Annotated in this window: 199 protein-coding genes, 5 tRNA genes and 1 pseudogene (2 of these 205 only partly in view); 72 read left to right on the top strand and 133 right to left on the bottom strand. The window is 71.5% G+C overall.

The features are described 5' to 3' along the window. Window positions 1-882, top strand: the 3' portion of a protein-coding gene (locus OG373_RS26310) for an NAD(P)/FAD-dependent oxidoreductase (RefSeq protein WP_405440713.1). 393 nt of this gene lie to the left of the window's left edge; 882 of the gene's 1,275 nt are visible here — the last part of the coding sequence; the start codon falls outside the window, past its left edge; the stop codon is at window positions 880-882. Between the two features lie 34 nt (window positions 883-916). Further along, the gene (dnaG, locus tag OG373_RS26305; RefSeq protein WP_405440712.1) at window positions 917-2,842 is read left to right on the top strand and encodes a DNA primase; all 1,926 of its coding nucleotides are present in this window, start codon (window positions 917-919) and stop codon (window positions 2,840-2,842) included. Window positions 2,843-2,849: 7 nt separating this feature from the next. Here the strand turns inward: dnaG and OG373_RS26300 are convergent, their stop codons facing one another. Then, on the bottom strand, window positions 2,850-3,296 hold the full coding sequence (locus OG373_RS26300) for a gamma-glutamylcyclotransferase family protein (RefSeq protein WP_405440710.1): 447 nt from the start codon (window positions 3,294-3,296) through the stop codon (window positions 2,850-2,852). A gap of 335 nt (window positions 3,297-3,631) precedes the next feature. Here OG373_RS26300 and OG373_RS26295 point away from each other — a divergent pair, with 335 nt between their 5' ends. The 3 genes from OG373_RS26295 (at window position 3,632) to OG373_RS26285 (ending at window position 5,742) form a co-directional block, all read left to right on the top strand. Continuing rightward, on the top strand, window positions 3,632-4,195 hold the full coding sequence (locus tag OG373_RS26295; RefSeq protein ID WP_405440709.1) for a sensor histidine kinase: 564 nt from the start codon (window positions 3,632-3,634) through the stop codon (window positions 4,193-4,195). A gap of 213 nt (window positions 4,196-4,408) precedes the next feature. Then, window positions 4,409-4,948 carry a hypothetical protein gene (locus tag OG373_RS26290; RefSeq protein WP_405440708.1) on the top strand — a complete coding sequence of 180 codons (540 nt, stop codon included), beginning with the start codon at window positions 4,409-4,411 and terminating at the stop codon, window positions 4,946-4,948. A 137-nt stretch (window positions 4,949-5,085) separates the two neighbouring features. Beyond that, window positions 5,086-5,742 (top strand): class F sortase, encoded by a 657-nt coding sequence (locus OG373_RS26285; protein WP_405440707.1) that lies wholly within the window; start codon window positions 5,086-5,088, stop codon window positions 5,740-5,742. A gap of 31 nt (window positions 5,743-5,773) precedes the next feature. Here OG373_RS26285 and OG373_RS26280 read toward each other — a convergent pair whose 3' ends face one another. The 3 genes from OG373_RS26280 to OG373_RS26270 form a co-directional block, all read right to left on the bottom strand. Then, the gene (locus OG373_RS26280; RefSeq protein WP_405440706.1) at window positions 5,774-6,550 is read right to left on the bottom strand and encodes a sulfite exporter TauE/SafE family protein; all 777 of its coding nucleotides are present in this window, start codon (window positions 6,548-6,550) and stop codon (window positions 5,774-5,776) included. A 36-nt stretch (window positions 6,551-6,586) separates the two neighbouring features. Further along, the gene (locus OG373_RS26275; protein WP_405440705.1) at window positions 6,587-6,868 is read right to left on the bottom strand and encodes a hypothetical protein; all 282 of its coding nucleotides are present in this window, start codon (window positions 6,866-6,868) and stop codon (window positions 6,587-6,589) included. A gap of 102 nt (window positions 6,869-6,970) precedes the next feature. Continuing rightward, entirely contained in the window at window positions 6,971-8,266 is a 1,296-nt protein-coding gene (locus tag OG373_RS26270; RefSeq protein ID WP_405440704.1) for a ferric reductase-like transmembrane domain-containing protein, read from the bottom strand. Between the two features lie 157 nt (window positions 8,267-8,423). Between OG373_RS26270 and OG373_RS26265 the strand changes: the two genes are divergently transcribed. The 3 genes from OG373_RS26265 to nirD are packed head-to-tail and all read left to right on the top strand — an operon-like array spanning window position 8,424 to window position 12,563. Further along, window positions 8,424-9,707, top strand: a complete 1,284-nt coding sequence (locus OG373_RS26265) for an NAD(P)/FAD-dependent oxidoreductase (RefSeq protein ID WP_405440703.1) — start codon at window positions 8,424-8,426, stop codon at window positions 9,705-9,707. 1 nt (window position 9,708) lies between these two features. Beyond that, window positions 9,709-12,234: a nitrite reductase large subunit NirB gene (gene nirB, locus OG373_RS26260; RefSeq protein ID WP_405440702.1), complete on the top strand. Its 2,526-nt coding sequence runs from the start codon at window positions 9,709-9,711 to the stop codon at window positions 12,232-12,234. Continuing rightward, window positions 12,231-12,563 carry a nitrite reductase small subunit NirD gene (nirD, locus tag OG373_RS26255; protein WP_189964136.1) on the top strand — a complete coding sequence of 111 codons (333 nt, stop codon included), beginning with the start codon at window positions 12,231-12,233 and terminating at the stop codon, window positions 12,561-12,563. Before nirB ends, nirD begins: the two co-directional genes overlap by 4 nt. Window positions 12,564-12,581: 18 nt before the next feature. Here the strand turns inward: nirD and OG373_RS26250 are convergent, their stop codons facing one another. After that, window positions 12,582-12,989 carry a VOC family protein gene (locus OG373_RS26250; RefSeq protein WP_189964138.1) on the bottom strand — a complete coding sequence of 136 codons (408 nt, stop codon included), beginning with the start codon at window positions 12,987-12,989 and terminating at the stop codon, window positions 12,582-12,584. Window positions 12,990-13,375: 386 nt separating this feature from the next. Between OG373_RS26250 and OG373_RS26245 the strand changes: the two genes are divergently transcribed. After that, window positions 13,376-14,536, top strand: a complete 1,161-nt coding sequence (locus tag OG373_RS26245) for an alkaline phosphatase PhoX (protein ID WP_405440701.1) — start codon at window positions 13,376-13,378, stop codon at window positions 14,534-14,536. 239 nt (window positions 14,537-14,775) lie between these two features. Here the strand turns inward: OG373_RS26245 and OG373_RS26240 are convergent, their stop codons facing one another. The 3 genes from OG373_RS26240 to dusB form a co-directional block, all read right to left on the bottom strand. Then, entirely contained in the window at window positions 14,776-15,774 is a 999-nt protein-coding gene (locus tag OG373_RS26240; RefSeq protein ID WP_189964142.1) for a helix-turn-helix transcriptional regulator, read from the bottom strand. 384 nt (window positions 15,775-16,158) lie between these two features. Then, window positions 16,159-18,867, bottom strand: coding sequence for a pyruvate, phosphate dikinase (gene ppdK, locus OG373_RS26235; RefSeq protein WP_405440700.1), 2,709 nt, complete (start codon window positions 18,865-18,867; stop codon window positions 16,159-16,161). 364 nt (window positions 18,868-19,231) lie between these two features. After that, window positions 19,232-20,392 (bottom strand): tRNA dihydrouridine synthase DusB, encoded by a 1,161-nt coding sequence (dusB, locus tag OG373_RS26230; RefSeq protein ID WP_405440699.1) that lies wholly within the window; start codon window positions 20,390-20,392, stop codon window positions 19,232-19,234. A 33-nt stretch (window positions 20,393-20,425) separates the two neighbouring features. On the opposite strand from dusB, the gene OG373_RS26225 reads away from it, so the two are divergent. Continuing rightward, the gene (locus OG373_RS26225) at window positions 20,426-21,874 is read left to right on the top strand and encodes an MFS transporter (protein WP_405440698.1); all 1,449 of its coding nucleotides are present in this window, start codon (window positions 20,426-20,428) and stop codon (window positions 21,872-21,874) included. Between the two features lie 34 nt (window positions 21,875-21,908). Here the strand turns inward: OG373_RS26225 and OG373_RS26220 are convergent, their stop codons facing one another. Beyond that, window positions 21,909-22,364 (bottom strand): MarR family winged helix-turn-helix transcriptional regulator, encoded by a 456-nt coding sequence (locus OG373_RS26220; protein WP_405440697.1) that lies wholly within the window; start codon window positions 22,362-22,364, stop codon window positions 21,909-21,911. 79 nt (window positions 22,365-22,443) lie between these two features. Here OG373_RS26220 and OG373_RS26215 point away from each other — a divergent pair, with 79 nt between their 5' ends. The 4 genes from OG373_RS26215 (at window position 22,444) to OG373_RS26200 (ending at window position 25,415) form a co-directional block, all read left to right on the top strand. Further along, on the top strand, window positions 22,444-22,800 hold the full coding sequence (locus OG373_RS26215; protein WP_405440695.1) for a DoxX family protein: 357 nt from the start codon (window positions 22,444-22,446) through the stop codon (window positions 22,798-22,800). A gap of 54 nt (window positions 22,801-22,854) precedes the next feature. Beyond that, window positions 22,855-23,916: an aldo/keto reductase gene (locus tag OG373_RS26210; protein WP_405440694.1), complete on the top strand. Its 1,062-nt coding sequence runs from the start codon at window positions 22,855-22,857 to the stop codon at window positions 23,914-23,916. A 21-nt stretch (window positions 23,917-23,937) separates the two neighbouring features. Beyond that, the gene (locus OG373_RS26205) at window positions 23,938-24,531 is read left to right on the top strand and encodes a TetR family transcriptional regulator (protein ID WP_405440693.1); all 594 of its coding nucleotides are present in this window, start codon (window positions 23,938-23,940) and stop codon (window positions 24,529-24,531) included. 143 nt (window positions 24,532-24,674) lie between these two features. Further along, complete coding sequence (locus OG373_RS26200) at window positions 24,675-25,415, top strand: VC0807 family protein (RefSeq protein WP_405440692.1); 741 nt, start codon at window positions 24,675-24,677, stop codon at window positions 25,413-25,415. A 96-nt stretch (window positions 25,416-25,511) separates the two neighbouring features. Here OG373_RS26200 and OG373_RS26195 read toward each other — a convergent pair whose 3' ends face one another. Further along, entirely contained in the window at window positions 25,512-26,894 is a 1,383-nt protein-coding gene (locus OG373_RS26195; protein ID WP_405440690.1) for a glycine--tRNA ligase, read from the bottom strand. Between the two features lie 155 nt (window positions 26,895-27,049). Between OG373_RS26195 and OG373_RS26190 the strand changes: the two genes are divergently transcribed. The 4 genes from OG373_RS26190 to OG373_RS26175 are packed head-to-tail and all read left to right on the top strand — an operon-like array spanning window position 27,050 to window position 30,189. Continuing rightward, window positions 27,050-28,024, top strand: a complete 975-nt coding sequence (locus OG373_RS26190) for a metal ABC transporter substrate-binding protein (protein ID WP_405440689.1) — start codon at window positions 27,050-27,052, stop codon at window positions 28,022-28,024. Window positions 28,025-28,051: 27 nt separating this feature from the next. Continuing rightward, window positions 28,052-28,843 carry a metal ABC transporter ATP-binding protein gene (locus tag OG373_RS26185; RefSeq protein WP_405440688.1) on the top strand — a complete coding sequence of 264 codons (792 nt, stop codon included), beginning with the start codon at window positions 28,052-28,054 and terminating at the stop codon, window positions 28,841-28,843. After that, window positions 28,843-29,709 carry a metal ABC transporter permease gene (locus OG373_RS26180; protein WP_397728786.1) on the top strand — a complete coding sequence of 289 codons (867 nt, stop codon included), beginning with the start codon at window positions 28,843-28,845 and terminating at the stop codon, window positions 29,707-29,709. The genes OG373_RS26185 and OG373_RS26180 overlap by 1 nt, the downstream gene beginning before the upstream one ends. A 51-nt stretch (window positions 29,710-29,760) precedes the next feature. Further along, entirely contained in the window at window positions 29,761-30,189 is a 429-nt protein-coding gene (locus OG373_RS26175; RefSeq protein ID WP_078626133.1) for a Fur family transcriptional regulator, read from the top strand. Window positions 30,190-30,230: 41 nt separating this feature from the next. Here OG373_RS26175 and OG373_RS26170 read toward each other — a convergent pair whose 3' ends face one another. From OG373_RS26170 to OG373_RS26150, 5 genes are all read right to left on the bottom strand, one after another. Beyond that, on the bottom strand, window positions 30,231-30,779 hold the full coding sequence (locus tag OG373_RS26170; protein WP_405440686.1) for a YcxB family protein: 549 nt from the start codon (window positions 30,777-30,779) through the stop codon (window positions 30,231-30,233). A 48-nt stretch (window positions 30,780-30,827) separates the two neighbouring features. Further along, window positions 30,828-31,652: an isoprenyl transferase gene (locus tag OG373_RS26165; RefSeq protein WP_405440684.1), complete on the bottom strand. Its 825-nt coding sequence runs from the start codon at window positions 31,650-31,652 to the stop codon at window positions 30,828-30,830. 11 nt (window positions 31,653-31,663) lie between these two features. Continuing rightward, entirely contained in the window at window positions 31,664-32,410 is a 747-nt protein-coding gene (gene recO / locus OG373_RS26160; protein WP_405440683.1) for a DNA repair protein RecO, read from the bottom strand. A 155-nt stretch (window positions 32,411-32,565) separates the two neighbouring features. After that, entirely contained in the window at window positions 32,566-34,068 is a 1,503-nt protein-coding gene (locus OG373_RS26155) for a nucleobase:cation symporter-2 family protein (RefSeq protein WP_405440681.1), read from the bottom strand. A gap of 606 nt (window positions 34,069-34,674) precedes the next feature. Next, window positions 34,675-35,370 (bottom strand): TerB family tellurite resistance protein, encoded by a 696-nt coding sequence (locus OG373_RS26150; RefSeq protein ID WP_397728796.1) that lies wholly within the window; start codon window positions 35,368-35,370, stop codon window positions 34,675-34,677. 171 nt (window positions 35,371-35,541) lie between these two features. Between OG373_RS26150 and OG373_RS26145 the strand changes: the two genes are divergently transcribed. Further along, window positions 35,542-36,300 (top strand): SDR family NAD(P)-dependent oxidoreductase, encoded by a 759-nt coding sequence (locus OG373_RS26145; protein WP_405440679.1) that lies wholly within the window; start codon window positions 35,542-35,544, stop codon window positions 36,298-36,300. Window positions 36,301-36,357: 57 nt separating this feature from the next. On the opposite strand, the gene leuA is transcribed toward OG373_RS26145, so the two are convergent. Then, entirely contained in the window at window positions 36,358-38,121 is a 1,764-nt protein-coding gene (gene leuA / locus OG373_RS26140; protein WP_397728800.1) for a 2-isopropylmalate synthase, read from the bottom strand. A gap of 366 nt (window positions 38,122-38,487) precedes the next feature. On the opposite strand from leuA, the gene OG373_RS26135 reads away from it, so the two are divergent. From OG373_RS26135 to OG373_RS26120, 4 genes are all read left to right on the top strand, one after another. Beyond that, window positions 38,488-39,564, top strand: a complete 1,077-nt coding sequence (locus tag OG373_RS26135) for a M4 family metallopeptidase (protein WP_405440678.1) — start codon at window positions 38,488-38,490, stop codon at window positions 39,562-39,564. Window positions 39,565-39,573: 9 nt separating this feature from the next. Continuing rightward, the gene (locus OG373_RS26130) at window positions 39,574-39,843 is read left to right on the top strand and encodes a protealysin inhibitor emfourin (RefSeq protein WP_397728803.1); all 270 of its coding nucleotides are present in this window, start codon (window positions 39,574-39,576) and stop codon (window positions 39,841-39,843) included. 70 nt (window positions 39,844-39,913) lie between these two features. Further along, window positions 39,914-40,732: a GNAT family N-acetyltransferase gene (locus OG373_RS26125; RefSeq protein ID WP_405440677.1), complete on the top strand. Its 819-nt coding sequence runs from the start codon at window positions 39,914-39,916 to the stop codon at window positions 40,730-40,732. A gap of 98 nt (window positions 40,733-40,830) precedes the next feature. Next, window positions 40,831-41,502: an SAM-dependent methyltransferase gene (locus OG373_RS26120; RefSeq protein WP_405440676.1), complete on the top strand. Its 672-nt coding sequence runs from the start codon at window positions 40,831-40,833 to the stop codon at window positions 41,500-41,502. A gap of 97 nt (window positions 41,503-41,599) precedes the next feature. Here the strand turns inward: OG373_RS26120 and era are convergent, their stop codons facing one another. From era to OG373_RS26105, 3 genes are all read right to left on the bottom strand, one after another. After that, on the bottom strand, window positions 41,600-42,550 hold the full coding sequence (era, locus tag OG373_RS26115; protein ID WP_397729028.1) for a GTPase Era: 951 nt from the start codon (window positions 42,548-42,550) through the stop codon (window positions 41,600-41,602). 1,076 nt (window positions 42,551-43,626) lie between these two features. Beyond that, window positions 43,627-44,955, bottom strand: a complete 1,329-nt coding sequence (locus OG373_RS26110) for a beta-xylosidase (protein WP_405440675.1) — start codon at window positions 44,953-44,955, stop codon at window positions 43,627-43,629. A gap of 117 nt (window positions 44,956-45,072) precedes the next feature. Continuing rightward, a complete protein-coding gene (locus OG373_RS26105) occupies window positions 45,073-46,116 on the bottom strand; it encodes a GlxA family transcriptional regulator (protein WP_405440674.1) in 1,044 nt (347 codons plus the stop codon). A gap of 71 nt (window positions 46,117-46,187) precedes the next feature. Between OG373_RS26105 and OG373_RS26100 the strand changes: the two genes are divergently transcribed. Then, window positions 46,188-47,465 carry an MFS transporter gene (locus OG373_RS26100; protein ID WP_397728811.1) on the top strand — a complete coding sequence of 426 codons (1,278 nt, stop codon included), beginning with the start codon at window positions 46,188-46,190 and terminating at the stop codon, window positions 47,463-47,465. Between the two features lie 258 nt (window positions 47,466-47,723). Here the strand turns inward: OG373_RS26100 and OG373_RS26095 are convergent, their stop codons facing one another. From OG373_RS26095 to hrcA, 12 genes are all read right to left on the bottom strand, one after another. After that, a complete protein-coding gene (locus OG373_RS26095) occupies window positions 47,724-48,080 on the bottom strand; it encodes a cytidine deaminase (protein ID WP_405440673.1) in 357 nt (118 codons plus the stop codon). A 67-nt stretch (window positions 48,081-48,147) separates the two neighbouring features. Beyond that, the gene (locus tag OG373_RS26090; RefSeq protein WP_405440672.1) at window positions 48,148-48,510 is read right to left on the bottom strand and encodes an MmcQ/YjbR family DNA-binding protein; all 363 of its coding nucleotides are present in this window, start codon (window positions 48,508-48,510) and stop codon (window positions 48,148-48,150) included. Further along, complete coding sequence (locus OG373_RS26085; protein WP_397728815.1) at window positions 48,507-49,811, bottom strand: hemolysin family protein; 1,305 nt, start codon at window positions 49,809-49,811, stop codon at window positions 48,507-48,509. The genes OG373_RS26090 and OG373_RS26085 overlap by 4 nt, the downstream gene beginning before the upstream one ends. Continuing rightward, window positions 49,808-50,305, bottom strand: a complete 498-nt coding sequence (ybeY, locus tag OG373_RS26080) for an rRNA maturation RNase YbeY (RefSeq protein ID WP_405440671.1) — start codon at window positions 50,303-50,305, stop codon at window positions 49,808-49,810. Before ybeY ends, OG373_RS26085 begins: the two co-directional genes overlap by 4 nt. A 13-nt stretch (window positions 50,306-50,318) precedes the next feature. Then, window positions 50,319-52,433, bottom strand: coding sequence for a PhoH family protein (locus OG373_RS26075; RefSeq protein WP_405440670.1), 2,115 nt, complete (start codon window positions 52,431-52,433; stop codon window positions 50,319-50,321). Between the two features lie 227 nt (window positions 52,434-52,660). Beyond that, entirely contained in the window at window positions 52,661-53,755 is a 1,095-nt protein-coding gene (locus OG373_RS26070; RefSeq protein WP_405440669.1) for a carbohydrate kinase family protein, read from the bottom strand. A 217-nt stretch (window positions 53,756-53,972) separates the two neighbouring features. Next, on the bottom strand, window positions 53,973-54,878 hold the full coding sequence (locus tag OG373_RS26065; protein WP_405440668.1) for a ribonuclease Z: 906 nt from the start codon (window positions 54,876-54,878) through the stop codon (window positions 53,973-53,975). Between the two features lie 3 nt (window positions 54,879-54,881). Beyond that, entirely contained in the window at window positions 54,882-55,241 is a 360-nt protein-coding gene (locus OG373_RS26060; protein WP_405440667.1) for a histidine triad nucleotide-binding protein, read from the bottom strand. A 228-nt stretch (window positions 55,242-55,469) separates the two neighbouring features. Then, window positions 55,470-56,213, bottom strand: coding sequence for a 16S rRNA (uracil(1498)-N(3))-methyltransferase (locus OG373_RS26055; RefSeq protein ID WP_405440666.1), 744 nt, complete (start codon window positions 56,211-56,213; stop codon window positions 55,470-55,472). Beyond that, a complete protein-coding gene (locus OG373_RS26050; protein ID WP_405440665.1) occupies window positions 56,210-57,301 on the bottom strand; it encodes a nitronate monooxygenase in 1,092 nt (363 codons plus the stop codon). Before OG373_RS26050 ends, OG373_RS26055 begins: the two co-directional genes overlap by 4 nt. Before the next feature lie 156 nt (window positions 57,302-57,457). Continuing rightward, window positions 57,458-58,597 (bottom strand): molecular chaperone DnaJ, encoded by a 1,140-nt coding sequence (dnaJ, locus tag OG373_RS26045; protein ID WP_398666824.1) that lies wholly within the window; start codon window positions 58,595-58,597, stop codon window positions 57,458-57,460. Then, window positions 58,598-59,614 carry a heat-inducible transcriptional repressor HrcA gene (hrcA, locus tag OG373_RS26040; RefSeq protein ID WP_405440664.1) on the bottom strand — a complete coding sequence of 339 codons (1,017 nt, stop codon included), beginning with the start codon at window positions 59,612-59,614 and terminating at the stop codon, window positions 58,598-58,600. Between the two features lie 146 nt (window positions 59,615-59,760). Here hrcA and OG373_RS26035 point away from each other — a divergent pair, with 146 nt between their 5' ends. Together OG373_RS26035 and OG373_RS26030 are read left to right on the top strand one after the other, a co-directional pair. Then, a complete protein-coding gene (locus tag OG373_RS26035; RefSeq protein WP_405440663.1) occupies window positions 59,761-60,486 on the top strand; it encodes an MBL fold metallo-hydrolase in 726 nt (241 codons plus the stop codon). A gap of 28 nt (window positions 60,487-60,514) precedes the next feature. Further along, window positions 60,515-61,312: a DUF3097 domain-containing protein gene (locus OG373_RS26030; RefSeq protein ID WP_405440661.1), complete on the top strand. Its 798-nt coding sequence runs from the start codon at window positions 60,515-60,517 to the stop codon at window positions 61,310-61,312. Window positions 61,313-61,485: 173 nt separating this feature from the next. Here OG373_RS26030 and hemW read toward each other — a convergent pair whose 3' ends face one another. The 3 genes from hemW to lepA form a co-directional block, all read right to left on the bottom strand. After that, window positions 61,486-62,718 carry a radical SAM family heme chaperone HemW gene (hemW, locus tag OG373_RS26025; RefSeq protein WP_405440660.1) on the bottom strand — a complete coding sequence of 411 codons (1,233 nt, stop codon included), beginning with the start codon at window positions 62,716-62,718 and terminating at the stop codon, window positions 61,486-61,488. 213 nt (window positions 62,719-62,931) lie between these two features. After that, window positions 62,932-64,824, bottom strand: a complete 1,893-nt coding sequence (locus OG373_RS26020) for an AMP-dependent synthetase/ligase (protein ID WP_405440659.1) — start codon at window positions 64,822-64,824, stop codon at window positions 62,932-62,934. A 234-nt stretch (window positions 64,825-65,058) separates the two neighbouring features. Further along, the gene (gene lepA / locus OG373_RS26015; protein WP_266391299.1) at window positions 65,059-66,924 is read right to left on the bottom strand and encodes a translation elongation factor 4; all 1,866 of its coding nucleotides are present in this window, start codon (window positions 66,922-66,924) and stop codon (window positions 65,059-65,061) included. A 256-nt stretch (window positions 66,925-67,180) separates the two neighbouring features. On the opposite strand from lepA, the gene rpsT reads away from it, so the two are divergent. Then, on the top strand, window positions 67,181-67,447 hold the full coding sequence (gene rpsT, locus OG373_RS26010; RefSeq protein ID WP_030384651.1) for a 30S ribosomal protein S20: 267 nt from the start codon (window positions 67,181-67,183) through the stop codon (window positions 67,445-67,447). Window positions 67,448-67,642: 195 nt separating this feature from the next. Here the strand turns inward: rpsT and OG373_RS26005 are convergent, their stop codons facing one another. Next, a complete protein-coding gene (locus OG373_RS26005) occupies window positions 67,643-68,035 on the bottom strand; it encodes a hypothetical protein (protein WP_405440658.1) in 393 nt (130 codons plus the stop codon). Between the two features lie 12 nt (window positions 68,036-68,047). Then, window positions 68,048-69,040, bottom strand: coding sequence for a DNA polymerase III subunit delta (gene holA, locus OG373_RS26000; protein WP_397728842.1), 993 nt, complete (start codon window positions 69,038-69,040; stop codon window positions 68,048-68,050). Between the two features lie 61 nt (window positions 69,041-69,101). Here holA and OG373_RS25995 point away from each other — a divergent pair, with 61 nt between their 5' ends. Then, window positions 69,102-69,344 carry a hypothetical protein gene (locus OG373_RS25995; protein ID WP_405440657.1) on the top strand — a complete coding sequence of 81 codons (243 nt, stop codon included), beginning with the start codon at window positions 69,102-69,104 and terminating at the stop codon, window positions 69,342-69,344. Between the two features lie 11 nt (window positions 69,345-69,355). Here OG373_RS25995 and OG373_RS25990 read toward each other — a convergent pair whose 3' ends face one another. From OG373_RS25990 to OG373_RS25925, 14 genes and pseudogenes are all read right to left on the bottom strand, one after another. Then, window positions 69,356-70,246 (bottom strand): YceI family protein, encoded by an 891-nt coding sequence (locus OG373_RS25990; protein WP_405440655.1) that lies wholly within the window; start codon window positions 70,244-70,246, stop codon window positions 69,356-69,358. A 136-nt stretch (window positions 70,247-70,382) separates the two neighbouring features. Next, window positions 70,383-72,608: pseudogene (locus OG373_RS25985) on the bottom strand (ComEC/Rec2 family competence protein); the annotation flags it as partial. Window positions 72,609-72,754: 146 nt separating this feature from the next. Next, window positions 72,755-73,744, bottom strand: a complete 990-nt coding sequence (locus tag OG373_RS25980; RefSeq protein ID WP_405440653.1) for a helix-hairpin-helix domain-containing protein — start codon at window positions 73,742-73,744, stop codon at window positions 72,755-72,757. 98 nt (window positions 73,745-73,842) lie between these two features. Next, window positions 73,843-74,688 (bottom strand): DegV family protein, encoded by an 846-nt coding sequence (locus OG373_RS25975; RefSeq protein WP_397728852.1) that lies wholly within the window; start codon window positions 74,686-74,688, stop codon window positions 73,843-73,845. Between the two features lie 259 nt (window positions 74,689-74,947). Then, window positions 74,948-75,691, bottom strand: coding sequence for a hypothetical protein (locus OG373_RS25970; protein WP_405440651.1), 744 nt, complete (start codon window positions 75,689-75,691; stop codon window positions 74,948-74,950). A gap of 136 nt (window positions 75,692-75,827) precedes the next feature. Then, window positions 75,828-78,698 (bottom strand): leucine--tRNA ligase, encoded by a 2,871-nt coding sequence (leuS, locus tag OG373_RS25965; protein WP_405440649.1) that lies wholly within the window; start codon window positions 78,696-78,698, stop codon window positions 75,828-75,830. Window positions 78,699-78,954: 256 nt separating this feature from the next. Then, window positions 78,955-79,027: transfer RNA gene (locus OG373_RS25960), tRNA-Ala, on the bottom strand. Window positions 79,028-79,158: 131 nt separating this feature from the next. Beyond that, on the bottom strand, window positions 79,159-79,392 hold the full coding sequence (locus OG373_RS25955) for a hypothetical protein (RefSeq protein WP_008738908.1): 234 nt from the start codon (window positions 79,390-79,392) through the stop codon (window positions 79,159-79,161). 144 nt (window positions 79,393-79,536) lie between these two features. Beyond that, window positions 79,537-79,609: transfer RNA gene (locus tag OG373_RS25950), tRNA-Ala, on the bottom strand. Window positions 79,610-79,732: 123 nt separating this feature from the next. After that, window positions 79,733-80,389, bottom strand: a complete 657-nt coding sequence (locus OG373_RS25945) for a histidine phosphatase family protein (RefSeq protein ID WP_398667274.1) — start codon at window positions 80,387-80,389, stop codon at window positions 79,733-79,735. Next, window positions 80,386-80,832, bottom strand: coding sequence for a ribosome silencing factor (gene rsfS, locus OG373_RS25940; RefSeq protein ID WP_073915048.1), 447 nt, complete (start codon window positions 80,830-80,832; stop codon window positions 80,386-80,388). The genes OG373_RS25945 and rsfS overlap by 4 nt, the downstream gene beginning before the upstream one ends. 155 nt (window positions 80,833-80,987) lie before the next feature. After that, complete coding sequence (locus tag OG373_RS25935) at window positions 80,988-82,709, bottom strand: LCP family protein (RefSeq protein ID WP_405440647.1); 1,722 nt, start codon at window positions 82,707-82,709, stop codon at window positions 80,988-80,990. Between the two features lie 24 nt (window positions 82,710-82,733). Then, on the bottom strand, window positions 82,734-83,351 hold the full coding sequence (nadD, locus tag OG373_RS25930; RefSeq protein WP_030008626.1) for a nicotinate-nucleotide adenylyltransferase: 618 nt from the start codon (window positions 83,349-83,351) through the stop codon (window positions 82,734-82,736). Window positions 83,352-83,407: 56 nt separating this feature from the next. Beyond that, window positions 83,408-83,575, bottom strand: coding sequence for a hypothetical protein (locus OG373_RS25925; RefSeq protein ID WP_184791954.1), 168 nt, complete (start codon window positions 83,573-83,575; stop codon window positions 83,408-83,410). A gap of 140 nt (window positions 83,576-83,715) precedes the next feature. On the opposite strand from OG373_RS25925, the gene OG373_RS25920 reads away from it, so the two are divergent. Next, a complete protein-coding gene (locus OG373_RS25920; protein ID WP_405440645.1) occupies window positions 83,716-84,813 on the top strand; it encodes a M48 family metallopeptidase in 1,098 nt (365 codons plus the stop codon). On the opposite strand, the gene OG373_RS25915 is transcribed toward OG373_RS25920, so the two are convergent. The 7 genes from OG373_RS25915 to OG373_RS25885 form a co-directional block, all read right to left on the bottom strand. After that, window positions 84,797-85,942, bottom strand: a complete 1,146-nt coding sequence (locus tag OG373_RS25915; protein ID WP_405440644.1) for a hypothetical protein — start codon at window positions 85,940-85,942, stop codon at window positions 84,797-84,799. The two genes, OG373_RS25920 and OG373_RS25915, sit on opposite strands and share 17 nt — an antisense overlap. A 68-nt stretch (window positions 85,943-86,010) precedes the next feature. Next, window positions 86,011-86,562, bottom strand: a complete 552-nt coding sequence (locus tag OG373_RS25910; RefSeq protein WP_405440642.1) for a hypothetical protein — start codon at window positions 86,560-86,562, stop codon at window positions 86,011-86,013. A gap of 77 nt (window positions 86,563-86,639) precedes the next feature. Further along, window positions 86,640-87,917 (bottom strand): glutamate-5-semialdehyde dehydrogenase, encoded by a 1,278-nt coding sequence (locus OG373_RS25905; protein ID WP_405440641.1) that lies wholly within the window; start codon window positions 87,915-87,917, stop codon window positions 86,640-86,642. A 263-nt stretch (window positions 87,918-88,180) separates the two neighbouring features. After that, window positions 88,181-88,651, bottom strand: coding sequence for a hypothetical protein (locus OG373_RS25900; RefSeq protein ID WP_189964785.1), 471 nt, complete (start codon window positions 88,649-88,651; stop codon window positions 88,181-88,183). Window positions 88,652-88,685: 34 nt separating this feature from the next. Beyond that, entirely contained in the window at window positions 88,686-89,813 is a 1,128-nt protein-coding gene (proB, locus tag OG373_RS25895; RefSeq protein ID WP_397728871.1) for a glutamate 5-kinase, read from the bottom strand. A 79-nt stretch (window positions 89,814-89,892) separates the two neighbouring features. Continuing rightward, complete coding sequence (locus tag OG373_RS25890; protein WP_405440640.1) at window positions 89,893-90,324, bottom strand: GtrA family protein; 432 nt, start codon at window positions 90,322-90,324, stop codon at window positions 89,893-89,895. Further along, the gene (locus tag OG373_RS25885; protein ID WP_397728875.1) at window positions 90,321-91,319 is read right to left on the bottom strand and encodes a glycosyltransferase family 2 protein; all 999 of its coding nucleotides are present in this window, start codon (window positions 91,317-91,319) and stop codon (window positions 90,321-90,323) included. Before OG373_RS25885 ends, OG373_RS25890 begins: the two co-directional genes overlap by 4 nt. Before the next feature lie 189 nt (window positions 91,320-91,508). Here OG373_RS25885 and OG373_RS25880 point away from each other — a divergent pair, with 189 nt between their 5' ends. Next, the gene (locus OG373_RS25880) at window positions 91,509-94,388 is read left to right on the top strand and encodes a CDP-glycerol glycerophosphotransferase family protein (RefSeq protein WP_405440638.1); all 2,880 of its coding nucleotides are present in this window, start codon (window positions 91,509-91,511) and stop codon (window positions 94,386-94,388) included. Continuing rightward, window positions 94,385-95,557, top strand: a complete 1,173-nt coding sequence (locus OG373_RS25875; RefSeq protein ID WP_405440637.1) for a glycosyltransferase — start codon at window positions 94,385-94,387, stop codon at window positions 95,555-95,557. The genes OG373_RS25880 and OG373_RS25875 overlap by 4 nt, the downstream gene beginning before the upstream one ends. Window positions 95,558-95,629: 72 nt before the next feature. On the opposite strand, the gene galE is transcribed toward OG373_RS25875, so the two are convergent. The 18 genes from galE to OG373_RS25785 all read right to left on the bottom strand — a co-directional run bounded on the left by galE (window position 95,630) and on the right by OG373_RS25785 (window position 119,404). Next, window positions 95,630-96,643: a UDP-glucose 4-epimerase GalE gene (gene galE, locus OG373_RS25870; RefSeq protein ID WP_405440635.1), complete on the bottom strand. Its 1,014-nt coding sequence runs from the start codon at window positions 96,641-96,643 to the stop codon at window positions 95,630-95,632. Window positions 96,644-96,725: 82 nt separating this feature from the next. Beyond that, a complete protein-coding gene (locus tag OG373_RS25865; RefSeq protein ID WP_405440634.1) occupies window positions 96,726-98,342 on the bottom strand; it encodes a glycosyltransferase family 2 protein in 1,617 nt (538 codons plus the stop codon). A gap of 70 nt (window positions 98,343-98,412) precedes the next feature. Then, window positions 98,413-99,858 (bottom strand): GTPase ObgE, encoded by a 1,446-nt coding sequence (obgE, locus tag OG373_RS25860; protein WP_405440633.1) that lies wholly within the window; start codon window positions 99,856-99,858, stop codon window positions 98,413-98,415. A 177-nt stretch (window positions 99,859-100,035) separates the two neighbouring features. Then, on the bottom strand, window positions 100,036-100,290 hold the full coding sequence (gene rpmA, locus OG373_RS25855) for a 50S ribosomal protein L27 (RefSeq protein WP_112446573.1): 255 nt from the start codon (window positions 100,288-100,290) through the stop codon (window positions 100,036-100,038). Window positions 100,291-100,303: 13 nt separating this feature from the next. After that, window positions 100,304-100,624 (bottom strand): 50S ribosomal protein L21, encoded by a 321-nt coding sequence (gene rplU, locus OG373_RS25850; RefSeq protein ID WP_030384677.1) that lies wholly within the window; start codon window positions 100,622-100,624, stop codon window positions 100,304-100,306. Window positions 100,625-100,908: 284 nt separating this feature from the next. Further along, window positions 100,909-104,913: a ribonuclease E/G gene (locus tag OG373_RS25845; protein ID WP_405440632.1), complete on the bottom strand. Its 4,005-nt coding sequence runs from the start codon at window positions 104,911-104,913 to the stop codon at window positions 100,909-100,911. Window positions 104,914-105,147: 234 nt separating this feature from the next. Next, complete coding sequence (locus OG373_RS25840) at window positions 105,148-105,927, bottom strand: TIGR03936 family radical SAM-associated protein (protein ID WP_053171682.1); 780 nt, start codon at window positions 105,925-105,927, stop codon at window positions 105,148-105,150. Between the two features lie 127 nt (window positions 105,928-106,054). Continuing rightward, entirely contained in the window at window positions 106,055-106,858 is an 804-nt protein-coding gene (locus tag OG373_RS25835; protein ID WP_405440630.1) for a hypothetical protein, read from the bottom strand. Between the two features lie 77 nt (window positions 106,859-106,935). Further along, window positions 106,936-108,861 carry a TIGR03960 family B12-binding radical SAM protein gene (locus tag OG373_RS25830; protein WP_405440628.1) on the bottom strand — a complete coding sequence of 642 codons (1,926 nt, stop codon included), beginning with the start codon at window positions 108,859-108,861 and terminating at the stop codon, window positions 106,936-106,938. A 72-nt stretch (window positions 108,862-108,933) separates the two neighbouring features. Further along, on the bottom strand, window positions 108,934-110,454 hold the full coding sequence (locus tag OG373_RS25825) for a CHAD domain-containing protein (RefSeq protein WP_405440626.1): 1,521 nt from the start codon (window positions 110,452-110,454) through the stop codon (window positions 108,934-108,936). 49 nt (window positions 110,455-110,503) lie between these two features. Further along, the gene (rodA, locus tag OG373_RS25820; RefSeq protein WP_405440624.1) at window positions 110,504-111,703 is read right to left on the bottom strand and encodes a rod shape-determining protein RodA; all 1,200 of its coding nucleotides are present in this window, start codon (window positions 111,701-111,703) and stop codon (window positions 110,504-110,506) included. Window positions 111,704-111,717: 14 nt separating this feature from the next. Further along, complete coding sequence (gene mrdA, locus OG373_RS25815; RefSeq protein WP_405440622.1) at window positions 111,718-113,889, bottom strand: penicillin-binding protein 2; 2,172 nt, start codon at window positions 113,887-113,889, stop codon at window positions 111,718-111,720. A 13-nt stretch (window positions 113,890-113,902) separates the two neighbouring features. Then, window positions 113,903-114,610, bottom strand: coding sequence for a rod shape-determining protein MreD (gene mreD / locus OG373_RS25810; RefSeq protein WP_405440620.1), 708 nt, complete (start codon window positions 114,608-114,610; stop codon window positions 113,903-113,905). A gap of 11 nt (window positions 114,611-114,621) precedes the next feature. Next, entirely contained in the window at window positions 114,622-115,569 is a 948-nt protein-coding gene (gene mreC, locus OG373_RS25805; RefSeq protein WP_405440618.1) for a rod shape-determining protein MreC, read from the bottom strand. A gap of 133 nt (window positions 115,570-115,702) precedes the next feature. Further along, window positions 115,703-116,722, bottom strand: a complete 1,020-nt coding sequence (locus OG373_RS25800; RefSeq protein WP_008738981.1) for a rod shape-determining protein — start codon at window positions 116,720-116,722, stop codon at window positions 115,703-115,705. Between the two features lie 296 nt (window positions 116,723-117,018). Next, the gene (gene ndk, locus OG373_RS25795; protein ID WP_405440617.1) at window positions 117,019-117,429 is read right to left on the bottom strand and encodes a nucleoside-diphosphate kinase; all 411 of its coding nucleotides are present in this window, start codon (window positions 117,427-117,429) and stop codon (window positions 117,019-117,021) included. Window positions 117,430-117,493: 64 nt separating this feature from the next. Beyond that, window positions 117,494-117,862: a DUF4233 domain-containing protein gene (locus tag OG373_RS25790; RefSeq protein WP_397728897.1), complete on the bottom strand. Its 369-nt coding sequence runs from the start codon at window positions 117,860-117,862 to the stop codon at window positions 117,494-117,496. A 3-nt stretch (window positions 117,863-117,865) separates the two neighbouring features. After that, entirely contained in the window at window positions 117,866-119,404 is a 1,539-nt protein-coding gene (locus tag OG373_RS25785) for a bifunctional folylpolyglutamate synthase/dihydrofolate synthase (protein ID WP_405440616.1), read from the bottom strand. 116 nt (window positions 119,405-119,520) lie between these two features. Between OG373_RS25785 and OG373_RS25780 the strand changes: the two genes are divergently transcribed. Then, window positions 119,521-120,570 (top strand): rod shape-determining protein, encoded by a 1,050-nt coding sequence (locus OG373_RS25780; RefSeq protein WP_405440615.1) that lies wholly within the window; start codon window positions 119,521-119,523, stop codon window positions 120,568-120,570. Window positions 120,571-120,594: 24 nt separating this feature from the next. Here the strand turns inward: OG373_RS25780 and OG373_RS25775 are convergent, their stop codons facing one another. Then, window positions 120,595-121,743: a sensor histidine kinase gene (locus OG373_RS25775; RefSeq protein WP_405440614.1), complete on the bottom strand. Its 1,149-nt coding sequence runs from the start codon at window positions 121,741-121,743 to the stop codon at window positions 120,595-120,597. Between the two features lie 260 nt (window positions 121,744-122,003). Then, window positions 122,004-124,625, bottom strand: a complete 2,622-nt coding sequence (locus tag OG373_RS25770; protein ID WP_405440613.1) for a valine--tRNA ligase — start codon at window positions 124,623-124,625, stop codon at window positions 122,004-122,006. Window positions 124,626-124,752: 127 nt separating this feature from the next. Here OG373_RS25770 and OG373_RS25765 point away from each other — a divergent pair, with 127 nt between their 5' ends. Continuing rightward, window positions 124,753-125,694 carry a hypothetical protein gene (locus OG373_RS25765; RefSeq protein ID WP_405440612.1) on the top strand — a complete coding sequence of 314 codons (942 nt, stop codon included), beginning with the start codon at window positions 124,753-124,755 and terminating at the stop codon, window positions 125,692-125,694. Window positions 125,695-125,769: 75 nt separating this feature from the next. Here OG373_RS25765 and clpX read toward each other — a convergent pair whose 3' ends face one another. The 5 genes from clpX to OG373_RS25740 all read right to left on the bottom strand — a co-directional run bounded on the left by clpX (window position 125,770) and on the right by OG373_RS25740 (window position 130,458). Further along, complete coding sequence (gene clpX, locus OG373_RS25760) at window positions 125,770-127,056, bottom strand: ATP-dependent Clp protease ATP-binding subunit ClpX (protein ID WP_301371147.1); 1,287 nt, start codon at window positions 127,054-127,056, stop codon at window positions 125,770-125,772. 153 nt (window positions 127,057-127,209) lie between these two features. Continuing rightward, a complete protein-coding gene (locus OG373_RS25755; protein ID WP_389114005.1) occupies window positions 127,210-127,878 on the bottom strand; it encodes an ATP-dependent Clp protease proteolytic subunit in 669 nt (222 codons plus the stop codon). Between the two features lie 55 nt (window positions 127,879-127,933). Beyond that, window positions 127,934-128,551: an ATP-dependent Clp protease proteolytic subunit gene (locus tag OG373_RS25750; protein ID WP_030026957.1), complete on the bottom strand. Its 618-nt coding sequence runs from the start codon at window positions 128,549-128,551 to the stop codon at window positions 127,934-127,936. Between the two features lie 276 nt (window positions 128,552-128,827). Beyond that, entirely contained in the window at window positions 128,828-130,216 is a 1,389-nt protein-coding gene (gene tig, locus OG373_RS25745) for a trigger factor (protein WP_397728909.1), read from the bottom strand. A gap of 165 nt (window positions 130,217-130,381) precedes the next feature. Beyond that, window positions 130,382-130,458: transfer RNA gene (locus tag OG373_RS25740), tRNA-Pro, on the bottom strand. 168 nt (window positions 130,459-130,626) lie between these two features. Between OG373_RS25740 and OG373_RS25735 the strand changes: the two genes are divergently transcribed. Then, window positions 130,627-130,697, top strand: a tRNA-Gly gene (locus OG373_RS25735). A gap of 69 nt (window positions 130,698-130,766) precedes the next feature. On the opposite strand, the gene OG373_RS25730 is transcribed toward OG373_RS25735, so the two are convergent. From OG373_RS25730 to OG373_RS25675, 12 genes are all read right to left on the bottom strand, one after another. Further along, window positions 130,767-131,942: a tyrosine-type recombinase/integrase gene (locus tag OG373_RS25730; RefSeq protein WP_405440610.1), complete on the bottom strand. Its 1,176-nt coding sequence runs from the start codon at window positions 131,940-131,942 to the stop codon at window positions 130,767-130,769. Continuing rightward, complete coding sequence (locus OG373_RS25725; protein ID WP_405440609.1) at window positions 131,942-132,148, bottom strand: excisionase family DNA-binding protein; 207 nt, start codon at window positions 132,146-132,148, stop codon at window positions 131,942-131,944. The genes OG373_RS25730 and OG373_RS25725 overlap by 1 nt, the downstream gene beginning before the upstream one ends. Then, the gene (gene repSA / locus OG373_RS25720) at window positions 132,141-133,517 is read right to left on the bottom strand and encodes a replication initiator protein RepSA (RefSeq protein ID WP_405440608.1); all 1,377 of its coding nucleotides are present in this window, start codon (window positions 133,515-133,517) and stop codon (window positions 132,141-132,143) included. The genes OG373_RS25725 and repSA overlap by 8 nt, the downstream gene beginning before the upstream one ends. Next, window positions 133,514-133,834, bottom strand: a complete 321-nt coding sequence (locus OG373_RS25715) for a hypothetical protein (RefSeq protein ID WP_405440607.1) — start codon at window positions 133,832-133,834, stop codon at window positions 133,514-133,516. Before OG373_RS25715 ends, repSA begins: the two co-directional genes overlap by 4 nt. Before the next feature lie 5 nt (window positions 133,835-133,839). Next, window positions 133,840-134,022 carry a hypothetical protein gene (locus OG373_RS25710; protein WP_405440606.1) on the bottom strand — a complete coding sequence of 61 codons (183 nt, stop codon included), beginning with the start codon at window positions 134,020-134,022 and terminating at the stop codon, window positions 133,840-133,842. Window positions 134,023-134,112: 90 nt separating this feature from the next. Then, window positions 134,113-134,433: a hypothetical protein gene (locus tag OG373_RS25705; RefSeq protein ID WP_405440605.1), complete on the bottom strand. Its 321-nt coding sequence runs from the start codon at window positions 134,431-134,433 to the stop codon at window positions 134,113-134,115. Between the two features lie 23 nt (window positions 134,434-134,456). Beyond that, entirely contained in the window at window positions 134,457-134,615 is a 159-nt protein-coding gene (locus OG373_RS25700) for a hypothetical protein (RefSeq protein WP_107084747.1), read from the bottom strand. Between the two features lie 16 nt (window positions 134,616-134,631). After that, window positions 134,632-134,823, bottom strand: a complete 192-nt coding sequence (locus OG373_RS25695; protein WP_150519628.1) for a mobile element transfer protein — start codon at window positions 134,821-134,823, stop codon at window positions 134,632-134,634. 9 nt (window positions 134,824-134,832) lie between these two features. Further along, the gene (locus OG373_RS25690; protein ID WP_405440603.1) at window positions 134,833-135,480 is read right to left on the bottom strand and encodes a DUF2637 domain-containing protein; all 648 of its coding nucleotides are present in this window, start codon (window positions 135,478-135,480) and stop codon (window positions 134,833-134,835) included. 77 nt (window positions 135,481-135,557) lie between these two features. Next, the gene (locus OG373_RS25685) at window positions 135,558-136,916 is read right to left on the bottom strand and encodes an FtsK/SpoIIIE domain-containing protein (protein ID WP_405440602.1); all 1,359 of its coding nucleotides are present in this window, start codon (window positions 136,914-136,916) and stop codon (window positions 135,558-135,560) included. Window positions 136,917-136,918: 2 nt separating this feature from the next. Then, complete coding sequence (locus tag OG373_RS25680) at window positions 136,919-137,257, bottom strand: hypothetical protein (RefSeq protein WP_161288439.1); 339 nt, start codon at window positions 137,255-137,257, stop codon at window positions 136,919-136,921. Between the two features lie 139 nt (window positions 137,258-137,396). Then, window positions 137,397-138,176 carry a GntR family transcriptional regulator gene (locus OG373_RS25675; protein WP_405440600.1) on the bottom strand — a complete coding sequence of 260 codons (780 nt, stop codon included), beginning with the start codon at window positions 138,174-138,176 and terminating at the stop codon, window positions 137,397-137,399. A gap of 18 nt (window positions 138,177-138,194) precedes the next feature. On the opposite strand from OG373_RS25675, the gene OG373_RS25670 reads away from it, so the two are divergent. Further along, window positions 138,195-138,665 carry an NUDIX hydrolase gene (locus OG373_RS25670; protein ID WP_405440599.1) on the top strand — a complete coding sequence of 157 codons (471 nt, stop codon included), beginning with the start codon at window positions 138,195-138,197 and terminating at the stop codon, window positions 138,663-138,665. Window positions 138,666-138,676: 11 nt separating this feature from the next. Further along, a complete protein-coding gene (locus tag OG373_RS25665) occupies window positions 138,677-139,153 on the top strand; it encodes a hypothetical protein (protein WP_405440598.1) in 477 nt (158 codons plus the stop codon). Between the two features lie 458 nt (window positions 139,154-139,611). Here OG373_RS25665 and OG373_RS25660 read toward each other — a convergent pair whose 3' ends face one another. The 8 genes from OG373_RS25660 to OG373_RS25625 form a co-directional block, all read right to left on the bottom strand. Further along, on the bottom strand, window positions 139,612-140,316 hold the full coding sequence (locus tag OG373_RS25660; protein WP_405440596.1) for a SprT family zinc-dependent metalloprotease: 705 nt from the start codon (window positions 140,314-140,316) through the stop codon (window positions 139,612-139,614). After that, entirely contained in the window at window positions 140,313-143,612 is a 3,300-nt protein-coding gene (locus OG373_RS25655; RefSeq protein ID WP_405440595.1) for a type I restriction endonuclease subunit R, read from the bottom strand. The genes OG373_RS25660 and OG373_RS25655 overlap by 4 nt, the downstream gene beginning before the upstream one ends. Beyond that, complete coding sequence (locus OG373_RS25650) at window positions 143,609-144,802, bottom strand: restriction endonuclease subunit S (RefSeq protein WP_405440593.1); 1,194 nt, start codon at window positions 144,800-144,802, stop codon at window positions 143,609-143,611. Before OG373_RS25650 ends, OG373_RS25655 begins: the two co-directional genes overlap by 4 nt. After that, entirely contained in the window at window positions 144,795-147,197 is a 2,403-nt protein-coding gene (locus OG373_RS25645) for an N-6 DNA methylase (RefSeq protein WP_405440592.1), read from the bottom strand. Before OG373_RS25645 ends, OG373_RS25650 begins: the two co-directional genes overlap by 8 nt. A gap of 700 nt (window positions 147,198-147,897) precedes the next feature. Further along, the gene (locus OG373_RS25640) at window positions 147,898-148,203 is read right to left on the bottom strand and encodes a hypothetical protein (RefSeq protein ID WP_405440591.1); all 306 of its coding nucleotides are present in this window, start codon (window positions 148,201-148,203) and stop codon (window positions 147,898-147,900) included. Continuing rightward, on the bottom strand, window positions 148,200-148,925 hold the full coding sequence (locus OG373_RS25635) for a GntR family transcriptional regulator (RefSeq protein ID WP_405440590.1): 726 nt from the start codon (window positions 148,923-148,925) through the stop codon (window positions 148,200-148,202). The genes OG373_RS25640 and OG373_RS25635 overlap by 4 nt, the downstream gene beginning before the upstream one ends. Continuing rightward, on the bottom strand, window positions 148,922-149,146 hold the full coding sequence (locus tag OG373_RS25630) for a hypothetical protein (RefSeq protein WP_405440589.1): 225 nt from the start codon (window positions 149,144-149,146) through the stop codon (window positions 148,922-148,924). The genes OG373_RS25635 and OG373_RS25630 overlap by 4 nt, the downstream gene beginning before the upstream one ends. Window positions 149,147-149,397: 251 nt before the next feature. Beyond that, entirely contained in the window at window positions 149,398-149,676 is a 279-nt protein-coding gene (locus tag OG373_RS25625) for a hypothetical protein (RefSeq protein WP_405440588.1), read from the bottom strand. Window positions 149,677-149,754: 78 nt separating this feature from the next. Between OG373_RS25625 and OG373_RS25620 the strand changes: the two genes are divergently transcribed. Together OG373_RS25620 and OG373_RS25615 are read left to right on the top strand one after the other, a co-directional pair. After that, window positions 149,755-150,510, top strand: coding sequence for a GntR family transcriptional regulator (locus OG373_RS25620; RefSeq protein ID WP_405440587.1), 756 nt, complete (start codon window positions 149,755-149,757; stop codon window positions 150,508-150,510). 139 nt (window positions 150,511-150,649) lie between these two features. Then, window positions 150,650-151,018 carry a hypothetical protein gene (locus OG373_RS25615; protein WP_405440585.1) on the top strand — a complete coding sequence of 123 codons (369 nt, stop codon included), beginning with the start codon at window positions 150,650-150,652 and terminating at the stop codon, window positions 151,016-151,018. Between the two features lie 249 nt (window positions 151,019-151,267). Here the strand turns inward: OG373_RS25615 and OG373_RS25610 are convergent, their stop codons facing one another. From OG373_RS25610 to OG373_RS25590, 5 genes are all read right to left on the bottom strand, one after another. Then, window positions 151,268-151,579, bottom strand: a complete 312-nt coding sequence (locus OG373_RS25610; RefSeq protein ID WP_405440584.1) for a hypothetical protein — start codon at window positions 151,577-151,579, stop codon at window positions 151,268-151,270. Between the two features lie 288 nt (window positions 151,580-151,867). Then, window positions 151,868-152,062, bottom strand: a complete 195-nt coding sequence (locus OG373_RS25605; protein WP_030008564.1) for a membrane protein — start codon at window positions 152,060-152,062, stop codon at window positions 151,868-151,870. A gap of 176 nt (window positions 152,063-152,238) precedes the next feature. Continuing rightward, the gene (locus tag OG373_RS25600) at window positions 152,239-152,694 is read right to left on the bottom strand and encodes an HD domain-containing protein (protein WP_397728911.1); all 456 of its coding nucleotides are present in this window, start codon (window positions 152,692-152,694) and stop codon (window positions 152,239-152,241) included. Beyond that, on the bottom strand, window positions 152,691-154,079 hold the full coding sequence (locus OG373_RS25595) for a pyridoxal phosphate-dependent decarboxylase family protein (RefSeq protein WP_405440583.1): 1,389 nt from the start codon (window positions 154,077-154,079) through the stop codon (window positions 152,691-152,693). The genes OG373_RS25600 and OG373_RS25595 overlap by 4 nt, the downstream gene beginning before the upstream one ends. 75 nt (window positions 154,080-154,154) lie before the next feature. After that, a complete protein-coding gene (locus OG373_RS25590; protein ID WP_405440582.1) occupies window positions 154,155-154,406 on the bottom strand; it encodes a hypothetical protein in 252 nt (83 codons plus the stop codon). Between OG373_RS25590 and OG373_RS25585 the strand changes: the two genes are divergently transcribed. Then, window positions 154,387-154,794, top strand: coding sequence for a DUF4232 domain-containing protein (locus OG373_RS25585; RefSeq protein ID WP_405440581.1), 408 nt, complete (start codon window positions 154,387-154,389; stop codon window positions 154,792-154,794). The genes OG373_RS25590 and OG373_RS25585 overlap by 20 nt on opposite strands. Window positions 154,795-154,842: 48 nt before the next feature. On the opposite strand, the gene OG373_RS25580 is transcribed toward OG373_RS25585, so the two are convergent. After that, window positions 154,843-155,985, bottom strand: a complete 1,143-nt coding sequence (locus OG373_RS25580) for a PP2C family protein-serine/threonine phosphatase (protein ID WP_397728920.1) — start codon at window positions 155,983-155,985, stop codon at window positions 154,843-154,845. Window positions 155,986-156,102: 117 nt separating this feature from the next. Between OG373_RS25580 and OG373_RS25575 the strand changes: the two genes are divergently transcribed. Further along, the gene (locus OG373_RS25575) at window positions 156,103-157,338 is read left to right on the top strand and encodes a GNAT family N-acetyltransferase (RefSeq protein ID WP_405440580.1); all 1,236 of its coding nucleotides are present in this window, start codon (window positions 156,103-156,105) and stop codon (window positions 157,336-157,338) included. A 6-nt stretch (window positions 157,339-157,344) separates the two neighbouring features. On the opposite strand, the gene OG373_RS25570 is transcribed toward OG373_RS25575, so the two are convergent. After that, window positions 157,345-158,151: an Fpg/Nei family DNA glycosylase gene (locus tag OG373_RS25570; protein ID WP_405440579.1), complete on the bottom strand. Its 807-nt coding sequence runs from the start codon at window positions 158,149-158,151 to the stop codon at window positions 157,345-157,347. A gap of 67 nt (window positions 158,152-158,218) precedes the next feature. Next, the gene (locus OG373_RS25565) at window positions 158,219-158,704 is read right to left on the bottom strand and encodes a ribose-5-phosphate isomerase (protein ID WP_030384703.1); all 486 of its coding nucleotides are present in this window, start codon (window positions 158,702-158,704) and stop codon (window positions 158,219-158,221) included. A 219-nt stretch (window positions 158,705-158,923) separates the two neighbouring features. On the opposite strand from OG373_RS25565, the gene OG373_RS25560 reads away from it, so the two are divergent. Beyond that, window positions 158,924-160,357 (top strand): amino acid permease, encoded by a 1,434-nt coding sequence (locus OG373_RS25560; protein WP_405440578.1) that lies wholly within the window; start codon window positions 158,924-158,926, stop codon window positions 160,355-160,357. A 75-nt stretch (window positions 160,358-160,432) separates the two neighbouring features. On the opposite strand, the gene OG373_RS25555 is transcribed toward OG373_RS25560, so the two are convergent. After that, a complete protein-coding gene (locus OG373_RS25555) occupies window positions 160,433-161,017 on the bottom strand; it encodes a biotin transporter BioY (RefSeq protein ID WP_397728930.1) in 585 nt (194 codons plus the stop codon). 285 nt (window positions 161,018-161,302) lie between these two features. On the opposite strand from OG373_RS25555, the gene OG373_RS25550 reads away from it, so the two are divergent. Further along, the gene (locus tag OG373_RS25550; RefSeq protein ID WP_397728933.1) at window positions 161,303-162,700 is read left to right on the top strand and encodes an amino acid permease; all 1,398 of its coding nucleotides are present in this window, start codon (window positions 161,303-161,305) and stop codon (window positions 162,698-162,700) included. Between the two features lie 53 nt (window positions 162,701-162,753). On the opposite strand, the gene OG373_RS25545 is transcribed toward OG373_RS25550, so the two are convergent. Next, window positions 162,754-163,536: an SDR family NAD(P)-dependent oxidoreductase gene (locus OG373_RS25545; RefSeq protein WP_405440577.1), complete on the bottom strand. Its 783-nt coding sequence runs from the start codon at window positions 163,534-163,536 to the stop codon at window positions 162,754-162,756. A 148-nt stretch (window positions 163,537-163,684) separates the two neighbouring features. On the opposite strand from OG373_RS25545, the gene OG373_RS25540 reads away from it, so the two are divergent. Both OG373_RS25540 and OG373_RS25535 read left to right on the top strand, forming a co-directional pair. Further along, a complete protein-coding gene (locus OG373_RS25540; protein WP_405440575.1) occupies window positions 163,685-165,100 on the top strand; it encodes an amino acid permease in 1,416 nt (471 codons plus the stop codon). Window positions 165,101-165,260: 160 nt separating this feature from the next. Further along, window positions 165,261-165,917 carry a superoxide dismutase gene (locus tag OG373_RS25535; protein ID WP_030016698.1) on the top strand — a complete coding sequence of 219 codons (657 nt, stop codon included), beginning with the start codon at window positions 165,261-165,263 and terminating at the stop codon, window positions 165,915-165,917. 156 nt (window positions 165,918-166,073) lie between these two features. Here the strand turns inward: OG373_RS25535 and OG373_RS25530 are convergent, their stop codons facing one another. After that, window positions 166,074-166,718 (bottom strand): DsbA family protein, encoded by a 645-nt coding sequence (locus OG373_RS25530; RefSeq protein ID WP_397728942.1) that lies wholly within the window; start codon window positions 166,716-166,718, stop codon window positions 166,074-166,076. Between the two features lie 140 nt (window positions 166,719-166,858). Here OG373_RS25530 and pepN (OG373_RS25525) point away from each other — a divergent pair, with 140 nt between their 5' ends. Together pepN (OG373_RS25525) and OG373_RS25520 are read left to right on the top strand one after the other, a co-directional pair. Continuing rightward, window positions 166,859-169,417 carry an aminopeptidase N gene (pepN, locus tag OG373_RS25525; protein WP_405440574.1) on the top strand — a complete coding sequence of 853 codons (2,559 nt, stop codon included), beginning with the start codon at window positions 166,859-166,861 and terminating at the stop codon, window positions 169,415-169,417. Between the two features lie 276 nt (window positions 169,418-169,693). After that, on the top strand, window positions 169,694-170,653 hold the full coding sequence (locus tag OG373_RS25520) for a hypothetical protein (protein ID WP_405440572.1): 960 nt from the start codon (window positions 169,694-169,696) through the stop codon (window positions 170,651-170,653). Here the strand turns inward: OG373_RS25520 and OG373_RS25515 are convergent. Beyond that, entirely contained in the window at window positions 170,629-171,549 is a 921-nt protein-coding gene (locus OG373_RS25515) for a pyridoxamine 5'-phosphate oxidase family protein (RefSeq protein ID WP_405440570.1), read from the bottom strand. The genes OG373_RS25520 and OG373_RS25515 overlap by 25 nt on opposite strands. Window positions 171,550-171,655: 106 nt before the next feature. Here OG373_RS25515 and OG373_RS25510 point away from each other — a divergent pair, with 106 nt between their 5' ends. Together OG373_RS25510 and OG373_RS25505 are read left to right on the top strand one after the other, a co-directional pair. Continuing rightward, window positions 171,656-172,216 carry a CGNR zinc finger domain-containing protein gene (locus OG373_RS25510; RefSeq protein ID WP_405440568.1) on the top strand — a complete coding sequence of 187 codons (561 nt, stop codon included), beginning with the start codon at window positions 171,656-171,658 and terminating at the stop codon, window positions 172,214-172,216. Between the two features lie 273 nt (window positions 172,217-172,489). Beyond that, on the top strand, window positions 172,490-175,813 hold the full coding sequence (locus tag OG373_RS25505; RefSeq protein ID WP_405440566.1) for a S8 family serine peptidase: 3,324 nt from the start codon (window positions 172,490-172,492) through the stop codon (window positions 175,811-175,813). 96 nt (window positions 175,814-175,909) lie between these two features. On the opposite strand, the gene OG373_RS25500 is transcribed toward OG373_RS25505, so the two are convergent. Continuing rightward, on the bottom strand, window positions 175,910-177,394 hold the full coding sequence (locus tag OG373_RS25500) for a M28 family metallopeptidase (RefSeq protein WP_405440565.1): 1,485 nt from the start codon (window positions 177,392-177,394) through the stop codon (window positions 175,910-175,912). 260 nt (window positions 177,395-177,654) lie between these two features. On the opposite strand from OG373_RS25500, the gene OG373_RS25495 reads away from it, so the two are divergent. Then, entirely contained in the window at window positions 177,655-178,683 is a 1,029-nt protein-coding gene (locus tag OG373_RS25495; protein ID WP_405440563.1) for an aspartate-semialdehyde dehydrogenase, read from the top strand. Between the two features lie 141 nt (window positions 178,684-178,824). Next, the gene (pepN, locus tag OG373_RS25490; RefSeq protein ID WP_405440561.1) at window positions 178,825-181,425 is read left to right on the top strand and encodes an aminopeptidase N; all 2,601 of its coding nucleotides are present in this window, start codon (window positions 178,825-178,827) and stop codon (window positions 181,423-181,425) included. Between the two features lie 114 nt (window positions 181,426-181,539). Here pepN (OG373_RS25490) and OG373_RS25485 read toward each other — a convergent pair whose 3' ends face one another. From OG373_RS25485 to OG373_RS25470, 4 genes are read right to left on the bottom strand one after another with little or no spacing between them, the layout of a single operon-like run. Continuing rightward, on the bottom strand, window positions 181,540-182,442 hold the full coding sequence (locus OG373_RS25485; protein ID WP_405440559.1) for a LysR substrate-binding domain-containing protein: 903 nt from the start codon (window positions 182,440-182,442) through the stop codon (window positions 181,540-181,542). A 10-nt stretch (window positions 182,443-182,452) separates the two neighbouring features. Further along, the gene (locus OG373_RS25480) at window positions 182,453-183,373 is read right to left on the bottom strand and encodes a DMT family transporter (RefSeq protein ID WP_405440557.1); all 921 of its coding nucleotides are present in this window, start codon (window positions 183,371-183,373) and stop codon (window positions 182,453-182,455) included. A gap of 50 nt (window positions 183,374-183,423) precedes the next feature. Continuing rightward, entirely contained in the window at window positions 183,424-184,356 is a 933-nt protein-coding gene (locus tag OG373_RS25475) for an EamA family transporter (protein WP_405440555.1), read from the bottom strand. 60 nt (window positions 184,357-184,416) lie between these two features. Then, a complete protein-coding gene (locus OG373_RS25470) occupies window positions 184,417-185,781 on the bottom strand; it encodes an MFS transporter (protein WP_405440554.1) in 1,365 nt (454 codons plus the stop codon). Between the two features lie 105 nt (window positions 185,782-185,886). On the opposite strand from OG373_RS25470, the gene OG373_RS25465 reads away from it, so the two are divergent. After that, on the top strand, window positions 185,887-186,378 hold the full coding sequence (locus OG373_RS25465) for a MarR family winged helix-turn-helix transcriptional regulator (RefSeq protein WP_397728968.1): 492 nt from the start codon (window positions 185,887-185,889) through the stop codon (window positions 186,376-186,378). Between the two features lie 109 nt (window positions 186,379-186,487). Here the strand turns inward: OG373_RS25465 and OG373_RS25460 are convergent, their stop codons facing one another. Further along, complete coding sequence (locus OG373_RS25460) at window positions 186,488-186,727, bottom strand: hypothetical protein (RefSeq protein ID WP_397728970.1); 240 nt, start codon at window positions 186,725-186,727, stop codon at window positions 186,488-186,490. A 20-nt stretch (window positions 186,728-186,747) separates the two neighbouring features. Then, a complete protein-coding gene (locus OG373_RS25455) occupies window positions 186,748-188,772 on the bottom strand; it encodes a 4-alpha-glucanotransferase (protein ID WP_405440553.1) in 2,025 nt (674 codons plus the stop codon). A 201-nt stretch (window positions 188,773-188,973) separates the two neighbouring features. On the opposite strand from OG373_RS25455, the gene OG373_RS25450 reads away from it, so the two are divergent. Continuing rightward, complete coding sequence (locus OG373_RS25450) at window positions 188,974-191,964, top strand: beta-N-acetylglucosaminidase domain-containing protein (RefSeq protein WP_405440552.1); 2,991 nt, start codon at window positions 188,974-188,976, stop codon at window positions 191,962-191,964. A 188-nt stretch (window positions 191,965-192,152) separates the two neighbouring features. Here OG373_RS25450 and OG373_RS25445 read toward each other — a convergent pair whose 3' ends face one another. Next, complete coding sequence (locus tag OG373_RS25445) at window positions 192,153-192,689, bottom strand: HNH endonuclease (RefSeq protein ID WP_189964438.1); 537 nt, start codon at window positions 192,687-192,689, stop codon at window positions 192,153-192,155. A 285-nt stretch (window positions 192,690-192,974) separates the two neighbouring features. Between OG373_RS25445 and OG373_RS25440 the strand changes: the two genes are divergently transcribed. From OG373_RS25440 to OG373_RS25375, 14 genes are all read left to right on the top strand, one after another. Then, window positions 192,975-194,057 carry a mechanosensitive ion channel family protein gene (locus tag OG373_RS25440; protein ID WP_397728976.1) on the top strand — a complete coding sequence of 361 codons (1,083 nt, stop codon included), beginning with the start codon at window positions 192,975-192,977 and terminating at the stop codon, window positions 194,055-194,057. Between the two features lie 152 nt (window positions 194,058-194,209). Continuing rightward, the gene (locus OG373_RS25435; RefSeq protein WP_397728978.1) at window positions 194,210-195,469 is read left to right on the top strand and encodes an ROK family protein; all 1,260 of its coding nucleotides are present in this window, start codon (window positions 194,210-194,212) and stop codon (window positions 195,467-195,469) included. A gap of 134 nt (window positions 195,470-195,603) precedes the next feature. Continuing rightward, the gene (locus OG373_RS25430) at window positions 195,604-196,947 is read left to right on the top strand and encodes an ABC transporter substrate-binding protein (protein ID WP_405440549.1); all 1,344 of its coding nucleotides are present in this window, start codon (window positions 195,604-195,606) and stop codon (window positions 196,945-196,947) included. A 4-nt stretch (window positions 196,948-196,951) separates the two neighbouring features. Beyond that, complete coding sequence (locus OG373_RS25425; RefSeq protein WP_405440548.1) at window positions 196,952-197,896, top strand: carbohydrate ABC transporter permease; 945 nt, start codon at window positions 196,952-196,954, stop codon at window positions 197,894-197,896. After that, the gene (locus OG373_RS25420; protein WP_405440547.1) at window positions 197,893-198,780 is read left to right on the top strand and encodes a carbohydrate ABC transporter permease; all 888 of its coding nucleotides are present in this window, start codon (window positions 197,893-197,895) and stop codon (window positions 198,778-198,780) included. Before OG373_RS25425 ends, OG373_RS25420 begins: the two co-directional genes overlap by 4 nt. 5 nt (window positions 198,781-198,785) lie before the next feature. After that, the gene (locus tag OG373_RS25415; protein WP_405440545.1) at window positions 198,786-200,051 is read left to right on the top strand and encodes a 6-phospho-beta-glucosidase; all 1,266 of its coding nucleotides are present in this window, start codon (window positions 198,786-198,788) and stop codon (window positions 200,049-200,051) included. Then, on the top strand, window positions 200,042-201,031 hold the full coding sequence (locus OG373_RS25410; RefSeq protein ID WP_405440544.1) for an N-acetylglucosamine kinase: 990 nt from the start codon (window positions 200,042-200,044) through the stop codon (window positions 201,029-201,031). Before OG373_RS25415 ends, OG373_RS25410 begins: the two co-directional genes overlap by 10 nt. Window positions 201,032-201,238: 207 nt before the next feature. Then, window positions 201,239-202,645 (top strand): hypothetical protein, encoded by a 1,407-nt coding sequence (locus OG373_RS25405; RefSeq protein ID WP_405440543.1) that lies wholly within the window; start codon window positions 201,239-201,241, stop codon window positions 202,643-202,645. A gap of 5 nt (window positions 202,646-202,650) precedes the next feature. After that, window positions 202,651-203,748: a glutamate ABC transporter substrate-binding protein gene (locus OG373_RS25400; protein WP_405440541.1), complete on the top strand. Its 1,098-nt coding sequence runs from the start codon at window positions 202,651-202,653 to the stop codon at window positions 203,746-203,748. A gap of 110 nt (window positions 203,749-203,858) precedes the next feature. Next, window positions 203,859-205,145 (top strand): hypothetical protein, encoded by a 1,287-nt coding sequence (locus OG373_RS25395; RefSeq protein ID WP_405444203.1) that lies wholly within the window; start codon window positions 203,859-203,861, stop codon window positions 205,143-205,145. After that, the gene (locus OG373_RS25390) at window positions 205,142-207,976 is read left to right on the top strand and encodes a tetratricopeptide repeat protein (protein ID WP_405440539.1); all 2,835 of its coding nucleotides are present in this window, start codon (window positions 205,142-205,144) and stop codon (window positions 207,974-207,976) included. The genes OG373_RS25395 and OG373_RS25390 overlap by 4 nt, the downstream gene beginning before the upstream one ends. A 3-nt stretch (window positions 207,977-207,979) precedes the next feature. Further along, window positions 207,980-209,500, top strand: coding sequence for a protein phosphatase 2C domain-containing protein (locus OG373_RS25385; RefSeq protein ID WP_405440538.1), 1,521 nt, complete (start codon window positions 207,980-207,982; stop codon window positions 209,498-209,500). 60 nt (window positions 209,501-209,560) lie between these two features. Next, the gene (locus tag OG373_RS25380; protein WP_405440536.1) at window positions 209,561-210,886 is read left to right on the top strand and encodes a VWA domain-containing protein; all 1,326 of its coding nucleotides are present in this window, start codon (window positions 209,561-209,563) and stop codon (window positions 210,884-210,886) included. Window positions 210,887-210,930: 44 nt separating this feature from the next. After that, a complete protein-coding gene (locus tag OG373_RS25375) occupies window positions 210,931-211,935 on the top strand; it encodes an FHA domain-containing protein (protein ID WP_405440535.1) in 1,005 nt (334 codons plus the stop codon). A gap of 1 nt (window position 211,936) precedes the next feature. On the opposite strand, the gene OG373_RS25370 is transcribed toward OG373_RS25375, so the two are convergent. Next, window positions 211,937-212,926 (bottom strand): methyltransferase domain-containing protein, encoded by a 990-nt coding sequence (locus OG373_RS25370; RefSeq protein WP_405440534.1) that lies wholly within the window; start codon window positions 212,924-212,926, stop codon window positions 211,937-211,939. Window positions 212,927-213,017: 91 nt separating this feature from the next. On the opposite strand from OG373_RS25370, the gene OG373_RS25365 reads away from it, so the two are divergent. After that, entirely contained in the window at window positions 213,018-213,422 is a 405-nt protein-coding gene (locus OG373_RS25365) for a globin (protein ID WP_405440533.1), read from the top strand. 50 nt (window positions 213,423-213,472) lie between these two features. On the opposite strand, the gene OG373_RS25360 is transcribed toward OG373_RS25365, so the two are convergent. The 8 genes from OG373_RS25360 to OG373_RS25325 all read right to left on the bottom strand — a co-directional run bounded on the left by OG373_RS25360 (window position 213,473) and on the right by OG373_RS25325 (window position 223,431). Continuing rightward, window positions 213,473-214,195 carry a hypothetical protein gene (locus OG373_RS25360; RefSeq protein WP_405440531.1) on the bottom strand — a complete coding sequence of 241 codons (723 nt, stop codon included), beginning with the start codon at window positions 214,193-214,195 and terminating at the stop codon, window positions 213,473-213,475. Further along, window positions 214,192-214,659 carry an acyl-CoA thioesterase gene (locus tag OG373_RS25355; protein WP_397728996.1) on the bottom strand — a complete coding sequence of 156 codons (468 nt, stop codon included), beginning with the start codon at window positions 214,657-214,659 and terminating at the stop codon, window positions 214,192-214,194. The genes OG373_RS25360 and OG373_RS25355 overlap by 4 nt, the downstream gene beginning before the upstream one ends. Window positions 214,660-214,669: 10 nt before the next feature. Beyond that, window positions 214,670-216,334 (bottom strand): energy-dependent translational throttle protein EttA, encoded by a 1,665-nt coding sequence (ettA, locus tag OG373_RS25350; RefSeq protein WP_189964479.1) that lies wholly within the window; start codon window positions 216,332-216,334, stop codon window positions 214,670-214,672. A gap of 154 nt (window positions 216,335-216,488) precedes the next feature. Next, window positions 216,489-217,964, bottom strand: coding sequence for a bifunctional phosphatase PAP2/diacylglycerol kinase family protein (locus tag OG373_RS25345; protein ID WP_405440528.1), 1,476 nt, complete (start codon window positions 217,962-217,964; stop codon window positions 216,489-216,491). Between the two features lie 74 nt (window positions 217,965-218,038). Beyond that, window positions 218,039-219,103, bottom strand: coding sequence for a thioester domain-containing protein (locus tag OG373_RS25340; RefSeq protein ID WP_405440526.1), 1,065 nt, complete (start codon window positions 219,101-219,103; stop codon window positions 218,039-218,041). A gap of 338 nt (window positions 219,104-219,441) precedes the next feature. Further along, the gene (locus tag OG373_RS25335; RefSeq protein ID WP_397729001.1) at window positions 219,442-219,849 is read right to left on the bottom strand and encodes a single-stranded DNA-binding protein; all 408 of its coding nucleotides are present in this window, start codon (window positions 219,847-219,849) and stop codon (window positions 219,442-219,444) included. A 122-nt stretch (window positions 219,850-219,971) separates the two neighbouring features. After that, complete coding sequence (locus tag OG373_RS25330; RefSeq protein ID WP_405440524.1) at window positions 219,972-221,810, bottom strand: GTPase; 1,839 nt, start codon at window positions 221,808-221,810, stop codon at window positions 219,972-219,974. 4 nt (window positions 221,811-221,814) lie between these two features. Continuing rightward, window positions 221,815-223,431: a dynamin family protein gene (locus OG373_RS25325; RefSeq protein WP_405440522.1), complete on the bottom strand. Its 1,617-nt coding sequence runs from the start codon at window positions 223,429-223,431 to the stop codon at window positions 221,815-221,817. Window positions 223,432-223,763: 332 nt separating this feature from the next. Between OG373_RS25325 and OG373_RS25320 the strand changes: the two genes are divergently transcribed. From OG373_RS25320 to OG373_RS25310, 3 genes are all read left to right on the top strand, one after another. Further along, window positions 223,764-223,836 (top strand) — tRNA-Arg (locus OG373_RS25320). A gap of 668 nt (window positions 223,837-224,504) precedes the next feature. Further along, complete coding sequence (locus tag OG373_RS25315; protein ID WP_405440521.1) at window positions 224,505-225,782, top strand: phosphoribosyltransferase family protein; 1,278 nt, start codon at window positions 224,505-224,507, stop codon at window positions 225,780-225,782. Window positions 225,783-225,842: 60 nt separating this feature from the next. Then, window positions 225,843-227,024, top strand: coding sequence for a sulfite oxidase (locus OG373_RS25310; protein ID WP_405440520.1), 1,182 nt, complete (start codon window positions 225,843-225,845; stop codon window positions 227,022-227,024). 118 nt (window positions 227,025-227,142) lie between these two features. Here the strand turns inward: OG373_RS25310 and OG373_RS25305 are convergent, their stop codons facing one another. Beyond that, the gene (locus OG373_RS25305; protein WP_405440518.1) at window positions 227,143-227,607 is read right to left on the bottom strand and encodes a phospholipase; all 465 of its coding nucleotides are present in this window, start codon (window positions 227,605-227,607) and stop codon (window positions 227,143-227,145) included. Window positions 227,608-227,811: 204 nt separating this feature from the next. Here OG373_RS25305 and OG373_RS25300 point away from each other — a divergent pair, with 204 nt between their 5' ends. Then, complete coding sequence (locus tag OG373_RS25300; RefSeq protein ID WP_405440517.1) at window positions 227,812-228,324, top strand: hypothetical protein; 513 nt, start codon at window positions 227,812-227,814, stop codon at window positions 228,322-228,324. Between the two features lie 112 nt (window positions 228,325-228,436). Here OG373_RS25300 and OG373_RS25295 read toward each other — a convergent pair whose 3' ends face one another. Continuing rightward, complete coding sequence (locus OG373_RS25295; RefSeq protein ID WP_405440515.1) at window positions 228,437-229,207, bottom strand: alpha/beta fold hydrolase; 771 nt, start codon at window positions 229,205-229,207, stop codon at window positions 228,437-228,439. A 112-nt stretch (window positions 229,208-229,319) separates the two neighbouring features. On the opposite strand from OG373_RS25295, the gene OG373_RS25290 reads away from it, so the two are divergent. Next, window positions 229,320-229,377 carry the 5' portion of a GNAT family N-acetyltransferase gene (locus OG373_RS25290; RefSeq protein ID WP_405440513.1) on the top strand. Its footprint extends 377 nt past the window's final position, so only the first 58 of its 435 coding nucleotides appear in the window; the start codon lies at window positions 229,320-229,322; its stop codon lies off the right edge, out of view.

Genomic DNA, 229,377 nt, shown 5'->3' with positions numbered 1-229,377 from the left:
CGGCGCCTCGCGCACGCGGAACGGCTGAAGGGCGTCCTGGCCGGTCTCGGCCGGGACAACGGTCACCTGCTGATCGCGGGCGCCGGGTGGATCGGCCTGGAGGTGGCGGCCGCGGCCCGCGGCTACGGCGCGGAGGTCACCGTCGTCGAGCCGGAAGCCACGCCGCTGCACACGGTCCTCGGCCCGGAGATCGGCCGGCTCTTCGCGGACCTGCACGCCGATCACGGGGTGCGGTTCCACTTCGGGGCGCGGCTGACCGAGATCGTCGGCCACGACGGCATGGTGCTGGCCGCCCGTACGGACGACGGGGACGAGCACCCGGCGCACGCGGTGCTCGCCGCCATCGGGGCCGCCCCGCGGACCGCGCTCGCCGAGACCGCCGGGCTCGCCCTGGTCGACCGGGAGCACGGCGGCGGGATCGCGGTGGACTCGTCCCTGCGCACCTCCGACCCGGACGTGTACGCGGTCGGGGACGTGGCCGCCGCGCACCACCCGACGCTCGGGACCCGGCTGCGGGTGGAGCACTGGGCCAACGCGCTGAACGGCGGACCGGCCGCCGCTCGGGCGATGCTGGGACAGGAGGCCGGCTACGACCGCGTGCCGTACTTCTTCTCGGACCAGTACGACGTGGGCCTGGAGTACTCGGGGTACGCGCCGCCCGGCGGCTACGACCAGGTGCTGATCCGCGGGGACGTGGGCAAGCGGGAGTTCATCGCGTTCTGGCTGTCGGAGGGGCGGGTGCTGGCCGGAATGAACGTGAACGTCTGGGATGTCACCGAGCACATCCAGGCTCTGATCAGGTCAAAGGCCCCGGTCAACCGCGAGGCACTGGCGGACCCGTCCGTTCCGCTCGACGCCCTGGTGCGGTCCCAGGGGGCCTGACAGGATTGCCGGCGCCCGGCCGTAGACTTCACGGGTGGCAGGACGGATCAACGACGACGACGTGAAGGCGGTACGGGACGCGGTCCCGATCGACGCCGTGGTCTCCGAGTACCTCCAGCTGCGCAACGCGGGCGGCGGCAACCTCAAGGGCCTGTGCCCCTTCCACGACGAGAAGTCCCCTTCCTTCCAGGTCAGCCCCAGCAAGGGGCTCTACCACTGCTTCGGCTGCCAGGCGGGCGGGGACACCCTCGACTTCGTCATGAAGATCGACCACCTCTCCTTCTCGGAGGCGGTCGAGCGCCTGGCCGGCCTGGCCGGCATCACCCTGCGGTACGAGGAGGGCGGCTACACCGCCGGCACCAGCGGCCGCGGTGACCGCATCCGGCTGGTCGAGGCGCACAAGGCCGCCGCCCAGTTCTACGTCGACCAGCTGGGCAGCCCCGAGGCGGAGATCGGCCGCAAGTTCCTGGCGGAGCGCGGCTTCGACCAGGCCGCGGCCACGCACTTCAGCGTGGGCTACAGCCCGGCCGGATGGGACCACCTGACCCGCTTCCTGCGCGGGAAGGGCTTCAGCGACAAGGAGCTGATCACCTCCGGGCTCGCCCAGGACAGCCGCAGCGGCAAGCCGATCGACCGCTTCCGCGGTCGCCTGATGTGGCCGATCCGCGACATCAGCGGCGAGGTGGTCGGCTTCGGCGCGCGCAAGCTGCGCGACGACGACAACGGGCCGAAGTACCTGAACACCCCCGAGACGGCCATCTACCGCAAGTCCCAGGTGCTGTACGGCATCGACCTGGCGAAGAAGGAGATCGCGAAGACCTCCCGGGCCGTGGTGGTCGAGGGCTACACGGACGTGATGGCCTGCCACATGGCCGGGGTCACCACCGCGATCGCGACCTGCGGCACGGCCTTCGGCGGGGACCACATCAAGATCCTGCGCCGGCTGCTGATGGACAACGCCACCGCCGAGGTGATCTTCACCTTCGACGGCGACGCGGCGGGCCAGAAGGCCGCGCTGCGGGCCTTCGAGGACGACCAGAAGTTCGCGGCGGAGACCTCGATCACCATCGCCCCCGGCGGGATGGACCCCTGCGACCTGCGCCTCGCCCAGGGCGACGCGGCCGTGTCCGGCCTGGTGGAGGCCCGCACGCCGCTGTTCGAGTTCGCCCTGCGGCACATCGTGTCCCGGCACAACCTGGAGAACCCGGCGGGCCGGGCGGCCGCGCTGGCCGAGGCCGCGCCGGTCGTCGCGAGCATCAAGGACCTCTCGATCCAGCACGAGTCGGCGGTCCAGCTGGCGGGCATGCTGGGCATCCTCGACGAGCCGTTCGTGGTCAAGCGGGTCGCGCAGCTGGCCCGCTGGGCCCGCGAGCGCGGCCAGGGCGACGGGCCGCAGGGCGGCCGCCCCGGCGGGGACCGGCAGCGGGGCCGCCCGTCCCACGAGGCCGCTCCCGCGCCCGCCGCCCAACCGGCCGGCGGTCCCGCGCTGAACCTGCGCAGCCCGGCGCACCGCACCGAGCGCGAGCTGCTGAAGCTCGCCCTCCAGCGGCCTGCCCTGGTCTCCCCCGCCTTCGACGCGTACGGGATCGACGAGTTCACCGCCCCGCCCTACGCCGCGGTCCGCCAGGCCATCCAGGATGCGGGCGGCGCCTCGCAGGCCACCGACGACTACCTGGCGCGGGTCCGCGAGGCCGCCCCGAACGACACCGTCCGCGCGATGGTCACGGAGCTGGCGGTCGAGGCCATCCACGCCAAGACGGTGGACGAGATCTACGCCGGGGTCCAGCTGGTCCAGGTCCGCCTGCGTGCCGTCGACCGACGGGTCCTGGAGATCCAGGGCACCATGACGCGCCTGAGCCCGCAGGCCCCGCCGGAGCAGCACGCGGCCGTCCAGCAGGAGCTGTGGGTGCTCCAGCAGTACGGCCAGCGGCTGCGCAACCGCGGCGCCGAGGGTCTGTAGCCGCGGTTCAGCGGCGCGCGAACCAGTCGCCGCCGGGGATCTCCCTACCCGTTTCCCGCAGGTCACGGGCTATCAGCGGGGACGCCAGATAGACCCAGGCGCGGACCGTGGTGCCGCCGGGGCGCAGGGCCGGCCGGGCGATCCGGTCGTAGATGTTCCCCGGGCGGCCCGGGCCCTCGTACTCCTCCAGCTGGTCCAGCGCGGCGAGCAGCTTCCCATACGCGCCCGGCGCCGCCGTGATCAGTTCGCCGACGATCGCGGTGCCGGGGCGGTGGACCGCGTACGGGTATCCGGGGCCGTCGTAGAGCACCGCGTCCGGGAGGACGGCGGGCTCCTCCCGGGCCGTGCGGCCGCGCAGGAAGAGGTCGTGGTTGACCTCGCCCGGGCGCAGGGTCCCGTAGACGAAGAACGGGAGCGGATCGCTCGGGTCCGGTAGCCGTTCGACCGATGTCACGGGGCCCTCCCTCGGGTATGGCGCGGCAGTGCGCGGGCCGGGCCGAAAGTCCCGGCCTTCCCGCGTCCCACCACCGTACGCACCGCTGTTGCACAACCTCCCGGCGGCCGTGACCCGGGCCGTCCAGCGTCGACGATGTCCCCTTCCGCCTCACGGTTCCGGGTCCATGACACCTCCGTCCCGCCGCCTCCCCGCCGCCCTCCTGTGCGTCTGCGCACTCGCCGCCGGCGGCTGCTCCGTGCCCGGCGGCGGGCTCGGCGCCACGACGCCCGCGCCGCCGGTGTCCAGCCAGCCGCACCCCGAACCGCTCTGGCCCGCCTGGTCCTCGGCACCCGGTGCGGCGGTGGGCCGAACTGCTGCCGCCGGGGCGGCCGACGGAGCTGGTGCGGGACCGGGTCGCGGCGCTTCGGACGCTGACCGAGGACCTGCTGGAGGTGGCCCGGCTCGACGCGAACCGGGAGGAGCCGCAGTGGGAGGCCCACCCACTGGGGCCGCTGGTGGAGTCGATCACGCGGCGTTCGGGGGTGGCGGCGGAGGTAGTCGGCGGGCGGACGCCGACCCGGGTGCGCACCGACGTACGGAGGCTGGAGCGGATCCTGGCGAACCTGCTGGCCAATGCCCGGCGGCACGGCGGGGATCCGGTGACGGTGACGGTGACGGTGACGGGGACGGGGACGGGGACGACCGTGACGGTACGGGACCGCGGGCCCGGTTTCCCGGAGCGGCTGCTGCGGGAGGGTCCCCAGCGGTTCCTGACGGGCGCGCCCGAACGCGGCCGGGGCACGGGTCTGGGGCTGACCATCGCGCTCGGCCAGGCGCAGGTCATCGGGGCCCGGGTCACGCTCACGAACCCGGCCCCCGCGGGTGCCTCGGCGACGGTGACGCTGCCGCCGGCCTGACGTGCGGGCGGGCGGCAGGCGGCAGGCGGCAGGCGGCAGGCGGAATCACCCGGACGGAGCGGACGGCCCCGATGGCCTCAGCTACGGGTCCGACCTGCGAAAACGTGGTGCCGGCGGGCAGGGAAGGGCATACCTGACGGGACATCAGCAGGCGCGCGGTGAGTGGGCCGGGTTTCCTCGGAATCACGACCCCGTGTCTCCAGGAGAGTCCCCATGCGCCGACGTACCGCACACGTGCTGACCGCGACCGTGCTGACCGCCGCCGCGTTCACCGGGCCGGTCGCCGGCGCGGTCGCCGCCGCGGACCTCGGCATGGTGGGCTTCGCGCCCGGGGACTTCTCGCCGCTGGAGGTGTGGCCCAAGTCCGCCGCCCCCGGCGCCACCGTCACCGTGAACACCACCGCCTGCGGCAGCGGAAGTCACGCGGACGGCGATGCCACGACGGTCGGCGGAGGCCGGTTCAAGCTGGTCCCGGGCACCCACAAGGAGGTGGTCGTGGGGCAGTTCCACGTCGCCCGGACCCGCCCCGGCACCTACGGCATCGGCGCGACCTGCGCGAACGGCAAGTTCGCCACCGGCGACCTGATCGTCACCGAACGCGGCCCGCAGGGCCACGTCAACACCGGGGTGGGCGGTGGCACAACCACCACCACCGACCCCGCCAAGATCGCGGCGGGAGCGGCCGTGCTGGCCGCTGCCGCCGTCGGCGGTACCTGGCTCCTGCGTCGCCGGGCGAGCGGCACGCGGAGCTGACGGACGCCCACCGCGGCTGCGGCCGCGGTCCGACCGGTACCGTCCCCCGTCGCCCGCCCCGCGAGGTCCCCCCCGTTCGCGGGGCCGGGCGACGGCCAGTCACCCCGAAACGGAAACGGAAGCCGAGGGGGTAACGCATGGGTGGCGATTTCGGTGGCGCGCGGAGCCGGGTCCCCCGCACCCCCACCGCCCGCCACGGAGGCCTCGTCGCGCTCGCCGCGTGCGTCGGCATCTGGCTCGTCACCAGCGGTTCCCGCGAGCCGGTCGGACCGCCGCTGCCCTCCCCCGCCGAGTCCCTGACCGCCGCGGGCGCCGTGGGGCCCGGTATCGCCCCGCTCCCCGGTTCACCCCCGGGCCGGATCCGGATCCCCGCCATCCGGGTCGACGCCCCGCTGACCGGGCTCGGGCTGGATGCGCACGGCAGCCTCGAAGTACCGCCGCCCGACCGGCGCGACCTGGCCGGCTGGTACCGCGACGGCACCACCCCGGGCGCCACCGGCACCGCCGTCATCGCCGGGCACGTGGACGACGCCGCCGGGCCGGGGGTCTTCTACCACCTGGGTGCGCTGCGCCGCGGGGCGTCCATCGAGATCCCGCGCGCGGACGGCCGTACGGCGGTGTTCACGGTCCACGCGGTCGAGGTCTACGACGCCAAGGCCTTCCCCGACACCCGCGTGTACGGGCCGTCGGGGCGAGCCGAGCTGCGGGTGATCACCTGCGGCGGCGGCTTCTCACCGCGCACGGGCTATCGCGGCAACGTGGTCGTCTTCGCACACCTCACCGGGACGTACTAGGCCGTCTCTTTCGGGAGTTTCCTGCAGGGGGTCAGCCCCACTGCTCCAGGCCCAGCTTGACCACCAGCGCGCCCACCACCGTGAGCAGCACGCCGCGGACGAAGCCGCTGCCCTTCTTGAGCGCCATCCGGGCGCCGATCATGCCGCCGGCCAGGTTGAACACCGCCATCAGCGCGGCCAGCTGCCACAGCACCATGCCCTGATAGGCGAACATCGCGAGCGCCCCGGCGTTGGTGCAGCAGTTCACGATCTTGGCGGTGGCGGAGGCGGTGACCAGGTCGAGGTGGAGCAGCGCGGTGAGCGCGAGCACCAGGAAGGTGCCGGTGCCGGGCCCGATCAGGCCGTCGTAGAAGCCGATGCCGAGGCCCGCGAGCCCGATGGTGAGCAGCACCCGCTGCCGGCTGACGGGCGCGGTCGAGGGGGCGGTGCCGAAGCCCGGCTTGAAGATCACGACACCGGCGACGATCACGAGCACCCCCATGATCAGCGGGCGGAGCGCGTCCTTGCTGATGCCGCCCGCGAGCGCGGCGCCGCCCATCGAGCCGGCGAGCGCGGCCAGGCCGATCCGGACGGCCAGCTTCACGTTCACCGGGGCCTTGCGGACGTACGTCACGGCCGCCCCGGCGGTGCCGACGATGGCCACGGCCTTGTTGGTACCGAGGACGGTGGCGGGGTGGGCGCCCGGCAGGCCGAGCAGGAGGGCGGGCAGGAGCAGCAGGCCGCCGCCGCCCACCACCGCATCGATCCAGCCGGCGGCCGCCGCGGCCACGCACAGGACGACAATCATGGTCGTTGATATGTCAGGCACGACTCGACCTTATGGAGCTGTCCGGTGCAGTGACCATCAATCCCCGGAAACTTGCGCAAAGGTTGAGGTTTGCCGGGCCGGGACCCGGTCCGGCGCCACCGGAGCGGCCGGGTCCACGGCCGCCGTCAGCACGCTCGCGGCCAGCACACTGGCCGCCCCCAGCCCCGCCGCCAGCCGCCGCGCGGGCGGTACGCAGGCCAGCGCGGCGAGTGCGGCCCGCACCGGCGAGGGGCGGCGCGGCTTGCGGTGCCGGGCCGTCGTCGCCGGGCCCCCGGAGCCGACGGGTACGGAAAGGGCGACGTGCAGCGGGTGACGCATGGGGCGGTGACTCCTCAGGGGGGAAACGCGGGCAACGCGGGCAACGCGGGCAGCAGGATCGCGGGCAGTGGTATTAGCGGGCAGCGGAAAACGGGCAGCGGCTCAGAGGCTGAAGCACTCGGAATGGATACGACCGGCCGGCACCCCGGCCCGCAGCAGCGCGGCCCGGGTCGCCTCGGCCATCCCCGGCGGCCCGCACAGGTACACGTCGTGCTCGGCCAGGTCCGGCACCAGCGCGGTCAGCGCCTGCGGGGCCAGCGGATCGTAGGCGGCGCCGGACGGCCCGAGCAGATAGTGCAGACCGGCCTGCCGCCCGGCGGCGATGGCCTCCAGCTCGGCCCGCAGGACCAGGTGCTCCTCGGCCCCCGCCCGGTAGAGCAGGGTGATGTCCCCGGGACCGCCGGGCAGCGTCTCGAACAGGGCCCGCATCGGCGTGATCCCGACCCCGCCCGCGATCAGCAGTACCTTCGGCCGGGTCCGCCGGGCGGCGGTGAGCGCGCCGAACGGCCCGGTGGCCAGCACCCGTGTCCCGGGGCGCAGCCGCCGGATCCGGCGGGAGTGGCCGCCGAGCCCCTTGACCGTGATCCGCAGGGCGTTCCCGCGGACCGGGGCGGACAGCGAGAACGGCAGGGCGGTGTGCCAGAGCCGCCGCTGGAGGAACCGCCAGCGCAGGAACTGCCCCGGCTCCGCGCGCAGCTCGGCCAGGTGCTGCCCGTACATGACGACGGAGACCACCCCGGGCCCCTCGACCCGGACGTCCGCCACCCGCAGCGCGTGCCGCAGGGCCTGCCGTACGGGAACCACGGCGCGGTACCAGACCAGCAGTACGGCGACCACGGTGTGGGCGAGCGCCCAGAACCAGGCGGCCGCGGCCAGATCGGGCCCGGCGAGCTGGTGCCCGAAGGCGAGGGCGGCGGCGAGGTAGACGAGCAGGTGCACGCCGCGCCAGGTTTCGTGCGGCACCCGGCGGCGCACCGCCCGGGCGGAGGTCACGCCGACCGCGGCCAGGAGGACGGTCCCGGCCGCGGCGGCGGCGAGCGCGGGGTAGCCGAGCAGCTCCCGGACGGCGCAGACCACGTCGACGCCCTCGTGCACGGCGTATCCGAGCAGGGCGAAGAGCCCGTGCCCGAAGCAGAGGAGGAGCACGTACCGGCCGCCGAAGGCGTGCCAGCGGGCGAGCCGGTCGGCGCCGACCCCGTGCTCCACGGCGGGAACCCGGGCCATCAGGAAGAGCAGCACCAGCACCCCGTAGCCGGCGAGCAGGCCGGACAGGTGCGCGGCGGTGGCGAACAGCGCGTCGGGCCGTGCCGAGGGCCGCACCTGCACCGCCCAGAGCAGGACCACCACCCCCGCACCGCCCAGCATCCCGCCCCTCACGCGCACCACCGCATCTCGCATACGGAGCACGCTAAGGGCCCTGGTGGCGGCGCTGATGACCCTTAAGCCGGCCTTGAGGAAGGCCTCACCGACCCTTAACCCGGGCGCTGAGGTCGGCGTTCCGTCCGGGTAACAGGGGCGATGCCGAGGGGAAACAGCGGCCGCGCACGCTCGTGGCATGACCTCGGACCAGCGTGTGGTGGTGATCGGCGGCGGCCTCGCGGGCCTGCGGCTCGCGCAGCGGCTCGGCCCGGCCGCGGCCGTGACCGTACTCGGCGAGGAGACCCACGCGCCGTACAACCGGGTGCTGCTCGCGGAGGTCCTCGCGGGCCGGTACGCGCCGGAGGTGACCGCCCTCCCGGCGCCCGGCCCGGTGTTGCGGCGGGGGGTCCGGGCCGTGCGCGTGGACCGCGCGGAGCGGGCCGTGCACTGCGACGACGGCACGGTGGCCCGGTACGACACGCTGGTGCTGGCCACCGGCTCGAACGCGGTACTCCCACCGCTGCGCGGGCTCTTCGAACCCGAGGGGCGGGAACTCCCGGACGGGGTCCACGCCTTCCGCACGATGGACGACTGCCTGGCGCTCTCGGCGGCGCTGCGCCCCGGAGTGCGGGCGGTGGTGATCGGCGGCGGCCTGCTGGGCGTCTCGGCGACCCGTGCGCTCGCCGCGCGGGGCGCGCAGGTGGTCCTGGCGCAGCAGGGCGAGCACCTGATGGAACGCCAACTGGACGCCGGGGCCTCCGCGCTGCTGCACACCCACCTGACCTCACTCGGGGTCGAAATCCACACGGAGTGCCGGGTCCGCGGCCTGACCACGGCACATCCGGCCTCGCCGGCGTTCGAGGCGCGCGGGTCCGGGGGCAGCGCCCCCGGCAACGGCGCCGCCCTCGGGCAACGCCGCGTCACCGGGGTCGAGCTGGCCGACGGGTACCGGCTCGACGCCGATGTCGTCGTGCTCGCCTGCGGCGTACGCCCCCGCACGGGCCTCGCCCGGGCCGCCGGACTGGAAGTCCGCAAGGGCATCGTGGTCGACGACCACCTCCGCACCGACGACCCCCGCATCCACGCCATCGGCGACTGCGCCGAACACGACGGCCAGGTGTACGGCCTCGCGGGCCCCGCCCTGGAGCAGGCCGACGCCCTGGCGGCGGTCCTCACCGGAACCCCCGCGCCGTACACCGGCACCCGCGCCCTCACCCGCCTCACCCTCGGCGGAGCCGGGAACGGCTCCCTGGACCTCGCCGCCTTCGGCGAGGTCACCGCCCTCCCCGGCGACGACGTGGTCCGCCTCGCCGACGCCACCCGCCGGACCTACCGGAAGGTCGTCGTGCGGGGCGACCGCCTCGTCGGCGGCGTGCTGCTCGGCGAGCTCTCCACCGTGGGGGCGCTCGCCCGCACCTGGGAGGGCGGGGAAGCACCGCATGACCTGTTCCACCTGCTCACCGACGACGGAGGCCACTGACATGTCCGAGCCCTTGCCCACGATCGTGCTCATCGGGCACGGCATGGTCGGCCAGCGCTACCTCGAAGCCCTCGCCGAGCGCGGGGCCACCGCCACGCACCGGGTCACCGTGCTCTGCGAGGAGCCCCGGCCCGCCTACGACCGCGTGCACCTGACCTCGTACTTCTCCGGCAGCACCCCCGAGGACCTGTCCATGACCCCCACCGGGTTCATGGAGCAGCACGGCATCGCCCTCCACCTCGACGACCCCGCCGAGCACATCGACCGGGCCGCCCGCACCGTCACCTCACGCTCCGGGCGGGTGTTCCCGTACGACGTCCTGGTGCTGGCCACCGGCAGCTATCCCTTCGTCCCGCCGGTCCCCGGCAAGGACGCCCCGGGCTGCTTCGTCTACCGCACCATCGAGGACCTCCTCGCGATCGAGGAGTACGCCAAGAGCCGCAGCTCCGGCGCGGTCGTCGGCGGCGGTCTCCTCGGGCTGGAGGCCGCCGGCGCCCTCCAGGGGCTGGGACTGGCCACCCGTGTCGTCGAGTTCGCCCCGCGCCTGATGCCCGTACAGGTCGACGAGGGCGGCGGCGCGGCCCTGCTGCGCACCATCGAGTCCATGGGGCTGACCGTCCACACCGGCGTCGGCACCCAGGAAGTGGTGATCGGCGAGGACGGCCACGTCAGCGGAATGCGGCTGTCCGACGGCTCCACCGTCGACACCGACCTCGTGGTCTTCTCCGCCGGCGTCCGCCCCCGCGACCAACTGGCCCGCGACGCCGGGCTGGACGTCGGCGAGCGCGGCGGCATCGCGGTCGACGCCCGCTGCCTGACCTCCGACCCGCACGTCTACGCCATCGGCGAATGCGCCCTCGCCGTCGACGGCCGCGTCTACGGGCTGGTCGCTCCCGGCTACGAGATGGCCGAGACCGCCGCCGACGATCTGCTGGGCCGCGCCAAGGAGTTCACCGGAGCCGACCTGTCCACCAAGCTCAAGCTGCTCGGCGTGGACGTGGCCTCCTTCGGCGACGCCCACGGCACCACCCCGGACAGCCTGGACGTCGTCTGGTCCGACTCCCGCTCCGGCGTCTACAAGAAGCTGGTCGTCTCGCCCGACGGGGTCCTCCTCGGCGGGGTGCTGGTCGGCGACGCGGACTCCTACGGGCTGCTGCGTCCGCTCACCGGCAGCGTCCCGCCCGTGTCCCCCGAGCAGCTGGTGCTGCCCGCCGGCGTCGGCGCCCCGGTCGCGCTCGGCCCCTCCGCGCTCCCCGACCACGCGGTGATCTGCTCCTGTCACAACGTCACCAAGAAGGCCATCGCCGCCTGCGCCACCCTCGCCGAGGTCAAGAAGTGCACCAAGGCGGGCACCGGCTGCGGCAGCTGCGTCAAGGTGATCGGGCAGCTGCTGCCCGCCGCCGCCGACCAGGGGCTGTGCGGCTGCTTCCCCTTCACCCGGGCAGAGCTCTACGAGATCGTCCGCACCCGCCGGCTGACCTCGTACCAGGAGCTGCTCGACGGCCACGGCCGCCCGGAGGCGCGGGGCGGCGACGGCTGTGAGGTCTGCAAGCCCACCGTCGGCTCGATCATCGCCTCCCTCGCCCCGACCCTCGGCGCGAGCGGCTACGTCCTGGACGGGGAGCAGGCCGCCCTCCAGGACACCAACGACCACTTCCTCGCGAACATGCAGCGCAACGGCTCGTACTCGGTCGTCCCGCGCATCCCGGGCGGTGAGATCACCCCGGACAAGCTGATCGTGATCGGTGAGGTGGCCCGCGACTTCGGTCTCTACACGAAGATCACCGGCGGGCAGCGGATCGATCTCTTCGGCGCGAGCGTGGACCAGCTCCCGCGGATCTGGGCACGGCTCGTCGACGCCGGATTCGAGTCCGGGCACGCGTACGGGAAGGCGCTGCGGACGGTGAAGTCCTGCGTGGGGCAGACCTGGTGCCGCTACGGGGTCCAGGACAGCGTCCGGATGGCCATCGACCTGGAGCTGCGCTACCGGGGGCTGCGCGCCCCGCACAAGCTGAAGTCGGCGGTCTCCGGCTGCGCCCGCGAATGCGCGGAGGCACAGAGCAAGGACTTCGGGGTCATCGCGACGGCGAGTGGCTGGAACCTGTACGTCGGCGGCAACGGCGGGGCCACCCCGCGCCACGCCGACCTGCTGGCCCAGGACCTGTCGGACGCGGAACTGGTGCGGCTGATCGACCGGTTCCTGATGTTCTACATCCGCACCGCCGACCGGCTGGAGCGGACCTCCACCTGGCTGGAGCGGCTGGAGGGGGGCCTGGCGCACCTGCGGGACGTGGTCGTGCACGACTCGCTCGGGCTGTGCGCGGAGCTGGAGGCACTGATGGCCGACCACGTGGCGCACTACCGGGACGAATGGGCCGAGACGCTCCAGGACCCGGAGCGGCTGGGCCGGTTCGTGTCCTTCGTCAACGCGCCGGGCGCCCCCGACCCGACCGTGAAGTTCGTACCCGAGCGCGACCAGGTCAAGCCCGACCTGGCCGTCCTGACCATAGGAGGACCCGTCCGATGACCGTGGAACTGCAGGTTGCGCAGGGCTGGCTGACGGTGTGCGAGCTGTCCGCCCTCACCCCCGGGCGCGGGGTCGCGGCGCTGCTGCCCGACGGCAGCCAGGCCGCGGTGTTCGTCGACCGCGCGGGTCGCCCGTACGCCATCGGCAACCAGGACCCCTTCACCGGGGCGCACGTGCTCTCGCGCGGGCTGGTGGGGACTGCGGGGGGCCGGCCCTTCGTGGCCTCCCCGCTGCTCAAGCAGCGCTTCGACCTGGAGTCGGGGCGCTGCCTGGACGACGAGGAGACGGCGGTCCGGACCTACCCGGTGCGGACCGCCGCGACCTCGTGACCGCGGGTGGTGGTGTCGTCAGCTCTGGACCATCGACGGGTCCATCCACATGATCTCCCAGGTGTGACCGTCGAGGTCGTCGAAGGCACGGCCGTACATGACGCCGTGGTCCTGGGCGGGGCGGGGCTCGGTGGCGCCGGCCGCCAGGGCCCCGTCGACCAGCTCGTCGACCGCGGTGCGGCTCTCGGCGCTCAGACAGATCAGCACCTCGGACGTCTTCGTCGCGTCCGCGATCTCCTTGTGGGTGAAGTCCTTGTAGCGGTCCTCGGTCAGGAGCATCGCGACGATGGTGTCGCTGATCACCATCGAGGCGCAGTTCTCGTCGGTGAACTGGGCGTTGAAGGAGTAGCCCAGCTTGCTCCAGAACGCCTTGCTGGCCTCCAGGTCCTTGACCGGCAGGTTGACGAAGATCATGGTGGCGGACATCGAGGTCTCTCTTCTCTCGCGCGGGGCGCCCGGTGCGTGTGCTCGGTGCGTGCTGCTCGGTGCTTTCGAGAGATAGACCTCAGGTCCCCGGGAAACTCATCGCTGCCCGCGAAGTTTTTTCGCATCTTCTTTCCGGACCGCGAAACCGCAGGTCAGGCCACTGCCACCGGGCGCAGCTCCCGTACGGGACGTCGGCGGCGCGGTGGTTCGTCGCTCCACCGGCCTCCCCGACGTCACGACGCGGCGCCGCAGGAGGATTGAACGCCGAGCGGTCGCTCGTGCGTAATGAGGAGTTGGCGCCACGTCAACTGGCGCCACCTAGGTTCCTCGACGCGTGCGACCCCGCGTCCGACCGGCCGCGGGGCCTTCCTCCCACAGGAGTGACCGTGGAACGTCGTACCTTCCTGCGCGGCGCGGTGATCGGTTCGTCTGCGGCCGCCTTCGGCGGCACGTTGATGCACGGGGCCGCGTACGCCGCCCCCGCCCAGCCCGGTGCCGGTCCCTACGGGGCGCTCGGCGCGGCCGACGCCAACGGCATCATGCTCCCCAGCGGCTTCACGAGCCGGGTCATCGCCCGCTCGGGCCAGACCGTCAGCGGTACCTCGTACACCTGGCACAGCGCCCCCGACGGCGGGGCGTGTTTCGTCGACGGCTCGGGCTGGATCTACGTGTCCAACTCGGAGATCAACCCCTCCGGCGGCGCGAGCGCGGTGCGGTTCGACTCCGCCGGCACCGTCGTCGGTGCCCACCGGATCCTCTCCAACACCCGGCAGAACTGCGCGGGCGGCAAGACCCCCTGGAACACCTGGCTGTCCTGCGAGGAGGTAGACCGCGGCTTCGTCTACGAGACCGACCCGTACGGGGTGAACGCGGCCGTCCAGCGCCCGGCGATGGGCCGGTTCAAGCACGAGGCGGCGGCCGCCGACCCGGTGCGCAAGGTCATCTACCTGACCGAGGACGAGACCAGCGGCTGTTTCTACCGGTTCGTCCCGACCACCTGGGGCAACCTCTCCTCCGGCACCCTCCAGGTGCTGAAGGCCGGCACAGCCACCTCCGGCTCCTTCACCTGGCAGAACGTCCCGGACCCGGACGGCTCGCCGACCGCGACCCGCAGCCAGGTCTCCGGTTCGAAGAAGTTCAACGGCGGCGAGGGCTGCCACTACGCCAACGACACCGTCTGGTTCACCACCAAGGGCGACAACCGGGTCTGGCAGCTCAACCTCACGAACAACACGTACGAGCTGGCGTACGACGACTCGCTCGTGCCCGGCGGAGCGGCCCCGCTGACCGGTGTGGACAACGTCACCGGGTCCTCGTTCGGCGACCTGTACGTCGCCGAGGACGGCGGCAACATGGAGATCTGCGTGATCACCCCGGACGACGTGGTTGCGCCCTTCCTGCGGGTCACCGGCCAGTCCTCCTCGGAGATCACCGGCCCGGCCTTCTCGCCCGCCGGCAACCGGCTCTACTTCTCCAGCCAGCGCGGTACGAGCGGCAGCTCGTCCGGCGGCATCACGTACGAGGTGACGGGCCCCTTCCGCGTCTGACCGCCTTCAACCCCGCCGACGCTCCCTCCCGGCCCCACCGGCGCCCCATCCAGCCCCGCCGGCGTTCCCATCCAGCCCCGCCGGCGTTTGAGGCGCGGGGTCCGGGGGCGGAGCCCCGTTCTTTCAGCCCCGCCGGCGTTTGAGGCGCGGGGGCTCGGGGGCAGCGCCCCCGCAACGGCGCCGCGCCCGCACGACCGACCGCGCCCCGACGGGTACGACTCCGCCGGGGCGCGGCTCCGTCATGAGGCGACGGCCCCGCCCTTCAGCAGCGCGGCTCCCAGCGGCGTCACGGTGTGCAGCACCGCGTTCCCCCGCCGCAGCGTGGTCACCAGCCCCGCCTCCCGCATCACGCAGGCGTGCTGGCTCGCGGAGGCCAGCGAGACCCCGGCCCGGCGGGCCAGCTCGCTGGTGGTCGCGCCGTCCCCTATGGCCCGCAGCACGACCGAGCGGGTGTGCCCGACGAGCTTCCCCAGGGTGCGCTGGCGCTGCTCCTCCACGGGCCGGGCCGACTCGCCGCCCGCGGGCGCCGAGGCCAGCTGCGCCGCAGCCGGGTAGACCAGCACCGGCGGCAGTTCCGGGTCGTGCAGGGTCACCGCCGTGCGCCGGCAGAAGAAGGACGGCTGGAGCAGCAGCCCGCGCCCCCGCAGCCGTACGTCACGGTCCACGGGGTAGTCGCACTCCAGTACCGGAGCCCGCCAGCGCAGCATGGGCGGCAGCGAGGACAGCAGCTCGTCCGCGCCCCCGTCCAGCAGGGCCCGGCCGCGCGCGGCCCGCTCGGCCTCGATCTGCGCCTGGATGTGCGTCCAGTACGGCTCCACGGCCGCCCGGTGGTAGGCGCGCAGCTCGCCCATGAGCCGCGGCAGCTGCTTGCCGCCGTCGTCCATGAACTCGCGGAGCCGCGGCGTCATCGGCGCACCGGCGCCCAGCAGCTGCAGCTCGCGCCGCATGCGCTCGGGACGGATCCCGCGCAGGGCGTCGAGGCCCACGTCCCACCCGTACTGCCCCTCCACAGGGGTCAGGAAATCGGGGAAATAACCACGACTCGGTATGAGCATACCGAGCGTACGTGTTTCACTATTCAACCTGCTCCGGGTTTCCGTACGCCATTCACCGAACAACCGGGCGTCACGCCGGTCTCTTAAGCGGTGAAAGCTGAGAATCGTTTCCCACAACGCATCGGGACGCCCTGCCATCCGTACGCGTGCCAGGTCCACTCCAGTGAAATGGATACGCAGCACCGAACCCCCACCTGTGCAACCGCAATCCCCCCGCTCCATGAGTATGCACGCCGTCACACGTGGTCACCACGCCCTTTCGGCCACAGTTGAAACCCCTTTCGGCAGGGGCGTGACAACCGAAATCCTGTACTCCGCCGGGCACACTCCGGTGCGACCGAAACGCTCCGCGAAGGCCGTGGGGGGCTTTGCGGGGCCTGGCGGTCGGTCGCACCGGGAAGCGCCGACGTGCCCGGCAGAATGACAGCGGCGGTGGACGGGTGGGGATCCGTCCACCGCCTGCTGGCGTAAAGATTTGTTGAACAAGAAAAATAGGCGCGCCCGCCCCCGGGCAGTCAGGGAACCCGGGGACAGGCGCGGTCTATGGGGCCCTTGGCGGCCCAGGGGTCAGCGGCTGTCGCTGCCCTTCGCCTCGGCGGCCGCACGGCCGGCCTCCAGGCGCGCCACCGGAATCCGGAAGGGCGAGCAGGAGACGTAGTCGAGGCCCACCTCGTGGAAGAAGTGGACGGACTCGGGGTCGCCGCCGTGCTCACCGCAGACGCCGAGCTTGAGGTCGGGGCGGGTGGCCCGGCCCTGCTTGACCGCGTGGCGGACGAGGGAGCCGACGCCGTCCTTGTCGATGGTCTCGAAGGGCGAGACCCCGAAGATGCCCTTCTCCAGGTAGGCGGTGAAGAAGCTGGCCTCGACGTCGTCGCGGGAGAAGCCCCACACCGTCTGGGTCAGGTCGTTCGTGCCGAAGGAGAAGAACTGCGCGGCCTCGGCGATCTGGGCGGCCGTCAGGGCGGCGCGCGGCAGCTCGATCATGGTGCCGATGGTCAGCTTGAGGTTGGTGCCGGTGGCGGCCTCGACCTCGGCGATGACCTGGTCGGCCTCGTCGCGGACGATCTCCAGCTCCTGGACGGTGCCGACGAGCGGGACCATGATCTCGGCGCGCGGGTCGCCCTTGGCGTTCTTGCGCTCGGCGGCGGCCTCGGCGATCGCCCGGACCTGCATCTTGAACAGACCGGGGATGACCAGACCGAGGCGGACACCGCGCAGACCCAGCATCGGGTTCTGCTCGTGCAGCTTGTGGACGGCCTGGAGCAGGCGCAGGTCGTTCTCGTTGTGGTCCTTGCGGGACTCGGCGAGGGCGACGCGCACCGACAGCTCGGTGATGTCGGGCAGGAACTCGTGCAGCGGCGGGTCCAGGAGGCGCACGGTGACGGGCAGGCCGTCCATCGCCTCGAACAGCTCGACGAAGTCCTTCTTCTGCAGCGGCAGGAGGGCACTGAGTGCCGCCTCGCGCTCTTCGTCGGTGTCCGCGAGGATCAGTCGCTCCACCAGTTCACGGCGCTCGCCGAGGAACATGTGCTCGGTGCGGCACAGGCCGATGCCCTGGGCGCCGAAGCGGCGGGCGCGCAGCGCGTCCTCGGCGTTGTCGGCGTTGGCGCGCACCCGCAGGCGGCGGACGCGGTCCGCGTAGGCCATGATCCGGTGAACGGCGGCGACGAGCTCGTCGGCGTCGTCGGCGCCGGCATGCATCCGGCCCTCGAAGTACTCGACGACCGGGGACGGTACGACGGGTACCTCACCGAGGTAGACCTTGCCGGTGGAGCCGTCGATGGAGACGACGTCGCCCTCTTCGATGACCGTGTCGCCGACCGTCATACGGCGGCGCTTGGTGTCGACGTCGAGCTCCTCGGCGCCGCAGACACAGGTCTTGCCCATGCCGCGGGCGACGACGGCGGCGTGCGAGGTCTTGCCGCCGCGCGAGGTCAGGATGCCCTCGGAGGCGATCATGCCGTCCAGGTCGTCCGGGTTGGTCTCGCGGCGGATCAGGATGACCTTCTCGCCGGAGCGGGACCACTTGACGGCCGTGTACGAGTCGAAGACGGCCTTGCCGACGGCCGCGCCCGGCGAGGCGGCGATACCGCGGCCGAGCAGCTCGGTCTTCGCGTCCTCGTCGAAGCGCGGGAACATCAGCTGCGCCAGCTGGTGACCGGTGACGCGCTGGAGGGCCTCGGCCTCGGTGATCAGGCCCTGGTCCACGAGCTGCGTGGCGATGCGGAAGGCCGCACCCGCCGTGCGCTTGCCGACGCGGGTCTGGAGCATCCACAGCTGGCCGCGCTCGATGGTGAACTCGATGTCGCAGAGATCCTTGTAGTGGTTCTCCAGCGTCGTCATGATCGTCATGAGCTGGTCGTACGAGGCCTTGTCGATGGTCTCCAGGTCCGCGAGCGGCACCGTGTTGCGGATGCCCGCGACGACGTCCTCGCCCTGGGCGTTCTGGAGGTAGTCGCCGTAGACGCCCGCGTGGCCGCTGGCGGGGTCACGGGTGAAGGCGACGCCGGTGCCGGAGTCGGGGCCGAGGTTGCCGAAGACCATGGAGCAGACGTTGACCGCGGTGCCCAGGTCGCTCGGGATGCGCTCCTGGCGGCGGTAGAGCTTGGCACGGTCGGTGTTCCACGAGTTGAAGACGGCCTCGACGGCGAGGTCGAGCTGCTCGCGGGCGTCCTGCGGGAAGTCGCGGCCGGCCTGCTTGGCGACGATCTTCTTGAAGCGGGTGACCAGCTTCTTCAGGTCGGCGGCGTCGAGGTCGGTGTCGACGGTGACCTTCTTGGCGGCCTTGGCCTCGTCGAGGGCCTCCTCGAAGAGCTCGCCGTCGACGTCCAGGACGGTCTTGCCGAACATCTGGATGAGGCGGCGGTACGAGTCCCACGCGAAGCGCTCGTTGCCCGCCTGCGAGGCGAGGCCCTTCACGGAGGCGTCGGAGAGACCGATGTTCAGGACGGTGTCCATCATGCCGGGCATCGAGAACTTCGCACCGGAACGCACGGAGACCAGCAGCGGGTCGTCCGACTGGCCGAGCTTCTTGCCCATCTTGGTCTCGAGAGCGGCAAGGTGGGCGCTGACCTCGTCGCGCAGCGCGGCCGGGGCCGTGCCGCTGTCGAGGTAGACCTTGCAGGCCTCGGTGGTGATGGTGAAGCCGGGAGGGACCGGCAGACCCAGGTTGGTCATCTCGGCGAGGTTGGCTCCCTTGCCGCCGAGAAGGTCCTTGAGGTCCCGGTTGCCCTCGGTGAAGTCGTAGACGAGCTTCTGATCTTTGTTTTCCGACACGGGTCTCGACTCCTCGAGGCTCGGTGGCTGCCCTGACGGCCAGGAACATACCCAGATCGAAGGCTTCTGGGTACGTCCACTTGGTCGTCATACGGCCGTAACCACCCGTGCGCCAGCAGATCGAAAGTAACTCATGGGTAATCAGAAAGTACGAAGAGCCTTCACATCCCGAAGGGTGAGGGGGCTCCTGAGGCCTGATCACGCTCGGATGAGCGATCATCGATACATTTGCGTTCAAGTGTTGAACGCACAAAGGGTGGCACCCAGTGCCACCCTTTGAAAGTCTTATCCGCGATTCACCTGCTCATCTGAGCGAAACCCTTCCCATGCGTGGCGTATATCACGCGCCACGGAGGGCGATTTGTCAGCCTCCGGAGGTGTCCAGTTCTGCGTCCTCGCTCACGCCCGCGCAGTCGTACGGGTCCTTCAGCCAGCCGTCCGGCAGGACAACTCGGTTGTTTCCGGACGTCCGGCCACGAGGGCCGTCGGCGCTCTCGGGCCAGGACTGATCCAGGTCGAGCTCGCTCAGATGAGCGTCCAGCTCCGCCAGCGAAGAGGTGACCGCGAGCTTCTGCCGCATCTCGGACCCCACCGAGAAGCCCTTGAGGTACCAGGCCACGTGCTTACGGAAGTCGATCACCCCGCGGGCCTCGTCGCCGATCCACTCCCCCAGCAGCTGCGCGTGGCGGTGCATGCTCGTCGCGACCTCGCGCAGGGTGGGCTTGTGGAAGTCCTCGGGCCGCCCCTCGAAGGCCGCCACCAGGTCGTTGAACAGCCACGGCCGCCCCAGGCAGCCGCGGCCCACGACCACGCCGTCGCAGCCGGTCTCCCGGACCATGCGCAGCGCGTCCTCCGCGCACCAGATGTCGCCGTTGCCGAGCACCGGGATCTCCGGCACGTGCTCCTTCAGCCGTGCAATGGCGTCCCAGTCGGCCGTGCCGCCGTAGTGCTGGGCGGTGGTCCGCCCGTGCAGGGCTATGGCGGTGACCCCCTCCTCGACGGCGATCCGGCCCGCGTCGAGGTAGGTGAGGTGGTCGTCGTTGATGCCCTTGCGCATCTTCATGGTGACCGGCAGGTCACCGGCGCCGGCGACGGCCTCGCGCAGGATCGCCCGCAGCAGGTTGCGCTTGTAGGGCAGGGCCGAGCCGCCGCCCTTGCGGGTCACCTTGGGGACCGGGCAGCCGAAGTTGAGGTCGATGTGGTCGGCGCGGTCCTCTTCGACGATCATGCGGACCGCCTTGCCGACCGTGGCCGGGTCCACCCCGTACAGCTGAATCGAGCGGGGCTTCTCGGTCTCGTCGAAGTGGATCAGCTGCATGGTCTTCTCGTTGCGCTCGACCAGGGCGCGGGTCGTGATCATCTCGCTCACGAACAGCCCCTTGCCGCCCGAGAACTCCCGGCAGAGGGTACGGAACGGGGCATTGGTGATGCCGGCCATGGGCGCGAGCACCACCGGGGGCTGCACGGTGTGCGGGCCGATCGCGAGGGGCGGAGGGAGCGTGGTCATCCGCCCATTGTCCCGCATGCCGAGGGGGTGGGGCGGACGTAGCATCGGCGCATGATCGAGTCGAGTCCCCGGCAGCGCGTGCTCGTCCTGGCGATCTGCTGCATGAGCCTGCTGATCGTCAGCCTCGACAACACCGTGCTCAATGTCGCCCTGCCCTCGATGCGCCGCGATCTGGACGCCTCGGTCTCGGGGCTGCAGTGGAGCATCGACGCCTACACCCTCGTCCTGGCCTCGCTGCTGATGCTCGCGGGGTCCACCGCCGACCGGATCGGCCGCCGCAAGGTGTTCGTGGCCGGGCTGGTGGCCTTCACCGTCGGCTCCCTGCTCTGTTCGCTCGCCCCCAGCCTCGACTGGCTGATCGTCTTCCGCATGGTGCAGGCGGTGGGCGGCGCGATGCTCAACCCGGTGGCGATGTCGATCATCACCAACACCTTCACCGATCCCGCCGAGCGGGCCCGGGCCATCGGCGTGTGGGGGGCGGTCGGGGGCATCTCCATGGCGGCGGGCCCGCTGATCGGCGGCGTGCTGGTCGACTCCGTGGGCTGGCGTTCGATCTTCCTGATCAACCTGCCGATCGGGCTGGCGGCGTTCGCGCTGACCCTGCGCCACATCCCGGAGTCCCGGGCGGCCCGGCCGCGGCGCCCGGACCCGCTGGGCCAGGTGCTGGTCATCGCCCTGCTGGGCAGTCTGACGTACGGGATCATCGAGGCCCCGGCCGCCGGCTGGCGCTCCCCCCTGATCCTGGGGTGCGCGGTGGTGGCCGTCGCCTCGTTCGTGGGGCTGCTGATCCACGAGCCCCGCTGCAAGGAACCGCTGATCGATCTCCGGTTCTTCCGGAGCGCTCCCTTCAGCGGCGCGACGGTGATCGCGATCAGCGCGTTCGCCGGGCTGGCCGGTTTCCTCTTCCTGAACACGCTGTACCTCCAGGACGTCCGCGGGCTCAGCGCGCTGCACGCCGGGCTGTACATGCTGCCGATGGCGGGCCTGACCGTCGTCTTCGCCCCGCTGGCCGGGCGGCTGGTGGGCAGCCGTGGGCCGCGGATCTGCCTGCTGATCGCGGGGGTGTCGATGGCGGCGAGCGGTCTGCTGTTCGCCCTGTTCGAGGCCGAGACGTCGAACCCGCTGCTGTTCACCGGGTACATGCTCTTCGGGCTCGGCTTCGGCATGGTGAACGCGCCGATCACCAATACGGCGGTGTCCGGGATGCCGCGCTCCCAGGCGGGGGTCGCCGCCGCCATCGCCTCCACGAGCCGGCAGACCGGCGGCACCCTGGGCGTCGCGGTGATCGGCTCCGTGCTGGCGGCCGGGCTGGCGCACGGCTCCGACTTCTCGGCGGCGGCCCAGCCGGCGTGGTGGATCATCACGCTCTGCGGGCTGCTGGTCCTGGTCGTGGGCGCGGCGACGAGCGGCACCTGGGCCCGCGCGACGGCGGAACGGACCGCCCGCACCCTGGAGGAGCAGACGGGGGAAGCCGCCGTGGCGGGCTCGCGGCGCGGCTAGGCCGTCTCTTCCGGAACCTGCCGGGCCCGGGCGGCTACTCGCCGCACTCGAAGTCCTCGGCCGAGGTGTTGACCCGGTCGAGGAGGCCGCGCAGGAGGTCGCACTCCGCGGCCGAGAGGCCCGCGAAGATGCCGCTCTCGACCTCGTCGAGGGCGGCGTTCGTCTTGTGCAGGGCCGCTTCCCCGGCGTCGGTGATGGCCACGTTGTGACGGCGGCGGTCGGCCGGGTCCCGGCGGCGCTCGGCCAGCCCCTCGCCCTCCAGGTCGTTCAGGATCCCGACGAGCACGCTCGGGTCCACCTCCAGGCGCTCGGCGAGCGCCCGCTGGCTGACGGGGCCGCTCTCCAGGTGCATCAGCGTCATCGCGTGCCGCGGGGTGAGTCCGGCCGCGCCGAGGGCCCGCTTCATCCGGGTCTGGGTGACCGATCCGTGCCAGGCGAGCAGCAGGCCCAGCCGCTGCGGAGGGTGCGGTCCGTCCTGTTCTGCCGTCATGGTCCACATCGTAGCAACCAGGAAATGATTGCATTGGAGATATCGTTGATGCTATTCAATGGTTTCACAACATCGACCGTTGGGGATCTCCATGTTCATCGCCTATGCCGTCGTCGGCGTCCTGCTCGCACTCGCCCTCACCGCCTCGGCCACCTTCACCCTCCAGCGCAACGACCAGATCGTGGCGAACATGCAGAAGGTCCAGGTGCCGGACTCATGGCTGCCACGCCTGGCCGCCCTCAAGGCTGCGGGCGCGATCGGCCTGGTGGCCGGCCTGTGGGTGACTCCGCTCGGCGTGGCCGCCGCCGTCGGCGTGACCCTCTACTTCATCGGCGCGGTCATCAGCCACCTCCGCGTCAAGGACTACGAGCTCGCGCCGGCGGCCGTCCTGACCCTGGTCGCGGCCGCCGCACTGACCCTGCGGATCCTCGCCTGACACTGACGAGTGACAGATATTGAAATCTGTCACTCGTCATGCCATTCTCGTTGCATGACGAAGAACGAGAACACTTCCGACATGGCCACCGCACGGCACGCCCTCGGCAGCACCGGCCCCACCGTCTTCCCGCTGGGGCTGGGCTGCATGGGGATGTCCGCTCTCTACGGGGAGGCGGACCGCGCCGAATCCATCGCGACCATCCACGCCTACCTGGAAGCCACCCCCGCCGGCACGGACGCCCTGCTGGACACCGGCGACTTCTACGGCATGGGCCACAACGAACTGCTGATCAACGAAGCCCTGCGCACGGCCCCCGCCGCGGCCCGCGAGCGGGCGCTGACCAGCGTCAAATTCGGCGCGCTCCGCACGGTCGAGGGCGGCTTCACCGGCTACGACGGCCGCCCCCAGGCCGTCAAGAACTTCCTGGCCTACTCGCTCCAGCGGCTCGGCCGGGACCACATCGACATCTACCGGATCGCCCGCGTGGACCCGGACGTACCGATCGAGGAGACCGTCGGAGCCATCGCCGAGGCGGTCGAGGCCGGGCACGTGCGGCACATCGGCCTCTCCGAGGTCGGCGCGGACACCCTGCGCCGGGCCGCCGCCGTGGCCCCGATCTCCGACCTCCAGATCGAGTACTCGCTGATCTCCCGCGGCATCGAGGACGAGATCCTGCCGGCGGCGCGCGAGCTCGGCATCGGGATCACGGCGTACGGCGTGCTGTCACGCGGCCTGATCAGCGGTCACTTCTCCCGTGACCGCGCGCTGGCCCCGGGCGACTTCCGCGGTATGAGCCCCCGCTTCCAGGGCGACAACCTCGACCGGAACCTCGACCTGGTGGAAGCGCTGCGCAAGGTCGCCGAGGGCAAGGGCGCGAGTGTCGCGCAGACCGCCATCGCCTGGGTTCTCGCGCAGGGCCCCCGGCGCGGGGTCGACCTCGTGCCGCTGGTGGGTGCCAGGCGCCGGGACCGGCTCGCCGAGGCACTGGGTGCCATGGACGTCTCCCTCGACGCCGCCGACCTGGTCGCCATCGAGGAGGCCGTTCCGGTGGGCGCCGCAGCCGGAGAGCGGTACCCGGCCGCCCAGATGGCCCACCTCGACAGCGAGCACTGAGCTGACGGTACGGTCGTACTCATGCCCCCCGCTGCTGCCGAGCCCCTGACTCCCGAGCGCATCCTCGAAACCACCGAGGAGGTGCTGCGCCGCTTCGGTCCCACCAAGGCGACAGTGGTGGACGTGGCCCGGGCCCTGGGGGTCAGCCACGGCAGCGTGTACCGGCACTTCCCGTCGAAGGCGGCGCTGCGCGAGGCCGTCACGGACCGCTGGCTCGCCAGGAGCGTGGTCATGCTGGAGGAGATCACCTCGGCCCCCGCCGAGAGCGCCCCCTCCAAGCTGGAGGCGTGGCTGGAGGCGCTCTTCGAGGCCAAGCGCCACAAGGCGGGCGACGACCCGGAGCTGTTCGCCACCTACACCGTGCTGCTCACCGAGAACAGCGGCGTGGTGGACACACACCTGACGGAGCTGATCGACCAGCTGGGCCGGATCATCTCCGAGGGCGTCACGGCGGGCTCGCTCGCAGCCGACGACGTGCCGGCGGCCGCGCGCGCTGTGTTCGACGCCACGGGCCGCTTCCACGATCCTCAGTACGCGGCGGACTGGCTCTCGCCGACGATCATCACCGAGTTCGAGGCCGTCACCGCCCTCGTGATCCGGGGCCTGCGCGCCTGACGCGGGGCAACCCGGCCCCCTCCCGGAATCGGTCAGTCCGGACAACTTGATGATCATTTGGGACGCGTTGGGGTTGTTCGCGTCCCGTCAATCTCTCTACGGTCCCCCTACCGCACTTCATCAGGCGCGTTCCAGGGGGAACCTTGTCCACTGCGACCACACACGACTCACAACCGGCACCTCCGAAGCGCTCGCGCGGCGCCGCCGCGCTCGGCTGGATCCTGACCATCGGGCTCAACGTGGTCGCGCCGATCATCACCTACAACGTGCTCACCGAGGACCGCCACTGGAGCGCCTTCTCCGCGCTGCTGCTCAGCAGCGCCTGGCCGGTCCTCGACAGCGTCATCAGCCTGGCCTGGCGGCGCAAGCTCGACGAGTTCGCCGTCGTCACCCTGGTCTTCCTGGTGATCACCGCCGTCGTCTCGCTCGTCGGCGCCCACTCGGCCCGCGCCCTGCTGATCAAGGACTCGGGCGTGACCGGGCTGTTCGGGCTGCTCTGCCTGGCGACGCTGCTCGCACCGCGCCCGTTGATGTTCTACTTCGGCCGGAAGTTCGCCACCGACGGCACCCCGGAGAGCACCGCTTGGTGGAACGGCCTGTGGCAGTACGAGGGCTTCCGCACCACGATGAACCGGATGACGCTGGTGTGGGGCCTCGCCTACGTCGCCGAGGCGCTCGTCCGTGTCTTCCTCGCCTACACGCTGAGCACCGGGACCATGGTGGTGGTCAGCCCGATCATGATCTACGGAGTGCTGGGCGCGCTCGGCGTGTGGACCGCCATGTACGGGAAGCGGTCCCAGGCCGAGGGCGAGCGTCGCGCGGCGGAAGCGGCAGCCGCGGGGGCCGGGGCGGGCGGGGCGGGCGAGGCGGCCGCCGCCTCCTGACCCCGGCCCGCCCCGCGAAAAGACGAAAGGAAGGGTGGCCCGGTGCGCTGTCCGCGCACCGGGCCACCCTTCCTCGTACGGCAGGGCCGACAGGACCTAGCAGCCGAGCAGACGGCTGCCGAGGTAGGCCTGGATCTGGTCCAGGGAGACGCGCTCCTGCTTCATGGTGTCGCGCTCGCGCACGGTCACCGCGTTGTCGTCCAGGGTGTCGAAGTCGACGGTGACGCAGAACGGCGTACCGATCTCGTCCTGGCGGCGGTAGCGGCGGCCGATGGCGCCCGCGTCGTCGAACTCGATGTTCCAGTTCTTGCGCAGGTCGGCGGCGAGGCCCTTGGCCTTCGGCGACAGCTGCGCGTTGCGGGACAGCGGCAGGACGGCGACCTTGATCGGGGCCAGGCGCGGGTCGAAGCGCATCACGGTGCGCTTCTCCATCACGCCCTTGGCGTTCGGGGCCTCGTCCTCGTTGTACGCGTCGAGCATGAAGGCGAGCATGGCGCGGTTCACACCGGCGGCCGGCTCGATGACGTACGGGGTGTAGCGCTCACCCGACTCCTGGTCGAGGTAGCTGAGGTTCTGACCGGAGGCGGCGGAGTGGGCCTTGAGGTCGAAGTCGGTGCGGTTGGCCACACCTTCGAGCTCGGAGAACTCGCTGCCACCGAAGTTGAAGCGGTACTCGATGTCGGCGGTGCGCTTCGAGTAGTGGGACAGCTTCTCCTTCGGGTGGTCGTACCAGCGGATGTTCTCCTCGCGGATGCCGAGGTCGCGGTACCAGTTCCACCGCTCCTGCATCCAGTACTCCTGCCACTGCTCGTCCTCGCCCGGCTTGACGAAGAACTCCATCTCCATCTGCTCGAACTCGCGGGTGCGGAAGATGAAGTTGCCCGGAGTGATCTCGTTCCGGAAGGACTTGCCCATCTGCGCGATGCCGAAGGGGGGCTTCTTGCGCGAAGTGGTCTGCACGTGGGCGAAGTTGGTGAAGATGCCCTGGGCGGTCTCGGGGCGCAGGTACGCCTTCGAGCCGGTGTCCTGGGTCGGGCCGAGGTGGGTCTCCAGCATGCCGGAGAACTGCTTGGGCTCGGTGAACTGGCCCTTCACACCGCAGTTGGGGCAGTTGATGTCGGCAAGGCCGTTGGCGGCCGCACGGCCGTGCTTGGCCTCGTACGCCTCTTCAAGGTGGTCGGCGCGGTGACGCTTGTGACAGGAGGTGCACTCGGTGAGCGGGTCCGAGAAGGTGGCGACGTGGCCGGAGGCCACCCACACCTCGGGGGCCAGGATCACGGACGAGTCGAGGCCGACGACATCCTCACGCCCGGTGACCATCGCCTTCCACCACTGGCGCTTGATGTTCTCCTTGAGCTCGACGCCGAGCGGGCCGTAGTCCCAGGCGGCCCTGGAGCCGCCGTAGATGTCACTGCACGGGAAAACGAAGCCACGGCGCTTGCTCAGGCTGACGATGGTTTCGATCTTGTCGGCGGCCACGGTGCTCTCTTCATTACGAGGACGAACGGCGAAGTCTTTAGATTACCGGCGCCCGCACCCCCCCTTTCAAATCGGTTCCCGTTCCACGGCCGCCCGCCCAGGCCTCCCACCTGGGTTTTTGACAATCGTTTCCATCTTTGATGAAAATGGATGTCATGAACGTACGACGCCTCATACCCACCGCCGCCCTCGCCGGAGCCGTTGCCCTCGGCGCCACGGCCCTGACCGCCTGCTCCGGAGCAGGCGCCGCCGGCAGCAAGGACGGCAAGGTCGGCGTGACGGCGTCGTTCTACCCGATGCAGTTCCTCGCCGAGCAGATCGGCAAGGACCACGTGAAGGTCGACAGCCTGACCAAGCCCGGCGTCGAACCGCACGACCTGGAGATCACCCCCAAGCAGACCGCGCAGCTCGGCGAGGCCGACGTCGTCGTCTACCTCAAGAGCCTGCAGCCCGCCGTCGACAAGGCCGTCGCCCAGTCCGGCGTGAAGAACATCGTCGACGCCGCCACCCTGACCGAGCTGGAGGTCCACGGCTCCTCCGGCCACGACCACGGCGCCGAGGAGGGCCACGCCGAGGGCGAGGGCCACGACCACGGCCACGGCGAGGCCGGCCAGGACCCGCACGTCTGGCTCGACCCCGCCAAGTACGCCGAGATCGCCAAGGGCGTCGGCGCGGCCCTGGAGAAGGCCGACCCCGGCCACGCGGCGGACTACCGCAAGAACACCGACGAGCTGGTCGGCAAACTGACCGCGCTGGACACGGAGTTCAAGGACGGTCTGCAGAACACCGCGTCCAGGACGTTCATCACCACCCACTCCGCCTTCGGCTACCTCGCCGAGCGCTACGGCCTCGACCAGGAGGCCATCTCCGGCGTCGACCCCGAGTCCGAGCCGAGCCCGGCCCGGATGAAGGAACTCCAGGGCCTCGCGAAGCAGGAGAATGTCTCCACCGTGTTCTTCGAGACCCTGGCCAGCGACAAGACGGCCCGCACCCTGGCGGCGGACACCGGACTGAAGACCGACGTCCTGGACCCGCTCGAAGGAATCACCGACAAGTCCCAGGGCGCTGACTACTTCGAGGTCATGCGGTCCAACCTGAAGAACCTCCAGAAGGCGCTCGGAGCCAAGTAGATGACAGCAGCAACGGAGGCGCGAGCCATGCAGTCGACGCCGGCACAGTCAGCGGACCAGCCCGTCATATCCCTGCGCGGGGCCACGGCCTCGCTCGGCTCGCGCCCCGTGCTGCGCGGGGTCGACCTCAGCGTCCACCGCGGTGAGGTCGTCGCCCTGCTCGGCGCCAACGGCTCCGGCAAGTCCACGGCCGTGCGCGCCGTGGTCGGCCAGGTCCCGCTGACCGCCGGCGAGCTGTCCCTCTTCGGCACCGACTTCAAGCGCTTCCGCGCGTGGTCGCGCATCGGATACGTCCCGCAGCGCACCACGGCGGCCAGCGGGGTCCCCGCCACCGTCCGCGAGGTCGTCTCCGCCGGCCGGCTCGCCCGCTCCCGCTTCGGGATCCTGCGCAAGGCCGACAAGGCGGCGGTCGAGCGCGCGCTGGCCCTGCTCGGCATGGAGCAGTACGCCTCCTCCTCGGTCAACGCCCTCTCCGGCGGCCAGCACCAGCGGGTGCTCATAGCCCGGGCGCTCGCCGTCGAACCCGAACTGCTGATCATGGACGAGCCGATGGCGGGCGTGGACCTCGCCAACCAGGAGGTCCTGGCGACCGCCCTGCGCGAGCAGAAGGCCCTCGGCACCACCCTCCTCCTCGTCCTGCACGAGCTGGGCCCGCTGGAGCCCCTGATCGACCGGGCCGTCGTCCTGCGCGACGGCTGCGTGGTCCACGACGGGCCGCCCCCGGAGGCCGTGGGCCAGCACGCGCTGCCCGGCCACGACCACGTACACCCCCACGCGGCGCACGACGCCGAGCCCCTGCGGACGGGACTGCTGAGCTGATGGACCTCCTCGAATACGCCTTCATGCAGCGGGCCCTCATCGCGGCCGCCATCGTCGGCCTCACGGCGCCCGCGATCGGCACGTACCTCGTCCAGCGCCGCCAGGCGGTCATGGGCGACGGCATCGGCCACGTGGCCACCACCGGTGTCGGCCTCGGCTTCCTGCTCAACACCAGCCCGGTGTGGATGGCCTCCCTCGTCGCCGTCGTCGGTGCGGTGGGCATGGAGCACATCCGCTCCCGCGGGAAGACCAGCGGCGACATCGCGCTCGCCATGCTCTTCTACGGCGGCCTGGCCGGCGGCGTCATGATCATCAACATGGCCGGCGGTTCCACCGCCACGCTGAGCAGCTACCTCTTCGGCGGCATCACCACCGTCGCGCCGGAGGACGTCTGGGCCGCGGTGATCCTCGCCGTCTTCGTGCTCGCCGTCACCGTCGGACTGCGCCGCCAGCTGTTCGCCATCAGCCAGGACGAGGAATTCGCCCGGGTCACCGGCATGCCGGTGCGCGCGCTGAACCTCCTGATGGCCGTCACGGCCGCCCTCACCGTCACGGTGGCGATGCGGATCGTGGGCCTGCTGCTGGTCAGCGCCATGATGGTGATCCCCGTCGCGGCCGCCCAGCGGGTCACCCGCGGCTTCGCCGCGACGCTGTCCCTGGCCATGCTGATCGGCGTGCTGGTCTCCCTCAGCGGCGTGACCGCCACGTACTACCTCGACGCGCCCTCCGGCGCGGCGATCGTGCTGCTCGCCATCGCCGTCTTCGTCGTGATGACGGCCGTGTCGGCGCCTCTGGCCAGGCGCCGGGCGAAGACGGCCCGCGCCGCCACCGAAGAGGTCTGCACGAGGGACGATGTGAAGGTCTAGAAATGTCGGCCGCCTGGCACAATGGGCCGAGGCCGATACGAGGAGGAACCGGTGGCGACTGCGCCTGGCGAGATGAATACCGCGCCAGTACGAGGACGATCCACCCGGCAGCGGGCCGCGGTCGCGGCGGCGCTGGACGAGGTGGACGAGTTCCGCAGCGCCCAGGAACTCCACGACATGCTCAAGCACCGTGGCGACTCCGTGGGCCTGACCACCGTCTACCGCACCCTCCAGTCGCTCGCGGACGCCGGTGAGGTCGACGTCCTGCGCACCAGCGACGGCGAGTCCGTCTACCGCCGCTGCTCCACCGGCGATCACCACCACCACCTGGTGTGCCGCAAGTGCGGCAAGGCGGTCGAGGTGGAGGGTCCGGCCGTGGAGAAGTGGGCGGAGTCCATCGCGGCCGAGCACGGCTACGTGAACGTGGCGCACACGGTGGAGATCTTCGGCACCTGCGCCGACTGCGCCGCCGCGGGCTGACCGACCCGCCCGCCCCGGGCGCGGCCCACGGCCCCCGGCCGCTAGAGCCTGCGCAGGTGCGTGTCCAGCAGCGCCCGCAGCCCGTCGACGTCGGCCGGTGCCTGGATCCCCCGCTTGGGCAGGACCGTCATGGCCACCGCCCGCTTGTCGTCGCTCAGCATGACGAACGCGTCGGCCGTCTCCACGTACCTCGGCTGCGCGGCCCAGCCGACGCGCACCTCGCAGGACGCCGCCGTCAGCAGGGCTCCCGAGCCGTCGATGACGGCCCGGGTCTCCCCCGACTTCTCCAGCAGGCCGCGGAAGGCCCGTGCCTGGAGCCGCGGACCGAACAGGGTGATCACCCACAACAGCACGCCGGCGGCCACCAGGCCCAGCGGCGCCCCGGTGACGGTCCCGTCGGTCACCGTCACCAGCAGGCCGACGCCGATTCCGAAGGTCCCGGCGGCGGGAAACGCCCATCGCCTGCGCCGCCCCGCGGCCGTGTGCGCGTCCCGGGCGCGGAGCGCCTGGGCCATGTCCGCCGTGGTGGCCCGGTAGACGAGCTCGACCGTCCGCCCGTCCCGCCGAACCGCCTGGTCATTCGTGTTCATGACAGCGGACCCTACCGGCGGGGCGGGTGCCGGCGATCACGCCCCCGGTCAGGCAGAGGTGCCCGGCTCCGGCTGGTTCGGGACGGCGCCGCCGAAGCGGCGGTCGCGCTGCGCGTACTCCAGGCAGGCCGCCCACAGGTTGCGGCGGTCGAAGTCCGGCCACAGGACGTCCTGGAAGACCATCTCGGCGTACGCGCTCTGCCAGAGCAGGTAGTTGGACGTGCGCTGCTCGCCGCTGGGGCGCAGGAAGAGGTCCACGTCCGGCATGTCCGGGTAGTACATGTACTTCGCGACGGTCTTCTCGTTCACCTTCGACGGGTCCAGCCTGCCCGCCGCGACATCGCGGGCGATGGCCTGCGCCGCGTCCGCGATCTCCGCGCGGCCGCCGTAGTTGACGCAGAAGTACAGGGTCATGGCGTCGTTGTCGATGGTCTGCTCCTGGGCGATCTGGAGCTCCTGGACGACCGACTTCCACATCTTCGGCATCCGGCCGACCCAGCGGATGCGGATGCCCAGCTCGTTCATCTCGTCGCGGCGGCGCCGGATGACGTCGCGGTTGAAGTTCATCAGGAAGCGGACCTCGTCGGGCGAGCGCTTCCAGTTCTCCGTCGAGAAGGCGTACAGGGAGAGGTTCTTGACGCCCATCTCCAGGCACCCCTTGAGCACGTCGAGCACGACGCCCTCGCCGACCTTGTGACCCTCGGTGCGCGGCAGACCGCGCTCCTTGGCCCAGCGGCCGTTGCCGTCCATGACGACCGCGACGTGGTTCGGGACCAGCTCACCGGGGATCTTCGGCGGGACCGCGCCGGAGGGGTGCGGCTCGGGAACCTTGTACTCGCGGCGAGAGCGCCCCAGAATCCCGCGTCGTGCCATGTGTCCAGCTCCTATTTCTCGACGTATCGCAGGGAGCGTAGCCCGCGCTCCAGATGCCAGTGCAAATAGGCGGAGACCAGCCCGCTGCCCTCCCGCACATGACGCGCCTCACACCCGTCGGCATGCCCCCAGTCGCCCGTCAGCAGGGCGCTGAGCAGGGCGATGGCCTCCGACGAGGGTACGACGCTGCCGGGCACCCGGCAGTCCCCGCATATGACCCCGCCCGCGGCGACGGAGAAGTGCCGGTTGGGGCCGTGGATGCCGCACTTCGCGCAGTCCTCGAAGCTGGGCGCGTAGCCGTTGACGGCGAGGGAGCGCAGCAGGAAGGCGTCGAGGATCAGGTGGGGCTCGTGCTCGCCCCGCGAGAGGGTGCGCAGGGCTCCGACGAGCAGCAGGTACTGCTGCACGGCGGGCTCGCCCTCGTTCTCGGTGAACCGCTCGGCCGTCTCCAGCATCGCGGTGCCGGCGGTGTAGCGGGCGTAGTCGGTGACGATGCCGTTGCCGTACGGGGCGATGATCTGGGTCTGGGTGCAGAGCGGGAGGCTGCGGCCGATCAGCTCGCTGCCGCGGGCGAAGAACTGCACGTCGGCGTGGGAGAAAGGTTCCAGCCCCGCGCCGAACTTGGACTTCGTACGCCGGACCCCGCGGGCGACGGCCCGCACCCGGCCGTGTCCGCGGGTCAGCAGCGTGATGATGCGGTCCGCCTCACCCAGCTTCTGGGTGCGCAGCACGATGCCGTCGTCGCGGAACAGACTCATGCGCCCATTGTCCCGTACGCCGCAGACAGCGGGACGCGACGGGCAACGGGCGCGGTGCCCGCCCGGCGGGGGCGATCGGCGTCGGGGTGGCGGGCACAGCGATGGCCCCTCGTCCGGACCCGGTCCCGACGAGGGGCCAGCACCCCTTGGGAGGGTCAGGAGGCCGGGGTCCGGGCTGCTTCGCCCTCACCCGACGGGTCCGGTACGGCTGCTGCGGATTCCGCGTCGTCCGCGGAGTCCGCGGTGTCCGCGGCCGCCGCAACCTGGGCGGGCAGTTCGACCTTGGGTACGTCGTGGGCCCCGTCCTTGGCCAGGCCGTTGAAGATCAGGTTCAGGACGATGGCGGACGTGGCGCCCAGCGTCACACCGCTGTTGAGCAGCGAGGACAGGTCCGGGTCCATGTGCTTGGTGAAGAAGACCGGGACGGTCGCGGGGAGCAGGGCGAAGGCGAGGGAGACGCCGACGATCAGCGCGTTCTTCTCCTCCTTCAGGTCCACCTTGGCCAGGGTCTGGATACCGGCCAGGGCGACCATGGCGAACATGACGGTCGCGGCGCCGCCGAGGACCCCGTGCGGGACGGCGGCGACGATCGCGGCGGCCTTGGGCAGAAGACCGAGGATGATCATGAAGACACCCGCGGCGACGACCACGAACCGGCTCTTCACCTTCGTCATCCGCACCAGGCCCACGTTCTCGGCGAAGGCCACGTACGGGAAGGAGTTGAGGACACCGCCGAGGGCGGTCGCGGCACCGTCGGCGCGCAGGGCGCGGGCCACGGTCTCGCTGTCGACCTCCTTGCCGACGATGTCGCCGACGGCGTAGGTGTCACCGGTCGTCTCGACCATGGTGATCAGCATGACGATGAGCATCAGCACGATCGGGAACCACTCGAACTTCGGCGCACCGAAGTGGAAGGGGGTGGTGATGCCGACCCACGCGGAGTTGCTCACGTCGCCGAACTTCGCGTCTCCGAGGAGGAAGGCGACGGTGGTGCCGACGACCAGGCCGAGCAGGATCGAGATGCTGGAGAGGAACGGCTTGCCGATCTTCATCAGGACGAGGATGAAGAGCATCGTGCCGCCGGCGTAGGCGAAGTTCTTCGGGTCTCCGAAGTCGGGGCTGCCGAGGCCGCCCGCCGCGTCGTTGAGACCGACCGGGATCAGGACGATGCCCAGCACGGTGATCACCGTGCCGGTGACGACCGGTGGGAACAGCCGCATGACGGTCCGGAACGCCTTGGCCGGCAGCCAGGCGAAGGCGAAGGTGGCGATGCCTGCGGTGATCACCGCGCCGTAGATGACCAGGAGGGCGGCGGTGCCGCCTCCGGCGCCGAGACCGATGGCGATCATCGGGGAGACCGCGGTGAAGGTCACGCCCTGGATCAGCGGCAGTCGGGCACCGATCCGGCCTATGCCCAAGGCCTGGATGATCGAGGCGATACCGCAGGTGAAGAGGTCCGCGTTGATCAGGTAGACCAGCTGTTCAGGGCTCAGCTTCAGCGCGTTGCCGACGATGATCGGAACGATCACCGCACCGGCGTAGAAGGCGAGTACGTGCTGGAAGCCGTACAGCGCGAGCTTGGGGACGGGGAGCACCTCGTCGACCGGGTGGGTGCTCTGCTCTCCGTCGGTGGAAAGCCGGGCGGCGACACGTGCCATCTCAGCCTTGCCCTTCAAGGTAGGTAAGTGAGAGGAGATCTGGTTGTCCCTGGTCGCAGTGGGTCGCTAACCCGTTGGTACGCCAGGGTTGTCAGTGCGTTCACGTCGAGGTGAATCGAAGCCGCGCTGTGTTAACGGCGCCGTCTTGTCGTGTGACCGGAATTGAACGCCTGTGGGAGGCCTCACAGGTATCGTCGACTTCGACAAACTGTTGACGTTCAGGCGTGCTCGATCTGGAGGTTTCTCCAGTGGTGCGTACTCGGCGACAGGAGTATGCGCACAGCGGTACGGAGTCCGGCCTTCCCGCCGCGCGACCGCGAAGCGCACCTGCCGTGACGTGCGGGTACGGCGTTTGCGGCGCTCCCGACGGGCAAACCCGAAGGTGCTGTTCCGGCCGTCCGACTGGTGGACACGCCGGGCACGGAGGGATCGCCTCCGGCCTTCACACGGCGTTCACGCGTCCCGAAAACGGCCCTGCGAGGCCGGATCGTTACGTCGCGGAAGACCGTTTCGGACGGATCGGGGCCACCGAACGGACACGAAAGGGCCCTGCGCCTCGTCCTCGCGCAGGGCCTCTCACGCCTCTCCACGTCCGGTCCACGCTCACTACGGCGCGCGTACCGCCGACAGCAGCCGGGACACCTCGTCCGTGTCGATCCGCAGCGCCGAGCCGACCGTGGCCAGCACCTCGCGCTCGGCCGGGGTGTACGGGCCGTCCGCGAGCGCGATACGGGCCCCCTGGAGCAGGATCGATTCACGGCCCGGGCCGGCCAGGTGCGGAGCCAGCGGCTCCAGGGCCTCGTGCAGCTCTATCGACAGCGCCGCCCCGCAGCACTCCGGGACGTCGTACAGCCCGAGCCGGCCCTCGTCCGTGGACAGCGCCTCCACGAGGGACTCCAGCTGCTCCTCGGTGCAGTCCTGGAAGCCCGCGGCCCGTACGGCGCCCACCGCGGCCTCCAGCGCGCTGCGGGAGGCCGTCCCGCCCGCGGTGAGCACGGCCAGCGCCACGGTGTGCACGGCGTCGCGCAGCAGGGCGGTGAAGCGGGTCGTGGTGAGGTGGTCCAGGACGTCGGTGTCGAAGCGGGCCCGGCAGGCCTGGCACTCGATGACGGGCCCGTCCTGCCCGCGGGGCAGCAGCGGCACCCCGAGAACGGTGAACCGGCGTCGTCCGGTGCGCCGGCGGTAGTTGCGGTCGCCACCGCAGGCGGGGCAGAAGAACTCCCCGTCGCCCACGGTGCTCCAGGTGGTACGGGTGCCCCAGACCGTCAGCTTCCGGCCGTCCCCACCCCGAACTGGCAGCACGTCGCACCTCCGTAACCTTCCGGCAACATCGCCGGGTGGGCGTGATGTTAGCCACATCGATGAGGATGCGTCAGTCGTGTGACAAGACAACATGTGCCGGACGGTGGACTTGGCCGGTCTGCGCCCCCGACGTCCCCCCGGCCCCGCCCCGCCCGTCCTAGGGTTCGCGGCATGAACGAGAAGTCCTGTCTGGTCACGGGCGCGGCGAGCGGGATCGGCCGGGCCACCGCCCTGCTCCTGGCCCGCTCCGGGGCCCGGGTGACCGCGGCCGACATCAATGGCCCGGGGGTGGAGGCCCTGCGGGGAGAACTGGCCGCCGAGGGGTACGCGATCACCGCGGTCACCGGTGACGTCGCCGATCCGGCGGCCAATCACGCGATGGTGGCCGCCGCGACCCGGGCCTACGGGCGCCTGGACGTCGCCGTGGCGAACGCCGGGGTGCTGCCGCTGTCCGACGTACGGGAGACCAGTCCCGAGGACTGGGACCACGTCATGGCGGTGGACGGCCGCGGCATGTTCCTGACCTGCAAGTACGCCATCGAGGCGATGACCGCGCAGCCGCGGCCCGGCGGGGCTCTGGTCTGCGTGTCCTCGATCTCGGGAGTGGCCGGGCAGGCCCGCCAGGCCGCGTACGGACCCGCGAAGTTCGTGGCGTCGGGGCTGACGAAGCACCTCGCGGTGGAGTGGGCCGCGCGCGGGATCCGGGTCAACGCGGTGGCGCCCGGAACCATCCGTACGGAGCGGGTGATCGCGCTGAAGGACGAGCCGGGCGGGCCGGAGTACCTGGCCGAGATCACCGGGGCGCACCCGATGGGCCGGCTCGGCGAGCCGGAGGAGGTGGCCCGGGTCATCGCCTTCCTGGCCTCCGACGCGGCTTCGTTCGTGACGGGCGCGATCGTGCCGGTGGACGGCGGCTACCTCGCCCGCTGAACGACGGAGCCCCGCCCCCTTCGGCGAGGAAGGGGGCGGGGCTTCACGAAGGAGGAGTCAGCGGCCCGCGCGGTTGACGGCGGAGATGACCGCCTTCAGGGAGGCGCGGGTGGTGTTGGCGTCGATGCCGATGCCCCACAGGACGCGGCCGTCGATCACGCACTCGATGTACGAGGCGGCCACGGCGGAGGCGCCCTCGCTCATGGTGTGCTCGGTGTAGTCCAGCAGGCGGGCGTCGATGCCGATGCCGGCCAGCGCGTCGAAGAAGGCGGAGATCGGGCCGTTGCCGGTGCCGTTCAGGACCGTCTCCACGCCGTCCACGACCGCCTCGACGGTCAGCGTGTCCGTGCCGTCCTTGTCGGTGGCCGTCGAACCGGAGCGCAGCTGGATGCGGCCCCACGGGTTGTCGGGGTTGGGCAGGTACTCGTCGGAGAAGACGTCCCAGATCGCCTTCGGCGTGACCTCGCCGCCCTCGGCGTCGGTCTTGGCCTGGATGATCCGCGAGAACTCGATCTGCATGCGGCGCGGCAGGTCCAGCTTGTGGTCGTTCTTCAGGACGTACGCGATGCCGCCCTTGCCGGACTGCGAGTTGACCCGGATGACCGCCTCGTAGGAGCGGCCGACGTCCTTCGGGTCGATCGGCAGGTACGGGACCGCCCACTCGATGTCGTCGACCGTCTTGCCCTGGGCGGCCGCGTCGGCCTCCATGGCGTCGAAGCCCTTCTTGATGGCGTCCTGGTGGGAGCCGGAGAAGGCGGTGTAGACCAGGTCGCCCGCGTAGGGGTGGCGCGGGTGGACCTCCATCTGGTTGCAGTACTCGCTGGTGCGGCGGATCTCGTCGATCTGCGAGAAGTCGATCTGCGGGTCGATGCCCTGCGAGAACAGGTTCATGCCCAGGGTGATCAGGTCCACGTTGCCGGTGCGCTCGCCCTGCCCGAACAGGCAGCCCTCGATGCGGTCGGCGCCGGCCATCAGGGCCAGCTCGGCGGCGGCGACGGCGGTGCCGCGGTCGTTGTGCGGGTGGACGGAGATGCAGATGTGCTCGCGCCGGGTCAGGTTTCGGGCCATCCACTCGAAGCGGTCCGCGTGCGTGGACGGCGTCGAGCGCTCCACGGTGGCGGGCAGGTTCAGGATGATCTCGCGGCCCTCGGACGGCTGCCAGACGTCACAGACGGCCTCGCAGACCTCCAGGGCGAAGTCCAGCTCGGTGTCGGTGAAGATCTCCGGGCTGTACTGGTAGCCGAAGGTGGTCTCCGGGCCCAGCAGCTTCTCGGCGTACTCCATGACCAGGCGGGTGCCGTCGACGGCGATCTGCTTGATCTGCTCCTTGGAGCCGCGGAAGACGACCCGGCGGAAGGTCGGGGCGGTCGCGTTGTACAGGTGCACGGTGGCGCGCTTGGCGCCGGCCAGGGACTCCACGGTCCGCTCGATCAGGTCCTCGCGGGCCTGGGTCAGTACGGAGATGGTGACGTCGTCCGGGATCGCGCCCTCTTCGATGATGGAGCGCACGAAGGCGAAGTCGGTCTCGCCGGAGGAGGGGAAGCCGACCTCGATCTCCTTGTAGCCCATGCGCACCAGCAGGTCGAACATCTCGCGCTTGCGGGCGGGGGTCATCGGGTCGATCAGCGACTGGTTGCCGTCGCGCAGGTCGGTGGAGAGCCAGCGGGGAGCCTTGGTGACGCGGGCGTCCGGCCAGGTGCGGTCCGGGATGTCCACCTGCTCGTACTGTCCGTACTTGTGGATCGGCATCCCGGTGGACTGCTGGGTGTGGGTCGCGTTCGTGATGGGCGTGGGGCGACCGACAAAAGGCTGCTGGCTCATGGCGTTGGGCTCCTCGCGTGTCCGCGTGTAGTTCGCTGGGACGGCCGACGGCGGTAGTGAAAACCGCAACACCAAACTCCGCGGGGAGGGGGTCGGCCTACGACTACAGACCCTCGCCGCGGCAGCTAAGGAGAAGCAGCCCGAAACGCATGATGGACCGAGCCTAGCCGAGCCGCGCCGTATCGCGAGGACCTGTTTCAGTATGCAAGACCCTGGGGTCCGATTTGCACCAAATGTGAGCTAAACCTCCTTTCGTCCCGTCGAGTCGGGTTGTTCCGTCAATCCGGCGTTACCGCTTTCAGACAAGTGAATGAATCATGGTCGCAGCTAGTGACAGCGTCATGACCCACTGCCACATTGCCGGGCATGGATGCCTCCCACGCTCACCGCCATCACCCCGTCTTCTGCACGGTCGTACCGCCGCACCTCCTCGACAAGGCCGCCCGGTCCGCGGACGCCCGCCGCGCCGACCTCGCCCAGCGCACCCTCGAACGCGACTCCCTCCTGCGCACCAGGCGCCGGGTCACGGCCGTGCGCGGGATCGTCCCCACCCTCGCCGCGCCGGCGTCCGACGAACCGGACCGGACGATCTACGACGCCCAGCACCGCACCCGGCTGCCCGGCAGGAAGGTCCGCGGCGAGGGCGACCCGCTGAGCAAGGACGCCACCGTCAACCGCGCCCACGCCGGGCTCGGGGCCACGTACGACCTGTTCCTGAAGGGCTTCGGGCGGCGCTCGATCGACGACTCCGGGCTCGCGCTGGACGCGACCGTCCACTACGGCGAGGAGTACAACAACGCCTTCTGGGACGGCCAGCAGATGGTCTTCGGCGACGGGGACGGGGACCTCTTCCTCGACTTCACCGTGTCGGTGGACGTCATCGGGCACGAGCTGACCCACGGGGTCACCCAGTACACGGCGAACCTGACCTACCACGGGCAGTCAGGCGCCCTGAACGAGTCGATGTCGGACGTCTTCGGCTCGCTGATCAAGCAGTACTCGCTGGAACAGACGGCCGAGCAGGCCGACTGGCTCATCGGCGCCGGGCTCCTCGGCCCCAACGTCACCGGGGTCGCGCTGCGCTCCATGAAGGCGCCCGGCACCGCGTACGACGACGACGAGCTCGGCAAGGACCCGCAGCCGGCCACGATGGACGACTACGTGAACACGCACAGCGACAACGGCGGGGTCCACATCAACTCGGGCATCCCCAACCACGCCTTCTACATCGCGGCGACCGAGCTGGGCGGCAAGGCCTGGGAGCGGGCCGGGCAGATCTGGTACGACACCCTGACCGGCGGGGAGCTCGCCGAGAACGCGGACTTCGCCGACTTCGCCCGGCTCTCGACGGCGGCGGCCGTGACCCGGTACGGGGACGGCGGCGCCGAGCACCAGGCGCTCCAGAAGGCATGGTCCGCGGTGGGCGTCCCGCTCGTCGGGTAGAGGGCTCCCATGCGGATTCAGGTGATACGGACGGGCGGCTTCGCGGGCATCGAGCGCCGGGCCGAGGTGGACACCACGGGCCGGCCGGACGAGGTCGAGTGGCAGGCCCTGGCCCGGCTCGCACTGCGGCCCGGTCCGCCGGGCCACCCGGCCGACCGGGTACGGGACGGCTTCTCGTACCGGATCACGGTGGACGGGCGGACGGTGGCCTGCGCGGAGCCGAACCTCTCGGAGGCCCAGCGGACGCTGATCTCAAGGGTCTTGAAGGAGGGCGCCTGACGCAGGGTGCCCGACGCAGGGTGCCCGGAAAGAAGGTGCCCGGGCGGCGCCGCTTTGTTTGGATGGCCGGATGACCGACCACATGATCGAATCAACGCTGTCCGAGCTGGAGCGGTACTACGACACGGTGCCGCGAGTGGGCGGGGCCCGCGCCGAGGACTTCGGCGCGCTGACCCTGTTCGTCCAGGAGGGCGCGGGCTGGCCGTACTACGCGCGGCCCGCGCTCGGCGGCCCCGAGGCGACCCCGGCCGACGTGCAACGGGTCCTGGAGCGCCAGCGGGAGCTGAAGGTGCCCGAGGCCTTCGAGTGGGTGGCCGAAACCAGCCCCTCGCTGCGGACCGCGGTGGAGGCGGCGGGACTCCATGTCCACGCGCACCCGCTCATGGTGCTGGACCCCTCGGCCGAAGCCCTCCCCCCGCATCCGGACGTGCGTCTGCTCGGCGCGGACGACCCGCTGCTGACCGCCGCGGTGACGGTCCCGGCGCTGGCCTTCGGGTCCCCGGGCACGGCGGTGGGCGAAGCCGGACCCGCGGAACTGGCGGCGGCGATGGCGGAGCCCTCGGCCGAGGAGGGCCGGGCCCGGGTGTCCGGAAAGCTGGCGGCGGGCACTTCGGCCATGGCCGCGGCCGTACGGGACGGCGTCGTCCTCTGCTCCGGCATGCACAACCCGGTCGGGGACGTCGCGGAGGTCGTGGGCGTCGGCACCCTCCCGTCGGCCCGCCGTCAGGGCCTGGCCCTCGGGGTGACGGCCGCGCTCGTCGCGGAGGCCCTGGCGCGCGGGGCCCGTACGGTCTTCCTCTCGGCCGGCGACGAGGACGTGGCCCGCGTCTACGCCCGCATCGGCTTCCGCCGGGTGGCCACGGCCCTGATCGCCGAACCGCAGGAGTGAGGTGCTCCCTGTTTGCCGGAACGGCAACAGGGTTTGCCCGTACGGGCGGGTCGGGCGGAGCATCGGCCGTACCGGCACCCGTACTGGAAGAGGGACCCATGACCGAGCACACGCACACGCACGCCCACTCCCACGACTACCCCGTGGACGGGCCCCCGGCGGGCGAGGAGTTCTGGAACGGCCGCTACGGCGAGAGCGACCGGATCTGGAGCGGCGAGGCCAACGCCATGCTGGTGCGCGAGGTGTCCGGCCTCGCCCCGGGGCGGGCCCTGGACCTCGGCTGCGGGGAGGGCGGCGACGCCGTCTGGCTGGCCCGCCGGGGGTGGACCGTCACCGGGACCGACATCTCCGGGGTCGCCCTCGGCCGGGCGGCCGAGCACGCGGCGGACGCCGGGGTCGCGGACCGGATCTCCTTCGCACGGCACGACCTGACGGAGGCCTTCCCGGAGGGGGAGTTCGACCTCGTCTCGGCGTGCTTCCTGCACAACTACGGGGACTTCCCCCGTGATGCCGTCCTGCGCACGGCCGCCGCGGCCGTGGCCCCCGGCGGCACCCTGCTGGTGGTGGGCCACGCGGGCTGGGCACCGTGGCAGGAGGAGCGTGAGGAGGCGCACTTCCCCACTCCCGAGGAGGTCCTCGCGCAGCTGGAGCCGGTCACGGCGGGCTGGGAGGTGCTGCGGGCCGAGGAGACCGAGCGGGTCCAGGCGCAGCCCGACGGTACGCCGGGCACCCGCACGGACAACGTGGTGCGGGTGCGCAGGCCCGCGTAGCCGCACGGACGACGACGCACAAACAGCGACGCACGGACGCGGTCCCCCGGGTGGGGGCCGCGTCCGTGCGTCGTCGTCGTGTCGTTCGCCCCGCGCCTCAGAAACCGAGCTTGCGCAGCTGCTTGGGGTCCCGCTGCCAGTCCTTGGCGACCTTCACGTGCAGGTCGAGGAAGACCGGGGTGCCGAGCAGCGCCTCGATGTGCTTGCGCGACTTCATCCCGACCTCCTTCAGCCGGGAGCCCTTCGGGCCGATGATGATGCCCTTCTGGCTCGGCCGCTCGATGTAGACGTTGGCGTGGATGTCGAGCAGCGGGCGGTCCGCCGGACGGTTCTCGCGCGGGATCATCTCCTCGACGACCACGGCGATGGAGTGCGGGAGCTCGTCCCGTACGCCCTCCAGCGCGGCCTCGCGGATCAGCTCCGCGACCATGACCATCTCGGGCTCGTCGGTGAGGTCGCCCTCCGGGTACAGGGGCGGGCTCTCCGGCAGCAGCGGGGCGATCAGGTCGGCCAGCAGCTGGACCTGGGTGTCCCCGACGGCCGAGACGGGAACGATCTCGGTCCACTCGAAGCCGAGCTCGGCACCGAGCTGGTGCACGGCGAGGAGCTGCTCGGCCAGCTGCTTGGACTCGACCAGGTCGGTCTTGGTGATGATGGCGATCTTGGGGGTCTTCTTGATCCCCGCCAGCTCCTTGGCGATGAACTTGTCGCCGGGGCCGAGCTTCTGGTCGGCCGGCAGGCAGAAGCCGATCACGTCGACCTCGGCCCAGGTGGTCCGCACGACATCGTTCAGGCGCTCGCCGAGCAGGGTGCGCGGCTTGTGCAGGCCGGGCGTGTCGACGAGGACGAGCTGGGCGTCGGGGCGGTGCACGATGCCGCGGACGGTGTGGCGGGTGGTCTGCGGCCGGTTGGAGGTGATCGCGACCTTGGTGCCCACGAGTGCGTTGGTGAGGGTCGACTTCCCCGCGTTGGGGCGGCCGACGAAGCAGGCGAAACCCGCACGGTGCGGGGCGGTGGACTCGGGGGAACGATCGCTCATACGGGCCATTCTCCCCGATGCGGCTCGCAGCGCCGACCAGATCGCCGCGGCGAGGGCCGGCACGGCCGTGAGCGAGGGGTACTCGGCGAGGTCCGCACGGCCCTGAGCTGTGGTTCCGTCGGCCCGGGCGCGCACCGTGACCTCGGCCCATTCCGCTCTGGGCGCGCCCTCCCAACGGGCGCCGATCCGTACTTCCTGACCCGGCAGCAGCTCTGCGGGCAGCCCGCCGGTCTCACCTCCGAGGAGCCGGCGGCCGAGAACTCCGGTGGCGGTGAGGGTGACACGGGGGCGGAGGGTGACATTGCCGATGTTGTGGAGCGTGTACGAGATGTCCGCGCCGGAGCCGCGACGCTGCACGGTGACCCCCCGGACGGTGAGGGCGGGCGCGGTGGGGCCGGTCACCCGCAGGTACAGCCGGGCGGCGACGGCCCGCTGTACGCCGATCCCGCCGCCGGTCGTGGCCGCGGCGGGGCGCTCCTCCAGGGCCACGACGGCGCCGGGGTGGTCCCCCGGTTCCGCCCGGTCGGGGACGGTGACGGTGAAGCCGACGGCGACCGAGCCCCCGGCCGGTACGGTCACCCGCTCCCGGTCGAGCTTCGCCCACGCGGCGGCGGCCCGCCGCGGCTCGTCGGGCCCGCGCACGGCGAATCCGCCGTCGCGGGCGGTGTTGTGGGCGTCGGCGGCGTAGAGCCGGAAGGTGCGCGGCCGGTCGGTGCGGTTGGTGACGGTGACGGCGTCGGCCACGGCCTGGCCGGGCGCGGCGGCGAGGTAGAAGCAGGGCCGCTGCCCGACGCCGGTCGCGACGGGCAGCACGGACCACTGCCCGTCGTCCGCGGCGGCCGTCCCGCCGAGCCCGCCGAGCATCACCAACGCCGCCCCTCCTGCGGCTGCCGCTGCGCGGAGCCATCCCCTACCCGCCCATCCGCCGTTCCCCGGGCTCTGCCCGGACCCGGTCCCCAAACGCCGGACGGGCTGAATATCAGCCCCGCCGGCGTTTGAGGCGCGGGGTCTGGGGCGGAGCACCAGGAAACGGAGAAAGGGCGGGGCGGGGACAGCTCCGCGCAGCAGCAGTCGCAGACGGCCCGTCACGACAGGGTCAGGGTCAGGACCGCCGTGTACGCACCCGGCGGGGTGTACGCCGGCACCTGGAGGGTGACCGTGGCATCGATGGTGAAGGTGCCGCCGACCAGGGGCGCGTCGGGGGTGGAGGCGAGGAGCGCGCCGTCGGGGCCGACCACACCCGCACTGCCCGGCGTACAGGCGCTGCGGCTCCCCTCGGCCGCCACGCACCTCGGGGTCCAGGACAGGGAGGCGCCCGGGATGCGGATCCCACCGGGGCCGGTGAAGTCGGTGACCTTGCCGATCAGGGACCAGCCGGCCGGGCCGCCGCGGGCGTCGGTGACGGTGATCGTCCCGATCCGGCCGGGGGCCGCGCCGCCGGCGCCGTAGGGGACGGCGCCCAGGGTGATGTCCTCGCCGGTCTGGGTCAGGCCGAGAGCGCCCGGCTCGACCGTCGCCGTGACCTTCCGGGTACCGGAGGGCGGTGGCGGTGTGATGGAGGGCGGCGGATTGACGGCGATGACGGTGTACGCGGCCGGGCCCGAGCCCTTGCCCGCCGACCAGGCGGCTCCCTCGTAGGCCACCACCGCCGTGGTGGCCCGGTCCGTCACCGGCAGCTCGACCAGGGCCGTGCCCCGCTCGTCGGCGGTGGCGCGGACCCGGTCGGCGGTCTCGGCCGCGCCCGCCCGCCCGGCCACCGTGACGGCCGCGCCCGGCGGGAAGCCCGCGGCGGTGACCTTCACCCGGTCGCCCGGTCCGCCGTGGGCCGCGCCGAGGAAGACGCTGCGCAGGTTGGCCGTGGGCAGTGCGGTCGCGGTCAGGCGTGCGGAGACGGGGGCGGCGGACGTCGTGTCCGCGGCGCAGGTGGTGTCGAGCTCCAGCAGGTGGCTGGTGTGCAGGGTGTAGCTGCCCGGGGCCAGGGTGGTCTCGCCGGGCGCGGTGACGGTGAAGGTGCCGGTCATGGTGACGGCGGGGAGGGGCGCTCCCGCCGGGACGGGGTCGTTGCGCTTGACCCCGACCACGGTGACCTCGCCGCTCTGGGCGCCCGCCAGCAGGATCCGGCCGGTCGGGGTCAGCGTGTCGGCGGGGAGTTCGCCGCCGGCCCCGTTCGGGTCCGGGGGCGCCATGGCAGGGGTGCGGAGCACCTGGTAGGTGACGGTGACGGTGTCGCCGACCTGCGGGGCCGGGTTGTCGACGGTGATCCGGGCGGTGGTCGGCCCGTCCGCGGGCGGGAGGCCGGCCTCCTGGGGCGGCAGGCAGTGCGTGGGGAAGTCCACCTGGCCGGGGGGTGTCTCGCCCTCGGCCGCGGCGGGCGGGCTCAGGGCGCCCCCGGTCGTGGCGGCCAGCACGGCCATGCCGACGGCTGCCGACCATCTCCGCTTCCGCGCCCCTGTTCGCACTGCCCGCCCCCTGGGTTCCCTCGCGCCCGCGCCCTGCGCAGGGGGTCATTCACGAGCGGGGGGCGGGAGAAGTCAATGCACGGCTCCGGCATCAACTGATGGCCCATCAGGAGATGGCAGGGTACCCGCCGGCCCGGTCGCGGCTGCCGCGCGGAAGGTGCGGCGGTAGGCGGTCGGGCTCACCCCCAGCGCCGCCTGCACGTGTTTGCGCAACGACTGGGCCGTCCCGAAACCGCTGTCCCGCGCGACCTGCTCCATCGGCAGCTCCGTCTGCTCCAGCAGCTGACGGGCCCGCTCCACCCGCCGGCCCACGATCCACTGGCCGGGGCTGACGCCCGACTCCTCCCGGAAGCGGCGCGTGAAGGTCCGTACCGACATCGCCTCCTGCCGGGCCAGGTCGGTCAGCCGCAGCGGTTCGTGCAGCCGGTCCAGCACCCACGCGCGGGCCGCCGTGGTGGTGGCGAGCTGCGGCTCCGGCATCGGGCGTGCGATGAACTGCGCCTGCCCGCCCTCGCGGTGGGGCGGTACGACGGTTCGCCGGGCCACCTCGTTGGCGACGGCCGTGCCGTGGTCGCGGCGCACGATGTGCAGGCACAGATCGACTCCGGCGGCGACCCCGGCCGAGGTCAGCACGTCACCGTCGTCGGTGTAGAGCACGTCCGGGTCGACCCGGACCGCCGGGAAGAGCCGCTGGAAGTGCTCGGCCGAGGCCCAGTGGGTGGTGGCGGGACGCCCGTCGAGGAACCCGGCGGCGGCCAGCACGTAGCCGCCCGTACAGATGGAGACGAGCCGGGTGCCGGGCCGAATGTGGGCGAGGGCCGCCGCGAGCTCGTCGGTCAGCCTGCCCTCCTCGTGCACCGGGCCCAGTTCGTACGAGGCCGGCACCACCACCGTGTCGGCCGTGGCCAGCAGCTCGGGGCCGTGCTCGACGTGGATCGCGAAGTCGGCGTCCGTGCGCACCGGCCCGGGGGCGAGCCCGCACGTGAGGATCTCGTACAGCGGCCGCCCGGCCGGGTCCTTCGCCCGCCCGAAGATCCGGTGCGGGATGCCGAGCTCGAAGGGCAGCAACCCGGTGAGCGCGAGGACGACGACCCGATGTGCCTGCTGCGACTCCATGGCCCGATCATAGCGAAGCATGACAGTCAAGCCACTTTCGTACGGTCCCCCGCCGGCCGGAAGCTGTCGGCGTGCCCCAGACAGCCCCCGCCTCCACGGCCCCCGCGCGCGCCCCACGGGAGGCCGCCCGCATCCACCGCGCCTGGTTCGTCGCCGCCGTCGCCTTTGTGACGATCATCGGCGCGGCCGGCTTCGCCTCCCTGCCCGGACTGCTCATCGAGCCGCTGCACGCGGAGTTCGACTGGTCCCGCGGCACGATCGGCCTCGCCGTCTCGGTCAACCTCGCGCTCTACGGGCTCACCGCGCCCTTCGCCGCGGCTCTGATGGACCGCTTCGGCATCCGCCGGGTGGTGGCCGTGGCCCTGCTCGTCATCGCCTGCGGCGCGCTGGCCACGGTGTGGATGACCGCGCCGTGGCAGCTGGTGCTGTGCTGGGGCGTACTGGTCGGGCTGGGCAGCGGCTCGATGGCCCTGGCCTTCGCGGCGACGGTGACCAACCGCTGGTTCACCGCCCGGCGTGGCCTGGTCACCGGTGTCCTGACCGCGGCCGGGGCCTCGGGCCAGCTGGTCTTCCTGCCGCTGCTGGCCTGGCTGGTGGACCACCACGGCTGGCGGCCGGCCACGGTGACGGTCTCCCTGGCAGCGCTGGCCGTCGCCCCCTTCGTGTGGCTGCTGATGCGCGACCACCCGGCGGACGTGGGGCTCGCGCCGTACGGCGGCACCTACGGGCCGAAGCCGGCCCCGACCCCGGGCGCGACCCGGCGTGCGCTGAAGGTACTCCTCGACGCCGCCCGGACCGGCCCCTTCTGGCTGCTGGCGGGCACCTTCGCGATCTGCGGCGCCTCGACGAACGGCCTGGTCAGGACCCACTTCGTGCCCGCCGCCCACGACCACGGCATGCCGGTGACGGCCGCCGCCGGGCTGCTGGCGGTGGTCGGCGTGTTCGACGTGATCGGCACGGTGGCCTCGGGCTGGTTCACGGACCGCTTCGACTCCCGGCGGCTGCTGGCCGTCTACTACGCCCTGCGCGGGATCTCGCTGCTCTTCCTGCCGATCCTGCTGGCGCCGTCGGTCCGGCCACCGCTGGTCTTCTTCATCGTCTTCTACGGCCTGGACTGGGTCGCGACCGTCCCGCCGACGATCGCGCTGTGCCGCGAGCACTACGGGGACGACGGCGCGATCGTCTTCGGCTGGGTCCTGGCCTCGCACCAGCTCGGCGCGGCGGTGGTGGCCTTCCTGGGCGGCCTGGCCCGTGACCTCACCGGCTCGTACGACGTGGTCTGGTACGCGTCGGGCGCGCTGTGCGCGATCGCTGCGCTGCTGGCCATGACCATCCACCGCCGCCACTAGCCTCCGACGGCCCGGCCCGATCCAGCCCCGCCGGCGCTTGAGGGGCGCCCGGGCCGAATCCAGCCTCGCCGGCGTTTGAGGCGCGGGGTCTGGGGCGGCGCCCCGGGAAACCCGGCTCCGCCGGGCACCGGGCTCCGCCCGGACCCGCGCCTCAAACGCCGGCGAGGCTGAATATGGCCCGGCCGAGGCTCGATGGTGCCGCCGGCTAGGCCGACGCGGCCCGGGCGCGCAGGGTCCGTCGCCAGCCCCGCCGGGAGGCTAGCGGCCTGCGGGCGTGGTGGACTTCAGGGTGCCGTCCGGGCCTGCCAGCAGGACCGGGGTGTCCGGGCCACCGAGGTCGCGGACCGCCGCGCGGTCGGCCTCGGCCGGGGTCTCGGCCGTGCTGACGACCGCCGCCGCCTCGAGCGACCGCGCCCCGCTCGCCACGGCCATCGCGACCGCCGTCTGCAGCGCGCTCAGCTTCAGGGAGTCGAGCTCCACCGTCCCGGCGACGTACGTGCGGCCCGTCTCGTCCCGCACCGCCGCCCCCTCGGGCACCGCGTTACGGGCCCGGGCGCTGCGCGCCAGCGTGATGATCTTGCTGTCCTCGGGGTCGATCCCGGTGCTGTCGGTCATGGTCGAAAGCATAGGGAGCCGCCCTGCGCCCCCGCACGACCACCCCGCCGAAGCCCCGCAGGGCCCGTCACGGCCGGTCGAGCCGCAGCCGCTCCGCCTTCGGCAGGCCCGCGACCACCAGGTCGTACGAGTCCTCCACCAGCTCCCGCACCAGCCGGTCCGGCAGGCCGCCCGGCCCGCCCACCGTCACCGTGTTCCAGTGCCGCTTGTTCATGTGGTAGCCCGGCACGATCGCCTCGTGCTCCTCGCGCAGCCGCACCGCCAGCTCCGGGTCGCACTTGAGGTTGACCTTCAGCGGCTCCGCGTCCAGCGCCGACAGCGCGAACACCTTGCCCAGTACCTTGAACACCGAGGTCTCCGGCGTGAAGGGGAACTCCTCCACCGCCGCGTTGAAGCCCAGACAGAACGCGCGCAGCTGCTCCGGGGTCATTCCCCCTCCTCCCCCGCGGACTCCGCCGCGGCCACCGGCTCCACCAGCACCGTCACGATCTTGTTCCGCCGTCCCGCCGGGGACTCGGCCGTCAGCAGCAGCGGACGGCCGTCCGGCAGTTCCACCACCGCCGAGGCACCGGCGATCGGCACCCGGCCCAGCGCCTTGGCCAGCAGTCCGCCGACCGTCTCCACGTCCTCGTCGTCGAAGGCCTCGACCTTGAACAGCTCACCGAGGTCGGTGATGTCCAGCCGCGCCGTGACCCGGTAGCGGTCCTCGCCCAGGTCCTCGACCGGCGGGATCTCCCGGTCGTACTCGTCGGTGATCTCGCCGACGATCTCTTCCAGGATGTCCTCGATGGTGACGATGCCGGCCGTGCCGCCGTACTCGTCGATGACGACGGCCACGTGGTTGCGCACCTGCTGCATCTCGCGCAGCAGATCGCCCGCGTTCTTGGTGTCCGGCACGAAGACCGCCGACCGCATCGCCGTCGACACCAGGTCCGCCTCCGCCTCCCGGCTGATGTGCGTCTTGCGGACCAGGTCCTTCAGGTAGACGATCCCGACTATGTCGTCCTCGTTCTCCCCGGTCACCGGGATGCGCGAGAAGCCGGACCGCAGCGCGAGCGTGGTCGCCTGACGGACCGTCTTGTACCGCTCGATGCAGACCAGGTCGGTGCGCGGCACCATCACCTCGCGCACCAGCGTGTCGCCGAGCTCGAAGACCTGGTGCACCATGCGGCGTTCGTCGTCCTCGATCAGCGATTCCCGCTCCGCGAGGTCCACCATCGCGCGCAGCTCGGCCTCGGAGGCGAACGGCCCCTTGCGGAAGCCCTTGCCGGGCGTGAGCGCGTTGCCGATGAGGATCAGCAGCTGCGGGATCGGCCCCATGATCCTGGCCAGCGGTACGAGCACGTACGCGGCCGCCGTCGCCGTGTTCAGCGGGTGCTGGCGGCCGATCGTACGGGGGGACACTCCCACGGCGACGAAGGAGACGAGCACCATGACGGCGATGGCCACGAGCAGCGCGGTCCAGTTCTCGCCGAACTCGTCGAGGCAGACGTAGGTGACGAGCACCCCGGCGGCCATCTCGCAGGTGACCCGGACCAGCAGGGCCACATTGAGGTAGCGGGTGGGGTCACCGGCGACCTGGGCGAGCTTCTCGCTGCCGCGCCGGCCCTCCCGTACGGCCTGCTCGGCCCGGAAGCCGGAAATGCGGGCGAGACCGGACTCGGCGCACGCCGCGAACCAGGCCACCACCACCAGCAGGACGGCTCCGGTGATCAGTTGCGGCGCGTTCACGAGACGGTCGGAGCCGGGGACGGTCCCGTCATACCGCGCTCGCCGCGCCAGCCGTCGACGATGGCCGCCTGGAGACCGAACATCTCGGCCTTCTCGTCCGGCTCCTCGTGGTCGTAGCCGAGCAGGTGCAGCACTCCGTGGACGGTCAGGAGCTGGAGCTCCTCGTCCATGGAGTGCTCCGTCGGGGCTTCCTCGCCCTGCCTCTTGGCGACCTCGGGGCAGAGCACGATGTCACCGAGGAGCCCCTGCGGGGGCTCCTCGTCGTCCTTGGTCGGCGGACGGAGCTCGTCCATCGGGAAGGACATGACGTCGGTCGGACCGGGCAGATCCATCCACTGGATGTGGAGCTGCTCCATGGCGTCCTCGTCGATGACGATGACGGAGAGCTCGGAGAGCGGGTGGATCCGCATCCGGGTGAGCGCGTAGCGGGCGATGTCGAGGATCGCCTGCTCGTCGACCTCGGTTCCGGACTCGTTGTTGACGTCGATCGACATGGTGCGCTGGGTTCTACTTCCGTGGATGGCCGTTCGCGGCCTGCTGGCTGTCGTCGTACTTCTCGTACGCGTCGACGATACGGCCGACCAGCTTATGACGGACGACATCCTCGGACGTGAGCCGCGAGAAGTGGATGTCCGGGAGCCCTTCGAGGATCTCCTGGACCTGACGCAGACCACTCTTGGCGCCACCCGGCAGGTCGATCTGCGTGACGTCACCGGTGACGACGATCTTCGAGTCGAAGCCGAGCCGGGTCAGGAACATCTTCATCTGCTCGGCGGTCGTGTTCTGCGCCTCGTCGAGGACGACGAACGCATCATTGAGGGTGTTGTGCGTCAGCAGGTAGTCCTGCGTCACGTACAGCGAGTCCTCGGCTGCCACCTGGATGCACACCGCTTCCTCGCGGCCCGCGGGCTCGATGGAGTCGATGAAGCGCATCGGGCGCCCTCCTCCGCCGGCCGCGTGGTACGCGTCCCGCTTGCGAGCGAGGCGGAAGGGCTCGATGTCCTCGGGGAGCCGGATGTCGACGACGTGCGCATCCCGCCGGTGGGCGGCCAGGGCAGTGCCCTGCTTGCGGCCCTCTGCGGTGCGGCGCCGGGTGTGGGCGACACCGCCGAGGGACTGTACGAGGGCGATCACATCGTCGCGCAGGACGATCGACGTCGTGGAGTACTGGATGCGGCAGGTACGGTCTCGCTGAGCGACCGGGCCTCCGTCGGAGTCGAGCAGGCCTTGGAGTACCGCGAGGCGGACCTCTGCCGTGTTGAACAGGTAAACGTCCGGCACGAACTTGGAGTGCGAGCGACTGCCGAGCAGATCGAGCTCGCGCATCACCCGGGTGACGGGGTTCTCCAGAGTGACCACGTCACCGGGCGACTTCACCCTGTTCAGAACGTAGTCGGGCCCGCCCTTGTGTCGTGCGGCGACTCCAGGAAGCGCCGTTTCCAGGGCGCGGACGAGCTCCTCGTCCTCTGTGGCGAAGGACGGCGTGGTGGAGCCGGTGAGGCACCCGTCGCCGAGCAGCAGACCCAGCGCGTACGGGTCCATCGGGACCTCGCGCTCCGGGAAGGCGACCGGAGCGGTGAGCATCGGCAGCTCGTAGCGGCGGGCATGGGCCGCACGGAGGTTGCCGATCATGTCCTTGGTCTCCAGGACCCGCCACGGCTTGTCGCGGCGCTTGTCGTCGCGCGTCCTGACAGTCCACAGGTGCTCGCCGCAGCACAGGGTCCAGGACCCGTCCTGGGCCGTGAGACGGTAGATGTCCTTCTCGCCCTGCGGGTACACACCGAGGACCGGGGTCGGCTCGCCGTTCGATCCGACGACCAGGTCACCCACCTGGAGGTCCCCGATGGGGCGCCAGCCGTCCGGCGTCAGAACCTTCGTGAAGACGGGCATCGCGCGCCCCCTCATGTATGCGAGGGGCGCGACCTCGATGGTCCCGGCGGCCATCAGCCGCGGGATCGAGTCGGGGTCGAGCATGTCGTGCAGCGCGTCGTAGAGCGGGCGCAGGTACGGGTCGATCTTGTCGAAGAGGGTGCCCGGCAGGAAGCCGAGCCGCTCCCCCGCCTCGACGGCGGGCCGGGTCAGGATGATCCGGCTGACCTGCTTGGACTGGAGGGCCTGCACGGCCTTGGCCATGGCGAGGTAGGTCTTGCCGGTACCGGCGGGGCCGATGCCGAAGACGATCGTGTTCTTGTCGATCGCGTCGACGTACCGCTTCTGGTTCAGGGTCTTGGGGCGGATGGTGCGGCCGCGGCTGGAGAGGATGTTCTGGGTGAGCACCTCGGCCGGTGTCTCGGCGGGCCCGTTGCCATTGCCGTTGCCGCTCGCCTTGAGCATGGCGATCGAGCGTTCCACTGCGTCCTCCGTCATCGGCTGCCCGGTGCGGAGCACCAGCATCATCTCGTCGAAAAGTCGCTGGATCAGGGCGACTTCCGCCGCTTCGCCGATCGCGCTGACCTGATTGCCCCGAACATGGATGTCGGCCTTCGGGAAGGCCTTCTCGATCACGCGCAACAGGGCGTCACCCGAGCCGAGCACGGTCACCATCGGGTGCGTGGCCGGAACGGTGAAGTGGGCTCGCGCCTGCCCCGGCGCAGGGATGTGGGCTGTGGGTGTCTGAGTCATGGGCCGGCACTGTGGCCTGCACATACCTCCCGCTGAGGGGCCGCGCCGATCGACGACCTCCGGATTACCAAGCGTACGTCTCCGGCGCGGCTTCCCCGAGGGGTTTTCCCCGGCCCTTGACCCGGCCGACCGCGGGCCCCGCCGTGAGCGGGGACGCAGCCGCCCGGGCCTGTCGCCCGGCCCCTGCGCCGCCCCCTACGGATCCTGCCGGGCCCGGGCGGCAGCGGCTACGCGGAGTGCCGGAAGCCGATCGTCGGTACGGCCCTGCGCCGGGCCGCCGGGGCCCCGCCCGAGGGGATCAGGTCGTCGAGGAAGCCGTACCGGCCGCGCAGCTCCTGCGGGGCCGCCTGCCACCAGTGGGCCACCTCCGGCCAGCCCGGGGCCGACAGGGAGCCGCCGAACTCCTGGACCGACAGGGCCGCCGTCAGGCCGGCGAAGGCGAGCCGGTCCGCGAGCGGCCAGCCCGCCAGCGTGCCGGTCACGAAGCCCGCCACGTAGACGTCGCCCGCACCGGTCGGGTCCAGCTCGTCCACCGTGATCCCGGGGACGTGCGCCGTCTCCCCGGTGCGCCCGTCCACCGCGTACGAGCCCTCCGCGCCCATCGTCACCACCGCGATCGGCACCTTCTCGGCCAGCGCCCGGGCCGCGGCTCTCGGACAGTCGGTCCGGGTGTACCGCATCGCCTCGCCCGCGTTCGGCAGGAAGGCCTCGCAGTGCTCCAGGTCGGCCAGGGCTCCCAGGTCCCAGCGGCCGCTCTCGTCCCATCCGACGTCGGCGAAGATCCGCGAGCCGCGCCGGGCGGCCTCGCCGATCCACTCCTCGCCGCGGCCGGGCCCGAGCGAGGCCACTGCCGCACGGGCCAGCGGCGGGCACTGCGGGAAGGGGCCGGGGCCCGCGGGCAAAGGGGCCTCGTGGCCGTGCGAGACCATCGTGCGCTCGCCCTCGTAGGCCATCGACACGGTGACGGGGCTGTGCCAGCCGGGGATGGTGTGCGACATGGACAGGTCGATGCCCTCGCCCTGCTCCAGGGCGTCCCAGCAGTACTCGCCGTAGTGGTCGTCCCCGAAGGCGGCGGCCAGCGAGGTGCGCAGACCGAGCCGGGCCAGGGCGGTGGCCATGTTGGCGACGCCGCCGGGGCTGGAGCCCATGCCGCGCGCCCAGGACTCCGTACCGCGCACCGGGGCCGAGTCGAGGCCGGTGAAGATGATGTCGAGGAAGACCGTTCCGGTCAGGAAGACGTCGCAGCCCGGTTCCTGCGGGTCACGCAGCGGACCGAGCGGGTCCACTGCTGCTGCGCGGATTTCGTAGTCCCGACCGGTCACGGCGATCTCCCCGTTGTTTCTCGAAGGCCCGTTTCTGCATGACGTTTTCCAGTGGAAAGCTGCCAGCCCTGCCCGCCCCGGGCAGGACCAAACCCAGTGTGGCGCAGATCACCCTCGGATGGCCCCTCGTCACTCGGACCACTCGGCAAACCGCAGGCCGGGACGGGGGCCCCGGCCCCGGTCCCGGTCCCGGTCCCGGCCGGGTCCCGGGCCGCCGTCAGCCCCGCTTGGGCAGGGGCACCCGCATCAGGTCGGCGGCCACCGTGAGCTCGCCCTCGAAGCCGGCCGCGCGCGCCTGGCGCTCGAACTCGGCGGGGTCGGTGTAGCGCTGCGAGAAGTGCGTCAGCACGAGGTGCCGTACGCCCGCGTCCCGCGCCACGCGCGCCGCCTGGCCGGCGGTGAGGTGTCCGTGGTCGGTGGCCAGCCGTTCGTCCTCGTCGAGGAAGGTCGACTCGATGACCAGCATGTCGCAGCCCTCGGCGAGGGCGTCCACGCCGGGGCACAGCCGGGTGTCCATGACGAAGGCGAACCGCTGCCCGGGCCTGGGCTCGCTCACCTCGTCCAGGGTGACCGCGCCGAGCCTGCCCTCGCGCTGGATCCGGCCCACGTCCGGCCCCTTGATCCCGTGCCGGGCGAGCAGCTCGGGCACCATGCGGCGCCCGTCGGGCTCGGTGATCCGGTAGCCGAAGGACTCGACGGGGTGCGAGAGCAGCCGGGCCTCGAGGGTGTACGAGGGCCCGTCTGCCAGCGTGCCGTCCGCGGCCACCGGTTCCTCGCGGAGCGGGACGGTCTCGCGGTAGGCCGTGGCGTACCGCAGCCGGTCGAAGAACTTCTGCCCCGAGGCCGGGTAGTGCGCGGTGACGGGGTGCGGGACCTGGTCGAGGTTGATCCGCTGGATCACCCCGGCGAGGCCGAGGCTGTGGTCACCGTGGAAGTGGGTGACGCAGATCCGGTTGATGTCGTGCGCGGCCACCCCGGCACGCAGCATCTGGCGCTGGGTGCCCTCGCCCGGGTCGAAGAGGATCCCCTCGCCGTCCCAGCGCAGCAGGTAGCCGTTGTGGTTGCGGTGGCGGGTGGGCACCTGGCTGGCGGTGCCCAGCACCACGAACTCTCGTACGGACACGTGCTATCCGGGGGGCCACTGGAGGCCGCGGCCGCCGAGGACGTGCGCGTGGGCGTGGAAGACGGTCTGACCGGCGCCGGAGCCGGTGTTGAAGACGACCCGGTAGCCGTGGTCGACGATCTTCTCGTCGAGGGCGACCTGGCCCGCCTCACGCAGTATGTCGGCGGCGACGGTCGGCTCGGCGGCGGCCAGCGAGGCCCCGTCGGCGTAGTGCACCTTCGGGATCACGAGCACGTGCGTGGGCGCCTGCGGGTTGATGTCCCGGAAGGCGACCGTGGTCTCGGTCTCCCTGACCACGGTCGCGGGGATGCTCCCCGCGACGATCTTGCAGAACAGGCAGTCTGCCTGCGGTTCCCCGGCCATTGCTGAGCCTCCCGTGACGTTGATCGGTCCGGGCATCGTATCCAGCCCGGTGCCCGCCGCGGGCGGGCATTTCGGCCCGCCGGCCCGGGTCCGGAGCCCGTCGGGGCCGGGCACGGCCGGACGGGCCGTCCGGAAACGGGCAGGGCCGGACCGGGCACGGCTGGACCGGGCACGGCCGGACCGGGAGGCGGAGCGGACCGTCAGGACCGGCCGGCCGTCAGGACCACGTCACGACCAGCGGCCCGTGCGGGCCAGCAGGACCGCGGTCGCCGCCGTCCCGGCCGTGGAGGTCCGCAGGACGGAACGGCCCAGGCGGTAGGGGTGGGCCCCCGCCTCGGCGAAGACCGCCAGCTCCTCCGGGGAGACGCCCCCCTCCGGGCCGACCACCAGGACGACGGAGCCCGAGGCGGGCAGCTCGGCCGTGGCCAGGGCCCCGGAGGGGGTGTCGCGGTCCTCGTGCAGGACCATCGCCAGGTCGGCGCCGGCCAGCAGGGCCGCCACCTGCTTGGTGGACATGGCCTCGGCCACCTCCGGGAAGCGCACCCGGCGGGACTGCTTGCCCGCCTCCCGGGCCGTGGCCCGCCACTTGGCCAGGGACTTGGCGCCGCGGTCCCCGCGCCACTGCGTGATGCAGCGGGAGGCCTGCCAGGGCACGATCGCGTCCACGCCGGTCTCGGTCATCGTCTCGACGGCCAGCTCGCCCCGGTCGCCCTTGGGAAGGGCCTGGACCACCGTGATCCGGACCGGCGGCTGCTCCTCCTGCCCGGCCGAGGAGACCGCCACGACGAGCCGGTCCTTGCCCTCGGCGGCCTTGACGACCGCCTCCGCCCAGCCGCCCCGGCCGTCCGTGAGGACCACGGCCTCGCCCGGGTTCAGCCGCTTCACGGACACGGCGTGCCGGCCCTCCGGGCCGTCCAGGACGAACTCCGCCCCCGCGGGGACCTCTTCCACCACGAACACCGGGGCGGTCATGACGCACTCCTCATCTGCATTGCCTTCAACGTGCTCTGCGCCTCGGCCAGTTCGGCCGCCAGCACCTCCACCAGCTCCCCCGCCGGGAGCGGTCGCGCCAGCCGGTGGCCCTGGCCCGCCCACAGGGCCATGCCCTGCGGGTCCCCGGCCGCCGCGGCGGCCTTGCGCAGCCCCGAGGTCAGGTGGTGGACCTGCGGGTACGCCGCCGGGGCGTACGGCCCGTGCTCGCGCATGAAGCGGTTCACCAGCCCCCGCGCCGGCCGCCCGGAGAAGGCCCGGGTGAGCTCGGTGCGGGAGAACAGCGGGTCCGTCAGCGCCTTCTTGTGCACCGGGTCCGCCCCGGACTCCGGGCAGGCCAGGAAGGCCGTCCCGAGCTGCGCCGCCTCCGCGCCGGCCGCCAGCAGGGCCGCGATCTGCGAGCCGCGCATGAGACCGCCCGCCGCGATGATCGGGAGGGCCACGGCCTCGCGTACCTGGGCCACCAGCGCGAGGAGGCCCACGGCCGCCGTGCCGTCGATGTGCGGGTCGTCCCGGTGGGTGCCCTGGTGGCCGCCGGCCTCGGTGCCCTGGACGCAGACCGCGTCGGCGCCCGCGTGCTGGGCGCTGCGGGCCTCCTCGACGGAGGTCACCGTGACGACGGTGTACGTACCGGCCTTGCGCAGGGCGGCGAGGGCCGCGGAAGCGGGACAGCCGAAGGTGAACGAGACCACGGGGACCGGGTCTTCGAGGAGGATGGCGAGCTTGGCGTCGTAGCCGTCGTCGCTGGTGCCGAACACCTCCTCGTCGGCGAGCGAGATCTCGTACCAGCTCGCCTCACCGGCCAGCTGCCCCCGGTAGGTCTCCACGGCGGCCGGATCGACGTAACCGGTCTGCGGCATGAAGAGGTTGACGCCGAAACGGCGCCGGGTGAGCGCGCGCACCTGCTTGATCTCGTGGTACATCCCGTCGGCGGTCTTGTAGCCGCCGGCCAGGAACCCCAGTCCGCCCGCCTCGCACACGGCGGCGGCGAGCGGGGGGCAGGAGGCGCCGCCCGCCATGGGAGCCTGCACGATCGGGTACGGGGAGAGACCGTTCGGTGCCGAGGACATGGACTGCATCGTGCCACGTCCCGCGCACGGGGCCGAATCATGGCATTCGCCTGGCATAGTCCCCTTCCCGGCCCGCCTCCGGCCCCCGGCCCGGCAAATGCGACGAGCCCGGCCGGGGAATCCCCGGCCGGGCTCGTGACGGTGGTGCGCGGTCGGTCAGCGACCGTTGAACGCGTCCTTCAGACGGCTGAACAGCCCCTGCTGACCCGGCGCGAACTGGCCCATCGGCCGCTCCTCGCCGCGCAGCTTCGCGAGCTGGCGGAGCAGGTCCTCCTGCTGCGCGTCCAGCTTGCCCGGGGTGGTGACCTCGACGTGGACGATCAGGTCGCCGCGTCCGCCACCGCGCAGGTGGGTGACACCGCGGCCGTGCAGCGGGATCGCCTGGCCGGACCCGGTGCCGGGCCGGATGTCGATCTCCTCCAGCCCGTCGAGCGTCTCCAGCGGGCATTTGGTGCCCAGTGCGGCCGCCGTCATCGGGATGGTCACCGTGCAGTGCAGGTCGTCTCCGCGCCGCTGGAAGGTCGCGTGCGCCAGCTCGTGGATCTCCACGTACAGGTCACCGGCGGGGCCGCCGCCGGGGCCGACCTCGCCCTCGCCCGCGAGCTGGATCCTGGTGCCGTTCTCGACACCGGCCGGGATCTTGACCGTGAGGCTGCGGCGGGAGCGGACCCGGCCGTCGCCCGCGCACTCGTGGCACGGGGTCGGGACCACGGTGCCGAAGCCCTGGCACTGCGGGCAGGGGCGCGAGGTCATGACCTGGCCCAGGAAGGACCGGGTGACCTGCGAGACCTCACCGCGGCCACGGCACATGTCACACGTCTGCGCCGAGGTGCCGGGAGCGGCACCCTCACCGGAGCAGGTGTTGCAGACCACGGCCGTGTCGACCTGGATGTCCTTGGTGGTCCCGAAGGCCGCCTCGTCCAGCTCCAGGTCCAGGCGGATCATGGCGTCCTGGCCGCGGCGGGTCCGCGAGCGCGGGCCGCGCTGCGAGGCCTGGCCGAAGAAGGCGTCCATGATGTCGGAGAAGTTGCCGAAGCCACCCGCTCCGAAGCCGCCCGCTCCGCCGCCGCCCCCCGAGGAGGACAGCGGGTCGCCGCCGAGGTCGTAGACCTGCTTCTTCTGCGGGTCCGACAGCACCTCGTAGGCCGCGTTGATCTCCTTGAAGCGCTCCTGCGTCTTCGGATCCGGATTCACATCCGGGTGGAGTTCACGCGCGAGGCGCCGGAAGGCCTTCTTGATCTCGTCCTGCGATGCGTCGCGGCGCACGCCGAGAACGGCGTAGTAGTCCGTGGCCACTTACGACTCCGCCAGGATCTGTCCGACGTAACGTGCCACTGCGCGTACCGCTCCCATCGTTCCGGGGTAGTCCATGCGGGTCGGTCCGACCACGCCGAGTTTGGCGACTGTTTCGCCGCCCGAACCGTAACCGACCGAGACGACCGACGTGGAGTTCAGTCCCTCGTAGGCGTTCTCGTGCCCGATCCGTACGGCCATTCCCGACTCGTTGACCTCGCCCAGCAGCTTGAGGAGCACGACCTGCTCCTCCAGCGCTTCGAGCACCGGCCTGATCGTCAGGGGAAAATCATGTCCGAAGCGGGTGAGATTGGCGGTACCGCCGATCATCAGCCGCTCCTCGGCCTCCTCGACCAGGGTTTCGAGGAGGGTCGCGAGCACCGTGGAGACCGTGCCGCGGTCCTCGGCCTCGAAGGATTCGGGGAGGTCCTGGACGAGCGGGGGCACATCGGTGAAGCGCCGCCCGACCACCCGGCTGTTGAGCCGGGCCCGCAGGTCCGCGAGAGAGGTCTCGCCGAAGGGGCTCGGGCAGTCGATGAGCCGCTGCTCGACGCGTCCGGTGTCCGTGATCAGTACGAGCATCAGGCGCGCGGGAGCCAGCGAGAGCAGCTCCACGTGCCGGACGGTCGACCGGGTCAGGCTCGGGTACTGGACGACCGCGACCTGCCGGGTGAGCTGCGCGAGCAGCCGCACCGTGCGGCCGACCACGTCGTCGAGGTCGACGGCGCCGTCGAGGAAGTTCTGGATGGCCCGGCGCTCGGGCGACGACAGCGGCTTGACCCCCGCCAGCTTGTCGACGAAGAGGCGGTAGCCCTTGTCGGTGGGGATCCGGCCGGCGCTGGTGTGGGGCTGGGCGATGTAGCCCTCCTCCTCCAGCACGGCCATGTCGTTGCGCACGGTGGCGGGCGAGACGCCGAGCCGGTGCCGCTCGGTGAGCGCCTTGGAGCCGACGGGCTCCTCCGTCCCGACATAGTCCTGGACGATGGCGCGCAGCACTTCGAGTCTGCGTTCGCTGAGCATCGCGCACACCTCCAGCTGTGGTCCGTTGCCGTGTTCTGCCGTGTTCGTTGGCACTCTGATCGTTCGAGTGCCAGAGAGCCCCCGCTCAGTGTACGGCCGGGCGGTAAGCCCCTGGCAAGGGAGGCCCGCCAGGGTAGCGTCGCCGCATGGACGTGCGTTGGGAAGACTCCGGCTGGGAACGGCTGACCGGACGGGCCGGCCGGCGGCGGCTGCCGGTGTGGGACTGCACCGTGGGGCTGGTGGTGGGCGAGGATTCGGTCCTCCTGATCGACCCCGGGTCGTGTCTGCGCGAGGGCGCGCAGGTGCGTGCCGAGGCGGAGCGGCTGACGGGCCGGCGCGTGACCCATATCGCATTCACGCACGGTCATTTCGATCACGTGCTGGGCGGGGCCGCCTTCTCGGGGGCCGAGGTGTTCGGGGCGGTCGGGCTGGCCTCGCTGCTGTCGACGGGACGCGAGGAGCTGCGCGGGGACGCGGTCCGGCAGGGGCTCGCGGAGGCGGAAGCGGCGGAGGCGGTGGACCTGCTGGTGCTGCCCCGGCACGAGGTGTCGGGCGAGTGGACGCTGGAACTGGGCGGCGTGCAGGTACTGCTGGCCAATGTGGGACCCGGGCACACCGGGCACGACCTGGCCGTTTTCGTGCCGGGCGAGCGCGAGGTGGTCTTCTGCGGGGATCTGGTCGAGGAGTCGGGCGAGCCCCAGGCCGGCTCGGACGCCACCCCCGGGCAGTGGCCCGCCGCCCTGGACCGGATGCTGTCACTGGGCGGGGACGACGCACTGTACGTACCCGGTCACGGAGCGGTGGTCGGGGCGGAGTTCGTCCGTGCGCAACGCGCCACACTGGCGGCCCGTATCGGCGTGTCGAAGGCGTGACGCGCGCGGCTCTCCTACTGTCGGCCGGATGCGCGAGTACTCCCCCGACCTGACCCCGCAGTGGAAGCGACCCAAGGCCGTGCCGGAGGTGGCGGCGGACCGGGACCTCGTGGTCGAGGTCGCCGGTACAGACTTCTGCGGCGCGGTGGTGGCCTGCGAGGCGGGCACGGTGACGCTGGAGGACCGCTTCGGCAAGCGGCGGGTGTTCCCGATGGAGCCGCGCGGGTTCCTGCTGGACGGCGAGGTGGTCACCCTGGTCCGGCCAGCGCGCGGGCCCTCGGGGCCGCGGCTGACGGCCTCGGGCTCGCTGGCCGTCCCCGGGGCGCGGGCGCGGGTGGCGCGGGCGGGCCGGATCTACGTCGAGGGCCGGCACGACGCGGAGCTGGTGGAGCGGGTCTGGGGGGACGACCTGCGGATCGAGGGCGTGGTCGTCGAGTACCTGGAGGGCATCGACGACCTCCCGGCCGTCGTCGCCGAGTTCGACCCGGCCGCGGACGCCCGCCTCGGCATCCTGGTCGACCACCTCGTCCCGGGCTCGAAGGAGTCCCGCATCGCGGCGTCGGTGACCTCCCCGCACGTCCTGATCGTGGGCCACCCGTACGTGGACGTCTGGCAGGCGGTGAAACCGTCCGCGCTGGGCATCCCCGCGTGGCCGGTGATCCCGCCCGGCCAGGACTGGAAGACGGGCGTCTGCCGGGCCCTGGGCTGGCCGGAGAACACCGGCGCCGCCTGGCAGCACATCCTGTCCCGGGTCACCTCGTACCGCGACCTGGAACCCGCCCTCCTGGGCTCGGTGGAACACCTCATCGACCACGTCACGGCCTGACCGACGCCCGGCCGACCCTTCAGCCCCGCCGGCCACCCCAGCCCCCGTCCGCACCCCCAGCCGGGCCGGCACCCCCCAGCCCCGCCGGCGCTTGAGGCGATCCTTCAGCCCCGCCGGCGTTTGAGGCGCGGGGGTCCGGGGGCAGCGCCCCCGGCAACGGCGCCGCGGCCCGGTCAGTCCACCAGGTCCCGCACCACCGCATCGGCCAGCAACCGCCCCCGCAGGGTCAGCACGGCCCGCCCGGCCTCGTACGGCCCCGGCTCCAGCAGTCCGTCCGCCAGCGCCCGCCGCGACGCCGCGAGCCCCTCCACGGCCAGCAGGGACAGCGGCACGCCGTCCACCAGCCGCAGCTCCAGCAGGATCCGCTCCACCCGCCGGTCCTCCGCCGACAGGAGCTCCCGTCCCGCCCCGGGCGAGCGCCCCTCGGCCAGCGCCGCGGCGTAGGCGCCCGGGTGCTTCACGTTCCACCACCGCACCCCGCCCACGTGCGAGTGCGCACCCGGACCCGCGCCCCACCAGTCGGCGCCGCGCCAGTACAGCTCGTTGTGCAGGCAGCGGCCGGCCTCCGAAGTGGCCCAGTTGGAGACCTCGTACCAGGAGTAGCCGGCCTCGGCCATCACCGAGTCCGCGATCAGGTACCGGTCGGCGTGGACGTCGTCGTCCGTCATCGGGACCTCGCCGCGGCGGATCCGCCGCGCCAGCTGCGTGCCCTCCTCGACGATCAGCGCGTAGGCGCTGATGTGGTCCGGCCCGGCGCCGAGCGCCGCCGCGAGCGTGGCGCGCCAGTCCTCGTCCGACTCCCCCGGGGTCCCGTAGATCAGGTCCAGGTTGACGTGCTCGAAGCCCGCCGCCCGCGCCTCCGCGACACACGCCTCGGGCCGCCCCGGCGTGTGGGTACGGTCCAGCACCTTCAGGACGTGCTGCTTGGCGCTCTGCATGCCGAAGGAGACCCGGTTGAAGCCCCCGGCGCGCAGCTCGGCCAGGTACTTCGGATCCACCGAATCCGGATTGGCCTCCGTGGTGATCTCGGCGTCCTCGGCGAGGCCGAATTCGTCCCGGATCGCCGCGAGCATGCGTACGAGGTCGGCGGCGGGCAGCAGCGTGGGAGTGCCGCCTCCGACGAAGACGGTCCGGACCTGCCGCGGGTCGTCGCCGAGCACCTTCCGCGCGAGCCTGACCTCGTCGATCAGGGTGTCGGCGTAGTTCTCCCGGGAGGCGAGCACACCGCCGGTTCCCCGCAGCTCGGTGGCCGTGTAGGTGTTGAAGTCGCAGTAACCGCAGCGCGTGGCGCAGTAGGGGACGTGCAGGTAGAAACCGAGCGGCCGCTCCCCCGCGCCCGCCAGGGCATGCGACGGCAGCGCGCCGTCTTCGGGCATGGGTTCACCGTCGGGGAGTGCGGAAGGCATGCCCCCATCATCCCGCACCCCGCACATGGTCAGCCCCGCCCGGCACCACTCCGGCCCGCCGGCGTTCGAGGCGCGGGGTCCGGGGCGGAGCCCTGGGAAACGGACCCGTAGGGAAGCACGAACCGGCAGCCCCCTCCCCCGGGCCCGCCAGGGAGCGGCGGGGGCCCCGGCAGGGCGGGCCACCGCCCCGCCCCGCCGGGCCCGCGGCAGGCGCTACGCCTCGCGGGACCCCTCGTACATCTCCTCGATCAGGTGCTTGAACTCACGCTCGACCACCGGCCGCTTCAGCTTCAGGCTGGGCGTGAGGTCGCCGTGCTCGACGTCGAGGTCGCGCGGCAGCAGCCGGAACTTCTTGACCGTCTGCCAGCGCTGCAGTCCCTCGTTGAGGGTCTGTACGTAGGTCTCGATCAGGCGGTTGGTCTCCGGCGCCGCCAGGACCTGTCCGTACGTCTTGCCCTCCAGCCCGTTGTCGGCCGCCCAGGTCAGGATGGACGGCTCGTCGAGGGCGATCAGGGCGGAGCAGAAGTTACGGTCGGCGCCGTGCACGACGATCGTGGACACGTACGGGCAGATCGCCTTGAACTGGCCCTCGATCTCCGCCGGGGCGACGTACTTGCCGCCCGAGGTCTTGATCAGGTCCTTCTTGCGGTCGGTGATGCGCAGGTAGCCGTCGGCCGACAGCTCGCCGATGTCGCCCGTGTGCAGCCAGCCGTCGGACTCCAGTACCTCGGCGGTCTTGTCGGGCTGCCCGTGGTAGCCCTGCATGATGCCGGGGCCGCGCAGCATGACCTCGCCGTCGTCGGCGATGCGTACCTCGGTGCCGGGGAGCGGCTTGCCGACCGTGCCGGTGCGGTAGGCCTCGCCCGGGTTGACGAAGGAGGCCGCGCTGGACTCGGTCAGGCCGTAGCCCTCCAGGATGTGCACGCCCGCACCCGAGAAGAAGAAGCCGATCTCGGGGGCCAGTGCGGAGGCGCCGGAGACGGCGGCGCGCAGCTTGCCGCCGAAGGCCTCGCGGAGCTTGGAGTAGACGAGCGCGTCGGCGATCTTGTGCTTGGTGGTCAGGCCGAACGGGGCGGTCGCCTGGCCGGTGCGGCGGAAGTTGTCCTGCGTGACCTTGGCGTACTCGCGGGCGACGCCCGCCGACCACTGGAAGATCTTGTACTTGGCGCCGCCGGCGGCCCGGGCCTTGGCGGCCACGCCGTTGTAGACCTTCTCGAAGATGCGCGGGACGGCCGCCATGTAGGTGGGCTGCACGACCGGCAGGTTCTCGATGATCTTGTCGATCCGGCCGTCGACGGCGGTCACGTGGCCGGCCTCGATCTGCCCGGAGGTCAGCACCTTGCCGAAGACGTGGGCCAGCGGCAGCCACAGGTACTGGACGTCGTCCTTGCCGATCAGGCCGGTGGCCGTCATGGCCTTGGCCAGGTACGACCAGTTGTCGTGGGGCAGCCGGACGCCCTTGGGACGGCCGGTCGTGCCGGAGGTGTAGATGAGGGTGGCGAGCTGGTCCGAGGTGATGGACGCGATCCGCTCGTCGACCGCCTCGGGGTGCTTGGCGAGGTACTCCTTGCCGCGGGCCTCCAGCTCGGCGAGGGAGAGCACCCAGCCCTCGGGGTCGCCCTCGGCCGCGACCGCGTCGGTGGCGTCCAGGACCACGACGTGTGCGAGATTCGGCAGGTCGGCGCGGCGCTCGCGCGCCTTCGCCAGCTGCTTCGCGTTCTCGGCGATGAGCACCCGGCTCTCGGAGTCCGAGAGGATGAAGGCCGACTCGTCGGCGTTGGTGCTGGGGTAGATCGTGGTGACCGCGCCACCGGCGCACATCACGCCGAGGTCGGAGAGGATCCAGTCGACCCGGGTTTCGGAGGCGAGCGCGACGCGCTGCTCCGTCTCCAGGCCGAGGGAGATCAGCCCGGCCGCGATGGCGAATACCCGCTCGGCCGCCTGGCCCCAGCTGAGTGATTTCCAGTCGTCCGGGCCGCCCCGGCCGCCGGCCGCGGGCACCGGGTACCGGTAGGCCTCGTCGTTCGGCGTCGCGGCGACGCGCTCAAGGAAGAGCACCGCCACGGTGGGCGGGCGGTTCTCGAGATAGGTCTGTGTGTCGCTCACGACATCCTCCGGACCGTTCCACGCGGCAGTGCGTGGGCGTGGGGCGCTGGGGGCGCTTGGGACTGGCGGGTTTGCAGCCGTTGACTTTTTAAACTGGCGAGTAACCGTCGAGCAGTGATCAGACTAGAGCGACTCCGCCGCGTGCGTAAGAGCCCGCGAGCGGCCGCTTCATAACGAAACAGGCCCCCGCACCGGAGTGCGGGGGCCTGCTTGCGTCGGGTGACGGCGGGGCGGCTACTTCTTCTTGCCGCCGGACTCGTCACTGGAGAGGACGGCGATGAAGGCCTCCTGCGGGACCTCCACGGAGCCGACCATCTTCATCCGCTTCTTGCCTTCCTTCTGCTTCTCCAGCAGCTTCCGCTTACGGGAGATGTCACCGCCGTAGCACTTGGCGAGGACGTCCTTGCGGATGGCGCGGATGGTCTCGCGGGCGATGACGCGGGAGCCGACGGCCGCCTGGATCGGGATCTCGAAGGCCTGCCGCGGGATGAGCTCGCGCAGCTTGGCGACCAGGCGCACGCCGTAGGCGTAGGCGGCGTCCTTGTGGCAGACGGCGGAGAAGGCGTCGACCTTGTCGCCGTGCAGCAGGATGTCGACCTTGACCAGGCTGCCGGACTGCTCCCCGGTGGGCTCGTAGTCCAGGGAGGCGTAGCCGCGCGTCTTGGACTTCAGCTGGTCGAAGAAGTCGAAGACGATCTCCGCGAGGGGGAGGGTGTAGCGGATCTCGACGCGGTCCTCGGAGAGGTAGTCCATGCCGAGCAGGGTGCCGCGGCGCTGCTGGCAGAGCTCCATGATCGCGCCGATGAACTCGGAGGGCGCGAGCAGGGTGGCCCGGACGACCGGCTCGAACACGTCCGAGATCTTGCCCTCGGGGAACTCGCTCGGGTTGGTGACGGAGACTTCCTTGCCGTCTTCCATGACCACGCGGTAGACCACGTTGGGCGCGGTGGCGATCAGGTCGAGACCGAACTCGCGCTCCAGGCGCTCGCGCACCACGTCGAGGTGGAGCAGGCCGAGGAAGCCGACGCGGAAGCCGAAGCCGAGCGCCGCCGAGGTCTCCGGCTCGTAGACCAGCGCGGCGTCGTTGAGCTGCAGCTTGTCGAGGGCCTCGCGCAGGTCCGGGTAGTCCGAGCCGTCGAGCGGGTACAGGCCGGAGAAGACCATCGGACGCGGGTCCTTGTAGCCGCCGAGGGCCTCGGTCGCGCCGTTGTGCAGGCTGGTGATGGTGTCACCGACCTTGGACTGGCGGACGTCCTTCACGCCGGTGATGATGTAGCCCACCTCGCCGACGCCGATGCCGTCGGCCGGGGTCATCTCCGGCGAGGAGACGCCGATCTCCAGCAGCTCGTGGGTGGCGCCGGTCGACATCATCCGGATGCGCTCGCGCTTGTTGAGCTGGCCGTCGACGACACGGACGTAGGTCACGACACCGCGGTACGAGTCGTAGACCGAGTCGAAGATCATCGCGCGGGCCGGGGCGTCCTTGGGGCCGACCGGGGCCGGGACCGTGGCGACGATCTTGTCCAGCAGCGCGTCCACGCCGAGACCGGTCTTCGCCGAGACGCGCAGGACGTCCTCCGGCTGGCAGCCGACCAGGTTCGCGAGCTCCTCGGCGAACTTCTCCGGCTGGGCGGCCGGCAGGTCGATCTTGTTCAGGACCGGGACGATCGCGAGGTCCTTCTCCATCGCCAGGTACAGGTTGGCGAGGGTCTGGGCCTCGATGCCCTGGGCGGCGTCCACGAGGAGGACGGTGCCCTCGCAGGCGGCGAGGGAGCGCGAGACCTCGTAGGTGAAGTCGACGTGCCCGGGGGTGTCGATCATGTTGAGGACGTGGGTGTTGCCCTGCCCCTCGCCCGTGGTGGGCGCCCAGGGCAGCCGGACCGCCTGGGACTTGATCGTGATGCCGCGCTCACGCTCGATGTCCATGCGGTCGAGGTACTGGGCGCGCATCTGCCGCTGGTCGACCACACCGGTGAGCTGGAGCATCCGGTCGGCGAGGGTCGACTTGCCGTGGTCGATGTGCGCGATGATGCAGAAGTTGCGGATCAGCGCCGGGTCGGTACGGCTCGGCTCGGGCACGTGGCTGGGGATCGCGGGCACGCAGTGTCCTGATTCTCGGTCGCAGTCGGAAGCGTTTGCGGAGCGTCGGTCGGAGCGAAAGTCCGGCTCCCGTCGCTCTCGGCGGCGCGATGTCGGATCTGTACGCAGACTCCCATGGTCCCATGGACGGGGCAGTGCGCTCGGTTTGGGCCGCCAGGAGCGTGCCTGGTAGCCTGGGCAGCTGTGTCTCGTATGCCCTCTCAGCTGTCGAGGCACAATCCGAAGATCAACCTCTGAACCTGAAAAGGCTCTATTCGTGGCGAACATCAAGTCCCAGATCAAGCGGAACAAGACGAACGAGAAGGCGCGCCTGCGCAACAAGGCCGTCAAGTCCTCGCTCAAGACCGCGATCCGCAAGGCCCGCGAGGCCGTCGTCGCCGGTGACGTCGAGAAGGCCACCGTGGCTTCCCGCGCTGCCGCGCGTGCGCTCGACAAGGCTGTCTCGAAGGGTGTCATCCACAAGAACGCCGCCGCCAACAAGAAGTCGGCGCTGGCCACCAAGGTTGCCTCCCTGCAGGGCTGAGCTCCCTGATGTGAATGCCGGGAAGGACCCAGCGGGCCCTCTCTCCCGCTCCTGACCGGCACCCCGCTCCGCACACGAAGCGTTCGCCACGCGGGTGCGGAGCAACCAGAAGTAACCGAAGGCCCCGGCCCCCACCCTTCCCCAGGGCGGTGGCCGGGGCTTTCGCGCTGCCCGGCGGGCCTCACCGGGCGGGGCTCAGTCGTAGATGTGCTGAGGCGGTACGCGGTGCGGCAGGGGCCGACGCCAGTCGCCCTCACGGGCCACGAGGACCCGGCGGGCCAGGGTGCGCGCCTCGCACCAGCCCTGCTCGGCGGTCAGTGACTCGGCCCACAGGCCGGCGCGGCCGCGGACGTCGGCCTCGCCGAGGATCCGGCCGATGGCCCGGAGGTCCTGCAGGGCCTCCGGTGCGAGGGTCCCCCGCTCCGCCATCCCCTCGGCCAGGTGGAGGACGAAGTCGGCGTCGTCGGTGACAGGAACGCTCTTCACCCCGTGCTCACCGGCCCAGGCCAGCTGATCCGCGGCATCGGCGGCGAGGACGACCAGCAGCCTCGCGATCCAGCGCTCCCAGTAGTCGGCATCGTCGTACATGCGGGGTGCGCGCTAACCGCGCTGGGGGCGGGCCGCGCGGGCCACCGCCACGACGGCCTTCTCCAAGGCGTACTCGGGGTCGTCGCCGCCGCCCTTGACCCCCGCGTCGGCGGCGGCCACGGCGCGCAGCGCTTCCGAGACCCCGTCCGCCGACCAGCCGCGCATCTGCTGGCGGACCCGGTCGATCTTCCACGGGGGCATGCCCAGGTCCCGGGCGAGGTCACCGGGGCGGGCTCCGCGCGGGGCGGAGGCGAGCTTGCCGATCGCGCGGACCGCCTGGGCCAGGGCGCTGGTGATCAGGACCGGCGCCACCCCGGTGGACAGGGACCAGCGCAGGGCTTCCAGGGCATCGGCCGCCCGCCCCTCGACCGCCCGGTCGGCGACCGTGAAGCTGGAGGCCTCGGCCCGGCCGGTGTAGTAGCGGGCGACGACGGCCTCGTCGATGGTGCCCTCGACGTCGGCGCACAGCTGCGCGGCCGCGCTGGCCAGCTCCCGCAGGTCGCTGCCGATGGCGTCCACCAGGTTCTGGCAGGCCTCGGGGGTCGCCGACCTGCCGAGCGTGCGGAATTCGCCCCGCACGAAGGACAGTCGGTCCGCCGCCTTCGTCATCTTCGGGCAGGCGATCTCCCGCGCGCCCGCCTTGCGCGCCGCGTCCAGCAGGCCCTTGCCCTTGACCCCGCCGGCGTGGAGGAGGACCAGGATGATCTCCTCGTAGGGCGCGGCGAGGTAGGCCTTGACCTCCTTGACGGAGTCCGCGGACAGGTCCTGCGCGTTGCGCACGACCAGCACCTTGCGCTCGGAGAAGAGCGAGGGGCTCGTCAGCTCGGCGAGCGTGCCGGGCTGGAGCTGCTCGGAGGCGAGGTCGCGGACGTCCGTGTCGGCGTCGGCGGCGCGGGCGGCCGCCACCACCTCGCGCACGGCGCGGTCGAGCAGCAGCTCCTCCTGCCCCACCGCGAGGGTGAGCGGGGCAAGCGGATCGTCGGTGGAGTTCTTCCTGGTGGCCATCGCCTCCAGCATCCCACGCCGCACTGACAGCCCTCCGCCCCGCGTGCCCGAGAATGGTCGCGTGAATGTGCGACATGTACTCGTCCTGCCCGACCGCGACGCCGCCGAGGAGGTGGCCCAGGAGGCCGTCGACCGCTTCGGACTCCCGGAGGAGCCGCAGTTGTTCCGCGACGCGCTCGCCGGCGAGGACGACGCCGAGGACGCACAGTGGCTGGTGGTCGTCGAGGACCCGCAGGAACGGCTCGACACCACCTCGCTGGACGACCTCGCCGCCGAGTACGAGGGCTGGCTGGAGGCCCCGTAGGGCTCTGCCGATCAGGCCTTGCGAACGGCCTGGATGTCCAGCGTCACTTCCACGCTCGAACCGATCGCCGCGATCCCGTGCGCCAGCATCGACTGCCAGTTGAGGGTGAAGTCCTCGCGGTGCAGTTCGGTGGTGGCCCGGCAGGCCGCCCGCAGTTCACCCTCCATGCCGTTGCCCAGACCGAGGTACTCGGTGTCCAGGGTCACGGACCGGCTGACCCCGTGCAGGGTGAGCGCGCCGGCGACGGTCCAGCCGCTGCCGCTGCGGTGGATGAACCGCTCGCTGTAGAACTCCACCGTGGGGTGGCGGACCGCGTCCAGGAAGTCCCCCGACCTCAGGTGGTCGTCGCGCAGCCGCACCCCGGTGTCGATGCTGGCCGCGTCGATGATCACGTGCATGGAGGAGTCCTCCATGCGCTCGGCTATCCGCACCGCCCCGGCGAACGTGCTGAACCGGCCGCGGATCCGGGCCAGGCCGATGTGCCGGGCCGTGAACCCGATGGTCGAGTGCGTCGGGTCGAGCTCCCAGTGGCCGGGCTGCGGCAGCAGCGGCGGCTCCACCGCGTCCAGGATGATCTCCGCGGTGCCGGACTGCGCCGGGTCCCCCACGATCGTCACCCCGTGGAACGGCGCGTATCCCTCGGCGGTCACCGAGAGCCTGTACTCCCCCTCCGGCACGGCCGCGGTGAAACCGCCGTACGGGTCGGTCTCGCCCTTGACGATGCGGCGGCCGATCGGGTCGGTCACCTCGAACACGGCCTGTCGGAGCGGCCGGTGAACCGTGTCGAGGACCCGGCAGCTGAGCAGACGCGCCGTCGGCGGCAGCGTCAGTGTCGCGGATGTGGAGGGACTGGAACTCCCGGCCGTCCCGGCCGTCTCCATCCCCCGTCTGCGACCGAACATGGCTGATGCACCCCCGTGCTGTGTGGACTTGGACCGTTCTGGCGAAGACGCATTCGATCATGCTGTCGGGTTGTGGGCAAACAGAGGGGTCACGCCCGGTATGACCGCGCCTTTTCCGCCGCCGGTTGGCCGGAAACGCATGCAGCCGAACTCCGGCTCCGGCGACGGCGATCGAGCCGTCGATGTCGGTACGCAGCACGGTCGCCCCCGTCTCCCGCAGCCGGGCGAGCGTACCCGGCGCGGGGTGTCCGTAGCGGTTGCCCACGCCGACGGGAACGAGTGCGAATCGCGGCCGGACCCGTGCGTACAGCTCGGGGTCCTGGTGGGCGGAGCCGTGGTGGGCCACCTTGAGCACGTCCACCGGGCCGAGATGCGGATGCTCCCTCAAGAGGCCCTGCTGCGCGGGCGGTTCGAGATCTCCGAGCAGCAACAGGGTCAGGCCCGCGCCACGCACCAGCAGGGCGACGCTCGCGTCGTTGGGCCCCTCGGGCGGCGGGCCGGCCGGCGGCGGCCAGAGCACCTGCCACTCGAACGCCCCGGCCCGGCGCCGCTCCCCCTGCACGGCCCGCACGATCGGCACGCCGGCGGCCGCCGCGGTCCGCCGGACGAACTCGGCCTGCGCCGGGGGCTCTTCCAGGGCGGTGGCCTGGATCACACCCACGGACCGGCCCCGCAGGACCCCGGACAGGCCTCCCACGTGGTCGGCGTGAAAATGCGTCAGCAGGAGCAGCGGCACCCGCTGCACCCCCAGGGTGCGCAGGCACTCGTCCACCGGGCCGGGATCCGGGCCGGCGTCGACCACGAGGGCCTCTCCCGGGCCGACCGCAAGGACGGCGGCGTCCCCCTGCCCCACGGCGCACTGGACGTAGCTCCAGTCGGGCGGCGGCCAGCCGGTGAGCGTACGGGTGAGCTGCGGCGGCCGCAGCACGGCCAGGAGCAGCAGTACCGCCAGCGCCGAGCAGAGCCACCCGCGCCCGCGGAACCGGGCAGCGGCGATGGCCACGACGGCCAGGGTGACGCCGGCCAGCAGCACGCCACCGGTGAGCCCGCCCGGCCAGGACAGCTCCGCGCCGGGAAACCCCGCCCCTGCCCGGGCCACGCCCGCGATCCACCCGGCCGGCACCCCCGCGCAGCGCGCCAGCACCTCCGCGGCGGGCATCCAGACCGGGGCGGCCGCCAGCGCGGCGAAACCGAGCACCGTCGCCGGACCGGCCGCCAGCTCGGCCAGCAGGTTGCACGGCACCGCCACCAGGCTGACCCGGGCGGCGAGGACGGCCACCACGGGCGCGCACACCGCCTGGGCGGCCGCGGCGGCCCCCAGTGCCTCGGCGAGCCGGGGCCCGGTCCCACGGCGCCGCAGGGCCTCGCTCCACCGGGGCGCGAGGGTGAGCAGCGCCCCGGTGGCCAGGACGGAGAGCAGGAAGCCATGGCTGCGGGCCAGCCACGGGTCGTGGAGCACCAGCAGCAGCACGGCAGCGCCCAGGGCCGGGATCAGGGACCGGCGCCGCCCGGTCGCGATGGCCAGCAGGGTGACCGCCCCGCAGGCCGCGGCCCGCAGCACGCTCGGCTCCGGCCGGCACACCACCACGAACGCCAGCGTCAGGGCCGCCCCGCACAGGGCGGTGACCCTCAGCGAGAGCCCGAGCCGGGGTGCCAGCCCGCGCCGCTCGGCCTGCTGCGCGCGGGCCGGGGGCCCGATGAGCAGGAACAGCACCACGGTCAGGTTGGATCCGGAGACGGCCAGCAGGTGCAGCAGGTCGGTGGCCCGGAAGGCCTCGTGCAGATCGGGCGGAACCCTGGACGTGTCCCCGACGACCAGTCCCGGCAGCAGGGCCCTGGCATCCGGTGCGAGCCCCTCGGTGGCCTCGCGCAGCCCGGCCCGCAACCGCCCCGCGAACCGCTGGACGGTGTCCGGGCCGGCGGTCACCCGGGGCGGGGTGTCACCGGCCGGCCGGAGCAGCGCCACGGCCCGCTCCCCGCCCCGCGCCGGGGCCAGCCGGGCGACGACCACCACCCGGGTGGACGGCTGCAGCCGGGCCCACTGCGCATGCCCGGCCAGCACCCGCACGGGGGTCTCGACCCGGGTGCTCGTCCCGTCGGGCCCGGTCACCCGGGTCACCACCGCGTCCAGAACCGTCACGGGCGGCCCGCTCCCGCTCCGGGCGGCCCTCGGGTCGGAGCCCACGGTGAGCTCCGCGAGCACACGGGCGTGTTCCCGCGCCAGCCCCGCCACCGGCCCGGCCCGCGCCTCGGCCCGCTGGAGCCCCGCCACCCCGGCCCCGGCGGCCGCGCACAGCAGGACCGCTGCCGCGGCCGGGGCGAGCCGCCAGAGCCGTCCCGGACGCAGGCACCCGCACAGCATCAGCAGGCCCGCGCAGGCCACCCCCAGCCCCACCCCGAGAGCCGTGCGGCCGACGGGCGCGTCCAGGGCGAGGGCGGCGGCCGCCCAGGCGGACACGGCGGGCACCGCGAGGCGCAGGTCCACCGGGCCCGCGCCCTCCGGGCCGTTCACGGCCGCACCAGCGTGCGCAGGTCGGCGAAGCGCCGCTCCCCGATGCCGTCGACCTGGCGGAGCTCCTCCACGGAGCGGAAGCCGCCGCGGGCCGTACGGAAGTCGACGATGTGCTGTGCCAGCACCGGCCCGACCCCCGGCAGACCGTCCAGCTGGGCGACCGTGGCCGAGCCGAGACTGAGCGGTCCGGAGCCCGGCCCGCCGCCCGCCCCGCCCGGTGGCGGCTGCGCCGGGGCGCCGACCACCACCTGCTCGCCGTCCACCAGCACGCGGGCCCGGTTCAGCCCGGAGGTGTCGGTGCCCGGGCGCACTCCCCCGGCGGCGGCCAGCGCGTCCTCCACCCGCGAACCGGCGGGCAGCCTCCGCACCCCCGGGTCCCGGACCTTGCCGCTGATGTCGACGACGATCCGCACGGCGCCGCCGGACCCACCGGGACTGCCTCCCCCGGCCGGTGCCCCCGCGGACGCAGAGGACGCAGCGGACGCCGCCGGAACCGCCCCCGGGGCCACCACCGCGGGTGCGGTCACCGCCTGCGGCCGGGCCCACCAGTACTGCTGCCCGGCGAATCCGACGGCGGCGACCAGCACCACGGCGACCGCCGCCACCGTGCGCGGCCGTACCTCGCACCGGTCCTGCAGCCACAGCGGCAGCCGCTCCCGGACGGCCAGCCCCCGCGCGGCCCCCGGGGTCAGCCCGGGCGCCTCGGCAGCGGGCACCTGCGGATCCGCCCCGGCCCGCGCCCCGGCCGCGACCTCGACCGGCACCCCGGCCGCAACGCCGGCCGGCACCTCGGGCAGCGCCTCGGGCGGGCTGCTGCCCCCGAGCAGGGCCTCGGCCCGCCGGCGCACCGCGCCCGGGTCGGGATGAGCGACCCGCCGACCGCGACGGGCCGCACGACGGTGCCGCAGACGGCTGTCGGAGAGTCGGGGACGGCCCGGGCCACTGGTGGCGCCCGACGGATACGAAGCACGCGTTCGAAGAGTCATGCGACGACCGTAGGGGCCGACCCCCGGCCCCGTTCGGAACACTCAATTCCGGTGGAAAAAAAGATCGTTGTGGATAACCGAGCCACTCGTTCCGGTGGTCAGCGGGGTGAGACGACCGCCGCCAGCAGCCCCGGCCCGGTGTGCGCCCCGATCACCGCGCCGACCTCACTGACGTGCAGCTCGACCAGGCCGGGGATGCGCTCGCGAAGCCGCTCGGCGAGCTTCTCCGCCCGCTCCGGAGCGGCCAGGTGGTGCACCGCCACGTCCACGGCGGCGGACCCGGCGCGCTCGACGGCCAGCTCCTCCAGGCGGGCGATGGCCTTGGACGACGTACGGACCTTCTCCAGCATCTCGATCCGGCCGCCGTCCAGCGTCAGCAGGGGCTTCACCGCCAGGGCGGATCCGAGCAGCGCCTGCGCGGCCCCGATCCGCCCGCCGCGGCGGAGGTAGTCGAGGGTGTCGACGTAGAAGTACGCGGACATGTCCGCCGCCCGCTTCTCGGCGGCCGCCACCGCCTCGTCCACGGATCCGCCCGCCTCGGCCACCTCGGCGGCGGCGAGCGCGCAGAAGCCGAGGGCCATCGCGACCATGCCGGTGTCCAGGACACGGACGGGCACGGGAGCGGTCCTCGCCGCGACCACGGCCGCGTCGTAGGTGCCGGAGAACTCGGCGGACAGGTGAAGGCTGACGATGCCGGTCGCCCCGGCGTCCGCCGCCGCCCGGTAGGCCCGGACGAACTCCTCCGTGCTGGGGCGCGACGTGGTGACCGAGCGACGCTTCTGCAGGGCGAGGGCCAGGCTGCGCGCCGAGATCTCGGTGCCCTCCTCCAGTGCCTCGCCGCCGAGTACGACGGTGAGCGGGACGGCGGTGATTCCGTGCCGCGCCATGGCCGGTCGGGGCAGGTAGGCCGTGGAATCGGTGACGATGGCGACATGGCGGGACATGAGCCGGAGGTTACCGCCAGTGGGGGCAGGACGGCAGCCCGGACCCATGACGCGACCGTCGCGGCGCTCCCGGAGGCGACGCGAGCCTACGGTACGAGCCCCCGCCCGGCTCACCCGCCGGCCCTGCCACGCCCCTGCTCCGGTCAGCCCCGGCCCACCCGGTCGGCCCGGTCGGCCCGTCTCAGGCCGTACCCGCAGCTCGTGCTCTCAGGTCGTGCCCGCAGCTCGTGCCCGCAGGCCGTGCCCGCAGCTCGTGCTCTCAGGTCGTGCTCTCCGGCCGGCGCGTCTTCTGCCAGGGGTACTGCGGCGCCGGGGCCGCCGGATTCAGGGCGGCCCGGGACTGCTCCGCGCCCGGGCTCGCGCCGGTGGCCGGACCTGCCGCCGGACCCGCCGCCGGCCCGTTCGCCTGCGCCGCGTCCCATGCCGCGGCCGCCGCCGCGAGGTCGTCCACCGGCTCCCGCGCCCAGTCCCGCAGCGCGTCGGACTCGACCTCGATCTGCTCGGACAGCGTGGACAGATCGTCCTGCGCGAAGCGCTGGGCCCGGTCCCGCGCGGCCCACCGCAGCGAGTCCGCGGCCTGCTTGATCTTGGCCGTCCGCTCCCGCAGGTCCGGCAGGCGCTCCGCGATCCGCCCGCGATCCGGGTCCTGCTCCAGCCGCTTCAGCTCGTCGTCGAGCTCGCGTCCGTGCGCATTCAGCCGCTCGAACAGCGCGATCGACTCCTGCAGCGAGGCATCCGTCCGGACCCCGTCCTGCAGCGCCTGCTGCGTGGCGCGCATCGAGGTCCGCAGGTCGAGCCGCAGCTGCGCCAGCGCTCCCGCGACCCCGACCTGCCCGAAGCTCTTGGCGCGCAGGGTGGTGTCCTCCACGGTCCGCCGCGCCTGCGTGATGGTCCGGTCCACACCGCGCTTGGTCGCCTGCACCACCTTGACGGTCGCGTACACACCCAACCCCAGGAAGGTGAAAAGCACCATCAGCGCGAAGATGATCAACGCGGCCTCCATGAGCGTCCCTTCCCCAGTACCCGACGGCTCTTTTCCGTCCCCTCCACGGTAAACGCAACGGGCAGGTCGGGGGTTCCAATCGGACCCCCAACCTGCCCGTACGGGATCCCCCCTATGCGGGAGGGGCGCCTCGGACTCAGATGACGATGTTCACCAGCTTCGGCGCTCGCACGATCACCTTGCGGATCTCCGCGCCGCCCAGCGCCGCCACGACACCCTCATCGGTCACGGCCAGCTGCTCCAGCTCCGCCTCCGAGATCGTCGGCGACACCTCCAGCCGCGCCTTGACCTTGCCCTTGACCTGCACCACGCACGTCACGCTCTCGTCCACGACGTACGCCGGGTCCGCGACCGGAAAGTCCTGGTGGACGACCGACTCGCTGTGACCCAGGCGGTGCCACAGCTCCTCCGCGATGTGCGGGGCCAGCGGGGCTACCAGCAGCACCAGGGCCTCGGCGACCGAGCGCTCCAGCGGGCGGCCGGCCTTCGTCAGGGCATTGTTCAGCTCGGTGATCTTCGCGATGGCGGTGTTGAAGCGCAGCCCCGTCAGGTCCGAGCCGGCCCCGTCGATCGCCTTGTGCAGCGCGCGCAGCGTGTCCTCGGCGGGCTCGGCGTCGACGACCGTCACCGCGCCCGTCTCCTCGTCCACGATGTTGCGCCACAGGCGCTGCAGCAGCCGGTACTGGCCGACCACGGCCCGGGTGTCCCACGGACGGGAGACGTCCAGCGGGCCCATCGCCATCTCGTACAGGCGCAGGGTGTCCGCGCCGTACTCCTCGCAGATCTCGTCCGGCGTGACGGCGTTCTTCAGGGACTTGCCCATCTTGCCGTGCTCGCGCTTGACCTGCTTGCCCTCGTAGAAGTAGGCCCCGTCCCGCTCCTCGACCTCGGCCGCCGGGACGTACACACCGCGCTCGTCGGTGTAGGCGTACGCCTGGATCATGCCCTGGTTGAAGAGCTTGTGGAACGGCTCCGCCGAGGACACGTGGCCCAGGTCGAACAGCACCTTGGACCAGAAGCGGGCGTACAGCAGGTGCAGCACCGCGTGCTCGGCGCCGCCCACGTACAGGTCGACACCGCCGTGCGGCGCGCCCTCGCGCGGTCCCATCCAGTACTGCTCGATCTCCGGGTCCACCAGGGCCGACGCGTTGTTCGGGTCCAGGTAGCGCAGCTCGTACCAGCAGGAACCGGCCCAGTTCGGCATGGTGTTGGTCTCGCGGCGGAAGGAGCGCACGCCCCGGCCGTCGCCCAGGTCCAGCTCGACGTTCACCCACTCGCCGTTGCGCGACAGCGGGGTCTCCGGCTTGGAGGTGGCGTCGTCCGGCTCGAAGGTGCGCGGCGAGTAGTCCTCGACCTCCGGCAGCTCCAGGGGCAGCATCGACTCGGGCAGCGGGTGCGCGACGCCGTCCTCGTCGTAGACGATCGGGAAGGGCTCGCCCCAGTAGCGCTGCCGGCTGAACAGCCAGTCGCGCAGCCGGAAGTTGACGGTCCCCTTGCCGATGCCGCGCTCGGCCAGCCAGTCGGTGATCGCGGCCTTCGCCTCGACGACGCCCAGGCCGTCCAGCGCGATGCCCTCACCCGTCGAGTTGACCAGCTTCGCGTCGTAGGAGACGAAGGCGTCGTCCCACTCGGCCGGGTCGGTGCCACGCCCGTCCGACGGCTCCACGACGCAGCGCATCGGCAGCTCGAAGGCGCGCGCGAACTCGAAGTCGCGGCCGTCGTGCGCCGGGACGGCCATGATCGCGCCGGTGCCGTAGCCCATCAGCACGTAGTCGGCGATGAAGACCGGGACCTTGTCGCCGCTGACCGGGTTGATCGCGTACTCGCCGGTGAAGACACCGGTCTTGTCCTTGGCCTCGGCCTGCCGCTCGACGTCCGACTTCGAGGCGGCCTGCTTGCGGTACGCGCTGACGGCCTCGGCCGGCGTGGCGTGCCCGCCGGTCCACACCTCGTGGGTGCCTTCGGGCCAGGCGGCCGGGATGAACTTCTCGACCAGCGGGTGCTCGGGCGCCAGCACCATGTAGGTGGCGCCGAACAGGGTGTCCGGGCGGGTGGTGAAGACGGTGATGGCCTCGTCGCCCAGCGCGAAGTCGACGCGCGCGCCCTCGCTGCGGCCGATCCAGTTGCGCTGCTGCAGCTTGATGGCCTCGGGCCAGTCCAGCGCGTCCAGGTCGTCCAGCAGCCGGTCGGCATACGCGGTGATCCGCATGTTCCACTGGCTCAGCCGGGACTTGAAGACGGGGAAGTTGCCGCGCTCGGAGCGGCCGTCCGCGGTGACCTCCTCGTTGGCCAGTACGGTGCCCAGCCCGGGGCACCAGTTCACCGGCGCGTCCGAGGAGTACGCCAGGCGGTACTCGTTCAGCACGTCGGCCCGCTCGGCCGCGGTCAGACCGGCCCAGGCGCGGCCGCCGGGGACCTCACGGGAGCCGTCCTCGAAGGCGGCGACCAGCTCGGTGATCGGCCGGGCCTTCTTCGCGTCGTCGTCGTACCAGGAGTTGTAGATCTGCAGGAAGATCCACTGGGTCCACTTGTAGTAGTCCGGGTCGATCGTGGCGAACGACCGCCGCTTGTCGTGGCCCAGGCCCAGCCGGCGCAGCTGGACCTTCATGTTCTCGATGTTGGCCTCGGTCGAGACGCGCGGGTGCGTGCCGGTCTGCACGGCGTACTGCTCGGCCGGCAGGCCGAAGGCGTCGAAGCCCAGGGTGTGCAGGACGTTGTGGCCGGTCATCCGCTGGTGGCGGGCGAAGACATCGGTGGCGATGTACCCGAGCGGGTGTCCGACGTGCAGGCCCGCACCGGAGGGGTACGGGAACATGTCCATGATGAACTTCTTGGGCCGTGCGACCACCGCGGGATCCCCGGCCAGGTCACCGGTCGGGTTCGGGGCCTCGTACGTGCCCTGCGCGTCCCATACGTCCTGCCAGCGTGCCTCGATGTCGGCGGCCATGGCAGCCGTGTAACGGTGCGCCTCGGCCGCCTCGGGGGCCGGGGTGTTCGTCTCGCTCATGATTTCTGAAGCTCCATCGATCGTCTCTGCCGTCTCTGCCTGCCCAAACGAAAAAACCCCTCGCACAGGAGGGGACGCCGCGCCGGGTCCGACCGTCTCGAGGGGTCGGTACTGATCAGCGCGGCTCGGTAAGCAGAAGGCGTACGGCACGCATGGCGTCAGGGTACCGCAGCGGCCCCTTCCGACGCTCGGCCGTTCCACCCGTCGACACAACGAGAAGCGGGCCACCCGATCCGGGTGGCCCGCTTCTTCACTGTGGAGCTAAGGAGAATTGAACTCCTGACCTCCTGCATGCCATGCAGGCGCTCTACCAACTGAGCTATAGCCCCTTGTTGTGCTTGCCGCTTCGGTGTCCCTTGCCGGTTCCCCTTGGCGACGTCCCAAACATTACACGGTCATGGCCCTGGTCCAAAAATCGGTTTCCGCCGACCACGGGCCATGTCCGATTTGATCCAACCTGTCACGCTCTCGCGAACTGATAGAACCGCTTGAGCGTGCAGTGCTCGTCGAGCAGCCGTCCGTAGATCGGCTCCCCTTCCAGCTCCCGGTACGTCTCGATCGGGTCGCCCTTTATGATCAGCGCCCGCGCGCATTCCTCGCACCAGTACTGGTAGTCGGGGTTGACCGGGTCCATGTCCCGCACGATCGGCGTGCCGTTGTTGCACCAGTCGCACCGGCGCCGGTGTGCACCCATCCGTCAGCGACTCCCTCCCGCGTCGGGCCGTCGTCTCCCCCTCCGGCGGTCACGATTCTGCCATGCCGGTGCGGGACAGGTCAGCAAACGCAAAGGGTACAAAAGCAAGGATCCCGCCCCCCATTGGGGACGGGATCCTGATTGTGGAGCTAAGGAGAATTGAACTCCTGACCTCCTGCATGCCATGCAGGCGCTCTACCAACTGAGCTATAGCCCCGCTCTCCGCCGCGCTCCCCCCGTCTCCGGTGTTCCGCGCTGCGAACAAGAAGAACTCTAGCCTGTGACCAGCCGGAAAGTGAAATCCGGGCGGCAGCCCCACCGGGGGGCGGCGAAAGGCCGCTCAGTCGTCGTCGCCGAGCACCGGTTCCGGCAGCGTGCCGGCGTTGTGCTCCAGCAGGCGCCAGCCGCGGGCGCCCTCGCCGAGGACGGACCAGCAGCAGTTGGAGAGCCCGCCCAGGCCCTCCCAGTTGTACGAGTCCAGGCCGAGCAGCCGCCCGATCGTCGTACGGATGGTGCCGCCGTGGCTGACCACGACGAGCGTGCCGGACTGCGGGAGGCGGGCGGCGTGTTCCAGCACCACCGGCGCGGCGCGGTCGGCGACCTCGGTCTCCAGCTCACCGCCGCCCCGGCGAACCGGTTCGCCGCGCTTCCACGCCGCGTACTGCTCGCCGTACTTCTCGAGGATCTCTTCGTGCGTGAGGCCCTGCCACTCGCCGGCGTACGTCTCGCGCAGCGCCGCGTCCCGGGTCACCGGCAGCCCCGTGACGGCGGCCAGCTCGGCAGCCGTGTCGGAGGCGCGCCGGAGGTCGGAGGCCACGATGGCGTCGGGCTTCAGCGAGGCGAGCAACCGAGCGGAGCGGCGCGCCTGCGCCACACCCGTCTCGGTCAGCTCGATGTCCGTGGAGCCCTGGAAGCGACGCTCCAGGTTCCACGAGGTCTGGCCGTGTCGCCAGAGGACGATCTTCCTACCGGACTTGCCCGAGGTGGTCGCGCTCAGAACAGATCACCGTCCAGTTCGTCGTCGCCCGCCGCCTCTCGCAGCTTGGCGTGCTCCTCGGCCTTGCCGATGGTGAGCTTGGCGTCCTCGGGAAGCTCGATCTCGGGGCAGTCCTTCCACAGGCGCTCCAGCGCGTAGAAGACGCGCTCCTCGCTGTGCTGGACGTGGACGACGATGTCGACGTAGTCGAGCAGGATCCAGCGGGCGTCGCGGTCGCCCTCGCGGCGCACCGGCTTGGCGCCGAGCTTCTTGAGGAGCTGCTCCTCGATCTCGTCCACGATCGACTTGACCTGGCGGTCGTTGGGCGCCGAGGCGAGCAGGAAGGCGTCGGTGATCGACAGCACGTCGCTGACGTCGTACGCGATGATGTCGTGCGCGAGCCGGTCGGCCGCGGCCTGGGCGGCGGCGGTGATGAGCTCGATGGAGCGGTCCGTGGCGGTCACTGGCCATGCTTTCGGGTTGGCGGGCAGATCCTTACAAGGGTCTCATGTACCGCCGACACCGCCCGCGCGCAGCGTCGCGCGCGGGCGAAAGCCCCCCTCGGGGTCCCCTCGGACCCCCGGGGAGCCCTCCCGGGCCCCGGTCGGGACGCCACCCGTCAGGACGCCTTGTAGTCCTTGCCCAGGATCACCACGACCTCCGCGTTCACCGCGTTCTCGGCCTTCTTCACGACCGTCTCGGGCAACCCGAGGGTCTTGGCCACCTCGATCGCGCGGTCCCGCTGCGCGTCGTCCTGGTAGGTGATCTGCGAGGTGGCGGCGCTCTTGTCGGCCTTGCCGCCGTCGACGAAGGTGTAGCCGCCGTTCATCAGCGCCGCCTTCGCCGCGATCTGGGTCTTCTCGTCGCCGGTGGCGTCCTTGAGGCCGACACGCGGGGCGGCGCCGGGCTGCGCCGCGCCGACGGAGCCGCCCAGTACCTCCTTGACGACGTTCTTGTTGGCCTCGTCCGTGAGCGTCCCGTCCTGCTTCACCGTGAGGAGGTCGGTGCGGTACGCGCCCACCTTGGCGTGCTCGCCGAGCCGGGACAGCAGGGCCCCGAGGGTCTGCGCGTTCAGGGCCGGGTCGAGGATCTGGCCGATGCTCTCCACGGTCACGGCGGCCGCCTTCGGGTCGCTCGGGACCTTGCGCAGCACCGCCTGGAGCACCTTGCCCACCCGGTCCAGCTGCTTGGCCTCCGGTTCGCCCTGGCCGCGGAAGGTGGCGTACGCCACGGCCATCGGGCCGCTCAGGCTCTGCTTCTGGCCCTGGGCCACGGCCGGGGTCTTGGCCGCGTCGTCGGCCGGGACCGCGGTGTCGGTGTCGACCTCGATGCCGCCGACCAGCTCGACCAGGTTCTCCAGGAAGGGGGTGTCCAGGCGCCAGGTGCCGCCGATGTGCGTGCCGAGCACGGAGTCGAGGGCCTCGCGGGTGCCGAGGCCGCCCTCCTCGACCGACTTGCCGAGCGCCATGACCGTCCCGTCCTGGCCGGTGACGCCGAGGGTGTTCGGCAGCAGCACGGTGGCGCCCTGCTTGGTGGTGACGTTGTCGACGAGCAGCGCCGAGGAGGTGCCGCCCTTCTTGGTGTTGTGCAGGTGGACGACGATCATGTCGCGCTTCTGCGCCGCGGCGTCGGCGGTCGCGACGGTCTTCTTCTGGCCGAGGCCGTCGAGGAACGGCAGCTTGCCCGCGTACCAGAGGTAGCCGAGGCCGCCGACGGCGAACACGGCGAGGACGACGATCAGCGCCACCACCCGGTTGCGGCCGCGGCGGCGGGCCTCCTCGCGGCGCTCGGTGCGGCTCTCGGTGAACTTGAGCCAGTCGATGACGTCCTCGGAGTCCTCGTCCGGCTGGTCGATGAAGGCGAACATCTCGGTGCGGTAGTCCCGGTCCGCCCCCTCGGGCTCGCCGCCGGACGCACCACCCGGCTCGCTGTCGGGCCGGCGCGGCTCGGGGACCCGGTCGGCCGGCCGCTCGGCGGCGGGGGCCGGGGGCTCCGGGGCGGTCTGCTGCGGGATCCACTGCTGGGTCTGCTGCGTGTCGTACCCGTAGCCGGGGGCCTGGGTGTAATCCTGCTGCCCGTACTCCTGGGCGGCCGGCTGCTGCTGCTGTTGCTGTTGCTGTTGCTGGGGGTAGTACTGCTGCGGCTGCTGACCGTAGCCCTGGTAGCCGTAGCCGTACTGCTGCTGTTCGTACGACTGCTCGTACTGCTGCGGGGCAGCCGGAGCGGGCTGGACGGGCTGGGCGGGCACCTGGCCGTACACCGGCCGCCCGTACGCGTCGTAGCCGACGAGCTGCTGCTCCTGGGCGGCATACGGGTCGTACGGATCCTGTCGGTCGTTCACCGCGGGGCCCCTCTCTCCGGAAGCTCAGGCTCCCCGGTACAGCTCACGCTTGTCGATGTAGCGCACCACGCCGTCCGGCACCAAGTACCAGACAGGATCCCCCTGGGCGACCCTCGCACGGCAGTCGGTGGACGAGATCGCGAGCGCGGGGACCTCCACCAGGGAAACGCCGCCTTCCGGGAGCCCGTCGTCGGTGAGCACGTGGCCCGGCCGGGTGACTCCGATGAAGTGGGAGAGCGAGAAGAGCTCTTCGGCGTTGCGCCAGGTCAGGATCTGCGCGAGCGCGTCGGCACCGGTGATGAAGAACAGGTCGGCGTCGTCGTTCTGCGCCTTCAGGTCCCGCAGGGTGTCGATGGTGTACGTAGGCCCGCCGCGGTCGATGTCGATGCGGCTCACCGAGAACTGCGGGTTCGAGGCCGTGGCGATGACCGTCATCAGGTAGCGGTCCTCGGCCGGCGAAACGGCTCGCTGGGACTTCTGCCACGGCTCGCCGGTCGGCACGAACATCACCTCGTCGAGGTGGAAAAGGGCGGCCACCTCGCTGGCGGCCACCAGGTGTCCGTGATGGATCGGGTCGAATGTCCCGCCCATCACGCCGAGCCGGCGCTTGACCGGACCGGTAGGCATCTCCTGCTCTCCCATGAGCGCAGAGCCTACTGGCCCGGCGGACGACGTGGTCCCGGCGGTCTCGGCGGGGCTCAGCGGTCGCGGTTCAGGCGCGTGGTGACCCAGAGCATCAGCATCAGGATGACGAAGGCGCCACCGCCGGTCAGGTACGGGTTCAGGCTGTCGTGGTTGCCGCCGTGCTGCTCGGCCCCCTCCGAGGCGAGGACGACCAGGTTGTGGGCGGTGGAGGCGAGGCTCATCAGGCAGGTACCTATCGAGTCGGGGAGCGGGCGGAGACTTCGCTCACATCGTATGCGGGGGCCTGGGGCACGCTCACGCCGACTCAGGCGTTGGAGAGGATAGACGCAGGGTCGATCAGGTCCATCCAGGGGAGGGCGCTATGACGGAAACAGGCTTCGAGAAGGTACCGGCGCGGGACCGCCGGAGGTTTCCCGGCATCTCGTCGCGGGCGTACGAGCATCCGGCGGACCGCTCCGCGCTGGTGGCGCTGCGCAAGCTGAGCGGCTTCGACACGGTGTTCAAGGCCCTGAGCGGGCTGCTTCCGGAGCGTAGCCTTCGGCTGCTGTTCCTGTCGGAGTCGGTGCGGGTGGGCGAGACGCAGTTCCCGCACCTGCACGCGATGTTGCGGGACGCCTGTTACATCCTGGACCTGGAGAAGGTCCCGCAGATGTACGTGCAGCAGGACCCGAACCCCAATGCCATGTGCATCGGGCTGGACGAGCCGATCATCGTGGTGACCACGGGTCTCGTCGAGCTCCTCGACGAGGAGGAGATGCGGGCGGTGGTGGGCCACGAGGTGGGCCACGCGCTGTCGGGGCACGCGGTCTACCGCACGGTCCTGCTGTTCCTGACCAACCTGGCGATGAAGGTCGCGTGGATCCCGCTGGGCAATGTGGCGATCATGACCATCGTGACCGCGCTGCGGGAGTGGTTCCGCAAGTCGGAGCTCTCGGCCGACCGGGCCGGGCTGCTGGTGGGACAGGACGTGCAGGCCTCGATGCGGGGGCTGATGAAGATCGCGGGCGGCAACCACCTCCACGAGATGAACGTGGACGCCTTCCTGGCCCAGGCCGAGGAGTACGAGTCGGCCGGCGATCTGCGCGACTCCGTGCTGAAGATCCTCAATCTGCTGCCCCGGACGCACCCCTTCACGACGGTTCGGGCGGCCGAGCTGAAGAAGTGGGCGGAGAGCCGCGACCACCAGCGGATCATGGACGGCCACTACCCGCGGCGCGAGGACGACAAGGACACCTCGGTGACGGACTCCTTCCGGCAGTCCGCCGCTCACTACGCCGACACGGTGCGCACCAGCAAGGACCCGCTGCTGAAGCTGGTGGGCGACATCGCGGGCGGCGCCGGCGACCTGGGCGGCAGGCTCCGCGACAAGTTCACCGGCGCGGCTGCCGCGGGCGGATCCGGGACCGGCGCCGGCGCTGCCGGGCCCGAGGCCAAGGGCGGGGCTACGGAGCAGGGCTGACCGGAGCGGCCTGCGGGGTCGCGGGCGGGGCCAGTACGCCGCACAGCCCGGCCGTGCGCCGCGGCTGGCCGCTGGCGTACGGGTCGCTCGCGGCCGGGCCCACCGTGGTCGGGGCGGCGCCCGCCAGGAGCGGCCGGAAGGCCCCTGCCGGGTCGGCGGAGCAGTCCTGCGGGCCGGCCATCACGTAGGCCGAGGCCAGCTCCAGCCGCCGGGCCCCCAGGTCGTCCCGGTCGAAGCGCAGCCGCAGCTCGCGCCGGACGGTGAAGAGCGAGGCCCCGTCGGCCGCGGCCGGGGCTCCGGTGGCCGGCCGTACGGCGTAGACGAAGGTGTGGTCGGTGGTGACCTCCAGCAGGTCCGGGGTCACCTCCTCGAAGGCGAGCGTGCCGCTCACCCGGACCCGGGAGTCGGCCACGACGGCGGTGGCCTGGTCGAAGCGGACCAGCCAGCCGGTGGCCGCGTGGCGGCCGTCGCCGGAGGGCGAGGTCATGCTGCGGTCGAACTGCGCCAGCTGGTCGGGGTCGAGCAGGACGCGCACCGGGCGGGTGGCCGCTCCGGCCAGGATGTCGGGGTCCAGCGAGGACTGCACGAGGTAGTCCTTGGCGATCGACAGCGCGGTGACGACCTGGTTGTCGGTGAAGTGGTGCGTGCGGCGCACGGCGGGCAGGGCGATCCCGGCCGCCCCGACCCGGTAGTCGGCGGCGGGGCTGCTCGCGTACAGGTCGGCGGGGCGTCCGCCGGGCACGTCGGTGGTCGGCGCGAGCGGGACCACGGTGCTGCTGAGCGGCTGGGCGGCTGTGCCGGGCGGTGGCTGGTACGGGTTGCGCAGGCCCATGTAGACGGCGGCGGCGAAGGCCGTGGCGATGAGCAGCACCAGGAGCATGCCCTGCCGGGCGCCGCGGCCGGGGGTGCTGGTCCGGGAGGCGGAGCCGCCGCCCGACCAGATGGAGCGGGTGCGCACCGCGCGGGCGTGTTCGCCCATGCGTTCCTGTGCCGAGTACTCCTGGAGCCGGGCAGCCCGGACGAAGTCCTCGTCGAACACCACCGATCGGTACTCGTCCGACCGGAATTCGTCGTCGCCCCCGCCCATGCCCTCGGGGGTGCCGTTGGGTGGATCTCCTGGCACGGCCATCGCTTCTCCCCGCTGTCCCCGCTTCAGAGAAGCCCCCGGCTCCGGCGTACGCGAGTGGGGTCGTACCTTCAGGGTTGGCGAACGGAGGGGTACGTAAACGCGCCGACGCCGGTGACTTCACCCCTGGGGGTGCTGGCGGGCGCCGGAGCGGGGTCCGCCTCGCCCGAGGCGCTGCGGTAGACGGCGCTGAAGGCGAGGGCGACCATGCCGAGGCCCATCACGAAGGCGAGCACCCAGGCGACCGGGCGCAGCCAGGGCGCACGTCCGCGGTACGGGCGCAGGCTGCCGCCGTAGGCCCCGTACGGGCCGTCCGGGTACCCGTGGGCCCGGTCGTCGTGGTCCCAGCCGTGTTCGTCGTAGCCGTCGGGATGGCCGTAACCGTAGCTGTCGTATTCGTCGTCGCCCGTCCAGCCGCCGGCGACCGCGCGGGCCGCCTCGGCCTCCGCGCGCGCCCGGTCCGCCGCCCGCTGTCGCTCGGCGGCGCTCGGTTCACGGATCTCGGCGTTCCGGACGAAGTCCTCGTCGAACACCACGGAGGCGAAGTCGTACTCCGCGCCTCCGCGGTCGTCGTCGGGCTCCCCGTCGTCCGGGAACGGCTTGCCCCCCACGTCGTCCGGCACAGGACCAGCCTAGACCTGGGGGGCCGCCTTGGGCAGGGTGTCCGCCGAATTTCGGCCACACCGCGCTCAAAGGGTGACTACCGAATGTGACCGTCGCCCGTGACGATGTACTTGGTGGAGGTCAGCTCGGGAAGCCCCATCGGGCCCCTGGCGTGCAGTTTTTGGGTGGAGATGCCGATCTCGGCGCCGAATCCGAACTGTCCACCGTCCGTGAACCGAGTGGATGCATTCACGGCGACCGTGGTCGAGTCGACCAGCTGGGTGAAGCGGCGCGCGGCGGCCTGCGAGGTGGTGACGATCGCCTCGGTGTGACCGGAGGTCCAGCGGCGGATGTGGGTGACCGCGTCGTCGAGGGAGTCCACGACTCCGGCGGCGATGTCGTAGGACAGGTACTCGGCGGCCCAGTCCTCGTCCGTGGCGGGCACGGCGGTGGCCTTGCTGCCCTCGGCGGCGGCGAGGACCCGGGCGTCGCCGTGGACGGTGACGCCCGCGTCGGCGAGCGCGTCGAGGGCTCGCGGCAGGAAGGCGTCGGCGATGTCCCGGTGGACGAGGAGGGTCTCGGCGGAATTGCAGACGGAGGGTCGCTGGGCCTTGGAGTTGATGAGGATGTCCACCGCCATGTCCAGGTCGGCCTGGGCGTCGACGTAGACGTGGCAGTTGCCGGTACCGGTCTCGATGACGGGGACGGTGGATTCCTCGACCACGGTCTTGATGAGGGAGGCGCCGCCGCGCGGGATGAGCACGTCCACGAGGCCGCGGGCGCGCATCAGCTCACGGACGGACTCGCGGGACTCGCCCGGGACGAGCTGGATCGCGTCGGCGGGCAGGCCGACGCTCTCGATTGCGTCCCGCAGGATGGCGACGAGCGCGGTATTGGAGGAGTAGGCGGAGGAACTGCCGCGCAGGAGGACCGCGTTCCCGGACTTGAGGCAGAGGGCGGCGGCGTCGACGGTGACGTTGGGGCGGGCCTCGTAGATGATGCCGACGACGCCGAGCGGGACGCGGATCTGGCGGAGGTCGATGCCGTTGGGGAGGGTGTTGCCGCGCACGACCTCGCCGACGGGGTCGGGGAGGGCCGCGACGTCGCGCACGTCGGAGGCGATGGCGGCGACACGCTCGGAGGTGAGGGTGAGACGGTCGATGACGGTCTCGCTCGTGCCGGCGGCGCGGGCCTTGTCCGTGTCCACGGCGTTGGCGGCGATGATCTCGGCCGTACGGGCCTCCAGCGCGTCCGCGATCGCCAGCAGGGCGATGTCCTTGGCGGACCGCGGGAGCGGGGCGATGGCGGCTGCGGCGGTACGGGACCGCTGCGCGGTGGCGAGGACGGGCGAGGTGGCGGCATCGAGCGAGGTCATGCCGCCCAGGGTAGTCCCCGGTCAGGCCCGGGCAGCCGGGGTTTCCACCCCGCGAGACGGCCTCCGGCCGTTGCCCTGGCCGGGCGGGGTGGGGGCGCTGCGCGGGCTGCTCTCCCCGCCCCGCCCTTTCGCCGTTTCCCGGGCTCTGCCCGGACCCGGTCCTCAATCGCCGGACGGGCTGAAGGATCCCGGGGCTGGAACGGGCCCCGGACCCGGTCCTCGAACGCCGGACGGGCTGGGAGCGAGCCGCGCGAGGGGCGCGTTCAGTACGGATGGACCCCCACCGGGTGGGCCGGGGGTGGGCCGTAGCCCTCTGCCACGCGTTGGTGGTAGGTGGCGCGGTCGATGACCTCCAGGCCGACGATCTCCCAGGGCGGGAGCTGCGCCGAGGAGCGGTGTTCGCCCCACAGGCGCAGGGCGACGGCCGCCGCGTCGTGGAGGTCGCGGGCCTCTTCCCAGTAGCGGATCTCCGCGTGGTCGTCGGCGTAGCGGCTGGTCAGCAGGAAGGGGTGGTCGTGGGCCAGTTGTTCCAGCCCGCGCCGGACCTCGGAGAGCGGGGCCGGCTTGCCGGAGACGCTCAGGGTCACGTGCCACAGGCGCGACGCGTGATCCTGCTCCTCCCCGCCACCACCACCGCCGTCACCGTCCCCCGTGCCGACGCTGGTCAGCGCTCGCCTCACCAGCCGCCTCCTGTCTCCGCCACGCGGGTCCGCCCGCCCTTCACAGTTGACCAGTCCACGGGCCGCCGCGCTGCGCTTTTGGCGAACCTCAGCCCTCCAGCAGGACCAGATCGTCCCGGTGGACGACCTCCCGCTCGTACGCGGGTCCGAGTTCCCGCGCGAGCTCGCGAGTGGAGCGGCCGAGGAGCTGCGGGAGCTCCTTGGCGTCGAAGTTGACCAGGCCCCGGGCGACGGCGCGGCCGTCGGCCGCGCGCAGTTCCACCGGGTCCCCCGCGACGAAGTCGCCCTCGACCGCGGCGATGCCGGCCGGGAGGAGCGAGCTGCCGCGTTCGGTGACGGCGCGTACCGCGCCGTCGTCCAGGACGAGGTGCCCCTGCGGGGTCGACGCGTGCTGGAGCCACAGCAGCCGGTCCGCCGAGCGGCGCCCGGTGGCGTGGAACAGGGTGCCGGTGCCCCGTCCGGCGAGGGCGTCGGCGGCCTGGCTCGCGGAGGTCAGTACCACGGGGATCCCGGCGGCGGCCGCGATCCGGGCGGCCTCGACCTTGGTGACCATGCCGCCGGTGCCGACGCCGGCCTTGCCGGCGCTGCCGATGGAGACGTGCGCGATGTCCTCGGGTCCGCGGACCTCTGCGATGCGGGTGGTGCCGGGCTGGGACGGGTCGCCGTCGTAGAGGCCGTCCACGTCCGAGAGGAGCACGAGGAGGTCGGCCCGGACCAGGTGGGCGACGAGTGCCGCGAGCCGGTCGTTGTCGCCGAACCGGATCTCGTCCGTGGCGACGGTGTCGTTCTCGTTGACGACGGGCAGGGCGCCCATGGCGAGCAATTGGTCGAGGGTGCGGTAGGCGTTGCGGTAGTGGGCGCGGCGGCTGGTGTCGTCGGTGGTGAGGAGCACCTGGCCGACGCGGACTCCGTACCGGGCGAAGGAGGCGGTGTAGCGGGCGACGAGCAGGCCCTGCCCGACGCTCGCGGCCGCCTGCTGCCGCGCCAGGTCCTTCGGGCGCCGGCGCAGGCCGAGCGGTGAGAGTCCGGCGGCGATGGCTCCGCTGGAGACGAGGACGATCTCCTTCTCTCCTCCGCTGCGGGCCTTGGCGAGGACGTCGACCAGCGCGTCCACCCGATCGGCGTCGAGTCCGCCGGCCGCGGTGGTCAGGGAGGAGGAGCCGACCTTGACCACGATCCTGCGGGCGTCCACGACACCTTGCCTAGCCGCTGACACGTCTGTCCCCTTGCCCCTGTTGCCCAAAATGCCTGCCGTCTCAATCTACGGGGTGGGCGCGCGGGGCTGCTCGGGGGTTTCAGCCCCTGGACGAGGCCCCCGCTCCCACCTGCTGGGCCTCCTCGGCCCGGGCGGCGCCCGGGACGAGGATCTTGCGGGAGAGCAGGAAGGTGAAGGGGATGGCCACGATGGCCGCGACCAGTGGGGCGATCCGGGTGTCCATCCCGGCCCACGTCACCAGGGCATAGAGGCCGGCGGACTGGATGACGTAGTTGGTGACGTTCGTCAGCGGGAAGAGGAGGAACTTCTTCCAGGTCGGCCGGGTCCGGTAGGTGAAGTAGGTGTTCATGAAGAACGAGCCGACCATCGCCAGGACGAAGGCGAGCGAGTAGGCGGCGAAGTACGGCATCCACGGGTGCAGGAGCAGGTAGATGCCGAAGAAGGTGCCGGTGTTGACCCCGCCCACGAGGGCGAAGCGGAAGATCTGGCCGAACTGCTCCCTGCGGCTCATCGGGCGCTGCGCTCCACGATCGTCGGCTCCTCGGCCGGGGCGGCCGCCGGCCCGGTCCGCGGGAGCGGCTGCGCGCCGTGCGATTCCTTGACCAGGAAGTGCGGCCTGCGCTTGGTCTCGTAGTAGATACGGCCGATGTACTCGCCGATCAGGCCCAGCATGATCAGCTGTACGCCGCCCAGGCCCGTGATGATGGCCACAAGGGTGACGTATCCGGGGGACTCGACGCCGTTGGTGATCGCCATGATCGTGATCCACAGCGCGTACAGGCCGGTCAGGGCGACCAGCGACACGCCGAACCAGATCCCGATCCGCAGCGGCCTGTTGTTGAAGGAGATCAGGCCGTCCATGCCGTAGTTCAGCAGGGAGCCGAACTTCCACTTCGTCTCGCCGGCCTCGCGCTGCGCGTTGCGGTAGTCGAAGTGGACGGTGTCGAAGCCGATCCAGGAGAACAGTCCCTTGGAGAAGCGGTTGTACTCGGGCAGCGACAGCAGGGCGTCCACGGCCGGGCGCGAGAGCATGCGGAAGTCGCCGACGCCGTCGGTGAGCTCCACGTCGACCCAGCGGTTGACGCCGCGGTAGTAGAGGCTGCTGAGCGCGGAACGGAGTTTCTTGTCACCCTCGCGCGTGCGGCGGGCGATGATCTGGTCGTGGCCCTGCCGGTAGTGCTCCAGCATGGTCGCGATGAGCTCCGGCGGGTGCTGGAGGTCCGCGTCCATGATCACGACGGCGTCGCCGGTGGCCTCGCGCAGGCCGGCGAGCATGCCGGCCTCCTTGCCGAAGTTACGGCTGAAGGAGACGTACCGGGTCTGGTCTCCGTACTCGGCGGCGATCTTCCGGAGCTTGCCGAGAGTGCCGTCGCGGCTTCCGTCGTCGACGTAGCAGACCTCGTACTCGACGGGGAGGGCGTCCAGAACCCTTCGGATCTCCGCGTCGAAGCTGTCGATGACGGCTTCTTCGTTGTAGCAAGGGACGACTACGGACAGCTTCGTCATGAACACTTCCTGCTGGGTCCGAACGGGTGATTGTCGGCGACCGGACCCGCCTCTCACCTCTTCCTTAGAAGTATGCACGGCGAGGGTCGGGCGGGAGTCGGGCTGCCGGAGCCGAGGGCGGCACACGGTAGCTTTGACGAGATAAGCGGAATCGGATTGAGCTCAACGTAACGAAACGAAGGGATCGAGGTGCACGTGCCCGACGTCTCCGTGGTCGTCATCGTCTACAACGACGCAGAGCGTCTGCCGACAGCAGTCCAGTCGGTTCTGGACCAGACCCTGCACAACGTCGAAGTCGTGATCGTCGACGACTTCAGCAAGGACCGCTCGTACGCGGTCGCCCAGGAACTGGAGTCCGCGCATCCGGGGAGAGTGCGCGCCTTCCGCCTGCCGGAGAACAGCGGCGGCTGCGGTGCGCCGCGCAACCACGGCATCCAGCAGGCCACCGGAACGTACGTGATGTTCCTCGACAGCGACGACGTGCTGGAGCGCAACGCCTGCCGGAACATGCTGGACGCCGCCGAGCGGACCGGCTCCGACCTGGTCGCGGGCATGTGCGTACGCGTGCACCTCGACAACCGGTGGGGCAAGACCACCGAGTGGTACCCCTGGATCTACTCCCGCACCCGCACGCTGGAATCGATCACCGAGTTCCCCGACCTGCTGGTCTACGACACCCTCTCCACGAACAAGTGCTACCGGCGCGAGTTCCTGCTGGAGCAGGGCCTGGAGTTCCCGGTCGGCATCCACTACGAGGACCTGCTGTTCTCGGCGCAGGCGTACGTGGCCGCCCGCCGCATCACGCTGATCCCGAACCACGTCTACTTCTGGAACGTGGTCGAGAAGGCCGCGGCGCTGTCGATCAGCAACCGGCGCCACGAGATCGCGAACTTCGTCCACCGGATGGAGATCCACCGCCGCGTCGACCGTCTGCTGGCCGAAAAGGGCCACACGGACATCAAGTCCGCGAAGGACGCCAAGTTCCTCAAGCACGACCTCGTGCTGCACCTGCGCGACCTGCCGCTGCTGAGCGACGAGTACCGCCAGGAGTTCGCCCGCCTCGCCAACGGCTACCTCGCGGGGATCGACCCGGCCGCGTACGAGAACGTCACGTACCTCCAGGCGATCTGTGCCTACCTGCTGGGCAAGGAGGACTGGGACAACCTGCTCCCGGCCGCCGACGCGATGACCAACAAGGGCCGGCTCACCTCCCCGCTCGCCGAGCGCGACGGCCGCGTCTACTGGTGCGCGCAGCACATCGACGGTCCCGACGGCGACGAAGCGCGACGGATACTGGATGTCACCGAGCAGGCGTTCCACACCACGCCGCTCACCTCCCTCACCCTGGGCAACCGCCTCACCTCCTACGAGGACGACGGCCGGGGCACCGTCACCATGTCCGGCTCGATCGTGAACCCGCTGGGCCGGATCCCGTCCGACGCGGAGCTGAAGGCGACCCTGGAGTTCCGGGCCCGCCGGCAGATCGGCGTACGGTCCTTCGGCTTCCCCGTGGCAACCGTGCGCCACGCCGGTGACACGATCGAGTGGACCGGCACCGCCGACATCGCGAGCACCGTCCGCCCGCTCGGCATCATCGACGCCGTCTGGGACGTCCGGCTCAAGCTGACCGCCGGCGGCGAGCGGATCACCACCCGCGTCGCGATCGGCGGGGTCGACCTGGAGTCGGCGGCCCGGCTGCGCGTGCGCCCGCGGCTGACCCGGCTGGTATCGGACCGCTTCGGGCCCGAGATGACCAAGAAGGGCAACCTCAGCTACGTGCTGAGCGCCGAGGGCGCCGCCGCCGTCCGCACCCAGTCGCTGATCAACAACGCCATACAGGGCAAGGCGGCCGGCGTGGTCAAGCGGGGCCTGCGCAAGGCACTGCGGGCCCGCCGGAACATGGGCTCCGGCGAGCAGAAGGTGAAGGTCTACCACGAGATCTTCTCGAAGCTGCCGATCAAGAAGGGCACGGTCGTCTTCGAGAGTCACATGGGCAAGCAGTACAGCGACAGCCCCAAGGCGATCTACGAGGAGATGGTGCGCCAGGGCGCGCCGTTCGAGGCGGTCTGGTCGTACGCGGGCGCCAAGCCCACCGGCTTCCCCAAGGAGGCCACCCTGGTCAGGCGCTGGAGCTGGCAGTACCTGCGCGCCCTGGCCCAGGCCGAGTACTGGGTCGACAACCAGGGCTTCCCGCTCGCGCTGGCCAAGCGCCCGGGGACCACGTACATCCAGACCTGGCACGGCTCGGCGCTCAAGCGGATGGGCTTCCACGAGCCCCGGACCAAGGCACAGGGCCGGGCCGGTCAGGCCCGCTTCCAGGCGGCCGTCGACCGCTTCGACCACTTCCTGATCCGCTCCGAGCACGACACCCGCACCCTCGCCAAGGGCTTCCGGCTGCGCGACGAGGTGCTGCTGCGCACGGGCTACCCGCGCAACGACGCCCTCGTCGAGGCGTACCGGACCGAGGCGGACAGCGGCGAGCGGGTACGCGGTCCCCTGGCCGTGGAGCTCGGCATCGACCCGGACAAGAAGGTGCTGCTGTACGCGCCGACCTTCCGGGCGGGAGCGGACGGCGCGGTGGAGGGCTTCACCTTCCCCTTCGACGTGGAGGAGTTCGCGGACCGGCTCGGCGACCGCTTCACGCTGCTGGTGCGGACCCACTACCTCAACAGCGTCTCGCTGCCGCCGTCGGTCGAGGGCCGGGTCGTCGACGTGTCCCGGCACCACGACATCACCCCGCTGCTGGCCCTCGCCGACGGTCTGATCACCGACTACTCGTCCGTGATGTTCGACTACGCGGTCCTGGACCGGCCGATGCTGTTCTTCGCGTACGACTACGAGAAGTACGCCACCGACATCCGCGGCACGTACTTCGACCTGAAGGAGAAGGCCCCGGGCCCGGTGGTGGCCACGGCGGACGAACTCCTGCAGGCGCTCGCCGCCTTCGAGGAGGCCGACGCCAAGTACGCCCAGGCGCGGGAGCGTTTCCTCGCCGAGTTCGGCGAGTACGACCGCGGGGACGCGGCCCGCCAGATCGTAGAGAAGTTCTTCACCAGGAGCGGCAAGTGAGCCAGCAGACCGCCACCCCGGGCGGCCGTGACATCTTCATCGTCTCCAACAACGTCGACGAGATCGGCGGCGTGACCACCTGGTCGCACCAGATGGCCCGGCAGTTCACCGACCGCGGCCACCGCGTGCACATCGTGGGCATCGCCCCGGTCGCCGAGGAGATCCGCCAGAAGCTGCCGCAGGACCTGCCGTACGAGATGACGACGCTCTACGAAGCCCACCCCCCGTCGGCCCGCCGGCTGCGCGGGATCAAGGGCCGGCTGAACGCGCCCGAGCGGCGCCGCCAGGCGGCCCGGCGGGCCAAGATGCGGGTCAAGGCCGAGCAGCTGAGCGAACTGCTGCGCGCGGCCCGTCCGGGCGGTGTGGTCATCGTCACCCAGGTCTGGGCGATGGAGTGGGTGGCGCTCGCCGACACCAAGGGGCTCTCCGTCATCGGGATGAGTCACGAGTCGTTCGAGGCCAGCCAGAAGTCCACCCGCGGGGAGCGGGTACGCCGCTTCTACCCGCAGGTCGACCGGCTGCTGGTGCTGACCTCCGAGGACGCGGACCTGTGGATCCGGGCGGGCATGGAGAACGTCGGCAGCATGCCGAATCCGCTGCCCTTCATGCCCGGCTCCCCCGCCCCTCGCACGGAGAAGGTCGTGGCGAGCGTCGGCCGCCTCGCCTTCGAGAAGGGCGTCGACCTGCTGCTCGACACCTGGGCGGACGTCGCGCCGCACCATCCCGACTGGACCCTGAGGATCTACGGGGCGGGCGTGGAGGAGGCGACGCTGAAGGCGCACTCCACCGCGCTGGGCCTGGACGACTCCGTGGAGTGGATGGGCAGCACCGACGACGTGCTGGGCGCGCTGCGCGGCGCCTCGGTCTTCGCCCAGGCCTCACGGGCCGAGGGCTTCCCGATCACACTGCTGGAGGCGATGGCGGCGGGCGTGCCGCCGGCCGCCTTCGACTGCGCACCGGGCGTACGGGAGATCGTCGAGCACGGTGAGGACGGGCTGCTGGCCCGGCTGGGCAACACGATGGAGCTGGCCGGGCACCTGCGCGCGATGATGGCCGACCGCGAGCTGCGCGACCGGCTCGGGGACAACGCCTTCCGTTCGGTGCAGCGTTACTCCAGCGCCGAGATCACCGACCGGTGGGAGGAGCTGTTCTCCTTCCTGGAGCGCTGACCGCGCCCTCCACGGCACACACGCCACGGCCCGCCCCGGGATCCTCCGGGGCGGGCCGTCGTGCAGTGCGGATCAGGGCTTGTGGACGTCCCGGTGGGCGTCCTTGCGGGCCACCTTGTTGGCCTGCCAGCCCGCCCAGGCGGAAGTGACCATCTCGCGGACGTCGTGCCGGGCCTTCCAGCCAAGCTCGCTGGTGATCCGGTCCGCCGATGCCACGACCTTCGCCGGGTCGCCGGGGCGGCGCGGGCTGATCACGGGGGCGATGTCGTGCCCGGTGCTCTCGTTCATGAGCGCGACCATCTCGGCGACCGAGACGCCCTCGCCGCGGCCGATGTTGACGGTCAGATCCTTGTACTCACCGGCCGCGCCCCACTCGGCGAGCTTGCGGGCGGCCGCCACGTGGGCCTCCGCGAGGTCCTCGACGTGGATGTAGTCACGGATGCAGGTGCCGTCCGGCGTCGGGTAGTCGTCACCGAAGATCTTGGCGCCCTGGCCCGCGTCGTAACGCTCGAAGACCATCGGGACCAGGTTGAAGACGCCGGTGTCGGCGAGTTCGGGGGTCGCGGCGCCCGCCACGTTGAAGTAGCGCAGGCAGGCGGTGGAGATGCCGTGCGCCCGGCCCGCGGCGCGCACCAGCCACTCGCCGGCCAGCTTGGTCTCGCCGTAGGGGCTCATCGGCGCGCACGGGGTGTCCTCGGTGACCAGGTCCACGTCGGGCATGCCGTAGACGGAGGCGGAGGAGGAGAAGAGGAAGTTGCGGATGCCCGCGTCGGCCACGGCCTGGAGCAGGACCGCGAGGCCCTGCACGTTCTCGTGGTAGTAGTGCATCGGCTTCGCGACGGACTCGCCGACCTGCTTCTTGCCCGCGAGGTGCACCACGCCGGTGATCTTGTGCTTGCGGATGACCTCGTCCACGACCAGCCGGTCGAGGACGGATCCGACCACCAGCCCGACGCCTTCCGGCACGCGGTCCTCGTTGCCCGTGGAGAGGTCGTCGAGGACGACGACCTCCTCCCCCGCGAGCAGCATCGCGCGGACGACGTGCGCGCCGATGTACCCGGCGCCACCGGTGATCAGAAACGTCATGTGTATCTCCTTGGTCCTGTCCGACTTCGGGATGAGGGGCACGGCCGTCCGCAGGGGCTCCTGCGGGACCCGCCCCGGGCCGTCAGCCCGCCCCGCGGCCCGCGCGGGCCCGGTGGAGGCGGTTGCGTACGAGGTACAGCGCGCCCTCGGCGCCGGGCGCGAGGCGCAGCGCGAGGGCGCCGGCCCCCGTCCGGTAGGGCTGCGCCAGCAGAACACCGTACCGGCTGCTGGGCAGCGCCCGACGGCGAAGCAGTCGGCCCCGGGGGCGCAGGGAGGTGAACACCGAGCTCCCGTCGGCGCACCGCACGCCCACCCCGACGTTCCACGCCTGCATCCTGCGCAGCCCCTGGCGGCGGCCCGTGACGGCCAGATCGGCGAGGCGGAACGGCAGTACGGCCGTCCAGCCGCCGCTGGAGTCGGGGCGCAGCGGGACCGGCTGCGCGAGCACCGGGTCGCCGCCCGCACGGGGCAGGAAACTCAGCTGGGCGGTGACCGGCCCGGCCGCGGCGAGGCGCCCGTACAGGTCGTGCACGCGGATCCGGACGGCGCCGCGGCCGGCCGGTTCGGCGTCGACGGTGACGGGCAGTTCGGCGACCGGCAGCGTGGGCAGGCCCACCAGCTCCACCGGGAGCCCCTCGCTCCACACGGGCGCGCCGGTGGGGCCGGTCGCGTACGGGGGCAGCAGCCGCGGCGGTTCGGCGGCCAGCCGGGTGAGCCGCTCGACGTCGGCGGGCGGGGTCGGCGTGGCGCGCAGCACGGACACGATCCAGCGCGCGTGGGCCGCCGCGGAGTCGATGTCGGCCTCGGGGAAGGTGTCGAGGTACTCGCGGGTCAGGGTCCACCAGGCGGCCTGGTACTCGGGGTCGCGGCCGAGCTCGCGCAGGTACATGCGCAGGTCGTACTCCAGGAACTTCACCCGGCAGGCACTGCCCAGCACCGGCGAGGCCTCTTCGAGGATCCTGGCGGCGGCGCGGTGGGCCTCGACGCGGGCGCGCCAGTTCCCGACGTCCTTGCGGTCCAGGGAGATCGACACCTGGGCGGCGCTGCGGCGTACGTGCCAGACGTAGACGAGGTCGCCGGTGACCGCGATGCGGGGGGCCGCGGCGAGCACACGGGCGGTGAAGACGAAGTCCTCGTAGATGAACCGGCCGTCGGGGAAGCGCAGGCCGTGGTCCTGGAGGAAGGAGCGCGCGTACAGCTTGTTGACGCAGAGGGTGTCGCGGACGAGATCGGGCCGGTCCACCGGCCGCTCGATGACGTCGCCCGGCGTATGGAGTCCGGGCATCCACGGGACGTCGTGGTGCTGGGGCAGCTCGCGCCGTACCGCCGCTCCGACGGTGACCGGGGCGCCGTGCTCCTCGGCGGTGCGCACCAGGGCCTCGGCCGCTCCCGGTGGCAGGATGTCGTCGCTGTCGAGGAAGAGGACGTACCGGCCGGACGCGACCGCGATCCCGTCGTTGCGCGGGGTGCCGCACCCTCCGCTGTTCTCCGTCCGGTGCACCACCTTGAGGCGGGGGTGGACGGCCACCAGCTCGTCCAGCACCTGCGCGGTGTTGTCCGACGAGGCGTCGTTCACCGCGATGACCTCGAGGACCACCGGACCCTGGGCGAGAGCCGAGGAAACGGCCTCGCCCACGAGCCCGGCGTCGTTGTACGCGATGACCACGACGGAAACCGTGGGGAGGTTGCTGCTGTTCACCCGGAAGATCCTAGGCGACCGACATAAAGGCGCCTTCAAACCTTCCGGGCATACGTCCCTCGGATGGGGCTCAGAACGGCCGGAATTCGTCGTACTCCTGCTGCGCCGAGTCCCCGCGCTTGGCGTCCTTCTCCTTGCGGCGCGTGGTGGCCGGGCGCGGAGCCTCCAGACGGTGGTCCTCGCCACGGCGGCCCAGCATCTCGGCGCCGGCCATCATGGTCGGCTCCCAGTCGAAGACGACCGCGTTCGCGTCGGAGCCGATGGCCACGCCGTCACCGGCGCGGGCGCCGGCCTTCTTGAGCGCGTCCTCGACGCCGAGGCGGTTGAGGCGGTCGGCCAGGTAGCCGACGGCCTCGTCGTTGTTGAAGTCGGTCTGGCGGACCCAGCGCTCCGGCTTCTCGCCGCGCACCTGGTAGACGTCCTCGACCTCGTCGTAGGTGACGGTGAAGCCGGCGTCGTCCACGGCCTTCGGGCGGATGACGATACGGGTCGCCTCCTCCTTCGGCTTGCGGGCGCGGGCCTTGGCGATGACCTCGGCGAGGAAGAAGGAGAGCTCCTTCAGACCCGTGCGGGCGACCGCCGAGACCTCGAAGACCTTGTAGCCGCGGGCCTCCAGGTCCGGGCGGACCATGTCGGCGAGCTCCTGGCCGTCCGGGATGTCGACCTTGTTGAGGACGACGAGGCGCGGACGCTTCTCCAGTCCGCCGCCGTAGAGCTTGAGCTCCTCCTCGATGACGTCGAGGTCGGCGATCGGGTCGCGGTCGGACTCCAGCGTGGCGGTGTCCAGGACGTGCACCAGCACCGAGCAGCGCTCGACGTGGCGCAGGAACTCCAGGCCCAGGCCACGGCCCTGGCTGGCGCCGGGGATCAGACCCGGGACGTCGGCGATCGTGTAGACCGTGGAACCGGCCGTGACGACGCCCAGGTTAGGGACGAGGGTGGTGAAGGGGTAGTCCGCGATCTTCGGCTTGGCCGAGGAGAGCACGGAGATCAGCGAGGACTTGCCGGCGCTCGGGAAGCCGACCAGCGCCACGTCGGCGACGGTCTTGAGCTCCAGGACGATGTCGCCGGTGGTGCCGGGGACGCCGAGGAGCGCGAAGCCGGGGGCCTTGCGGCGGGCCGAGGAGAGCGCGGCGTTGCCGAGGCCGCCGCGGCCGCCGTCGGCGGCGACGTAGGTGGTGCCCTGGCCGACGAGGTCGGCGAGGACGTTGCCCTCCTTGTCGAGGACGACGGTGCCGTCCGGCACGGGCAGGACCAGGTCCTGGCCGTCCTTGCCGGAGCGGTTGCCGCCCTCGCCGGGCTTGCCGTTGGTGGCCTTGCGGTGGGGGCTGTGGTGGTAGTCCAGCAGGGTCGTGATCGCCTGCTCCACCACCAGGATGACGTCGCCGCCACGGCCGCCGTTGCCGCCGTCGGGGCCGCCGAGCGGCTTGAACTTCTCCCGGTGAACGGAGGCGCAGCCGTGGCCCCCGTTACCCGCGGCGACGTGCAGCTCGACGCGGTCCACGAAGGTGGTCATGGGTGTTCCTCCAGATACAGCGGGAATAGTCCGGAAAATCCGGTGGCAGGCCTTGCTGCCCATTAAACGTGTCTATGTGACAACGCGCCGAGGGCGGACCTCTCTTCCCGGCTTGCGCCGGAAAGAGCTGAGATCCGCCCTCGGGAAGTTACGAACGCTCGATCAGCCGAAGCTGGATCAGGCGGCCGGAACGATGTTGACGACCTTGCGGCCACGGTGCGTGCCGAACTGGACCGAACCGGCCAGCAGCGCGAACAGCGTGTCGTCGCCACCACGACCGACACCCGAACCCGGGTGGAAGTGGGTGCCGCGCTGGCGGACGAGGATCTCACCAGCGGAAACGACCTGACCGCCGAAGCGCTTCACGCCGAGCCGCTGGGCATTGGAGTCGCGCCCGTTCCGGGTGGACGATGCGCCCTTCTTGTGTGCCATGTCTCAGTCCCTCTTACTTCGCAGCCGCGGGGATACCGGTGACCTTGATCGCCGTGTACTGCTGGCGGTGACCCTGGCGACGGCGGTAGCCGGTCTTGTTCTTGTAGCGCAGGATGTCGATCTTGGCGCCCTTGTGGTGGTCCACAATCTCGGCCGTGACCTTGATACCGGCCAGGACCCACGGGTCGCTGGTCACGGCTTCGCCGTCGACAACGAGCAGGGTCGAGAGCTCGACCGTGTCGCCAACCTTGGCAGTGGAAATCTTGTCAACCTCAACGATGTCACCAACAGCAACCTTGTGCTGGCGACCACCGCTGCGCACGATGGCGTACACGCGGATCTCTCTCTCACTCGGGACGGATGCTCCTGAAGCCAGCCGCTCAGGCAGATCCCGTCTCAAGGACAGGACCGCACCGATCCGGATTGGACGAGCGGCCTCTCTCGCACGACGCTTGCGCGTACGGAACGTGAGGAAGGTGCTCAGGAGCGCGGCGCGCGCTAAGACACGCCGACGGTCTAGGTTACGGGGCCGGTCCCGTAGGAGCAAACCGGGCCCCGCACGGCCGTGGGCCCCGCCGTCCGGCGGGGCCCACGGCCGCTGTGTCACTCAGCGGTGGATCAGGCTTCGGTCGGAGCCGAGACGGAGGGCAGCGTCTGCTGCTCCGCCGCCGCGGTCTTCTTCGTCGTCCGCTTCGCCGCGGTCTTCTTGGTCGTGGCCGCCTTCTTGGCCACGGTCTTCTTGGCGGCCGCCGCCTTCTTGGCCGGGGCCTTCTTCGCGGCGGGCGCCTTCTTGGCCGCAGCCTTCCTGGCGGTCTTCTTGGCCGGTGCGGCCTCCTCGACCGGTGCGGCTTCCTCGGCCGGCGTCTCGGCCTCGGTCACCGGGGCCTCCACGACCACCACGGCGGCCTCTGCCGAGCCGGCCGGGGAACCGGCGGGCGCGGTGGCCTTACGGGTGGCACGGCGGCGCGGACGGGCCGGAGCGGCCTCCGCGACGGGAGCCTCCTCGACCTCGGCGACGGCGACGGGCTCGGGCTCGACGACCGGCTCGGGCTCCGGCACGACGACCGGCTCCGGCTCGGGCTCCGGGGCCACCTCGGCCGCGGACGCCGGGGCGCCGGCCGGGGCGGTGGCCTTACGGGTCGCCCGGCGACGGGTACGGCCCTTCGGCGCGGCTTCCTCGGTCACCGCTTCGGCCACGACCTCCGCGACGACCTCCGAGGCCTCCACGGCTTCGGCGACGACCTCGGCGGCCGGCTCCAGCACCGTGTCGGCGGGCTCGACCACCGGCTCGGCCTCGACCACGGGGGCCGGGGCCTGCGCCGGAGCGGCCGCACCGCGCGGGGCGCCCGCCGGAGCGGTGGCCTTGCGGGTGGCACGGCGCCGGTTGCGACGGCCGCTGATGCCCGCGGCGGCCTCGGCCTCGGCCGGGCTGCTGTAGAGCTCCTCGTCCGCGACGAACTCCGGCTCGGGCAGGGCCCGCGGCGCGGCGGCCTCGGCGGCCACCTCGGCCTCGGACTCAAAGCCCTCCGTGTCGACGGTCTCGACCTCGTGGTCGTGCTGGTCGAATTCGGAGCGGCCACCGCGGCGCTTGGAGCGCTTGCCGTTGCCACCGCCGCCGACCACGGTCGGGGTCTCCATGTGGACGATGACACCGCGGCCGTTGCAGTGGACGCAGGTCTCGGAGAAGGACTCCAGCAGACCCTGGCCCACCCGCTTGCGGGTCATCTGGACCAGGCCCAGCGAGGTGACCTCGGCCACCTGGTGCTTCGTACGGTCGCGGCCCAGGCACTCCAGCATGCGCCTCAGGACCAGGTCGCGGTTGGACTCCAGGACCATGTCGATGAAGTCGATGACGACGATGCCGCCCAGGTCGCGCAGCCGCAGCTGGCGCACGATCTCCTCGGCCGCCTCCAGGTTGTTCCTGGTGACGGTCTCCTCGAGGTTGCCGCCCTGACCGGTGAACTTGCCGGTGTTGACGTCGATGACGATCATCGCTTCGGTCTTGTCGATCACAAGCGAGCCGCCCGAGGGCAGCCACACCTTGCGGTCGAGCGCCTTGGCGAGCTGCTCGTCGATCCGGTACGTCGCGAAGACGTCGACCTCGGAGGTCCAGCGGGACAGCCGGTCGGCCAGGTCCGGGGCCACGTGGTTCACGTAGCCGTGGATGGTCTCCCAGGCGCCGTCACCACTGACGATGACCTTCGAGAAGTCCTCGTTGAAGATGTCGCGCACGACGCGGACGGTCATGTCCGGCTCGCCGTACAGCAGGCTCGGCGAAGACGTCGAGATCTGCTTCGACTTCTTCTGGATGTCCTCCCACTGGGCCTGCAGACGCTCGACGTCGCGGCGCAGCTCGTCCTCGCTCGCACCCTCGGCCGCGGTGCGCACGATGACGCCCGCGTCCTCGGGGACGATCTTCTTGAGGATGGTCTTCAGACGCGCGCGCTCGGTGTCGGGCAGCTTGCGGCTGATGCCGGTCATCGAGCCCTCGGGCACGTAGACCAGGTAGCGGCCGGGCAGCGAGACCTGGCTGGTCAGGCGTGCGCCCTTGTGGCCGATCGGGTCCTTGGTGACCTGCACCAGGACCGACTGGCCGGACTTGAGGGCGGACTCGATGCGGCGCGGCCCGTTGGCCATGCCGAGCGCCTCGAAGTTGACCTCACCGGCGTACAGGACGGCGTTGCGGCCCTTGCCGATGTCGATGAAGGCGGCCTCCATCGACGGCAGCACGTTCTGGACCTTGCCCAGGTAGACGTTGCCGACGTACGAGGTGGCCTCTTCCTTGTTGACGTAGTGCTCGACGAGCACGTTGTCCTCGAGGACGCCGATCTGGGTGCGCTCGCCGGCCTGGCGGACGACCATCACGCGCTCGACGGCCTCACGGCGGGCCAGGAACTCGGCCTCGGTGATGATCGGAACGCGGCGGCGGCCCTGCTCGCGGCCCTCGCGGCGGCGCTGCTTCTTCGCCTCCAGGCGGGTCGAGCCCTTGATGGACTGAACCTCGTCGGAGGGCTCGGCCTTCTCGCGCGCCGGGCGCGGCTCGCGGACCTTGACGACGGTACGGACGCCGTCCTCGTCGCCCGCTTCGGCGACCTCGGCAGAGCCCTCGCCACTGCGGCGGCGGCGACGGCGACGACGGCGGCTGGAGCTGGAGCCGAGGGCCTCTTCGGCCTCCTCGTCCTCTTCCTCCTCGCCCTCCTGATCGGCGGCGTCGCGCTCGGCGGTCTCGGTCTCGGTCTCCTCCTCGGCGGACTCGTCGAGGTCGGCGGCCTCACCGCGGCGGCGGCGACGGCCCCCGCGACGGCGACGGCGGGACGGGCGCTCGCCCGACTCGTCGCCCTCGTCGAACTCCTCGTCGAGCTCGGCGGCCTCGGCCTCGGGCTCCTCCTCCGCGAGCACCTCGGGAAGGGATACGGGAGCGGTCTCGGCGACCGGAGCGGCCTCGGCGGCGCCGCGACCGCGGCGACGGCGACGGCCGGCGGGCTGCGCGGCGGGGGCCGGGGCGGCCTCGGTCTCGGCGGTGACCTCGGTGAGCTCCTCCTCCTCTTCGACCTCCTCGGCCGGGGCGGCTGCGCGGGCGGCCGCGGCGGCCATGGCGGCGGTCTCCGGGGTCTGGAACATCGGCTCGGCGAAGACCGGGGCCTGGAAGACGGCCACGGCGGGACGCGCGGCGCGGCGGGCGCGGGCCGGGGCGGCGGGCGCCTCGGCCTCGGCGGCCGCGGCGGGCTGCGCGGGGGCGGCCGGTGCGGTGGTGGAGCGGGTGGCGCGGCGGCGGCCACCGCGCTTCGGGGAGTCCAGGGCGTCGGCCACGGTGAAGGTGCGGGCGGTGGCCTTGGGGGCCTCCTCGACGACCGGCTCGGCCTCGGCGGCCGGAGCCTCGACCACAGCAGCAGCCTCGGCGGCCGGAGCGGTCACGGCGCGAGTGGCACGACGACGGGCACGCGGAGCCGGAGCAGCCGCAGCCTCCTCCTCCACAACCGGCGCGGGCGCAGCCTCGGCGGCCGGAGCCTCGACCACAGCAGCAGCCTCGGCAGCCGGAGCGGCAACGGCGCGAGTGGCACGACGACGGGCACGCGGAGCCGGAGCAGCCGCAGCCTCCTCCTCCACAACCGGCGCGGGCGCAGCCTCGGCAGCCGGAGCCTCCGGAGCGGTCACGGCGCGAGTGGCGCGACGACGGGCACGCGGAGCCGGAGCAGCCGCAGCCTCCTCCTCCACGACCGGCGCGGGCGCAGCCTCGGCAGCCGGAGCCTCCGGGGCGGCAACGGCGCGGGTGGCGCGGCGGCGGGTACGCGGGGCCGGAGCGGCCGGAGCCTCCTCGGCGACCGGTGCGGGCTCGGCGGCCGGGGTGTCGACGACGACGGCCTCGGCGGCCGGGGTCACCGGAGCGGCCACGGCGCGGGTCGCGCGGCGGCGGGTACGAGCGGGGGCGGCGGCCGGAGCGGCCTCTTCGGCGGGGGCGGCCGGTGCGGCCTCCGTCACCGGGGCGGTCTCCGCGACGGCCCCACCGGGCGGACCCGCGGGCCGGGAGGCGGCACGGCGGCGACGGCGCGGCGGCAGGTTGTCGCTGGGGCTGCCGTTGTCGGCGCTACCGGCAGGGGTGATGTCATTTTCGTTGTTGAGCATTGCGGGCGGTTCTCCCGTCACGCTCCCGGGCGCCGCGGCTGACTTCCGGTCCGGCACGGCCCGCGTAATGAGCGCGGAACCGGCCTCCGGGGCGCGTTCGCCACACGGGAGCTGTAGTCCATGGCCGCCGGTTCCGTACGTGTTGTCCGTACGGCCTGGCGGAAGTCTTCAGGTCAGTGCGCGGCCCGACCCAGGTGGCTCCCGAGTACCAGGGCTGCGCGACGACGACGATCCCTACGCGGCGGGACCTTCCGGCGCCTTCGCGTCGGCTGCTACGGCGGCCGTGGGTGGGGCGGCCGTGTCAGCCTCGCGGTCGGGCGCGAGCGGGTCGGTCACCGTGCCGGACTCCTCGTCGAAGAGCCCCTGCGCCAGCCTGGTCACCGCAGAGGGGACCGGCGGCGCCAGGTCGGCCACAGCTCGGAGACCGGACAGGACGTCGTCGGGTCGCACGGCAGGTGTCAGATGCCGAACAACCAGGCGCAGTATCGCACAGGCATTGTCCAGGGGCCTATCAGCCGGGGCGGGAAGGGCTTCCAGGCTGACGACCGCGCCACGTGTGTCGAAGGTCCGCATGCCGTTCTTGGTCCGGCGCTGCACCTCCACGGTCTCGGCGGCGAGGAACGCCGTCACGGCCCGCTCGGCCTCCGCGGGCTCCACGCCGTCCAGGCGCAGCTCCCACACGGAGGCGGTCAGCCGGTCGGCGAGGCCCGAGGTGCGGGCCTCGACGGCGTCGATGATGTCGAGCCCGGTGGGCATCGACTCGTCGAGCAGCTCACGGAGCTTCTCGGGGTCGCGGGGCTCGGCGAGGGCGATCTCCAGGTACTCCGCCTCGCTGCCGGTCCCGGTCGGGGCGGCGTTCGCGTACGAGACGCGCGGGTGCGGGGTGAAGCCTGCCGAGTACGCCATGGGCACCTCGGCGCGGCGCAGGGCCCGCTCGAAGGCGCGCTGGAAGTCGCGGTGACTGGTGAACCGGAGGCGGCCGCGCTTGGTGTAGCGCAGTCGGATGCGCTGCACCACCGGTGCGGGAGGCGGGCCTTCGGGCTGTCGCTTGCCCAGTGGTTCTTCTCCTTGTGCGGGGCTCCGCGGCTCGCGCGTCGCCCTGAGCGTCTGTGGGGCCGGCGGGCGCCGCCCTGCCTCCGGCTCACCCCTGCCGTTCGTGGAGGGAGATCTCGGGAGCGGGCGTGTTGCCTGCGGCTGTCGTACTACCCAGAGTACGCGCCCGTGACCTCGTCGGTTCCACGGGAGGAGTACCGAACAGTGCGCGGCGGACCTCGGCGCGGACCTCCCGGACGGTGTCGCGGACCGGCCGCCACACGGCGCGCACGAGATGTCCGGCCGGTGTCAGGACGTACCGGTACACCTGCGCGGCGGGCCATCCGATCAGTACCCGGCCGCTCCACTTCACGGCCCGCCACAGCGCTCGGGTGATGAGCCCGGCCACGTGCCAGGCCCAGGAGAGGGCCGTGCCGAGCGGGGTGAGGACGTACCGGTAGAGCGGCAGGAGCAGGTACCGGTGGGCCGCCTCGGCCAGCCGGATCAGGGCCCGCCCGACCGGAACGAGGACGTACCGCCAGGTCACCAGGGCCGGCGGACGCAGGACGTACACGTACAGCAGACGCCCGAGGGGGGCGAGGAGACGGACGTACAGCCACGAGCCCACCGGCCGCAGGACGTAGCGCCACAGTCCGGTCCAGGGCCAGACGAAGACGAGTTTGGCCAGCGTGGTCACCAGCCATCCCAGGGCGCGCAGCACCGGTTCCACGATGTGGGTGAGGAGGGGCGCCAGCACATGGCGGTACAGCAGCCGCCCGAGGGCGGCCAGCAGGTCCCAGACCACCCGTACGGGCAGTACGACCAGCAGCGCCACGATCTTCACGGGGATCCGGAGGGCCCCGACCAGGCAGCCTTCACCTCCGGTGATGGGCTGCGACGTATCGGTGTTCATGTCACCTAGGACACAGGAAGGGCCCCCGACCGTTGCAGTCGGGGGCCCTTCACCTGCGGATCAGCGGCCGGAACCGGTCACTTCACGACGGACAGCGGCAGCAGCTTCTTGCCGGTCGGGCCGATCTGGATCTCGGTCTGCATCTGAGGACAGACGCCGCAGTCGAAGCAGGGGGTCCAGCGGCAGTCCTCGACCTCGGTCTCGTCGAGGGCGTCCTGCCAGTCCTCCCAGAGCCAGTCCTTGTCGAGGCCGGAGTCCAGGTGGTCCCAGGGCAGGACCTCTTCGTAGGTGCGCTCGCGGGTCGTGTACCAGGCCACGTCCACGCCGTAGGCGGGCAGCGTCTTCTCGGCCGCCTCCATCCAGCGGTCGTAGCTGAAGTGCTCGCGCCAGCCGTCGAAGCGGCCGCCCGACTCGTACACGGCGCGGATGACGTCGCCGATGCGGCGGTCACCGCGCGAGAGGAGGCCCTCGACGATGCCCGGCTTGCCGTCGTGGTAGCGGAAGCCGATGGAGCGGCCGTACTTCTTGTCGCCGCGGATCTTGTCGCGGAGCTTGCCCAGGCGGGCGTCCGTCTCCTCGGCCGACAGCTGCGGGGCCCACTGGAAGGGGGTGTGCGGCTTCGGGACGAACCCGCCGATGGACACCGTGCAGCGGATGTCGTTCTGGCCGGAGACCTCACGTCCCTTGGCGATGACGTTGACCGCCATGTCGCCGATCTGGAGGACGTCCTCGTCGGTCTCGGTGGGCAGGCCGCACATGAAGTACAGCTTCACCTGGCGCCAGCCGTTGCCGTAGGCGGTGGAGACGGTCCGGATCAGGTCCTCTTCGGAGACCATCTTGTTGATGACCTTGCGCATGCGCTCGGAGCCGCCCTCGGGGGCGAAGGTCAGGCCGGAGCGGCGCCCGTTGCGGGTCAGCTCGTTGGCGAGGTCCACGTTGAACGCGTCCACGCGGGTCGACGGCAGGGACAGGCCCACCTTGTCGTCCGTGTAGCGGTCGGCGAGACCCTTGGCGATGTCGGCGATCTCCGTGTGGTCCGCGGAGGACAGGGAGAGGAGACCGACCTCCTCGAAGCCGGTGGCCTTCAGGCCCTTCTCCACCATCTCGCCGATGCCGGTGATGCTTCGCTCCCGCACGGGGCGCGTGATCATGCCGGCCTGGCAGAAACGGCAGCCGCGGGTGCAGCCGCGGAAGATCTCCACGGACATGCGCTCGTGGACGGTCTCGGCGAGCGGGACCAGGGGCTGCTTGGGGTAGGGCCACTCGTCGAGGTCCATGACGGTGTGCTTGGACACGCGCCACGGCACGCCGGAGCGGTTGGGCACGACACGGCCGATGCGGCCGTCCGCCAGGTACTCGACGTCGTAGAAGCCCGGCACGTAGACATTGCCGGTCTTCGCCAGGCGCAGCAGTACTTCCTCGCGCCCGCCCGGCCGCCCCTCGGCCTTCCAGGTGCGGATGATCTCGGTCATGTCGAGGACGGCCTGCTCGCCGTCGCCGATGACCGCGCAGTCGATGAACTCCGCGATCGGCTCGGGGTTGAAGGCCGCGTGGCCGCCCGCGAGGACGATCGGGTGGTCGACGGTACGGTTGCGGGCCTCCAGCGGGATGCCTGCGAGGTCCAGGGCCGTGAGCATGTTGGTGTAGCCCAGCTCCGTGGAGAAGGACAGGCCGAACACGTCGAAGGCGGAGACCGGGCGGTGGCTGTCCACGGTGAACTGCGGCACCTTGTGCTCGCGCATCAGCTCTTCGAGGTCCGGCCACACGCTGTAGGTGCGCTCGGCGAGGACGCCCTCGCGTTCGTTGAGCACCTCGTAAAGGATCATGACGCCCTGGTTGGGCAGCCCGACTTCGTACGCGTCCGGGTACATGAGCGCCCAGCGGACGTCGCAGCTCTCCCACTCCTTGACCGTGGAGTTGAGTTCACCGCCGACGTACTGGATGGGCTTCTGCACATGCGGAAGCAGGGCCTCAAGCTGAGGGAAGACCGACTCGGTCATCACGCGACTTTCGTGAAGCGGGCAGGGGGCAGCTCTCAAGCGTACCCCTAGGCTCGGCCGCCCCCACCCACATGATCATTCCAGTCCGGCCCGCATCGCGGGGGCGGCGGCCTTCGCCCAGATATCCGGAAGCTCCCTTTCGCTCCGCTCGGCCAGGGCCTCCTCGCGGGCGTAGAGCACGCCCCAGGTGAAGGCCGACTCCCCCGCCCCGGCCGCCTGGACGGCGAGGCCGCGCAGGGCGTCGCGGGCGACGACGCTGTCCTGGTGGTCACCGAGCAGGGTCTGGACCTTCTTCACGGCCTTGGCCAGGTGTTTCGCGGGTTTCCCGAGGGCCGGTACGGCGGCCTCCGCCGCGTAGCGGGAACGCTTGGCCGCCTTGCGGGCCTCGTGCAGGGCCAGGTCCCGTTCATGGCCCGGCGCAAGGGTCAGCGCCGTGTCGATCCGGTCGGCGAGTCGCTTGTAGTCGTGGAGCACGGCCTTCGGCAGGATGCGTTCGGCCTGCCCGTCCGCGGCTTTCAGCAGCGGGGGCCTCTCCAGCAGGGCGTCGAGGGAGTCCAGGAGGGCCAGGTGGCGCGCGCTGTCGAGCGCGCCGAGCGACCGGCGCCGCGCATCCGAGCGGCGGGCGGCATTCCAGATCTTCAGCCGGGCCCGGACGGGGCCGAGCAGCAGGGTGCGCGGCAGCTCGCCGAGGTGGCCCTGGATCCGCTCCAGCAGGACTTCCCGGTCGCGGTCGACACCGAGTTCGGCGGCGAGCCAGCGCAGTTCCTCCCCGATCGGGTCGGTGACGCCGCGGTCCAGGACCTTGCGGTAGGTCTTGAGGGCGCTGCGCAGCCTGCGGCAGGCGACCCGCATCTGGTGGACGGAGTCCGGGAGGTTGCGCCGCACGGCCGGATCCTGCGCGACCAGGGCGTCACGTTGTTCGCGCAGGTACGCCAGCACGTGCGCGCCGGCGGAGCCCTCGGGGGCGCCGCCCTCGGGCCGGACCGGGGGCTCGGCATCGGTCTCGGCGAGGGCCCGGGCGAGCTTCGAGGGGGCGTCGGAGACCCGGAGCCCGGCTTTGCGGAAGGTCTTCTCGACGGCGTCGAGCAGTTCGGGGTCGACGCCGTCGGCGAGTTCGACCTCGACCTCGGTCCAGGCGGCGGTGGCGTCGCCCCGCTCGGCCAGGACCTCGTCGGTGCTCAGTTCCGCGAGCAGGGCTCCCTCGGCGTCGAGCAGGTGGCTGATGCGGCGCGAGGAGACCAGCCTGACCTGCGGCCGGAGTCCGGCGCCGCGTACGCGGGAGCGGACGAGGGCGGCGAGGGAGGGCGGGACGGTGTCGCTGAGCGAGGACCCGATCTCGTCGCGCACTCCCGGTGAGACGGGCAGTTTGAGGTGCCAGCCCTCGTCCGCGCCGCCCGTTCTGCGCCGGAGGGTGAGACCGTCGGCTGCGAGCCGCTGGTCGGGGGTGTCGTAGTACACGGCGTCGAGGTCGACGGTGCCCTGGTCGGAGACGGCCGCGATGGCGGCCGTGCCCGTCAGGTCCGGCACTCCGCGCCGGGCAGATTTGGCCTTGGAGAACTCGAATTTCCGCTCGATTTCGCGCTTGGTGTCCGCCATATACCGAACTTAGTCCTGAACGGATCACGTCGGCAGGGTGAACGGAACATCAGGCCGACAATGGCCGTTGCACCTTGATCGACTGCAGTAGTCCGATCGCCACCCACACCGCGAACATCGACGAGCCTCCGTACGAGACGAACGGCAGCGGGAGCCCGGCCACCGGCATGATCCCGAGGGTCATGCCGATGTTCTCGAAGGACTGGAAGGCGAACCAGGCGATGATCCCGGCGCACACGATCGTCCCGTACAGCTCGGTGGTCTCCCGGGCGATCACGCAGGCCCGCCACAGGATGACGCCGAGCAGGAGCAGGATCAGCCCGGCCCCGAGGAAGCCCAACTCCTCGCCCGCCACCGTGAAGACGAAGTCGGTCTGCTGCTCGGGCACGAACTGGCCGGTGGTCTGTGAGCCCTTGAAGAGCCCGGATCCGGTCAGCCCGCCGGAGCCGATCGCGATGCGCGCCTGGTTGGTGTTGTAGCCGACGCCGGCCGGGTCGAGCTCGGGGTTGGCGAAGGCCGCGAAGCGGTTGATCTGGTACTCGTCGAGGACGCCGAGCTGCCAGATCAGGATGGCGCCGCTCGCGCCCGCCCCCATCAGGCCGAGCACCCAGCGGTTGGAGGCACCGGAGGCCAGCAGCACCCCGAGCACGATGACGATCATGACCATCACGGAGCCGAGGTCGGGCATCAGCATGACGATGCCCATGGGGGCGGCCGCGAGGCAGAGCGCCTTGACGACCGTGCGGTGGTCCGGGTGAGCCAGATCGCCCGCGTCCACCCGGGTGGCCAGCAGCATCGCCATCACCAGGATGATCGTGATCTTCACGAACTCGGACGGCTGGAGGGAGAACCCGCCGCCGATGACGATCCACGCGTGGGCGCCGTTGATGGTGGCGCCGAGCGGGGTCAGCACGGCCAGGATCAGCACGAGGGAGAGCCCGTAGAGGACCGGCACCGCGCCGCGCAGGGTGCGGTGGCCGAGCCAGATGGTGCCGATCATCAGGACGAGGCCGATGCCGGTGTTCAGGGCGTGCCGGGCCAGGAAGTAGTACGGGTCTCCCTGGTTCAGCGCGGTCCTGTTGCGGGTCGCCGACCACACCAGCAGGGCGCCGAGGAAGGAGAGGGCGAGCGACGAGAGGAGGATCGGCCAGTCGAGCCGGCGCACCACGGAGTCGCGGGCGGTGAGCCTGGCCATCGCCCCGCGCTCGGGCGCGTACCGGGAGACGGAGAACTTGTTGGCGGTGGGCATGTCGTATTCGGTCCTCAGTCGTGCCGTGTCGGGGGTGGCCCGGCGAGCGCCGGCGGCTCCAGTTGCTCCGGGGACGGCGGTACGTACGGCCGGATCTCGGGGGAGTCGATGGAACCGTCCGGGTTGATCCTGGGCAGTCCGGCCTCCGGGCCCGGCAGCAGGGCACCCTTCGGGCTCGGCTTCCCGTCCATGGTCAGACCGTAGATGGCGTTGTAGAGGTTGCGTACGGCGGGGCCGGAGGCTCCGGAGCCGGTGCCGCCCTGGGAGATCGTCATGACGATCGTGAAGTCCTTGGTGTAGGTCGCCAGCCAGGACGTGGTCTGCTTGCCGTAGACCTGTGCGGTGCCGGTCTTGGCGTGCATCGGGATCTTGTCCATCGGCCAGCCGCCGAAGCGCCAGGCGGCGGTGCCGCCGGGCTCGACGACCGAGCGCAGGCCCTTGTCGAGGTCCCTGACGGTCTTGGCGTCGATCGGCAGCCTGCCGTGGGACTGGGGCTTGATCATCTCGATGTGCTTGCCGTCGGGGCTGATCACGGCCTTGCCCACCGTGGGGTTGTAGAGGGTGCCCCCGTTGCTGATGGCGGAGTACGCGGTGGCCATCTGGATGGGGGTGACGAGGACGTCACCCTGGCCGATGGCGAAGTTGATGCTGTCGTAGGCCTTCAGCTGGTTGCCCTCGAGGCAGCTCTCGTAGGCGATCTGCTCGACGTAGGTGCCGCCCCGCTTGCCCTGCTTGCACCAGGCGTTCTTGTTGGCCTTCCAGAAGTTCTGCTTCCACCTCCGGTCGGGGATGCGGCCGGTGACCTCGTTCGGCAGGTCGATCCCGGTCTCGGAGCCGAGTCCGAACTCCCGGGCGGTCCGGTAGAACCAGTCGTGCGCGTCCTTCTTGGGGCTGAGGCCGCCGTCGCGCTGCCACTCCTTGTGGCCCAGGGCGTAGAAGACGGTGTTGCAGGAGAACTTGAGGGCGTCGCCGAGGGTGATGGGGCCGTGTCCCTTGGACTCGAAGTTCGCGAAGCTGCGGCCGCCGAGGCTGTAGGAGCTGCTGCAGCTGTACTTGTCGTCGAACTTGTAGCCGGCCCGGACGGCCGCACTCGCGGAGACCACCTTGAAGATGGAGCCCGCGGGGGCCATGCCCTGGATGCCCCGGTTGAGCAGCGGGTAGTTGGAGCTCTTGCTGGTGAGTCTGGCGTAGTCCTTGCCGGAGATGCCGCCGACCCAGGCGTTGGGGTCGTAGTCGGGCTGGGAGGCCATCGCGACGATGCGGCCGGTCTTGGCCTCCATGACGACGACGGCGCCCGAGTCGGCCTCGTACTTGCGGCCGGTGATGTTGTCGGTCTCGTTGCGGACGACCTTCATCGCGTCCTGGAGCTCGTACTCGGCGACGGCCTGGATCCGGGTGTCGATGCTGGTGACGAGGGTGGATCCGGCCACGCCCGGGTCGGACTTGGTCTGGCCCATGACCCGGCCGAGGTTGTCGACCTCGTACGAGGTGACTTCCGCCTTGCCGCGCAACTGCCGGTCGTAGGTGCGCTCGATTCCGGAGCGGCCGACCTGGTCCGACCTCAGGTGCGGCGAGTCGGTGTCCTTGGCCTTCTGGATCTCTTCGTCGGTGACCGGCGAGAGGTAGCCGAGCACCTGGGAGGTGCGGGCCCCGCCGGGGGCCGGGTAGCGGCGGACGGCGGTGGGCTCCGCCGTGATGCCGGGGAACTCCTCCGGGCGTTCGCGCAGCTGCAGCGCCTGCTGCGTGGTGGCTTCGAGGGTGACCGGGATCGGCTGGTAGGGGGAGCCGTTCCAGCAGGGCTTGGGGGTCTGGGAGTCGCAGAGCCGGACCTTGTCCATGACCTCCTTGGGGTCCATGTCCAGGACGTCGGCGAGGCGGGTCATGACGCCCTTGCCCTTGTCCTTCATCTTCATCAGCGCGGTGCGGCTGGCGGAGACGACGAGGCGGGTCTCGTTGTCGGCGAGCGCGACCCCGCGGGCGTCGAGGATCGAGCCGCGCACGGCGGGCTGGACGACCCGCTGGACGTGGTTGCTCTTCGCCTCGTGGTAGTACTCCGCGCCGTTGCGGATCTGGAGGAACCAGAGCCGGCCGCCGAGGGTGATCAGCATCGAGAAGACGAGGACCTGCATGATGACGAGCCTGATGTGCACCCGGGAGGTGCGGCCTGTCTCCGGGACGTTGGTCACGTCTGCTCCTCCCTCACAGCTTCTTGATGGTCTTCACACCCTTGGCCGGCTTGATGCCCTTTATGCGGACCGCCTTGTTGGCGCGGGACCGCGCGGTCTTCAGGCGCAGGCCGCCGCGCTGGCTGCCGATGCGCAGGCCCGTGCCGCCGGCCAGCCAGCCGGCGGAGACGTCGGCCGCCTTGTTGGCGGGGCCGCCGCCGGCCTCGACGGCCATCGGGTCGTTCTCGGCGCGCCGGGCCAGGGCCATGATGAACGGCACGGTGAACGGCGCGAGCAGCAGGTCGTAGAGGGTCGCGGTGAACAGCAGCCCGGTCAGGCCGACGTGACGGGCCGCGGTGTCGCCGACGAGGGCGCCCACCCCCGCGTAGAGCAGGGTGGAGCCGATCGCGGCGGCGACGACGGTGAGCATCGGGCCCCAGGCGGAACGGAACCGGCCGCCGTCGGGGCGGACCAGACCGACGGCGTAGCCGATGACGCACAGGACGAGCGCGTACCGTCCGGCGGCGTGGTCGGCGGGCGGGGCCAGGTCGGCGAGGAGACCGGCGGAGAACCCGATGAGCGCACCGCTGACGTGCCCGTACACGAGTGCGAGCGAGACGACGGTGAGCAGCAGCAGGTCGGGCACGGCGCCGGGCAGTTGGAGCCGGCCCAGGACGGTCACCTGGATGACGAGGGCGACCACGATCAGGCTCGCCGAGAGCAGGATCCTGTTGAAGCGCATGGCGATCTTCCCTACTCGTCGGCCGGCTTGCCGGGCACACTGGCGGACCCGGACGGGGTGACCGTGACGGTGACCGTCGGGATGGGCTTGGGGGCCTCGGGCTTGGGCGGCAGGACCGCGTCACGCGGGTCCTCCCGCGGCGGCATCACCACGACGCCGACGATGTCCAGGCGCGAGAACCCGACGAACGGACGCACCCAGACGGTGCGGGTGAGGTCGCCGCGGGAGGGGTCGACCTTGACCACCTCGCCGATCGGCACCCCGGGCACGAACGGCTTGTTGCCGCGCGAGCCGAAGGTGACGAGCCGGTCGCCGGGGTTGACCTTGGCCTTGCCGTTGAGCATCTGGACGGAGAGGGCGCGGTCGCCCTGACCGGTGGCGAAGCCCAGTTCACCGGTCTTCTCCAGGCGGGTGCCGACGGTGAAGTCGGGGTCGTTGGCGAGGACGACCGTGGCGGTGTCGGGGCCGACCGTGCTGACCCGGCCGACGAGGCCGTCGCCGTTGAGGACGGTCATGTCGCGCTCGATGCCGTCCTTGCTGCCGGCGTCGATGGTGACGGTCCAGGAGAAGCCCTGGGCCGCTCCTATCGCGATGACCTCGGCGCCCTTGATGCCGTACTGCCCGGCGCCGGCCCGCTTGAGCATCTCGTCGAGCTCGTGGATGCGGCTGCGGGTCTGGTCCTCGCTGCCCAGCTTGGCCTTCAGCGCCGCGTTCTCGCGCTCCAGCGTGGCGATGCGGTTGTGGCGCTCGCCGGAGTCCCGTACCGCCCCTATGGCGTTGGCGACCGGATCGACCGCGGTCGCCACACCTTCCTCGACCGGACCGAAGACCGCCGCGGCGGCCTGCCGGGCACCGTCGACCGGCGACTCCTCGCCTGCCCTGATGTCCACCGTGATCAACGCGAACGCGATGGCGATCAGAAGCACCAGGAGCAGCCGGCTTTCTCGTGTGTCCCTCACGTGCGGCGGCCGTGCCTTCCTCGTCGGAATTCTCTTTTGCCTGTATATCAACGATCCGCCGCACGGGCCCGGTAGCACCCGTACGGCGGATCCTTGTGTTCCGCATGGCCCCTCCGGCAGGGAGGGGCATCTGTCAGCGACGGGGCTGGGCGTCCAGGACCTGCTGGAGGGCCTCGAACTCCTCGACACACTTGCCGGAGCCGAGCGCGACGGAGTCGAGCGGGTCCTCGGCGATGTGGATCGGCATGCCGGTCTCCCGGCGCAGCCGCTCGTCGAGGCCGCGGAGCAGGGCGCCGCCGCCGGTCAGGACGATGCCGCGGTCCATGATGTCGCCGGACAGCTCCGGCGGGCACTTGTCGAGCGTGGTCTTGACCGCGTCGACGATGGCGTTGACCGGCTCCTCGATGGCCTTGCGCACCTCGGCGGCCGAGATGACGACCGTCTTGGGCAGGCCGGAGACCAGGTCGCGACCGCGGATCTCGGTGTGCTCGTCCTTGTCGAGGTCGTACGCCGACCCGATGGTGATCTTGATCTGCTCGGCCGTGCGCTCACCGAGGAGGAGCGAGTACTCCTTCTTGATGTGCTGGATGATCGCGTTGTCGAGCTCGTCACCGGCCACCCGGATGGACTGTGCCGTGACGATTCCGCCGAGGGAGATGACGGCGACCTCGGTGGTGCCGCCACCGATGTCCACGACCATGTTGCCGGTGGCCTCGTGGACGGGCAGGCCCGAGCCGATGGCGGCGGCCATGGGCTCTTCGATGATGTGCACCTGGCGGGCGCCGGCCTGCGTGGACGCCTCGATGACGGCGCGTCGCTCGACTCCGGTGATGCCGGAGGGAACGCAGACCACCACGCGCGGTCGGGCCAGGTAGCGGCGCTTGTGGATCTTGAGGATGAAGTACCGGAGCATACGCTCGGTGATCTCGAAGTCGGCGATCACGCCGTCCTTGAGGGGCCGCACGGCGACGATGTTGCCGGGCGTGCGCCCGATCATCTTCTTCGCCTCGGAGCCGACCGCCAGGATGCCACCGGTGTTCGTGTTGATGGCGACCACGGACGGCTCGTTCAGGACGATCCCCCGGCCCCTCACGTACACCAGCGTGTTGGCGGTCCCGAGGTCGATCGCCATGTCACGGCCGATGAACGACATTTTGTTCCCCTTGTTCCCCATGAGGAGCGTCTGGCCTTCCAGTTGATAGCGGCTGCTGTCAGGTCGGCGAGGTGGGTGTGTGGGTGGAGGCCCCATCGTAGTGCCGCAAGTACGAAGACCGCGCGACGGGACTCCGGCAATCCCGCCGGAATGGATACCCGCCCCCTCAGTGGTGACGACGTGTCCTGCCCAGGCGTTCCCGCTCCGGCCCGGAAATACCGGGGGGCGACCGAAATTACTTCGGTCGCCCCAGGTCATGAGCGCTATTCGGCTGATGTTGCGTCAGGAAAGAGTGCTCAGAGCGCCGGGAAGAACAGCTTCAGCTCACGCTCCGCGGACTCCTCCGAGTCCGAGGCGTGGATCAGGTTCTCACGCGTGATCGTGCCGAAATCACCCCGGATGGAGCCGGGTGCCGCGGCAATCGGGTCAGTGGGTCCGGCCAGCTGGCGGACACCCTCGATGACACGCTCCCCTTCGACGACCAGGGCGACGATCGGGCCGCTCGCCATGAAGCCCATGAGGGGCTCGTAGAAGGGCTTGCCCTTGTGCTCGCCGTAGTGCGCCTCCAGGGTGTCCTGGTCCAGCGTACGCAGCTCCAGTGCGGGGATGGTCCAGCCGGCCTTCCGCTCGATACGGCCGATGATCTCGCCGACCAGACCACGACGGACGGCGTCGGGCTTGAGCAGGACGAGGGTGCGCTGGGTCATGTTGCGGCTCCTTGCGGCAAACGGGTGCGGTAGGGCGAATCTACAGGGCCGATCCGGGGACCCGTCACGCAGCGTCAGGCGCCCCGGGTGCCCCCTGCGCCTCCTGGGCGGCCGCCCAGCGCGCCTTGATCGTGTCGATCTTGCGTCCGTAGTGCACGGAGCACCACCACAGTCCGGCGAACACCGCGCCGAGGAAGAACATCGTCGGCACGACGAAACCACTGAGGACCAGACCGATCTGCAGGGCCCAGCCCAGCTGGACCGCCCCGGGACGCGACAGCATCCCGCACAGCAGCACCGACAGCAGCATGGTGACCCCGCACACCGTCCAGACCGCGGCCTGGGTCAGGTCGGGGTCCTTCATCGCCACCAGCCCCGCGAAGCCGATCACGAAGAACTCGCCGATCAGCGTGCTCGCACACAGCGTGCGCATCCCTCAGCCCCTCTTCAGCAGCAGGCGGGCCTCGCCCACCGTGATCACGGAACCGGTCACCAGGACCCCGGCCCCTCCGTACTCGGCCTCTTCCTCCGCCAGGGTGATCGCCGCCTCCAGGGCGTCGTCCAGCCGCGGCTCCACCTGCACCCGGTCCGCGCCGAAGACCTCGACCGCTACGGCCGCCAGCTCGTCCGCGCCCATCGCCCGGTGGCTGGAGTTCTCCGTCAGCACCACCTCGGCGAAGATCGGCTCGAAGGCCTCCAGCACTCCGCGGACGTCCTTGCCCTCGCTCGCGGCGACGACCCCGATCAGCCGGCTGAAGCCGAAGGACTCGGTGACCGCCTCCGCGGTGGCCACGGCGCCGGCCGGGTTGTGGGCCGCGTCCAGGACCACGGTCGGGCTGCGCCGGACGACCTCCATGCGGCCGGGCGAGGCCACCGAGGCGAAGGCCTTGCGCACGGTCTCCATGTCCAGGACCCGGGCGTGCTCCTGGCCGATGCCGAAGAAGGCCTCCACGGCGGCCAGGGCGACCGCCGCGTTGTGGGCCATGTGCGCGCCGTACAGCGGCAGGAAGATGTCGTCGTACTCGCCGCCCACGCCGCGCAGCGTCAGCTGCTGGCCGCCGACCGCGACCTCGCGCGAGACGACGCCGAACTCCATGCCCTCACGGGCCACGGTCGCGTCCACCTCGACGGCCTTCTTCAGCAGCACCTGCGCCGCGTCCACCGGCTGCTGGGCCAGGATCACGGTGGCGTCCTGCTTGATGATGCCGCCCTTCTCCACGGCGATCTCACCGGGCGTGGAGCCGAGCCGGTCGGTGTGGTCCAGGCTGATGGGGGTGACCACCGCGACGGACGCGTCGATGACGTTGGTCGCGTCCCAGCTGCCGCCCATGCCCACCTCGACCACGGCCACATCCACCGGGGCGTCCGCGAAGGCCGCGTAGGCCATCCCGGTGAGCACCTCGAAGAACGACAGCCGGAACTCCTCGGCGGCGTCGACCATCTCCACGTACGGCTTGATGTCGTGGTATGTCTCGACGAACCGCTCGGCGGTGATCGGCGCCCCGTCGAGGCTGATCCGCTCGGTGATCGACTGCACGTGCGGGCTGGTGTAGCGACCCGTGCGCAGCTCGAAGGCGTTCAGCAGGGCCTCGATCATGCGGGCCGTGCTCGTCTTGCCGTTGGTGCCGGTGATGTGGATGGACGGGTACGCGCGCTGCGGCTCGCCCAGCACGTCCATCAGCGCCGCGATCCGCGACACCGAGGGCTCCAGCTTGGTCTCGCCCCAGCGGGTGGCGAGCTCCTGCTCCACCTCCAGCAGCGCCTTGGCGACCTCCGGGTCGACGGGCCGGGCGGGTACCGGGTCGCCCTGCGGTGATCCGGCCTGGGCGCGCAGGGTGCGGCTACCGGCCTCGATCACCGCCAGGTCGGGGTCGCGGTCGGACTCTTCCGCCACGATCTGGTCGAACTCGTCGAAGGTACCGGCGAGGTCGTCGTTGTCGTCGCGGTCGTGGCTCTCGGGCTGCTGGTCACTCACAGGGCCAGTCTACGGACGGGGACCCGCAGGACTTTCGGCCCGGCCGTTTCGGGACCTCCGGCGGCCGGAGCGACCGGATCGTTATGCAAGCCTTGCGGCAGGAGATAGGGGAATAAATGCCGCAGGCCAGCAGCAACAAGACAGCATCCAGCCGCGACATAGGGATCGACCTGGGCACCGCCAACACCCTCGTCTACGCGCGGGGGCACGGAATCGTCCTCAATGAGCCGTCCGTGGTCGCCGTGAGGGCGGGCACCACCACCGCCCTGGCCGTCGGCGCGGACGCCAAGGAGACCATCGGCCGCACCCCGGGCTCCATCACCGCGATCCGCCCTCTCAAGGGCGGCGTGATCTGCGACTACGAGGCCGCCGAGGAGATGATCCGGCACTTCGTCCGCAAGGCGGTCCCGGGCCGGCGGCCCCGCACCCGGATGGTGATCTGCGTGCCCTCCGGCGTCACCCCGGTCGAGCGGCGGGCCATCGTCCAGGCGTCCACCCGGGCCGGCGCCCGGGCCGTGCACCTCATCGAGGAGCCGATGGCCGCGGCGATCGGCGCCGGGCTGCCCGTGGCCGAACCCCGTGGCTCCATGGTCGTGGACATCGGCGGCGGCACCTCGGAGGTCGCCGTCATCTCCCTGGGCGGCATCGTCACGTCCCGGTCGCTGCGGGTCGGCGGGGACCGGCTCGACGCGGCGGTCATGGACCACGTACGCAAGGAACACGGGCTGCTCATCGGCGAGCGCACCGCCGAGGACGTCAAGCTGGGCCTCGGCTCCGCCTGGCCGGTCCCCGACCGGCCGGAGCTGGAGACGCGCACCTTCACCGTGCGCGGCCGCGAGCGGGTCGGCGGCATGCCCAAGACCCTCACGCTGACCGCCCCGGACGTCCGGGCCGCGCTCGACGAACCGATCGAGGCGATCATCGCGGCCGTGCGCACCACCCTGGAGGAGTGCCCGCCGGAGCTGTCCGGCGACGTGATGGAGCACGGCATCGTGCTGACCGGCGGCGGCGCGCTGCTGCCCGGCCTGGACCTGCGGATGGCCTCGGCGACCGGCATCCCGGTCTTCGTCGCGGACGACCCGCTCGACTGCGTGGCGCTGGGCACCGGCCGGTGCGTGGAGGAACTGGACGCCCTGGGGGGCCTGCCGGCCCCGGCGAAGGCCTAGAGACGGCCCAGGGGCAGGTGCAGGTCAGCCGCGCGGGAGGGTGGCCACGACCTCGTACGTGTCCCGCGTGCGCGTCGCCGTCAGGGTTCCGCCCAGGCTGCGGACGCGCTCGGACATGCTCGCCGTGCCCGAGCCCGCCGAGACGGGGGCCCGGCCCGGGGTCCGGGCCGGCAGGGCATTGCCGACGGCGATCCGCAGCCACGGGCCGTCCGCCGTGATCGACACGTCGATGGTCTCGCCGTGCGCGTGCTTGGCCGCATTGGTCAGGCACTCCTGGACCACCCGGTAGACCGCCGCCTGCCGCAGCGGCGACAGCGCGTGCGCGTCCTCGTCCATGGCGAGCCGGACGGGTGATCCGGCCCGCCCGCTCTCCTGCGCGAGCGCCGCCAGCCCGTCCACGCCCGGGGTCGAGGCCCGCTCCCCGCGCTGCACGATGATCTCGTTGAGCACCAGGTGGGCCCGGCGCGCGGTGTCGGCCAGCTCCTCGAAGTCCGGCCCGTACGCCGTCTCGCGCGCCCGCATCGAGAGCACCTCGGAGCGGACCGTGAGCAGGGTCAGCTCCCGCCCGACGAAGTCGTGCACGTCACGGGCGACGGAGGTGCGCTCCTGCTGGACGGCCTGGAGCACGGCGGACTCGGCCCGCCGCGCGGTCAGCTCCCCCACCAGGTCGTGCCGGTAGGCGGCGATGCCCACCGCCGAGGCGAGCACCCCGATCGGCACGACCAGGCTGAGGAAGCCGCTGAGGGTCTGCCCCTGCGGCTCGGGCCAGCCCGGCAGGACGAACATCACCAGCGCGAAGGCGACGTACCCGAGCGTGGCGAGGATCCCGGCCCGGCGCCCCCGGTAGCGGCCGACCGAGTAGAGGGCGAACTGGATCAGGGTCAGCTCGTGCAGCCACCCGATGAGGAGCAGCGCGGCCAGGTACGAGATCCAGGGCTGTCGGCGGCGCACCAGCAGGGTCGAGCAGCCCAGGGCGAGGACGACGGCGGCGGCGGGACCGCTCAGCGAGTTGTCGGCGGCGGCGAGGCCCGGCAGGTCGAGGGCCATCAGGCCGAGGCAGCCCAGCGCGGTGAGCACGTCCACGGCCCGCGGAGACCCGGCCCAGCTCTCGGCGAGCCGACGGCCGGAGGCCACCAGCCGGTCGAGGGCCGGGACGACGGGCTTGACGCGCATGCACTCCATCATCCGTGGTCGGCGTCCCGGTTCGGATGGCCCCAGAACGAAAAACGGCGTGATTTCGGGCACTTCGGACAGGCTTCGGGTCCCTGTGCCCGGCGGCGGTGCAGGGCGGCCCGCGCTGATCCGGGCGGGGGCCGGCGACCGTCCGCTGTGACGCCGGCCCCCGCCCGGGGAAGGCATACGGGGAAGGCCCCCACGTCGACCGACGGCGTGGGGGCCTTCACCTGTGCGTACCTACGGGGCGCTACCGGGTGCTACGCGGCCGGCAGGCCGTCCAGCTGCGCCCGGAGCCGGGCGATGTCCGCCTCGGCCTTGGTCAGCCGTCCCTTGATCTTGTCCACGACGTTGTCGGGGGCCTTGGCCAGGAAGGCCTCGTTCCCGAGCTTCGCCTCGGCCTGCAGCTTCTCCTTCTCTGCGGCGCCGAGGTCCTTCGTCAGGCGCTTGCGCTCGGCCTCGACGTCGATCGTGCCCGACAGGTCGAGAGCCACCGTGGCGCCGGCGACCGGGAGGGTCGCGGAGGCGCTGAAGGCGTCGCCCTCCGGCTGGAGGCGCAGCACCTGGCGGATGGCCGCCTCGTGCGCGGCGAGCGCCGTACCGGACAGGTCGAGACGGGCCGGCACCTTCTGCTTGTCGTCGAGGCCCTGTTCCTTGCGGAACCGGCGGACCTCGCGGACGAGGTTCTGGACGTTCCCGATCTCGGTCTCGGCGGCCTCGTCACGGAAGCCGCTGTCCTTCGGCCAGTCGGCGATGACGAGCGACTCGCCGCCGGTCAGCGTGGTCCACAGCGTCTCGGTGACGAAGGGGACGACCGGGTGGAGCAGCCGCAGCATGACGTCGATGACCTCACCGAGGACGCGGCTGGAGACCTGGGCCTGCTCGCCGCCCGCGAAGAAGGTCGTCTTCGACAGCTCGACGTACCAGTCGAAGACCTCGTCCCACGCGAAGTGGTAGAGCGCCTCGCTGAGCTTCGAGAACTGGAAGTCGTCGTAGTACGCGTCGACCTGCGCGACCGTCTTGTTCAGGCGGGACAGGATCCAGCGGTCGGTGGCCGACAGCTGCTCGACCGGCGGCAGCTCGCCCTCGATCGTGGCGCCGTTCATCAGCGCGAAGCGCGTGGCGTTCCAGATCTTGTTGGCGAACTTGCTGGACGCCTGGACCCAGTCCTCGCCGATCGGGACGTCGGTGCCGGGGTTGGCGCCCTTGGCCAGGGTGAAGCGGACGGCGTCGGAGCCGTACTTGTCCATCCAGTCCAGCGGGTCGACGACGTTGCCGAAGGACTTCGACATCTTCTTGCCGCGCTCGTCGCGGACCAGACCGGTCAGCGCGATCGTCTTGAAGGGGACCTCGCCGTCCATGGCGTACAGGCCGAACATCATCATCCGGGCGACCCAGAAGAAGATGATGTCGTGGCCGGTGACCAGGACGTCGGTGGAGTAGAACTTCTCCAGGTCCGGGGTCTTCTCCGGCCAGCCGAGCGTGGAGAACGGCCACAGGCCGGAGGAGAACCAGGTGTCGAGGACGTCGGTGTCCTGGGTCCAGCCCTCGCCCGTCGGCGCCTCGTCGTCGGGGCCGAGGCAGACGACCTCGCCGTCCGGGCCGTACCAGACCGGGATGCGGTGGCCCCACCACAGCTGGCGCGAGATGCACCAGTCGTTGAGGTTGTCGACCCAGTCGAAGTAGCGCTTCTCCATCTCCTGCGGGTGGATCGCGACACGGCCGTCGCGGACCGCGTCACCGGCGGCCTTGGCCAGGGTCTCGACCTTGACCCACCACTGGAGGGACAGGCGGGGCTCGACGGTGGTGCTGCAGCGCGAGCAGTGGCCGACGGAGTGCAGGTACGGACGCTTCTCCGCGACGATGCGACCCTGCCCGCGCAGGGCGCCGACGACCGCGGAACGGGCCTCGAAGCGGTCCAGGCCGAGGAAGGGGCCGTGGACGGTGATGACACCGTGCTCGTCCATGATCGTCATGTTGGGCAGGTTGTGGCGCTGCCCGATGGCGAAGTCGTTCGGGTCGTGGGCGGGCGTCACCTTGACGCAGCCGGTACCGAACTCGGGGTCGACGTGGGTGTCCGCGACGACCGGGATCGAACGGTCGGTGAGCGGGAGCTTGATGAGCTTGCCGACCAGGTGCTTGTAGCGCTCGTCGTCCGGGTGGACGGCGACGGCCGTGTCACCGAGCATCGTCTCGGCGCGGGTGGTCGCGACGACCAGGCTGTCCTCGCCCTCGCCGTACCTGATGGAGACGAGCTCGCCCGCGTCCTCCTGGTACTCCACCTCGATGTCGGAGATGGCCGTCAGACAGCGGGGGCACCAGTTGATGATGCGCTCGGCCCGGTAGATCAGGCCGTCGTCGAAGAGCTTCTTGAAGATGGTCTGGACGGCCTTGGACAGGCCCTCGTCCATGGTGAAGCGCTCACGGGACCAGTCGACGCCGTCGCCGAGACGGCGCATCTGGCCGAGGATCTTGCCGCCGTACTCTTCCTTCCACTGCCAGACCCGCTCGACGAACTCCTCGCGGCCCAGGTCGTGGCGGGACTTGCCCTCCTCGGCGAGCTGCTGCTCGACCTTGTTCTGGGTGGCGATACCGGCGTGGTCCATGCCGGGCAGCCACAGCGACTCGTAGCCCTGCATCCGCTTGCGACGGGTGAGGGCGTCCATGAGCGTGTGCTGGAAGGCGTGGCCCAGGTGCAGGGAGCCGGTGACGTTCGGCGGCGGGATGACGATCGTGTACGGGGGCTTCTCGCTCGCGGGGTCGGCCGTGAAGTAGCCACGCTCTACCCAGCTCTCGTAGAGCTTCCCCTCTACGGCCGCCGGGGCGTACGCGGTCGGCAGTTCGGAGTCGGGGCTGCTGGGTGTCTGCGTGTTCTCGGTCACGGGGCACAGTTTAGAGCGGTAACAGTCCAGTCATGAAACCGGTATTCCCGGGGCCCGGGGCCCTGACCGCCCCGGGCTTCCGTCAGGATGTGAGAAACGTATAAGCAACCTCATTGGGGGACGCGGGATGAGCTACAACCAGCCAGGGCCCTACGGGCAGCAGCCTCAGCAGCCAGGACCGTACGGGCAGCAGCCCCCGCCGCCGGGACCGTACGGCCAGCCCGCCCCCCAGCCCAACCCGTACGGCCAGCCCGGCCAGCCCCCGGCCCCGCAGCCGGGCTACGGCTACCCGCAGCAGCCGGGCGTCCCCCCGCAGGGATACCCGCAGCAGCCGCCGACCCCGGCCTACGGCCACCCGCAGCAGCAGCCCCCGTACGGCGGCCAGCCCCCGAAGAAGTCCAAGGCCGGCGTGATCATCGGCGTGGTCGTCGCGGTCGCAGTGATCGCGGGCGGCGGCTGGTACCTCCTGGGCGGCGGCGCGGGCGGAAACATCTCCGCCGACACCAAGGGCTACAAGCTGGTGGCCCCGGAGTCGGTGGACGACTTCAAGAAGGACCCGAAGTACAAGGACAAGCCCTTCACCGACGAGGACAAGAAGGAAGCCGAGGCGGCGGGCGTCAAGAACGCGACCCAGGTGGGGATGACCTACGCGGCCGGCGACCCGAAGAACCCGCTGGCGACCAAGGGCCTCAACTTCTCCGGCGTCTACGGCGAGGTCGCCGACCCGGAGAAGGCAGTGGACGGGTACTTCGCCAAGGCCAGGATGGAGGCCGCCAAGGACGGCAAGTCCGATGTGCAGCTCCTCGGCAGCCCCAAGACGATGTCCCCGGCCAACTTCAAGGGCGCCGTGATGAAGTGCCAGGACATCAAGTTCACTTCGAAGGACACGAGCACCAAGGGGCCCAAGGAGGCCACGCTCCCCTTCTGCGTCTGGGGTGACTACAGCACCCTGAGCATGGTCAGCGCCTCGGACGTGGCGTCCATCCTGGCCGGCAAGCCCGGCTACACCCAGGAGCAGACCGCCGAGCTCGCCGCGAAGCTCTACAACACCGCCCGCGTCAAGAAGTAACCGCGCGCGGCACACGCAGAAGGGGCGCCCCCGGCCGGGGGCGCCCCTTCTGCGTATTGCTCTACGGCCGGTCGGTCAGGCCGACTTCTCGTGCGGGCCCTGGTCCTTCGGGACGATGCGCGGGACCAGCGTCGGGTTGACGTTGGAGCGGACCACGTCCGAGGTGATGACCACGCGGGCCACGTCCTTGCGGGACGGGACCTCGTACATCACCGACATCAGGACCTCTTCCATGATGGCGCGCAGGCCGCGCGCGCCCGTCTGGCGGAGGATGGCCTGGTCCGCGATGGCCTCCAGCGCCTCGCGCTCGAAGTCCAGCTCCACGCCGTCGAGTTCGAACAGCCGCTGGTACTGCTTCACCAGCGCGTTGCGCGGCTCGATGAGGATCTGGAGCAGGGCCTCGCGGTCCAGGTTGTGCACGGAGGTCAGCACGGGGAGGCGGCCGATGAACTCGGGGATCATCCCGAACTTCACCAGGTCCTCCGGCATGACCTCCTGGAACTGGTCACTGGCCTCGATCTCGCGCTTCGAGCGGATGGTCGCCCCGAAGCCGATGCCCTTGGCGCCCGCACGCGACTCGATGATCTTCTCCAGGCCGGCGAAGGCGCCGCCCACGATGAAGAGCACGTTCGTCGTGTCGATCTGGATGAACTCCTGGTGCGGGTGCTTGCGGCCGCCCTGCGGCGGTACGGAGGCGGTCGTGCCCTCCAGGATCTTCAGCAGTGCCTGCTGCACGCCCTCGCCGCTCACGTCGCGCGTGATCGACGGGTTCTCGCTCTTGCGGGCCACCTTGTCGATCTCGTCGATGTAGATGATCCCGGTCTCGGCCTTCTTGACGTCGTAGTCGGCGGCCTGGATCAGCTTCAGGAGGATGTTCTCGACGTCCTCACCGACGTACCCGGCCTCCGTCAGCGCCGTCGCGTCGGCGATGGCGAACGGGACGTTCAGCATCCGGGCGAGGGTCTGCGCGAGCAGCGTCTTGCCGGAGCCCGTGGGGCCCAGCAGCAGGATGTTGGACTTCGCGAGCTCGATCGCGTCGTCCCGGCCCTGTGCGCCGCCGTTCTCGCCGGCCTGAACCCGCTTGTAGTGGTTGTAGACCGCTACCGAGAGCGCCTTCTTCGCCGGCTCCTGGCCGACGACGTAGCTCTCCAGGAACTCGTAGATCTCACGGGGCTTGGGGAGTTCCTCCCACCGGACCTCGGAGGTCTCCGCGAGCTCCTCTTCGATGATCTCGTTGCAGAGGTCGATGCACTCGTCGCAGATGTACACACCGGGTCCTGCGATGAGCTTCTTCACCTGCTTCTGGCTCTTTCCGCAGAACGAGCACTTGAGCAGATCGCCGCCGTCACCGATGCGTGCCACGAGGTGCTTCCCCTTCGCCTGGGAGACGCCTGGTTCAGCGCTCCTGGTGCCTCATATCCGACGGTACCTTGCCGGGGGCCCCGAGCGGGGCCCCCTTGACGTGGTTCACATCGCCCAATCCGGGGACGTGCTCACGCCAACTGGTGGCAAGGATCAGGCCTTGCTGCTCTTACGGGTGGAGATGATCTGGTCGATCAGCCCGTACGCGAGCGCGTCCTCGGCCGTGAGGATCTTGTCGCGCTCGATGTCGTCGCGGATCTTCTCGATCGGCGTCGTCGAGTGCTTGGCCAGCATGGTCTCCAGCTGGTCACGCATGCGCAGGATCTCGTTGGCCGCGATCTCCAGGTCGGAGAGCTGCTCACGGCCGGTGCCACCGGAGGGCTGGTGGATCAGCACGCGGGCGTTCGGCAGGGCCATGCGCTTGCCGGGGGTACCGGCGGCGAGCAGGACCGCGGCGGCGGAGGCCGCCTGGCCCATGCAGACCGTCTGGATGTCCGGCTTCACGAACTGCATCGTGTCGTAGATCGCCGTCAGCGCGGTGAAGGAGCCACCGGGGCTGTTGATGTAGATCGAGATGTCGCGGTCCGGGTCCATCGACTCCAGGCACAGCAGCTGCGCCATGACGTCGTTGGCGGACGCGTCGTCGATCTGCACGCCGAGGAAGATCACGCGCTCCTCGAAGAGCTTCGCGTACGGGTCGTACTCGCGCACGCCCTGCGAGGTGCGCTCGACGAAGCGCGGGATGACGTAGCGGTTGTCCACCTGCGGGCCGGTGTAGAGGCTGCTCGCGGAGAAGTTGTTCTGCATCTGGGTGTTCACCATCCTGGTGGCGTTCTGCGGGCTGTCGGCTGCGGGGTACTGACGGTGGGTCCCGGGATCAGGCCCCGGTGCCGCCGCCGCCCGGAACGTTGGACGCTGCCGAGATGATCTCGTCGATGAGGCCGTAGTCCTTGGCCTCCTCGGAGGTGAACCAGCGGTCGCGGTCACCGTCGCGGATGATCGCCTCGACGGTCTGGCCCGAGTGGAACGCGGTGATCTCGGCCATCCGCTGCTTGGTGCGCAGCAGGTACTGGGCCTGGATCTTGATGTCCGACGCGGTGCCACCGATACCGGCGGAGCCCTGGTGCATCAGGATGTCGGTGTTCGGCAGGGCGAAGCGCTTGCCCTTGGCGCCACCGGTGAGCAGGAACTGGCCCATCGAGGCCGCCATGCCCATACCGATCGTGACGACGTCGTTCGGGATGTACTGCATGGTGTCGTAGACGGCCATACCGGCCGTCACGGAGCCACCGGGGCTGTTGATGTAGAGGTAGATGTCCTTCTCCGGCTCGGCGGCCAGGAGCAGGAGCTGCGCGGTGATCTTGTTGGCGATGTCGTCGTCGACCTGCTGGCCGAGGAAGATGATGCGCTCGCCGAGCAGCCGGTTGTAGACATGGTCGCCGAGGCCGCCACCGATGGACGGCTCACCCGCGGCGTAAGGCTTCAGATTCGTCACGTATCCACCTGCTCGTCTCCGACGGCCATGTGCCGTCTCAGCGTCTCGTTCTGGGGCCCGGTCCGGCCGGAGCGGACGAGTCCGCCGGCGCCCGGGTACTCACGTGCCCTCGTATTCATGGACCCTAACGCGCAGGTAGGACAACGCCATCCCGCTTCCCGAACTGTTCGCTCGGAGCGCAAGGTCCGCGGGCCTTACAGGGAGCGCGCCGAAGGGCCCGGACGCGACGGCGTCCGGGCCCTTCGGGGCACTGCTCAGTGGGCTTCGCCCGGGGTGTTACTTGGCCTCGTCGGCCTTGACCTCGTCGTCGCCGTCAACGGCGGCCTCGACGGTCTCGACGGCCTGCTCCTCGTCCTCGTCGGACAGGTCCACGACCTCACCGTTGGTGTCGACGACCTTGGCGGCCTCGACGACGACCGCGAGGGCCTTGCCGCGGGCGACCTCGCCGACCAGCATCGGGACCTGGCCACCCTCGACCACGGCCTGGGCGAACTGGTCGGGGGACATGCCGGAGGAAGCGGCGCGGCGCATGAGGTGCTCGGTGAGCTCCTCCTGGTCGACGCCCAGCTTCTCCTTGTTGACCAGCGCGTCGAGGACGAACTGGGTCTTGATGCCCTTGATCGCCTGCTCGGAGGTCTCGGCGTCGAACTCCTCGACCGTCTTGCCCTGGAACTCCAGGTACTTCTCGATGGTCAGACCCATCTGGCCGAGCTGGTGGTGCTCGAGGTTGTGCTTGCGGGTCTGGACCTCGTCCGCGAGGAGCTTCTCGGGGATCGGGACCTCGACGAGCTCCAGCAGCTTCTCCAGGACGCGCTCCTGGGCCTGCGTGGCCTGGTCGTACTGCTTCATGTTCTCGAGGCGCTTGCGGCTGTCGGCCTTGAGGTCCTCGAGGGTGTCGAACTCGCTCGCCATCTGCGCGAACTCGTCGTCCAGCTCCGGGAGCTCCTTGGCGGAGACCTTGGTGACCTTGACGGTGACCTCGGCGTCCTTGCCCTCGGCGGAGCCGCCCTTGAGCTGGGAGGTGAAGGTGGCCTCGCCACCGGCCTCCAGGCCCGTGACGGCCTCGTCGATGCCCTCGAGGAGCTCGCCCGAGCCGATGGTGTAGGAGACGTCGGAGGCGACGCCGTCGGGCAGCACCTCGCCGTCGACCTTGGCCTCGAGGTCGATGGTGACGACGTCACCCTCGGCGGCGGCGCGCTCGACGTCCTTGGTGGACCCGAAGCGGCCGCGCAGCTGCTCGACGGACTTCTCGACGTCCTCGTCGGAGACCTCGATGGCGTCGACCTCGACCTCGATGCCGGAGAAGTCCGGGATCTCGATCTCGGGGCGGACGTCCACCTCGGCGGTGAAGGCGAGGATCTCGCCGTCCTTCAGCTCCGTGATGTCCACCTCGGGCTGGCCCAGCGGGTTCAGGTCGGCCTCGTTGACCGCCTCGGTGTAGAACTTCGGGAGGGCGTCGTTGACGGCCTCCTCCAGCACCGCACCGCGGCCGAAGCGCTGGTCGATGACGCGGGCCGGGATCTTGCCCTTGCGGAAGCCCTTCACCGTGACCTGCTGGTTGATCTTCTTGTACGCCGCGTCGAGGCTGTCCTTGAGCTCCTCGAAGGGCACCTCAACAGTGAGCCGAACCCGAGTCGGGTTCAGGGTCTCCACGGCGCTCTTCACGGTTCGGTCTCCTTGGTGGCTGACTGCTGGGGATTCTGCCGTCACGCTGTGATTCAGCGGTTCGGCGGACTTCGGCCCGGTACATCAGACACACGGGCACGCAGCTTGCATAGTAACCGCAAGCGGCAATCAGCCCACAACGCGATCTTGTGGAGACACTGCTGCTGGTCGGGGTGGCCGGATTCGAACCGACGACCTTCCGCTCCCAAAGCGGACGCGCTACCAAGCTGCGCCACACCCCGTCGGTGCGACACGTAGGGTACATGCCCGGGGACACTCTGATGCGCGGGGTTCCCCGAGGTATTTCGGGCAGGTCTCCGCCACGGCGCCGAATGTGGTGTGCACCCACCGGGAGCGACCCGCTAGGATGCTGTCCGTGCCGAGGTCCCCGGACCTGCGGCGCGCGCGTTGCGGGTGTAGCTCAATGGTAGAGCACTAGTCTTCCAAACTAGCTACGCGGGTTCGATTCCCGTCACCCGCTCTGAAGCGAAAAGGGCCAGGTCAGAGGACGTCTCCTCGACCTGGCCCTTCGCCGTTCCCGGGGCCCCGATCAGCCCCGCGTGCCCCCTGCGTGCCCCTTCCGCTGTGGATCTTCCTTCGTGCCCCGCACGCCCTTTTTCTTGCTCTGGCGGCTCTTCTTCACCAGTCCGCTCAACGCGTCGGCGATCAGCCGGTCCCGATCGGCACTCGCGTGTTGATAGATCAGCGCGGCGCGGGCGGTGCTGTGGCCCATGCGCGTCATCAACTCCCGCGTGCTGGCCCCCGTGGACGCGGCGAGCGTGTTCCCCGTGTGCCGAAGGTCATGGAAGTGAAGACCCTTGATCCCCGCTTCTCGACAAGCCTTGTGCCACAGCAGATTGAAGTGATTCCGGCGCGGGGTCGCCCCCTTGGCCCCGATGAACACGCGCCCGTCGACACCGGCCTCGGCGTACCGCTTCAGGTGCTCGTGAAGGTCCGGGAGGATCACGCCGGGAATGGAGACCGTCCTCTTTCCCGCGGCACTCTTCGGCGCCTTGATCTCCCGCTGTCCGTTGCTCAGCTCGGCCACGGACCGGCGAACCCGCACGGTTCGGTGCTCAAGGTCCACGTCCCGCCGGCTGAGCCCGATCAATTCGCCCCAGCGCAGCCCGAGGAATCCGGCCATGAGTACGAGGGCCCGGTAGCGCGGCTGAATCGCCTCGGCCAGCGCGTAGACCTCCTTTACCGTCGCGGTCGGCCGCTCCGGGGTGTGCACGGAGCTGGCGCCCTTGACCTGGCAGGGGTTCCGCCGGATCAGCTCATCCGACAGCGCCGTCCCCAGAACGGCCCGGAGCAGGGCGTAGGACTTGGCGACCGTGGTCGGGCCGGTGCCGGCGGCGAGCTTGTCGGCACGCCAGCTGCGGACGAGGGGCGGCGTGATCTCCGCCAGGTTGACGGCGCCGAGGGCCGGCTCCAGGTGGTGCTTGAGGAGAGAGGCGTACAGCTGCCGCGTGGTGCTGGTCAGCTCGCGTTCTTTGATCCAGGCGACGGCGTACGGCCCGAAGGCGACCTTCCCGGCGTCCGGGTCGCGCCAGTCGCCCCGGCGCATCTCGGTCTGCGTGTCGGCGAGCCAGTCGTCCGCGTCCTTCTTCGTACGGAACGTCTCGGGCGCGGGACGGAGCTCCCCGTCCGGTCCGAGGTAGCGGGCCTGGTACCGGCCGGACGGCAGCTTGCGGACCCGGCCGAACTGGCGGCGCTTCCCGGCCATCAGGCAGCCACCCCCAGGCGCCGACGGCGACGCGGCTCGACGGTGTTCGCGGTGATGTACGCCCGGACGGCGCTTTCCGGGATGCGCACGTGGCGGCCGACCTTCACGTACGTGATCCGCCGCTCCTCGACGAGGCGCCGGGGGAACCGCACGGTGGTGCCGAGCAGTTCGGCGACCTGGACGACGCTGAGGAAACGCTCATTCATGCTGCTCTCCTTGCAGGGCTTCGCGGGCGGTCTGGCGGTTCAGCTGAATGTCCCGGGCGATGCTGGCGGCGAGTACCGACTCCCCCGGGCTGTGTCCGTGGCCGGCGTACTGCCAGGAGGCGAGGACGAGCACCGTGTCCGGCTCGACGTCGTCCAGGCCGCGGGCTTCGCGTTCCTGGGCTGCGCGGTAGTCGGCGCGGGTCTGGCGGAGGGCGCCGAGGGTGGTGGAGTACTGGCGGGACTTCGTGGAGAAGTGGCCGCGGAAGCCGAGCATGTGCGACCAGGCGGTGAGGCGGCGGTCCGGGTACAGCGGGTCCAGGTCGAGGCAGGCCCCGATCAGGCGCGCGGTGTGGTCGGGGACGTCGAGGAGGACGAGGGCTTCGCGGTTGCCGATGCGGCGGTCGAGGGAGCCGGTGTTCTCTGCCGCCTTCGTCGCGTACTTGGCCACGTACGAGGCGACCGCCTGCTCTGTGATGTCGGAGCCATCCCCGAAGGCCTTGATGGGGCGCACGTCGAGCTGCGTGCCCCAGCGGAACGTACGGGCGGGCTGGTCGGCAGCGGCAGGGACGGACACCGAGGTGTAGGCGTGGGCGACGGCCGCGCGGATCGAGCGGTCGAGGAGTTCGGTGCTGGCCCAGGAGGGCGGCGGGCTGGTCGGGCCGGCGGGGCCGTCGATGCGGATGACGGCGTGGAAGTGGATGGCGCCGCGCTTCTGAAACTCGGCGACCTTGCCGTAGGAGATCCGGGCTTCCTCCTTCAGCTCGCGTTGGGTCCGTCCGGCGTACGCAGCGATCTCGCGGCGCAGGCGGGTCGTGAAGCGCTGCCAGAGCTGTCCGGCGTGGTTGTTGAAGAGGACGGCGGCGGCGTAGTCGTAGGTGGCCGGGTCGAGGGCGGTGCCGAGTTCAGCGGCGTCCTCCTGGTGGTGCTTGCCGCAGCGGCAGGGACGGCCGGCGGGGCGGTTGTGGACCGGGCCGAAGGACGGGGCGGTGAGGGTGGTGAAGACGCGGGGGTGTTCGCGGACGGTGGCGGGGATGTCGCGGCGGTCGTCTCCGGCGAGCCCGGCGCGGATCAGGTGGTAGGTGTCGCCGGAGTACGTCCAGGCGCAGGCGGGGCAGCGTGAGGCACGGCGGTTGCCGCAGGCGATGCGGAGGCGGGCGCCGGGTTCTTCGGCGGTGGAGTAGCGGTGCAGGGTCTCGCCGGTGGTCTTGTCCTTGGCAACGGTCCAGCCGGTGATGTGGATGGGGTCGGAGCAGCCGCCGGTGCGGCGGATCTGGTCTTCCCAGCGGGCGTAACCGGGAGCCCCGGCCACCCTCAGGATATCGCCGAGGAGGCCGGGGTCCAGGTCCGCGACGGTCGCGCGGTTGGTCACGCGCTCACCGCCACGGCCGGGGCGAACACCGTGAAGACCTTCAGAGTGATCCGGCCGAGTGGTGCAGTGAAGTGGAGTTTCCTCTCGCCCCTGAGGTCGGCGAGCTGCACGTTGTCGACTTCCGTGTACGTGGCCAGACGCCAGGCTTCGAGGTCGGCAGGGCTGTCGAGAAGGACGCTCGCCTCTGTGGGGCTGATCTGGCTGGTGGTGATGTAGGCGCCTGGCAGTGTCGGGTGGAGCTCCGCCAACTGCGCAAAGACCAGGAACGCGGCGGCCTGTGCGGTCAGCGGGTTCGTCATGTCGTTGTCCGGCAGCATGGCGGTCACCGCCCGGCCGAAGTGAAGACGGAGCGGAGGGCAAGGCGCTTGCCGGTGCCGTGGCAGGTCGGGCAGTGCGCGGTGATCGTGCGGAGGCGGCCGGAGCGGTCGCGGCCGCCGAAGGTGATGGCAACGGAGGCGTGGCCGGCGCAGTTCGCGCAGAGCTGTCCCGGAGCGTTCTGAGTCATGCTTGTGGTTCCTTCCGGATCTGTTGGTTCGGGCAGGAGCGCGGCGCCGGGACGGCGGAAACTTGGCGGTTGAGGCCGTCCCGGGGCCGGTCAACGGCTCTTGAACTCCTGGCGCAGGGCGCGGACGAGGAAGAGCAGGACGACGGCGCTGAGGGACAGGGCGACCGCGGTGACGGCGACGGCCAGGAGCAGCGAGACCGCTACAGAGGCCAGCGCGAGGACTCCGGCGACTCCGCCGGCGGCGAGGGCGAGCGCGGTTCCGGGCGAGTTGCGGACCAGGCCGCCGAGGGCAGTCGGAGCCTTGGCGGGGACCGGGGCCGGGGCGGGCACCACGTACTCGGTGGGCGCCGGGGCGGGGTGGATGGTTGCCGGGGTGTACGTGTCGGGGCTGGGGTACTTGGGCTTGAACACGGCTGTTCTCCTTCCGGGGCGGGCTACTTGTTGATCGCGGTGTCGATGGCGGGGGCGAGGAAGCTGTCCGCGAGGAGGAATCCGCCGAGGAGGATCACGGCGACGAGCCACCAGGGCGGGCGGATGAGCTTCACGCCGAGCACTCCGACGGCGAGGAGGGCGAACCAGAGCGGTACGTCCATGACGTGGCCTTTCAGGTCAGCTGACGCGGCAGCGGTGGGAGCGGGCGGCGAGCTGGGCGGCGGTCGAGGAGCTGTAGTCGGAGGACCAGCCGCAGGCGTCGGCGGTGCACACGGCGGAGTCCTTGGTGCGGCCGCGCCGGTCGCGGTAGGTGCCGATCTGAACGGGGCCGATCTTCATCAGTGAGCGGAAGTTGATGCGGGCGGGCATCGGGCCTCCTCAGGCGAGCTGGGCGGCAATGGCCTCAGCCATCGAGGACGGGACGCCGAGCCGGGCGCGCAAGGTCTCGGTGTCGATGTCCGAGCCGGTGCGGGTGCGGTGATCGGCGGCGATCTTCTGGGCGTGGGCGACGAGGGCGGGCGGAGCGGCGACCGCGGGTGCGGGTACCGGGGCCGGAGCAGGGAGTGCAGGAGCCGGGGCGGCCTGTACGCCGGGTTCTGTTTCCCGCTCGACCACGGGCCGGGGCGCCGGAGCGAGCTCCGGGTCGTTGGGCGGCGTAGGCCTGTGAACCAGGAGGGTGCCGCCGAGGAAGGCGAGCGCAGGCCATCCGGCGACGAGGATCCGGAGCCAGTCCGGGACGTCGCCCAGGTCGAGGAGGCCGGCGGTCGCGACGTTCGCGCCGAGCGAGGCCGCCAAGGCGACGGCGAACCAGGACCAGGCCGAGCGTGAGGGCTCCCCCGCTTCCCGCAGGGTGCGCAGGCGGTGCCAGGAGGCGACGAGGAGCAGGTCCACGCTGATCGGGTAGGCCCAGGCCTTCCAGCCGTGCTGTCCTGCGGCTTCGGCGAGGTCGTGGAGGTGGGCGAAGGAGAGGGCTCCGGCGATGACGGCCTGGACGAGGACAGCGTCCGGGCGGACCAGGCGGGTCATGGTCTTCACCTCGTTTCAGGCATGGGTGGGGTAGGGACGTGGCGCGAGAGGCCGCGCCGACCAGGTGGGGCATGTGCTTAGAAGGCACCCGCTGTAGCGCTCTTCGACTGGACCTTGCCAACGAGGACGCGCACGGGGAGCGCGGGCCGGAAGCGCTCCAGCTCCGGGATGCTCGGGGTCCGGTGCGCGTGGGCGTTGCAGGTGTCGACGGCCTGGCGGAGCGTGGTGTGCGGGGCCCGGATGCGGGACCAGCCGCCGGAGGAGTCACCGGCCACCGCCGTGCCGGGGCGGTCCTTGCCGATCTGGACGGCGGCGAGGACGGCGTCCGGGGAGATGTCCCCGAAGGCCATGTTCGCCGAGGTCTCGTCGTTGACGCGGTGGGCGGTGCGGCCGGTGAGTTGGGCGCGCAGCATGGTGATGCCCTTGCCGAGTTCGGAGCCGAAGCGTTGGCCGCAGATCTCCAGGTAGATGCCGGCGGCGCGGCCGAGCTGGGCGAGGCGGACGAGGTCGGTGATGATCTGGTCGCGCCGGGCTTCGTCTGCCTTGACCGCGGCGAGGGCGAGCTCCGCGACTTCGTCCACCAGGAGCACGACGGGTACGGGACGGAGGTGCGCGGGAAGGTCCCAGATATCGGCAGTGATCTCCGCATCGGGCAGCCCGACGCTGATGCGCTGTTCGGCCCGGATGACTTCGTAGACGCGGCCCATGTACTGGACGAGCGCGGCCAGCAGCTCGGCCGCTTCCACGGGGTTGTCGGCCAGGGCGGTGAACCGGGCAGCGAGCGGCGAGAGTTCCACGCCGTTCTTGCAGTCGATGCCGACTAAGGCGACGTTCCGCGGAGCGAGGCCGGCGACAAGCGTGCGTTGGTAGACGGACTTCCCGGATTGGGTCGCGCCGACGTTCAAGGCGTGCGGGACCTGCCGGTAGTCGCGGTGGTGAACCTCCCCGTCCTCCCGCAGGGCCACAGGGACCCGGAGCACGCCATCGGGGACGGCGGCCGGCATGCGCACCCGCTTGAGTACGTCGTAGCCGGTCATCCGCAGCTCTACGACGCCGGAGCGGATCTCTCGCGAGACGACGTTGTGGAGGGCGAAGGAGTGCCGTAGCCGGTCGGAGGAGGCGGAGAAGTCGAACGCGTCCTGTCCGGGCCGGAGTTTCAGCCGCAGGACCAGGCCGGTCGACGTGGGCCGCAGCCGCAGAATCCGCGGCGAACGGTCGTCGGGGGCGGGGCGGTTGGTGACCCGGGCGAGTGCCAGTCGCCATCGGGCGGGCGGGACGGTGAGCCCGCAGGCGTCCATCACCGAGCGGTAGCGGATCAGGACGCGGATCGTCGCGAAGGTGACCCCGAAGGTCAACCAGTACCAGGTGGGCCGCAGCCAGCGCAGGACGAGCGCGACGGCCAGGACCACCAGCAGCGTGACCCATAAGGCGTTCACGCTCAGCCCTCCTTGGCCAGCGAGGTGACGGCGACGGCGCGGAAGCTGATCCCGTGGCGCTTCTGGCCGTTGAACTCGTTCTCCCACGGCCGGGCGACCAGACCGGTCAGCGCGACCGAGGTCCCCATCACCAGGTCACCCGTGAGGCCCGGGGCCGGAACCACGATGGACAGGACTTCCGCCTCGCCGTTCGCGGCGAAGAGCACGTCCACCGTCATCATCTGGGCGCCCGTCTCGACATCGGTGGCGATCTCACCGGTACGGCGGTCCTTGATCTTCACGGTCGGGGGCTGGGCCACCATCACCAGGGCGGCGGACGTGTCAACGGGAATCTGACGCACAGCAGATCACTCCTCTATAGATGCTGGACTCCGTCACTCATGTATAGGAGTGACATGAAGAAGAGTGCCTGACTCCTATACATGAGTCAACCCGCCGCGAAGAGAAACTCACGGCGGGCTGCGAGGAGTTGAGTAGGCGTCAGTCGCGCGCGGGGATCCGGTACTCGAAGACGAACTGGTCAGCGGCCATGAGGGTGTCGCAGACCTCCACCACTCGGCCTTCCTCCGTGACGGCGTCACGGAGCAGGTGAACCACCGGGGCGCCGGGGCTCAGCGACAGCTCAGTTGCCTCAGCCTTCGCGGCCGGCCGGGCCTGGAGGGTCTCCACGTACTCGGCGAAGACATGACCATGGTCCTCCAGCCGCGCATAGATGCCGCCGGGACCGGGGTTCTCCGCGAACAGCTCGGGGATGTCCTTCACGACGTCCCAGGGCAAGTACGAGGTAGCCGTCTCCACCGGAGTCCCGTTACGGAAGTACAGCCGCCGCCGGGCCAGCACCTGAGTCCCCGCGGTGACCGCGAGCCGCTCCGCGATCTCTTCCGGCGCCTCCATGGGCCCGATGAACAGCACGCTCACCTTGGCTTCGGCCCCGGACTGGGCGGACTCGGCGAGATACGCGGCCCTGCCCTCCTGCCGGTGGGTACGCCGGAAACGGTCCGAGGACCGGTGTCGTACCGGCGGCCGGGCCTTCACCAGCGAGCCCTTACCGTGCCGCGTCTCCACCAGGCCGCTCGCACGGACCTCGACCATGGCCTTGCGGATCGTCCCGCCGGCCACGCCGTAGCGCTCCACGAGCTCCGACTCACTCGGCACCATGTCGCCGGGAGCCAGCACCCCGGCGCGGATCTGCTGGACGAGGTCGTCGGCGATCTGCACGTACCGAGGTACGGCCCTGCCACCTCCTACTGCGGTTCCCATAGTCCTTCTCTTCCTCCTATGCTCCTGTACATGAGTACGGGTTCCCCGCAGCACAAGTCAACGCCACTGCACTCCGTGTCCGTAGCCGGGGCAGTGCTGCGCGAGGACGGCCGACTCCTGGCGATCCGCCGAGCGGACAACGGGACTTGGGAACTGCCGGGCGGAGTACTCGAACTCACGGAGTCCCCGGAGGCCGGCGTACGGCGCGAGGTTCTGGAGGAGACGGGCATCCACGTCGAGGTAGACGAGCTGACCGGGGTCTACAAGAACACGTCCCGAGGCATCATCGCCTTGGTCTTCCGTTGCAAGCCGTCGGGCGGGACCGAGCGCACGTCGGATGAATCCACCGCGGTCGCTTGGCTCACCCCGGAGGAGGTGTCCGAGCAGATGTCCGAGGTCTACGCGATCCGCCTCCTGGACGCCCTGGACGATGCAGGCCCCCACGTCCGCAGCCACGACGGCCGCCAGCTGACCACAAGCACGTACTGAAAGAGACGCTCATGCCCGCGGATATCGCTCTGCACTTTGATCGTGTCCGCACCCGAGGAGCCCACAACGATCTCCGGCTACGCATCGGCTCCCATCAGCACTCATGCGATTCGTACTACCTGGCGCTCGATGGCTCGGCGACTGCCCCAGGCGGCCTCGGTGCGCGGCTCGCTCGGCTGCTTGAGCAGTGGGGCGCACAGATCATCGGGCTCAAGGATGTGGGCGGGACCGCCTACCTGCCGTACGACTTCTCGGACCAGTGCACAGCCTGGCTACGAGTGTCATCCGCAGACGGGCAGACTGCCCAGGTCCAGGCTGGATGGAGCCTGATCGAGGCCTGGGGGATCGAGCCCTCCAACTACCTGGCCACCGCGGCCGAAGTAGCGGACTTCGACCCGATCGCCAGTGCCCGCATCGAGTGCACGCTTACCGAACTTGCAGCGCACATCAACGCCAACCGAGCCACCCTTGCAGCCACGGGGCCGTAGCGCGGTAAGAGTTTCCCTACTTCATCAAGGCGGCTCGCTCCGCTCCCCGCGCGCGGCCCGGCCCCCTGCCGGGCCTGCGCTCCTGTCTCCGCCCCGCTCCAGCCCGGCCGGCGCCCGTACCGCGCTCAGAGCAATCAGCCACCTGAAGCGAGAGAAGGGGTACGTCGTGGCTGGGGGGTCGGTTCCACGGCTTTAGGCAGCCACTTTGGCGCGAGCCTCGAAGATCATGGCCCCAACGTCGTGCTTTACCGGGCAGGTCCACAGACTGCCCGACGCGCCGGAAGCTTACGGGGCCATGATCACTCGCGCCAAAGCAGCTCCAGCCCAAAGCCGCTCCACCGACCTCAAGCGTTGATCTACGGCAGGGACGCAAGCCGTACAGAGCGACGACAGCAACGAGCTTGCGGTTGACGAAGGGGCACGCCAGATCGTCTGACCAGAGTGCGAAGGTCACTCAGTCACGACATTCCCCCAAACCAGAGGCAAGCACCGCGCCTCGCCAGTTCCTGCTTGCGCTCGTCGTAGTCTGGCATGATGCGGGCGAGTAGCTGCCAGAACGCGGGGCCGTGGTGAGGCTCGCGCAGATGCGCGAGTTCGTGCGCCAACACGTAATCAACGAGTGGTGGGGACAGCTGGAGCGTCGCCCAATGGATGCGCACCCGCCGTCCGGCCGTCGCACTTCCCCACTTGTGGCCGAGGTCTGCCACCTCGATGGGCCCCGCATCGACTCGTAGTCGCTCTACCCATGCCCGAGAGCGGGGTCCTAGCCAGGCCTCGCCGCAGCGCTGGTACCAGGCGATCAGGCTTGCCTCTCCCACACCGAGTAGCTGTCGCGGCAGGACGAGTCGGCCGCGCTCCAGGCGGACAGCGCCGTCCACGTCGTCGATCTTCAGTCGATGGCTGCGGCCCAGGTACAGGAAGCCCTCACCGTCGACGAGCTCCCTGGTGATGGGATCGTGCTGCAGGACTTCCTTCTCCGCTAGCTTGCGGTAGACCCACTCGCGTTTCGATGCCAGGAATTGCTGCAGCTCCTCGGTCGCCACGTCATCGGCGGCCCTCAGACGCAGCGATCCGTCGACCTCGATGGTGAGCCGAGCTTTACGGCTGCTGCCGCCGATCTCGACCGGTACGCGCACATCGTCAAGCTGGAGGACAGTGGTCATGAGCGCCCCCGGATACGGATCTGCTCCCTGATCAAAGACTGATTGGAGCGCGCCAGCTCCATGAGGCGGTCAGCAACGGCCGCCTGCTCGGAGAACGGAAACAGGTCACGATCGTCCAGCTGGTGGACGATGTCCTTACGCAGCTCGTCCTGGGCGTGCGGGTTTTGCCAGAATCGCACGATGCTGGCGTGCCGCAGCACCTCACCGACAATGTCTTCAGCCAGGTGCTGGATGTCCGCCCGCACCTCGTCTGGCAAGGTGGCACTGGTGGCGGACTCGCTCTCCAGAAGGCCGTAGAAGCGGGCAACGAGCGGGTCTTCGTGGACGCGCCACGAGCTGGACTCGTCCGCTATGTCGCCGAGCAGCGCCTCGAGCGCGAGGCTGAGCTGGTCCCATTTGCCGGTAAGCGACTTCAGTATCTCATCGAGGCGCTCGGAGAGCTTGGTGTAGCGCGCGGGATCCTCGTCGAAGTTCGTCCGGATGTGGAACCGCAGGGCATGCTCCATCTCCGAGGCCTTCGCCTTGTCGGAGCTAAGGCCCTTAACCTTCGCGAGGAAGTCCGGGTCGGTGACCGAGACGGGCGCGATCTTCGTCACGATGTCGAGCGCCGTGACGTGCTCGTCGATCAGGGCACGCACCTTCTCGCCGTACAGCGAGGCGTTGAAGTCTCCGAGGCCGTCGTCCCGGTAGCGTCGCCGGGCAACCTTTTGGATCAGGCCAAGCCGCTTGGCGTCAGCCACGAAGGGCAACGCCTCGGGACGGGGAAGGACGGTGTCAAGCGTGGTAAGGAACTGCTTCAGCAGCACGCCGAAGCGGGCCCTGAGAGCGTCATCTGAGAGCAGATCGACGCAGGCCTCGATGTCCTCATCCAGATCGAACGTCTCGACACCCGCCTGGGCGAAGAGCGCCACCACACGGGCGTGCCGGTCGCGTAGCTTCGGCACCTCGTCCGCAATCGAGGCCAGCGCCCCGATAGCATCCTCGGCGTCCTCGGGCGCGTAGGCTTGGAGCGCCTTTTGCAAATGGGCGCCAACGCCGAAGTAGTCGACCAGCAGGCCAGCGGCCTTACCCGGGCTGGTCCGGTTGACACGGGCAATGGCCTGGAGCAGTTCGGCGTCCTGGATAAAGCGGTCGAGGTAGAGCGCCTGCTCGACTGGGGCATCGAAGCCGGTCAGCAGCATGGTGCGTACCAACAGGAACGCGACGGGACTCGTCCGATCACCCGGGAGGCCCAGCGGCTTCTTGAACTCCGCGATAACCGCGTCCTGGCGAGCCTTGTCGGTCCACTGCAGCCACGTCGGGACATCGTTGTTGCCGCCCGAGATGACCGGGACGAAGTCCAGAATCCGGATGAGTTCAAGGTGCGGCAGGGCGCGGACCAAGACCTGCTTGCGCCGATCGAGCCCGTCGATGTCCAGGGTGCCGTCCTCGGCCCCGCGCACGAGCTGCTCCGGCAAACGCTCGATCTGCGCGACGAGGTCGTCCCGCGCGCTAAGGAGCGCCTCGCGGTACCGCACTGTCGCCAGGCGGCTGGTAGCCGACAGCTGCGCCTTAAAGCCGCCGGGAAGCACTGTCGACACGAAGTGCCAGAGGATCGACTTCGCCTTAGCAGCGATGAGTTTCGGGGCTTCCAGCACGGCGCCGGTCGTGGCGTAGCGCGCCTTGAGTTTCTCGATCTCCTCGTCGGTGTGCTCGGCGAACATGTCCTCGAACAGTTCGTCCAGGTCACTGCCACCGACAACCGCCCCCTTGGCGGTGCGTCCCTCGTAGAAGATGGGGACGACGGCGCCGTCGTGCTCGGCCTGGCGAATCGTGTACTTGTCGATGAACAACCCGAAGATGGCGTCGGTGCGCTTCTTCCCTTCCCGCATGATCGGGGTGCCGGTGAAGCCGATCTTGGCTGCGTTCGGCAGCGCCGCCATGAGGTTGGCGTGCAGCGTCGAGGTCTGGGAGCGGTGCGCCTCGTCGACGAGGATCACGACGGTCTCTTCGGTATTGAGGACCCCGAGTGCCTCGTTCTTCTCGTCCGCGGCCATGCGGCTCTCACCGGCGCCGGCGGCATCAGTGTCCCGGTACTTCTGGATCATGGCGAAGACCAGCGCAGGGCCCTTCTCCGCCAGGATGGTCCGCAGCTGCGCCGTGCGCCGTGCCCGGACGACGCCCTCACCGGAGAGCTTGGCGGTCTCGGAAAGCTGCTTTTCGAGGTCGGTCCGGTCAGTGATGACCACGACCTTAAAGGCGCGCAGCACTGGATCCGAGCGCATAGCCCGTACCAAGAACACCATGGTCAGAGATTTACCCGATCCCTGGGTGTGCCAGATCAGACCGCCACGGCGGTCGCTCTCGCCGTCCTGGGCTCGTGTCTTGCCGGTTCGGAGGCGCGTGAGCGCCCGGCCGACGGCGCGGTACTGCTGGTAACGGGCGACGATTTTAATCCGCCGGCCATTGGCCTCCGTAAAAAGAGTGAAGTGCCGGACGAGGTCGAGGAGGTTGGACGGCGCCAGCATCCCGGCAGTGAGCAGCTCTTGACCCGTCAGCTTCGCCGCGGGCTTGCCGAGTCGACTCGCCAGCTCGTCACGGGTGAGCGGGAAAGCGTCCTTCCACTCCAGGAAGTGCTCCAGTCCCGCGGTGAAGGTCGCAACGCGTGCGCTGTCGCCGTAGGTCGAGACCACGAACTGGTTCGTCCAGAACAACTGCTCGTTGCCCTCGGGGAGGCCGAGGTGACGCTGGTTGGCGTAGCGACGTAGCTGGGTGATGCCCTCGGCCATGGGGTCAGTGATGTACGGGCTCTTACACTCGATGACCACCAGCGGGATGCCGTTGACGAACAGCACGACGTCGGGAGCAACGAACTTCTTGGCCTGGCCGCCGGGCTCATCCACCCGAAACTGGCTGATCGCCATGAAGTCGTTATTCGAGGGGTTTTCGAAGTCGATGAATCGGACGCGCTGGGAGCGTCCCTGATCCCAGTCCGGTAGACCCGCAACGGACACGCCCTCAAGGAGGCGCTCGGTCATCCGCTCGTTGAGCTCGATGAGCTTGCCCACCTCGGAGCGCGTGAGCGACGAGACCGCCTCGGCCAGGCGTGCGTCGTCGAGCCAGGGCAAACCGCCCGGCCCCGGGTTGATCTTGAGTAGCGCGGCGCGGAGCTTACCTTCAAGGATCGAGCCGCGAAACGAATCGCGCTCGGTGACTGACGGGTCTGACTTAGACCCCTCGATAACCTGCCAGCCGAGACCGGACAGCTGGTCAAGCAGCGGCTTCTCGACCTCGGTGTACTCGGGGCCTTTACTCATGAGGCAGCCTCAGCAGGGATGCGCACGCGCCCGGTGACGAGATCCTCCCTAAGCCCAGACCTCATGGTCAGGAGCTTTGCGAGACATTGCCGCTCAGACAAAACCTGTCGCTCGATGGATCGGTAGACCTTGATCACGTGTTCCTGACGCGCTAGTGACGGCACCGGAAAGCTGAAACGCTTTAGGACGTGGATCGAGACCTCGGCCCGCGTCGTACCCACAACTGCGAGATCGAGGCGTCGCTGGGCCTCACGACTCAGGAAGTACAAGCGCGCAAATTCAGGTAGCACCTGATTGCCGAAGCGGAGCCTGGCAAGCTCTCGACTAACGTTTCCAACGAAGTGCGTCGGTGCGACACCGACGCGGCCGATCGTGCCCTTGATTGATAGGAGGACATCACCTGAAATAACCCGACTACGACGGTACCGCGCATCGATTGCCGGGTGGGTGCGGTGCAAGTCAGTCTCAAAGTCTCCGCTGATGTCCCGGATCGAGAGCACCGGAACGCCGCCCGCCACGAATTCACCCGACTGCACGATTCCATAGCAAATATCTGCCACGCAGAGTTCCGACAAAGGCTTGATCTGCGCGTCTGAAATATTCGATACAAGGCCGTCGAGTAGGCCGTCCGCCTGCTGCTGACGCTTACTCAATAGCGCACGAGCAACGCCAATCTGAGCATCCACTGCATCCAGCATCTCTACGATACGCCGCTGCACAGGCAAGGACGGTAGCTTAACTCGGAAATCACCCAAGGCGGGCAGATTGATGTTCTGTAGCCCTGTACTCCCACGCATGGCCACTCTCAAATGCGACCGGATTTCGTCGGAGTGGAGCAATCTGAGCAGGTATCGACCGAGCACCTGGCGCGAATCGCATTTAATGCCCACGAGAAAGGAGGCAAACAGGAAGTCGCTCTCATCTTCAATGATGACCGCGTTTCCGATTCTATCGGGATTGCCGTTCGAGCCAACAGCTAGAATCCATCCTTTGGATGCAGCCGTACGTTCCCGCACGCTATCGGCAATACCCGACAAATATACTAGGTCGTTCGTTGTCAGATTTTCCTGGACGTTTGGAATCCTCAGCACGGGAACTCTTCCCGGCCCAGGCTCACGGTGCTCCTGATCGGCAGACCAGCTCACGCCTCGCTGGAATTGGACAACATCACCAATCCGGACGTTATGCATAACCAAGCTCCTTCAGGAACCCAGCGAGCGTGGTGGCGGCGGCGTCACGCTCGGCTTCGAGCGTGGAGAGCGGCGTGCGGTACTTGGCCCACCAGATCTCGAATGCCGAGATCACCGCCCGACGATGCCGGGTAATGCGGTCTAGGGCTTCCGCTACGAGATCCCGCTCCATGGCGTCGAGCACAACCCGGCGGGCGATGGCGTCATCGAGAGCGGCACCGGCGGCCTCGAGGCGGTCGGCAAAGGTGCCCTTCTCCGACTTCAGCTGCTTCTTGGTGGCCGTAAGCTTCGTCCTCAGTTTCTTGACTTCAGCCGGCGAGAGGGCGTCTTCACTAGGCTCGGCGTCCTCCTCATCGTCGGAGGCAGTGCCCGCCTTGATAGTGCTGTCCAGCTCAGCAACCTCGGCTTCGAGGGCGGCCAGGCGGTCGAGGTACTCGGGCAGCAGCGCCCTCGCCACCTTGTGGTCGAGCGGGGTGACCTTGGCCTTCTCTTCGGCCAGGGCATCGAGCACCGTGGCAACCCACGCCTCAATAAGGCCGCGGTAGCCGTGGGTCGCGAGCGCCTTGAGGTCTGGCAGGCTCTCGCCCCACCACGACGCCACGATGCCGCGAATCGCGAACGGATCCAGTAGCGGCGTGGAGGCCAGCGCGTCTCGGAACGTCTCGATCAGGTCCTTGCGCAGATCGACGAGGTCGCCAGGCGACTCCAGCTTGTCGAAGCGCGCTTCCTGTGCGTCCCACCAAACCCCGATGGCGTCGAGGACGGCGCTCTCCGTGGCGACCACGCCGGCGTCGGCCTCGATCAGACGCGGGAGGTCGCGCCGCTCACTTACGACGTCGGCAAACTGCAAGTAGTCATCGCTCTTCGGGGCCAAGAGGTGCTCTGGCTTCAGGCCATGGGCGGCGAACAAGTCAGCCTTGGCGTTGACCTCGGTCTTCGGGATGCCGCCGTGCAGATGCGCCCGCACGTCCTGCGGCTCAGGAGACGGCGTGGTGTCGACGTAGCGGCGGATATTGAGGTTGTCGTCGTTCTCAGCTAGCTCGCCGCGGGAGACGACGTGCGCGAAGCCGGGGACATCTTCGAACGTGCGATAGGCCGAGACAATCTTCTCGATGTGCTCGGGCTCCAGATAATTCTGCGCCCGGCCTTCTCGGTAATCCCGATCCGCGTTGATAAACAGCACCCTGCCCTCGCGGTCCTTCGGCTTCGAGCCGAACGGCCGCAGCACAAGGATGCAGGCAGGGATGCCCGTGCCGTAGAAGAGTTGCGGTCCGAGACCGATCACGGCCTCGATGACGTCGTCGTTCAGGAAGCCGCTGCGAATCCTCCCCTCGTCACCACCACGGAACAGCACGCCATGTGGCATGACCGTCGTGACGAGCCCACCAGACCGTGTGACCGCCAGCATGTGCTGGACGAACATCAGGTCAGCCTTCTTACCCTTCTCGGGGGTGTAGCCGTAGCGGAAGCGCTCGGGGAACGGGATGGCATCGGCGCTGTAATTCATCGAGAATGGTGGGTTGGTGACCACGCGGTCGAAGCGCTGCAGCTCACCGCCAGTGATGTGTGCCGGGTCCTCCAGGGTGCCGTCATCGTTGTTGCGAAGGTCCGCATCGGGGATGCCATGCAGCAGCATGTTCATCTTAGAGATGGCCCAGACACTCCCGTCCTTCTCCTGGCCGGCGAGTGCCAGGTTTCGGCCGTCACCACCAGATTCCTCGACGTACTCCTTGGAGAGGATCAGCATGCCGCCCGAGCCAGTGCACGGGTCGTAGACGCTCATTCCGGGACGCGGGTCGGCGATCTGCACCATGAGGCGGACGACGTCACGCGGGGTGTAAAATTCCCCGCCCTTCTTACCGGCCGAATCGGCGAAGTCCCGGATCAGATACTCGTAAGCGGCGCCGAGGAGGTCGGGGAACTCAAAGTCCTGCTGCCGAAGCGGCACCTTGTTGAAGTGCATGATCAGCTCACGCAGCTTCTTGTCGGACATCGACGACTGACCGATCTTGCGGTTGAAGTCGATGTGCTGCAGCACCCCGTCCAGGGACCGGTTGCTGTGCTCCAGCTCCTCCAGAGCCTTGTTCAGGCCACTGCCGACCGACTTATGGAGGTGATCGCGGATTTGGTCCCAGCGGGCCCGCTGCGGAACGTAGAACGTCCGATAGAACGAAGGCGACTCGGCCCGCTGCTCGGCCTCGGCCTGAGAGCGTCCCCGTGCCCGCTGCTCCGAGATGACCTGCCGCCGCTCGGCCTCGAACTGGTCGGAGGCATATTTCAGGAACAGCATCCCGAAGATGTACTCCTTGTAGGCCGAGGCCTCCATGGAGCCGCGCAACACATCGGCAGCGGCGAACAGGTGCCGCTCCAGCTGCGGCAAAGTCAAGCGTGGCATCCGGCAGCTCGTCCTTCCTAGCGTGCGTCAGCCCTCGCCCTGGAGACCGAGTCGGTCCAGGGGAGCTACATCCTGCAACCTTAGCTGTGAGGGCGATAGAACACTGCCGCTTCCCTGGGCCCACGGCTGCTCGGCGCCGACACGCTCGCGCTCCGCGAGGTGCTGTCCGGAGCGACCGCCACGGACAGGCTGGTCTGCGAAGAACTGCCCCGAGCCCTCGGGTTTCGAGGGGGCACTCTGAGAACCGAGAAGGACCCCGAGGCGGCGGAGGCTTACGTCGCGCGCCTCACCGCCGCGCTCAACGAGCTCACCAGCGGAAGCCTGCGGGGTTACGTGCTCGAAACACTGGCGAAGCAGTGCCGGGACCCCGCGTCCAGCAGAGCAATGACTCGATCGTCCTGATCAACGGCATGGCTTTGACCCAGCAACTCAGGAGCATGGCCCGAGACGACCACGGCGGAGACCTCGAAGCCTGCCTCGAGCACATGGAGCCGTGGACCATCCGTGGACGGCCTATACCTCCCAGACCATGCGCAGGCCACTGAACAGGCCTAACGCATGAGACGCATAGGGCCTCCGGAGCCGTTTGCCAGTCGCAATCACGCGTGCACATTGAAGCCCCCAGAGATCGACTGGGGGCTTCAGTCTCGTTGGGCGTCAAACCCAAGGCCGCTGGTTGGCGAAGAGCTTCAGTGCGTTCCTATCGGGTGGAGGGGGCTGGTGTCGCTAGACGGTGGCCGCGGCTGGTTGCTACTCGCACCGCGTCCCTCAGGGCTCCGGTCAGGTCCGATACAAGAAGGCGGAGTTCGTGCGTGTCCGCGTGCTCATCCGAGAGGACAGCAAGGGCATGGTCCAGGAGTTCCGAGCCCAAGCCGAGTTGCATCGCCTCGGTGTTGTCAGCGAGACGGGACAGGTAGCCGGCGTTGTCGTCGGCACTCAAGAAGCAGGGCTTGCCGTCGGGGCCCGACCAGGGCAAGAGCCGCAGCTCGTCGTGGCGTGTCGTCATTCCGCCCTCCTGGCTTCGGCTGTGTGGGGCGCGGTGAAGACTGCGTCGGCTCGGTCTCCGGGGAGGGCCAGGAGAGCCACCTCGACCACGCGGCCGGCGGTGTCGGTTGCCACGCGGGTGATCGAGAGGACGGCCAGGGTTGAGCCGATGCGAAGGGTCGTCGCTTCGTCTGGAGTGGGGAGGCGGGTGCTCACCGTCTCCTGAATCACGGCCAGCGGTGGGCGCAGGTTTGGCAGTCGTGCGGCTAGCAGGCCTTCCGGGACGTCGGTCGGCGCCAGGTCTCGCGGTATGTAGATACGAGCCAGGCTGTGCGGTGTCTTCCCCTCGTGGGTGAGGCACAGGAATTCCGTCAGGGGACTTCGGGGCGAGACCCGGAGGAGGGCGGTCAGGTGACCGTGCGCTCCCAGGTTGGTGGTGCGGATTGTGGTGTGGAGCTCCCCCTCGACCGAGGTCAGTGCGCACGGCGTGGATCCGCCGCCGACGTACCTGGCCCTGCGAAGCGGTTGGCGGATGAAGTTGCCGGTGCCGTGGATCTTCTCTACGAGGCCTTCGGCCTGGAGGAGAGCGAGGGCGTTCCGCAGGGTGGGCGTGCTGACCGCGTAGCGGGCGGCTAGTTGGGCTTCCGAGGGAAGACGTTCACCGGCCCTCAAGTGGCCCTTCGAGATCTGGTTCCGGAGGTCGTCCGCGATGGCGTGGCGTCGGGACGGTGCGGGTTGTGTCACCAGGTCCTCCGCATCCGGAGGGCGATGAAGCGGGTTCGGGCGTGCATCGTCAGAAGCTCGCCCGACTCGAAGCAGAGCCGTTTGGCGCTGGCGGGGAGTTGGATCAGGTCGATGACACGGCACGGTTGCCCGCCGATCTGGATGACGTCGCCGCGCTGGACGGTGGCCGAGGTGATCTCGACGTTCGTGGCGACGGCGCCGCTGGGCGTCCATCCCTTCACGGGGTCACCCGCCGCAGCTGGGATCCGTTGTCCGTGTCGTGGCAGAGGCAGTCGCAGGCCTCGTAGATCACAGGTACACCGATCGGTGCCGTGGCCGGGGACGACTGCGCGCACTCGCGGTGAGTGCCGATCGCGCATGAGCTCGACCGGTAGGGGGTGGCGTCCGCACCGAGTGGTAATGCTGGCCGGAGAAGGTGCCCACTGGTGCGGGCGGTGGTGGGGATCGTACGGTTCGACATGCTGATCAGCTCCTATTGCTGATGGCCAGGTCCCCGGACGTCGCCCGTCGCGGGGACCGCTCTGCGTACAGCGGCCCAGAGAGTGCGGCCGGTCAGGCTGCTGGCGAGGAGACCGAATCGGTCAGCCTCCGCAACTACTTCCAGGACCTCCCGCCACGAGTCGGCGGGCAGCGATTCCGGTACCTCCGATTCGATCGACGTGTAGCGGGTGTGCTCTTCCACTCGCGTGGTCAGCCCCAGGGCGGACAGTCGGGCGGCGATGTCCTCGGCCCTGGCTTTCGAAGCGGGCACAGAGGGCCTCCGTCGCCGATTGAACACGTTGAGTGAAGCTAGTTAACTAGATTAGAGCTAGTGGACTAGATTTTCTACATGCCTGAGCAGCCGCCTTATCTCCGCATCGCCGACGTCCTGCGGCAGCGGATCGCGGAGCACGACTGGAACGCGGGTGACCGGCTCCCTTCGCGAGCGCAGATCGCCGAGGAGTGCGGGGTTGGCGAGAACGTCGTCCGCCGGGCACAGGAGCTCCTGATCTCCCAGGGCGTGTTGGAAGGTCGCGCGGGTTCGGGCACGTACGTCGCGGAGCCCCGGCAGCGCGTGCGGGTCGTTCGGTCGTCGGCTCGTGAGCAACCGGGCGGTTCACCGTTCCGCGCGGACATGCAGGCCTTGGGTCGGCAGGGGAACTGGGAGAGTCGGACCGAGGCGAAGATTCCCGCGCCGGTCGAGATCGCCGCGCGTCTCGGTATCGCCGTTGGTGAGCTGTGCGTGCGCACGGTGTACGAGTTCCTCGCCGATGGCCGGCCGGTGCAGCTGTCAACGAGTTGGGAGCCGTACGGGCTCACCGCCGGCACGCTCGTGGTCCTGCCCGAGGGTGGGCCGCATGCCGGTGCTGGCGTCGTGAACCGGATGGCCGCCATTGGGATCACGGTCAGCCACGCCGTGGAGCAGCCGGAGCCGCGGCGAGCGACCGCCGAGGAGGCGTCACTCCTCGGGATCCAGAAAGCGGCCCTGGTGACGCACATCCGGCGGACGTACTACAGCGACCAGGGGCAGCCCGTGGAGACTGCGGACATCGTCGTCCCCGCCGCACTGTGCGAGATCGTCTACGAGATCCCTGTCGGTCGCTAGAGCGGCGGGCGGAGGCGCGCCGAGGTTATCCGCTGGAAACGTGGAGCGAACGGCCCGCAAAGCCGAGCTATTGAACTCGATCCGGCGAGGTCGGGTGATTGCCTGACAGGTGAGGCATGGGTCCGGTAGACGTGTGCGCATGAATGACTCCACGTCCGAGGATGGCGAACCCACCTCCCTGGTCGAGAAGACGAAGAATCTGTACGGGAAGCACAGGGGGAAGGTCATCGCCGCCGGCACCGCCTTGGGTGGCATCGCCCTGGCCGTCCTCGTCGTGGTCGCCAGGCAGGCCAAGGAACAGAGCACCACTGAGGACGCCGAGGACACTGAATCGGTCGCCGACCTTGCGGCCGAGGACGAGCGACGGAAGTCCCCCGTCAAGCACCCGGTGGTCGGGCATACGAGGACCCTTGCTGACGGGCGCGTCGTTCCCATTGCGGGTTACGAGCGGGGCGGCTCCTCGGATGACGAGGATGAGCACGAAGGACCCAGCCAAGCCGCAGCCTGAGCGTCTGGGGAAGGGCGCCGCGGCCTCCCCGGCCCGTCGTCACCACCTCCCCAGAGGCCCGTCGGGCCGTGTCCCCCACGTGCCCGAACCGGCGGACCTCTGCGGGGAGCCTCGGGGAATGCCGGGCAGGTGGGCGGGGACGTGCAGGTCAGGGGCTTGGCTGGTGAGGGGCCGGGCGCGTACGCGATCTTCCAAACTAGCTACGCGGGTTCGATTCCCGTCACCCGCTCCAGAGCACAAAGGGCCAGGTCAGAGGATGTTTCCTCGACCTGGCCCTTCGTCGTTCCCGCATGCGCAGTCGTGGTCGGGGCCGATGCCGGCCGTGTGCAGTTCCTGTACGGCGCCGGTGGGGATGCGAGCAACGGCGACGCAGACGCGTTCCGGGGCGGTCGGGGTCCTGGCCGTGATCTCGACTTTCGCCCGGTATTCCGGGGGAGCCGTCACGAGGACGTCGAAGACGTAGGAGTCTCCGTCGATCGCATAGCCGTCGGCCCAGACTTCGACCAGGCCGCCGCCTGTCAGGCGGACGTGCCAGCGGGACGGGGCGTCGAGCAGGTTCACCCCGGCAGATTAGGACAGGGAAACGCCGGCGGAGGTGGCGGGGGTTGCCGGGGCGGCAGCGGGTGTGCGGGCGGTCTGGGCGCAGCATTTGCCGCAGGAGTTCCTGAAGGGCCGGGAAGTGCAACGGAGTTGATGCCGTCCAGGTCACCAAGGAGGCGGTGGATGCGGGGTCGTCGAGGCTCCGGCGGTGTTCTTCGGCTACCCCTGTCGGCCCGCCAGGCCCGACTTCCCCCATATGGTCCTCGACACGCTGGAGCGGCGCCCGGGGGCGTCCGGTCCGCGGCGGGGTCAGAGTTTGATGTTCGCGATCATCGTCGCGAGGGAGTTCAGGAAACGGTTCACGTCGTCCGCGATCGAGCTGGACGCGAGGAAGAAGCCGAAGAGCGCCGCGACGATGGCGGGGCCCGTCTTGATGTGGTTGCCGCGGATCAGCACCACCAGGATGACCGCCAACAGAACCACCACTGACAGCGAAATGGCCACTACTGATCACACCTTCGGTCGTCCCCTGGTCGGCCCGGGGCGCACGGCCAGGCACACCCCCACATGGACCATCCTCCCACCAACGGGCCCCGGCTATACGCCCCGTGACGAATGGCTCTGGTTCCGTTTCCGCCAACCACAAGTGCGACAGGAATATTTCGGGCGCGGGGCACCGGTCACGGGGTGGTGAGGCCGAGGAGGGAACGGATATTCGCATACTTTGCGGACAGCCGTTCGCGCGTGGGGTCGTCCAGCACGGAGAGACGTACGGGGTCCGCGTTGTGCGCGAGGTCGGCCTCCTTGACCAGCAGGGCGCCCGGGGTGGCCAGGATGCGGGCCGCGTACTGTTCGACCGGTTCGCCCGGGCGTTTGGTGACCGCGAGGACCATGTCCTTCACCGTCTGCGGGAGGGCCGCCGCGTCCAGCCAGGTGAGGCTGAGGGCCTCGTCCTCGATGGCGTCGTGCAGCCAGGCCGCCGCCTGCTGTTCGGGGCTGCCGCCGCGCAGCCGGACGCCCTCGGCCACGGCCGCGAGGTGTTCGGCGTACGGCCGGCCGGCCTTGTCCGTCTGGCCCTCGTGCGCGCTGCGGGCGAGTGACTCGACCTCGATGAGGGTCAGGGGGCTGTTCGTCATGCGATCTCCCTTGCCGCTGCGCCGAGTGCCTCCGCTGCCCGGCGTACATCGTCTTCAGTGGTACGCCAGTTGGAGAACGCCGCGCGCAGCGCGGCGGTTCCCCCGTACACGGTCGGAGTGACGAACACCTCGGCGGCCACCGCCTCCCGCAGCGCGGCGACGCGTTCCGGGGTGGGGGCCTCGGCGAGGGTGAAGCAGACGACGTTGAGGCGGACCGGGGCGAGGAGGGTGAGGGCCGGGTCCCCCTCCAGGGCGGTGCCCAGGGCGCGCGCGCAGGCGATGTCGCGCTCGACGATCTCCCGGTGGCCCTGGCGGCCGTACGCGCGGAGCGTGAACCAGGCGGCGAGGGCGCGCAGCCGGTGGGAGTTCTCCGGGGTGAGGTGGACGAGGTCGGGACGGTCGCCGAGCGGGCCGAGGTAGGCGGCGGAGTTCTGGAAGACGCGGGCCTGGAGGTCGCGGCGGCGGGTGAACTGGACGGCGCTGTCGTAGGGGACGTTGAGCCACTTGTGGAGGTCGACGCAGAGGGAGTCGGAGGCGTCGAGGCCGTCGGCGAGGTGCGCGTGCTCCGGGGAGAGGGCGGCGAAGGCGCCGAACGCCGCGTCGGTGTGGAGCCAGAAGTCGTGGCGTTCGCGCAGGGCCGCGATCGCCCGGAGGTCGTCGAAGTCCACGGTGTTGACGGTGCCCGCGTTGGCGACGACCACGGCCGGTCCGGGGGTGTCGGCCAGCGCCCGCTCCAGGGCGGCCGGGTCGACGGCCTCGCGGCCGGGCAGGGTGGGGACCGGGACCAGGGAGGCGCGGCCCAGGCCGAGGACCGAGAGGGCCTTGCCGATCGAGGAGTGCGGGGCGCCGGAGAGCACGCGGACCGGGCCGAGGGCGGCCGCGCCGTCCTCGGCCGGGGAGACGCCGAGGCGTTCGCCGAGCCATTCGCGGGCGATGGCGAGGCCGGTGGTGTTGGACATGGTGGCCCCGGAAACGAAGGTGCCGGAGTGCGCGGCGGAGAGCCCGAAGAGCTCGCGGAGCCAGCCGACGGTCTCGCGTTCGAGGTCCTGGCCGCCGCTGTCGAGCGCGGAGTTGGAGTTCTGGTCGTGGGCGGCGGTGAGCCAGTCCCCGGCGAGGGCGGCGGGGGTGGCGCCTCCCGTGACGAAGCCGAGGTAGCGCGGTCCCGCGGAGGCCGACAGCCGCGGCTCCCAACGGTCGCGGAAGGCGGCGAGGGCGGCTTCCGTGCCGGTCGCGTGCTCCGGGAGGGGTTCGGGGGCGTGCGGCTTGCCGGTGGGCGGTACGACGGGGCGCGCCGCCAGCGTGGCGAGCGCTTCGGCGGCTGCGGCGCGGGTGGCGTCGAGGAGTTCGGGAAGCCGGGCGAGGTCGGCGGCGAGCGTGCGGTCCATGCGGGCACGGTAGGCGCGAGCGGGGCCGAGGGGGCGGGCCAATCCGCCGGAATTGGCCCGCGTGGCGCCGTAGGCTCACCGGATGATCGCGAAGCGGCGGATGCGGATGAGGAGATGGATACCGGCCCTGGTCACGGCGGGGGCGCTGGCGGGGGCGGCCGGGTGCTCGACACCGCCGGCCCCGAGGGCGGCCCCCGGGCCGACCGCGGTGACCGTGACCGCGAAGCCTGCGCCCGGCCGGAGTGCCCCCTCGGCGCCGCCGGCCTCGGCGGAGCCGTGCCCCGAGGGCGGTGTGCGGCTCGTCGAGATGGACGGGGACGCGGCCATGGGGCTGCGGGTGGCGAACTTCCAGCTGGTCAACTGCGGTGCGGAGCCCTACGTACTGGAGGGCTATCCGCAGCTGTCGCTGCGCGACGACCGCAACGGTCCGGTGGAGGTCGCGGTGGAGCACGGCTCGGCGGGGATCACCACGGGCACACAGAACCTGGACGAGGCTCCGGAGCGGGTGACGCTGGCCCCGGGGCAGGCGGCCCTCTTCGGGATCGTGTGGCGCAACCTCGTCACCGACTCGGCGGTAGTGGCCACCACGGCGCGGATCGTGGAGGTCGAGCCCCGGCCCGGCGCGCCCCGGCTGTGGCTGCGGCTCGCCGCGCCGGTGGACCTCGGGAACACCGGGAAGCTGGGGCTCGGACCGTGGCGGCCGCTGGTGCGCTGAGGCGCGGACGGCGGCGAGGGCCGGTGCCCGCCGCCGGCCCGTCGGGGCTCAGGCGGAGCGGCGGATGAGCAGGAGTGCGCGGTCGTCGTTGACGTCCTTGGCGACCTTTTCGATCAGGTGCCAGGCGGCGCCCTCCCAGCCGGCGGCCACGTAGCGGTCGGCCTCGCCGGTGAGGCGGTCGATGCCCTCGCTGATCTCGCGGTCGGAGGTCTCGACCAGGCCGTCGGTGAAGAGCATCAGCACGTCGCCGCGGCGCAGGTTGCCGCGGGCGGGGGTGAATTCGGCTCCGTCGTAGACGCCCAGGAGCGGGCCCTCGCCGGTCTTCTCCTGCCAGCGGCCGGTGCCCGCGCAGAGCTGGAGGGCGGGGAGGTGGCCGGCCGAGAGGAGTTCGTAGTCGCCGGTCTCCAGGTCCAGGACGAGGTGGATGGAGGTGGCGAAGCCCTCGTCCCAGTCCTGGCGGAGGAGGTAGCCGTTGGCGGCGGGCAGGAAGCCGTGCGCGGGCAGGGCGCCGAGCAGTCCGCCGAAGGCGCCGGACAGGAGCAGGGCGCGGGAGCCCGCCTCCATGCCCTTGCCGGAGACGTCGGTGAGCACGATCTCCAGGGTCCGGCCGCCGTTGGTGCGGGCCGCGACGACGAAGTCGCCGGAGAAGGACTGGCCGCCGGCCGGGCGCAGGGCCATCTCGCGGTGCCAGCCGCGCGGCAGGGCGGGCAGCTTGCTCTGGACGCGGATGCGTTCGCGCAGGTCGAAGAGCATGGTGCCGCCGCGCCGCCAGGGCACCCCGACGCGGCTGCGGAACTGGGCGATGACCAGTCCGAAGAACCCGCAGGCGGCGACCACCAGCACGGTGCCGGGGGTGACCCGCGCCGGACCCTGGGTATAGGGGCCCAGTACGAGGGCTTCGACGATCAGTGCGGTCGCGGACGCGGCGTACAGGGCGAGGAGGCTGGCGGGGCGCAGCAGCAGTCCGCCGGCCACGATCGGCAGGACGAGCGCCGACGGCGAGAACCAGACAGGCAGCATCAGCGTGCCGCAGGCGATGGCGGGGACGGTGAGCAGCAGTCCGCCGAAGGCGAGCCAGTCGGAGGCGTCACCGCGGAAGTAGTCGACGGCTGATTTGCGCAGGGCGGTGCGGCCCCGGTGCGACAGCATGCGCATCCGGGCCATGAGGGATTCCACGCGTGCTCCGGCCATTGCTTCGGGACCTTATCCATCCTGGCTGTGGATGCGCAGGGGTACCCCCGGACCGGGGGTCCGGACCGGCCCGAAAACAGATCGACTGGGGCGGAATGCCCTGATAGGGATGGCCGTATGGCTCTTGAGATGCGCGTATTACAGGCGGATGAGTGGGATGTCTGGTACGACCACCTGGAACTGGCGTTCGGCGGTGTGCCCGATGCCCCGGAGGAGCGCGAGCTCTACAAGTCACTGACCGATGTCGACCGTTCGCTGGGCGTCTGGGACGGTGACGCATGCGTGGGCTCGGCCGGCGCCTTCGGCTTCCGGCTGTCCGTGCCGGGCGGGGCGATCGTCCCGGCGGCCGGCGTCACGATGGTGGGCGTCTCCCCCACCCACCGCCGACGCGGGGTGCTCACCTCTTTGATGCGCCGCCAGCTCGACGACATCCGGGCGGGTGGCGAACCGCTCGCCGTGCTGACGGCCTCGGATCCGGCGATCTACGGGCGCTTCGGCTACGGCCCGGCCACCTACGCCCTGGCGGTGGAGGTCGACACGACCCGCGTACGGCTGTCCGTGCCGCCGGGGACGGACGCGATACGGCTGCGCCTCGTGGACCCGCAGCGGGCGCTGGCCGACTGCGAGCGGGTCTACGCGGCGCTGGTACCGACCCGGCCGGGCATGCCGGCCCGGCAGCCCGGCTGGGAGCGCCAGTCGCTGCTGGACCCGCCCGCGATGCGCGGCGGCGGGTCACCGCTGAAGTGCGTGGTCGCCGAGCGGGAGGACGGCGAGGTGGTCGGGTACGCCCGCTACCGGGTCAAGCCCGACTGGGACCCGGCGGGCTCGGAGGGCAAGGTCGACGTGAGCGATCTCGACGCGCTGGACCCGGCGGCGTGCGCGGCCCTGTGGCGCTACCTGTTCTCGATCGACCTGACCTGGACGGTACGGGCGCCGCGGCGGCCGGTGGACGACCCGCTGCTGCACCTGGTGAGCGACATCCGGCGGTCGCGGCCGCGGACCCGGGACTCGCTGCATGTACGGCTGGTGGACCTGGCGGCGGCGCTGGAGGCGCGGACGTACGGGGCGCCGGTGGACGTGGTCCTGGCGGTCCGGGACCCGTTCGGCCCGTGGAACGAGGGGCGGTGGCGGCTGGTCGTGGACGCCAAGGGCGCGGCCCGCTGCACCCGGACCGAGGAGCCCGCGGACCTGGAGCTGTCGGTCCGGGAGCTGGGGTCGGCGTACCTGGGCGGGATCACCCTCACCTCGCTGGCCGCGGCCGGCCTGGTGCGGGAGCTGCGCCCCGGCGCGCTGACGGAGACCTCGCGGGCCTTCGCCGGGGACGTGGCGCCCTGGCTGCCGCACGGTTTCTAGGCCGTCTCAGCGGGACTGGCAGCCGGGACACCAGAAGAGGTTGCGGGCGGCGAGGTCGGCGGTGCGGATCTCGCTCCCGCAGATGTGGCACGGCATGGTCGCCCGCCGGTAGACGTACACCTCGCCGCCGTGGTCGTCGACGCGCGGCGGCCGGCCCATCGCCTCGGGCAGGTGCTCGTCGCGGACGGTGTCGATGCGGTTGTTGCGCACGCCCTCGCGCATCAGGGCGGCGAGGTCGATCCACATCGCGTCCCATTCGCCGCGCATGAGGTCCTTGCCCGGGCGGTACGGGTCGATGCCGTGCCGGAAGAGGACCTCGGCGCGGTAGACGTTGCCGACGCCCGCGATCACCTTCTGGTCCATGAGCAGGGCGGCGACGGTGGTGCGGGAGCGGGAGATCCGCCGCCAGGCCCGGTCGGGGTCGTCGGCGGGGCGCAACGGGTCCGGGCCGAGCCGGTCGTGTATCGCCTTCTTCTCGCCCTCGCCGATCAGCGCGCAGGCGGTGGGGCCGCGCAGGTCCGCGTAGTGGTCCTCGTTCAGCAGGCGCAGCCGGACGGTGTCCGTGGCGGGCGGGGCCGGGGCGGGGCCGAAGCCGAGCTTGCCGAACAGCCCGAGGTGGATGTGGATCCAGGCGTCGCCGAGTTCCAGGAAGAGGTGCTTGCCGTGCGCCTCGGCGCCGCCCAGCTCGCGCCCGTCGAGTACGGCCGCGCTCTGCTCGAAGCGGCCCTGGGGGCTGCTGACGCGGACCGGCCGGCCCGCGAACCGCTCGGCGTGGTCCTGGGCGAGGCGGTGGATCGTATGCCCCTCGGGCACGGCGAAGCTCCTCTTAAAGAGAAACCGGCCGTGCCGCCCCCGGAGGGCGGCACGGCCGGAAGGGGAATCAGCCCTGCGGGTGGTGGGCCGGGATCGGGGGGAGCTCGCCGGTGGTCTCGTAGGCGGAGAGCATCTCGATGCGGCGGGTGTGGCGCTCCTCGTCGGAGTACGGGGTCGCCAGGAAGGCCTCGATGAAGCTGACGGCCTCGTCCTGCGTGTGCATGCGGCCGCCGACCGAGATGACGTTGGCGTTGTTGTGCTCACGGCCGAGCTGGGCGGTCTGGACGCTCCAGGCCAGGATGGCGCGGACGCCCTTGACCTTGTTCGCGGCGATCTGCTCCCCGTTGCCGGAGCCGCCGATCACGATGCCGAGGCTGCCGGCGTCGGCGGCGGTCTTCTCCGCGGCGCGGAGGCAGAACGGCGGGTAGTCGTCCACCGCGTCGTAGATGTGGGGCCCACAGTCGACGGGCTCGTGGCCGTTGTTCTTGAGCCAGTCCACCAGGTGGTTCTTGAGCTCAAAGCCGGCATGGTCGGATCCGAGGTACACGCGCATGGGACGAGTGTGGCACGAGGACGTCCGACAGCCCGCAGCGGGTGTCGCGTAAATCACTTCTAAAGCTCAAGTAAACCCAAAGAACGCAGATGGGACACGGCAGGGCTTCGGTCCTGGACGTTCGTCCCAAGGCAACGATCCGGACTGAGGTCTTCCGTCCTGCGTTCATCTCAGGTTTGAATGCCGGGGCTCGCAACCCGAGAACCTAAGGATCCGTCCATGAGCTCCACGACGACCCTTCAGAAGGAAGGCGACCCCACCGGGAACCCCGGTGAGGGTCAGCCCTCCGACGGTCTGAAGGCCGGTCTCAAGAACCGCCACCTGTCCATGATCGCCATCGGCGGCGTCATCGGCGCCGGTCTCTTCGTCGGCTCCGGCGGCGGTATCGCCAAGGCCGGACCCGCCATCCTGATCTCCTACGCGCTGGTCGGCGCGATGGTCGTCTTCGTGATGCGGATGCTCGGCGAGATGGCTGCCGCGAGCCCGAACTCGGGCTCCTTCTCGGCCTACGCCGACCGCGCGCTCGGCCGCTGGGCGGGCTTCTCCATCGGCTGGCTCTACTGGTTCTTCTGGGTCGTCGTCCTCGCCGTGGAGGCCACCGCCGGTGCCGCCATCCTGGAGAGCTGGATCCCGGCCGTTCCGCAGTGGGCCTGGGCGCTGATCGTGATGGCGGTGCTGACCGCCACCAACCTCGGCTCGGTCGCCTCCTACGGTGAGTTCGAGTTCTGGTTCGCGGGCATCAAGGTCGTCGCCATCGGCGCGTTCGTGATCGTCGGCATGCTGGCCGTCTTCGGCCTGCTGCCGGGCTCCGACAACCCGGGCTCGGGCTTCGCGCACCTCACCGACGCCGGCGGGTTCTTCCCCAACGGCTACGGCGCCGTCCTCACCGGTGTGCTGATGGTCGTCTTCTCCTTCATGGGCAGCGAGATCGTCACCCTGGCGGCCGGCGAGTCGGAGAACCCCCGCAAGGCGGTCACCCGGGCCACCAACTCCGTCATCTGGCGGATCGGCGTCTTCTACCTGGGCTCGATCTTCATCGTGCTGACCCTGCTCCCGTGGAACGACAAGTCGATCACCGAGAAGGGCTCGTACGTCGCCGCCCTGGACTCGATCGGCATCGCGCACGCCGGCACGATCATGGAGGTCATCGTCCTGACCGCCGTGCTGTCCTGCCTGAACTCGGGCCTCTACACCGCCTCCCGCATGGCCTTCTCGCTCGGTGAGCGCGGTGACGCCCCCAAGGCGTTCGCCAAGGTCAACAAGAACGGTGTGCCGGTCGCCGCGATCCTGGGCTCCACGGTCTTCGGCTTCGTCGCCGTCTACTTCAACTACGCCTTCAAGGACACGGTCTTCAACTTCCTCCTCAACTCCTCGGGTGCCATCGCGCTCTTCGTCTGGCTGGTGATCTGCTTCACCCAGCTGAAGATGCGCGGGATCCTGGTCCGCGAGGCCCCGGAGAAGCTGACCGTGAAGATGTGGCTGTTCCCGTGGCTGACCTGGGCCACCGCCGCACTGATCATGTTCGTGATCGGCTACATGTTCGTGGACGACGCCAACCGCGAGGTCGTCACCCTGTCCACGCTGGTCGCCGGCCTGGTCGTGCTCGTCGGTGTGGTCCTGGACTTCCGCCGCAAGCGGGCCCTGCAGGGCTGATCGCACGTGCACGTACACCGGAGCCCGGCCCGCCTTCGCAAGGCGGGCCGGGCTCCGGTGCGTTTCGGGGGCCGCTCAGCCGCGGCGGCCGACCAGCTTCCAGGCGGCCGGCAGGGCGCCCATGGCCAGCGCGGCCTTGAGCGCGTCGCCGATCAGGAAGGGGACCAGGCCCGCCGCGACGGCCGCGCCGAGGGACATCCCGGTGACGGCCATCAGGTACGGCACGCCCACCGCGTAGATCACGGCGGAGCCCACCACCATCGAGCCGGCCGTACGCAGCACCGAGCGGTCGCCGCCGCGCCGCGCGAGGGCGCCGACGACGGTGGCGGCCAGCAGCATCCCGAGGACGTACCCGAAGGAAGCCCCGCCCGCACCGGAGGTCCCGCCCGCGAACCACGGCATGCCGGCCATGCCGACGAGGGCGTACAGCGCCAGCGAGAGGAAGCCGCGGCGGGCGCCGAAAGCGGTACCGACGAGCAGCGCTGCGAAGGTCTGGCCCGTCACGGGGACCGGGGAGCCGGGAACGGGAACCGCGATCTGGGCGGCCAGTCCGGTGAGCGCCGCGCCGCCGACGACGAGCGCGATGTCGCGGACGCGGCTCGCGGGCAGCAGATCGGCGAGGACGGCGCCGGGCCGGAGGGAGACGGAGGCAGTGCTCATCGGGGAACTCCACGGGGTGGGGGTGGCAGGACGATCACCGACGCTAGTGCGCGCTCCCCCACTGCCCCAGCGCTGCCCGGAACAAAGCCCGCCTCCCCGCTTTGGTGGGGATACCACAAAGTCTGTGCCCCACGCCCGAGTCGACGTGATCCTCGTCACGAGGAAGATCAGACAACACGTCCGTTTTGCACGGACGACCGCCGCTCAGCGAGACTGTAGGGTCCCGCCAATCCTGATGCGGAACCCCCACCGCCGCTGGGCCGAACGAGAGTACGAGCACCCTTCATGCGCGAGCGCCTGGAAGCAGCACCTCCCACGACGGGCGACCTGCCCGCGGAACCCCTCAGCCACAGCCTCAAGCAGCGCCACCTGACCATGCTGGGCCTCGGCGGCGTCATCGGCGCCGGGCTCTTCGTCGGCTCCGGAGCCGGCATCGGCATCGCCGGTCCCGCGATCATCTGCTCCTACCTGCTCGCGGGCGTCCTCGCGATGCTGGTGATGCGGGCACTGGGCGAGATGTCGGCCGCGATGCCCGCCTCGGGCTCCTTCTCCGTCTACGCGGAGCGGGCGCTCGGCCGCTGGGCCGGTTTCTCGGCGGGCTGGCTGTACTGGTTCCTGCTGGTCGTGGTGCTGGCGGTGGAGGCGACCGGCGCGGCGAAGATCGCGAACGGCTGGGTGCCCTCGGTCGACCAGTGGGTCTGGGTGCTGCTCTTCATGGTGGTCTTCACGGTGAGCAACCTGGCCGCCGTGAAGAACTTCGGTGAGTTCGAGTTCTGGTTCGCCGCCCTGAAGGTCGGCGCGATCGTGCTCTTCCTGGTCCTCGGCACCCTCGCGATCTTCGGCCTGCTCCCGGACACGGAGCCGATCGGCACGGCCAACCTCACCGGCCGGGGCGGCTTCTTCCCCGAGGGCTTCGGCGGAGTGGTCGCCGGCATGCTCGCGGTCATCTTCGCCTTCGGCGGCCTGGAGGTCGTCACCATCGCGGCCGCCGAGTCGGACGACCCGGCGCGGTCGGTGTCCCGGGCGGTGCGCAGCGCGGTCTGGCGCATCCTCTTCTTCTACGTGGGCTCGATGGTGGTCATCGTGACCCTGCTGCCGTGGGACTCGCTGAAGCCGGGCGAGAGCCCGTACGTCGCGGTCCTCGACTCGATCGGCATCCCGGCGGCCGGCCAGATCATGAACATCGTGGTGTTCGTGGCGCTGCTGTCGGCGCTCAACGCGAACCTCTACGGGTCCTCGCGCATGGTCTTCTCGCTGGCCGAGCGCGGTGAGGCGCCCAAGTCGCTGCTGCGGGTCTCGGGCGGCGGGGTGCCGCGCCGGGCGGTGTTCGCCTCGGTGGCCTTCGGCTTCGTGTCGGTGGTGCTCAACCTGCTGTGGCCGGAAACGATCTTCCTCTACATGCTCAACGCGGTCGGCGCGGTGCTGCTGTTCGTGTGGGCACTGATCGCCGTGTCGCAGCTGAAGCTGCGCCGCCGGATCGAGCGGGACATGCCCGAGCGGCTGACCCTGCCGATGTGGCTGTTCCCGTACGCGACCTGGGCGGCGCTGCTCGGGATGGCGGCGGTGCTGGTCCTGATGCTGTTCGACGACTCGGCGCGGCCCCAGTTGCTGTGGTCCACCGGCGCGGCCGCGCTGGTGCTGGCCGTGGCGGGGATCCGGGAGCTGCGGGCCCGCAAGGCCTGACGAGGGACGTAGGTGCGGGCCCTGCGCGTCGTGGCGCGCCGGGCCCGCTCGTCTCAGGTGCGCAGGTACGAGGCCCCGTTGACGTCGAGGACCGTGCCCGAGCTCCAGGCAGCCTCGGGGGAGGCCAGGTAGAGCACGGCGGAGGCGATCTCTTCCGGGTCCGCGACGCGGCCGAAGGGGCTCTGCGCCCGGATGCCGGCGCCCTCGGGCCCCTCCAGCCGGCCGGCGACCCGCTCGGTGGCGACGAAGCCGGGTGCGACGGAGGCGACGGCGATGCCGTGCGGGGCGAGGGACACGGCGAGGGACTGGCCCAGGGCATGCATCGCGGCCTTGGTCGCGCCGTAGGCGGGGTGGTCGGGCTCGCCCCGGAAGGCGCCGCGCGAGCCGATGTTGACGATGCGTCCCTCGCGTCCCGCTTCGATCATGCGGCGCGCGACGCAGTAGCTCAGGTTGGCGGAGCCGAAGAGGTTCACGTCGGCGGTCCGCCGCCAGGCCTCCTGCCAGCTCTCGTACGAGGTGTCCGGCAGCGGGTGGGCGACCATGACCGCGGCATTGTTGACCAGGACGTCCACTCCGCCGAGCGCCTCCTCCGCCTCGGCCGCCAGGGCCTCGACGCGGGCCGCGTCACCGAGGTCCGCGGCGACCAGTACGTGGCCCTCCCCCTCCAGCGAGGCGAGGGTCTCCTCCGCGTCCGCCCGCCGGGTGGAGCAGTGGACGGCGACCCGGTCGCCCTGCCCGGCGAAGGCGGCCGCGATCGCCCGGCCGATCCCCCGGGAGGCGCCGGTGACGAGTACGCCCCGGCCGGTGCTGCGAAGTCCTGTCACGGTCCGGCCCATCGACTGCCCCCTCGATCCGGTGCGTTCGCCGCATCCGGTGGCTGCGACGTCGCCGTGAGCGTACGGGCGTGATCACGAACCGTGAAGCCGTCGTCCGAATATCGGACAGCCAACGTCCGGCGATCGGACACTCGGCAGACTGGCGCAAATGAGCCAGAGCACCCTGACACCCCCCGAAGCACCGCAGACCGGCGGCGGATCACCCCTCGGCAACGGACTCAAGCAGCGCCACCTCTCGATGATCGCCCTCGGCGGTGTCATCGGCGCCGGGCTGTTCGTCGGCTCCGGAGCCGGCATCGCCGCGGCGGGTCCCTCGATCGTGTTCGCGTACGCCGCGTCCGGACTGCTCGTGATGTTCGTGATGCGGATGCTCGGCGAGATGTCCGCCGCCGACCCCGCCTCCGGTTCCTTCTCCGTCCACGCGGAGCGGGCGATCGGCCCGTGGGCCGGATTCACCGCCGGCTGGATGTTCTGGACCCTGTTGTGCGTGGGCGTGGCCATCGAGGCCATCGGCGCGGCGCACATCATGACCGGCTGGTTCCCGGGTACCCCCTCCTGGATGTGGGTGCTGGTCTTCATGGCGGTGTTCTGCGGCTCCAACCTCGCCGCCGTCTCGAACTTCGGCGAGTTCGAGTTCTGGTTCGCCGCCCTCAAGATCGGCGCGATCGCCCTCTTCCTGGGCCTGGGGGTCCTCGCCGTGCTCGGCCTGCTGCCCGGCACCGACTCTCCCGGCGCCGCCAATCTGCTGCACGACGGCGGCTTCCTGCCCCACGGCGTGGACGGCCTGCTGGTCGGACTGCTGGCCTCGGTCGTCGCGTACGGCGGCCTGGAGACGGTGACCATCGCGGCCGCCGAGTCCGAGAACCCGGTCCAGGGCGTGGCCAAGGCGGTGCGCACCACCATGTGGCGGATCGCGATCGTCTACGTCGGCTCCATGCTGGTGATCGTCACCCTCCTGCCGTGGAACGACCCGGCGGTCACGGCGGACGGCCCGTACGCCGCCACCCTCGACCGCCTGGGCATCCCGGCCGCCGGCGAGATCATGAACGTGGTCATCCTGATCGCCCTGATGTCCGCGATGAACGCCAACATCTACGGCTCCTCGCGCATGGCCTACTCCCTCGTCTCGCGCGGCCAGGGCCCGAAGGCGCTGGGCAAGGTCACCGGCCGGGTGCCGCGCCGGGCGGTGCTCGCCTCCTGCGGCTTCGGCTTCGTCACCGTGCTGCTGTCCTACTGGTACCCGGACACCCTGTTCGCCTGGCTGCTGAACATGGTGGGCGGGGTCATCCTGATCGTCTGGGGCTTCATCGCCGTCTCGCAGCTCGTGCTGCGCCGCCGGCTGGAGCGCGAGGCCCCCGAGAAGCTGGTCGTGAAGATGTGGGGCTTCCCCCATCTGACCTGGGTGGCGCTGGCCGGGGTGGCCGGGGTCCTGGTGCTGATGGCCCTGGGCGAGGACACGCGGGTCCAGGTCGTCTTCACCGGCGGGCTCACCCTCGCCCTCGCGGTGACCGGCCGGGTCGTGCAGAACCGCGCGGTGCGGCGCCGGGCGGCCGACACCCGCTGACAGCCCCTCGACCGCAGGTGGGCCCCGTGCGTTCGCACGGGGCCCACCTGCGTTTCACAGAGGTAACCCTTACATGTGAGGCGGAATAGATACTGCTAGCGTGCAGTTGCGCATTGATTGCAATAAGCAGTTGGCACGCTGAGGGGACCGGATAACACGCATGGCCATCTACACGCTTCCTGAGCTTCCGTACGACTACGCGGCGCTGGAGCCGGTGATCAACCCGCAGATCATCGAGCTGCACCACGACAAGCACCACGCGGCCTACGTCACGGGCGCCAACAACACGCTGGAGCAGCTGGCAGAGGCGCGCGACAAGGAGAACTGGGGCGCCCTCAACGGCCTCGAGAAGAACCTCGCGTTCCACCTCTCCGGCCACATCCTGCACAGCATCTACTGGCACAACATGGCCAGCCCGAAGACCGGCGAGGGCGGCGGCGAGCCCACCGCGGCCGACGGCCTGGGCGACCTGGCCGACGCGATCACCGAGTCCTTCGGCTCCTTCGCGAAGTTCAAGAAGCAGCTGACCTTCGCCTCCTCCGCCACCCAGGGCTCCGGCTGGGGCGTGCTCGCGTACGAGCCCGTAAGCGGCCGTCTGGTCGTCGAGCAGGTCTACGACCACCAGGGCAACGTGGGCGTGGCCAGCACCCCGATCCTGGTCTTCGACGCCTGGGAGCACGCCTTCTACCTTCAGTACAAGAACCAGAAGGTGGACTTCATCGAGGCCATGTGGAACGTCGTCAACTGGCAGGACGTGTCGAAGCGCTACGCCGACGCCAAGGCGAACACCCCGCTTCTGATCCCCGCCAAGGGCTGATCGCACCACCACAAGCCCGTCCGCCTCGTGATCGTCTTCTCAACCTTCACCTGCGGGCGTGTTGAACGGAAGACCCCCGTGAGGACGTGACTCACGGGGGTCTTCTGTGCGGTGCGCCGGCCGGACGCGGCAGGTCCGCCGCCTCCTGGCCACGTCCTACTCGAAGGACGGGCCCTTGGTACGGGTGCGCTTGATCTCGTAGAAGCCGGGCGTGGAGGCGACGAGCAGGGTGCCGTCCCACAGCCGGGCAGCGGCCTCGCCGCGCGGGGTCGGGGTGACCACCGGGCCGAAGAAGGCGACGTCGCCCTCGGAGCCGGGCACCGAGATCACCGGGGTGCCGACCTCCTGGCCCACCCGGTCGATGCCGTCGTTGTGCGAGGCCCGCAGCACCTCGTCGTACTCGTCCGAGTCGGCGTACGCGAGCAGCTCGGCCGGCAGGCCGGCCTCGGCCAGCGCCTCCGCGATCACCTCGCGGGTCGGGCCCTTCTCGTCGTTGTGTATGCGGGTGCCGAGCGCGGTGTAGAGCTTGCCGGTGACTTCCTCACCGTGCTTCTGCTGGGCCGCTATGACCACGCGCACCGGAGCCCAGCCCTTGGGGCCGAGGAGCTCGCGGTAGACCTCGGGCAGCTCGTCGAGCTTGTTCTCGTTGAGCACCGCGAGGCTCATCACGTGCCAGCGGACCTCGACGTCGCGGACCTTCTCGACCTCGACCATCCAGCGGGACGTCATCCAGGCCCAAGGGCAGAGCGGGTCGAACCAGAAGTCGACCGGGGTCTTCTCGCGCACCTGGGTGTCGGTCATTTCTCTCCTCAGTCTCGGCATGGGTCGCAAAAAGGGCATCGCTGAGCTCACGTTCCCCGTCACCAACCAGTGCGGAGTGGCGCGCATTCCCTCGTGCGAGGATTCGACCCAAGAACGCGATCACGCACGAAGGAGTGCACGTGCCCGGAGAGAATCTGTCCCGCGAGGAGGCCCGCGAGCGGGCCGAGCTGCTGTCCGTCGACGGGTACGAGGTGGTCCTCGACATCAGGTCGGCGGTGGACGAGGCCGAACCGGCCGAGGGTCCGCGGACCTTCCGCTCGGTGACGACGATCCGCTTCCGGGCGGCGGCCGCCGGCTCCTCCACCTTCGCGGACCTGATCGCCCCTTCGGTGAACGCCGTGACCCTGAACGGGCGCGCGCTGGACGTGGCCGCGGTCTTCGACGGATCCCGGGTCGCCCTCGACGGCCTGGCCGCCGAGAACGTCCTCGTGGTGGACGCGAACTGCGCGTACAGCCGGACGGGCGAGGGCCTGCACCGCTTCGTCGACCCGGAGGACGGCGAGGTCTACCTCTACACCCAGTACGAGCCGGCCGACGCGCGGCGGGTGTACGCGAACTTCGAGCAGCCCGACCTCAAGGCCCCGTACCGCTTCGAGGTGACGGCCCCCGAGGGCTGGCAGGTGTGGAGCAACGGCGCGGAGGAGTCCCGCGAGGCGGGCGTGTGGCGGTTCGCCGAGACCGCGCCGATCTCCACGTACATCACCTGCGTGGTCGCGGGCCCCTACCACTACGTGACGGACTCCTACACCCGCGGGGACCTGACCATCCCGCTGGGCGCGATGTGCCGCAAGGGTCTGGCGAAGCACTTCGACGCCGATGACATCTTCCTCATCACCAAGCAGGGCTTCGATCTGTTCCACGAGCTCTTCGACTACCCGTACCCCTTCGGCAAGTACGACCAGGCCTTCGTGCCGGAGTACAACCTGGGCGCGATGGAGAACCCGGGGCTGGTGACCTTCCGCGAGGAGTACATCTTCCGCGGCAAGGTCACGCAGGCTTCGTACGAGGCGCGCGCGAACGTCATCCTGCACGAGATGGCGCACATGTGGTTCGGCGACCTGGTCACCATGAAGTGGTGGGACGACCTGTGGCTGAAGGAGTCCTTCGCCGACTTCATGGGCTCCTTCGGGCTGGTCGAGGCCACCCGTTTCGACCAGGCGTGGATCACCTTCGCCAACCGCCGCAAGTCATGGGCCTACCGGGCCGACCAGCTGCCGTCCACGCACCCGATCACGGCCGACATCCGTGACCTGGAGGACGCCAAGCTGAACTTCGACGGCATCACCTACGCCAAGGGTGCCTCGGTGCTCAAGCAGCTGGTCGCCTACGTGGGACGGGAGGCCTTCCTGGAGGGCGCCCGGCGCTACTTCAAGGCCAACGCCTACGGGAACACGACGCTCGACGACCTGCTGTCGGTGCTCGCCGAGGTCTCCGGGCGGGACATGGCCGAGTGGTCGCGGGCCTGGCTGCAGACGGCCGGGGTGAACGCGCTGACCCCGGTGCTCACCTACGACGCGGGCGGCCGCGTGACGGAACTGGCCGTCGTCCAGGAGGGCGACGAGCTGCGCCCGCACCGGGTCGCGGTGGGCCTGTACCGGCTGGAGTCCGACGGAGCCCTGGTCCGCTACGCCCGTGCCGACGCGGACGTGTCGGGCGCGCGGACGGTCGTCACGGAGCTGGCGGGCACGGAGCGGCCCGACCTGGTCCTGGTCAACGACGAGGACCTCACCTACTGCAAGATCCGCTTCGACGAGGGCTCCCTGGACACCCTGCGGGCCCACCTCGGCGACCTGACGGACCCGCTCGCGCGGGCACTGAGCTGGTCGGCGCTGTGGAACCTGACGCGCGACGGGCTGATGCCTGCGCGTGACTTCGTCTCGCTGGTACTGGCGCACGCGGGCCGGGAGACGGACGTCGGCGTCCTGCAGATGCTGCACGCGCAGGCGCTGTCCTCGGTCACCCACTACGCGGCCCCGGACTGGCGCGAGCAGGGCGGCCGGGAGCTCGCGGCGGGCGCGCTGCACGAACTGCGGGTCGCGGCGCCGGGGTCGGAGCACCAGCTGACCTGGGCCCGCTTCTTCGCGGCGAGCGCGGCGACGGAGGGCGACTTCCAGCTGCTGCTGGGGCTGCTGGAGGGGTCGGCGCGGATCGACGGGCTGGACGTGGACCAGGAACTGCGCTGGGACTTCCTGCTGCCGCTGGCCGCGCACGGGGCGGTGGACGAGGGGGTGCTCGCCGCCGAACTGGCGCGCGACGACACGGCCTCGGGCAAGCGGCACCAGGTGCGGTGCCTGGCGGCGCGGCCCTCGCAGGCGGTGAAGGACCAGGCGTGGGCGGCGGTGGTCGAGTCGGACGCGCTGTCCAACGCGCTGGTGGAGGCGACGATCGCGGGCATGCAGCAGTCCTCGCAGCGGGGCCTGCTGGCGGCCTACGCGGGGCGCTACTTCGAGGTGATCGAGCGGGTGTGGGCGGACCGGTCGATCCAGATCGGCATGGACGTGGTGAAGGGCCTGTACCCGTCACTGCAGGGTGACTCCGCCACGCTGGACGCCACCGACACCTGGCTCGCCGCCCACGCGGACGCGGCTCCGGCCCTGCGCCGCCTGGTGCTGGAGTCCCGGGACGACCTGGCCCGGGCCCTTGCCGCGCAGCGGTGCGACGCGGCGGCGGGCAACTAGCCCGCGGCGCCGTTGCCGGGGCTCCGCCCCGGACCCCGCGGCTCAAGCGCCGGCGAGGCTGGATCTTCCAGCCGTCCGGCGTTTGAGGACCGGGTCCGGGCAGAGCCCGGGGAACGGAGGAAGGGTGGGGCCGGGGCAGCTCCGCGCGGCGGTAGCCCGCACGGGCGCACCCCATCGGCAGTCGAACGCCCGTACTTTAGCCCCAGCTTGTCCGGATTTGTCGACGAGCGTGTAACAGGGGTTAGCAAGGCCATGGCCTGAGGGAATCACCGCGTCATGAACCACAACGCACCCCTCCCCCTCGCGCACCTCACCGGCAGCCGCCCCCGCGTGCTGACCCTCGCCCAGCTGCGCGAGCACGGCGTCACCGCCTCCGACGCCGCCGAGCGACCCTGGCAGCAGATCCTGCCCGGGGTGTTCCTCCTCCACTCCGGCCCGGCGACCAGCGAGGAGCGGCTGCACGCCGCACTGCTGTACGCGGGGCGACGCGGCGGCGAGGCCATGATCACCGGGCTGGCGGCGCTCGCCCTGTACCGGTTCGGCTCCGCGCCCGCACTGCTCGCCCTCTCGCACATCGACGTCCTGGTGCCCGGCACCCGGCGGCTGCGCTCCACCGGGGACGTGCGGATCGTACGGACGCACACGCCGCCGCGCTCCCAGGAGGTGACCGGGCTGCCGGTGGCGCCCGTCGCGCGGGCCGTCGCCGATGCCGTCACCCAGCTCTCCGACGCCGGCACCGTACGCCGCCTGCTGAGCGAGGCCGTCCGCGGCGGGCACTGCGAACCGGCCGCCGTCGTACGGGAGCTGACGGTGGCCCGGCTGCTGAACCGGCCGCACGTGGTCGACGCGGTCGAGTCGCTGCTCGCCGAGGGCCGGGCCATCGCCGAGGACCGGCTGTACCACGTCGTACGGGGCCACGAGCTTCCCGACCCCGTCTGGAACGTCGACCTGCGACTGCCCGGCGGCCCGCACCTCGGCGGGGTCGACGCGTACTGGCCCGAGCACTCCGTCGCCGTGGAGATCGACACCCGCGCCCCGCGCCAGGGCGAGGACGAGCAGTGGTCCGAGTCCGTGCGCAAGCGCGAGACGCTGGAGCGGCTCGGGGTGACCGTCATCCACATCACCCCGCGCAAGCTCCGCGACTGGCCCGAGCAGCAGGCGGCGGTCATCCGGACCGCCCTGACGGCCTCGGACGACCGGGAACCCGCCGCCTACCTGGTGGTCCTGCCCAGGTGAGGCGAGTACTCCGGGGTGCTCCAGAGCAGCCGCCCCGGGTGCAATGCCTCCACGACCGACTCCACCCGGAAGCGGGTGAGCCGGCTCCCGTCCGCCCCGAAATCCGTCCGGGCCCGGCCGCTGAGCTGCAGGACGGCCCCGCTCTCCCAGTCCGGGAAGAGCAGCCCGGCCCGCGCATCGGCGGTCAGGTTCCCCAGGGTCAGGAACATGGCGTTGCCCGCGTAGTCCGGCCAGGCCAGCTCGACCGGCGAGAGCACCTCCACGAAGCCCGGCAACCCGCCCCGGTGGCTGGCGTCGACCCCGTCCGCCTCCGCCGTGGTGGCGATGAAGAAGGTGTCGGCGCCGCGCACGCTCCGCTGCTGGCCGGGGGTCAGCGCGTCCCCGCGCCGTACGACACCCGCCCCCTGCCCGGCCAGTTCCAGCGGCTGCCGCCGCTGGATGTACTTCGGGCAGTTGGCGAAGACCTGCTCCGCCTCGACGGCGAAGCCCCGCCGCGTCTGCGCGAGGGTGCCGTTCAGCCGCATCCGGCGCCGGGTGCGCGGGTCGAGCGCGATGCTCCCCACCCGGGTCCCGGCCGTGGCCAGCGCCTCGGCGAGCGGGTCGCCCTCCGGTGGGCCGCCGGCGACCACCATCCGGTCCGGCCCGGTGGCCCGTACGAAACCGGGCGGTCCGGTGAGCAGGGAGGCCCACACCCGCCCCGCGCCGTCGGCGGCGCCGACGACCAGGTGCGGCTGGAGTCCCAGGAAGGCCGCGGCGACATCGCCGATGCCCGCGCCGATCGAGCGTCCGACGTGCTCGGCGAGGTCCCGTACGCCGACCCGCTCCTGCACGGCCAGCGCGCCCCAGTGGTACGCCCCGGAGGTCATGACGGTCCTTCCGCTGAGGAATGCACCCATCCAGATCTAACCTTCTAAATCTAGAATAAGAGGTTAGAATCGAGAGGTCAACCGCTCCCGTACCCTCAAGGGGTCAGCCGGGCGGTGGAAGAGGGGCAAGCGGGACATGACGGCGCTGGATCCACGACCCCTGACCGGCGAACCGGTCGCCCTCGACCTGCTCAACACCCGCTGGGTCGCCGACGGCGAACCGCTGGACCTCTTCGCCGGCGCGGCCGGGCTCACCCGGGTGCAGGGGCTCGCGGTCTGGCTGGAGAGCACCGGCCTGGCCGACCGCTTCCGCGCCGACGCCTCGACCCTCGTCCACCTGCTGACCGCCCGTGAGGCGCTGTCCCGCGCGGTCGCGGACCCGGCCGACGAGAGCGCCCGTACGCTGGTCGACGCCGTACTGGAGCACGGCCGCATCCGGGCCACCCTGACCGCCGAAGGCCCGGGCGAGCGGGCCGAGTTCGCCGACCCGGCCTGGGGTCCGGCCTGGACGGCCGCGCGCGACTACCTCGACCTGCTGGGCTCCGCGCCCGAGCGGATCCGCACCTGCGCGTCCGAGAGCTGCGTCCTGCGTTTCTTCGACGTCTCGCGCAACGGCACCCGGCGCTGGTGCTCGATGGCCGCCTGCGGAAACCGCGCTAAGGCCTCACGCCACTACGCGCGCACGCGCGAGCGCTGAGCGGACCGAATCTGTCACACCCGCACCGGGGCGCAGCCGCGTCCCGGCGCTGACACATGGCCACTAAGTCGATAAATAGACCCAGCAGACCTTGTGGTTCGCACCGCTGTGCCCCGGTTGGGCCGCGCTGGCGCATTGTTCGCGCTGGCGGAAGTGCGCCATGGCAGGTCTCGGTCAATGACAACCCTCCCCAAAGAGCAGTCACGTAGGCCAAGCTGACCGGTCATCCGGCACCGAAATCCGGACCGTATCTTTCACTTACCAGGGATGCTGATGACCCTCGAATCCCCCAGCTCCATATCCGGGGCCAGACGCGTCGCGCGCGTCGCGGCCGCGGCCGGTCTGGTCGCCGCCCTCGCGGCCACCGGCGCCGGGCCCGTCCTCGCGGCGCCCGGTGCGGACACTCCGGGCACCAACCCGGCCGTCAAGTCGGCGGAGCAGAAGCTCGGTTCGGCCGACGCGGAGCTCCTCCAGGAGGCGAAGGCCAAGGGTGACGCGAACGTCACCGTCATGGTCGCGACCGCCCCCGGCCAGACCAAGCAGGTGGCCGACCAGCTGGGCGCCGTCCAGGGCGCCTCGGTGGGCCAGACGTACGACAAGCTCGGCTACGTCCGCGCCACCCTGCCCACCGGCAAGGCGGACGCCGCCCTGAAGGCGGCCGCGAAGCTGTCCTCCGTGCACGGCATCGACCTGCGGCACGAGATCAAGCTGCCGGACCCGCGCCCCGACGCGGACCGTGAGGCCGGCGCGGTGAAGAAGACCGCGGCCGAGACCTACGCGGCGCCGGACAAGAACACCCCGGCGAAGAACCCGTACAACCCGTCCTTCGAGACGGGTGCGGTCGACTTCGTGCAGAACAACCCGCAGGCCGACGGCCGCGGCGTGACCATCGGCATCATGGACTCGGGCGTCGACCTCGGCCACCCGGCCCTGCAGAAGACCACCACCGGCGAGCGCAAGATCGTCGACTGGGTCACGGCGACCGACCCGATCACGGACAACGACGCCACCTGGCGCGCCCAGATCACCCCGGTCACCGCCGCCGGCGGCACCTTCACCGCGGGCGGCCAGAGCTGGAAGGCCCCGGAGGGCAGCTTCCAGTGGAGCCGCTTCAGCGAGTCGATCACCGCCACCGGTGACATGAAGGGCGACGTCAACCGGGACGGGGACACCACCGACCGGTTCGGCATGCTCTACGACGCGGCGGCCGGCACCGTCCGCGTCGACACCGACCAGGACGGCGACTTCACGAACAACGAGCCGATGAAGCCGTACAAGGACGGCTACCAGATCGGCTACTTCGGCACGGACAACCCGGCGACCGACGTCGCCGAGCGCATCCCGTTCGTGATCGAGATCCGCAAGGACGTCCCGATGGACCCGCTGGGCGGTGACTGGGTCGGCAAGAAGGCCGACTTCGTCAACGTCGGCATCATCGAGTCCGAGCACGGCACGCACGTCGCCGGCATCACCGCCGCCAACAGCCTCTTCGGCGGCAAGATGAACGGCGAGGCGCCCGGCGCCAAGCTCGTCTCCTCGCGCGCCTGCTCCTGGTCCGGCGGCTGCACCAACATCGCGCTGACCGAGGGCATGATCGACCTCGTCGTCAACCGCGGGGTGGACATCGTCAACATGTCGATCGGCGGCCTCCCGGCGCTGAACGACGGCAACAACGCGCGTTCCGAGCTCTACAAGAACCTCATCGACACCTACGGTGTCCAGCTCGTCATCTCGGCGGGCAACGAGGGTCCCGGCGTCAACACGATCGGCGACCCCGGTCTCGCGGACAAGGTCATCTCCGTGGGTGCCGCGGTCTCCAAGGAGACCTGGGCCGCCAACTACGGCTCCGGCGTGAGCAAGAAGTACAACATGTTCCCCTTCTCCTCGCGCGGTCCGCGTGAGGACGGCGGGTTCACGCCGACCATCACCGCCCCCGGTGCGGCCATCAACACCATCCAGACCTGGCTGCCGGGCGCCCCGGTGGCCGAGGCGGGTTACACCCTGCCGGCCGGCTACGGCATGCTCCAGGGCACCTCGATGTCCTCGCCGCAGGCGGCGGGCGCCAGCGCCCTGCTGATCTCGGCCGCGAAGCAGCAGGGCATCAAGCTGACCCCGGCCTCCCTGCGGGTCGCGCTCACCAGCAGCGCGAAGAAGATCGCCGACGTCCCGGCGCACGCCCAGGGCTCGGGTCTGATCGACGTCCCCGGCGCGTGGGAGTCCATCCAGCGCGACGCCAAGGCGAACGAGTTCACCGTCAAGGCGCCGGTCGACACCGCGATCGACCAGTTCCTGAAGACCCCGGGCTTCGGCACCGGCCTCTACGACCGCGAGGGCGGCCTCAAGGTCGGGCAGAAGAAGGTCTACGACGTCGTCGTCACCCGCACCACGGGCGTCAAGTACGGCACCCGGCACGACCTGAGCTGGCGCAACAACGACGGGACCTTCAAGGTCATCGGCGGCTACGACTACGTCACGCTGCCGCTGAACAAGCCCGTCACCATCAAGGTCGAGGCCAAGGCCACGTCGGCCGGCGTGCACAGCGGCATCCTGCAGCTGGACGACGAGACCACCGAGGGCATCGACAAGCAGATCCTGACGACGGTCGTCGCCTCGACCCCGCTGGCGAAGCCCTCGTTCACGCTGTCGGACACCTCCTCGGTGCAGCGCAACAGCCACAAGTCGTACTTCGTCACCGTCCCGCAGGGCGCCAAGACCCTTGAGGTCGCCCTCGGCGGTCTGCAGCCGGGCAGCCAGACCCGCTTCATCTCGATCCACCCGTACGGTCTGGGTGTCGAGGACAGCGCGACGACGCAGTGCTACCCGAACTACAACAACCCGGCGAACACCTGCCGCCCCGACCTGCGCTCCTACGCCGACCCGCAGCCGGGCGTCTGGGAGATCGAGGTCGAGTCGCGCCGTACGTCGCCGCTGCTGGACAACCCGTTCAAGCTGGACGTCTCCGTGCTCGGCGCGGCCTTCGACCCCGCGGTCAAGGTCCTGCCCGAGGTCAAGCAGGGCACCCCGGCGCCGGTCCAGTGGAGCGTCAAGAACGACGCCGCGGCCATCTCCGGCGGCAAGCTCAAGGGCGGCCCGCTCGGCTCCGCGAAGGTCGCCAAGCCGACCATCGCCACCGGTGAGACCCACACCACCGAGGTCACCATCGGCGAGGGCGTCTCCCGCCTCGACATCGCCATCGGCAAGACGTCCGACACGGGCGCCGACCTCGACCTGGACGTGTTCAAGGACGGCGTCAAGGTCGGCACCTCCGCCGACGGCGACTCCGAGGAGGCCGTGAGCCTCGTCAACCCGGCCGCGGGCACCTACACCATCGAGGTGCTGGGCTACGCGGTCCCGTCCGGTTCCACCACGTACGACTACCGCGACGTGTTCTTCTCGACCGCTCTGGGCTCCGTCCAGGTCGACGAGGCGGCCGCGGTGAACCTCGCCAACGGCGCCACCGCGCAGGTCTCGGCGAACGTCCTGGTCAGCAGCGCGGCCCCCGAGGGCCGTCAGTTCTTCGGCCAGGTCCAGCTGCTCAACGCCCGCGGCACCGCCGCCGGCACCGGCAGCGTGCAGATCGAGAAGGTCCTCCCGTAGGACCCCGCAGTACGGAACCCGAGGGGGCGGCGCTCTGACGAGCACCGCCCCCTCGGGCCGTTCCCCGAAACGTCCCCCCGAACGTTCCCCCGGGTCCTACGGCCTGCCGAGCGAGCGCAGCGACTCGGCGTAGGTGCCGACCGCGTGCGCGATCACGTCCAGGTTGATGTCGAAGACCCCCAGGTCCAGGTTCTTCAGGTCGTCCCCGGCCCCGTGGTAGTTCGGGTCGTACGGGGCCCCGGCCGTGCCGCCGTAGCGCCCCGCCTGCTCGGCGGTCTTGATGCCCTCGGCGCCGGTGAAGGTGCCGCCCGCCGGGATGCCGTTCGCGATGAACGGGCCGTAGTCGGAGCGGCCGTCGAAGTCACTGCCCTCGTGCGGCTTGCCCTTGCGGTCGAGGAAGCCGTTGATCAGCGCCTCGATCTGCGCCGAGCCCGCCGGTCCCGCGCCCGCACCGGTCCTGTCCGAGTCGTCCCCGTCGTAGACGAACTGCACCGGGTTCGGCGAGGCGATCATGTCGAAGTTCAGGTAGAGCGCGATGTCCTTCTTCTGCTTCTCGGACAGCTGCGCGACGTAGTGCTCCGAGCCCAGCAGGCCCAGCTCCTCCGCCGACCACCAGCCGAAGCGCACCTTGTTGGCGGGCCCCTTGCCCTTCTTGTTGGCGCCCTCGTCCGCGAGCCTGAGGGCCACCTCCAGCAGCCCGGCCGAGCCGGAGCCGTTGTCGTTGATGCCGGGGCCCTCCGGTACGGAGTCCAGGTGGGCGCCCAGGGTCACCACCCGGTCGGCGCGGCCGCCGCGGGTCTCGGCGATCACGTTGCGGGTGGTCTTCTTCTCGTGCTCCTGGTCGAGCTCCAGGCGTACGCTCACCTCGCCCGCGGCGGCGGCCGCGGCGAGCGCCTCGCCGTCGGCCAGCGTGATGCCGGCGCTCGGGATGATCCCCTCGGCGGGCGAGGAGAAGCCGCCGCGCACCGGGGTGGTGCCGCTGTGGTTGTAGACGATCACGCCGATCGCGCCGGCCTCGGCCGCGGCCCGCTGCTTCTCCACGAAGGTGCACGCGCCCCGCTTGACCAGGGCGATCTTCCCGGCGAAGGCGCCGGCCGGGTAGTCGTCGGCCGTGCAGCCGGGGGTCTCGTCGACCCGGGCGAGGGCGAGCGGCGCGACCAGACCGCCGGCCGGGGTGGACTTGGTGAAGGTGAAGGCGGCGGTGGCCAGCTCGCGGGAGTTCTGGCCGAGGACGGTGGTCCGCTCCGTCCTCGTGTGCGCCTCGTAGATGTCGAAGTCCTGGTACGAGACCTGGTACCCGGCCTTCTTGAGCGTGTCGTGGACGTAGGCGGCGGAGGCCGCGTGGCCCGGCGTACCGGCGGCGCGGTTGCCGCCGTTGGCGTCGGCGATCTGCTGGAACTTCTTCAGGTGGCGGTAGGCGCCCTTGGCGGTGACCTCCTCCACCAGCTCCTTGGCCAGCCGGCCCTCGCGCGGGTGGGCGGCCGCCGGAGCGGCGGTCAGCAGGACGGGTGCGGCGACGGCGACGGCCGCGAGGGCGGCGAACGCCGGTATGGACCGTCGGCGGTGGCGGATGGCGCGCACGGTGGATCTCCCCGAATCGGATGGTCGTTCTGCGGTCGGTCATGTCCGGAAAGCGGACACGACAGACCGGACGTTAACCGGCTCCGACCAGGCAAAACGGGTGCTCGGGAGCCCTGCAACACGCCCGCCACGAACTCGCCACAGGCGTTCACATTCAGGACACCGTCCGCACCTCGGACAATGGATTGGACAAGGCTCGTGGGGTCGAACGCATGATGGCTTCACGCGCGCCCGCGTCGTACGTACCAAAAGGAGTCACCGTGAGGGTCGGAATCGTCGGAGCCACCGGACAGGTCGGCGGAGTCATGCGCGGCATCCTCGCCGAGCGGAAGTTCCCGGTGGACGAGCTGCGGCTGTTCGCCTCGGCCCGTTCCGCGGGCTCCACCCTCGAATGGGAGGGCCGGGAGATCACCATCGAGGACGCCTCCGCGGCCGACTACTCGGGCCTGGACATCGTGCTGTTCTCGGCGGGCGGCGCCACCTCCCGCGCGCTGGCCGAGAAGGTCGCCTCCCAGGGCGCCGTCGTGATCGACAACTCCTCCGCCTGGCGCAGCCACCCGGAGGTCCCCCTCGTGGTCTCCGAGGTCAACCCGCACGCGATCAAGAACCGCCCCAAGGGCATCATCGCGAACCCGAACTGCACCACCATGGCCGCGATGCCGGTCCTGCGCCCGCTGCACGAGGAGGCCGGGCTGACCGCGATGGTCGCCACCACCTACCAGGCCGTCTCCGGCTCGGGCCTGGCCGGTGTGGCCGAGCTCAAGGGCCAGGCCTGCGCGGTCTCCGAGACCGCCGACCAGCTCACCTTCGACGGCGGGGCGGTGGACTTCCCGGAGCCGGCCGTCTACAAGCGCCCGATCGCCTACAACGTGGTCCCGCTCGCGGGCAACCTGGTCGACGACGGCTCCTTCGAGACCGACGAGGAGCAGAAGCTCCGCAACGAGTCCCGCAAGATCCTGGAGATCCCGGAGCTCAAGGTCTCCGGCACCTGCGTGCGCGTACCGGTCTTCTCCGGCCACTCCCTCCAGGTCAACGCCCGTTTCGCGAACCCGATCAGCGTCGAGCGCGCCTACGAGCTGCTGAAGGACGCCCCCGGCGTCGAGCTCTCGGAGATCCCGACCCCCCTGCAGGCGGCGGGCAAGGACGCCTCTTACGTGGGCCGCATCCGCGGCGACGAGACCGTGGACAACGGCCTCGCGCTGTTCCTCTCGAACGACAACCTCCGCAAGGGCGCGGCGCTGAACGCGGTGCAGATCGCCGAGCTCGTGGCCGAGGAGCTGCGGGGCTGATCCCGCTCGCCCGACGCGGGGGCGCCGCCGTCACGGCGGCGCCCCCGCGCGCGTTTTTTCGCCTGTGGATTACTCCGAGGCGGCGGCCGTGTCCGGATGGCAGGATGGCCGGGCAACGTCACCATCGAAGGAGATGAACGCGTGCCAGGCACGAATCTCACCCGTGAAGAGGCTCAGCAGCGGGCCAAGCTGCTGACCGTCGACTCCTACGAGATCGAACTCGATCTCAGTGGCGCACAGGAGGGTGGCACCTACCCGTCCGTGACCACCGTGCGCTTCCAGTCGGCCGAGGCCGGGGGCGAGACTTTCATCGACCTGGTCGCTCCGGCCGTGCACGAGGTCGTCCTCAACGGCAAGTCGCTGGACGTCGCGGCCGTCTTCCACGACTCCCGTATCGCGCTGAACCACCTGGCGGCCGGGGCCAACGAGCTCCGTGTCGTCGCGGACTGCGCGTACACGAACACCGGTGAGGGCCTCCACCGCTTCGTCGACCCGGTCGACCAGCAGGCATATCTCTACACCCAGTTCGAGGTTCCGGACGCGCGGCGGGTCTTCGCCAGCTTCGAGCAGCCCGACCTGAAGGCCACGTTCCAGTTCACCGTGACGGCCCCCGAGGGCTGGACGGTCATCTCGAACTCCCCACGGGACATTCCTGAGGGGGCGGAGGCCGCCGACGTCAAGGACAACGTCTGGCGCTTCGAGCCGACCCCGCGCATCTCCTCGTACATCACGGCGCTGATCGTCGGTCCGTACCACGCGGTGCACAGCTCCTACGAGGGCCCGGACGGCCAGTCCGTGCCGCTCGGCATCTACTGCCGGCCCTCGCTCGCCGAGTTCCTCGACGCGGACGCGATCTTCGACGTGACCCGGCAGGGCTTCGACTGGTTCCAGGAGAAGTTCGCCTACGACTACCCCTTCGCCAAGTACGACCAGCTCTTCGTCCCCGAGTTCAACGCGGGCGCCATGGAGAACGCGGGCGCGGTCACCATCCGCGACCAGTACGTCTTCCGCTCGAAGGTGACCGACGCGGCGTACGAGGTGCGCGCGGAGACCATCCTCCACGAGCTCGCGCACATGTGGTTCGGCGACCTGGTCACCATGGAGTGGTGGAACGACCTGTGGCTGAACGAGTCCTTCGCGACGTACACGTCGATCGCCTGCCAGGCGTACGCCGAGGGCTCGAAGTGGCCGCACGCGTGGACCACCTTCGCCAACTCCATGAAGACCTGGGCGTACCGGCAGGACCAGCTGCCGTCCACGCACCCGATCATGGCGGACATCCGTGACCTCGACGACGTCATGGTCAACTTCGACGGCATCACCTATGCCAAGGGCGCCTCGGTCCTCAAGCAGCTCGTCGCCTACGTCGGCATGGACGCCTTCTTCAAGGGCGTGCAGGCGTACTTCAAGGCGCACGCGTTCGGGAACACGCGCCTGTCCGACCTGCTGGGCGCGCTGGAGGAGACCTCCGGCCGCGACCTGACCGCCTGGTCGAAGGCGTGGCTGGAGACGGCCGGCATCAACATCCTGCGCCCGGAGGTCACCACCGACGCGAACGGTGTGATCACCGCCTTCGGCATCCGCCAGGAGGCGCCCGCCCTGCCCGCCGGCGCCAAGGGCGACTCCACCCTGCGCCCGCACCGCATCGCGGTCGGCCTGTACGAGCTCCAGGACGGCGCCCTCGTGCGCACCGACCGGATCGAGCTGGACATCGACGGCGCGCTGACCACGGTGCCGGAGCTGGTGGGCCGCACCCGCCCGGCGGTCTTCCTGCTGAACGACGACGACCTGTCCTACGCGAAGGTCCGCCTGGACGAGGCGTCCCTCGCCGTCGTCACCGCGCACATCGGCGACTTCACCGAGTCCCTGCCGCGCGCCCTGTGCTGGGCCTCGGCCTGGGACATGACGCGCGACGGCGAGCTCGCCACCCGCGACTACCTCTCGCTGGTCCTCTCGGGCATCGGCAAGGAGTCCGACATCGGCGTCGTCCAGTCGCTGCACCGCCAGGTGAAGCTGGCCCTCGACCTGTACGCCGACCCGGCGTGGCGGGAGGAGGGCCTGGCGGCCTGGACCGAGGCCACCCTGGAGCACCTGCGCGGGGCCGAGCCGGCCGGCGACCACCAGCTGGCGTGGGCGCGCGCCTTCGCGGCCACGGCCCGCACCGAGGGGCAGCTGACCTACCTTTCGGCGCTGCTCGACGGCGCGGCGGAGATCGAGGGCCTGGCCGTCGACACCGAGCTGCGGTGGACCTTCCTGGAGCGGCTCGCCGCGACGGGCGTCGCCGGGGAGGAGGCCATCGCGGCGGAGCTGGAGCGGGATGCCACCGCGGCGGGCGAGCGCCACGCGGCAACCGCCCGGGCGGCGCTCCCGACGGCGGAGGCCAAGGCCGGGGCGTGGGCCTCGGTGGTCGAGTCCGGCGACCTGCCGAACGCGGTGCAGGAGGCGGTGATCGGCGGCTTCGTCCAGACCGACCAGCGCGAGCTGCTGGCCCCGTACACCGAGAAGTTCTTCTCGGCGGTCAAGCAGGTCTGGGAGACCCGCAGCCACGAGATCGCCCAGCAGATCGCGGTGGGCCTGTACCCGGCGCTCCAGGTCTCGCAGGAGACCCTGGACGCGACGGACGCGTGGCTGGCCTCGGCCGAGCCGAACGCGGCCCTGCGCCGCCTGATCTCGGAGTCCCGCGCGGGCGTCGAGCGCGCCCTGAAGGCCCAGGCCGCCGACGCCGCCGCCGCGCAGGTCTGACGGCTCTCGCCGTAGCCGGGTCTCCGCCCGGACCCCGCGCCTCGAACGCCGGCGGGGCTGAATTTCAGCCCGTCCGGCGGTCGAGGCCCGGGTCCGGGCGGAGCCCGGGAACCCCTACCGCCTGGCCGCGGCCGCTTCGCGGAGGGCCGTCAGGACGTGGGACAGGGCGGGCGCGGACTCGGCGCCGCGGCGGACCGCCGCGATCACGTGGCGGGTCGGACGGTCGTGGGCCAGCACCCGGACCGTCCCGCCCGAGGCCCGGCTCGACACCATCCGGGGGACCAGTGCCACCCCCATCCCCGCCTCCACCATCGCCAGGATCGCGGTCCACCCGGACGCCGAATGCGCCTGTTCCGGGACGAAGCCCGCCGCCTCGCAGGCGGACCGGGCGATCTCCGACCAGGGGCCGCTGCCCCCGTAGATCCACGGGTCGCCGGACAGGTCCGCCAGCCGCAGGTCGGCCGCGGCCGCCAGCGGATGGCCCGGCGGGAGCGCCACGTCCAGCGGGTCCTCCAGGAGCACGACCCGGGTGAACCGGGGATCCCGCGCGGTGGGCGCATGGGCCGCCAGGGACAGCGCCAGGTCCACGCCCCCGGCGGACAGGAGCTCGTACGACTCCGCGGCCTCCGTCTCCCGGACCCGGACCTCCACACCGGGGTGGGCCCGCCGCAGGGCGGCCACCGCGGGGACCACGAGCGCCGGTACCGCGGTGGAGAAGGCGCCCACCCGCACCTCCCCCGTGTCACCGGCGAGGTATCCGGCCAGTTCCGCGTCGGCCCGCTCCAGTTGGGCGAACACCGCCTCCGTGTGCCGCAGGACGAGGTGGGACGCGTCGGTGAGCCGTACCCGGCGGCCGTCGGCCTCCAGCAGCACCACTCCCAGTTGCCGGGCGAGGTTGGTCAGTTGCTGCGAAACGGCCGAGGGCGTCATGTGCAGCGCCTCGGCCGTCCGGGTCACGGTCCCCTGTTCGGCGAGGGTCCGCAGGATCCGCAGCTTCTTGATGTCCCACTCCGTCATGGGCCCGAACCTACCGCCGGGCACTCCCCAGCCCGACCCCTCCGAGGATCAGCGCCATGCACAGCAGCTGCGCCGGTCCGGTCCGCTCGCCCAGGAGCAGGAGGCCGAGCCCGGCCACACACACCGGCTGGAGGTAGTAGACGACTCCCGCGCGGGCCGCCCCGATCATCGAAACGGCCTTGTTCCAGGCGAAGAAGGCGACGGCGGAGGAGAAGACCCCGACGTACAGCAGCGGTCCGACCGTCCCGGCGTTGATCTCGAAGCCGCCCTGGACGGAGACGGAGACGGCATAGGCGGGTGCCAGCATCAGCGCGCCGAGCACGAAGGTGGTGATCAGGAAGGCGAGTCCGCCGAGTTCGGCGGGCTTTCGCCGCAGCAGGGCGCTGTACGTGGCGAAGGACAGGGCGGCGCCGAACATCCACAGGTCGCCGGCGCCGAAGTCGAAGCCGATCGAGCCGTCCCCGACGAGCAGCAGCACTCCGAAGGCGGCGAGCAGGAGGCCGAAGGTCCGCCGCCTGCCGAGCCGTTCGCCGCCGAGGCGGGCGTAGAGCGCCATGATGACGGGCGAGGCGGCCATGATCATGCCCATGTTGGAGGCGGAGGTGGTCAGTCCGGCCTGGTGCACGAGCGTGTTGTAGAGGGTGACTCCGAACAGCGAGGCGAGGGCGATGAAGCCGAGGTGGCGCCGGATCAGGGCCCGCTGCTGCCAGGCCTGCCGGGCGGCGAAGGGGGCGACGGCGAGCAGGGCGATGATCCAGCGCCAGAAGACCGCCTGGACGGGCGGGACGGTCTCGGCCATGCCCCGGGTGGCGACGAAGCTGCCGGACCAGACGACCGTCGCCAGCAGCGCGAGGAGCACGCCGAGCCCGGCGGCGCCCTTCCTTGCGGTACTGCCGGGCTCGGCCTGCGAGACGGTACGGACGCGGTCCATGACGGCCACTGTGGGTCTGCTCCTCGAAGTCGGCGGGTGGTGCGTGCGACCTACCGTCGCACCCCTCCATCCGTCAGGTCCATCGAAATGTTCTGATCGCTCTTTTCAGGAGAACTGAACGATTTGGCGCTGCGGGCGGCTGCCGGCTGACCGGCCACGGTGGCCGCGAAGGCGATCGTCATCCCGACGAGCTGCACGGGCGACAGCGCCTGCCCGAGGGCGGCCCAGCCGATGACGGCGGCGGTCAGCGGGGAGAGCGGGCCGAGCAGGGTCACCGAGGTGGCACTGAGGGCTCCGATGCCGCGGAACCACAGCCAGTACGCGATACCGGTGTTGATCAGAATCATGTAGCCGTAGCCGAGGAAGGCCTTGCCGTCGAGTGCGGGCGGGGCTCCCTCGACGAGGGCGGCGACCGGGATGATGAACAGCCCGCCCGCGGTGAGCTGCCAGCCGGTCATCGCCAGCGGGCCCACACCCTCGGGGCGGCCCCAGCGCTTGGTCATCACGGTGCCGGCGCCCATGGAGGCGGAGGAGATCACACCGGCGATGACGCCGACCGCATCCAGCCTCGCCTCGGCGGTGAGGACGACCATGCTCACGCCGAACGCCCCCACGACGGCCGCCAGCACGGTGCGCAGGCTCGCCCGCTCCCCGAGGACCAGCGCGGCCAGTCCCACGACGAACAGCGGGCCGGCGGCGCCCAGTACGGCCGCGACCCCGCCGGGGAGCCGGTAGGCGGAGAGGAACAGCAGCGGGAAGAAGGCGCTGATGTTGAGGATGCCGAGGACCGCGGACTTCCACCACCACCGGCCCTTGGGCAGGGTGCGGGCGAGCGCGGTCAGCAGCAACCCCGCGGGCAGCGCCCGCATCACCCCGGTGAACAGGGGCCGGTCGGGCGGAAGCAGTTCGGTGGCCACGGCGTAGGTGGAACCCCAGGAGATGGGGGCGAGCGCGGTCAGCGCGACGGTGACTGGACGCTTCATGGCGGGCGGCTCCTCGATCGGGCGGGGCGAGCGGGCGGGCGGGCGGAACGGTGACGGGCCTCAGGCGGCGGCGGTCACGTCCACCGGCGCGGCGGCCGGCGTCGCGGGCGGCGCCGCCGTCGGCGTCTCGGCGGCGGCCCCGACGGACACCGGCGGCTCGGCGTGCACGGCCTCGGCCGGCAGGTGCCGCTCCAGGCGGAGCAGCGCCAGGGCGGCGCCGAGGGCGGCGACGGCCAGAACGGCCCAGGGCAGGCGGCCGTCGACGGCGAGCAGGGCGGTGAAGAGGGAGGGGGCGAGCGCCCCGGCCAGCGAGTAGGACAGCTGGTAGGTGGCCAGGTAGCGGCCGCGGACCGGCTCGGGGGCGGCGGAGACCGACAGGGCGCCGCCGGAGGGACTGTGCACGAGCTCCCCGAGGGTGTAGGCGACGACGATGGCCAGCAGGGCGACCAGGGTGACGCTCTGCCCGGGCCGCAGGGTGCCGAGCACGATCTGCCCCACGAAGGCGGCGGCGAAGAGCAGGGCGCCGAGCGCGGCGGAGCGGGTGCGGCGGGCACCGGAGCGGCGGACCCGGCCCGCGATCAGTACACCGATCCCGGCGCACAGGACGGTGTTGACGGTGAAGGCGGCTCCGGTGAGGGAATCGGGGGCCTTCAGCCAGGTGGAGAGGTAGAGCGGGAAGAGGACGGAGAGGGCGGAGTAGCCCAGCGCGGTGAGGAAGTTGGTGGCGGTGAGCCCGAGGAAGGGCCGGTCGCGCAGGACCGTCCGGTACCCGATGGATCCGCTCGCGGCCGTGCCTTTCACGTCTGCCGTGCCTGCCACGCCTGCCGTGCGGACCGACCGGACCCGGCTGACGAGCAGTCCGGCGAGGGCGAAGGCCAGGGCGCTGCCCCAGGCGGTGTACGTGAATCCGCCGGTGCCCCACAGCGCCAGCACCCCGGACACGAGCAGGGCGCCCGCGCCCATCCCGGCGTTCTGCAGGGCGCGGGTGGACGCCTGGAGCCGGTCGCGGGCGGCGCCCCGGGCCACCTCGCCGATCAGGGACTGCTGGACGACGCCGAAGGAGCGGTCGGCGAGCGCGGTGACGAGGGCGACGGCCGCGAAGGCGGGCAGGGAGCCCGCGAAGGGGTAGAGGGCGAAGCCCAGCGCCCGTATCCCGTAGAGCACCAGGTTGACCCGCTTGGCGCCGAACCGGTCGACGGCCGAGCCGGCCAGCGGCATGAACGCCAGTCCGGCCAGCCCGGTGACGGTCATGACCAGGCCGACGAGAGTGAGGGAGAGGCCGGTGACGTGATGGAAGAAGACCAGCGAGAACGGGATGTACATACCGATCCCGACCGCGCTGATGCCGATACCGAGGAGCAGCGACCGCTCCCCCGCGACCTTCGCCTCCCCCGACCCGGCCGTCTTTCCCGTGAACACTGCCATGACCCCTCCCCCGAACTCGATTGCCAGTAAGTAGCTTACCGCTAAGCTACTTACCGTCAAGCAACTTTCTTGCGAACGATCTCGGGGAAGCCGGATACTGCACCCATGAGTGACGACAAGGACGCGGTGGACGCGATCACGGCCCAGTGGTTCGCTGTGCGCCCCGACCTGGAGACGGCTCCCATGGCCGTCTTCGGACGCATCTACCGGATCGCCAAGGCCATGGGCGACGCGATGGAGCAGTGCTACGGGCGCTTCGGCATCTCACGCGGCGAGTTCGACGTCGTGGCCACCCTGCGCAGGTCGGGCGACCCCTATACCCTCTCGCCCCGCCAGCTCTCGGCCACGCTCATGCTCACCACGGGCGGCATGACCGGGCGTCTGGACAAACTGGAGAAGGCCGGACTGCTCGTCCGCAAGCCCGATCCCCACGACCGGCGGGGGCTCCACGTGACGATCACCGACCGCGGCCTCGCGCTCATCGACGAGGCCGTCACCGCAGGGCTGGAAGTACAGCGCGCCGCGCTCACCGGGCTCACCGACGAGGAGGTCGCCGTCCTCACCGGCCTGCTCCGCCGGCTCCTGGCCGGCGTCTGAGGACACGACAAGGCGCCGGGGGTCGCCACACGGCCGATTCGAATCGGCGGTGCGGACCCCCGGCGCCCGGGAAGATCTACTGGTCCCGACCCCTGGGGGCCGGACCGGATCAGGCCTGCTTCGGCTTCCTGTCCGACTTGTCGAGGACCATCACGAGACCCGTGATGACCAGGAAGATCACGATCGGAAGCACCACGTACAGGCCGACCGTCTCGCCGACGCTCAGACCCGGACCCGGGTCGTCACCGTCGTCGCGGGTGAGCGCGAGGGCGGGAGACGTCATCAGCAGCATCATCAGCGCGGTTCCGGCCGTGACGGCGCCGGCGCGCAGAGCGTTCTTCTTGTCCACGGTGCAAACGTAGCGAACACCTAAACGGGGCGCGCGCCCGGGGGTGCCGTACGAGTACGCGCGCCCTCCCCCACCGCGCTCAGCAGGGCGTTCGCCCGGGGCGAGGACACCAGCTCCTCCAGCGTCAGCGGCCGCCCGGCGGCGTCGGCGACCGGCAGCCGCCAGTTGGGGTACTGGTCCCAGGTGCCCGGCAGGTTCTGCGGCCGCCGGTCCCCGACCGCGTCCGGCAGCCATACCCCGACCAATCGCGCCGGGGTGCGCAGAAGGAAGGCGTACAGGGCCCGTACGGCGGCCTCCTCGCCCTTGGTGTCCAGTCCCAGGCCGTCCAGCAGCTCCAGCCACTCGGCGGTGTCGGCGGCGTCCTGGTCCCGCTCCAGCTCGGCCGGTCGGGTCAGCAGGCCGAGCCGGTCGCGCAGTTCCACATGGCCCCCGGCGAGTTTGGCGGCCGTCGGCGGCAGGTCGTGCGTGGTGACGGTGGCCAGGCAGTCGGCCCGCCAGGCCTGCGGGGCGAGCGGACTCCCGCCGCCGTCCCAGTCCCGCTCGAACCAGAGCACCGATGTGCCGAGCACCCCGCGCCGGGCCAGCTCCTGACGGACCCGCGGCTCCACCGTCCCGAGGTCCTCGCCGATGACGAGCGCGCCCGCCCGGTGAGCCTCCAGGACGAGGATCGCCAGCATGGCCTCGCCGTCGTAGCTGACGTACGCCCCCTCCGCGGGCGGGGTCCCCTCCGGGATCCACCAGAGCCGGAACAGCCCCATCACGTGGTCGATCCGCAGGGCGCCCGCGTACCGGAACACCCCGCGCAGCAGCGACCGGAAGGGCGCGTAGCCGGTGGCGGCCAGTACGTCCGGGCGCCACGGGGGCAGCCCCCAGTCCTGGCCGCGCGCGTTGAAGGCGTCCGGCGGCGCGCCGACCGAGATGTGCCGGGCGTAGCAGGGGGAGCCGAAGACGTCGGAGCCCTGCGGGTGCACCCCGACGGCGAGGTCGTGGACGATGCCGACCGTCATGCCGGCCTCGCGGGCGGCCCGCTGCGCCGCAGCGAGCTGGCCGTCCGTCAGCCAGACCAGCCAGCGGTGGAAATCGCTCCGCTCCTTCGGGTCCTCCTCCCCCGCGTGCCCGGCGCACCAGGCGGCGTGCACATCCAGCGGAGCGCCCTGTTCGGCGCAGAACGCCCGGTAGGCGGCTTCGCGTTCGGGCGTGCGCGGGACGGCGTACAGCAGTTCCAGGGCGGACCGCTTGAGCTCCCAGACCGCGTCCCGGTCGATCAGCGCGCCCTTCTCCAGGACCTGGCGGCGCAGCTCACCGCCGCGCGAGGCGAGGTCGTCGAGCGCCCGGCGGTCGGGGCAGTCGGCGTACTCGGGAACGTCCTCGATCCGCAGGTGCACGGGGTCCGGGAAGCGCCGCGAGGAGGGCCGGTACGGGGAGGGGTCGGTCGGGTCCCCGGGCACGGCCGCGTGCAGCGGATTGACCTGGATGAACCCGGCGCCGTGGGTGCGGCCCGCCCAGCGGGCCAGTTCCGCGAGGTCTCCGAGGTCGCCCATGCCCCAGGAGCGCTCGGAGAGCAGGGAGTAGAGCTGCACGAGCAGCCCGTGGGCCCGCTCGGGCGCGGCCGGCGCCCGCCGCGGGGCCACGACCAGGGTGGCCTCGGCGGTGCGCCCGTCGGGGGCCTCGGCGGTGAGCCGGTGGACGCCGAGGGGCAGCCCGGGGCCCCACGCGAGCACCGCACCCGTCTCCTCCTCCGCCACCCGCACCCGGGTGCCCGGCGGCAGCACGGCGGGTTCCGGGGCCACGGGCTCCCCCTGCCAGAGCACCACCGTGGGCGGCAGCAGCCGCCCGGCCGCCTCCCGTGCGGCCTCGGCGCCGGCCCGGATGCTTCCGGCGTCGTCGGTGACCACCCCCAGCACGGCGAGGACCGCCTTGACGGTGGCCTCCGGCACCGGGACAGTGACGTCGGCGGCGGGCCGGTAGTCGGTGGCGACGCCGTACTGGGCAGCGAGCCGGGCCAGGTCGTCCATCTGCGGGCGCTCCTTCGTGCGTGCGGGCATGAGGGCATGAGGATGTGTCAGAAGAGTGGTGCACGGGGGTCGGACGCCGCCGGGGAACACCGCGTCCATACCCACTCGGAGGCACCGCATTCCTGGCACATCCGGGGCAGATCACCCACTCACATTGACACTCCAGCCGCACGGATGGTGGGCTCAAGCTCATTCGTACGAGTGGGGGACGTCTCGCGACGAGGAGGCTCGGTGCAGCTCAGGGGCAGGAGGCGGACCACCGCCGTCGCTGTGGCGGTGATCGGTACGCTGCTGGGCGGCGCCGTGGCCTCCGCGCCACCCGGGAGCCTCGCGGCGCCCTCCGTACCGACCGGACCCGGCCGTGTGCCGGCCTCCGGCATCGCCGTCGGGGGGCCCGCGCTGGACCCCGGCGCCGACACCCCCCGGGCGGCCTCCGAGGGGCCCGCCGTATGGCCCCGGCCGCAGTCGATGACCGCCGATCCGGCGCGCGAGCTGCCGCTGGGCGCCGAGGCCGTACTCGTCGCACCGGCCGACGCCGATCCGTACGCCGTCCAGGTGGTGCGGGACGCCCTGCGCGCGGCGGGCGTACGGACCGTCCACGAGCAGGCCCCCGGGACGCCGCTGCCCGTGCGCGGCACCCTCGTACGGCTCCAGGAGCCGGGCGCGGAGGAGGCGCTGCGGGCGCTCGGCGCGAGCGCCCCGGCGGACCTGCCGGCCGGGGGCTACCGGCTGGGCGTGGGCCGCCACGCGGGCCGGGACACGATCGCGCTGTCCGGAGTCGGGGAGGACGGGCTGTTCCACGCGGCGCAGACGCTGCGCCAAGTGCTCGCGGCGGGCGGCGGGAAGGTGCCCGGAGTACTGGTGCGGGACTGGCCGGCCGCCCCGGTGCGCGGGATCACCGAGGGCTTCTACGGACAGCCGTGGACCCGGGAACAGCGCCTCGCCCAGGTGGACTTCATGGGCCGCACCAAGCAGAACCGGCTGCTGCTCGCGCCCGGCGACGACCCGTACCGCACGACCGCCTGGCGCCAGGACTACCCGCAGGCGCAGCAGGAGGATTTCCGCGCACTGGCCGAACGGGCCCGCGCCAACCGGATAGTCCTGGCCTGGGCGGTGACGCCCGGGCAGTCGATGTGCCTGGCCTCGGAGGCCGACCGGGCGGCGCTCACCCGCAAGCTGGACGCGATGTGGGACCTCGGTTTCCGCGCCTTCCAGGTGCAGTTCCAGGACGTCAGCTACACCGAGTGGGGCTGCAAGGCCGACCGGGACCGGTACGGGAAGGGCCCGGCGGCGGCCGCGAAGGCGCACGCGGAGGTCGCGGGCCATGTCGCGGCGCACCTGGCCGCCCGGTACCCGGGGGCGCCCGCGCTCTCGCTGCTGCCGACGGAGTACTACCAGGAGGGCGCCACCGCCTACCGGACCGCCCTGGCGGGCGCGCTGGACCCGCGGGTGGAGGTGGCCTGGACGGGTGTGGGCGTGGTCCCTCAGACGATCACGGGCAAGGACCTGGCCGGGGCGCGCTCCGCCCTGGGGCACCCCCTGATCACCATGGACAACTACCCGGTGAACGACTGGGATCCGGGCCGGATCTTCCTCGGCCCGTACACGGGCCGCGAACCGGCGGTGGTGGGCGGCTCGGCGGCGCTGCTGGCCAACGCCATGCCGCAGGGCACCCTGTCCCGTATCCCGCTGTTCACGGCCGCCGACTTCGCATGGAACCCGCGCGGCTACCGGGCCGGCGAGTCCTGGGCCGCGGCGGTGCGCGACCTGGCGGGCGCCGATCCGCGCACGCGCGAGGCGGTGGCGGCACTGGCCGGGAACACCGCGTCGTCGGGGCTGGGGCAGGAGGAGTCGGCGTACCTGAAGCCGCTGGTCGAGCAGTTCTGGCGGGCCCGCGCCGCGGGCGACCCGGCTGCCGGAACGGCGCTGCGCAGGGCGTTCGCCGTCCTGCGCGAGGCCCCGGGCCGGCTGCCGGCCCTGTCCGGCGAGGCCGGGCCCTGGCTGGAGCGCCTGTCGCGCTACGGGGCGGCGGCCGAGCTGGCGGTGGACGTCCTGCAGGCCCAGGCCCGCGGGGACGGGGCAGCCGCCTGGCAGGCCTCCCGCGCCCTGGCCGAGGCCCGCGAGGCGCTGGCGGAGCAGGGCACGGCCCAGGTGGACAAGGCGGTACTGGATCCCTTCCTCGCGAAGGCGGCGTCGGAGGCCGATGCCTGGACCGGGGTCACCCGCAGGACCGGCACGGTCACCAAGGAGGCCGAGGCCTGGACCGTACGGCTGGAGGCCCCGCGCCCGGTGTCGGCGGTGACGGTGATGACCGAGCCGCTCCCGGCGGGGGCGCGGGGCGCCGTGGTGGAGGCCCACGTACCCGGCGAGGGCTGGCGCAAGGTCGCCGACGCCGCCGCCGCGGGCTGGACCCAGGTGGACACGGCGGGGCTGAGGGCGGACGCGGTACGGCTGTCCTGGGCCGGGGCCGAGTCGGCACCGGCGGTGCACCAGGTGGTGCCGTGGTTCGCGGACGGCCCGCGGGCCCGCTTCGAACTGGCGGACCGGGCCGCGGTGGACGCCGAGATCGGCGGCGCCGCGCAGCGGGTCACGGCGCAGCTGTCGGCCCTGGGCCCGGGCGAGGTCCGCGGGCCGCTGTCGGCGCGGCCGCCGGCGGGCATCGTGGTCCGCCTTCCGCAGACCGCGGTGGTCCCGCGCGGCGGCCAGGCGTCGATCCCGCTGGAGGTCAGCGTCGCCCCGGGCACCGCGCCGGGCAGCTACCAGGTGCCGGTGACCTTCGACGGGGAGTCACGCACCCTGACCGTGCGTGCGGTGGCCCGTACCGGCGGCCCGGACCTCCTGCGCACCGCGCGGGCGACCTCGTCGGCGAACGAGACCGCCGATTTCCCGGCTCCGGCGGCGGTGGACGGCTCGGCGACGACGCGCTGGTCCTCACCGGCGGTGGACGGTGCGTGGTGGCAGGCCGAGCTGCGCGCCCCGGCGCGGGTGGGCCGGGTGGAGCTCCACTGGCAGGACGCGTACCCCTCGGCGTACCGGGTGGAGACCTCCGCGGACGGGGTGACCTGGCGCCCGGGGGCAGCCGTCTCCGCCTCCCGCGGCGGCCGCGAGTCCCTCCGGCTGGACGCCCCGGACACCCGCTTCGTGCGGATCACGTGCGAAACCCGCGCGACGCGCTACGGCTGCTCCCTCTGGTCGGCGGAAGCCTACGCAGTCACCCCGTAGCCCCCGCCCCACTCGACCCCGCTCCCCCAGCCCCGCCGGCGTTCGAGGCGCGGGGCCGGGGGCGGAGCCCCGCTCTTCCAGCCCCGCCGGCGTTTGAGGCGCGGGGTCCGGGGCGGAGCCCCGTGGAGGCCGGGCCGCAGGTTCCCCACCGGGCGCGACCCCGGACGGAACCTGCGGCCCTGTGGAAGCTAGCCGGCCGCCACCCCGATCCGCTCCAGCGCGTCCTGCGCCCCGTACGGCTGGAGGTACGGCATCCAGCGCGGATCCCGGTGGCCCGTACCGATGATCCGCCACGCCAGCCCGGACGGCGGCGCCGGCTGATGACGCAGGCGCCAGCCGAGTTCCAGCAGGTGCCGGTCGGCCTTGACGTGGTTGCAGCGGCGGCACGCGGCGACGACGTTGTCCCAGGCGTGCTGGCCGCCCCGGCTGCGCGGAATGACATGGTCGACGCTGGTGGCGACGGCCCCGCAGTACATGCAGCGGCCGCCGTCCCGCGCGAACAGTGCGCGCCGGGTGAGTGGAACGGGCCCCCGGTAGGGGACCCGCACGAAGCGCTTGAGCCGTACCACGCTGGGCGCGGGGACGACCCTTGTCGCGCTGTGCAGATAGGCGCCGGATTCCTCCAGGGAGACTGCTTTGTTCTCCAGGACGAGGACGAGCGCGCGGCGGAGCGGTACGACGCCGAGGGGCTCGTACGACGCGTTGAGGACCAGGACGTGCGGCACGGACTGCCTCCTTGTACGCCGGCGGCGCGTGGCTCGCGCCGGGACGATCTGCTCTCCAGTCTCTCCTTACGGCTGGTCGAAACGCCACCACGCGCCCGTAACGGGTCCGAGGTGTTTTCAACCACACTCAGTCATCCCCAGGTGAGTCTGGTCTCTCCCTCGAACACGGCACCAAGGTGAAGGGATTGCCCCGTTAGTGTGGTTGGTCTGCCCCGCATACCCCCGGTTCCGTCCGGGGGTACCCCCGGTTCCGCGGGCAGACCGCTACACCTGGAGGTTCCCGTCGTGCCCTGGCCCGCCGCTCTGCTGCCGCAGGCAGCCGAAGTTCCGGACGCGCCCGAATCGGTCAAGGAGGCGCAGGCGAGCGTCACCGAGGCCGCCAGCTTCATCGAGCAGAACTGGGCCACCTGGCTGAGCATCGGCCTGCGGATCCTGCTCATCGTCGTGATAGCGGCAGTCATCCGCTCGGCGGTCCGCAAGGCCCTGACCAAGCTCATAAACCGGATGAACAGCAGCGCCGAGGCCGTGGAGGGCACCGCGCTGGGCGGCCTGTTGGTCAATGCCGAGCGGCGGCGCCAGCGTTCGGAGGCGATCGGCTCGGTGCTCCGGTCGGTGGCCTCGTTCCTCATCCTCGGCACGGCCGCGCTGATGGTCCTGGCCGCCCTGAAGATCGATCTGGCCCCGCTGCTGGCGAGTGCCGGTGTGGCCGGTGTGGCGATCGGTTTCGGCGCCCGGAACCTGGTGACGGACTTCCTGTCCGGCGTCTTCATGATCATGGAGGACCAGTACGGCGTCGGCGACAAGATCGACGCGGGTGTGGCCTCGGGCGAGGTCATAGAGGTCGGACTGCGCGTGACCAAGCTCCGCGGCGACAACGGTGAGATCTGGTACGTCCGCAACGGGGAGATCAAGCGCATCGGCAACCTCAGCCAGGGCTGGGCGACCGCGGGCGTGGACGTGCAGGTCAAGCCCTCGGAGAACCTGGCCAGGATCCGCGAGGTGGTCAAGGAGGTAGCCGACTCCATGGCCAAGGAGTCCCCGTGGGACGAGCGCCTGTGGGGTCCGGTGGAGGTACTGGGCCTGGACGAGGTGCTGCTCGCCTCGATGACCGTGAAGGTGTCCGCCAAGACCATGCCCGGCCAGCAGTTCGCGGTGGAGCGGGAGCTGCGCTGGCGGATCAAGGAGGCCTTCGACGCCGCGGGCATCCGGATCATCGGCGGCATGCCGGCCGCCGACGAGGACGAGGAGACCCCGGCGGACCCGTCGGCCTCGGTCGCCGCGCCGTCCGCCCTGTCGAACCCGGCCTCACCGCAGTCGCTCGCCACCGCCCCGATCCCGCCGCCGGCCGGCCCCCGAATCACCAAGTAGCCGCAGCACGCCGCACGAGCACCGCACGAGCACCCGCCGCCCCGCAGGTCATTGCCGAAATGGCAGAGCCTGCGGGGCAGCGGCATTGACACAGTTCAACAGGTGATAGGAAACTTACCTAACAGATCACCTCGGTGAGGGAGAGCCGCTCGATGCCCGCCGCCACGCCCGGAACGCCCAGCCTGTTGCGCGCCATGAACGACCGGGCCGCACTCGAACTCATGCTGACGCACGGCCCGCTCTCCCGGACCCGTATCGGGCACCTGACCGGGCTGTCCAAGCCCACCGCCTCCCAGTTGCTGGCCCGTCTGGAAGCGGTCGGACTCGTCGTCGCCACCGGCACCGACGGCGGCCGCCCCGGCCCCAGCGCCCAGCTCTACGCGATCAACCCGCGGGCCGCGTACGTCGGCGGCCTCGACGTCACCCCGGAGCGGGTACTGGCGGCCGTCGCCGACATCACGGGCACGGTCGTCGCCACCCACGAGGTCCCCTACACCGAGGGCGCCGAGGCCGTCGACCAGGTGACCGAGGCCCTCGGGGAGGCCGTCAAGGCCGCCGGGCTGCACCGCTCCGACCTGCGGCGGGTGGTCATCGGCACCCCGGGCGCCTTCGACCCGCAGACCGGCCGGCTGCGCTACGCCAGCCACCTCCCCGGCTGGCACTCCCCCACCCTCCTGGAGGACCTGGCGGCGGCCCTGCCGATGCCCGTCGAGTACGAGAACGACGTCAATCTCGCCGCCGTCGCCGAACAACGGCTCGGCGCCGCCCGCGGCCACGAGGACTTCGTCCTGCTGTGGAACGAGGAGGGCCTCGGCGCCGCGCTGGTGCTGGGCGGCCGGCTGCACCGCGGCTGGACCGGCGGCGCGGGCGAGGTGGGCTTCCTGCCCGTGCCGGGCCGCCCCCTGGTCCGGCAGGTCACCCGGGCCAACTCCGGCGGGTACCAGGAGCTGGCCGGAGTGGAGGGACTGCCCCGGCTCGCCGCGGAACTGGGCGTCGAAGCCGCGGCCGCGCCCGGTGCGGCCGATGCGTCCGCGGCCCCCGCCCCGGGCCCGGCCGCGTCCGGGGCCCCGCACGGCCCGGAGGTCGCCGCCGCCGTCGCCCTGCTCACGCGGGCCGCCGCCGCGCCCGAAGGGGCGAACCTGAGCTTCCTCCAGTCGTACGCCACCGCGCTCGCCACCGGTCTCGCCTCGGTGGTCGCCGTACTGGACCCGGAGATCGTGGTCCTGTCCGGGGCCGCGATCAGCGCGGGCGGCGAGCCGCTGCGCGCCCTGCTGGAGGCAGAGCTCGCCGAACTGGCTCCCTCCCGGCCCCGGCTGGTCCCCGGCGAGGTACGGGAACGCGCGGTCCTGCACGGGGCGCTGGAGAGCGCGCTGGTCGCCACCCGGGACGAAGTGTTCGACACCTCCGGCTGATCCCGCGCGCACCCCGCGCACCCGCACCACTCACACCGGCCACACCCCTCGCACCCCTCGCACCCCTCGCACCGCCACGCTCCACCCCACAGGCACCCCCACGGAAGTTCCTCCCGCAGAGAGCGAGCCCCGCCATGCCCAGAACCGGTCGAACCGCACGCCTGACCACCGCAACCGCCCTCCTCGCGGCGATATCCGCCCTCGCCACGGCCTGTACCGGCCAGAGCGCGGACACCGCCTCCGACGACCCGAAGGCGGACGTCACCCTCAACTTCTGGCACGGCTGGTCCGCGCCGAGCGAGGCCAAGGCGATCGAGGACAACATCGCCCGGTTCGAGAAGGCGCACCCGAACATCAAGGTCAAGGTCACCGGCAACATGACCGACGACAAGATCAACCAGGCGCTGCGCGCGGGCGGGGACAAGGCCCCCGACGTGGTCTCCTCCTTCACCACCGACAGCGTGGGCAAGTTCTGCAACTCCCGCGCCTTCGCCGACCTGAACCCCTTCCTCGCGAAGTCCGGGGTGGACAAGACGAAGGTCTTCCCCAAGACCCTGCTGGAGTACACGGAGTTCAACGGCAACCAGTGCACGCTGCCGCTGCTCAACGACGCGTACGGGCTCGTCTACAACAAGACCGCCTTCGCGGCCGCCGGCATCACCGAACCCCCGAAGACCTGGAGCCAGTTCGTCGAGGTCGCGCAGAGGCTGACCAAGCCCAAGGGCGACTCGTACGAGCAGGTCGGCCTGATGCCCACCTTCCACGGCTACGAGACCACCCCCATGCGGCTCGCCGCCCAGTGGAGCCCCACCTACTTCGCCGCCGACGGCAGCTCCAACCTGGCCGGGGACCCGGCCTTCGCGAAGATGCTGACCGCGCAGAAGGACCTGGTGGCAAAGCTCGGCGGCTACGAGAAGCTGGAGCGCTTCCGCAACACCTTCGGTGACGAGTGGGGCGCCGAACACCCCTTCCACACAGGCCAGGTGGCCATGCAGGTCGACGGCGAGTGGCGCGCGCCGATGGCCAAGGAGGCCGGCGTCACCTTCGAGATCGGCACCGCGCCGCTGCCCGTCCCCGACGATCAGCTCGCCGACTACGGCAAGGGCTACCTCTCCGGCACGATCATGGGCATCGCCGCGGGCAGCGCGAAGCAGAACGCCGCCTGGGAGCTGGTCAAGTACATGACCACCGACACCGAGGCGGTGGTGGCCTTCGCCAACGCCATCCACAACGTGCCGTCCACGCTCGCCGCCCTGGAGTCCCCGGACCTCCAGGTGACTCCGGAGTTCAAGACGTTCCTCGACATCGCCCGGCACCCGAAGTCCAGCACCACCCCGGCCAAGGCCGACGGCGGCACCTACCAGCTGACCTTCACGGACTTCGCTTACGCCGTCGAGAAGGGCGATGTCAGCGACATCCCGGCCGGTCTCGCCAGGACCGACCAGCAGATCGACACGGACATCGCGAAGGCGAAGTAGCCCGATGCCCGCCGCCCACCCCCTGCGATCGAAGCAGCGGCGCTCCGCCCTGCGGACCGCGGCCTTCATGTCCCCCTGGCTGATCGGCTTCTCGGTCTTCTTCGTCTACCCGCTGCTGTCCACCGTGTACTTCTCCTTCACCCGGTACGACGGCTTCCGGCAGCCCTCCTTCAACGGCCTGGACAACTGGAGCTACGTCTTCTCGGACTATCCGCTGTTCTGGCCGGCGATGCGCAACACACTGTGGCTGGTCCTGGTGATGGTGACCTGCCGGGTCGCCTTCGGCCTCGGCATCGGCCTGCTCATCACGAAGATCAAGACGGCGACCGGGGTCTTCCGGACCCTGTTCTACCTGCCGTACCTGGCCCCGCCGGTCGCCGCGACCCTGGCCTTCGTCTTCCTGCTGAACCCCGGCACCGGCCCCGTCAACACCCTGCTGGACGCGGTGGGGCTGCCCACCCCCGGCTGGTTCACCGACGCCGACTGGTCCAAGCCGGCGCTGACCGCCCTCGCGCTGTGGGGGGTGGGCGACCTGATGGTCATCTTCATGGCCGCACTGCTCGACGTACCGAAGGAGCAGTACGAGGCCGCCGAGCTGGACGGGGCCGGTGCCTGGGCGCGGTTCCGGCACATCACCCTGCCCAACATCTCGCCGATCATCATGTTCGCGGTGGTCACCGGCGTCATCCAGGCCATGCAGTACTACGCCCAGCCGCTGGTGGCGGGGAAGGTCGCGGCCGGTGTGATCGGCGGCTCGGGCCAGCAGTTCGAGCCGGGCTACCCCGACAAGTCCACCCTGACCCTGCCGCAGCTCGTCTACAACCTCGGGTTCCAGCGCTTCGACTACGGCACCGCGTGTGTCGTCGCGCTCGTCCTGTTCGCCCTCTCCATGGCCTTCACCGCGCTCCTGATGCGGCGCCGTGGCGGTCTGATCGGAGCAGGTGAATGAGTACGCGCACGCACAGCGGCGGCAGCGGTGACAACGGCAGCAGCAGCAGCCGGAGATCGTCCCGGGCGGTCCTGCACTGGGTCGGGGTGCACTCGCTCGGCGTGGCCGCCGCCCTCTTCTTCGTCCTCCCCTTCGTCTTCCTCCTCCTCACCTCCCTGATGGGCGACCGGCAGGCACTGACCCGCGACCTGTGGCCCCACACCTGGGAATGGGGCAACTACGCGAAGGTCTGGCACACCCCGGGCTTCCTGACCTGGTGGCGCAACACGCTCCTGTACGCAGGACTCGGCACCCTGTTGACCGTGGTCTCCTCCGTGCCCGTCGCGTACGCGCTCGCCAAGTTCCGCTTCCGCGGCCGGCGGCTCTCGCTGCTGCTCGTGATCGCCATGATGATGCTGCCGCCGCAGGTGGTGGTCATCCCCATGTACCTCTTCTGGGCCAAGCAGCTCGACCTGTCCGGCACCCTGTGGCCGCTGATCGTCCCGATGGCCTTCGGCGACGCCTTCTCCATCTTCCTGCTCCGCCAGTTCCTGCTGACCATCCCCGACGAGTACCTGGACGCGGCCCGCGTCGACGGCTGCGGCGAGGTGCGCACCCTGCTGCGCGTGGTCCTGCCGATGGCCCGGCCCGGGATCGCCGCCGTCGCGCTCTTCCAGTTCTTCTCCGCCTGGAACGACTACTTCGGCCCGCAGATCTACGCCTCCGACAACCCGGCCGCCTGGACCCTCAGTTACGGACTGGAGTCCTTCAAGGGAGCGCACCACACCAACTGGAACCTGACCATGGCCGCGACCGTACTGGTCATGGCACCGGTGATCGTCCTCTTCTTCTTCGCCCAGAAGGCGTTCGTCGAGGGAGTCACCCTGACCGGCGTGAAAGGCTGAAGACGATGAAACTCGCAGTGGTGGGCGGCGGTTCCACCTACACCCCCGAACTGATCGACGGATTCGCGCGGCTGCGCGACACCCTGCCCGTCAGCGAGCTCGTCCTGATCGACCCGGCCGCCGAACGGCTGGAGCTGATCGGCGGCCTGGCCCGGCGGATCTTCGCCCGGCAGGGTCACCCGGGCCGCATCACCACCACCTCCGACCTCGACGCGGGCATCGCCGGGGCGGACGCGGTCCTGCTCCAGCTGCGCATCGGCGGGCAGGCCGCCCGGCTGCAGGACGAGACCTGGCCGCTGGAGTGCGGCTGTGTCGGGCAGGAGACCACGGGCGCGGGCGGGCTCGCCAAGGCGCTGCGCACCGTCCCGGTGGTCCTCGACATCGCCGACCGGGTCCGGCGGACGAACCCGGACGCGTGGATCATCGACTTCACCAACCCGGTCGGGATCGTCACCCGGGCCCTCCTGCAGGCCGGGCACAAGGCCGTCGGGCTGTGCAACGTCGCCATCGGCCTCCAGCGGAAATTCGCGGCGCTGCTGGACCTGGCGCCGGCCGACATCCACCTGGACCACGTGGGCCTCAACCACCTCACCTGGGAGCTGGGCGTACGCCGGGGCGGCCCGGACGGCGAGGACCTGCTGGCGACCCTGCTCGCCGAGCACGGCGAGGCCGTCGCCGGGGACCTGCGGCTGCCCCGGGCGGTGCTGGACCGGCTCGGCGTCGTGCCCTCGTACTACCTGCGCTACTTCTACGCCCACGACGAGGTCGTCCGGGAGCTCGGGACCAAGCCCTCGCGGGCGGCCGAGGTCGCCGCGATGGAGCGTGAACTGCTCGCCCTGTACGGGGATCCCGCGCTCGACGAGAAGCCGGCCCTGCTGGCGAAGCGGGGCGGCGCCTTCTACTCCGAGGCGGCCGTGGACCTGGCCGCCTCCCTGCTGGGCGACGGCAGCCCGGCCGTGCAGGTGGTCAACACGTACAACAACGGCACCCTGCCCTTCCTGCCGGACGACGCGGTCATCGAGGTCCAGGCCCGCGTCGACGGCTCGGGCGCGGCTCCGCTGGCGGTGCCGCGGCTGGACCCGCTCTTCGCCGGGCTGATCTCGCACGTGAGCGCCTACGAGGACCTCGCGCTGGACGCGGCGCTGCGCGGCGGGCGCGAGCGGGTGTTCAAGGCACTGCTGGCGCACCCGCTGGTCGGGCAGTTCGAGCTGGCCGAGGGGCTGACCGACCGGCTGCTCGCCCACAACAAGGAGCACCTGCCATGGGCGTGACCCTCCCCTCGGTGCTGGCCATCGACGCGGGCAACAGCAAGACGGACGTGGCGCTCCTCGCCCCGGACGGCTCGGTGCTGTGCTCCGGCCGGGCCGGGGGTTTCCAGCCTCCGCGGACGGGGGTTGCGGCGGCCGTCGACGTGCTCGCCGAGGCGATGGCCGACGCCGGACTGAGCGCCGACCGCGCGGCCGGACCGTGGGCCGAGCGGGTGTCGGCGTGCCTGGCCAACGCCGACTTCGCCGTGGAGGAGGAGGAACTGGCGCGCGAGATCGAGGGCCGCAACTGGGGCCGCGCGACGGCGGTGCACAACGACACCTTCGCGCTGCTGCGCTCCGGGATGCCGACGGGGGCCGACCCGTGCGGTGTCGCGGTGGTGTGCGGGGCGGGCATCAACTGCGTGGGGATGACCCCGGACGGGCGGACCGCACGCTTCCCCGCGATCGGCCGGATCTCCGGCGACTGGGGAGGCGGGGGCGGACTCGCCAAGGAGGCCCTGTGGTTCGCGGCCCGGGCCGAGGACGGCCGGGGCGGGCCGACGGAGCTGGCCCGGGCACTGCCCGCGCACCTCGGCCACGCTTCGATGGCCTCGCTGATCGAGGCGATGCACCTGGGCCGGGTGCCGCACGAGCGGCGCCACGAGCTGGCGCCGGTGCTGTTCGCTGTGGCGGCGGCCGGTGACCCGGTGGCCCTCTCACTGGTGCACCGGCAGGCGGACGAGGTCGTGGCGATGGCGTCGGTGGCACTGGACCGCCTGGGCCTGCTGGGGCAGGAGGTGCCGGTGGTGCTGGGCGGCAGCGTGCTGACGGCCGGCCACCCGCAGCTGGACGACCGGATCGCGGCGGGTCTCGCCCGCCGGGCCCCGCGCGCCCGGATCTCCGTGATCACGGCGCCGCCGGTGCTGGGCGCCGGACTGCTCGGCCTCGACGCGCTCGGGGCCCCGCACGGGGCGTACGAAAAACTCCGTGCTCATTTCGGGTGAACCCGCCCCGGAAGTCCTCCGGTCTGGAACCGTGGCGCACGTGCGGACGTATTGACGGTGAAGGGGCGACGAAAGGCACCCCCGGGGGCGGATCGCCCCGGATCCAGCACCGGGTGCTGTGGTCGACCGGCACTACGGCCATACTGCTGCGCAGGGGGTACCTCCCAGCGTCGGCTGGGGGACGACAGGACCGAGGGGGAGGTCACGGTGGCGATCACATCACGCGCGCCCGCGCCCGGGGGCGGTGTTTCCGTGCCGCCCGCCGGGCCGTCGGTGCCACCGCCCGGCGGACCGCCGCGCGGCACCGCCTGGGCCGAGGGCGTCGAGCGGCTGCGCGAGGCGGCGACCACCGAGCCGGGCCGGCTGCGCATCATCGGCGCGGTACTGGCCGCCCTGATCGTGCTGTTCGGCACGGTGAGCGTCTGGGAGATCTCCGACCGGGCCGCGGCCGCCGATGACGTGGTGGGCCGCAGCCAGCCGCTGAGCGCGGACGCGGCGAGCATCTACCGCTCCCTGGCGGACGCCGACACCACCTCCTCCAGCGGGTTCCTGCTGGGCGCCCAGGAGCCGCGCGAGGTCCGCCAGCGGTACGAGAAGGACATCGCCAACGCCTCCAGGCTGCTGGTGAGCGCGGCCGCCAACACCGGCGGCAACGAGGACTCCCGCAAGCAGATCACCCTGCTGAGCGAGCAGCTCCCGCGCTACACCGGCCTGGTCGAGCAGGCCCGGGCCACCAATCGGCAGGGCCTGCCGCTGGGCGGCGCCTACCTCCGCTACGCCAACGAGCAGATGACCACCCAACTGCTGCCCGCCGCGCAGCGCCTGTACGAGTCGGAGACCAAGCGGCTCTACACGGACCACGACGACGCCCGGTCCTGGCCACTGGCCTCGATCGGTCTGGGCCTGCTCGCGGTCGCCGCCCTGGTGTGGGCGCAGCGCCGCAACTACCGGCACACGAACCGGGTGCTCAACCACGGACTGGTGGCCGCGACGGCCGCGTCGGTGGTGGTCCTGCTGTGGCTGGCCGTGGGGCATACGGTGGCGCGGTCCTCGCTGAACGAGGCCCGGGTCGACGGGCAGGAGTCCATGAAGGTGCTCAATGACGCGCGGATCGCCTCCCTCCAGGCGCGGGCGGGTGAGAACCTGACCCTGATCGCGCGGGGCGCCGTACTGGCCGAGGACAAGAAGTCCGACAAGTACGACGTGGACTTCACCAACAACATGAAGCAGTTGGACGCCGGGCTGGCGACCGCGCTGCGGCTGGCCGACGACGAAGCCGGCCGGAGCCCCGTCAGCCGGGCCGTGGACGGCGTGAAGCAGTGGCAGCAGCGGCACACCGCGGCCCGGGAGGCGGACTTGAAGGGGGACTACGAGGCCGCGCTGCCCCAGGTCGTCGGGGACGACGAGCACAAGGAGAGCAGCGGCGCCGCCTTCGACACGGTGGACGCCTCCCTGGAGCAGGCCGTCGCCCACGAGCAGCGGGAATTCACCCGGGCGGCCGGGGACGGCCTCGGGGCGCTGAGCGGTCTGGTGACCGGCTCCGCGGCCCTGGTGGTCATCGGCGCGGCAGCGGCTCTGCTCGGCATCGGGCGCAGGCTTTCGGAGTACAGGTGAGCGCGATGCGGATACGAGCCGGGCGGGCCGCCGAAGGTCACGAGAACCACGAGAACCACGCTGGTCCCGAGGGTCCGGAGGCGGCTCCGGCCGCCGTGTCCGGGATCCGCCGCGCGGCACGCCGGCTGCGCGGCTGGGGCGGGGTGAGCGCGATGGCCGTCGCCTGCGCGACGACCGCCGCCGTCGTCCTGCTGCCGCTGGCGCACGCGACGCCCGACACCGGCCGGCCGGTGGTCCGCCGGCCCGCCTCGATGGCCGCGGCCCCGGCCGCACCGTGGGTCCCCACCGACACCTGCCAGGACCCCGAGGCCAGCCTGCGCCCCGCCGAGGTGGACGGGGCGACCATCGCCCGCATCAAGGCGGCGGGCAAGCTCGTCGCCGGTGTGGACCAGAACAGCTTCCGCTGGGGCTACCGCAACCAGACGGCCGAGGGCAGCCGCCTCGACGGCTTCGACATCGACCTGGTGAAGGCCATCGCCAAGGACATCCTGGGCGACGAGAACGCGGTCATCTACCGGGCCATCCCCACCAGTCAGCGCATCCCCGCCCTCCAGGAGGGGCGCGTGGACGTCGTCGTGCGAACCATGACCATCAACTGCAAGCGGCTGGAGGACGTCGCCTTCTCGACGGCCTACTTCGAGGCGGGGCAGCAGGTGCTGGCACCCAAGGGCTCGCCGATCACCGGCTACGACACCTCCCTGAAGGACCGGCGGATCTGTTTCGCGGCCGGCTCCACCGCGGAGGCGGCCCTGAAGGCCCAGGCGTACGGCTCGGTGCCGGTCACCGTCGCCAACCAGCTGGACTGCCTGGTCCGGCTCCAGCTGGGCGAGGTCGACGGCATCATCACCGACAACGCCCTCGCGGCCGGCCAGGCCGCCCAGGACCCCTCCGTACAGCTGGTGGGCTCCCCCTTCACCCGTGAGTTCTACGGGGTGGCGATGAACAAGGACGCCTCGGACCTGGTCCGCAGGGTCAACAAGGTGCTGGAGAACTACCGCGCGGGCGGCGGTGAGAGCCCGTGGATGAAGGCGTACCTCAAGCACCTGCAGCCCGTGCTGCCCGGCGTGACCGCGCCCCCCGCGCCCAAGTACCGGGACGGCTGAGGTCCGTGACGGTTTCGGAAACGGGACCGGGCGCGGGGCAGGATACGAGGACGGACACGGAGGCGGCAGCGGAAGCGGAGGCACAGTCGGTGGAGGTGGGGTCTGCAGTGATGGACCGGGACGACGTCGACCGCGCCCTGGCCAGGCTGGGCGCGGAGCACGAGGCCGTCGAGACCTCGCTGCTCGCCCTCCAGGACCACGCCGGGCGCCGGCTGCTGGAGGGCGCCGCGCTGACCGGGACCACCAAGGACCGGTGGACGGCCGCCGACGCGGACATCACCCGCCTGTGGACCTACTTCGACGCCTACAGCGGGGCCCTGACCGCCGCCCGGGCGGTACGGGAGCGGCGCCGCTGGCCGAACCGCGAGGACCTCGTCGAACTGACCGAGCGGCTGCGCGGACCCGGAGTGCTGATCGCCGGGGCCGCCGCCGAGGGCGTCGCCCTGGCGGAACGGCTCTCACTCGCCGAACTGGTGGCCCGGATGAACGGCCTGTACGCGCGCTCGCTCGACGTGGTGGTCGCCGCCGACGCCGTGTGGTCGGCGCTGCCCGCCCGGATCGACCTGCTCGCGGCCGAGCTGCACCGCACCCGCTCGCTGGCCCATTCGGTGGGCGTGCGGCCGGGTGAGCACCCCTCGGGCGACGACCTGGAGGACATCACCGCCGAGCTGGCCGAGCTGCGCACGCAGGTGATCGCGGACCCGCTGGCCTTCTGGCTGCCGGCGGCGGGCAGCGCGGCGCCCGGCGGCGGCCGTCCGGACACCGGGCGCTACGACCGGGCCGCGCTCGCGCTGGAGGACGTACGCCGCGAGGTCGAGGCGGTGCTGGACGTACGGCAGGACGCCGAGCAGCGGCTGATCGCCCTGCGGGACGTGCTCTCGCGGGCCGACCGGACGCTGGCGGAGGCCCGGACCGCGCGCGGCGAGGTGCTGGCGAAGATCGCCGCGTCCGAGGTGCCCGCGGTGAGCGGCCCGCCCACGGTGCTCCAGGAGCAGCTCGCGGCGGCGGCCGAGCACCGGCGTCAGGCGCGCTGGCACCGGCTCTCGCCGTTGCTGGAATCGCTGGAGGAGCGTGCCGAGGAGGAACTGCGGCGGGCCCGTGAATCGTTGACCGCGGTGACGGCGCCGCTGGCCGTACGGGCCGAGCTGCGCGGGCGCCTCGACGCGTACAAGGCGAAGGTCGCCCGCCACGGACTGGCGGAGGACCCCCTGCTCATCGAGCGGTACGACGCCGCCCGGCGGATGCTGTGGAGCGCGCCCTGCGACCTGCGGGCCGCCGAGCAGGCCGTCCTGCGCTATCAGCAGGCGACGGCGGAGTCCTTGCCGGCGCCCCAGGACCGGCCCGGGCAACGACACCAGGAACAGCGGCCCGACGGGCCGGGGGAGGAGGACGCATGAGCCTGATCGGAACCGCGTGCGTTCGCCCCGGGTGCCCGGGGGCGTACGAGGACATGGGCGGCGGCGAGGTCTACTGCGACACCTGCGGGCTGGCGCCGATCGGCTCGATCGCGGCGGGCGCGGACGAGCTGGTGTCGCCGCCGACGGGGATGACGAGCGCGGCCCGCGGCTCGCTGGGATCCGGCGGGTCCCGGGGGTCGATGGGCTCGCAGGGTTCCCACGGCTCGGCGCGCTCCTCGGCCTCGGCGAGGTCCTCCCGGTCCTCGTCCTCGCGCCGCTCGGTGTCCGGGCGGCTGTCGCGCTCGGTGTCGGGGACGATGTCCACCCGGTCGGTGTCGGTGCGCAGTTCGGGCTCGGCGGCCTCGGGCCGCAGCCGGCTGGGGGCCGGGCTGGTCAACGTACCGGAAGTGCCGCGTCCGAATCCGTCGACGGCGGTCCTGGAGAACCCGGAGGTGCCGGAGCGCAAGCGGTTCTGCTCGCGCTCGGACTGCGGGGCCCCGGTGGGCCGCTCCAGGGGCGACCGGCCGGGCCGGACGGAAGGGTTCTGCACCAAGTGCGGGCACCCGTACTCCTTCGTGCCCAAGCTGCGCTCCGGTGATGTGGTGCGCGGCCAGTACGAGGTGCTGGGCTGCCTGGCGCACGGCGGCCTCGGCTGGGTGTACCTGGCGGTGGACCGGGCGGTCGCGGACCGGTGGGTGGTCCTCAAGGGCCTGCTGGACACCGGGGACCAGGACGCGATGGAGGCCGCGATCTCGGAGCGGCGCTTCCTCGCGGAGATCGAGCACTCCAACATCGTGCGGATCTACAACTTCGTGGAGCACCTGGACCAGCGGACCGGTTCGCTGGACGGGTACATCGTCATGGAGTACGTGGGCGGCAAGTCGCTCAAGGAGATCGCGAACGAGCGGCGCAGGCCGGACGGGCGGCGGGACCCGCTGCCGGTGGAACAGGCCTGCGCGTACGGCATCGAGGCGCTCGAGGCGCTCGGCCACCTGCACAGCAGGAACCTTCTGTACTGCGACTTCAAGGTCGACAACGCGATCCAGCAGCAGGACCAGCTGAAGCTGATCGACATGGGCGCGGTACGGCGGATGGACGACGAGGAGTCGGCCATCTACGGCACGGTGGGCTACCAGGCGCCGGAGGTCGCGGAGCTGGGCCCCTCGGTCGCCTCCGACTTGTACACGGTGGCGCGGACGCTGGCCGTGCTGACCTTCGACTTCCAGGGCTACACCAATGTGTTCGTGGATTCGCTGCCGGATCCGGAGCACATCGAGGTGTTCCGGCGCTACGAGTCCTTCTACCGGCTGCTGGTACGGGCGACCGACCCGGACCCCGGGCGGCGGTTCGCGTCCGCGCAGGAGATGGCCGACCAGCTGACGGGCGTGCTGCGGGAGGTGGTCGCGCTGCAGACGGGCCGGCCGCGGCCGCAGCTGTCGACCCTCTTCGGTCCGGAACTGCGGGTTCCGGACGCCCGGCTGTTCGCCGACGCGGACGACATCGTCGTCTCCCGGCTGGGCCACCGGGCGATCGCCTCGCGGCGCGGTGGCGGGCTGTTCGGGCTGATGGGCCGTGGCCCGGTCCCGGCGGGGACGCACGCACCCGGCGGCGCGGCCGGTGCTCCCGTGGCCGGTGCGCCCGCGACGGCCGTCCCCGCGGCCGCTTCAAGACCCGGGGCGGGGGTCCCGGTGGGCACTGCTCCGCTGGGCGCCGCCGCGGTGGGGGCGTTCGGGCCGCCGGGTCACGCGCCCGGCGCGGGTGCGCCGCTGCCGTCCCTCGGAACCACCGCCACGCACGTGACGGGCGCACCGGTGCCGGGGCCCCGGTCCGCGCCGCCCGCCCCGGTCCGGGGCGCGGGGGCACCACCCGCCCCCGTACCCCTCACCTCGCCGCCGCCCGCCGCGGGAGCGACCACGCTCGACCCGCGCGACACCGCGCTGGCCCTGCCGGTACCGCTGGTGGACGCGGGCGACCCGAACGCCGGGTTCCTGACCGGTCTGCTCGCCTCCGCGCCGGGCGACCTGTTGGGCGCGCTGAGCACGGCGCCGGCCGACTCGGCCGAATTGCGGCTGCGGGAGCTGCGGGCCCGCCTGGAACTGGGCGAACTGGCTGAGGCCGGACACACCCTGGCGGATCTGGAAGCACGGCATCCGGACGACTGGCGGGTGGTGTGGGCCCGCGGCATCGCCTCGCTGGCCACCGGTGACGACGAGATAGCGGCCCTGTCCTTCGACGCTATCTACGACGCCTTCCCGGGCGAGCCCGCGCCGAAGCTGGCCCTCGGGCTGTGCGCGGAGGTGCTCGGCCAGCTGGACAACGCCGCCGAGTACTACCGCCTCGTGTGGATCACCGACCCCGGGTTCGTCAGCGCGGCCTTCGGACTGGCCCGCGTCCAGTTGGCCGCCGGGGACCGGGACGCGGCCGTGCGCACGCTGGAATCCGTACCGGAGGCGTCCATCCACTACACCGCCGCGCGGGTGGCGGCCGTACGGGCACGTCTGCGCGACCGGTCTCCGCAGGAGCCGCTGCTGGCCGACCTGTCGGCGGCAGCCGACCAGGTGGAGGCCCTGCGGCGGTTCGGACTGGACCCGGAGCGGCAGGAGAGGCTCGCGACGGAAGTTCTGGGCTCGGCCCTGGACTGGGTACTGTCGGGTAGCCGGGGTTCCGACCCCGGTCGGACCTCGCTGCTCGGCAGTCAACTGGACGAGCGGGGCCTGCGCTTCGGACTGGAGCGCTCGTACCGCGTACTCGCACGGCTGGCGCGGCGTGGCGAGGAGAGGATCGAACTGGTGGAGCGGGCAAACCGTTTCCGTCCCCGGACGTGGGTGTGAGTGATGTCGATGCATCGGCTGTCGGGCTGCCCCAGCTGCGCGGAACCCCTGGAGGAGGGTGACCGCTTCTGCGGCGTCTGCGGCTGTGCCGTGAGCGCTCCTCCCCCGGCCGCCGCCGCGGACAACCCCACCATCCCCATCCCACCGGCCCCACCGGCGCCGGCCGCCGCCGCGGGCGGTTACGGGACCCCGGCCCCCGGCGTACCGCACGCCGCCTCCGAGCCCGCCCCCGGCTGGGGCAGCGCCGCCTCGGCCGCGCCGACGCTGGTGGACGACCCCGCCGCCTGGGCCGCCACCCCGGCGGAACCGGAGCCGGAACCGGAGCCGGAACCGGAGCCCGAGCCGCGGCAGGGCCCGGCCGGGGCCACCTACGCCTCCTCCGGCCACGGGAACCCGTACGGCGCCAACACCCCGCCGGAGGGCACCCCGTGGGGCCCGGCCGGGGCCCCGTACGCCTCCGGAGCCTCCGCGGACGGCCCCGAGCCCCGCCACGACCGGCCCGAGGCCGACCCCGGCACGCCTGCGGAGGGGACCCCCTGGGGCACGGGCGAAGCCCCGTACGAGAATCCGTCCCAGCCCGGCGGAGCGGGCGGCGGCAGGACCTGTGTCGCCTGCCGGGCCGGCCACGTCGACACCGACGGGTACTGCGAGCACTGCGGGCACGCGCAGCCCCGCGAGCGCGACCACCTCGAGGAGGAGCTCGGCAGCGTCGCCGCCGTCAGCGACCGGGGCCTGCGCCACCACCGCAACGAGGACTCGTTCGCCGTGGCGGCCACCGCCCTGCCGGGTGGCTCCGCCGCCACCGTGGCCATCGTCTGCGACGGGGTCTCCTCCGCCAGCCGCCCCGACGAGGCCTCGGCCGCCGCGGCCGGCGCCGCCAACGAGGCGCTGCTCGAGGCACTCCCCCGCGGCGCCCACCCCCAGGAGGCCATGCACGAGGCGATCCTGGCCGCCGCCGCCGCGGTGAACGCGCTGGCCCCGCAGACCCCGGGCGCACAGAACGCCCCCGCCTGCACCCTGGTCGGCGCCGTCGTCAGCGGCGGCCTGCTGACCATCGGCTGGGTGGGCGACAGCCGCGCCTACTGGGTCCCCGACGACCGCGCCGCCCTGCCCCGCCGGCTCACCGAGGACGACTCCTGGGCCGCCCAGATGGTCGCCGCCGGTCTGATGGGCGAGGCCGAGGCCTACGCGGACGTCCGCGCGCACGCCATCACCGGCTGGCTGGGCGCCGACGCGTACGACCTCGACCCGCACACCGCGACCTTCAAGCCGGACCACCCCGGGGTGGTGGTGGTCTGCACCGACGGACTGTGGAACTACGCGGAATCCGCGCGGGAGATGGCCCAGGTGCTGCCCGCCGACGCCGCGACCCGCCCGCTGCACAGCGCCCAGGTACTGGTGGGCCACGCCCTCGACGGCGGCGGCCACGACAACGTCACCGTGGCGATCGTGCCGTTCGCCATGCAACCCGAGCAGGAACCGGGACCGGATGCGGAGCCGGGCCCGGCGGCAGGACAGGAATAGGAAGTGGAAGCGCGCCCGCAGGTCTGACCCGCCTGCCCGAGCCCCCTAGGAGTCCAACCGATGGCGAATTTCGCCAAGCCGAACGCCCCGCGCTTCAGCGTGGAGGTGTACCAGAACGAGTTCCTCCCCGAGGGCGGACGGGACGTCCACGCCATCGTCACGGTCACCGCCGCCGGTGGTGCCACCGCCACCCGCACGGCGGTCGCCGACGGCACGGCGGCCGTGGTGCTCATGGTCGACTGCTCGGGTTCCATGGAGTACCCGCCGGAGAAGATGCGCGGCGCCCGTGAGGCCACTGCGGCGGCCATCGACACCCTCCGCGACGGCACGGCCTTCGCCGTGATCGCCGGTACGCACGTGGCCAAGGAGGTCTACCCCGGCCAGGGCCGCCTCGCAGTGGCGGACGCGACCACCCGCGAGCGGGCCAAGGAGGCCCTGCGCGGGCTGAGCTCCGGCGGCGGCACCGCCATCGGTACCTGGCTGCGGCTCGCCGACGGCCTGCTGCGCGGCTCCACCGCCGCCATCCGGCACGGCATCCTGCTCACCGACGGCCGCAACGAGCACGAGGAGCCGGCCGTGCTCCGCGCCACCCTCGACGCCTGCGCGGGCCGCTTCACCTGCGACGCCCGCGGCGTGGGCACCGACTGGGACGTCAAGGAGGTCACCGGGATCGCGCACGCGCTGCTCGGCTCGGCCGACATCGTGGCCGACCCGGCTCACCTGGCCGAGGACTTCACGCGCATGATGGAGAACGTCATGGGCAAGGAGGTCGCGGACGTCGCGCTGCGCCTGTGGACCCCGGTCGGCGTGGAGATCCAGTACGTCAAGCAGGTGGCACCCTCCCTCCTGGACCTGACCGACCGCCGCACCGAGGCGGGCCCGCGTGCCGGCGACTACCCGACCGGGTCGTGGGGCGACGAGTCCCGCGAGTACCACGTGTGCGTCCGCGTCCCGACGGCGACCGTGGGCCAGGAGATGCTCGCCGCCCGCACCACCCTGGTCCTGCCGGGAGTGGCGGGCGAGCCGGCGACCGTGCTGGCCCAGGGCCTGGTGCGCGCGGTGTGGACGGACGATCTGGCGGCGTCCACGGCCATCAACGCGCAGGTCGCCCACTACACGGGGCAGGCGGAGCTGGCGGACGCTATCCAGCAGGGCCTGGAAGCCCGCAAAATGGGCGATGTCGGTGGTGCCACGGCCAAGCTGGGACGTGCGGTACAACTGGCTAGTTCCTCCGGGAACGCCGACACAGCACGACTCCTGTCCAAGGTGGTGGATGTGGTGGACGCGGTGGCGGGTACTGTGCGGCTGAAAGCGAAGGTCGCCGATGCCGACGAGATGACTCTCGACACGCGTTCGACGCAGACCGTCCGAGTGAAGAAGACCTGAGACCTGACGTGATGACGCAGGGAGAAGAAGGGGGAAGCGCCGCCATGCCGACCTGCCCGAACGGGCACCAGTCCGCGTCCGACGACTGGTGCGAGGTCTGCGGCCACCGCATGGCTGCCTCGGAGGGCCCGCCCCCGGTGCCCTCCTACGGCTACGGCTTCCCCCCGACCGCCGGTGAACCCACCGCCCAGGCCGAGCTCTGCCCGCAGTGCCGGACCCCGCGCGAGGCCATGGCCCCGTTCTGCGAGGAGTGCCGGTACAACTTCCTGACCCGCACCTCGACCTCGTACACCCCGCCGGCCCAGGCCCCGGACCCGGGACCCCAGCCGACGGGTGCGGGCGGTCGCGGTACGCCCCCGCCGCCCGTGCCCGCTCCCGGGAGCTACTCCCAGGACCACTTCGAGTACCAGGGCTCGCGGCCGTCCCGGGTCAACCGGCCGGCCGAGCCGCTCCAGCGCGAGGACGACTGGCTGCTGCCGCCGCCCGCGCACGAGCCGCAGCGGGAGTACCAGCAGGCCGCCCCGCAGCCCCAGTACCAGCAGCAGCCCCCGCCGCCGCCCCAGCAGCGGGAGTACCAGCAGGAGTACCAGCAGCAGGGCCCGCCGCCCCAGCAGCAGCAGTACCAGCCCTTCCCGCCCCAGGGCGGCGCCTGGAACGCGACGGTCGGCCCCGACCGCTCGTACTTCATGGCGATGATGCAGCGCAGCGGCCCCGAGGCGGCCGGGCTCAACCTGCCCGCCTACTCCCCGGAGCAGCATCTCCCGCTGTCCGGCGGCCAGATCACCATCGGCCGCCGCCGCGCCTCCACGGGCGAGTCCCCCGACATCGACCTGTCGGTGCCCCCGGAGGACCCGGGCGTCTCCCACCAGCACGCGGTCCTGGTCCAGCAGCCGGACCTCAGCTGGGCGGTGGTGGACCAGAACTCCACCAACGGCACCACGATCAACGGCGGCGAGGACCCGATCCAGCCCTACGTCCCGGTCCCCCTCGCCGACGGCGACCGCGTCCACGTGGGCGCCTGGACCACGATCACGATCCGCCGCGGCTGAGTCAGGTCTCCCCCAGGGGCCATACGTAGGGTCCCTGGGGGTCGTCCAGCCAGGACCATTGGCCCTCCGCGCTGACCGAGACGCCGAAGCGTTCGCGGGCCGGGCGGTCCTCGCGGCGCCAGAGGTCCAGGGCCTCGCGGGGGTGCAGTACGCCCGCGGTCAGTACCAGCATGAACTGGAAGCGCTCGTTCTCCACCAGCTCGTACGGGAGGCCGTACTCCAGGCCGGCCGGGTCGGGCGGCGGCACGGCCGTGGCGCCGCGCAGCGGGACGAAGTACGCCGGGGTGTGCAGGAAGTTGCCCTCGGCGAAATCGGCGTCCCGGACGGTCAGTGCGATCAGGCCCGTCGACAGCGGGGCCAGGATCCGGGCTCCCGGGCGGCACTGGGCCGGCCAGGTGTGCGGGATCAGCGGCAGGGTGCAGGTCACCATGATCCGGTCGAAGGGGGCCCGGGCGGGGCAGCCGCGCGCTCCGTCGCCGGTGATCACCACGGGGTGGTAGCCGAGTTCGGCCAGGTGCGACCGCGCGGACTCGGTGATCTCCTCGTCCAGGTCGACGGTGGTGACGTGCTCGTCGCCGAGCCGGTGGCAGAGCAGGGCCGCGTTGTAGCCGGTGCCCGCGCCGATCTCCAGTACGTCGTCGCCCTCGCGCACGTCCAGGGCGGCCAGCATCTTCGCCATCAGGGAGGGCTGACTGCTGGAGGAGACCAGCCGGCCGTCGCGCAGCCGGGTCGCCAGGGGGGTGTCGACGTAGACCCCGCGCAGCCAGCGGGCCCGGCGTTCGGGGTCGGGGTCCTCGGCCCACAGCCGCTCGTGACCGGCGCCGCGTCCGGTCCAGAAGTACGGGACGAACACGTGCCGCGGCACGGCGGCGAACGCCGCCCGCCAGCGCGGGTCCTCCAGCACCCCGGCGGCGGTGAGCTCCCGCACCTGGGCGGCGTGCGCGGTGTCCCGCAGGTCCCGTGCCTCGATGCGTGCGGTGTGTGCGGCCATGCCTCCACTGTCCTGCGCCGGGGCGCAGGGTGCGAGTGCGAGGGGTCCCGGGACCGGGGTCCTGGTTCCGGGCGTCTGAGACGATGGTCGGGTGAATGAGATTCCGCGGGGCGCAGTTCAGGAGCAGACGTTCTACGAGCAGGTGGGCGGCGAGGAGACCTTCCGCCGCCTCGTCCGGCGCTTCTACCAGGGGGTCGCGGAGGACCCGCTGCTGCGTCCGATGTACCCGGAGGAGGACCTGGGCCCCGCCGAGGAGCGGTTCGCGCTGTTCCTGATGCAGTACTGGGGCGGTCCGACCACCTACAGCCAGCACCGCGGCCACCCGCGCCTGCGGATGCGGCACGCGCCGTTCCAGGTGGACGCGGCCGCCCACGACGCGTGGCTGAGCCACATGCGGGTCGCGCTGGACGAGCTGGGCCTGACGCCGGAGCACGAGGCGCAGCTGTGGAAGTACCTGACGTACGCCGCCGCCTCGATGATCAATACGGCGGGATAGCGGGACTGGGGGACGGCAGGCTTTTCGGGGGCGGGACCGGGTCCGGCCGGTCAGACCGGCCGGACCTGGAGGGCGCCCAGGCCGCCGGTGACGCCGGGGCGGCGCATGGCGACGGAGCCGTACGGGGTGCGCAGCCGGAGCCAGGTCCCGGCGGCGAGCAGCGCCACGGGGGCGGGGGCGCCGGGCGCACCGGGTGCGGGGACGGGGGCCGGCACGGATGCCCGTACCGGCCGCAGGAAGCCCAGGGACTGTGCGGCGTGCACGGCGCGCAGCGGAAGCTCGGTGTCGCCGAGCGTGCGGGACCAGATCTCGCGGCCGATGCGGTCGCGCTCGGAGCGGGTCCGGTGCTGCACGGGCAGGGCCTCGTCACGGGCCCGGAACTCGGCGACGGCGGCAGCCACGGCCGCCCCCATCGCCTCGGGTCCGGGCAGCCCCGGAACCTGCCGCCAGCCACCGCGGGGCGGGAGCACCCCGGCCCAGGGCGGGCCGGTGACCGGCCCGGGCACGGCGGCCTCGGCCGAGGACTCGTCCACGGACTCCAGCAGCTCCCCGGCGGACACCGTCAGGTCCAGCGGCGTCGCGACGGGCGCGGCGAGCCGCACCGTGCGGATGGCGAGGATGTCGAAGGACGGCGGCCGCCCGAAGACGGCGAGCGCGCCGCCACCCGCCTGGAGGCGGACGGCGGCGGCGCGGTCGTAGTGCACCAGCCGGCCCAGGAAGGCGGCGAGGTCCGCCGCCTCCCCGGAATCGGCGAAGCGCAGCCGGTCGTTCATGCCGCGAGGGATCCGGTCGCGGACGAGGACGCCGGCTCGGGCTCGTCGAGGTACTCCTGGAGGAAACGCCTCTCCTCGGCCGTGATGCGGCGGGGCCGCCCGGCGGCGAGGTTGTAGGGCACGACCACGGTCTCGGCGCGCACGTAGACCGTCTCGGGCGCGTCCTCGGTCGCCTCGTCCTTGACCTCGTAGCGGATGGTCAGGGACGCGGCGCCTATCCGGGTCACCCAGGACTCGATGAGGACCGGCTCGTGGCGGTGCACGAGGGGCAACTTGTAGTCGATCTCGTGACGGGCCACGACGGACCCGCCCGTGAAGGACTCACTGCCCTCCCCCGGCGCGAGGCGGAACATGAAGTCGATCCGCGCCTCCTCCAGGTAGCGGAGGAAGACGACGTTGTTGACGTGCCCGAAGGCATCCATGTCCGCCCAGCGCAAGGGGCACCGGTAGTGGTGTCTGGCCATGACGGCGACCTCAGCCTCGGGTGAGCTTCTTGTAGGTGGCACGGTGCGGACGGGCCGCGTCCGGGCCCAGCCGCTCGATCTTGTTCTTCTCGTACGACTCGAAGTTGCCCTCGAACCAGTACCACTTGGACTCGCCCTCGTACGCCAGGATGTGCGTGGCGACTCGGTCGAGGAACCAGCGGTCGTGGGAGATGACCACGGCCGCACCGGGGAACTCCAGCAGCGCGTTCTCGAGCGAGGACAGGGTCTCGACGTCGAGGTCGTTGGTGGGCTCGTCGAGGAGCAGCAGGTTGCCGCCCTCCTTGAGGGTCAGCGCCAGGTTGAGGCGGTTGCGCTCACCACCGGACAGGACGCCGGCCGGCTTCTGCTGGTCCGGGCCCTTGAAGCCGAAGGCGCTGACGTACGCGCGGGACGGCATCTCGACCTGGCCCACGTTGATGTAGTCCAGCTCGTCCGACACGACCGCCCAGAGGGTCTTCTTGGGGTCGATGTTGGCGCGGGACTGGTCGACGTAGCTGATCTTGACGGTCTCGCCGACCTTGACGGAGCCGGAGTCCGGCGCCTCCAGGCCCTGGATCATCTTGAAGAGCGTGGTCTTGCCGGCGCCGTTCGGGCCGATGATGCCGACGATGCCGTTGCGCGGCAGCGTGAAGGACAGGTCGTCGATGAGGACCTTGTCGCCGAACGCCTTGGAGAGGTTGTTGACCTCGACCACGATCGAGCCCAGACGCGGGCCCGGCGGGATCTGGATCTCCTCGAAGTCCAGCTTCCGCATCTTGTCCGCCTCGGCGGCCATCTCCTCGTAGCGGGCGAGGCGGGCCTTGGACTTGGTCTGGCGGCCCTTGGCGTTGGAGCGGACCCACTCCAGCTCTTCCTTGAGGCGCTTCTGGCGCTTCTCGTCCTTGCGGCCCTCGACCTTGAGGCGGGTGGCCTTCTTCTCCAGGTAGGTGGAGTAGTTGCCCTCGTAGGGGTGCGCGCGGCCGCGGTCGAGCTCGAGGATCCACTCGGCGACGTTGTTCAGGAAGTAGCGGTCGTGGGTGACGGCCACGACGGCGCCCTTGTACTGGGAGAGGTGCTGCTCCAGCCAGTTCACCGACTCGGCGTCGAGGTGGTTGGTGGGCTCGTCGAGGAGGAGCAGGTCCGGGGCCTCGATCAGCAGCTTGCAGAGCGCCACGCGGCGCTTCTCGCCACCGGAGAGGGTGGTGACCGGCCAGTCGCCGGGCGGGCAGCCCAGGGCGTCCATGGCCTGCTCCAGCTGGGCGTCCAGGTCCCACGCGTTGGCGTGGTCCAGGTCCTCCTGGAGCTTGCCCATCTCGTCCATGAGTGCGTCGGTGTACTCGACGCCCATCAGCTCGGCGACCTCGTTGAAGCGCTTGAGCTTCTTCATGACGTCGGCGGCGCCGTCCTGGACGTTCTCCAGGACCGACTTGGACTCGTCGAGCTTGGGCTCCTGCATGAGGATGCCGACGGTGTAGCCGGGCGACAGGAAGGCGTCACCGTTGGACGGCTGCTCCAGGCCCGCCATGATCTTCAGAACGGTGGACTTACCGGCGCCGTTGGGGCCGACCACACCGATCTTCGCGCCGGGCAGGAAGTTCAAGGAGACGTCATCAAGAATCACCTTGTCGCCGTGCGCCTTGCGCGTCTTGCGCATGGTGTAGATGAACTCAGCCAAGAGAAACCGTCCGGCAGATCGATGGTGGGCAGATACACCCCATCTTGCCGTACGTCCATACCCTCGGGCGAATGGGTAGGTCAGGACCCCCTGACCCGGGAGCCGCCTGGCGGCAGGGGGACGCGGCCGCCGGTCGGCGGGGGGCGGCCGCCGGTCAGCGGGGGCGGTAGACGGTCAGGGCGTGGGGGAGCTCGTCGAGGACGAGGGCCGTCGGGGCCTCCGCGTACTCGCCGTCGTAGGCGAGCGGGGTGCCCTCGGGGATGTCCCCGATGCGCAGGCTGCGCAGGCGGGTGGCCACGTGGACCGGGGAGCGGCTCAGCGGCCCCGTGAAGGCGGCGGCCAGGAGCCGCGGGCCGGGGCGGCCGCCGCCGTGGACGAGCCGGAGGTCCAGCAGGCCCTCGCCGAGGTTGTCGCGGCGACGGGGGGTGGGGCCGGTGCCGTGGTAGGTGCCGTTGCCCGCGAAGAGCAGCCATACGCTGCGGGGCCGCCCTGCCAGCCGCAGCCGCACGGGCCGCTGCGCGCGCAGCACCCGCCAGGCCGCCAGCAGCGCGGCCGGGCCGCCGCCGATGCGCGGGGCCCAGCGCAGCCGGTGGCCGAGCAGTTCCGGATACGCGCCGATGCTGAAGTTGTTCAGGAAGTAGCCGGGCTCCCCGCCGGGCCCCGGGGAGAAGCGGCCCACGCCGACGCGGACGGCCTGCCCCTGCGCCACGGCCTCGCAGGTCGCCGCCGCTCCGGCGAGGCCGAGGTCCATCGCGAAGTGGTTGAGGGTGCCCCCGGGGAACACGGCCAGCGGCACCCCGGCCCGCAGCGCGGCGGCGGCGGCCGCGTTGACCGTGCCGTCGCCGCCGCAGATCCCGAGCACGGCGGCCCGCGACGCCGCCTTCGCGAGGGTCGCGGTCAGCTCAGAAGCCTCGCACTCGATCACCTCGGCCCCGGGCAGGCGGGTGCGCACCACGTCGAGACCCGCGGCCGAGGCCGTCCCCGACGCGGTGTTGACCACCACGGTGAGCCCGGCCCCGTCGGGCAGGGCCGGGGCCCCGGCGGCCGGCCGCTCGTCGCCCGGCACGACCCGGGCCTCCTGCGCGTCCCGCGCGAGGCGGCGTACGACGAAGCCCGCGAGCATCCCCAGGGACGCGCCCGCGAGCACGTCGGAGGGGTAGTGGACCCCGGTGTACACGCGGGAGAACGCCACGGATGCGGCGACCGGGGCCAGCGCGGCCCCCCAGCCCGGGGAGGCCAGCGCCACGCCGGTGGCGAAGGCGAAGGCCGATGCCGAGTGCCCGGAGGGGAAGGAGGTGGTCTGCGGCTGCGTGGCCAGCTGCCGGATCAGGGGCACGCCCTCCAGCAGCGGCCGCGGCCGGCGTACGGACCACTTGCCGATGGTGTTGATGGTCGCGGAGGCCAGTGCCAGCGAGGCGACCCCGCGCACGGCGGCCCGGCGGGCACCGTTCGATCCGAGGACGGCGATCGCGGCGGCGGCCCCGCCCCACAGCACCCCGTGGTTCGCGGCCCGCCCGAGCCGCGGCAGCACCCGGTCGGCCCCGGGCCAGTGCCGCTGGGCCACCGCGTCGAACAGTCGGCGGTCCCACAGCGCGAGGGTGCCGGACCAGGTCAGTTCTTGATCAGCCATCCTGTGCCCCTACCCCGGGCGCCGGATCCGAACCGGGACCGACGGCCACTCGGCCCAGCCGCGGCGGGCCGCCCCTATGCCTCGTCCTCCTCGTCCAGCGGACGCTTGCGGAGCAGCAGCACCACGAGCCCGCCCAGGACCACCAGGCCCACCGCCAGGGAGGCGATGACCGGAGTGGCCGCCGAGCTGCCGCTGGTCGCCAGCCGCTCCTCGTCGGGGGAGGTCGTCGGGAGGGCCGCGGACTGCCCGCCCATCGCCTCGATCGTCGAGCCGGAGCCCGCGTCCTCGGTGGTGCCCGAGGCGGCGCCCGGGGTCGTGCCGACCGCCGTCGCCGACGGCTGCGGCCAGACCGCCATGGCTGTGGCGGCGGCCGCGGACTCACTGGAGCCGGCCACGATCTGCGCCTGCATCGGCAGCTCACCGGTGAAGACCCGGCCGACCGGCACCTTGGTCGCACCCTGGACGGTGACCGAGGCCGTCCCGTCGGGGGTGCCCGCGGGCACCTCGAAGTACAGCCGGCTCCCGTTGACCGCGGTGGTCAGCGGCTGCCCCTCGGCGTCCACCACCCGCACCCCCATCGCGACGGCCGCCGCGTCCGGGATCACCGACACGCTGCGCGCCCCGGTGCGCACGGTCACCGGGCCGAGCCGGGTGCCCACCGCCCCGGACACGTCCCCCGGGTCCAGCCCGAGCGAGGCCGGGGGCTCCGGGAGCTGCCCCGCCGCCCGCTGCAGATAGTCGGCCAGCTTCTCGGCCGCCGGGTCCGTGGCCTCCACGTTCACCCCGTCCGCCAGTCGCCAGATCGCCACCTGGGTGCCGGCCGCGGCGCTCTCCGCGGTGAGGGCCCCGGCCCCGGCCGCCTTGGCGAGGTCGGCCAGATCGTTCAGCTGCGGGTAGGAGTGTTCCAGGACCCAGCGGATCCGGCCCGCCTCCCGGTTCCCGGCCAGCGGGCTGCGGCTCCAGCCGCTCTCGGTGTACCGGGACTGCGGCTGGGCGTTGCCCGTCACGCCGACCCCGTAAGTCTGGAGCATTCCGCCGCCGTCGACCCGCATCTCGTAGAGCCCGGCCGGGATCTGCCGGACCGATCCGTCCCCGGAGCGCAGGACCGCCTGCCCGTACGTCTTCAGCCCGTCCAGCACGGCGCTCGCACCCTCGGGTGACCTGGGCGCGGCCGGGCCGGAGTCGGCGGCCGCCCGCGCTCCGGGCGCGGTGGCGAGGGCCGCGGCCAGCAGGGCCGCCGCCAGCGGCCGGCGCGCGGAGCCCCGTACCGCCGCAGGAGATTCGGGACAGGGAGGAACGAAGGCAGGAACGAAGGCGGGAGCAGAGGCGGGAGCAGGAGCAGCCGAAGGAGTCGGCGCAGCCGCAGGAGCGGAACGAGGAGCGGAGGATGCGGGAACGGCAATCGACACAGTCTTCCCCTTCGGGCCAAAGACCCTGGTGCCCGTGAGTACCGGGGAATCCTATCCGCCTCGAACACTCAGACCACCGCCGCCTTCTGAGTGACCATCAGTGGCGTGTCCGTCCGGACCACGCGCCGGAAGGCGGCCGTACCCCGGTTCAGGTCGTGCCCGATGGCCGTGGCGTCGATATCCGCCGAGAACCAGCGGTTGCCCTCCCCGTCGGGCGGGTCCTCCCGTACGCGCAGCCGCCCGTGCACCACCAGCGGCTCGCCGACCGATACGGATCCGGCGAGGTTCACCGCGAGTGTCCGCCGCGCCCAGACCGTGTAGAAGCTGGTGCTCCCATCGGTCCAGGTGTCCTTGCGGCGGTCGTAGTACCTCGGCGTGACCGCGAAGCGGAACCGCGCCGCCGGGCCGTTCACCGTCTCCTTGTAGTCGATCTGCGTCGCCACACAGCCCACCAGCGTCACCTGGGTGTCGTACATCCCGGCCGCCCTCCCCCGTGGTTCCCACCCGTACGGTCATCCGTACGGGCCTAGTACGGACCATCCGTACGAGGTACGAACCATGCTGGGGCAGGCCGCGGTCTCCCGCTCCGGCCTGTGGATTACTGACGGGTTGTGGACAACTTGCTCCCCCCTGCGGCCACCGTGGCGTACTGCTCCCGCACCTCCCGGTAGCGCAGCAGCTCCGCCGCCACCGGTTCCAGCACCCGGGCCCGCCCGCACCCGGCCGCGGCCTGGCGCAGTCTGCGCTCCGCGTCCTGCCCGTAGCGCCGCGCCGGGCCCCGGGCGGCGATCGAGCAGGACCACTCCACGAGCGGCCCGCCGATGATGCCCGCCACCATCAGCAGCACGGGCGGCAGCAGCCTCGGTTCCAGCACCCCGACGATCTGCCCGACCAGCCACAGCCCGCCGAAGATCTGCAGCAGGGTCATGGCCGCCTGCGTCAGCACGGCCGCCGGCCACCACCTGGGGCGCGGCGGTCTGGCGCTCGGCACCGCGACCGCCGCGCCGAGGGTCACCGCGATCTCGTCCAGTGCCTCCGGGAGCCGGTCGGCGCCGCGCACCGCGGTCTCCCGGACCGCCTGCGCCCACGGGTCGGGCAGCCCGGCGACCGCCTCGTCTGCGACCACCCGTACGGCCTGCTCCACCCGCTGGCGTGCGGTCACCTCCTCCTCGACGGGGGCCTCCGCGACCGCCGGGCCGCGACCGCCGATCGCCGCCAGGGCGGCCAGACCCGACAGGGTGCGCGGCGCGCGCCGGCCCTCGTACCAGCGCCACAGCCGCAGCCACGGCGTCCCGCACGCCTTCCCCGCATTGCGCCGCCACGCGCGCTCGGCGGCGAGCCCGGCCGCGTACGCCCCGACCGCCTCGGCGAGCCGGTCCTCGAACTCGGCGCGCGCCGCCTCCCCGATCTCCGGCCCGGCGTGCCCGTCGGCAACGTACAGCGGGCGCAGGCGTGCGGCCGCACGGTCGACGTCGGCGGAGATCCGGCGGGTGGCCGCACCCTTCTCCTGGGTGAACTGTCCGAGCAGCTCGCGCAGTTCCCCGACGCCCTCCCCGGTGAGTGCGGACAGCCCGAGGACGGTGGCGCCGGGCTCGCCGTGCTCGCCGAGCGCGATCCCGTCGTCGTCGAGGAGCCGGCGGAGGTCGTCCAGTACGAGGTCGGCGGCCTCTCCGGGCAGCCGGTCCACCTGGTTCAGGACGACGAAGGTGACCTCCGCGTGCCCGGCGAGCGGTCGCAGGTACCGCTCGTGCAGGACGGCGTCCGCGTACTTCTCCGGGTCCACCACCCACACCACGGCGTCGACCAGCGCCAGTACGCGGTCCACGTGGTCCCGGTGGGCGCCGACCGCCGAGTCCAGGTCGGGCAGGTCGACGAGGACCATGCCGCGCAGCGCCTCCGCCTCCGAGGTCTCGCGGGGGCGGCGCCGCAGCCGGCCCGGGATCTCCAGCCGGTCCAGCAGCCCGGCGGCCCCGTCCGACCAGCTGCACGCGATGGGAGCGGCGGTGGTCGGGCGGCGCAGGCCCATTTCTGAGATCTGCACTCCGGCGAGTGAATTGAACAGAGTGGACTTGCCACTTCCGGTGGCTCCGGCGATGGCGACGACCGTGTGCTGGGGCGACAGCCCGCGACGCGACGCCGCCTCGTCCAGGACCCGCCCCGCCTCGGCGAGGGTCTTGCCGTCGAGCCTGGTCCGGGACAGACCGACCAGTTGGCGCAGCGCGTCGAGGCGCAGTCGCAGGGCCTGCCCCTCGGGGCTGAGCGGGGGCGCGGTCGACTTGCCGCCGTCGCTGCCCGCGCCGGAGACGGCCCGGACGAGCGCGTCGTCGTTCTCGTCGCCCCCGTCCTCCTCCTCGCTCCCGTCGACGGCCCGGGGGCGCGAGCGCGCGATGAGTCCGTCGTCCCAGCGGTCGTCGGTGCGGTCGGTCAGGGCGGTCACCGCGTCACCTCTCCTTCTGCAGTACGGACAGCGCGGCAATCAGCTCGGCCTGTGGTTCCGGGGTCACCTCGAGCGCCTCCAGCGGGGCGAGCCGGCGGTTGCGTTCGGCGCGCAGCACCTGGTCGAGGTGGTCGCCGACCAGTTCCCCGCCCCGGTCGCGCAGCCGCAGGGCGGCCTGCGCGCCGATCCGTTCGGCGAGCTTCTCCCCGGCGGGCCGGGCCCGTTTGCCGCCGAGGAGGGCGGCGACGAGGAGGGCGGCGACGCCGTCGGGGTCGGGTGCGGGCTGCTTGTCGAGCTTGGCCACCTCCTCCTCGGCGAGTTCCTCCAGGACCCGCCGCCACCGGCGTACGGCCATGCCGATGCGTTCGCCCGCCTCCCGGTCGGGCGCGGGCAGCGCGACCGCACCGGCGGCCGGCTCGCGCCGCCAGGCCTCGGCGATCCGCTCGTCGGCGGCGGCGACGGCGCACTGGAGGAGCGCGGCGAGGGATTCGGCGAGCGAGTCCAGCAGTTCGTCGGCGCTGGTGTCGAGGGGGTAGCCGCGCCACCGGGTCAGGGCGTCCCCGGCCAGTACGGCGCCGTGGTCGAGGCGGTTGCGGACCCGCTTGCCCTCCCGTTTGTACGCGTCCTCGACGGCCGAGGTCAGCCGAACGGCGGCGGCGTGCTGGGCGGCGACGGCGGAGGCGAGCTCCGGCATCCGGCGCCCGAGGGAGTCCAGCGCGCCGAGCGCGGTGCGCCCGACGGCGTACTGCCGGGCGGCCGGATCCTGCGCGTGGTGGGCGAGCCAGGCGAACAGCGGGGCGACGGCACTGGCCGGCAACAACCCGCCCCCGCCTGCGGACTCGGGCAGTTCCGGAACGGTGAACCGCGGTACGTCGCCCAGCCCCGCCTTGGTGAGCAGGGCCCCGTACTGCCGCGAGACCTCGGTGAGCACCTGGTGCGGGACCCGGTCGAGAACGGTGACGAGGGTGGCCCTGTACTGCTTCGCGGTGCGCAGCAGATGCCAGGGGACGGCGTCGGCGTACCGCGAGGCGGTGGTGACCATCACCCAGACGTCGGCGGCGCAGATGAGTTCGGCGGCGAGGGTCCGGTTCTCGACCACCAGGGAGTCGATGTCGGGCGCGTCGAGGATGGCCAGGCCGCGCGGCAGGCTGGAAACGGTTTCGATCCGCATCTCGCGGGTCGCATGGGTGTTGGCCGGTCCGCGATCGCGGACCCGGGACCTGGCGGCGGGGGGCACCTCTTCTTCCTCGTGCGGCACCCAGACCCGCATCAGGTCGGGCAGTACACGCATTCCGGCGAACCAGTGGTGGTCATCCGGATGGCAGACAAGCACCGGGGTACGGGTGGTCGGGCGCAGCACCCCGGCTTCGCTGACCTGCCGGCCGACGAGGGAGTTGACGAGGGTGGACTTACCGGCCCCGGTGGACCCGCCGACGACGGCGAGCATCGGCGCCTCGGGCGCCTTCAGCCGGGGTACGAGGTAGTCGTCGAGCTGCGCGAGCAGCTCGGCTCTGGTCTGACGGGCGCGTGGAGCGCCGGGCAAGGGCAGCGGCAGACGCACGGACGCGACCCGGTCGCGCAGGGCGGACAGGGCATCGAGCAGCTGAGGCCGAACATCCAAGGTCACCACATGCGAAGAATGCCCAATTTAGGACCATTTTTGAAGCTTATACGTCCTCTGCGCGCCGACGGCGACTCCAGTGGGACATTCTGGGCACGACGGACGAGTGGGGCGCAGGCATAACGAGTGCACAACACCAAGGGCGACGCGGCGCAAAAGCGATGCGAGAATCGCACCTGCCTGCGATTATCGGGACCGCTTCACCGAACCTCCACATCGTGGCCCGCGAGTGAAGCAACCGGGACAAGGCAACCGGAGCCCTATCCTTGACCCGGCACGGACCTCAGCCCCACCCCCACCAGGGGCTCCAGGCCCACCAAGGCCACCTACCGGCCCCCGTAGCTCAGTGGATAGAGCAGGTGCCTTCTAAGCACTTGGCCGCAGGTTCGAGTCCTGCCGGGGGCACTCTTTCCGCACCACCCGAAGCCCTCCCTCGCGGAGGGCTTTCGTGCAGGTCGGAGCGGCCTGGGGAGTGCCTCGTAGCACCACGGTAAGGCTGGTCCTCTCCCCTGCGACAGCCGACGACCGACCCTCCCCCGCGCGGCCGATTCCGGGTCCCTGTGCGAGCGGTCTGCCGCAACGCCGCGCCGTTCGGAACCACTTGGGGTACGGGCTCGGCACACCGGGATGCTGCGGCGCCGGATGGGCGACGGGCCCGGCGTCGGCCCTCACCCGTGCTGCGGAGCGTCCATCTCGCAGGGCTCGGCGGCGAGTTCGGCGGCTCTGCGGGCCGGGACGCGCGGCGGCCGGCGCCCGTACCGGGGCGGCTTCCGGCCCGGTTGACCAGCTTCGTGGGCCGGCAGGCCGACGGCACCCGCCTCACGCCGGCGGTGGGGATCGAGCCGGAGATCCGCGCGGCCGGGAACGCGGGCCGCCATCGGCGTCCTGGTCCGGGACCGAGCGCCGAGCGCATCGTCGCGGAGGGCACGGTCGTGGGCATCGACCTCGCGGGCCGGCTCCTCCGGCGGGCCCCCTTCGCGGCCCGACCGACTTGCGGGAAGGCCGGGGATGCGGTTGCGTCGAAGGAGATGGGTACGTGGTTCCCGTCTCCCCTGGTTTGGGGGTGAGCCATTGTGCTGTTCTCCCATCGCGCGGACGCCGGCGAGCAGCTCGCCCAGGCGCTCCGGCACCTGAAGGAGGAGGATCCCGTCGTACTGGGCCTGCCCCGCGGCGGAGTCCCGGTCGCCTACCGGGTGGCCCGCGCGCTCGGCGCCCCGCTCGATGTGATCGTCGTGCGCAAGCTCGGTGTCCCCCACCACCGCGAGCTGGGCTTCGGCGCGATCGGCGAGGGCGGCGTACGCGTCATCAGCGAGGACATCGTCCGCAGCAGCCGGCTCCGCCCCGAGGATCTCGCGGAGGTCGAGCACGCCGAGGAGGCGGAGCTCGCCCGGCAGGCCCGCCGGTTCCGCGGGGACCGGCCGCGGGTGCCCCTCGACGGCCGGACCGTGATCGTCGTGGACGACGGGATCGCGACCGGCGCCACGGCGGCAGCCGCGTGCGAGGTCGTCCGGGCACAGGGCGCGGCGCGCGTGGTGCTGGCCGTTCCGGTGGCCCCGCCGGACGCGGTCGCCCGGCTGGGCTCCGCCGTCGACGAGGTGGTGTGCCTCTCCACACCGCACGCCTTCCGCGCCGTCGGCGAGTGGTACCAGGACTTCTCCCAGACCCCCGACGAGGAGGTCGTCTTCCTGCTGGCACGGGCCGCGGCCGATCCCCTCTCCCGCCCGCCGGTCCGGCCCACCGCGGTCGAGGTGGACGCCGGCGGCCTCACCCTGCCCGGGGACCTCGCCCTTCCGGAGGGCGCCGGGGCGGTCGTGGTGTTCGCCCACGGCTCCGGCAGCAGCCGCCACAGCCCCCGCAACCGGTCGGTGGCGGCGGAGCTCAACCGGGCCGGCCTCGGCACCCTGCTCCTCGACCTGCTCACGCCCGCCGAGGAAACCGACCGGGCCCATGTCTTCGACGTGGAGACGCTGGCCGGGCGGCTCGCGGACGCCACCGCGTGGCTGCGCGGCCGGGTGTCCCTGCCGATCGGCTGGTTCGGGGCGAGCACCGGAGCCGCGGCGGCACTCTGGGCCGCCGCCGCGGACCCGGAGGTCGGCGCCGTGGTCTCCCGCGGCGGCCGCCCCGACCTGGCCGGCCCGCGGCTCGCCGCCGTACGGGCCCCCACGCTGCTGATCGTGGGCGGCCGGGACACGACGGTCCTCGACCTCAACCGCCGGGCGCGGAGCGAGCTGCGCTGCGAGAACCGGCTGGAGGTCGTTCCGGGGGCCACACACCTCTTCGATGAGCCGGGCACCCTGGAGGAGGTGGCCGTCCTGGCCCGGGACTGGTTCATCCGCCACCTGACCCCGTGACCTGTGTGTCCGGGGGGGACAGCAGTGGCGCGGCAGCGGCCGGGCCGCGACCATGAGGAGATGGAGCAGGCGAGGGATCAGGCGTCTGTGCAGGTCCCGGCCGGGGAGCAGGCGCGGGAGCGGGCGCGGGAGCAGGCGCGGCAGGTCAGCGCCCCGGGCCGCATCGCGGCGCCGGGTGAGGGCATCGGCCCCGAGGAGCTGGCGCTCGCGGCCCGCAACCACGGACTTCCGTTGGAAGCCCTGCGCTACGAGGTCACACCGCCCGGACTGCACTACGTCCTGGTCCACTACGACATACCCGCCGCCGACGCCGCCCGGTGGTCCCTCTCCGTCGGCGGCCGGGTCCGTACCCCGCTGGCGCTGGACCTCGCCGCCCTGCGCGCGTTCCCCGCGGTCACCCACCGCGTCACCATGGAGTGCGCGGGCAACGGTCGGGCCCGCCTCACCCCCCGGCCGGTCAGCCAGCCGTGGCTGGTCGAGGCGGTGGGCACCGCCGACTGGACGGGCGTTCCGCTGCGGCTCGTACTCGCCGAGGCCGGGGTGCGGCCGGATGCCGTCGAGGCCGTGTTCACCGGCGCCGACCACGGGATCGAGCGCGGCGTCGAGCAGGACTACCGGCGCAGCCTGCCGGTGGCGGCCGCCACCGGGGACGATCCGGAGGTGCTGATCGCCTACGCCATGAACGGCCTGCCGCTGCCCCCGCAGCACGGGTTCCCGCTGCGGCTGGTCGTCCCCGGCTGGTACGGCATGGCGCACGTCAAGTGGCTGCGCGAGATCACCCTCGTCGACGCGCCGTTCACCGGTTTCCAGCAGGCCGTGGCCTACCGCTACCGGCGGTCCGCCGACGATCCGGACGAGCCCGGCGAGCCGGTCACCCTGATCGCGCCGCGCGCCCTGATGGTCCCGCCGGGCTTCCCCGACTTCATGACCCGCACCCGTGTCGTGCGCCCGGGCCCCGTACCGCTGGAGGGGCGGGCCTGGTCCGGCCACGGGGCCGTGGCCCGGGTGGAGGTGAGCGCCGACGGCGGCCGCTCCTGGACCAGGGCCGAGGTCGCGCCGCCGCAGCCGCACCGGTGGGCGTGGCAGGCCTGGTCCTGTGTCTGGCGGGCCGCACCGGGCCGCCACACGCTGACCGTCCGCGCCACCGACTTCGAGGGCCGTACGCAGCCCCTCGAACAGCCCTGGAACCGGGGCGGCTTCGGCAACAACATGGTCCAGCACGTCCCGGTCCTGTGCTGCTGAGCCGCGGACAGCGGCGCCGTCGGCCGAAGGGGCCCTCGACGTGGTCCGCGGTGCGCCGGTCGGAGGGGCTGGAGAACATCGCACCGAGCGGAGGGGGCGTGTGTGCGCCCTGTGGTGCCTAGGAAATTCCGAGGAGCCGCACCGCTTGGTAGTAGGTCCGGGCAGTGCCGTCGCACGCGTTCCTGCGGCTGCCCGAATACTGCGCGCAGACCCGCTTCATGTCCGCGTGGAACGCCAGGTCCAGCCGTTGCTTCGCGGCCGGAAACAGCCCTGCGGCGCGATGGTTCCGGTAGCCGAAGTCATGGCGCGCGCAGGCGTCCGCGAAGGGGAAGCCGAAGGGGTTGTCGGGGGACGAGGTGCACTGGTCCGTCGACCAGTCGAAGGCGTACGCGGCCCAGGCCGCCCGGTGCTCGCGCGCCTCGGCCCACGCGTGGTAACTGGCGGCGCCGGTCTGCGTCCAGCGGCTGAGCACCTGCGGCTTGTCGGCCGGGACCTGCGGTGCGGCCCAGGCCGCCGGGGCGAGGGCGAGCACCGCGGTGGCGGCGGCGGTGGCGAGAGCGGGGACGAGGCGGCGACGGCGCATGGGGTTCCTCGGTGCCTGGTCGGACGGGTCACCTCCGGCCAACTGCCGCGGGCGCCCTGCGGTTACTGCGTGTCGGCCGCTGCGCCTCGACCCGGCCGAAACCGACACCCTCCCAGGTATGAGGCCGTATGGGACCTGCGGCGCACTCCCGTTTCGTTCTGAGGAGGGACGCGCTGCGGGGCCCGGCCGCCGAGACTGGAGAGCATGAACCGCCGCCCGCTCGTCATCGCCGCAGCCACCGTGGGAGTGCTCGCCACCGCCGCCTTCGCACTGCCCAACCTGCCGCCGAATCCCGTGACCGACACCATCGACAACAAGGTGTACAAGGAGAAGGGCAAGCGCTTCGCGAGCGCCGCCGATGCCCCCAAGCGCGAGAAGGCTCCCTTCGCCCTGCCGTCCTGGATACCCAAGGACGCCACCGACGTTCGCATACGGGTGCGCACGACCGGCGAGGCCCGGCTGATCCGGTTCACCCTCGGCGCGACGCCGCTGGACGGCCCCCAGTGCGGCGCGAGCACGCCGAAGCCCGTGGGCGACCCGGAGCTGCACGCCAAGTGGTGGCCGGGCGGCACCCTGCGGGACGGGGTGCGTTCCGAGTGCCGGGGCACCCACCAGTACCAGGTCGTGGTGCGCGGCAAGCGGGTCTACGCCTGGACGGACGGCACCCCGGGCGCCGGCTCCCGGGACGGCGCCCCCGCGCTCCGCGCCCACGGCTGACCGCCCTCGGCCGCACGGCACCGAGCGGGCGGCGCGGGCGTGCCGTTCCCGCTCCGGCTCCGGCTCCGGCTCCGGCTCCGGCTCCGGCTCCGGCTCCGGCTCCCCGGAGTGTTCAGTCGCGGGCCAGCGCCGCCGCGGTCGCCCGGGCGAAGCCTTCCGGGTTGTCGAGCATGATGTTGTGCCCGCAGTCGGGGACGGACACCACGGCCACACCCGAGGCCTCCAGGGCTCCAGCGCCCGGGAGCGGGCCGTCCGCCTCCGGCAGCAGGTAGGTGCACGGGATCTTCGACTCCAGCAGCAGCTCACGCATGGTGGGCGTGGTGCCCGCGACCAGGTGGACGGCGGTGCGGTACAGGGCGGTTCGGCCGGCGAGCCGCATCGTGGCCCACCAGTGCGCGCCGACTCGGTCCCGTACCTCGGCCCAGCCCCCGCTCAGGAACTCCTCCTCGGTGTAGGAGGCGATCCCGCTGCTCCCGGGCATGACGGGCACGGGCTGCTGCGGGTCCAGGTTGGCATCGACGAGCACCAGCCGGGACACCAGGTGGGGATGCCGGTGGGCGAGCACGATGGCGACGGCCCCGCCCATGCTGTGCGCGATCAGCTCGGCGTCCTTCGCGCCGGCCTCCGTGAGGGCGGCGGCCAGAGCGTCGGCGTGCGCTTCGAGGGTGTAGGAGAACCCCTCGGGCCGGTCGCTGTGCCCGTGGCCCAGCAGATCGACCAGCAGCGAACGCCGCCCCGCCAGCAGCTGATGCGTGGCACTCGCCGTGAAGTAGGCGGGCGAGGTGGCCCCCAGCCCGTGCACGTAGACCCGGGCCGGCTCCTCCCCCGGCAGCTCGACCCAGCGGATCCGGTCGCCCTCCGGCGTGACCACGGCGTTCCTCACGATGCTCCCCCTCACGTCTGCGCCCTTGACGGCCGGAACAGGCTAAGGGGTCCCCGGCCCGGGCTGCCCCTGCCCGCCACGCCGTGCCGCATATCGGCTGACCCTCCGTCATGTGCGCACTATCGTGGCCGCCATGGACATCCGCCGGGCCCACACCCCCGCCGAGCTCT

It is taken from the genome of Streptomyces avidinii (assembly GCF_045161815.1).
GTDB classification, from domain to species: domain Bacteria; phylum Actinomycetota; class Actinomycetes; order Streptomycetales; family Streptomycetaceae; genus Streptomyces; species Streptomyces avidinii.
This window is presented reverse-complemented; position numbering and strand designations above follow the sequence as displayed.

Excerpts from the sequence above, each read along its gene's own strand:
- OG373_RS26290 (WP_405440708.1), top strand. The coding sequence starts at position 4,409 with ATGCGCCGACGTACCGCACACGTGCTGACCGCGACCGTGCTGACCGCC.
- OG373_RS26285 (WP_405440707.1), top strand. The coding sequence starts at position 5,086 with ATGGGTGGCGATTTCGGTGGCGCGCGGAGCCGGGTCCCCCGCACCCCC.
- OG373_RS26275 (WP_405440705.1), bottom strand. The coding sequence starts at position 6,868 with ATGCGTCACCCGCTGCACGTCGCCCTTTCCGTACCCGTCGGCTCCGGG.
- OG373_RS26270 (WP_405440704.1), bottom strand. The coding sequence starts at position 8,266 with ATGCGAGATGCGGTGGTGCGCGTGAGGGGCGGGATGCTGGGCGGTGCG.
- OG373_RS26265 (WP_405440703.1), top strand. The coding sequence starts at position 8,424 with ATGACCTCGGACCAGCGTGTGGTGGTGATCGGCGGCGGCCTCGCGGGC.
- nirB (WP_405440702.1), top strand. The coding sequence starts at position 9,709 with ATGTCCGAGCCCTTGCCCACGATCGTGCTCATCGGGCACGGCATGGTC.
- nirD (WP_189964136.1), top strand. The coding sequence starts at position 12,231 with ATGACCGTGGAACTGCAGGTTGCGCAGGGCTGGCTGACGGTGTGCGAG.
- OG373_RS26250 (WP_189964138.1), bottom strand. The coding sequence starts at position 12,989 with ATGTCCGCCACCATGATCTTCGTCAACCTGCCGGTCAAGGACCTGGAG.
- dusB (WP_405440699.1), bottom strand. The coding sequence starts at position 20,392 with ATGCGGGACAATGGGCGGATGACCACGCTCCCTCCGCCCCTCGCGATC.
- OG373_RS26225 (WP_405440698.1), top strand. The coding sequence starts at position 20,426 with ATGATCGAGTCGAGTCCCCGGCAGCGCGTGCTCGTCCTGGCGATCTGC.
- OG373_RS26220 (WP_405440697.1), bottom strand. The coding sequence starts at position 22,364 with ATGACGGCAGAACAGGACGGACCGCACCCTCCGCAGCGGCTGGGCCTG.
- OG373_RS26210 (WP_405440694.1), top strand. The coding sequence starts at position 22,855 with ATGACGAAGAACGAGAACACTTCCGACATGGCCACCGCACGGCACGCC.
- OG373_RS26205 (WP_405440693.1), top strand. The coding sequence starts at position 23,938 with ATGCCCCCCGCTGCTGCCGAGCCCCTGACTCCCGAGCGCATCCTCGAA.
- OG373_RS26190 (WP_405440689.1), top strand. The coding sequence starts at position 27,050 with ATGAACGTACGACGCCTCATACCCACCGCCGCCCTCGCCGGAGCCGTT.
- OG373_RS26185 (WP_405440688.1), top strand. The coding sequence starts at position 28,052 with ATGCAGTCGACGCCGGCACAGTCAGCGGACCAGCCCGTCATATCCCTG.
- OG373_RS26180 (WP_397728786.1), top strand. The coding sequence starts at position 28,843 with ATGGACCTCCTCGAATACGCCTTCATGCAGCGGGCCCTCATCGCGGCC.
- OG373_RS26170 (WP_405440686.1), bottom strand. The coding sequence starts at position 30,779 with ATGAACACGAATGACCAGGCGGTTCGGCGGGACGGGCGGACGGTCGAG.
- OG373_RS26165 (WP_405440684.1), bottom strand. The coding sequence starts at position 31,652 with ATGGCACGACGCGGGATTCTGGGGCGCTCTCGCCGCGAGTACAAGGTT.
- recO (WP_405440683.1), bottom strand. The coding sequence starts at position 32,410 with ATGAGTCTGTTCCGCGACGACGGCATCGTGCTGCGCACCCAGAAGCTG.
- OG373_RS26155 (WP_405440681.1), bottom strand. The coding sequence starts at position 34,068 with ATGGCACGTGTCGCCGCCCGGCTTTCCACCGACGGAGAGCAGAGCACC.
- OG373_RS26145 (WP_405440679.1), top strand. The coding sequence starts at position 35,542 with ATGAACGAGAAGTCCTGTCTGGTCACGGGCGCGGCGAGCGGGATCGGC.
- leuA (WP_397728800.1), bottom strand. The coding sequence starts at position 38,121 with ATGAGCCAGCAGCCTTTTGTCGGTCGCCCCACGCCCATCACGAACGCG.
- OG373_RS26135 (WP_405440678.1), top strand. The coding sequence starts at position 38,488 with ATGGATGCCTCCCACGCTCACCGCCATCACCCCGTCTTCTGCACGGTC.
- OG373_RS26130 (WP_397728803.1), top strand. The coding sequence starts at position 39,574 with ATGCGGATTCAGGTGATACGGACGGGCGGCTTCGCGGGCATCGAGCGC.
- OG373_RS26125 (WP_405440677.1), top strand. The coding sequence starts at position 39,914 with ATGACCGACCACATGATCGAATCAACGCTGTCCGAGCTGGAGCGGTAC.
- OG373_RS26120 (WP_405440676.1), top strand. The coding sequence starts at position 40,831 with ATGACCGAGCACACGCACACGCACGCCCACTCCCACGACTACCCCGTG.
- era (WP_397729028.1), bottom strand. The coding sequence starts at position 42,550 with ATGGCCCGTATGAGCGATCGTTCCCCCGAGTCCACCGCCCCGCACCGT.
- OG373_RS26110 (WP_405440675.1), bottom strand. The coding sequence starts at position 44,955 with ATGGCCGTGCTGGCCGCCACGACCGGGGGCGCCCTGAGCCCGCCCGCC.
- OG373_RS26105 (WP_405440674.1), bottom strand. The coding sequence starts at position 46,116 with ATGGAGTCGCAGCAGGCACATCGGGTCGTCGTCCTCGCGCTCACCGGG.
- OG373_RS26095 (WP_405440673.1), bottom strand. The coding sequence starts at position 48,080 with ATGACCGACAGCACCGGGATCGACCCCGAGGACAGCAAGATCATCACG.
- OG373_RS26090 (WP_405440672.1), bottom strand. The coding sequence starts at position 48,510 with ATGACCCCGGAGCAGCTGCGCGCGTTCTGTCTGGGCTTCAACGCGGCG.
- ybeY (WP_405440671.1), bottom strand. The coding sequence starts at position 50,305 with ATGTCGATCGACGTCAACAACGAGTCCGGAACCGAGGTCGACGAGCAG.
- OG373_RS26075 (WP_405440670.1), bottom strand. The coding sequence starts at position 52,433 with ATGACTCAGACACCCACAGCCCACATCCCTGCGCCGGGGCAGGCGCGA.
- OG373_RS26060 (WP_405440667.1), bottom strand. The coding sequence starts at position 55,241 with ATGGCCGGGGAACCGCAGGCAGACTGCCTGTTCTGCAAGATCGTCGCG.
- OG373_RS26055 (WP_405440666.1), bottom strand. The coding sequence starts at position 56,213 with ATGACCGCCCCGGTGTTCGTGGTGGAAGAGGTCCCCGCGGGGGCGGAG.
- OG373_RS26050 (WP_405440665.1), bottom strand. The coding sequence starts at position 57,301 with ATGTCCTCGGCACCGAACGGTCTCTCCCCGTACCCGATCGTGCAGGCT.
- hrcA (WP_405440664.1), bottom strand. The coding sequence starts at position 59,614 with ATGCTCAGCGAACGCAGACTCGAAGTGCTGCGCGCCATCGTCCAGGAC.
- OG373_RS26035 (WP_405440663.1), top strand. The coding sequence starts at position 59,761 with ATGGACGTGCGTTGGGAAGACTCCGGCTGGGAACGGCTGACCGGACGG.
- OG373_RS26030 (WP_405440661.1), top strand. The coding sequence starts at position 60,515 with ATGCGCGAGTACTCCCCCGACCTGACCCCGCAGTGGAAGCGACCCAAG.
- hemW (WP_405440660.1), bottom strand. The coding sequence starts at position 62,718 with ATGCCTTCCGCACTCCCCGACGGTGAACCCATGCCCGAAGACGGCGCG.
- OG373_RS26005 (WP_405440658.1), bottom strand. The coding sequence starts at position 68,035 with ATGTACGACGATGCCGACTACTGGGAGCGCTGGATCGCGAGGCTGCTG.
- holA (WP_397728842.1), bottom strand. The coding sequence starts at position 69,040 with ATGGCCACCAGGAAGAACTCCACCGACGATCCGCTTGCCCCGCTCACC.
- OG373_RS25990 (WP_405440655.1), bottom strand. The coding sequence starts at position 70,246 with ATGTTCGGTCGCAGACGGGGGATGGAGACGGCCGGGACGGCCGGGAGT.
- OG373_RS25980 (WP_405440653.1), bottom strand. The coding sequence starts at position 73,744 with ATGACTCTTCGAACGCGTGCTTCGTATCCGTCGGGCGCCACCAGTGGC.
- OG373_RS25975 (WP_397728852.1), bottom strand. The coding sequence starts at position 74,688 with ATGTCCCGCCATGTCGCCATCGTCACCGATTCCACGGCCTACCTGCCC.
- OG373_RS25970 (WP_405440651.1), bottom strand. The coding sequence starts at position 75,691 with ATGGAGGCCGCGTTGATCATCTTCGCGCTGATGGTGCTTTTCACCTTC.
- leuS (WP_405440649.1), bottom strand. The coding sequence starts at position 78,698 with ATGAGCGAGACGAACACCCCGGCCCCCGAGGCGGCCGAGGCGCACCGT.
- OG373_RS25955 (WP_008738908.1), bottom strand. The coding sequence starts at position 79,392 with ATGGGTGCACACCGGCGCCGGTGCGACTGGTGCAACAACGGCACGCCG.
- nadD (WP_030008626.1), bottom strand. The coding sequence starts at position 83,351 with ATGGGAGAGCAGGAGATGCCTACCGGTCCGGTCAAGCGCCGGCTCGGC.
- OG373_RS25925 (WP_184791954.1), bottom strand. The coding sequence starts at position 83,575 with ATGAGCCTCGCCTCCACCGCCCACAACCTGGTCGTCCTCGCCTCGGAG.
- OG373_RS25920 (WP_405440645.1), top strand. The coding sequence starts at position 83,716 with ATGACGGAAACAGGCTTCGAGAAGGTACCGGCGCGGGACCGCCGGAGG.
- OG373_RS25915 (WP_405440644.1), bottom strand. The coding sequence starts at position 85,942 with ATGGCCGTGCCAGGAGATCCACCCAACGGCACCCCCGAGGGCATGGGC.
- OG373_RS25905 (WP_405440641.1), bottom strand. The coding sequence starts at position 87,917 with ATGACCTCGCTCGATGCCGCCACCTCGCCCGTCCTCGCCACCGCGCAG.
- OG373_RS25890 (WP_405440640.1), bottom strand. The coding sequence starts at position 90,324 with ATGAGCCGCAGGGAGCAGTTCGGCCAGATCTTCCGCTTCGCCCTCGTG.
- OG373_RS25885 (WP_397728875.1), bottom strand. The coding sequence starts at position 91,319 with ATGACGAAGCTGTCCGTAGTCGTCCCTTGCTACAACGAAGAAGCCGTC.
- galE (WP_405440635.1), bottom strand. The coding sequence starts at position 96,643 with ATGACGTTTCTGATCACCGGTGGCGCCGGGTACATCGGCGCGCACGTC.
- obgE (WP_405440633.1), bottom strand. The coding sequence starts at position 99,858 with ATGACCACCTTCGTGGACCGCGTCGAGCTGCACGTCGCCGCGGGTAAC.
- rpmA (WP_112446573.1), bottom strand. The coding sequence starts at position 100,290 with ATGGCACACAAGAAGGGCGCATCGTCCACCCGGAACGGGCGCGACTCC.
- OG373_RS25845 (WP_405440632.1), bottom strand. The coding sequence starts at position 104,913 with ATGCTCAACAACGAAAATGACATCACCCCTGCCGGTAGCGCCGACAAC.
- OG373_RS25835 (WP_405440630.1), bottom strand. The coding sequence starts at position 106,858 with ATGAACACCGATACGTCGCAGCCCATCACCGGAGGTGAAGGCTGCCTG.
- OG373_RS25825 (WP_405440626.1), bottom strand. The coding sequence starts at position 110,454 with ATGGCGGACACCAAGCGCGAAATCGAGCGGAAATTCGAGTTCTCCAAG.
- rodA (WP_405440624.1), bottom strand. The coding sequence starts at position 111,703 with ATGCCCACCGCCAACAAGTTCTCCGTCTCCCGGTACGCGCCCGAGCGC.
- mreD (WP_405440620.1), bottom strand. The coding sequence starts at position 114,610 with ATGCGCTTCAACAGGATCCTGCTCTCGGCGAGCCTGATCGTGGTCGCC.
- OG373_RS25800 (WP_008738981.1), bottom strand. The coding sequence starts at position 116,722 with ATGTCGTTCATCGGCCGTGACATGGCGATCGACCTCGGGACCGCCAAC.
- ndk (WP_405440617.1), bottom strand. The coding sequence starts at position 117,429 with ATGACCCAGCGCACCCTCGTCCTGCTCAAGCCCGACGCCGTCCGTCGT.
- OG373_RS25790 (WP_397728897.1), bottom strand. The coding sequence starts at position 117,862 with ATGCGCACGCTGTGTGCGAGCACGCTGATCGGCGAGTTCTTCGTGATC.
- OG373_RS25780 (WP_405440615.1), top strand. The coding sequence starts at position 119,521 with ATGCCGCAGGCCAGCAGCAACAAGACAGCATCCAGCCGCGACATAGGG.
- OG373_RS25775 (WP_405440614.1), bottom strand. The coding sequence starts at position 121,743 with ATGCGCGTCAAGCCCGTCGTCCCGGCCCTCGACCGGCTGGTGGCCTCC.
- OG373_RS25765 (WP_405440612.1), top strand. The coding sequence starts at position 124,753 with ATGAGCTACAACCAGCCAGGGCCCTACGGGCAGCAGCCTCAGCAGCCA.
- OG373_RS25755 (WP_389114005.1), bottom strand. The coding sequence starts at position 127,878 with ATGGTGAACACCCAGATGCAGAACAACTTCTCCGCGAGCAGCCTCTAC.
- OG373_RS25730 (WP_405440610.1), bottom strand. The coding sequence starts at position 131,942 with ATGGCCGGGAAGCGCCGCCAGTTCGGCCGGGTCCGCAAGCTGCCGTCC.
- OG373_RS25725 (WP_405440609.1), bottom strand. The coding sequence starts at position 132,148 with ATGAATGAGCGTTTCCTCAGCGTCGTCCAGGTCGCCGAACTGCTCGGC.
- OG373_RS25715 (WP_405440607.1), bottom strand. The coding sequence starts at position 133,834 with ATGCTGCCGGACAACGACATGACGAACCCGCTGACCGCACAGGCCGCC.
- OG373_RS25710 (WP_405440606.1), bottom strand. The coding sequence starts at position 134,022 with ATGACTCAGAACGCTCCGGGACAGCTCTGCGCGAACTGCGCCGGCCAC.
- OG373_RS25700 (WP_107084747.1), bottom strand. The coding sequence starts at position 134,615 with ATGGACGTACCGCTCTGGTTCGCCCTCCTCGCCGTCGGAGTGCTCGGC.
- OG373_RS25695 (WP_150519628.1), bottom strand. The coding sequence starts at position 134,823 with ATGCCCGCCCGCATCAACTTCCGCTCACTGATGAAGATCGGCCCCGTT.
- OG373_RS25690 (WP_405440603.1), bottom strand. The coding sequence starts at position 135,480 with ATGACCCGCCTGGTCCGCCCGGACGCTGTCCTCGTCCAGGCCGTCATC.
- OG373_RS25675 (WP_405440600.1), bottom strand. The coding sequence starts at position 138,176 with ATGGGAACCGCAGTAGGAGGTGGCAGGGCCGTACCTCGGTACGTGCAG.
- OG373_RS25670 (WP_405440599.1), top strand. The coding sequence starts at position 138,195 with ATGCTCCTGTACATGAGTACGGGTTCCCCGCAGCACAAGTCAACGCCA.
- OG373_RS25665 (WP_405440598.1), top strand. The coding sequence starts at position 138,677 with ATGCCCGCGGATATCGCTCTGCACTTTGATCGTGTCCGCACCCGAGGA.
- OG373_RS25660 (WP_405440596.1), bottom strand. The coding sequence starts at position 140,316 with ATGACCACTGTCCTCCAGCTTGACGATGTGCGCGTACCGGTCGAGATC.
- OG373_RS25655 (WP_405440595.1), bottom strand. The coding sequence starts at position 143,612 with ATGAGTAAAGGCCCCGAGTACACCGAGGTCGAGAAGCCGCTGCTTGAC.
- OG373_RS25650 (WP_405440593.1), bottom strand. The coding sequence starts at position 144,802 with ATGCATAACGTCCGGATTGGTGATGTTGTCCAATTCCAGCGAGGCGTG.
- OG373_RS25645 (WP_405440592.1), bottom strand. The coding sequence starts at position 147,197 with ATGCCACGCTTGACTTTGCCGCAGCTGGAGCGGCACCTGTTCGCCGCT.
- OG373_RS25640 (WP_405440591.1), bottom strand. The coding sequence starts at position 148,203 with ATGACGACACGCCACGACGAGCTGCGGCTCTTGCCCTGGTCGGGCCCC.
- OG373_RS25620 (WP_405440587.1), top strand. The coding sequence starts at position 149,755 with ATGCCTGAGCAGCCGCCTTATCTCCGCATCGCCGACGTCCTGCGGCAG.
- OG373_RS25615 (WP_405440585.1), top strand. The coding sequence starts at position 150,650 with ATGAATGACTCCACGTCCGAGGATGGCGAACCCACCTCCCTGGTCGAG.
- OG373_RS25600 (WP_397728911.1), bottom strand. The coding sequence starts at position 152,694 with ATGACGAACAGCCCCCTGACCCTCATCGAGGTCGAGTCACTCGCCCGC.
- OG373_RS25595 (WP_405440583.1), bottom strand. The coding sequence starts at position 154,079 with ATGGACCGCACGCTCGCCGCCGACCTCGCCCGGCTTCCCGAACTCCTC.
- OG373_RS25585 (WP_405440581.1), top strand. The coding sequence starts at position 154,387 with ATGGACGGGGACGCGGCCATGGGGCTGCGGGTGGCGAACTTCCAGCTG.
- OG373_RS25590 (WP_405440582.1), bottom strand. The coding sequence starts at position 154,406 with ATGGCCGCGTCCCCGTCCATCTCGACGAGCCGCACACCGCCCTCGGGG.
- OG373_RS25580 (WP_397728920.1), bottom strand. The coding sequence starts at position 155,985 with ATGGCCGGAGCACGCGTGGAATCCCTCATGGCCCGGATGCGCATGCTG.
- OG373_RS25575 (WP_405440580.1), top strand. The coding sequence starts at position 156,103 with ATGGCTCTTGAGATGCGCGTATTACAGGCGGATGAGTGGGATGTCTGG.
- OG373_RS25565 (WP_030384703.1), bottom strand. The coding sequence starts at position 158,704 with ATGCGCGTGTACCTCGGATCCGACCATGCCGGCTTTGAGCTCAAGAAC.
- OG373_RS25560 (WP_405440578.1), top strand. The coding sequence starts at position 158,924 with ATGAGCTCCACGACGACCCTTCAGAAGGAAGGCGACCCCACCGGGAAC.
- OG373_RS25555 (WP_397728930.1), bottom strand. The coding sequence starts at position 161,017 with ATGAGCACTGCCTCCGTCTCCCTCCGGCCCGGCGCCGTCCTCGCCGAT.
- OG373_RS25550 (WP_397728933.1), top strand. The coding sequence starts at position 161,303 with ATGCGCGAGCGCCTGGAAGCAGCACCTCCCACGACGGGCGACCTGCCC.
- OG373_RS25545 (WP_405440577.1), bottom strand. The coding sequence starts at position 163,536 with ATGGGCCGGACCGTGACAGGACTTCGCAGCACCGGCCGGGGCGTACTC.
- OG373_RS25540 (WP_405440575.1), top strand. The coding sequence starts at position 163,685 with ATGAGCCAGAGCACCCTGACACCCCCCGAAGCACCGCAGACCGGCGGC.
- OG373_RS25535 (WP_030016698.1), top strand. The coding sequence starts at position 165,261 with ATGGCCATCTACACGCTTCCTGAGCTTCCGTACGACTACGCGGCGCTG.
- OG373_RS25530 (WP_397728942.1), bottom strand. The coding sequence starts at position 166,718 with ATGACCGACACCCAGGTGCGCGAGAAGACCCCGGTCGACTTCTGGTTC.
- OG373_RS25520 (WP_405440572.1), top strand. The coding sequence starts at position 169,694 with ATGAACCACAACGCACCCCTCCCCCTCGCGCACCTCACCGGCAGCCGC.
- OG373_RS25515 (WP_405440570.1), bottom strand. The coding sequence starts at position 171,549 with ATGGGTGCATTCCTCAGCGGAAGGACCGTCATGACCTCCGGGGCGTAC.
- OG373_RS25510 (WP_405440568.1), top strand. The coding sequence starts at position 171,656 with ATGACGGCGCTGGATCCACGACCCCTGACCGGCGAACCGGTCGCCCTC.
- OG373_RS25505 (WP_405440566.1), top strand. The coding sequence starts at position 172,490 with ATGACCCTCGAATCCCCCAGCTCCATATCCGGGGCCAGACGCGTCGCG.
- OG373_RS25485 (WP_405440559.1), bottom strand. The coding sequence starts at position 182,442 with ATGACGGAGTGGGACATCAAGAAGCTGCGGATCCTGCGGACCCTCGCC.
- OG373_RS25480 (WP_405440557.1), bottom strand. The coding sequence starts at position 183,373 with ATGGACCGCGTCCGTACCGTCTCGCAGGCCGAGCCCGGCAGTACCGCA.
- OG373_RS25475 (WP_405440555.1), bottom strand. The coding sequence starts at position 184,356 with ATGAAGCGTCCAGTCACCGTCGCGCTGACCGCGCTCGCCCCCATCTCC.
- OG373_RS25470 (WP_405440554.1), bottom strand. The coding sequence starts at position 185,781 with ATGGCAGTGTTCACGGGAAAGACGGCCGGGTCGGGGGAGGCGAAGGTC.
- OG373_RS25465 (WP_397728968.1), top strand. The coding sequence starts at position 185,887 with ATGAGTGACGACAAGGACGCGGTGGACGCGATCACGGCCCAGTGGTTC.
- OG373_RS25455 (WP_405440553.1), bottom strand. The coding sequence starts at position 188,772 with ATGCCCGCACGCACGAAGGAGCGCCCGCAGATGGACGACCTGGCCCGG.
- OG373_RS25435 (WP_397728978.1), top strand. The coding sequence starts at position 194,210 with ATGCCCGCCGCCACGCCCGGAACGCCCAGCCTGTTGCGCGCCATGAAC.
- OG373_RS25430 (WP_405440549.1), top strand. The coding sequence starts at position 195,604 with ATGCCCAGAACCGGTCGAACCGCACGCCTGACCACCGCAACCGCCCTC.
- OG373_RS25425 (WP_405440548.1), top strand. The coding sequence starts at position 196,952 with ATGCCCGCCGCCCACCCCCTGCGATCGAAGCAGCGGCGCTCCGCCCTG.
- OG373_RS25420 (WP_405440547.1), top strand. The coding sequence starts at position 197,893 with ATGAGTACGCGCACGCACAGCGGCGGCAGCGGTGACAACGGCAGCAGC.
- OG373_RS25415 (WP_405440545.1), top strand. The coding sequence starts at position 198,786 with ATGAAACTCGCAGTGGTGGGCGGCGGTTCCACCTACACCCCCGAACTG.
- OG373_RS25410 (WP_405440544.1), top strand. The coding sequence starts at position 200,042 with ATGGGCGTGACCCTCCCCTCGGTGCTGGCCATCGACGCGGGCAACAGC.
- OG373_RS25400 (WP_405440541.1), top strand. The coding sequence starts at position 202,651 with ATGCGGATACGAGCCGGGCGGGCCGCCGAAGGTCACGAGAACCACGAG.
- OG373_RS25395 (WP_405444203.1), top strand. The coding sequence starts at position 203,859 with ATGGACCGGGACGACGTCGACCGCGCCCTGGCCAGGCTGGGCGCGGAG.
- OG373_RS25390 (WP_405440539.1), top strand. The coding sequence starts at position 205,142 with ATGAGCCTGATCGGAACCGCGTGCGTTCGCCCCGGGTGCCCGGGGGCG.
- OG373_RS25385 (WP_405440538.1), top strand. The coding sequence starts at position 207,980 with ATGTCGATGCATCGGCTGTCGGGCTGCCCCAGCTGCGCGGAACCCCTG.
- OG373_RS25380 (WP_405440536.1), top strand. The coding sequence starts at position 209,561 with ATGGCGAATTTCGCCAAGCCGAACGCCCCGCGCTTCAGCGTGGAGGTG.
- OG373_RS25375 (WP_405440535.1), top strand. The coding sequence starts at position 210,931 with ATGCCGACCTGCCCGAACGGGCACCAGTCCGCGTCCGACGACTGGTGC.
- OG373_RS25370 (WP_405440534.1), bottom strand. The coding sequence starts at position 212,926 with ATGGCCGCACACACCGCACGCATCGAGGCACGGGACCTGCGGGACACC.
- OG373_RS25360 (WP_405440531.1), bottom strand. The coding sequence starts at position 214,195 with ATGAACGACCGGCTGCGCTTCGCCGATTCCGGGGAGGCGGCGGACCTC.
- OG373_RS25355 (WP_397728996.1), bottom strand. The coding sequence starts at position 214,659 with ATGGCCAGACACCACTACCGGTGCCCCTTGCGCTGGGCGGACATGGAT.
- OG373_RS25345 (WP_405440528.1), bottom strand. The coding sequence starts at position 217,964 with ATGGCTGATCAAGAACTGACCTGGTCCGGCACCCTCGCGCTGTGGGAC.
- OG373_RS25335 (WP_397729001.1), bottom strand. The coding sequence starts at position 219,849 with ATGTACGACACCCAGGTGACGCTGGTGGGCTGTGTGGCGACGCAGATC.
- OG373_RS25310 (WP_405440520.1), top strand. The coding sequence starts at position 225,843 with ATGGAGCAGGCGAGGGATCAGGCGTCTGTGCAGGTCCCGGCCGGGGAG.
- OG373_RS25305 (WP_405440518.1), bottom strand. The coding sequence starts at position 227,607 with ATGCGCCGTCGCCGCCTCGTCCCCGCTCTCGCCACCGCCGCCGCCACC.
- OG373_RS25300 (WP_405440517.1), top strand. The coding sequence starts at position 227,812 with ATGAACCGCCGCCCGCTCGTCATCGCCGCAGCCACCGTGGGAGTGCTC.